199 protein-coding genes and 11 tRNA genes (2 of these 210 cut by a window edge) are annotated in these 230,686 nt (G+C 33.7%); 122 read left to right on the top strand and 88 right to left on the bottom strand.

The window, feature by feature from the left end:
- Positions 1-837 carry the start of a signal peptide peptidase SppA gene (sppA, locus tag ACNQF6_RS04435; RefSeq protein ID WP_417963617.1) on the bottom strand. Its footprint begins 924 nt before the window's first position, so 837 of the gene's 1,761 nt are visible here — the first part of the coding sequence; the start codon lies at positions 835-837; the stop codon falls past the left edge of the window.
- A 138-nt stretch (positions 838-975) separates the two neighbouring features.
- On the opposite strand from sppA, the gene folK reads away from it, so the two are divergent.
- A complete protein-coding gene (gene folK, locus ACNQF6_RS04430; protein WP_417963616.1) occupies positions 976-2,112 on the top strand; it encodes a 2-amino-4-hydroxy-6-hydroxymethyldihydropteridine diphosphokinase in 1,137 nt (378 codons plus the stop codon).
- Between the two features lie 36 nt (positions 2,113-2,148).
- On the opposite strand, the gene ACNQF6_RS04425 is transcribed toward folK, so the two are convergent.
- The 4 genes from ACNQF6_RS04425 to ACNQF6_RS04410 all read right to left on the bottom strand — a co-directional run bounded on the left by ACNQF6_RS04425 (position 2,149) and on the right by ACNQF6_RS04410 (position 7,824).
- Positions 2,149-4,464 (bottom strand): T9SS type B sorting domain-containing protein, encoded by a 2,316-nt coding sequence (locus ACNQF6_RS04425; protein ID WP_417963614.1) that lies wholly within the window; start codon positions 4,462-4,464, stop codon positions 2,149-2,151.
- Between the two features lie 67 nt (positions 4,465-4,531).
- Positions 4,532-6,727, bottom strand: coding sequence for a T9SS type B sorting domain-containing protein (locus ACNQF6_RS04420; protein WP_417963612.1), 2,196 nt, complete (start codon positions 6,725-6,727; stop codon positions 4,532-4,534).
- A gap of 40 nt (positions 6,728-6,767) precedes the next feature.
- On the bottom strand, positions 6,768-7,304 hold the full coding sequence (locus tag ACNQF6_RS04415) for an RNA methyltransferase (protein WP_417963610.1): 537 nt from the start codon (positions 7,302-7,304) through the stop codon (positions 6,768-6,770).
- A gap of 70 nt (positions 7,305-7,374) precedes the next feature.
- A complete protein-coding gene (locus tag ACNQF6_RS04410) occupies positions 7,375-7,824 on the bottom strand; it encodes a DUF1573 domain-containing protein (protein ID WP_417963608.1) in 450 nt (149 codons plus the stop codon).
- A 158-nt stretch (positions 7,825-7,982) separates the two neighbouring features.
- On the opposite strand from ACNQF6_RS04410, the gene mutS reads away from it, so the two are divergent.
- The 4 genes from mutS (at position 7,983) to ACNQF6_RS04390 (ending at position 11,385) form a co-directional block, all read left to right on the top strand.
- Positions 7,983-10,589 (top strand): DNA mismatch repair protein MutS, encoded by a 2,607-nt coding sequence (gene mutS / locus ACNQF6_RS04405; RefSeq protein ID WP_417963606.1) that lies wholly within the window; start codon positions 7,983-7,985, stop codon positions 10,587-10,589.
- A gap of 148 nt (positions 10,590-10,737) precedes the next feature.
- Positions 10,738-10,813: transfer RNA gene (locus tag ACNQF6_RS04400), tRNA-Gly, on the top strand.
- An 11-nt stretch (positions 10,814-10,824) separates the two neighbouring features.
- Positions 10,825-10,910 (top strand) — tRNA-Leu (locus ACNQF6_RS04395).
- A 127-nt stretch (positions 10,911-11,037) separates the two neighbouring features.
- Entirely contained in the window at positions 11,038-11,385 is a 348-nt protein-coding gene (locus tag ACNQF6_RS04390) for a DUF1508 domain-containing protein (RefSeq protein WP_099714385.1), read from the top strand.
- Positions 11,386-11,551: 166 nt separating this feature from the next.
- On the opposite strand, the gene ACNQF6_RS04385 is transcribed toward ACNQF6_RS04390, so the two are convergent.
- The 4 genes from ACNQF6_RS04385 to ACNQF6_RS04370 all read right to left on the bottom strand — a co-directional run bounded on the left by ACNQF6_RS04385 (position 11,552) and on the right by ACNQF6_RS04370 (position 15,831).
- On the bottom strand, positions 11,552-11,776 hold the full coding sequence (locus tag ACNQF6_RS04385; protein WP_099714386.1) for a hypothetical protein: 225 nt from the start codon (positions 11,774-11,776) through the stop codon (positions 11,552-11,554).
- Positions 11,777-11,964: 188 nt separating this feature from the next.
- Positions 11,965-14,133 carry a S46 family peptidase gene (locus ACNQF6_RS04380; RefSeq protein WP_417963603.1) on the bottom strand — a complete coding sequence of 723 codons (2,169 nt, stop codon included), beginning with the start codon at positions 14,131-14,133 and terminating at the stop codon, positions 11,965-11,967.
- A 23-nt stretch (positions 14,134-14,156) separates the two neighbouring features.
- On the bottom strand, positions 14,157-14,603 hold the full coding sequence (locus ACNQF6_RS04375) for a GNAT family N-acetyltransferase (protein WP_417963601.1): 447 nt from the start codon (positions 14,601-14,603) through the stop codon (positions 14,157-14,159).
- Positions 14,590-15,831: a 3-deoxy-D-manno-octulosonic acid transferase gene (locus ACNQF6_RS04370; protein WP_417963599.1), complete on the bottom strand. Its 1,242-nt coding sequence runs from the start codon at positions 15,829-15,831 to the stop codon at positions 14,590-14,592. Before ACNQF6_RS04370 ends, ACNQF6_RS04375 begins: the two co-directional genes overlap by 14 nt.
- Positions 15,832-16,059: 228 nt before the next feature.
- Here ACNQF6_RS04370 and ACNQF6_RS04365 point away from each other — a divergent pair, with 228 nt between their 5' ends.
- From ACNQF6_RS04365 to ACNQF6_RS04350, 4 genes are all read left to right on the top strand, one after another.
- Positions 16,060-17,190: a DegT/DnrJ/EryC1/StrS family aminotransferase gene (locus ACNQF6_RS04365; protein WP_417963597.1), complete on the top strand. Its 1,131-nt coding sequence runs from the start codon at positions 16,060-16,062 to the stop codon at positions 17,188-17,190.
- An 84-nt stretch (positions 17,191-17,274) separates the two neighbouring features.
- Positions 17,275-18,288 carry a UDP-glucose 4-epimerase GalE gene (gene galE / locus ACNQF6_RS04360; protein WP_417963595.1) on the top strand — a complete coding sequence of 338 codons (1,014 nt, stop codon included), beginning with the start codon at positions 17,275-17,277 and terminating at the stop codon, positions 18,286-18,288.
- Between the two features lie 165 nt (positions 18,289-18,453).
- Positions 18,454-19,656 (top strand): glycerophosphodiester phosphodiesterase, encoded by a 1,203-nt coding sequence (locus ACNQF6_RS04355; protein ID WP_417963593.1) that lies wholly within the window; start codon positions 18,454-18,456, stop codon positions 19,654-19,656.
- Positions 19,657-19,709: 53 nt separating this feature from the next.
- On the top strand, positions 19,710-19,844 hold the full coding sequence (locus tag ACNQF6_RS04350; protein ID WP_417963591.1) for a hypothetical protein: 135 nt from the start codon (positions 19,710-19,712) through the stop codon (positions 19,842-19,844).
- 237 nt (positions 19,845-20,081) lie between these two features.
- Here ACNQF6_RS04350 and ACNQF6_RS04345 read toward each other — a convergent pair whose 3' ends face one another.
- Together ACNQF6_RS04345 and fabD are read right to left on the bottom strand one after the other, a co-directional pair.
- A complete protein-coding gene (locus tag ACNQF6_RS04345; RefSeq protein ID WP_417963589.1) occupies positions 20,082-20,333 on the bottom strand; it encodes a hypothetical protein in 252 nt (83 codons plus the stop codon).
- Positions 20,334-20,441: 108 nt separating this feature from the next.
- Positions 20,442-21,317 carry an ACP S-malonyltransferase gene (fabD, locus tag ACNQF6_RS04340; RefSeq protein WP_417963587.1) on the bottom strand — a complete coding sequence of 292 codons (876 nt, stop codon included), beginning with the start codon at positions 21,315-21,317 and terminating at the stop codon, positions 20,442-20,444.
- 235 nt (positions 21,318-21,552) lie between these two features.
- Between fabD and ACNQF6_RS04335 the strand changes: the two genes are divergently transcribed.
- Positions 21,553-23,196: a hypothetical protein gene (locus ACNQF6_RS04335; protein ID WP_417963585.1), complete on the top strand. Its 1,644-nt coding sequence runs from the start codon at positions 21,553-21,555 to the stop codon at positions 23,194-23,196.
- Positions 23,197-23,234: 38 nt separating this feature from the next.
- Here ACNQF6_RS04335 and ACNQF6_RS04330 read toward each other — a convergent pair whose 3' ends face one another.
- Together ACNQF6_RS04330 and ACNQF6_RS04325 are read right to left on the bottom strand one after the other, a co-directional pair.
- Positions 23,235-23,552 carry a DUF6370 family protein gene (locus ACNQF6_RS04330; RefSeq protein WP_417963583.1) on the bottom strand — a complete coding sequence of 106 codons (318 nt, stop codon included), beginning with the start codon at positions 23,550-23,552 and terminating at the stop codon, positions 23,235-23,237.
- A 39-nt stretch (positions 23,553-23,591) separates the two neighbouring features.
- Positions 23,592-23,954, bottom strand: coding sequence for a DUF983 domain-containing protein (locus tag ACNQF6_RS04325; RefSeq protein ID WP_417963581.1), 363 nt, complete (start codon positions 23,952-23,954; stop codon positions 23,592-23,594).
- A 92-nt stretch (positions 23,955-24,046) separates the two neighbouring features.
- On the opposite strand from ACNQF6_RS04325, the gene ACNQF6_RS04320 reads away from it, so the two are divergent.
- A complete protein-coding gene (locus ACNQF6_RS04320) occupies positions 24,047-24,910 on the top strand; it encodes an AraC family transcriptional regulator (RefSeq protein ID WP_417963579.1) in 864 nt (287 codons plus the stop codon).
- Between the two features lie 105 nt (positions 24,911-25,015).
- Here the strand turns inward: ACNQF6_RS04320 and purT are convergent, their stop codons facing one another.
- The gene (purT, locus tag ACNQF6_RS04315) at positions 25,016-26,176 is read right to left on the bottom strand and encodes a formate-dependent phosphoribosylglycinamide formyltransferase (protein ID WP_417963577.1); all 1,161 of its coding nucleotides are present in this window, start codon (positions 26,174-26,176) and stop codon (positions 25,016-25,018) included.
- Between the two features lie 61 nt (positions 26,177-26,237).
- Positions 26,238-26,594, bottom strand: coding sequence for a bleomycin resistance protein (locus ACNQF6_RS04310; protein ID WP_417963575.1), 357 nt, complete (start codon positions 26,592-26,594; stop codon positions 26,238-26,240).
- A 324-nt stretch (positions 26,595-26,918) separates the two neighbouring features.
- Between ACNQF6_RS04310 and ACNQF6_RS04305 the strand changes: the two genes are divergently transcribed.
- Both ACNQF6_RS04305 and ACNQF6_RS04300 read left to right on the top strand, forming a co-directional pair.
- The gene (locus ACNQF6_RS04305; protein ID WP_417963573.1) at positions 26,919-28,115 is read left to right on the top strand and encodes an ImmA/IrrE family metallo-endopeptidase; all 1,197 of its coding nucleotides are present in this window, start codon (positions 26,919-26,921) and stop codon (positions 28,113-28,115) included.
- 5 nt (positions 28,116-28,120) lie between these two features.
- On the top strand, positions 28,121-28,678 hold the full coding sequence (locus ACNQF6_RS04300) for a hypothetical protein (protein WP_417963571.1): 558 nt from the start codon (positions 28,121-28,123) through the stop codon (positions 28,676-28,678).
- A 292-nt stretch (positions 28,679-28,970) separates the two neighbouring features.
- On the opposite strand, the gene ACNQF6_RS04295 is transcribed toward ACNQF6_RS04300, so the two are convergent.
- Positions 28,971-30,158: a pyridoxal phosphate-dependent aminotransferase gene (locus ACNQF6_RS04295; RefSeq protein WP_417963569.1), complete on the bottom strand. Its 1,188-nt coding sequence runs from the start codon at positions 30,156-30,158 to the stop codon at positions 28,971-28,973.
- A gap of 94 nt (positions 30,159-30,252) precedes the next feature.
- Complete coding sequence (locus ACNQF6_RS04290) at positions 30,253-31,347, bottom strand: fatty acid desaturase family protein (protein WP_417963567.1); 1,095 nt, start codon at positions 31,345-31,347, stop codon at positions 30,253-30,255.
- Positions 31,348-31,452: 105 nt separating this feature from the next.
- On the opposite strand from ACNQF6_RS04290, the gene rsmG reads away from it, so the two are divergent.
- Together rsmG and ACNQF6_RS04280 are read left to right on the top strand one after the other, a co-directional pair.
- A complete protein-coding gene (gene rsmG / locus ACNQF6_RS04285; protein WP_417963565.1) occupies positions 31,453-32,082 on the top strand; it encodes a 16S rRNA (guanine(527)-N(7))-methyltransferase RsmG in 630 nt (209 codons plus the stop codon).
- A gap of 44 nt (positions 32,083-32,126) precedes the next feature.
- The gene (locus ACNQF6_RS04280; protein WP_417963563.1) at positions 32,127-33,044 is read left to right on the top strand and encodes an alpha/beta hydrolase; all 918 of its coding nucleotides are present in this window, start codon (positions 32,127-32,129) and stop codon (positions 33,042-33,044) included.
- Between the two features lie 127 nt (positions 33,045-33,171).
- Here the strand turns inward: ACNQF6_RS04280 and pruA are convergent, their stop codons facing one another.
- The 3 genes from pruA to ACNQF6_RS04265 form a co-directional block, all read right to left on the bottom strand.
- A complete protein-coding gene (gene pruA, locus ACNQF6_RS04275) occupies positions 33,172-34,797 on the bottom strand; it encodes an L-glutamate gamma-semialdehyde dehydrogenase (protein WP_417963561.1) in 1,626 nt (541 codons plus the stop codon).
- 106 nt (positions 34,798-34,903) lie between these two features.
- On the bottom strand, positions 34,904-35,290 hold the full coding sequence (gene apaG / locus ACNQF6_RS04270; RefSeq protein ID WP_315206627.1) for a Co2+/Mg2+ efflux protein ApaG: 387 nt from the start codon (positions 35,288-35,290) through the stop codon (positions 34,904-34,906).
- Between the two features lie 76 nt (positions 35,291-35,366).
- The gene (locus ACNQF6_RS04265; RefSeq protein WP_417963559.1) at positions 35,367-36,632 is read right to left on the bottom strand and encodes a type IX secretion system plug protein; all 1,266 of its coding nucleotides are present in this window, start codon (positions 36,630-36,632) and stop codon (positions 35,367-35,369) included.
- A 170-nt stretch (positions 36,633-36,802) separates the two neighbouring features.
- On the opposite strand from ACNQF6_RS04265, the gene ACNQF6_RS04260 reads away from it, so the two are divergent.
- Entirely contained in the window at positions 36,803-39,613 is a 2,811-nt protein-coding gene (locus tag ACNQF6_RS04260; protein WP_417963557.1) for a M16 family metallopeptidase, read from the top strand.
- Between the two features lie 65 nt (positions 39,614-39,678).
- Here ACNQF6_RS04260 and ACNQF6_RS04255 read toward each other — a convergent pair whose 3' ends face one another.
- The 9 genes from ACNQF6_RS04255 to ACNQF6_RS04215 all read right to left on the bottom strand — a co-directional run bounded on the left by ACNQF6_RS04255 (position 39,679) and on the right by ACNQF6_RS04215 (position 53,129).
- Positions 39,679-40,449 carry a class I SAM-dependent methyltransferase gene (locus ACNQF6_RS04255; protein WP_417963555.1) on the bottom strand — a complete coding sequence of 257 codons (771 nt, stop codon included), beginning with the start codon at positions 40,447-40,449 and terminating at the stop codon, positions 39,679-39,681.
- Positions 40,449-41,267, bottom strand: a complete 819-nt coding sequence (gene map / locus ACNQF6_RS04250) for a type I methionyl aminopeptidase (RefSeq protein ID WP_121342801.1) — start codon at positions 41,265-41,267, stop codon at positions 40,449-40,451. The genes ACNQF6_RS04255 and map overlap by 1 nt, the downstream gene beginning before the upstream one ends.
- Positions 41,268-41,311: 44 nt before the next feature.
- The gene (locus ACNQF6_RS04245; protein WP_417963553.1) at positions 41,312-42,700 is read right to left on the bottom strand and encodes a TolC family protein; all 1,389 of its coding nucleotides are present in this window, start codon (positions 42,698-42,700) and stop codon (positions 41,312-41,314) included.
- On the bottom strand, positions 42,700-44,046 hold the full coding sequence (locus tag ACNQF6_RS04240) for an HlyD family secretion protein (protein WP_417963551.1): 1,347 nt from the start codon (positions 44,044-44,046) through the stop codon (positions 42,700-42,702). The genes ACNQF6_RS04245 and ACNQF6_RS04240 overlap by 1 nt, the downstream gene beginning before the upstream one ends.
- A gap of 2 nt (positions 44,047-44,048) precedes the next feature.
- A complete protein-coding gene (locus ACNQF6_RS04235; RefSeq protein WP_417963549.1) occupies positions 44,049-45,710 on the bottom strand; it encodes a peptidase domain-containing ABC transporter in 1,662 nt (553 codons plus the stop codon).
- 15 nt (positions 45,711-45,725) lie between these two features.
- Complete coding sequence (locus ACNQF6_RS04230; RefSeq protein ID WP_417963547.1) at positions 45,726-46,397, bottom strand: TetR/AcrR family transcriptional regulator; 672 nt, start codon at positions 46,395-46,397, stop codon at positions 45,726-45,728.
- Between the two features lie 124 nt (positions 46,398-46,521).
- Positions 46,522-48,039, bottom strand: coding sequence for a 2,3-bisphosphoglycerate-independent phosphoglycerate mutase (gpmI, locus tag ACNQF6_RS04225; RefSeq protein ID WP_417963545.1), 1,518 nt, complete (start codon positions 48,037-48,039; stop codon positions 46,522-46,524).
- Between the two features lie 140 nt (positions 48,040-48,179).
- Positions 48,180-50,597 (bottom strand): DUF5916 domain-containing protein, encoded by a 2,418-nt coding sequence (locus tag ACNQF6_RS04220; protein ID WP_417963543.1) that lies wholly within the window; start codon positions 50,595-50,597, stop codon positions 48,180-48,182.
- 138 nt (positions 50,598-50,735) lie between these two features.
- On the bottom strand, positions 50,736-53,129 hold the full coding sequence (locus tag ACNQF6_RS04215) for a DUF5916 domain-containing protein (protein WP_417963541.1): 2,394 nt from the start codon (positions 53,127-53,129) through the stop codon (positions 50,736-50,738).
- 187 nt (positions 53,130-53,316) lie between these two features.
- Between ACNQF6_RS04215 and ACNQF6_RS04210 the strand changes: the two genes are divergently transcribed.
- Positions 53,317-54,039, top strand: coding sequence for a murein L,D-transpeptidase catalytic domain family protein (locus ACNQF6_RS04210; RefSeq protein ID WP_417963539.1), 723 nt, complete (start codon positions 53,317-53,319; stop codon positions 54,037-54,039).
- A 459-nt stretch (positions 54,040-54,498) separates the two neighbouring features.
- Here ACNQF6_RS04210 and ACNQF6_RS04205 read toward each other — a convergent pair whose 3' ends face one another.
- Both ACNQF6_RS04205 and ACNQF6_RS04200 read right to left on the bottom strand, forming a co-directional pair.
- Complete coding sequence (locus tag ACNQF6_RS04205; RefSeq protein WP_417963537.1) at positions 54,499-54,933, bottom strand: L,D-transpeptidase family protein; 435 nt, start codon at positions 54,931-54,933, stop codon at positions 54,499-54,501.
- 60 nt (positions 54,934-54,993) lie between these two features.
- On the bottom strand, positions 54,994-55,446 hold the full coding sequence (locus tag ACNQF6_RS04200) for a L,D-transpeptidase scaffold domain-containing protein (RefSeq protein WP_417963809.1): 453 nt from the start codon (positions 55,444-55,446) through the stop codon (positions 54,994-54,996).
- A gap of 722 nt (positions 55,447-56,168) precedes the next feature.
- Here ACNQF6_RS04200 and ACNQF6_RS04195 point away from each other — a divergent pair.
- Together ACNQF6_RS04195 and ACNQF6_RS04190 are read left to right on the top strand one after the other, a co-directional pair.
- A tRNA-Gly gene (locus ACNQF6_RS04195) sits at positions 56,169-56,241 on the top strand.
- A gap of 44 nt (positions 56,242-56,285) precedes the next feature.
- Positions 56,286-56,361: transfer RNA gene (locus ACNQF6_RS04190), tRNA-Gly, on the top strand.
- A 149-nt stretch (positions 56,362-56,510) separates the two neighbouring features.
- Here ACNQF6_RS04190 and pepE read toward each other — a convergent pair.
- Positions 56,511-57,218: a dipeptidase PepE gene (gene pepE, locus ACNQF6_RS04185; protein WP_417963535.1), complete on the bottom strand. Its 708-nt coding sequence runs from the start codon at positions 57,216-57,218 to the stop codon at positions 56,511-56,513.
- A gap of 148 nt (positions 57,219-57,366) precedes the next feature.
- Between pepE and ACNQF6_RS04180 the strand changes: the two genes are divergently transcribed.
- From ACNQF6_RS04180 to ACNQF6_RS04150, 7 genes are all read left to right on the top strand, one after another.
- Positions 57,367-58,122 (top strand): hypothetical protein, encoded by a 756-nt coding sequence (locus ACNQF6_RS04180; RefSeq protein WP_417963533.1) that lies wholly within the window; start codon positions 57,367-57,369, stop codon positions 58,120-58,122.
- Entirely contained in the window at positions 58,112-58,840 is a 729-nt protein-coding gene (locus ACNQF6_RS04175) for a hypothetical protein (protein WP_417963531.1), read from the top strand. The genes ACNQF6_RS04180 and ACNQF6_RS04175 overlap by 11 nt, the downstream gene beginning before the upstream one ends.
- A gap of 216 nt (positions 58,841-59,056) precedes the next feature.
- Positions 59,057-59,812, top strand: a complete 756-nt coding sequence (locus ACNQF6_RS04170) for a hypothetical protein (protein WP_417963529.1) — start codon at positions 59,057-59,059, stop codon at positions 59,810-59,812.
- Between the two features lie 79 nt (positions 59,813-59,891).
- On the top strand, positions 59,892-60,398 hold the full coding sequence (locus tag ACNQF6_RS04165) for a DUF6702 family protein (protein ID WP_417963527.1): 507 nt from the start codon (positions 59,892-59,894) through the stop codon (positions 60,396-60,398).
- A 59-nt stretch (positions 60,399-60,457) separates the two neighbouring features.
- Positions 60,458-62,701 (top strand): M1 family metallopeptidase, encoded by a 2,244-nt coding sequence (locus ACNQF6_RS04160; RefSeq protein WP_417963525.1) that lies wholly within the window; start codon positions 60,458-60,460, stop codon positions 62,699-62,701.
- A 110-nt stretch (positions 62,702-62,811) separates the two neighbouring features.
- Complete coding sequence (locus tag ACNQF6_RS04155; protein ID WP_417963523.1) at positions 62,812-63,213, top strand: Sec-independent protein translocase subunit TatA/TatB; 402 nt, start codon at positions 62,812-62,814, stop codon at positions 63,211-63,213.
- The gene (locus ACNQF6_RS04150; protein ID WP_417963521.1) at positions 63,213-63,779 is read left to right on the top strand and encodes a phosphatase PAP2 family protein; all 567 of its coding nucleotides are present in this window, start codon (positions 63,213-63,215) and stop codon (positions 63,777-63,779) included. Before ACNQF6_RS04155 ends, ACNQF6_RS04150 begins: the two co-directional genes overlap by 1 nt.
- Positions 63,780-63,910: 131 nt before the next feature.
- Here the strand turns inward: ACNQF6_RS04150 and ACNQF6_RS04145 are convergent, their stop codons facing one another.
- Genes ACNQF6_RS04145 through ACNQF6_RS04135 form a run of 3 tightly spaced genes read right to left on the bottom strand, consistent with a single transcriptional unit; the run spans position 63,911 to position 65,095 of the window.
- Complete coding sequence (locus tag ACNQF6_RS04145) at positions 63,911-64,552, bottom strand: O-methyltransferase (protein WP_417963519.1); 642 nt, start codon at positions 64,550-64,552, stop codon at positions 63,911-63,913.
- Complete coding sequence (locus ACNQF6_RS04140; protein WP_417963517.1) at positions 64,552-64,851, bottom strand: type II toxin-antitoxin system RelE/ParE family toxin; 300 nt, start codon at positions 64,849-64,851, stop codon at positions 64,552-64,554. Before ACNQF6_RS04140 ends, ACNQF6_RS04145 begins: the two co-directional genes overlap by 1 nt.
- Positions 64,844-65,095 (bottom strand): hypothetical protein, encoded by a 252-nt coding sequence (locus ACNQF6_RS04135; RefSeq protein WP_417963515.1) that lies wholly within the window; start codon positions 65,093-65,095, stop codon positions 64,844-64,846. The genes ACNQF6_RS04140 and ACNQF6_RS04135 overlap by 8 nt, the downstream gene beginning before the upstream one ends.
- A 199-nt stretch (positions 65,096-65,294) precedes the next feature.
- Between ACNQF6_RS04135 and rlmN the strand changes: the two genes are divergently transcribed.
- A complete protein-coding gene (rlmN, locus tag ACNQF6_RS04130; RefSeq protein ID WP_417963513.1) occupies positions 65,295-66,338 on the top strand; it encodes a dual-specificity RNA methyltransferase RlmN in 1,044 nt (347 codons plus the stop codon).
- Between the two features lie 51 nt (positions 66,339-66,389).
- On the opposite strand, the gene ACNQF6_RS04125 is transcribed toward rlmN, so the two are convergent.
- From ACNQF6_RS04125 to ACNQF6_RS04115, 3 genes are read right to left on the bottom strand one after another with little or no spacing between them, the layout of a single operon-like run.
- Positions 66,390-67,472, bottom strand: coding sequence for an alkaline phosphatase family protein (locus ACNQF6_RS04125; RefSeq protein ID WP_417963511.1), 1,083 nt, complete (start codon positions 67,470-67,472; stop codon positions 66,390-66,392).
- Between the two features lie 11 nt (positions 67,473-67,483).
- Positions 67,484-68,893, bottom strand: coding sequence for a SusD/RagB family nutrient-binding outer membrane lipoprotein (locus ACNQF6_RS04120; protein ID WP_417963509.1), 1,410 nt, complete (start codon positions 68,891-68,893; stop codon positions 67,484-67,486).
- Between the two features lie 10 nt (positions 68,894-68,903).
- Positions 68,904-71,993 carry a SusC/RagA family TonB-linked outer membrane protein gene (locus ACNQF6_RS04115; RefSeq protein ID WP_417963507.1) on the bottom strand — a complete coding sequence of 1,030 codons (3,090 nt, stop codon included), beginning with the start codon at positions 71,991-71,993 and terminating at the stop codon, positions 68,904-68,906.
- Positions 71,994-72,188: 195 nt separating this feature from the next.
- On the opposite strand from ACNQF6_RS04115, the gene ACNQF6_RS04110 reads away from it, so the two are divergent.
- From ACNQF6_RS04110 to ACNQF6_RS04095, 4 genes are all read left to right on the top strand, one after another.
- Complete coding sequence (locus ACNQF6_RS04110) at positions 72,189-73,166, top strand: polyprenyl synthetase family protein (protein ID WP_417963505.1); 978 nt, start codon at positions 72,189-72,191, stop codon at positions 73,164-73,166.
- Between the two features lie 149 nt (positions 73,167-73,315).
- A complete protein-coding gene (locus tag ACNQF6_RS04105; protein ID WP_417963503.1) occupies positions 73,316-73,876 on the top strand; it encodes an RNA polymerase sigma factor in 561 nt (186 codons plus the stop codon).
- Positions 73,863-74,609 (top strand): hypothetical protein, encoded by a 747-nt coding sequence (locus ACNQF6_RS04100; protein WP_417963501.1) that lies wholly within the window; start codon positions 73,863-73,865, stop codon positions 74,607-74,609. Before ACNQF6_RS04105 ends, ACNQF6_RS04100 begins: the two co-directional genes overlap by 14 nt.
- Positions 74,610-74,642: 33 nt before the next feature.
- Complete coding sequence (locus ACNQF6_RS04095) at positions 74,643-76,235, top strand: hypothetical protein (protein ID WP_417963499.1); 1,593 nt, start codon at positions 74,643-74,645, stop codon at positions 76,233-76,235.
- 193 nt (positions 76,236-76,428) lie between these two features.
- On the opposite strand, the gene ACNQF6_RS04090 is transcribed toward ACNQF6_RS04095, so the two are convergent.
- The 3 genes from ACNQF6_RS04090 to ACNQF6_RS04080 all read right to left on the bottom strand — a co-directional run bounded on the left by ACNQF6_RS04090 (position 76,429) and on the right by ACNQF6_RS04080 (position 80,015).
- Positions 76,429-76,662, bottom strand: a complete 234-nt coding sequence (locus tag ACNQF6_RS04090) for a hypothetical protein (protein WP_417963497.1) — start codon at positions 76,660-76,662, stop codon at positions 76,429-76,431.
- A gap of 268 nt (positions 76,663-76,930) precedes the next feature.
- Positions 76,931-78,019: an ATP-binding response regulator gene (locus ACNQF6_RS04085; protein ID WP_417963495.1), complete on the bottom strand. Its 1,089-nt coding sequence runs from the start codon at positions 78,017-78,019 to the stop codon at positions 76,931-76,933.
- Complete coding sequence (locus ACNQF6_RS04080) at positions 78,006-80,015, bottom strand: sensor histidine kinase (RefSeq protein ID WP_417963493.1); 2,010 nt, start codon at positions 80,013-80,015, stop codon at positions 78,006-78,008. Before ACNQF6_RS04080 ends, ACNQF6_RS04085 begins: the two co-directional genes overlap by 14 nt.
- Before the next feature lie 163 nt (positions 80,016-80,178).
- Between ACNQF6_RS04080 and ACNQF6_RS04075 the strand changes: the two genes are divergently transcribed.
- The 3 genes from ACNQF6_RS04075 to ACNQF6_RS04065 all read left to right on the top strand — a co-directional run bounded on the left by ACNQF6_RS04075 (position 80,179) and on the right by ACNQF6_RS04065 (position 82,036).
- Positions 80,179-80,958, top strand: a complete 780-nt coding sequence (locus ACNQF6_RS04075) for a response regulator transcription factor (RefSeq protein WP_417963490.1) — start codon at positions 80,179-80,181, stop codon at positions 80,956-80,958.
- Positions 80,959-81,142: 184 nt separating this feature from the next.
- A complete protein-coding gene (locus tag ACNQF6_RS04070; protein ID WP_417963487.1) occupies positions 81,143-81,307 on the top strand; it encodes a hypothetical protein in 165 nt (54 codons plus the stop codon).
- A 273-nt stretch (positions 81,308-81,580) separates the two neighbouring features.
- Positions 81,581-82,036 carry a hypothetical protein gene (locus ACNQF6_RS04065; protein WP_417963485.1) on the top strand — a complete coding sequence of 152 codons (456 nt, stop codon included), beginning with the start codon at positions 81,581-81,583 and terminating at the stop codon, positions 82,034-82,036.
- A 19-nt stretch (positions 82,037-82,055) separates the two neighbouring features.
- Here the strand turns inward: ACNQF6_RS04065 and ACNQF6_RS04060 are convergent, their stop codons facing one another.
- The 3 genes from ACNQF6_RS04060 to ACNQF6_RS04050 are packed head-to-tail and all read right to left on the bottom strand — an operon-like array spanning position 82,056 to position 86,009.
- Positions 82,056-82,319 carry a response regulator gene (locus ACNQF6_RS04060; protein ID WP_417963807.1) on the bottom strand — a complete coding sequence of 88 codons (264 nt, stop codon included), beginning with the start codon at positions 82,317-82,319 and terminating at the stop codon, positions 82,056-82,058.
- Between the two features lie 15 nt (positions 82,320-82,334).
- Positions 82,335-82,463, bottom strand: a complete 129-nt coding sequence (locus ACNQF6_RS04055) for a response regulator transcription factor (RefSeq protein WP_417963483.1) — start codon at positions 82,461-82,463, stop codon at positions 82,335-82,337.
- Positions 82,464-82,472: 9 nt separating this feature from the next.
- Positions 82,473-86,009: a PAS domain S-box protein gene (locus ACNQF6_RS04050; RefSeq protein ID WP_417963480.1), complete on the bottom strand. Its 3,537-nt coding sequence runs from the start codon at positions 86,007-86,009 to the stop codon at positions 82,473-82,475.
- Positions 86,010-86,819: 810 nt separating this feature from the next.
- Between ACNQF6_RS04050 and ACNQF6_RS04045 the strand changes: the two genes are divergently transcribed.
- Together ACNQF6_RS04045 and dnaG are read left to right on the top strand one after the other, a co-directional pair.
- Positions 86,820-87,230 (top strand): hypothetical protein, encoded by a 411-nt coding sequence (locus ACNQF6_RS04045; RefSeq protein ID WP_417963478.1) that lies wholly within the window; start codon positions 86,820-86,822, stop codon positions 87,228-87,230.
- Between the two features lie 99 nt (positions 87,231-87,329).
- Positions 87,330-89,312 carry a DNA primase gene (dnaG, locus tag ACNQF6_RS04040; protein WP_417963805.1) on the top strand — a complete coding sequence of 661 codons (1,983 nt, stop codon included), beginning with the start codon at positions 87,330-87,332 and terminating at the stop codon, positions 89,310-89,312.
- A gap of 118 nt (positions 89,313-89,430) precedes the next feature.
- Here dnaG and ACNQF6_RS04035 read toward each other — a convergent pair whose 3' ends face one another.
- Together ACNQF6_RS04035 and nadE are read right to left on the bottom strand one after the other, a co-directional pair.
- On the bottom strand, positions 89,431-90,060 hold the full coding sequence (locus ACNQF6_RS04035) for a response regulator transcription factor (protein WP_282710717.1): 630 nt from the start codon (positions 90,058-90,060) through the stop codon (positions 89,431-89,433).
- A 95-nt stretch (positions 90,061-90,155) separates the two neighbouring features.
- Complete coding sequence (gene nadE / locus ACNQF6_RS04030; protein WP_417963474.1) at positions 90,156-90,956, bottom strand: NAD(+) synthase; 801 nt, start codon at positions 90,954-90,956, stop codon at positions 90,156-90,158.
- A 100-nt stretch (positions 90,957-91,056) separates the two neighbouring features.
- Between nadE and gldB the strand changes: the two genes are divergently transcribed.
- Positions 91,057-92,013, top strand: a complete 957-nt coding sequence (gene gldB / locus ACNQF6_RS04025) for a gliding motility lipoprotein GldB (RefSeq protein WP_417963472.1) — start codon at positions 91,057-91,059, stop codon at positions 92,011-92,013.
- Positions 92,013-92,348 (top strand): gliding motility protein GldC, encoded by a 336-nt coding sequence (gldC, locus tag ACNQF6_RS04020; RefSeq protein WP_091165314.1) that lies wholly within the window; start codon positions 92,013-92,015, stop codon positions 92,346-92,348. The genes gldB and gldC overlap by 1 nt, the downstream gene beginning before the upstream one ends.
- Before the next feature lie 78 nt (positions 92,349-92,426).
- Here the strand turns inward: gldC and yihA are convergent, their stop codons facing one another.
- Positions 92,427-93,047 (bottom strand): ribosome biogenesis GTP-binding protein YihA/YsxC, encoded by a 621-nt coding sequence (gene yihA, locus ACNQF6_RS04015; protein WP_417963469.1) that lies wholly within the window; start codon positions 93,045-93,047, stop codon positions 92,427-92,429.
- A gap of 33 nt (positions 93,048-93,080) precedes the next feature.
- The gene (locus ACNQF6_RS04010; protein WP_417963466.1) at positions 93,081-93,854 is read right to left on the bottom strand and encodes an alpha/beta fold hydrolase; all 774 of its coding nucleotides are present in this window, start codon (positions 93,852-93,854) and stop codon (positions 93,081-93,083) included.
- 380 nt (positions 93,855-94,234) lie between these two features.
- Here ACNQF6_RS04010 and mraZ point away from each other — a divergent pair, with 380 nt between their 5' ends.
- The 16 genes from mraZ (at position 94,235) to ACNQF6_RS03930 (ending at position 111,747) form a co-directional block, all read left to right on the top strand.
- A complete protein-coding gene (gene mraZ / locus ACNQF6_RS04005; RefSeq protein WP_417950509.1) occupies positions 94,235-94,708 on the top strand; it encodes a division/cell wall cluster transcriptional repressor MraZ in 474 nt (157 codons plus the stop codon).
- Complete coding sequence (rsmH, locus tag ACNQF6_RS04000) at positions 94,683-95,591, top strand: 16S rRNA (cytosine(1402)-N(4))-methyltransferase RsmH (RefSeq protein WP_417963463.1); 909 nt, start codon at positions 94,683-94,685, stop codon at positions 95,589-95,591. The genes mraZ and rsmH overlap by 26 nt, the downstream gene beginning before the upstream one ends.
- 12 nt (positions 95,592-95,603) lie before the next feature.
- Entirely contained in the window at positions 95,604-95,951 is a 348-nt protein-coding gene (locus tag ACNQF6_RS03995; protein ID WP_099714439.1) for an FtsL-like putative cell division protein, read from the top strand.
- On the top strand, positions 95,942-97,948 hold the full coding sequence (locus ACNQF6_RS03990; protein ID WP_417963460.1) for a penicillin-binding protein: 2,007 nt from the start codon (positions 95,942-95,944) through the stop codon (positions 97,946-97,948). The genes ACNQF6_RS03995 and ACNQF6_RS03990 overlap by 10 nt, the downstream gene beginning before the upstream one ends.
- Positions 97,945-99,408 (top strand): UDP-N-acetylmuramoyl-L-alanyl-D-glutamate--2,6-diaminopimelate ligase, encoded by a 1,464-nt coding sequence (locus tag ACNQF6_RS03985; RefSeq protein ID WP_417963456.1) that lies wholly within the window; start codon positions 97,945-97,947, stop codon positions 99,406-99,408. The genes ACNQF6_RS03990 and ACNQF6_RS03985 overlap by 4 nt, the downstream gene beginning before the upstream one ends.
- A gap of 6 nt (positions 99,409-99,414) precedes the next feature.
- Entirely contained in the window at positions 99,415-100,644 is a 1,230-nt protein-coding gene (gene mraY / locus ACNQF6_RS03980; protein WP_417963453.1) for a phospho-N-acetylmuramoyl-pentapeptide-transferase, read from the top strand.
- Position 100,645: 1 nt separating this feature from the next.
- Positions 100,646-101,977, top strand: coding sequence for a UDP-N-acetylmuramoyl-L-alanine--D-glutamate ligase (gene murD, locus ACNQF6_RS03975; protein WP_417963451.1), 1,332 nt, complete (start codon positions 100,646-100,648; stop codon positions 101,975-101,977).
- 72 nt (positions 101,978-102,049) lie between these two features.
- Positions 102,050-103,336, top strand: coding sequence for an FtsW/RodA/SpoVE family cell cycle protein (locus tag ACNQF6_RS03970; protein ID WP_417963448.1), 1,287 nt, complete (start codon positions 102,050-102,052; stop codon positions 103,334-103,336).
- A 30-nt stretch (positions 103,337-103,366) separates the two neighbouring features.
- Positions 103,367-104,455, top strand: coding sequence for an undecaprenyldiphospho-muramoylpentapeptide beta-N-acetylglucosaminyltransferase (gene murG / locus ACNQF6_RS03965; RefSeq protein ID WP_417963446.1), 1,089 nt, complete (start codon positions 103,367-103,369; stop codon positions 104,453-104,455).
- Between the two features lie 37 nt (positions 104,456-104,492).
- The gene (gene murC, locus ACNQF6_RS03960; RefSeq protein ID WP_417963443.1) at positions 104,493-105,842 is read left to right on the top strand and encodes a UDP-N-acetylmuramate--L-alanine ligase; all 1,350 of its coding nucleotides are present in this window, start codon (positions 104,493-104,495) and stop codon (positions 105,840-105,842) included.
- Positions 105,829-106,551, top strand: coding sequence for a cell division protein FtsQ/DivIB (locus ACNQF6_RS03955; RefSeq protein WP_417963440.1), 723 nt, complete (start codon positions 105,829-105,831; stop codon positions 106,549-106,551). The genes murC and ACNQF6_RS03955 overlap by 14 nt, the downstream gene beginning before the upstream one ends.
- 6 nt (positions 106,552-106,557) lie before the next feature.
- Positions 106,558-107,943, top strand: coding sequence for a cell division protein FtsA (ftsA, locus tag ACNQF6_RS03950; RefSeq protein ID WP_282742405.1), 1,386 nt, complete (start codon positions 106,558-106,560; stop codon positions 107,941-107,943).
- Between the two features lie 54 nt (positions 107,944-107,997).
- A complete protein-coding gene (ftsZ, locus tag ACNQF6_RS03945) occupies positions 107,998-109,932 on the top strand; it encodes a cell division protein FtsZ (protein WP_417963438.1) in 1,935 nt (644 codons plus the stop codon).
- A gap of 335 nt (positions 109,933-110,267) precedes the next feature.
- Positions 110,268-110,717 carry a GatB/YqeY domain-containing protein gene (locus ACNQF6_RS03940; RefSeq protein WP_417963435.1) on the top strand — a complete coding sequence of 150 codons (450 nt, stop codon included), beginning with the start codon at positions 110,268-110,270 and terminating at the stop codon, positions 110,715-110,717.
- Between the two features lie 71 nt (positions 110,718-110,788).
- Positions 110,789-110,862: transfer RNA gene (locus tag ACNQF6_RS03935), tRNA-Arg, on the top strand.
- 84 nt (positions 110,863-110,946) lie between these two features.
- The gene (locus ACNQF6_RS03930; protein WP_417963432.1) at positions 110,947-111,747 is read left to right on the top strand and encodes a zinc-dependent peptidase; all 801 of its coding nucleotides are present in this window, start codon (positions 110,947-110,949) and stop codon (positions 111,745-111,747) included.
- Between the two features lie 35 nt (positions 111,748-111,782).
- Here the strand turns inward: ACNQF6_RS03930 and rpe are convergent, their stop codons facing one another.
- The 5 genes from rpe to ACNQF6_RS03905 all read right to left on the bottom strand — a co-directional run bounded on the left by rpe (position 111,783) and on the right by ACNQF6_RS03905 (position 117,133).
- Positions 111,783-112,445 (bottom strand): ribulose-phosphate 3-epimerase, encoded by a 663-nt coding sequence (gene rpe, locus ACNQF6_RS03925; RefSeq protein WP_417963429.1) that lies wholly within the window; start codon positions 112,443-112,445, stop codon positions 111,783-111,785.
- A gap of 508 nt (positions 112,446-112,953) precedes the next feature.
- On the bottom strand, positions 112,954-113,817 hold the full coding sequence (locus ACNQF6_RS03920; RefSeq protein WP_007137700.1) for a sigma-70 family RNA polymerase sigma factor: 864 nt from the start codon (positions 113,815-113,817) through the stop codon (positions 112,954-112,956).
- 164 nt (positions 113,818-113,981) lie between these two features.
- Positions 113,982-116,117 (bottom strand): polyribonucleotide nucleotidyltransferase, encoded by a 2,136-nt coding sequence (locus ACNQF6_RS03915; protein ID WP_417963426.1) that lies wholly within the window; start codon positions 116,115-116,117, stop codon positions 113,982-113,984.
- 150 nt (positions 116,118-116,267) lie between these two features.
- Complete coding sequence (gene rpsO, locus ACNQF6_RS03910; RefSeq protein WP_066079886.1) at positions 116,268-116,534, bottom strand: 30S ribosomal protein S15; 267 nt, start codon at positions 116,532-116,534, stop codon at positions 116,268-116,270.
- A 131-nt stretch (positions 116,535-116,665) separates the two neighbouring features.
- Entirely contained in the window at positions 116,666-117,133 is a 468-nt protein-coding gene (locus tag ACNQF6_RS03905; RefSeq protein WP_417963424.1) for a GAF domain-containing protein, read from the bottom strand.
- 75 nt (positions 117,134-117,208) lie between these two features.
- On the opposite strand from ACNQF6_RS03905, the gene xrtF reads away from it, so the two are divergent.
- The 6 genes from xrtF to ACNQF6_RS03875 all read left to right on the top strand — a co-directional run bounded on the left by xrtF (position 117,209) and on the right by ACNQF6_RS03875 (position 122,423).
- Positions 117,209-117,757, top strand: coding sequence for an exosortase family protein XrtF (gene xrtF / locus ACNQF6_RS03900; protein ID WP_417963422.1), 549 nt, complete (start codon positions 117,209-117,211; stop codon positions 117,755-117,757).
- Positions 117,735-118,181, top strand: a complete 447-nt coding sequence (locus tag ACNQF6_RS03895; protein ID WP_417963420.1) for an exosortase F system-associated membrane protein — start codon at positions 117,735-117,737, stop codon at positions 118,179-118,181. Before xrtF ends, ACNQF6_RS03895 begins: the two co-directional genes overlap by 23 nt.
- A 442-nt stretch (positions 118,182-118,623) precedes the next feature.
- A complete protein-coding gene (locus ACNQF6_RS03890; RefSeq protein WP_417963418.1) occupies positions 118,624-119,025 on the top strand; it encodes an HYC_CC_PP family protein in 402 nt (133 codons plus the stop codon).
- Positions 119,026-119,096: 71 nt separating this feature from the next.
- Positions 119,097-121,109, top strand: coding sequence for a TonB-dependent receptor plug domain-containing protein (locus ACNQF6_RS03885; RefSeq protein WP_417963416.1), 2,013 nt, complete (start codon positions 119,097-119,099; stop codon positions 121,107-121,109).
- An 18-nt stretch (positions 121,110-121,127) separates the two neighbouring features.
- A complete protein-coding gene (locus ACNQF6_RS03880) occupies positions 121,128-121,469 on the top strand; it encodes a heavy-metal-associated domain-containing protein (protein ID WP_417963413.1) in 342 nt (113 codons plus the stop codon).
- A gap of 273 nt (positions 121,470-121,742) precedes the next feature.
- Entirely contained in the window at positions 121,743-122,423 is a 681-nt protein-coding gene (locus ACNQF6_RS03875) for a DedA family protein (protein WP_099714462.1), read from the top strand.
- A gap of 75 nt (positions 122,424-122,498) precedes the next feature.
- Here ACNQF6_RS03875 and groL read toward each other — a convergent pair whose 3' ends face one another.
- The 8 genes from groL to miaB form a co-directional block, all read right to left on the bottom strand.
- Entirely contained in the window at positions 122,499-124,127 is a 1,629-nt protein-coding gene (groL, locus tag ACNQF6_RS03870; RefSeq protein WP_417963410.1) for a chaperonin GroEL, read from the bottom strand.
- Positions 124,128-124,166: 39 nt separating this feature from the next.
- A complete protein-coding gene (locus tag ACNQF6_RS03865; protein WP_007137725.1) occupies positions 124,167-124,442 on the bottom strand; it encodes a co-chaperone GroES in 276 nt (91 codons plus the stop codon).
- Between the two features lie 139 nt (positions 124,443-124,581).
- Positions 124,582-124,926 carry a preprotein translocase subunit SecG gene (secG, locus tag ACNQF6_RS03860; RefSeq protein ID WP_099714465.1) on the bottom strand — a complete coding sequence of 115 codons (345 nt, stop codon included), beginning with the start codon at positions 124,924-124,926 and terminating at the stop codon, positions 124,582-124,584.
- A 3-nt stretch (positions 124,927-124,929) separates the two neighbouring features.
- Positions 124,930-125,781 (bottom strand): tetratricopeptide repeat protein, encoded by an 852-nt coding sequence (locus ACNQF6_RS03855; protein WP_417963407.1) that lies wholly within the window; start codon positions 125,779-125,781, stop codon positions 124,930-124,932.
- An 80-nt stretch (positions 125,782-125,861) separates the two neighbouring features.
- Complete coding sequence (locus tag ACNQF6_RS03850; RefSeq protein WP_417963405.1) at positions 125,862-126,365, bottom strand: LptE family protein; 504 nt, start codon at positions 126,363-126,365, stop codon at positions 125,862-125,864.
- A 100-nt stretch (positions 126,366-126,465) separates the two neighbouring features.
- Positions 126,466-127,722, bottom strand: coding sequence for a sigma-54 interaction domain-containing protein (locus tag ACNQF6_RS03845; protein ID WP_417963403.1), 1,257 nt, complete (start codon positions 127,720-127,722; stop codon positions 126,466-126,468).
- 49 nt (positions 127,723-127,771) lie between these two features.
- Positions 127,772-128,161 carry a GxxExxY protein gene (locus ACNQF6_RS03840; RefSeq protein ID WP_282710666.1) on the bottom strand — a complete coding sequence of 130 codons (390 nt, stop codon included), beginning with the start codon at positions 128,159-128,161 and terminating at the stop codon, positions 127,772-127,774.
- A gap of 57 nt (positions 128,162-128,218) precedes the next feature.
- A complete protein-coding gene (miaB, locus tag ACNQF6_RS03835; RefSeq protein ID WP_417963803.1) occupies positions 128,219-129,664 on the bottom strand; it encodes a tRNA (N6-isopentenyl adenosine(37)-C2)-methylthiotransferase MiaB in 1,446 nt (481 codons plus the stop codon).
- Between the two features lie 356 nt (positions 129,665-130,020).
- Between miaB and topA the strand changes: the two genes are divergently transcribed.
- The 7 genes from topA to ACNQF6_RS03800 all read left to right on the top strand — a co-directional run bounded on the left by topA (position 130,021) and on the right by ACNQF6_RS03800 (position 139,771).
- On the top strand, positions 130,021-132,549 hold the full coding sequence (topA, locus tag ACNQF6_RS03830; protein WP_417963401.1) for a type I DNA topoisomerase: 2,529 nt from the start codon (positions 130,021-130,023) through the stop codon (positions 132,547-132,549).
- Positions 132,550-132,551: 2 nt separating this feature from the next.
- Positions 132,552-133,703, top strand: coding sequence for a formimidoylglutamase (locus tag ACNQF6_RS03825; RefSeq protein ID WP_417963399.1), 1,152 nt, complete (start codon positions 132,552-132,554; stop codon positions 133,701-133,703).
- A gap of 269 nt (positions 133,704-133,972) precedes the next feature.
- Positions 133,973-135,382, top strand: a complete 1,410-nt coding sequence (porK, locus tag ACNQF6_RS03820) for a T9SS ring complex lipoprotein PorK/GldK (RefSeq protein WP_417963397.1) — start codon at positions 133,973-133,975, stop codon at positions 135,380-135,382.
- Between the two features lie 49 nt (positions 135,383-135,431).
- Complete coding sequence (gene porL, locus ACNQF6_RS03815) at positions 135,432-136,082, top strand: type IX secretion system motor protein PorL/GldL (RefSeq protein WP_417963395.1); 651 nt, start codon at positions 135,432-135,434, stop codon at positions 136,080-136,082.
- Between the two features lie 45 nt (positions 136,083-136,127).
- A complete protein-coding gene (gene porM, locus ACNQF6_RS03810) occupies positions 136,128-137,675 on the top strand; it encodes a type IX secretion system motor protein PorM/GldM (RefSeq protein ID WP_417963392.1) in 1,548 nt (515 codons plus the stop codon).
- A gap of 52 nt (positions 137,676-137,727) precedes the next feature.
- Positions 137,728-138,618, top strand: a complete 891-nt coding sequence (gene porN / locus ACNQF6_RS03805; protein ID WP_417963801.1) for a type IX secretion system ring subunit PorN/GldN — start codon at positions 137,728-137,730, stop codon at positions 138,616-138,618.
- A gap of 100 nt (positions 138,619-138,718) precedes the next feature.
- A complete protein-coding gene (locus tag ACNQF6_RS03800; protein WP_417963389.1) occupies positions 138,719-139,771 on the top strand; it encodes an NAD(P)/FAD-dependent oxidoreductase in 1,053 nt (350 codons plus the stop codon).
- A gap of 2 nt (positions 139,772-139,773) precedes the next feature.
- Here ACNQF6_RS03800 and ACNQF6_RS03795 read toward each other — a convergent pair whose 3' ends face one another.
- Entirely contained in the window at positions 139,774-140,157 is a 384-nt protein-coding gene (locus tag ACNQF6_RS03795) for a DUF983 domain-containing protein (protein ID WP_417963387.1), read from the bottom strand.
- 86 nt (positions 140,158-140,243) lie between these two features.
- Here ACNQF6_RS03795 and ACNQF6_RS03790 point away from each other — a divergent pair, with 86 nt between their 5' ends.
- Positions 140,244-142,151 (top strand): ABC transporter ATP-binding protein, encoded by a 1,908-nt coding sequence (locus ACNQF6_RS03790; protein ID WP_099714474.1) that lies wholly within the window; start codon positions 140,244-140,246, stop codon positions 142,149-142,151.
- 31 nt (positions 142,152-142,182) lie between these two features.
- Here ACNQF6_RS03790 and ACNQF6_RS03785 read toward each other — a convergent pair whose 3' ends face one another.
- Positions 142,183-143,151, bottom strand: coding sequence for an App1 family protein (locus ACNQF6_RS03785; RefSeq protein ID WP_417963385.1), 969 nt, complete (start codon positions 143,149-143,151; stop codon positions 142,183-142,185).
- A 64-nt stretch (positions 143,152-143,215) separates the two neighbouring features.
- Between ACNQF6_RS03785 and ACNQF6_RS03780 the strand changes: the two genes are divergently transcribed.
- Positions 143,216-144,106, top strand: a complete 891-nt coding sequence (locus tag ACNQF6_RS03780) for a diacylglycerol/lipid kinase family protein (protein WP_417963383.1) — start codon at positions 143,216-143,218, stop codon at positions 144,104-144,106.
- On the opposite strand, the gene ACNQF6_RS03775 is transcribed toward ACNQF6_RS03780, so the two are convergent.
- Complete coding sequence (locus ACNQF6_RS03775; RefSeq protein ID WP_417963799.1) at positions 144,099-145,247, bottom strand: 8-amino-7-oxononanoate synthase; 1,149 nt, start codon at positions 145,245-145,247, stop codon at positions 144,099-144,101. The two genes, ACNQF6_RS03780 and ACNQF6_RS03775, sit on opposite strands and share 8 nt — an antisense overlap.
- A gap of 98 nt (positions 145,248-145,345) precedes the next feature.
- Between ACNQF6_RS03775 and ACNQF6_RS03770 the strand changes: the two genes are divergently transcribed.
- Complete coding sequence (locus ACNQF6_RS03770) at positions 145,346-145,624, top strand: 4a-hydroxytetrahydrobiopterin dehydratase (RefSeq protein ID WP_417963381.1); 279 nt, start codon at positions 145,346-145,348, stop codon at positions 145,622-145,624.
- A gap of 185 nt (positions 145,625-145,809) precedes the next feature.
- On the opposite strand, the gene ACNQF6_RS03765 is transcribed toward ACNQF6_RS03770, so the two are convergent.
- A complete protein-coding gene (locus ACNQF6_RS03765) occupies positions 145,810-146,292 on the bottom strand; it encodes a DUF1761 domain-containing protein (RefSeq protein WP_417963379.1) in 483 nt (160 codons plus the stop codon).
- Positions 146,293-146,474: 182 nt separating this feature from the next.
- Here ACNQF6_RS03765 and ACNQF6_RS03760 point away from each other — a divergent pair, with 182 nt between their 5' ends.
- Positions 146,475-147,329, top strand: coding sequence for a leucine-rich repeat domain-containing protein (locus tag ACNQF6_RS03760; RefSeq protein ID WP_417963377.1), 855 nt, complete (start codon positions 146,475-146,477; stop codon positions 147,327-147,329).
- A 193-nt stretch (positions 147,330-147,522) separates the two neighbouring features.
- On the opposite strand, the gene ACNQF6_RS03755 is transcribed toward ACNQF6_RS03760, so the two are convergent.
- The 3 genes from ACNQF6_RS03755 to ACNQF6_RS03745 form a co-directional block, all read right to left on the bottom strand.
- Positions 147,523-147,759, bottom strand: a complete 237-nt coding sequence (locus ACNQF6_RS03755) for a GIY-YIG nuclease family protein (protein WP_417963375.1) — start codon at positions 147,757-147,759, stop codon at positions 147,523-147,525.
- Positions 147,760-147,824: 65 nt separating this feature from the next.
- A tRNA-Met gene (locus ACNQF6_RS03750) sits at positions 147,825-147,897 on the bottom strand.
- Positions 147,898-147,929: 32 nt separating this feature from the next.
- Positions 147,930-148,002: transfer RNA gene (locus ACNQF6_RS03745), tRNA-Met, on the bottom strand.
- A 117-nt stretch (positions 148,003-148,119) separates the two neighbouring features.
- Here ACNQF6_RS03745 and era point away from each other — a divergent pair.
- The 4 genes from era (at position 148,120) to ACNQF6_RS03725 (ending at position 151,882) form a co-directional block, all read left to right on the top strand.
- The gene (gene era / locus ACNQF6_RS03740; protein WP_417963373.1) at positions 148,120-149,001 is read left to right on the top strand and encodes a GTPase Era; all 882 of its coding nucleotides are present in this window, start codon (positions 148,120-148,122) and stop codon (positions 148,999-149,001) included.
- A 160-nt stretch (positions 149,002-149,161) separates the two neighbouring features.
- On the top strand, positions 149,162-150,472 hold the full coding sequence (gene der, locus ACNQF6_RS03735) for a ribosome biogenesis GTPase Der (RefSeq protein ID WP_417963371.1): 1,311 nt from the start codon (positions 149,162-149,164) through the stop codon (positions 150,470-150,472).
- A gap of 99 nt (positions 150,473-150,571) precedes the next feature.
- Positions 150,572-151,054, top strand: a complete 483-nt coding sequence (locus ACNQF6_RS03730) for a hypothetical protein (protein ID WP_417963369.1) — start codon at positions 150,572-150,574, stop codon at positions 151,052-151,054.
- Positions 151,055-151,111: 57 nt separating this feature from the next.
- On the top strand, positions 151,112-151,882 hold the full coding sequence (locus tag ACNQF6_RS03725) for a hypothetical protein (protein WP_417963366.1): 771 nt from the start codon (positions 151,112-151,114) through the stop codon (positions 151,880-151,882).
- A gap of 30 nt (positions 151,883-151,912) precedes the next feature.
- Here the strand turns inward: ACNQF6_RS03725 and ACNQF6_RS03720 are convergent, their stop codons facing one another.
- The 9 genes from ACNQF6_RS03720 to ACNQF6_RS03680 all read right to left on the bottom strand — a co-directional run bounded on the left by ACNQF6_RS03720 (position 151,913) and on the right by ACNQF6_RS03680 (position 160,871).
- Entirely contained in the window at positions 151,913-152,653 is a 741-nt protein-coding gene (locus ACNQF6_RS03720; RefSeq protein WP_417963364.1) for a DUF2490 domain-containing protein, read from the bottom strand.
- Positions 152,654-152,836: 183 nt separating this feature from the next.
- Positions 152,837-155,380, bottom strand: coding sequence for a TonB-dependent receptor (locus tag ACNQF6_RS03715; protein ID WP_417963362.1), 2,544 nt, complete (start codon positions 155,378-155,380; stop codon positions 152,837-152,839).
- Between the two features lie 242 nt (positions 155,381-155,622).
- Complete coding sequence (locus ACNQF6_RS03710; RefSeq protein WP_417963360.1) at positions 155,623-156,036, bottom strand: RrF2 family transcriptional regulator; 414 nt, start codon at positions 156,034-156,036, stop codon at positions 155,623-155,625.
- Between the two features lie 204 nt (positions 156,037-156,240).
- The gene (locus ACNQF6_RS03705; RefSeq protein ID WP_417963358.1) at positions 156,241-157,242 is read right to left on the bottom strand and encodes a hypothetical protein; all 1,002 of its coding nucleotides are present in this window, start codon (positions 157,240-157,242) and stop codon (positions 156,241-156,243) included.
- A gap of 172 nt (positions 157,243-157,414) precedes the next feature.
- Positions 157,415-158,227 (bottom strand): TPM domain-containing protein, encoded by an 813-nt coding sequence (locus ACNQF6_RS03700; RefSeq protein WP_417963356.1) that lies wholly within the window; start codon positions 158,225-158,227, stop codon positions 157,415-157,417.
- Complete coding sequence (locus ACNQF6_RS03695; RefSeq protein ID WP_417963354.1) at positions 158,227-158,664, bottom strand: TPM domain-containing protein; 438 nt, start codon at positions 158,662-158,664, stop codon at positions 158,227-158,229. The genes ACNQF6_RS03700 and ACNQF6_RS03695 overlap by 1 nt, the downstream gene beginning before the upstream one ends.
- 143 nt (positions 158,665-158,807) lie before the next feature.
- Positions 158,808-159,395: a LemA family protein gene (locus ACNQF6_RS03690; protein WP_417963352.1), complete on the bottom strand. Its 588-nt coding sequence runs from the start codon at positions 159,393-159,395 to the stop codon at positions 158,808-158,810.
- Between the two features lie 67 nt (positions 159,396-159,462).
- Complete coding sequence (locus ACNQF6_RS03685) at positions 159,463-159,795, bottom strand: MerR family transcriptional regulator (protein WP_417963350.1); 333 nt, start codon at positions 159,793-159,795, stop codon at positions 159,463-159,465.
- 98 nt (positions 159,796-159,893) lie between these two features.
- Positions 159,894-160,871, bottom strand: coding sequence for a M23 family metallopeptidase (locus ACNQF6_RS03680; protein WP_417963348.1), 978 nt, complete (start codon positions 160,869-160,871; stop codon positions 159,894-159,896).
- Positions 160,872-161,216: 345 nt separating this feature from the next.
- Here ACNQF6_RS03680 and alaS point away from each other — a divergent pair, with 345 nt between their 5' ends.
- From alaS to ACNQF6_RS03660, 4 genes are all read left to right on the top strand, one after another.
- A complete protein-coding gene (gene alaS / locus ACNQF6_RS03675) occupies positions 161,217-163,850 on the top strand; it encodes an alanine--tRNA ligase (RefSeq protein ID WP_417963346.1) in 2,634 nt (877 codons plus the stop codon).
- Positions 163,851-164,092: 242 nt separating this feature from the next.
- The gene (locus ACNQF6_RS03670; RefSeq protein ID WP_417963344.1) at positions 164,093-164,869 is read left to right on the top strand and encodes a hypothetical protein; all 777 of its coding nucleotides are present in this window, start codon (positions 164,093-164,095) and stop codon (positions 164,867-164,869) included.
- 131 nt (positions 164,870-165,000) lie between these two features.
- The gene (locus ACNQF6_RS03665; protein ID WP_417963342.1) at positions 165,001-165,966 is read left to right on the top strand and encodes a GSCFA domain-containing protein; all 966 of its coding nucleotides are present in this window, start codon (positions 165,001-165,003) and stop codon (positions 165,964-165,966) included.
- Positions 165,967-165,968: 2 nt separating this feature from the next.
- Complete coding sequence (locus tag ACNQF6_RS03660) at positions 165,969-166,589, top strand: DUF4230 domain-containing protein (protein ID WP_417963340.1); 621 nt, start codon at positions 165,969-165,971, stop codon at positions 166,587-166,589.
- A gap of 126 nt (positions 166,590-166,715) precedes the next feature.
- Here ACNQF6_RS03660 and ACNQF6_RS03655 read toward each other — a convergent pair whose 3' ends face one another.
- The 6 genes from ACNQF6_RS03655 to ACNQF6_RS03630 form a co-directional block, all read right to left on the bottom strand.
- On the bottom strand, positions 166,716-168,473 hold the full coding sequence (locus tag ACNQF6_RS03655; RefSeq protein ID WP_417963338.1) for an aromatic amino acid hydroxylase: 1,758 nt from the start codon (positions 168,471-168,473) through the stop codon (positions 166,716-166,718).
- A 269-nt stretch (positions 168,474-168,742) separates the two neighbouring features.
- Positions 168,743-169,876 (bottom strand): esterase-like activity of phytase family protein, encoded by a 1,134-nt coding sequence (locus ACNQF6_RS03650; protein WP_417963336.1) that lies wholly within the window; start codon positions 169,874-169,876, stop codon positions 168,743-168,745.
- Between the two features lie 62 nt (positions 169,877-169,938).
- On the bottom strand, positions 169,939-170,340 hold the full coding sequence (locus ACNQF6_RS03645; protein ID WP_417963334.1) for a group III truncated hemoglobin: 402 nt from the start codon (positions 170,338-170,340) through the stop codon (positions 169,939-169,941).
- A 60-nt stretch (positions 170,341-170,400) separates the two neighbouring features.
- A complete protein-coding gene (locus ACNQF6_RS03640; RefSeq protein WP_417963332.1) occupies positions 170,401-170,937 on the bottom strand; it encodes a DUF4136 domain-containing protein in 537 nt (178 codons plus the stop codon).
- 45 nt (positions 170,938-170,982) lie between these two features.
- Positions 170,983-172,965, bottom strand: a complete 1,983-nt coding sequence (locus tag ACNQF6_RS03635; RefSeq protein WP_417963330.1) for a urocanate hydratase — start codon at positions 172,963-172,965, stop codon at positions 170,983-170,985.
- Positions 172,966-173,179: 214 nt separating this feature from the next.
- On the bottom strand, positions 173,180-173,356 hold the full coding sequence (locus ACNQF6_RS03630) for a DUF5522 domain-containing protein (protein ID WP_158634650.1): 177 nt from the start codon (positions 173,354-173,356) through the stop codon (positions 173,180-173,182).
- 124 nt (positions 173,357-173,480) lie between these two features.
- Here ACNQF6_RS03630 and ACNQF6_RS03625 point away from each other — a divergent pair, with 124 nt between their 5' ends.
- From ACNQF6_RS03625 to hemL, 5 genes are all read left to right on the top strand, one after another.
- Positions 173,481-173,819 (top strand): hypothetical protein, encoded by a 339-nt coding sequence (locus tag ACNQF6_RS03625; RefSeq protein WP_417963327.1) that lies wholly within the window; start codon positions 173,481-173,483, stop codon positions 173,817-173,819.
- 439 nt (positions 173,820-174,258) lie between these two features.
- Positions 174,259-176,094: a T9SS type A sorting domain-containing protein gene (locus ACNQF6_RS03620; protein WP_417963324.1), complete on the top strand. Its 1,836-nt coding sequence runs from the start codon at positions 174,259-174,261 to the stop codon at positions 176,092-176,094.
- An 87-nt stretch (positions 176,095-176,181) separates the two neighbouring features.
- A complete protein-coding gene (locus tag ACNQF6_RS03615) occupies positions 176,182-177,078 on the top strand; it encodes a 1-aminocyclopropane-1-carboxylate deaminase/D-cysteine desulfhydrase (protein ID WP_417963322.1) in 897 nt (298 codons plus the stop codon).
- Positions 177,071-177,979 carry a glucosaminidase domain-containing protein gene (locus ACNQF6_RS03610; protein ID WP_417963320.1) on the top strand — a complete coding sequence of 303 codons (909 nt, stop codon included), beginning with the start codon at positions 177,071-177,073 and terminating at the stop codon, positions 177,977-177,979. The genes ACNQF6_RS03615 and ACNQF6_RS03610 overlap by 8 nt, the downstream gene beginning before the upstream one ends.
- A gap of 32 nt (positions 177,980-178,011) precedes the next feature.
- The gene (hemL, locus tag ACNQF6_RS03605; RefSeq protein ID WP_417963318.1) at positions 178,012-179,298 is read left to right on the top strand and encodes a glutamate-1-semialdehyde 2,1-aminomutase; all 1,287 of its coding nucleotides are present in this window, start codon (positions 178,012-178,014) and stop codon (positions 179,296-179,298) included.
- Between the two features lie 64 nt (positions 179,299-179,362).
- Here the strand turns inward: hemL and ACNQF6_RS03600 are convergent, their stop codons facing one another.
- Positions 179,363-179,827 (bottom strand): hypothetical protein, encoded by a 465-nt coding sequence (locus ACNQF6_RS03600; RefSeq protein ID WP_417963316.1) that lies wholly within the window; start codon positions 179,825-179,827, stop codon positions 179,363-179,365.
- Between the two features lie 233 nt (positions 179,828-180,060).
- Here ACNQF6_RS03600 and ACNQF6_RS03595 point away from each other — a divergent pair, with 233 nt between their 5' ends.
- From ACNQF6_RS03595 to ACNQF6_RS03570, 6 genes are all read left to right on the top strand, one after another.
- The gene (locus ACNQF6_RS03595) at positions 180,061-181,875 is read left to right on the top strand and encodes a hypothetical protein (RefSeq protein ID WP_417963314.1); all 1,815 of its coding nucleotides are present in this window, start codon (positions 180,061-180,063) and stop codon (positions 181,873-181,875) included.
- Between the two features lie 97 nt (positions 181,876-181,972).
- A complete protein-coding gene (locus ACNQF6_RS03590) occupies positions 181,973-182,347 on the top strand; it encodes a hypothetical protein (RefSeq protein ID WP_417963312.1) in 375 nt (124 codons plus the stop codon).
- A gap of 134 nt (positions 182,348-182,481) precedes the next feature.
- The gene (locus ACNQF6_RS03585; protein WP_417963310.1) at positions 182,482-183,264 is read left to right on the top strand and encodes an MbnP family protein; all 783 of its coding nucleotides are present in this window, start codon (positions 182,482-182,484) and stop codon (positions 183,262-183,264) included.
- A gap of 61 nt (positions 183,265-183,325) precedes the next feature.
- Positions 183,326-184,366, top strand: coding sequence for a cytochrome-c peroxidase (locus tag ACNQF6_RS03580; RefSeq protein ID WP_417963308.1), 1,041 nt, complete (start codon positions 183,326-183,328; stop codon positions 184,364-184,366).
- 160 nt (positions 184,367-184,526) lie between these two features.
- Positions 184,527-185,486 (top strand): transporter family protein, encoded by a 960-nt coding sequence (locus tag ACNQF6_RS03575; protein ID WP_417963306.1) that lies wholly within the window; start codon positions 184,527-184,529, stop codon positions 185,484-185,486.
- 201 nt (positions 185,487-185,687) lie between these two features.
- Positions 185,688-187,211, top strand: a complete 1,524-nt coding sequence (locus ACNQF6_RS03570) for a DUF4394 domain-containing protein (RefSeq protein WP_417963304.1) — start codon at positions 185,688-185,690, stop codon at positions 187,209-187,211.
- Positions 187,212-187,324: 113 nt separating this feature from the next.
- Here the strand turns inward: ACNQF6_RS03570 and ACNQF6_RS03565 are convergent, their stop codons facing one another.
- Positions 187,325-187,840 carry a hypothetical protein gene (locus ACNQF6_RS03565; RefSeq protein ID WP_417963302.1) on the bottom strand — a complete coding sequence of 172 codons (516 nt, stop codon included), beginning with the start codon at positions 187,838-187,840 and terminating at the stop codon, positions 187,325-187,327.
- A gap of 188 nt (positions 187,841-188,028) precedes the next feature.
- Positions 188,029-189,738: a lysine--tRNA ligase gene (gene lysS, locus ACNQF6_RS03560; protein WP_417963300.1), complete on the bottom strand. Its 1,710-nt coding sequence runs from the start codon at positions 189,736-189,738 to the stop codon at positions 188,029-188,031.
- Between the two features lie 289 nt (positions 189,739-190,027).
- Here lysS and ACNQF6_RS03555 point away from each other — a divergent pair, with 289 nt between their 5' ends.
- From ACNQF6_RS03555 to lipB, 3 genes are all read left to right on the top strand, one after another.
- Entirely contained in the window at positions 190,028-190,768 is a 741-nt protein-coding gene (locus ACNQF6_RS03555; protein WP_417963298.1) for a hypothetical protein, read from the top strand.
- A gap of 266 nt (positions 190,769-191,034) precedes the next feature.
- The gene (locus ACNQF6_RS03550; RefSeq protein WP_417963296.1) at positions 191,035-192,141 is read left to right on the top strand and encodes a glutathione-independent formaldehyde dehydrogenase; all 1,107 of its coding nucleotides are present in this window, start codon (positions 191,035-191,037) and stop codon (positions 192,139-192,141) included.
- Positions 192,142-192,386: 245 nt separating this feature from the next.
- Positions 192,387-193,106 (top strand): lipoyl(octanoyl) transferase LipB, encoded by a 720-nt coding sequence (lipB, locus tag ACNQF6_RS03545; protein WP_417963294.1) that lies wholly within the window; start codon positions 192,387-192,389, stop codon positions 193,104-193,106.
- Between the two features lie 7 nt (positions 193,107-193,113).
- On the opposite strand, the gene ACNQF6_RS03540 is transcribed toward lipB, so the two are convergent.
- On the bottom strand, positions 193,114-193,773 hold the full coding sequence (locus ACNQF6_RS03540; RefSeq protein WP_417963292.1) for a ribonuclease HII: 660 nt from the start codon (positions 193,771-193,773) through the stop codon (positions 193,114-193,116).
- 188 nt (positions 193,774-193,961) lie between these two features.
- Between ACNQF6_RS03540 and ACNQF6_RS03535 the strand changes: the two genes are divergently transcribed.
- From ACNQF6_RS03535 to ACNQF6_RS03500, 8 genes are all read left to right on the top strand, one after another.
- A complete protein-coding gene (locus tag ACNQF6_RS03535; RefSeq protein ID WP_417963290.1) occupies positions 193,962-196,922 on the top strand; it encodes a SusC/RagA family TonB-linked outer membrane protein in 2,961 nt (986 codons plus the stop codon).
- 12 nt (positions 196,923-196,934) lie between these two features.
- Positions 196,935-198,326: a RagB/SusD family nutrient uptake outer membrane protein gene (locus tag ACNQF6_RS03530; RefSeq protein WP_417963288.1), complete on the top strand. Its 1,392-nt coding sequence runs from the start codon at positions 196,935-196,937 to the stop codon at positions 198,324-198,326.
- A gap of 241 nt (positions 198,327-198,567) precedes the next feature.
- Positions 198,568-200,223 (top strand): S8 family serine peptidase, encoded by a 1,656-nt coding sequence (locus ACNQF6_RS03525; protein ID WP_417963286.1) that lies wholly within the window; start codon positions 198,568-198,570, stop codon positions 200,221-200,223.
- A 126-nt stretch (positions 200,224-200,349) separates the two neighbouring features.
- On the top strand, positions 200,350-202,308 hold the full coding sequence (locus ACNQF6_RS03520) for a putative porin (protein WP_417963284.1): 1,959 nt from the start codon (positions 200,350-200,352) through the stop codon (positions 202,306-202,308).
- A 209-nt stretch (positions 202,309-202,517) separates the two neighbouring features.
- On the top strand, positions 202,518-203,879 hold the full coding sequence (locus tag ACNQF6_RS03515; protein WP_417963282.1) for a pyridoxal-phosphate dependent enzyme: 1,362 nt from the start codon (positions 202,518-202,520) through the stop codon (positions 203,877-203,879).
- A 100-nt stretch (positions 203,880-203,979) separates the two neighbouring features.
- Positions 203,980-204,462, top strand: a complete 483-nt coding sequence (locus tag ACNQF6_RS03510; RefSeq protein ID WP_417963280.1) for a 3'-5' exonuclease — start codon at positions 203,980-203,982, stop codon at positions 204,460-204,462.
- 79 nt (positions 204,463-204,541) lie between these two features.
- On the top strand, positions 204,542-205,813 hold the full coding sequence (locus ACNQF6_RS03505; protein WP_417963279.1) for a DUF2851 family protein: 1,272 nt from the start codon (positions 204,542-204,544) through the stop codon (positions 205,811-205,813).
- Positions 205,814-205,880: 67 nt separating this feature from the next.
- Positions 205,881-206,108, top strand: coding sequence for a PspC family transcriptional regulator (locus ACNQF6_RS03500; protein ID WP_099714538.1), 228 nt, complete (start codon positions 205,881-205,883; stop codon positions 206,106-206,108).
- A 73-nt stretch (positions 206,109-206,181) separates the two neighbouring features.
- On the opposite strand, the gene ACNQF6_RS03495 is transcribed toward ACNQF6_RS03500, so the two are convergent.
- Entirely contained in the window at positions 206,182-207,633 is a 1,452-nt protein-coding gene (locus tag ACNQF6_RS03495) for an amino acid permease (protein WP_282710516.1), read from the bottom strand.
- A gap of 281 nt (positions 207,634-207,914) precedes the next feature.
- On the opposite strand from ACNQF6_RS03495, the gene ACNQF6_RS03490 reads away from it, so the two are divergent.
- From ACNQF6_RS03490 to ACNQF6_RS03390, 21 genes are all read left to right on the top strand, one after another.
- Complete coding sequence (locus tag ACNQF6_RS03490; RefSeq protein WP_417963276.1) at positions 207,915-208,802, top strand: ComEA family DNA-binding protein; 888 nt, start codon at positions 207,915-207,917, stop codon at positions 208,800-208,802.
- A 164-nt stretch (positions 208,803-208,966) separates the two neighbouring features.
- The gene (locus ACNQF6_RS03485) at positions 208,967-210,136 is read left to right on the top strand and encodes an acyl-CoA dehydrogenase family protein (protein ID WP_417963274.1); all 1,170 of its coding nucleotides are present in this window, start codon (positions 208,967-208,969) and stop codon (positions 210,134-210,136) included.
- 271 nt (positions 210,137-210,407) lie between these two features.
- Positions 210,408-210,602, top strand: a complete 195-nt coding sequence (gene rpsU / locus ACNQF6_RS03480) for a 30S ribosomal protein S21 (RefSeq protein WP_035670421.1) — start codon at positions 210,408-210,410, stop codon at positions 210,600-210,602.
- 70 nt (positions 210,603-210,672) lie between these two features.
- The gene (locus ACNQF6_RS03475; RefSeq protein ID WP_282744192.1) at positions 210,673-211,569 is read left to right on the top strand and encodes a tyrosine-type recombinase/integrase; all 897 of its coding nucleotides are present in this window, start codon (positions 210,673-210,675) and stop codon (positions 211,567-211,569) included.
- A gap of 35 nt (positions 211,570-211,604) precedes the next feature.
- Positions 211,605-211,907 carry a ribosome hibernation-promoting factor, HPF/YfiA family gene (gene hpf, locus ACNQF6_RS03470; protein WP_282710507.1) on the top strand — a complete coding sequence of 101 codons (303 nt, stop codon included), beginning with the start codon at positions 211,605-211,607 and terminating at the stop codon, positions 211,905-211,907.
- A 90-nt stretch (positions 211,908-211,997) separates the two neighbouring features.
- Positions 211,998-212,071 (top strand) — tRNA-Thr (locus tag ACNQF6_RS03465).
- A 33-nt stretch (positions 212,072-212,104) separates the two neighbouring features.
- Positions 212,105-212,185, top strand: a tRNA-Tyr gene (locus ACNQF6_RS03460).
- A 79-nt stretch (positions 212,186-212,264) separates the two neighbouring features.
- A tRNA-Thr gene (locus tag ACNQF6_RS03455) sits at positions 212,265-212,336 on the top strand.
- Between the two features lie 54 nt (positions 212,337-212,390).
- Positions 212,391-213,578, top strand: coding sequence for an elongation factor Tu (gene tuf, locus ACNQF6_RS03450; protein WP_099714543.1), 1,188 nt, complete (start codon positions 212,391-212,393; stop codon positions 213,576-213,578).
- A 59-nt stretch (positions 213,579-213,637) separates the two neighbouring features.
- A tRNA-Trp gene (locus ACNQF6_RS03445) sits at positions 213,638-213,708 on the top strand.
- A gap of 17 nt (positions 213,709-213,725) precedes the next feature.
- Positions 213,726-213,923 carry a preprotein translocase subunit SecE gene (secE, locus tag ACNQF6_RS03440; RefSeq protein ID WP_039109059.1) on the top strand — a complete coding sequence of 66 codons (198 nt, stop codon included), beginning with the start codon at positions 213,726-213,728 and terminating at the stop codon, positions 213,921-213,923.
- Positions 213,924-213,934: 11 nt separating this feature from the next.
- Positions 213,935-214,486, top strand: a complete 552-nt coding sequence (gene nusG / locus ACNQF6_RS03435; RefSeq protein ID WP_126455879.1) for a transcription termination/antitermination protein NusG — start codon at positions 213,935-213,937, stop codon at positions 214,484-214,486.
- A gap of 68 nt (positions 214,487-214,554) precedes the next feature.
- The gene (rplK, locus tag ACNQF6_RS03430) at positions 214,555-214,992 is read left to right on the top strand and encodes a 50S ribosomal protein L11 (RefSeq protein WP_035639405.1); all 438 of its coding nucleotides are present in this window, start codon (positions 214,555-214,557) and stop codon (positions 214,990-214,992) included.
- 13 nt (positions 214,993-215,005) lie between these two features.
- Positions 215,006-215,695 carry a 50S ribosomal protein L1 gene (rplA, locus tag ACNQF6_RS03425; RefSeq protein WP_072944426.1) on the top strand — a complete coding sequence of 230 codons (690 nt, stop codon included), beginning with the start codon at positions 215,006-215,008 and terminating at the stop codon, positions 215,693-215,695.
- A 22-nt stretch (positions 215,696-215,717) separates the two neighbouring features.
- Positions 215,718-216,230, top strand: a complete 513-nt coding sequence (gene rplJ / locus ACNQF6_RS03420) for a 50S ribosomal protein L10 (protein WP_417963271.1) — start codon at positions 215,718-215,720, stop codon at positions 216,228-216,230.
- An 89-nt stretch (positions 216,231-216,319) separates the two neighbouring features.
- Entirely contained in the window at positions 216,320-216,688 is a 369-nt protein-coding gene (gene rplL / locus ACNQF6_RS03415; RefSeq protein ID WP_417963269.1) for a 50S ribosomal protein L7/L12, read from the top strand.
- Positions 216,689-216,963: 275 nt separating this feature from the next.
- A complete protein-coding gene (gene rpoB, locus ACNQF6_RS03410) occupies positions 216,964-220,776 on the top strand; it encodes a DNA-directed RNA polymerase subunit beta (protein ID WP_417963267.1) in 3,813 nt (1,270 codons plus the stop codon).
- 249 nt (positions 220,777-221,025) lie between these two features.
- Positions 221,026-225,339 carry a DNA-directed RNA polymerase subunit beta' gene (rpoC, locus tag ACNQF6_RS03405; RefSeq protein WP_417963265.1) on the top strand — a complete coding sequence of 1,438 codons (4,314 nt, stop codon included), beginning with the start codon at positions 221,026-221,028 and terminating at the stop codon, positions 225,337-225,339.
- Positions 225,340-225,342: 3 nt separating this feature from the next.
- Positions 225,343-225,654, top strand: coding sequence for a DUF3467 domain-containing protein (locus ACNQF6_RS03400; protein WP_073354716.1), 312 nt, complete (start codon positions 225,343-225,345; stop codon positions 225,652-225,654).
- Positions 225,655-226,006: 352 nt separating this feature from the next.
- Complete coding sequence (locus ACNQF6_RS03395; RefSeq protein WP_417963263.1) at positions 226,007-226,366, top strand: hypothetical protein; 360 nt, start codon at positions 226,007-226,009, stop codon at positions 226,364-226,366.
- A gap of 246 nt (positions 226,367-226,612) precedes the next feature.
- Positions 226,613-230,686, top strand: the 5' portion of a protein-coding gene (locus ACNQF6_RS03390) for a two-component regulator propeller domain-containing protein (RefSeq protein ID WP_417963261.1). It continues 87 nt past the right edge of the window; the window shows 4,074 of its 4,161 coding nt (coding positions 1-4,074); it begins with the start codon at positions 226,613-226,615; its stop codon lies beyond the right edge, outside the window.

The raw sequence follows: 230,686 nt of genomic DNA, 5'->3' as shown, positions 1-230,686 counted from the left end.
GTCTTCGTCATTGGCTACTTTAAGTGCTTTTCGGATGGCATTGTGATACACATCTTCATAGGCAATAATGTCAATTAATTTTTGTGATTTTGCCATTTCTGGAGTTCGAGCAAGAAGTCCATTGGCAATTTCATTCAATTTAGCTACAGATATATTTCGGCTTTTAGAAATGTCAGCAGTAATGGAATTCCAAACTGAATTTAATAATGCAGTAGTTTGTTCTCTATTAGCATCGCTCATTTTATTTTCTAAAAATGGCTCAACAGCACTTTTGTATTTTCCGTGACGGATTACTTCCATTTTTAACCCTGATTTTTCCTGAAAATCTTTAAAGAACATAAGTTCAGCAGAAAGACCTTTGAAATCCATGTCTCCAACAGGATTTAAGTAAATTGGGCTTGCAACAGAATTTAGGTAATATTCTTTTTGTGAATACGAATTAGCATAAGCCATGACAAATTTTCCTGATTTTTTAAAGCTTTCTAAAGCATCTCTAATTGCCTTGCTTTGTGCCATTCCCAGTGAGGAATTATTATTTAGTATAGAAATACCTTCAATGTCGGCATCTGTTTTTGCTACTTCAATGGCGCTGATAATGTCTGACAAACCTATTTTTTTGTTTTCTGAAAAAATCGTTACCCAAGGATCTTTATATTTTCCTGCATAATCGTTACTGATGTCTTCCAAATTCAATTCAATAACAGAATTATTTTTCACCGTAACGCCTTCAGATTCACCACCAAAAATAGCTCCGATGAGGATGATTCCAAAAAAGAACAACATGAAAAAAACAAAAATACCTATAATGGTTGCCAATACATTTCCTAAAAATCTCATAATTATATTTTTTTAATATGTCGTAAAAAAGATAGAAATGTTACAAACAATTGTTTCGTATTTCCAAGTTTAATTATCAACACAGGATGCAAATATATTGCTAATTCTAAAATTCTTTTAGTTAATTTGCACCTTATTATGAAATCACAACATCAGGTCATTTTATCTATAGGCAGTAATCAAGGCAATCGTTTGGAAAATATCGAGCGTTGCTTGGAGTTGATACATCAAGAAATAGGTACTGTAATCAAAGTTTCCAGCTTATATGAAACACCAGCCTGGGGTTTTGAAAGTGATGCTTTTTATAATTGCGCTTTGGTTTTGCATACTTTTTCCTCTGCTCATAAAATTCTGACTCAGGTTTTAAAAATCGAAAAACGACTGGGTCGTTTGCGAAGCAAAACTCAAGAATACCAATCACGTTCGATTGATATTGATTTGATTGCTTTTGATTCAGAAATTATTACTACCGAAAAACTGCAGATTCCACATTCTTTGATGCAAAACAGAAATTTTGTTTTGTTGCCTATTCAAGATTTGAATTTAGATTGGGAACATCCCATTCTTCAAAAAAATATTTCAGAATTATTGGCAATATCGCCAGATGACAGTGTTTGTAAAGTCGTTCGGGATTTAGTTAACCCTTTGCAGAATATTTCTTTGGAGCAATTTAATTATGTTGCTTTTGAAGGGAATATCGGAGCGGGAAAAACCACTTTGGCCATGAAGATTTCTGAGGATTTTAATGCAAAAACAGTATTGGAGCGTTTTGCGGATAATCCTTTTTTACCCAAATTTTATAAAGATCAAAACCGATATGCATTTCCTCTTGAAATGTCTTTTCTTGCGGATAGATACCAACAATTATCAGATGATTTAGCACAATTTGATTTGTTTAAAGATTTTCTGGTTGCTGATTATCATATTTTTAAATCTTTGATTTTTGCAAAAATCACACTGGCTGAAGATGAATATCGATTGTACCGCAATCTCTTTGATATCATTTACAGGGAAATGCCCAAACCGGATTTGTACATTTATTTGTATCAAAATTCAGAAAGGCTTTTGCAAAATATTAAAAAACGCGGCAGAAGCTACGAACAAAAAATCCCAGCGGAATATTTAGATAAAATCAATAGCGGTTATCTCGATTATATTAAGTCACAAACTGATTTGAATGTTCTCATCATTGATGTTTCTGATAAGGATTTCGTAAAAAATCAAGAAGATTATATCTATATTTTAGATGAAATACAGAAGAAGATTAATCCATAAATAGGCTACTGTTTTGAGCTTTTAAATTAATGCTCTTTATCTTTTTAGAGAAAAATGTCCTTTCATTACAGGTCTAGTGTTGTCAATTTTTAAGACATACCAATAATCGGAAGCAGGTAATAGATCTTTATTAAAAGTTCCGTCCCAAAATTGATTGGTAGTACTTAATGTAGTTATCAATTTTCCATATCGATCAAAAATAGTTACTTCTGCCTCAGGATAATTAATCAATCCTTTTACTTCCCATACGTCATTATAAGAGTCGTTGTTTGGCGTGAAAAACTGTGGGACTATTAGTACAATGAAATTTTGTGTATCATAACTGCACAGATCGATTTCTCTAACGTAAGCAGTTTGTAATCCTGCAAGTGAATTTAGAAAAACATTTGACAATTGATAGTTTATTCCATCTGTTGAATATTCATAATAGATGTCAGGATTTTTTAAAATTATGGTTACTGTAGTTTCATCAACAGATATTGATTCTATTACAGGAGCCGGATTTTCTATTACGGTTATTGTTTTTCTGACGGTACAACTTTCGGGTGCTGTACGTGTTATATCTACAGTATATGTTCCGGCTTTAGAAATTTCGATTGTTTGATTTTTTTCTCCGGTTGACCATAAATAGGTCATTCCTGTTTCTGAAATTTTGGCGTCGATGGTTAGTTTTTTTGAATGACAAATAACTAATTTTTCGTCTGGAATGGTTGGGAGTTTATATACAACCACTTCCACAGGAACTCTAGTTCCTGTGGTGCAATTTTTATTTATGGCTTCTACATAGAATGTTGTGTTTGTAGTAATATCTCTTGTTATACTTGTTCCTACCGCTATTAGATTATTTCCAGTTAATTCGCTATACCAATATATTGTTCCTTCTGTTGTTTTTGCGTCAAGAATTATGCTTCCTGGTCCGCATAAAGTGAATCTCGAATTAGTTGTTGTTACTATAGGGGTATTGTAGATAGTAGCAGTAACGGGAGTTCTTGTAGAATATTTTTCACAAAGCCCATATTCTGTGTCAATATAATAAGTTGTACTTTTTGAAATAATGGGTGTTGTAAAATTAGGACCTGTAGCTAAAGGGACTAACTCTGTCTCATTTTCAAACCAATTAATTGTGCCTAAATTTGAGGTTGCCTGTAAAGTTAAACTTCCTGGTCCACAGGTAGCTGATTCTGTTGTGCTTGTGATTTGCGGGATTGTAATTGAGGTACTAGTTGCTATATGTATTTCGGGATCATTTGGCATTCCTCCGTATTCTACTATAAATCCGTTGGCTTGTTGGGAACCTCCAAATGATTCGCCATTGTAATTTATATCATTCCAAGATCCTTGAGTTCCTTTGCTATTATTGTCTATTATAATTGCATAATCTTCATCTACTCTGAATAAATTATAGATGTTATCAGGTTCATAATAAGGAATTCCATTATACCAGTTGGTACTGCTCCTGTTCCAATTTGCATAGTTGGTTGTTGAACCAATGCCATTTGGATTTGATGCATAAACGCCAGGTGCAGGAGTGGATTCTAAATTGTAAAAAAAAGTAGTTCCTTTTTCTGGGCCCGTCATCCATTTCCAAACACCTTCTTCCGCTGTATCAGATCCTCCAATCCATCCTGTTCCCGTTTGTTGAGTAGCTGCAATTTGGTTTTCATCTGCTGATAAAATGGTTACTAAATAACCTTTTAATCCGTGATAAGTTTTTGCATTAGCCAAGTCATTTGCTAGTCCCCAATCAATTCCTGAATTTGGAGCAATTCCAATACTTGGTACAAACTCATAAAAATGTTGGTTCGATGCTAAGTAACTGAGTTTATCTGTACTAATCGAAAAGGTTCTGTTTCCTGTTGGTAGGTTTGATGAATTTGTATAAACAATGTCTTTTATTGCTTTTACAAAATCAACATAAGTTACAGGAATACCTGGTGTTGAACTTGTGAGTGTCAGTCTACCAGTAGCTAAATCCCAGTTAGGGTTTATTGTGGGATGAGAGCCATTGAGTGTCAACAAGTCTTGAGAATAGTTATATCCACTAGAAATTTGAATATAGATTGCATCTGTGCTTATGTCGTCTGGATCAGTAATTGTAATATCAGTAACAATATTCATGGAAGCATGTGGGCAATATACTTGATCTCCTGTAGCTGTAATTATTGGAAGAATAGTATTAGTTGACGAGGTTTTAATTTCTTTTAATAAAGGAAATGATCTGTGATTAATTTTGTTATTTGTACATGAAATAGTAACTTTTCCTGAAGAGCGAATACTATTAGTTGAGTGTACAATTTTACAACTCAAAAGTAGCACTACGAGTATTAATCTAAAAAAGTATAGTGTTTTCATTTTGTAAAAGTGATGATTTTAATAACAATGTTATCTGAATACTTAATTTAAATAAACATTTTAAAATTTATCTTTTTAAAGAAAAATGTCCTTTTATTACAGGTCTTGTATTGTCAATTTTCAAGACATACCAATAATCAGAAGCAGGCATCAGATTTTTATTGAATATTCCATTCCATGATTGGTTGGTTGCACTTAGTTTAGTTATCAATTTTCCATACCGATCAAAAATGGTTACTTCTGCTTCAGGATAATTAATTAATCCTTTTATTTCCCATACGTCATTATAAGAGTCGTTGTTTGGGGTAAAGAATTTCGGAGCAATTAATACTACAAATGTTTTGCTATCTGCACCACAGGAATTAACTTCTCTTGCATACGCCGTTTGCAAGCCGCTGGGTACATTGAAAAACACGTTCGAACTTTGATAGTTGATTCCGTCAACAGAATATTCAAAATAGTCCTCGGATTTTAATAAATAAATCACGACTGTAGTTCCGTTTACGTCAACGCGGTCTATTTCAGGAATATTGTGCTCTATAACAGTAATTTTTTTTCTGCTGGTACAATTTTCAGGTGTAGGACTTGTTATATCAACGGTATAAATACCAGAAGTAGAAACGGTAATTGTTTCGGTCGTTTCTCCTGTTGACCATAGATACCTCATATTAGGAATTTGTGCATCAAGAGTAAGAGTGCTGGATTTGCATAATGTTAATTCTTGATCCGTAACAACTGGTGGGGTATAAATAGTAACCTCAACCGAAACTCTGTTCCCATTACTGCATCCGTTGTTTGTAGCTTCAGCGTAATAGATTGAATTTTTTGTAACATTGAGTACAGTGAGGCTTGTTCCAGTTCCTATGATTGTGCTACTAGTTGGACTAGAATACCAGTTTATGTTTCCAGCCGAAGCTGTTGCTTCTAGTGTTACAGTTCCAGCTCCACATCTGGAAACAGGAGAATTGGTAGTTGTTATAGTAGGAATTGTGTATATGGTAGCAGTAACTGCTGTTCTCGACGTTGTGCATCCTGCATCAACATAATAGGTTGTTGTGACTGTTAAAAATGGCGTTGTATAAGTGTTTCCAGTTGCTAATAAAGTTCCAGCATTTGCGGCATCATACCAGTTTACGGTTCCGTTAGAAGCGGTTGCTTGAAGTGTTACGGTGCCTGAATCACATCTTGATGCTGGAGTTGTTCCTGTTATTTGTAATATTGTTATGGTCGTGCTAGTTGCAATTTCAAGTGTTGGGTCTCCAGGCATTCCCCCATATTCTACAATATATCCTTTGGGTTGGTAGTTTCCAGTTGGATCGCCATTCACTTGTAAATCATTCCATGATCCTGGTGTTCCAATTCCTGGGGCGGTTATGTGTGCATAGTGTTCTATGCCGTTGCTGTTGTTGGGTTCATTAGTGTTCCAAAAAGCAAAATTAGGGCTTGAGCCATTTACAGCTCCATTCCAAAAAACAGTACCGTTTTCTGGACCTGTTACCCATTTCCATACACCTTCTGTTTCGGCATCACTGCCTCCAATCCATCCGGCACCAGTAGCTTGTTCTCCAGATATTTTTGCTTCATCGGCTGCGGTGATTGTGGCTAAGTAGCCTTGTAGTCCGTAATAAGTACTTGCTTCTGCTGCTGTTTTGGCTGCTGTCCAGTTAATCCCAAGGTTTGGAAAATATTGATAATAATGTCCGTTTCTAGGCAAATAATTTGCTTGTCCTACGGTGATTGAGAAATTTCGAATCCCTGACGGAGAAGTGGATGAATTGCTAAATTCAATGTCTTTTATTGCTTTTACAAAGTCGCTGTATAAAACATCTGCTCCGGTTGGGCTGGATAATTTTAATTTTCCTGAGGGAGCATCCCAACTAGAAATAATTGTTGGGTGTAACGTAGGGTTGGCTAATTGGATTAAATCCTGCCCGTTTACATAACCCGAAGAAATCTGAATGTAAATAGCCTCTGTGCCTGTATCTGTAATGTCAGAGTTAGTGATGCTTACATCGGTTACTATTTTCAATGAAGTTCCGGGGCAGTAGCTTTGATTTCCTGTTGCTGTAATTCGTGGAGCATTGTCTGCAATATATAATGGAGTTGGACTTGTAATAAAATTAAGAGATGATGGATTTATCGGACCTTTTGAGATTATGGCAGTATTTTTCTTTATCGAATAAAATGAAGTGGCGGAACATTCAGCCATTGGAACGAGCGATAAAAAAGCTAAAGATAATTTCAAAAAGTTATATATTCTCATATGATAAAAGTATTACTTAATTCTTAATTTTATTAAAAAATCATTTTGGCCAGTTCAGTTTTTGAAATAAATCCCAAACTACAATTCCTGCGCTCACGGATATATTCAAAGAATGTTTGGTGCCTAATTGTGGGATTTCAATACAACCATCGCATAACGCAACTGCTTCTTGTGAAACACCATATACTTCGTTTCCAAAAACTAAAGCATATTTTTCTCCCTTTTGAACTTCAAAATTTTGAAGAAAAACGGCGCTTTCTACCTGTTCTATGGCAAGCGTCATTACACTTTCGGCTTTTAATTTTTCAATAACGGCAAGAACATTTTCGTGATGTTCCCAAGTTACCGTTTCGGTTGCGCCAAGTGCAGTTTTGTGAATTTCTTTGTTTGGTGGAGTGGCGGTAATACCACATAAATATATTTTTTCAATTAGAAACGCATCTGCTGTTCTAAATACGGAGCCAATATTATGCAAACTACGGATGTCATCCAATACTAAAATAAGCGGTGTTTTTTCAGATTGTTTAAATGCTTCAATAGATTTTCGATCCAGTTCGCTGTTTTCTAGCTTTCTCATATTTTATAAATTATTCAAAAAAAAAGCTTCCGAAGTTAATGGAAGCTTTTTTTGTGTATTGAGTTAAAATTTAGCTTTTTGAAGATTCAGCGGCTAAAACATTTCCTTTTATTGTAAGTGTTTTGTTGGGAACAACAGCATTAGTTGTTAATGTTACTGTTTTAGTAAATGCTTGGCCACCTCTTGAAGTGTCATATTTTACTCCAATAACTCCTTTTGCTCCTGGAGCAATTGGCTCTTTAGGATAAGTAGGAACTGTACAACCACATGATCCTTGTGCATTAGTAATGATTAAAGGTTTGTTGCCGTTATTTGTGAAAACAAATTCGCGTTTACCATCAGAGTTGTAGGCAACAGTACCATAGTCGATAGTTTCAGTTACAAAAACCATTCCTGCGCCATTTACTTTTGTAGCAGCAACTTTAGCAGTAGTTGCTTTCAGTTTTTTTGATGTTTCTTGTGCAGTAGAAGTTGCAACTCCTAAAACAACTAGCATAGCTAAGGTAATTATTTTTTTCATATCTGTTTCAATTTAAAAGTATTTACAAATCTAAATAAAAAATAGAAATTATGCTTTAAATCTTTCTTAAAATAGTTTAATTTTTTGAACTCCTTATTTATTTGTTTTAAAATATATAAATTCGCTGATATTTTTTCATTTTTTAAACATAAACACAATTGGCATCTAAAGATAAAGTAGTTAAGGAAACTCCGTTAATGAAGCAATACAATGAGATAAAAAGAAAGTATCCTGATGCATGTCTTTTATTTCGTGTCGGGGATTTTTATGAGACATTTGGGGAAGACGCAGTTCGTGCTTCAAAAATATTAGGAATTGTCCTAACGAAGCGTGGAGCAGGTTCTGAAACTGAAACTGCTCTGGCAGGTTTTCCGCATCATTCCTTGAATACCTATTTACCTAAATTAGTCAAAGCAGGACTTCGTGTAGCAATTTGTGACCAGCTCGAAGATCCAAAAATGACTAAGACTATTGTAAAACGCGGTGTTACAGAACTTGTAACTCCTGGTGTTTCCATGAACGATGAGGTTTTACAATCAAAAACGAATAATTTTTTAGCGTCCATTTTTTTTGCTAATAAATCCATAGGAATTTCATTTTTGGATGTTTCTACAGGAGAGTTTTTAACGGCGCAAGGCAATGCAGAATATATTGATAAACTGTTGCAAAATTTTAATCCAAGTGAGGTTCTAATTCCAAAAAATAATAAAAATGATTTCCGTGAAATTTTCGGAGATGATTACCATAGTTTTTACTTAGAAGATTGGATTTACAAAGAAGACTACGCATTCGAAACCTTAACCAAGCATTTTCAAACGGTTTCCTTAAAAGGATTTGGAATCGAAGAATTGAAAGAAGGAATTATTGCTTCCGGAGCCATTTTGTATTATTTATCCGAAACGCAGCATAATAAAGTGCAACATATAACAGCGATTCAGCGTATTGCTGAGGACGCTTATGTCTGGATGGACCGTTTTACCATTCGTAATCTGGAATTGTACCACAGTTATAATCCAAACGCGGTGACGCTTCTCGATGTTATTGATAAAACGCTTTCGCCAATGGGTGGTCGTTTGTTAAAAAGGTGGTTGGCGCTTCCTTTGAAAGACAGTGCTAAAATAAAAAGTCGTCACCAAGTGGTTTCTTATTTAAAAGATAATCAAGATGTTTTAAAGAATATTCAGAATCAAATCAAGCAAATTTCTGATTTGGAGCGTTTGATTTCAAAAATTGCTGCCGGAAAAGTATCGCCTAGGGAGGTAGTTTATTTGAAAGAATCATTGGATGCCATTATTCCAATAAAAACTTTGGCGTTAGAAAGTCCGCAAGAAGCCGTAAAAGTAATTGGTGACAGTTTGCACAGTTGCGAATTGTTGCGCGAAAAAATCAAAACCGTTTTAAATCAAGATGCGCCTGTGGCTATTGCCAAAGGAAATGCCATTGCCAAAGGAATCAATGCAGAATTAGATGAGTTGCGTGCAATATCAACTTCTGGAAAAGAATTTTTGGAAGGAATTGAAAAGCGAGAATCACAATTAACGGGAATTTCTTCGTTGAAAATTTCCTTTAATAATGTTTTTGGCTATTACATCGAAGTTAGGAATATGCATAAGGATAAAGTTCCTGCGGAATGGATTCGAAAACAAACTTTGGTTAATGCGGAGCGTTATATTACGGAGGAATTAAAAGAATATGAAACAAAAATTCTTGGTGCCGAAGAGAAAATTCATAAAATCGAAGTAGAGTTATTCGAACAATTGGTGAGCTGGATTGCCACGTATATCAAGCCGGTCCAAATGAATGCCAGTCTGGTGGCGCAACTCGATTGTTTGTGTTCTTTTACGCAATTGGCTATCGAAAACAAGTATGTTTGTCCTGATCTTGACGAAACATTCGAACTGGAAATCAAAAACGGAAGGCATCCTGTTATCGAAAAACAATTGCCGGTTGGAATGCCTTATATTGCCAATGATGTTTTCTTGGATAGAGAAACACAGCAATTGATTATGATTACAGGTCCAAATATGTCTGGAAAGTCAGCTATTTTGCGTCAAACAGCGCTGATTGTACTGTTGTCTCAAATGGGGAGTTTTGTACCTGCAGACAGCGTAAGAATGGGAATTGTAGATAAAATATTCACCAGAGTAGGAGCGAGCGATAATATTTCGATGGGAGAATCTACTTTTATGGTCGAAATGAATGAAACGGCTTCTATCTTGAATAATATTTCCGACAGAAGTTTAGTGCTTTTGGATGAAATTGGAAGAGGGACGAGCACCTATGACGGAATTTCCATAGCTTGGGCAATTGCGGAATTTTTGCATGAGCATCCTTCACAACCCAAAACCTTGTTTGCAACGCATTACCATGAGCTGAATGAAATGAGTGAATCATTGTCTAGAATTCAGAATTATAATGTGGCTGTCAAAGAATTGAAAGATACCGTACTTTTTATTCGAAAATTAGTAAAAGGAGGAAGTGCGCATAGTTTTGGAATACATGTGGCAAAAATGGCCGGAATGCCTCAAATTGTAATTTTGAAAGCGCAGAAGCTTTTAAAGAAATTAGAAAAGAATCATTCCAGCGATGCACTGAACGGAATTAAAGCTGCTAAGGACGAAATGCAAATGAGTTTCTTTAATCTGGATGATCCTCTATTGGAAGAAATCAAAGAAGAGATTATTAGTCTGGATATAAATACCATAACACCTATGGAAGCGCTCATGAAATTGAATGAAATTAAAAGAATGTTGACTAGAAAATAATTTATTTTATTTTAAAGTTTAGGTTATCAGAACATTAACTTTTATCTGTAATTTTTTTATAAAAAAGGCTTGTGTAATTCAATAAATGTCCTAAATTTGCATCCGCAATACAGAACAAGTATCGCGGTTCTTTCTAAGAATTGAAAATGCGAAAATAGCTCAGTTGGTAGAGCGCGACCTTGCCAAGGTCGAGGTCGCGGGTTCGAGCCCCGTTTTTCGCTCCACACCACATAATGCTCGGATGGTGAAATTGGTAGACACGCTGGACTTAAAATCCAGTGAACAGCAATGTTCGTGCGGGTTCAAGTCCCGCTCTGAGTACTAAACCGCTTCAATTGAAGCGGTTTTTTTGTTTTATGGTTTTTCATAAAACTAAATCTGTTGGAACTAATATCAACCCCTTCTTTTTTGTGATTTATAATTTGAATTTTTGTTATTTTAATAAACTATGGGGGCTTTTGTAATTAGTAAAAGATATAACGACGAATATAAATTTGTTTTTACTTCCAGAAAAGGGAAAGTTGTTTTTACGAGTTTAAGTTATGAGCTCAAGTTTGAGTGCGAAGAAGATATTGAAAAGTTTAAAGCGACAATTGAAACCGCTGACTTTTTAAAATTTAAATCTTCCGGCGGGAAGTTTTATTTTAAATTAATGCTGGAAGGAAATCATTTTGCAACAAGTAGAAAATATACCACTTCGTTACGTCTCCAAAAAGGAATCGATGAAATTGTTCGATATGGATCAAATTCAGAGGTGTTGGATTTTTCTGGAAATGATTTTATTTTTTCGGATTAAAGGTTTTTGAATTAATGGGTAAATAAAAAAGAGAGTCGTGAAATTTAAATTTCACGACTCTCTTTTTTATTTGTACTTCTCTTGTTGAAGGATTGGAAATGTTACAAATTAAAAAAGCCATCTCGCATAGCGGATGGCTTTAAAATTTTTAGAATTTGAATTCTAATTATTTTTTTGCAGCTTCAGTAGCAGTTGCAGCAGCTTCAGTAGCAACAGCAGCAGCAGAGTCAACAACAACAGCAGCAGAATCAACTACAGCAGCAGCAGAATCAACAACAGCAGCAGCAGAATCAACTACAGCAGCAGCGTCCTCAGCAGGAGCGTCAGCTTTTTTACATGATACAACAGTCAAAACAGCAACAGCAGCTAAACTTAAAAATACTTTTTTCATCTTAATTTAATATAAAAGGTTAATTATTAATTCGTGGCAAAGATATAAATTTTTTAATATGTAAAATATTTTTTTATTTTTTTTTTAAAAAATAATATTTTTTGTCAACGCTGAAACAAATAACAATTATTGTGCCAATTAAGCTAAATAATTAATAAATGCTTTCTATTGTTGTTGAGTCCTTGGTTTTACTTTAAGTTTTTCTTTTTCAGAGGTTTGCTTTTCTTGGGATGAACCAGTTTTAGCTCACTTATCAAGTTTTTTGCGCCAGCATATCTATCCATAATAAACAGGACGTAGCGTATGTCTACCATAATGTTTCTACAAATACTTGGATCATAATAGATATCACTCATGGTTCCTTCCCAAACTCGGTCAAAATTAAGTCCTATTAAGTTTCCATTAGCGTCTATCGCTGGACTTCCTGAGTTACCACCAGTAGTATGATTTGTACCGATAAAGTTAACAGGCATTTTTCCGCTTTCACCATAAGGACCGTAATCTTTGCTTTTGTATAGATCTATTAATTTGGCTGGAACATCAAACTCATAATCTCCGGGAATGTATTTTTCCATTACGCCATCTAAATAAGTTATTGGTGTGTAAAGCGTAGCATCTTTAGGTTGATATCCTTTTACTTTTCCATAAGTAACTCGTAATGTGCTATTGGCATCTGGAAAGATTCTGCTATCTTTATTCAATTCCAATTGCGCTTTCATGTATGTGCGTTGTAGCGCAGTAATCTTTAAATTGATTTCGTCGTATTTTGGCGTAACTTCTTTCAAATATTTATCAGCTAATTCCTTTACTAGTAAAAAACCTGGGTCATTATTTAAACTTGTCAAAACAGTTCTCGTGTCGCCGGTTAATAATTCTTTAAGACCTGCATAATTTTTAAGTTTGGATTTAGTGTATATTTCCAAAGCTAAATTTTTAGCGTTTACATTCATCAAACTTTGTGGTAAAAATTGTTTTGGAGATTTGGCAGCAAATAATTCAATCAATTGTTCAAAAACTTTTTCATCAACAGTTGCATTAAAATCTTTGTAAAAAGCTTCCTGGCTTGTTAGTAAATTGTTTTTTCGGTCAGTAAAAGACTGCTCTCCTTTGGTTTTGTAAACTTGCTCCAGCTGATACAATTTATAACCAACGCTTAATAATTCGGTATTAAGTTGCACAACTTCTGTGAAATAATCTCTGGCAGAGGCATATGGCGCTATTTCTGCATAGTTTTTTTCAAAATCTGCTAATAGTGCTCCGTATTCTTTTTCTTTGCCTGATTTTGTTATTTTCTGCTGAAAGGTTTTTTCAGATTCTTTTTTAATAGCAACGGCATTTGATTTTTTTAATCCTTGAGTTTCGCCAATCCATTTTTTCCAAGAATTAGCAATCCTGGCATATTTAGAGGCATACTGAATTTTGATGGCATTGTCTTTTCGCATAAAACCATCAGCAACTTTCAAGGCTTTGTCTCTGATTTCGATTTTCGCCGGATTTAATTCGTTTACAATTTGCTCAATCGCTACAGAGGGTAAGTATTCATTCGTTTTTCCGGGATAACCAAAAACCAGTGTAAAATCATCTTCGGCTACACCATCAAGTGAAATCGGCAGAAAGTGTTTAGGTGTGTAAGGAACATTGTCTTTAGAATACGCAGCCGGGTGATTGTTTTTGTCTGCATAAATTCTAAACAATGAAAAATCTCCGGTATGACGCGGCCAAACCCAGTTATCAGTATCAGAACCATATTTCCCTATTAAGGAAGGTGGAGCGCCAACCAAGCGGACATCTGTAAAAGTTTCTGTTATAAAAAGCATATACTGATTGCCTTCGTAAAACGTACGGATTTTATTTTCCTGCCAATTTTCCTTTGGGGAAGAATTAGTAAGTGCCGTAATATTTTCTTGAATTTTGTTTTGTTTTTCTGATTCGCTGTTTAGAGCAGTAGTTCCTTCTAAAACTAATGTGGTTACATCTTCGATTTTTACAATAAAAGTAACGGTCAAGTTTTTATTAGGCAATTCGTCTTCCATTTTGTAAGCCCAAAATCCATCAGTAAGATAATCATGATCTACTGTAGAGTGTGATTGAATTTGTGAAAATCCGCAATGGTGATTCGTTAAAATTAAACCTTTTGGAGAGATAACTTCAGAGGTACAACCGCCATTAAAGTGCGGTACGGCATCTTTTAAACTCGATTGATTGACATCGTAAATCTCTTTCACAGACATTTTCATGCCTAAATTTTTCATTTCTGTTTCATTCATTCCTTTCAAAAGTGAAGGAATCCACATGCCGCCTTGCTGTGCCTGCACCTGAATGACAAATAGTAATAAGAATAATTTTAAAAATTTCATGGTATTAAATTTAGGGTGTAATTTTATCTGACTCTGTATTTCATCAATTTTCTGTTGTGTAATTCAAAACCGTGTGTAAGGTACAATTTTTGTGCTTTTTCATTGTGCTTTTCCACTTCCAGATAAATCAGTTTTAACGATAGTTTGTGACTTTCTCTTTGAATAAATTCGAGTGCTTTACCGCCAATTCCTTTGCCTCTCACTTTTTCGGTAAGATATAATTCGTCTAAAAAAGCAATTTTTCCTTGGTATTCAAAACTAAAAACGAAGGTTAGAATAATGTATCCTATAAGTTCATTATCGGATACAATGAGCCATGATTTTCCTAAATTTTCATGTTTAATAAATTCCTCAAATAAAGCTTTGGAAACGTCAATGTCAATGGGGTAATTATCAATTGCATAAAACTCTTGCATCATGGTCACAATCGTTTCAATATCAGCAATCGTTAATGGTTTAAATTGAATCATTCAAGATGTGTTTTAAAATACTGGCAGTAGCTCCTTTATTCATTTGTACAAAAGTGCTGCACATATGCCCTTTTTCTTGTCGAATGTCATCATTCTGGATTACGTTTTTAAATGCTTCGTCTAGTTCTTTACTATTATTAATAGAAATACACGCTTCCATATTTACCAGTGCAGTAGCCTCTGCAAAATGCGAATAGTTGGGGCCAATGAGAATTGGAACTCCAAAAGTCGCCGGTTCCAGTAAATTATGAACTCCGGAATTCCCGAAACCACCGCCTACATACGCAATATCGGCATAACTGTATATTTTGGTCAAAATACCAATTGTGTCAATTATAAAAACGTCAAAATCAGCGAGATTTTTCCCTTCTTTTTCAGAGAACAAAACTGTTTTTTTTGTAATTGAATTTTTTAATGCCTGAATTTGTTCTTCTTTAATATTGTGCGGCGCAATTATAAACTTGACATTTAATGTATTCGAATTAATAAAATCGACTAATAAATTTTCGTCTTTTGGCCAAGAACTTCCCACGACAATAGTTAATGTGTTGTCTTTAAACTGAGAAATAAAATCCAAGGAATTGTCTTTTTCTAAAATTGCGGCAACTCGGTCAAATCGAGTGTCTCCAGAAACCGAAACATTCGTTTTACCTACTTGTTGCAGTAGTTTTTTTGAAATTTCGTTTTGCACAAAAAAGTAGGTGAAGGCATCTAGCGCGTCTCTATAAAAACCACCGTACCATTTGAAAAACAGTTGATTTTTTCTAAGAATTCCAGAAATTAAATAGGTTTTGGTTTTTCTTTTTTTGAGTTCATATAAATAATTGGGCCAATACTCATATTTGATAAAAAATACTAAATCCGGATGAACGAGTTGTAGAAATTGTTGTGCATTTTTCTGGGTGTCTAAAGGCAAATAAACCGTGACATCAGCAACACTATTATTTTTACGAACTTCATAACCTGAAGGAGAAAAAAAAGTAACCACGATTTTGTGCAATGGGAATTGCTCTTTTATTTTTTCAATTACGGGCAAGCCTTGCTCATACTCGCCTAAGGATGCTGCATGAAACCAGATTGTTTTGTCAATAGGTTTTATGTTTTGTTCCAAAACAGGAAAAACTTCTTTCCGGCCGTCCACAAAAAGTTTCATTTTTGGGCTAAAAAGAGCTGCAGTTTTTAATAAAAAACCAGCAATTTGAACAATTGGATTATAGAGAAAAAGCATCTGTGAAATTTTGGGCTAAAATACGTTTTCTTTAGGTTTTTTGTTTCAGCAGCAATATATAAATTTTGGTTGTCAGGAACTCGCTTTTTATTTCATTGGAATATTATCTTTTTTTACTGTATGTTGCATTGGTTTCAACTCATAAATAACTATTTTTGTTCTTCGTTTTAAGGAAGTATTTGCTGTGTTTATAAACGGTAAACTTTCGAACATTAATAAAAAATTGCAATGAAAAAAATCCAAATGGTTGACTTAAAAAGTCAATATGAAAAAATAAAAGATACTGTTAATAGTTCTATTCAGGAAGTTTTAGACACTAATGCCTATATTAATGGACCTCAAGTTCATCAGTTTCAAAAATCTTTAGAAGAATATTTGGATGTAAAACACGTAATTCCATGTGCTAATGGAACCGATGCTTTGCAAATTGCAATGATGGGATTGGATTTAAAACCAGGGGATGAGGTAATTACTGCCGATTTTACTTTTGCAGCAACAGTGGAAGTGATTGCTTTACTTCAATTGACACCAGTTTTAGTCGATGTGGATATGTATAACATGAATATTTCTATTGAAGGAATTAAAAAAGCGATTACGACAAAAACAAAAGCAATAGTTCCAGTACATTTGTTTGGTCGTGCCGCCAATATGGAAGCTATTATGGTTGTCGCCAAAGAATATAATTTATATGTTATCGAAGATAATGCGCAAGCGATTGGCGCCAATTGTAAGTTTTCTGACGGAACAAAAAAGAAAGCAGGAACGATTGGACATGTAGGAGCTACATCCTTTTTTCCTTCCAAAAACCTTGGATGTTACGGAGACGGTGGAGCCATTTTTACAAATGACGATGCATTGGCTCACAAACTTCGCGGAATTGTAAACCACGGAATGTACGAACGTTATCACCATGATGTAGTAGGTGTAAATTCACGTTTAGACAGTATTCAAGCAGCAGTTTTGAATGCTAAATTACCTTTATTAGACCAGTACAGTAAAGCCAGGCAAGATGCAGCCAGAAAATATTCAACTGCTTTTGAAGGACATAAAAATATAATTGCACCAAGTATTTGTGATATTTGTGATTGCCATGTTTTTCATCAATATACATTGCGAATTGTTGATGCTGACAGAAACGGATTAATGCAACATTTGCTTGAGAAAGGCATTCCGTGTGCTATTTACTATCCAATTCCGTTGCATTCGCAAAAAGCATATTTGGATTCCAGATATAAAGAGGAAGATTTTCCTGTTACCAATCAGTTGGTTAAAGAAGTGATTTCGTTACCGATGCATACAGAATTAGATGACGAACAAATTGAATTCATTACGGATAGCGTTTTAGAGTTTTTAAAATAATAGAAAGACGCAATTTATTGCGTCTTTTTTATGTGGTATAAATACAACAGGTGCGGTAAATCGCGTTTGTATAAAAAAGTAATCATGAAAATAGTAGTTACAGGAGGTTTGGGTTTTATTGGTTCGCATACCGTTGTCGAATTACAAAATGAGGGTTTTGAAGTAGTAATTGTAGATAATTTATCGAATACATCATTGAGTGTGTTGGATGGAATTCAGAATATTACCGGAAAAATTCCCGCTTTTGAAAAGTTAGATTTACGAGAAAAGGATAAAGTCCAGGATTTTTTTAAAAGGCACCATGATATTTCAGGTGTGATTCATTTTGCAGCTTCAAAAGCGGTGGGTGAAAGTGTAGAAAATCCATTGTTGTATTATGAAAATAACATCAATGCATTAGTTTATGTTTTGCAGGAACTACAGCAAAAACCGGAAGCAAATTTTATTTTCAGTTCCTCTTGTACCGTTTATGGTCAAGCTGAAACAATGCCAATTAGGGAAAACGCTTCAATTCAAACAGCTATGTCTCCTTATGGAAACACAAAACAAATAGGAGAAGAGATCATTACAGATACGGCCAAAGTTACTAATATCAACGCAATTTTACTGCGTTATTTTAATCCAATTGGGGCGCATCCTTCCACTGAAATTGGAGAATTACCTAGTGGGGTTCCTCAGAACTTAGTGCCATTTATTACACAAACTGGTTATGGTTTACGCAAAGAATTAGCTGTTTATGGTGATGATTACCCAACTCCAGACGGAACAGCAGTGCGCGATTATATTCACGTAGTAGATTTGGCGAAAGCCCATGTGATCGCTTTGCAACGCTTATTGAACAAAAAAAATACGGATAAAGTAGAAATATTCAATTTAGGAACAGGAACCGGAAGCTCCGTTTTAGAAGTCATTAATAGTTTCGAAAAAGTAAGCGGTAAAAAATTGCCTTACAAAATTGTAGGTCGTAGAGAAGGCGATATTACTTTAGCTTACGCCAATACTGATAAAGCCAATACTGTTCTGGGATGGAAAGCACAATCGACGCTTGAAGAAGCAATGGCAAGCGCCTGGAAATGGGAACAGAAGATTCGTTCGTAAATATAGGGTAGAGACGCACTGCAGTGCGTCTTTGCATCTGAGAAATCCCAAATTATCGCGATGGTAGTTTGGGATTTTTATGCTATTAAAATTTATAACAGATACTTAACTCACGGCTAACGTTAATTGAGGGGGAATTGATTTTTTTTGCCAAAAATATATAGTATGATTCCAATTCAAGTTTTAAGAAGCGCAATTTTTTTAAGCAGTGCCTTATTGTTATTGTCATGCAATAAAAAGGATCAAAACAATCTATCACAAGAAAATGCAAAGTATCCTACTTTAACAGGAATAAATCCTATTGTAGTGGCACATCGAGGTGCATCAGGTTATTTGCCAGAACACACCATTGAATCATATACCAAAGCTATAGCGATGGGAGCTGATTTTATTGAACCTGATTTAGTAATGACAAAGGATAAACAACTGGTGGTGCGTCATGAACCTATGTTGTCCGGAACGACAAATGTGGCTGATATTCCGATTTTTGCATCCAAAAAGACAACCAAAAATGTTGATGGAGCAATGGTGACTGATTGGTTTGTTTCTGATTTTACTTTAGCAGAAATTAAACAATTAAGAGCAAAGCAGGCTTTGGAAGAACGTTCGCAGGACTATAATAATATATATGCGATTCCCACATTTGTGGAAGTAATTGCTTTGGCAAAACAACAATCGGCGAAAACAGGTCGTACTATTGGAATTTATCCAGAAACAAAACATCCTTCTTTTCACGAAACGCTAAACTTGAAAATTACAGCTAAACTGTTAGAGGTTTTAACTGCTGAAGGTTGGAATAATGCTTCGTCTCCAGTTTATGTTCAATCGTTTGAAGTTTCTAATCTGCAATATATCAGAAGCAAGTCGACTGTGAAAATTATTCAATTGTTAAGCTGTTCTGATGTGGCTCTAAATGGAGATTTAATTTTTACAGTTCCTAAAGGGGAAGCCATTTCAGACGTGAAACCGTATGATTGGTATTTGAAAGGAGATGCTAGAGATTATGGTTTTTTTAGAACAGAAGCAGGTTTAGATTTTGTTAAAACGTATGCTAATGGGATTGGTGTATGGAAGCCTTTTATTATTTCATATAGAGGGACTGACGCAAATAATGATGGTAAAGCGGATGATATAAATAAAGACGGAAAAATAGATGATGCCGATAAAGAGGCGTTACTACCGACAACTTTAATTTCGGATGCACATAAAAAAGGATTGCAAGTGAATGTTTATACTTTTAGAAATGAAGAGCAACGCTTATTACACAATTATAATAATAACCCAATTTTAGAATATCAGGCTTTCTATAGATTAGGAACGGATGGTTTGTTTTCTGATTTTCCGGATACGGCTGTTCAGGCTAGATAATTCATTTTGTTTTATGTAATTAATTGTAAATTTGTTGAGTAGATAAGTTTATCATGAATACTAAAATAAATACTAAAATAAATCCGAAAATAAATAAAGCGGAAGAACCTTTTGTAAGTTACGAAGTTTCGAAAACTAAATTAAAAGGAATTGATAGAGACACTTTTGATTTTGATGAAGAAATGTAAAAAGGCTTTACTCCAGAACCGTTTAAAGCGGAAATGCATAAAAGAATAAAAGCGTAACAAAAAATATTTTTATTATATTTTGTATAGGATACAGAAGAAATAAAAATATCCTCACAAACATCAGTTCATGAGGATTCTATTTTGCATCAATTTTCTGTAAATGAAAACCGAGACTGAAAACTTATTTTCTCAATTTATAATTCGTTCAGACTTTCTATACAGCCTCTTTTTTTTGAATTATTTTTTTGCGGCTTCTTTCAATTTTTCATCGGCTTGATTCATTTTGTCAGCTCCTTTTTTAAGGACTTCTCCTGCTTTAACCTTGGTAGAATCAGCTGCAGCATCCACTTTGACAGCTGCTGTGTCTATAGCTTCTTCCATTTCATTACCAACGGCTTCGGTAGCCTCTTTTACTTCGTCTTTTGTTTCTTTTTTGCAAGAAGTCATTAAAGTTGCAATACATGCTAATCCTAAAAGTGCTTTTTTCATTTTTTTCATTTTAAAAATTAAAATTAATTTTAACTCATTTTATAAAGATAAAAAAAATCCTCACAAACTCTTGTTTATGAGGATGCTATTTTGAACATTTAAGGCTAACTATGCATTCGCAGTAATCGCTTCTTTATCAATTTTTCCAATCAATCCGGCCAATACTTTTCCGGGACCTACTTCAGTAAATAAAATAGCACCGTCAGCAATCATTTGTTGTACAGATTGTGTCCATTTTACCGGAGCTGTCAATTGAATGATTAGGTTTTTCTTAATTTCGGCTGGATCTGAAACTGCGCTAGCCGTTACGTTTTGATATACCGGACAAATAGGAGTTGAGAACATAGTTGCTTCAATAGCTGCAGCTAGTTCTTCTCGAGCCGGTTCCATCATTGGAGAGTGAAAAGCACCACCAACAGGTAATAACAACGCACGTTTTGCACCCGCAGCCTTCATCGCTTCACATGCTTTTTCTACTGCTGATGTTTCTCCAGAAATTACTAATTGTCCCGGGCAGTTGTAATTTGCCGCTACTACAATTCCGTCAATCGAAGCACAAACTTCTTCTACGATATTATCAGCCAGTCCTAAAACGGCTGCCATTGTAGATGGTTTTATTTCGCAGGCTTTTTGCATTGCCAAAGCGCGTTGTGAAACCAATCGCAATCCGTCTTCAAATGACAAAGCGCCATTTGCTACTAAAGCAGAGAATTCACCTAGTGAATGTCCTGCTACCATTTCTGGTTTGAAATCCTCCCCTAACGTTTTTGCCAAAATCACTGAATGCAAGAAAACGGCCGGTTGTGTGACTTTGGTTTCTTTCAATTCGTCGGATGTTCCTTCAAACATGATGTCTGTGATGCGGAAACCTAAAATTTCGTTGGCTTTTTCGAATAATTCTTTTGCAAGAGTTGAATTTTCATATAAGTCTTTACCCATTCCTGTAAATTGTGCGCCTTGACCTGGAAATACGTATGCTTTCATCTGTAATTTTTTATTGTTATTGATTTGTCAGATGTAATGCCAAAAGGCATTTCATGTGTCTAATTTAAAGATTGAAAAAATGCATGGATTGAAAAATGAATTTCAATCGGGATGCAAAAATACTATTTTTTGCGGTATTGTAAATAGGGTTTCTGTTTTCTTTAAAATTGACACTTTTTTAGTGTAACATTTAGAAGGATTAAAGACTAATGTTAAAATATAAAGATTGAATATCATGAAAAAAATCTTCTCAATTGTTTTTCTAGTCCTTTTTGGATTTTTCCTTTTTTACATCACCCTGCCGGTTATTAATTATGGATTTACGGGCTTTGCTATTGTTTTGTTATTATTAGTTATTCTTGGAATTTTATTTTCTTTGGGACTTACAGTTTCACAACAAACAAAGCAAGTGAAGATTGTCGCTAGGCCGAGCAAGGTTTTGTATATTCTAGCAGGAATACTTTTAGTGTATTGTATCGCGCTTCCTTTTATGACAAGCTTAAAAATATTCCGAAGCGATTCGTACCAAAAATTAATAGGCGAAGTCAAAAACGGCCAAAAAATAACCAATCATATTGCTCCAATTTCTATTGATAAAATCCGTGTGGTTGATGAGGAATTAGCGCATCTTTTGGGTGAGAAAATTTTAGGTTCACAACCCGCTTTGGGTAGTCAAGTAGAATTAGGGGATTTTTGTATTCAAAAAGTGAATAACAGCTTGTACTGGGTTGCACCATTATTACATTCGGGGTTTTTAAAATGGTTTAATAATCAGGAGGGAACTGCGGGATATGTTATGGTTTCTGCAACCAATGAACGCGATGTGAAATTAGTTCAGAATGTGGGAGGAAAGAATATCAGGATTAAGTACCAGCAAGGTGCTTATTTTCAAAGTGACATTCACAGACACGTTTATTTTAATGGCAACGTTACTTTTGGTCTGGCTGATTTTAGCTTTGAGATTGATGATGCTGGGAATCCGTTTTGGGTTGTTACTAAATATATAAAAAAAATTGGTTTCTCAGGAAAAGAAGCTACGGGTGTAGCTGTGGTTGATGCGCAATCTGGTGTTATAAATGAATATTCAATTGCTGAAACGCCAAAATGGGTAGACCGAATCCAGCCTTTGGATTTTATAGAAGATCAATTGAACGATTGGGGTGAGTATGTTCATGGGTACTGGAATTTCTCTAATGCGGATAAACTCCAAATCACGGAAGGATTAACATTAGTTTACGGAAAAGATAATAAATCCTATTGGTACACAGGATTGACTTCGGTGGGGAAAGAAGAGTCTGCTGTAGGTTTTGTATTGGTAGATACCAGAACCAAGGAAACTACTTTTTATAAACAAGGTGGCGCGACAGAATTTGCTGCTCAAAGCTCTGCACAAGGGAAAGTTCAGGAGAAAGGATATAAGGCTTCGTTGCCTATTCCGTATAATATCAATAACATTCCCACGTATGTGATGACGCTTAAAGATGATGGTGGATTGGTTAAAATGTTTGCGATGGTCGCCATCTCAGATTATACGATTGTGGGCGTGGGTAATACGATGCGAGAAACCTTGACTTCGTTTAAAAACGTCTATAATATGGCGGATAATAAAATAAATCCAAATAGTGTTTCCAATAAAAAATCGCTGAAATCAGTGGTAACCCGAATCCAAAATGATGTAAAAAACGGGAATAGTTTTTATTATTTTAAAGTCAAAGATTATCCTAATATTTTTGTGGGTTCTTCACAAATATCCAATCAATTACCGGTGACAATGGTGGGTGACAGTATAAAAATTTCTTTTGATATAGACTTAGAAGAAGTAATTGATATTTCGAGTTTTGAGAATATCAATCTGAAATCGAGTCTGAAATCGAAATAATGACAAAGGGCCTAAAGAAAATTCTTTAAGCCCTTTTCTTATTTTTTTGGCAGTAATTTGAATAAGGTGACTTTGAATTTATTGTCAACCACTTCACCAACCACTTCTGCTTTTCTTATCGCTGAGCAAAAACCATCGCTGGCATGCGCATCACCATGGGAGTCGATAGAACTTCCGTCAACAAAATAGGATTTTCCGTCAATGCGAACGGCTAATTCGCAACCGTGTCCTTCCATCCCAAACTGGCATTGTCCGCATGAAGCTTCGACAATTTGAAGTTTTGGTTCTTCTTTTTTATCCTGAGCGCTTGCAAGTGTCGCAGAGAATAAAATAGCTAAGTATAGTATCTTTTTCATAAATGATTAAATTTTACTTTAGCTAAGATACAGGTTTTTTTATATCGAATAATTTTTAAACATGTAAATCCACAATAATCTGGAAAGACGAATATTAATAGAAGCCATGGCGATAATCACTACAGCAATAATTGGAATGATCCTTAAATCGAAAGTTTCTTTAAAGAAGAATTGGGCAATAACATAGGTAGCAATTCCTTGGGCCACTGTTAAACCATAATTTACATACATGGCTCCAAAAAAGTAACCAGGTTCTTTTTCGAATTTATAATTGCAATGAGAGCAATATTCGTTCATTTTAGGGAATCCAAAATTGAAAAATATACTTTTTTCATTGAATACTTTGCCTTTAAGACAATTAGGGCAATCATTATTCAGGATGTGTACAATAGAATTTGACATCGTAATTATTTTTATCAAAGGTATTTCTTATTCATGTCATGGATGTTTTCTATATTCGCTAATTATAGCACAATAAAGACATTTGAAGCGAAATGAAAAAATATCCTATTTATAACATTCAGCGGTTTAACTGTACTTCAGTAAATAGTGATTTGTATATTAATACCTTCAAAAATCACCTAATCGACCATAGTTTTGTTGAGGAACCGCACAGGCATAATTCGTATGTTTTTGTCTTTTTTACCAATGGTTCCGGAACGCATGAAATCGATTTTGATGTGTTTACGATTCAGCCAGGTAGTATGTTTTTTTTGCAACCCGGACAAATGCATCATTGGAATTTATCTGATGACGTGGAAGGATTCGTAATTTTCTATTCGCAGGAAATGTATAATCTTTATTTTGGACAAAAAACCATTGGCGATTATCCTTTTTATTCTTCGGTGGACAATAAGCCAGAAATGTTTTTTGATGTAGCCGAATCGAAAGCTATTCTCCCTTATTTTGAGAGTCTGATTGAAGAAACTCATACAAATCAGCTGTTGAAGCAAGATAAAATAATGAATTTGTTGGATATTATTCACATTGAAATTGCCAGAAAATATAGTGAAACACATTTGCATGAAGCACATTCGTATAATGTGAAAATTAAAAATTTTGAAGTGCTTTTAGAGCAAAATTTTAAAACAGAAAAGGCGCCTTTTTTCTACGCTTCACGACTCAATATTACTTTGAAACACTTGAACAGGATTTGCAATGAAATGTTGCAAAAAACCACAACTGAAGTGATTACAGCTAGGATTATCCTTGAAGCGAAACGCATGCTGATGGATAAAAAGTTTACCGTCAATGAAATTGCAACGGAATTAGGCTTTGATGATTATTCGTATTTCACACGATTGTTCAAGAAACATACAGGAATAACTCCGACAGATTTTCGTACTTCTAAAAAGTAATGGGGATCAATCTCGTTTCCTTTAGACGTTTGTCAATTCGATCGCAGTCGAGTCTTACCGTTTAGTTTCGACTGCGCTCGACTTGACAATATTATCTATAGCAAATTATGGGTGTGCGGTAACTAAACTGGCTGCTTTCTTCGCTTTTTCTACCACTTCTTCAATTGGAGTTTCTAAACGATCATTGACTAAAGCTACAGCCATTCTTCGATATGGTCTTGAAGTTGGTTTGCCAAAGATTCTGAAATCAGTTTTTGCTAAGGAAGCAATATTTTCTATTCCGGAATAGGTTGGATTGGTTGAATTTTCCGAAGCTAAAATTACAGCACTCGCTCCCGCTTTTTCTAATGTAATTTCGAAAATGGGTAAACTGAGAATAGCTCGTAAGTGCAATTCGAATTCGTTGAAATTTTGTGTTCCGGCTAATGTCACCATTCCGGTATCATGAGGTCGAGGCGATAATTCCGAGAAATAAACACCATCATCAGCCAAGAAAAATTCGACTCCAAAAAGTCCTGCACCACCCAAAGCTTCTGTTACTTTTTCGGCCATGTCTTGCGCTTCGTACAAATCCTTGTCGGATATTCTGGCGGGTTGCCAGCTTTCCTGATAATCGCCACGTTCTTGACGGTGACCAATTGGCGCACAAAAAAGTGTTGGGTTATTATTTTGAACAACGGTTAATAAAGTGATTTCCGAATTAAATTTGACGAAAGCTTCTACAATTACCTCAACCACATCGCCGCGGGAACCTTCCACAGCATAATTCCATGCTTTTTTGATATCCGCTTCGGTTTTGATGGTTGATTGTCCTTTTCCAGACGAAGACATTAAGGGTTTTACCACGCAGGGCATTCCAACAGCTTCAACACCTTTTTGCAATTCCTCGGCAGTGGTGGCGTAGCGATAATTTGCGGTTTTTAAACCTAATTCTTTGGATACTAAATCACGGATCGCTTTCCTATTCATCGTGAAGTTTGCCGCTTTCGCAGAAGGAACTACGGTGATACCTTGCTTCTCGTAATCATAAAAACGTTCGGTTCTAATAGCTTCTATTTCAGGAACGATGAAATCTGGTTGGTGTTTGGCGACGATTTTGTCTAACGCATCTCCGTCGAGCATGTTGATGACCTCAAAATCATGGGCAACTTGCATGGCAGGAGCATTTTCGTAACTGTCCACAGCGATTACGATTTGCCCGATACGTTGTGCCGCGATTGTAAATTCTTTTCCTAATTCGCCTGAGCCTAGCAATAGTATTTTCATTTTTTGAAGTCTTAATTAGAATGTAAAAATACTAAATTGCTTTTTTATGACTGCCCATTCGCTATAAACTTTGCCCGAAAGTCAATAGATTATGATCCGGATCCAATATCGAAAATTCTTTTTGTCCCCAAGGTTTGATTTCCAGAGGACCATTGGGATGAATGGTAACGCCGTTGTTCAAGAAGTTTTTATATACGGTTTCAATATCCTGCACCCGAATGTAAACTCCTGAGTAATTTTCGACAGCATTAATAGTTGCAATTTCAAAAAAATGAATTTCAATGCTGTCTTTTTGCACCATCAAATACCCATCAAAGTCTGCATTACCCCATTCCTGAAAACCCAATTGGTTGATGTAGAAATTCCGTGTAATTGCTTTGTTACGCATGGGTAACTTTGGGTTGATGGCGGTGAGCATGATGGTTTGGGTTTGATGTGGATGTTAGAGTTTGTTTTTTAGAATAATGTTAAATGATTGTAACGGGTTTGTCTAAATATTAAACATTTTTTTTTCTGTTTTTTTATAAATATTTGAAGGAAAGTCTAATATTTCCTTAACAAAAGTAATTTGAGACTAGATTAATTTCGTTTTTCAATTTACTCAAATCATATTATATACAAACTTAACTTTTATTATGTGCATTACTCAAATGAGTTATAATTATTTTTTTAAGGGTAATTTCCCTTAAAATGTTTTTTAATGTCATATTTTGATTATATTTGCGAGGTAAATACCCTTTATATGAAATCAGTAGGCATAAATAAATTATTACAATCAATTTTTTCAGAGGATAATTATATTGATATAAGAGAAATTTTTGAAACTAAATTGATTGAATATAATTTAAGTAAAACAAAAGCTCTAAAATTACTCAACATAGACAAAGATGTTTTTGAAGAAATAATTTCAGGCACTGCAAAACAACCAAATTTTATTAATATTGTTAAGATTTCAGAGTTTTTGAATATTGATATTAATGAATTTATTAATGTTGTTCTAAAGAATCAAAGCAAAGAAAATATTTCTTCAATTGAAAATGCAAGAAAAGCAACCTTTTTAGTTAAGAATTTTGACATAAAAGCTTTAACCAAACTTGGTTTTTTTAGCAATAATGATGATACTGAAGTGTTAGTTGACAAAGTTTTGTCTTTTTTCGGCTTAAACTCAATAAGTGACTTCGAAAAACAACTTGATGAACCTCTGTACAGCAGAGTTAAAAGAAATTTTTCAGATAAAATGAAAGACTTTTGGATAAAATCAGCTTATCAAAGTTTTAAGATTATCGATAATCCGAATGATTATAATCGTGAAAGATTAAAAGATTTAATAGTGAAAATCAAGCCATATTCACAAGATTTACAAAATGGACTTTTCACTGTTTGCAGAGCATTATATAATCTTGGAGTCACAGTTATTTTTCAAAATTATCTTTCTACTACTCAGGTTAAAGGAGCTACATTCATTATAAATGGTAAACCCTGTATCGTTTTAACGGACTTTAACAAAAAATATCCAACTCTTTGGTTTACATTAATGCATGAATTGCATCATGTATTATTTGATTTTGATTTAATTGAAACTAATAGTTTTCATTTAACAGGTGATAATGATTTATTTTTAATTGAAGAGAAAGCTGATTCTTTTGCGCGGGATATTTTTTTAAGCGAAGAGAAGTTTCACTACATTAAAAAATATATTAATAATTCATATTTAGTGTCAAAATTTGCAAAGGAAAATGAATTGCATGAGTCAATTGTTTATTCATTTTTCACTTGGTATCAAGATAAACTATATAAGAAAAGTTATCATGCTGCTTTTAGAGACTTTTATCCTGACTATTCGGAATCTTTGAAGAAATTAAGTCCAATTTCTTGGGATGATAAAAATTTGAAGCAAGCAAGTGAGAAAATAAAAACCATTTTAGAAATTAAATTTTAGTAGTTATGATTGAAGACGAAAATAAAAAAATTAGGAAAGAAGAAGATTTAGAAATTTCTAAAGCTGATTTAGAAAGATTAGAAATACTTCAAAAATCTAATGAGAAGATTGGTAAGCAGCTAAGCTTTAATTCTGAGATTGGTGGTTTAGAAGAAATTGATGAGTTACGCAAATTAGTTGGTAAAGAGTTTGAAAATCCTGAAGAAAAATATAATATTTACTATAAAGGAATTCGCAAACTATTGATGGAGTATTTACCAAAAGGAAAAGAATATAAAGAAATAAGAGATATTATTTATGACGAAAAAAACATTTTCTTAAACAACGGTAAGAAAAAATCTGACAATAATGGTATCAGATTGTCTGATGGTAGAATGACTTTTCAAACCAATATGAATGAGATTTTAGAAATAATTGTAAAATGGATTTCAGATTCTCAAAATCCTTTTGATATTTATAGATTGTTTTATGAGTTAAATGAGAATTTTGGATATGGACATGAGCAATATGACAAATCAACTTTAAATGTTGCAAATGCAATGTTGAAATTGAGCCAGAATTGAAAACATAAACTATCATAAATTTCATTATTTTTCTGTTTGCGTTGTTATTTGTAGGTATACCTCACGAACATTCCGTACTAGATTAGAATAATTAGGATTTTGGCAGGGTTTGCGTGAGGGAGTGCAGTGGAAATCCTTTATATTTTTTCTTTAAAAATATAAAGATTGAAGCGTAAAGCCCGACCCTTGCGGTCACGCCCAAAAACAACTAAACCCCAAGAATGTCTTGAGGTTTTGATGGTATTGTAAGTTGGATATTTGACTTTCTAACTTTCGATTTTATGAGATTTGACTATAGTGCCAAAGCATCTTTGATTCTTTTTAATGCTTCTTTCAAGATCTCGTCGCTGGTTGCGTAAGAGAAACGGATACAGTCAGGATTACCAAAAGCGTCACCTGTTACCGTTGCTACGTTAGCTTCGGCCAAAAGGTACATTGATAAATCCATTGCATTATTGATTTCGGTTCCTTTCAATGTTTTTCCGAAGAAAGAAGAAATGTCTGGGAATACGTAAAAAGCTCCTTCGGGAACGTTGATTTTTACTCCTGGAATTTCTTTTAATAATCCTACCACTAAATCTCTACGGCTGTGGAAAGCGTCAACCATGTGTTTTAATACACTTGGATCAGCATCTACCGCTGTAATGGTAGCGCGTTGTGCGATAGAATTTGCTCCTGAGGTTACTTGACCTTGAATTTTTGTACACGCTTTAGCAATGAATTCTGGTGCGCCAATATATCCAATTCTCCATCCTGTCATGGCAAAAGCTTTGGCAACTCCGTTAACGGTAATTGTTCTTTCTAACATTCCTGGGATAGATGCGATGCTGCAAAAAGTCCCTGAGAAATTGATGTGCTCGTAGATTTCGTCAGCAACAACATATACGTGTGGGTATTTTTCTAGCACTTTTGCAAGAGCCGTTAATTCTTCTCTGTTATAAACAGATCCGCTTGGATTACAAGGAGAACTGAACCACATCATTTTTGTTTTTGGTGTGATTGCCGCTTCTAATTGTTCTGGTGTGATTTTGAAATCAGTATCTACAGATGTAGGAACTTCTACAGGAACTCCACCGGACAATTTTACGATTTCGAAATACGAAACCCAGTAAGGCGCTGGTAAAATTACCTCGTCACCATCGTTTAGCATTACTTGTGCAATGTTGTATAAGGATTGTTTTGCTCCTGTTGAAACTACAATTTGAGATGGTTTGTACTCTAAATCATTGTCTCTTTTGAATTTTCTGCAAATGGCTTCTTTTAATTCTGCATATCCTTCTACTGGAGAGTAAGTGCTATAATTTTCGTCTATCGCTTTTTTAGCCGCTTCTTTGATAAAGTCTGGCGTATTAAAATCAGGTTCGCCTAAACTTAAACTGATAATGTCTTTTCCTTGTGCTTTTAATTCTCTGGCTAAGGCAGCCATAGCTAATGTTTGTGATGTTGCTAGATTGTTAATTCTATCGGATAATGGATTCATTGTAATAGGTTGTAGTTAGTTTATTTATTATTGTAAAGATGCATGGTAGAGATGCTCTGCGGTACATCTCTACAACATGTTATGTTTCGTTTAATTATGTAAGTTCCGGTTTCATTCCCAAATCTTTTAAATGCTTGAAATGAGCAATAACGGCGCTTCGCATTGTTTTGTATTCGTAATACGGCAAGTTGCATTCTTGAGCCGTTTCTTTTACGATACTGGCAATTTTACCATAATGCACGTGACTGATATTTGGGAAAATATGGTGCTCAATTTGGTGATTCAATCCGCCAGTGTACCAGTTAACAATTGCGTTTTTTGGAGCAAAATTAGTAGTCGTAAACAATTGGTGTATCGCCCAAGTATTATCCATTTCACCTAATTCATTTGGTGATGGATTAGTCGTTTCTTCAACAACGTGTGCCAATTGGAACACAACACTTAGAATTAATCCAGCAGTGTAATGCATCACGAAGAAACCAATTAATACTTTCCACCAAGTGATTCCAATAACGATTGGTAATACGATCCAGATAGAAACATAAATTACTTTGGTGATAATTAAAGTCGTCCAAAGTATTTTTGGGCTTTTCGCTTCTCCGTAAGATAATTTTCTTTTCAAGTAGCTTCTCATCTGTTTGAAATCAGTTGTGATAGCCCAGTTGAAAGTTAGTAATCCGTATAAGAATACAGAATAATATTGCTGAAAACGGTGGAAATTATACCATTTTGCTTCTTTAGTAAAACGGATAACACGTCCGGCATCTAAATCCTCATCGTGACCCGGAATGTTTGTGTAGGTGTGGTGTAAAACATTATGTTGCACTTGCCAGTTGTATACATTTCCTGCCAAAACATAAATAGTTCCACCCATGAATTTGTTGACCCAGGTTTTATTAGAATAGGAGCCGTGATTTCCATCGTGCATCACATTCATTCCCACTCCAGCCATTCCAATTCCCATCACTATTGTCAATAGAAGATGTGCCCAAAATGGCATTCCAAGTGTCAGAATTAAAAAATAAGGTGCAAGAAAAATTGAAAACAGAATTATAGTTTTCAAATATAGTTTCCAATTGCCGGTCTTTTGGATGTTGTTTTCTTTGAAGTAATTGTTAACCCGTGAGTTAAGTGTTCTAAAAAACTTTAGGCTATCTTGCTTAGCAAATGTTGGCGCATTATTATTCATATGTATTTAATAAAGTTCAAAGGTAATTATTATAAATTTTTCGATATACAAAATTGAGATAAATATTTTAACTCTAAAGTATTACTTTTGTTAAAAAAATAATAGATGAACGAGATTCTTAAGTATTTTCCTAATTTGACTGATATTCAGAAAGAACAGTTCGAAAAACTTGATTTTTTATACCATGATTGGAATGAAAAAATCAATGTTATTTCGAGAAAAGATATTGATGCTTTGTATACCAAACATATTTTACATTCGATGGGAATTGCTAAAGTCATTAAATTCGAACCAGGAACCTATGTTCTTGATGTTGGAACTGGTGGAGGATTTCCTGGAATTCCATTGGCGATTCTTTTTCCAGAAACGCGTTTTTATTTGATTGATATTATTGCAAAAAAAATAAAAGTGGTTCAGGCTGTTGCCGAAGGATTGGAATTGAAAAATGTAAAAGCGGAACAAATGCGTGCCGAAAATGTGAAAGGAGATTTCGATTTTATCGTGAGTCGTGCCGTTACAAATATGCCGGATTTTGTTTCTTGGGTAAAAACCAAAATCAAAAAGAACAACAAACACGAATTGAAAAATGGAATTCTTTATTTAAAAGGAGGAGATTTAACGGAAGAATTGAAGGATTTCCCAAAAGCTACGGAATACAATTTAGCTGATTTCTTCGAAGATGAATTCTTTGAAACTAAGAAAGTGGTACATGTACCGTTGAAGTTTACGGTTTAGATAAGTTTAAAGGATTTATAGTCAAGATCATTTTAATAAAAATAATGAGGCAAGTATTAATAATTTTATTTTTTATTACACTCAACTCTGTAAATGCTCAGAATATTTACACACAACATTATGGTGATTATAATGATTTGCCTATTATATTCATTCATGGAGGTCCCAGTGGAAACTCCAATTTATTTGAAGCCACGACTGCACAAAAATTAGCAGATAAAGGTTTTTATGTAATTGTTTACGATAGGCGAGGAGAAGGTCGTTCAAAAGATGTTAATGCGACAATGACATTTGATGAAGGTTTTGATGATTTATTATGGATTTATAAAATGTATAAGATTGATAAAGCAAATATTCTCGCCCATAGTTTTGGAGGGATATTAGCAGCATTGTTTACTAATAAATATCCTGAAAAGGTAAAAAGCTTAATTTTAGTTGATGCTTTATTTTCGCAACAAGCAACCTATAACCATATTTTGAGAAGAGCAAAAAAACAGTTCAAAAATGATTCTTCAAAGTTAAATCATATTGTTGATATTAAAAAATTAAGTAAAAATTCAGCTTTATATAGAAAACAATGTTTTGAAATTGCAGACGATATGTTTTTTTTTAATATGCCAAATCCAACTATTGAAAGTAAGAAATTACGACTAGATTATGAAGAGGGTAGTATTTATAAAACAAGCTATAGAAATCCTGAATCACCTACAAAGTTTTATAAGAATGAAGCTAAAAATAATTTAAATACAATCCCTATTTTAAAAAATATTGATAGTTTGGGAATTCCAATTTATGCACTTTACGGTAAAAATGATGGGGTGTTCTCAATAAAACAATTGTCTGATTTGAAAAGTATTGTTGGGAAGAATAATCTTGAAATTATAGATAATTGTTCTCATTATTCTTTTGTTGACCAGCAAAAGTTTTTTTTGACTTTTATGAATAAAAAGCTATTGTTGTAAATTCCTGATGTTTTTTTTAAATGATTTTTAACTAGAATAATAAAAGCCGAATCTAAATCTAGATTCGGCTTTTTACTATTTGTATGTTCTTTAAGACTTTTGACTTTTAAACTTTACGACTAATTTATTATCCTAAAAATGGATATCTATAGTTCTCTGGAGTAACAAAAGTTTCTTTGATGGTTCTTGGAGAAACCCAACGCAATAAGTTTAATACAGAACCAGCTTTGTCATTAGTTCCTGAACCTCTAGCTCCACCAAATGGTTGTTGTCCTACAACAGCACCTGTTGGTTTGTCGTTGATGTAGAAATTACCTGCGGCATTTTCTAAAACTTTCATTGCATATTCTATGGCATAACGGTCTTGGCTCAAGACAGCTCCTGTTAATGCGTACTCAGAAGTCGAATCTACTAATACAAGTGTTTCTTCCCATTTAGCATCTTCGTAAACGTAAATTGTCAATACTGGTCCGAATAATTCGGTTTCCATTGTACTGTATTTTGGATTTGTAGTTACGATAACGGTAGGCTCTATAAAATAACCAACAGACTTGTCGTAATTTCCTCCTGCAATAATTTCGGCATCAGCATCTTTTTTAGCTTGGTCAATAAAACCGGCTAATTTGTCAAATGAACCTTCTGAAATTACGGATGAAACGAAATTATTGGTGTCTCCTGGAGATCCCATTTTCATAGAAGCTAAATCGGCTACTAATAATTTTTTTACTTCCGGCCATATAGATTCTGGTACATAAGCTCTTGAAGCAGCAGAACATTTTTGTCCTTGGTATTCGAAAGCTCCTCTGGAAAGTGCTGTAGCAACTTGAGCTGGTATAGCTGATGAATGTGCTACAACAAAATCTTTACCACCAGTTTCTCCTACGATTCTAGGATATGTTTTGTATTTGCTGATGTTTTGTCCAATTTTTCCCCAAATGTCATTGAAAACACGAGTGGAACCTGTAAAGTGAATTCCTGCGAAATCTGGACTTCCTAATAAAGTTTCAGAAATCATTGCTGAGTCTCCATAAACTACATTGATTACACCATCCGGTAATCCTGCTTGTTTGAATACTTCTACGATTACATTTGCAGAATAAATTTGTGTAGCACTTGGCTTCCAAACTACAACATTCCCCATCAATGCTGGAGCAGCTGGTAAATTACCTGCAATTGCTGTAAAGTTAAATGGAGTGATGGCATAAACAAATCCTTCAAGTGGTCTATGCTCTAATCTGTTCCAAACACCTTCTGATGAAACGGGTTGTTCAGCATAAATTTGAGTCATGAACTGTACGTTATAACGTAAAAAGTCTATAAATTCACATGCTGCATCAATTTCAGCTTGATGTACTGTTTTTGCCTGAGCAATCATAGTAGCTGCATTTATTTTTGCACGGTAAGGTCCAGCAAGCAATTCAGCAGCTTTTAAAAATATCGAAGCTCTGTGTTCCCACGCTAAATTTGCCCATTTCTTTTTAGCTTCTAGAGCAGTTGAAATGGCTTTTTCTATATGTTCTTTATTTGCTTCGTGATACTGTCCCACAGTGTGTTTGTGGTCGAAAGGAGGATTTATTGATTGAGTTTTTCCTGTACGGATTTCTTCTCCTCCAATGTATAAAGGCACATCTACTGTTTCATTATACATTTTATTGAAAGTGGCTAGAACTTCTTCTCTTTCCGGACTTCCTGGAGCGTATGACTTAACGGTTTCGTTAAACGCTTTTGGGACGTTGTAAATTCCTTTTGGCATATTAATAGATTTTAATTAGAATCAAAAATTGAGCTGTAAAGGTAGCAATAATTCATCAATCAGAGAATCAGATTGGAAGTTAAAATTCTAATAAAAGAGTTGTGATTTAATTCAAAGCAAACGGCGCACATAACCTAAAAGTAGGTACGATAACTTTGAAGTTTCTTGTAGAGGTGAAGTTAATCATGTTGAAATATCCTTTCATGGCACCATAAGGCGAAGAAAGTAAACAACCAGAGCTGTAGGTGTGTTGCTCGCCGGGTTTTAATACTGGTTTTTTACCAATTACACCTTCGCCATCGACTATTTCTATTGCATTTAGAGAATCGAAAATTTCCCAATGACGAGAAATCAACTGAACAGAATCTTTACTGTGATTTTCAATTGTGATTACATAACTAAAGGCAAAGTGAATCTTGTAGTTTTTGAAGTAGGTTCCTTCAAAACTAGTCAAAACTGAAATTTTTATACCTCTTGTTATTTGAGAAACCATGATTAAATGGATGAATATGTTTATTGACAAATTTACAAAAAATTGAACTCGTTTTGCTAAATTTTAAAAAGTTTTTTTAGTTGGTAATATTTAAGGAATTTGCCATTCCTTTCCCAACAACTCTATCGTATCGATCTGTGTTTTCTCTGTAATAAACGAGTACGGTGTAATCATTTTCGGTTTGATAAAAATTCCCGTCAATTGCATTTTCATAGTCAATAACTCCTTTATCATCAGCTACAATATATTGATAGTTTGTAAAACCCTGCTTAACCAAAATAGCTTTTTCATAAACGCTCTTTTGGGAATTATAATCCATTTTGTATTCTGGTGTCAAATTGTAATTATTAAACATTCCGCCAACATAAATATTTTTTTTCATTCTAAAAGTAGGGGCAGAAAGACTGAAATAAACCCAAACATAATCCGCTTCGATTTCAGGATTAGTGGTATTTATGTTATTAACAACAAAATCACCATTAACATCTTGGGTAAATGAATAAGGGAAATTTGTTCGTGCGCCATTAGTGTACAAATAGGAACCATAAATTGCGGTATTAGAGTCTATGCGCGCTATATTGTTACTTGCAGAGCGGATGTCTTTGTTCTCAAAATATAGAAATTCATTTCCTGCCCAAAACTGTGTTTCAAGGTCATATTTGTAAATCAAGTCATTTCCAATGGTATATTGTGGAACTATATTTTTTATGGTAGTATTAAATTGTCCGTTTTGAAGTAAGACTACTTTAACGTTCTTCATTGGATTTTGAAATGTAATTACGCTTGATTTTATAGAGAATTCTAAATTGTGTTTCAGTTCTATATTGCTTACTGTTCGTGCTCGCTTAACCTGCATTGGAACCGTAACAAGATCTTCGCTTAAAATGAATTTTCTGGAAAATACCACTTCTTTATTTTCGTCTAAAACTTTTATGATATAATTTCCACTGATTCGCAACTGCTGTGTAAATTGATTGGGAATTGATAATTTGTAGTGGGAAAAGATTTGTAATGTATTGAAGGAATTAGTATAGTCTTGAATTCTTTGATTGTCAAAACCTTGTAAATATTCGTTTTTTGGAATTGCGGTAGGATTCCAGTTGTAATCGCAATGAATTATTTCGTAATAATAGTTAGCTTCATTACCAAAAAGATCATCAAACTGCAATTGAAATCCTTCTCCTAATTTAAAAATTGGAAGCACATTTCGATCGCTCTGTAAAAAAGAAATCGTCTTAATATTGTAAGGTGCAGCTACTTCTTTTTCGACTTGTCCAAAGGAAGAATTAGCTGTGAATGCAAAAAGTAAAAAGATGGCTATTTTAAAAAAAGGTTTTATCATTTTGCAACGCTTAAAGATTTTGTAAATATAAGGAATACTCCCCGTATTTATCCAAGTATGTAATTTTAGACAGTAAGTATTTTTTGTATGTAATTTCTGTTAATTAAAATATAATATTTTTAAAAGTTAAGAGTTATCTTATTATTTTTACTTCAAATATATCTAACCCTATGAAAAAAATCAACAATTTAGTATTCGGGATTATGCTGTTTCCATTGGCTGCTTTTGCACAGCAAATGGATTATTCAAAGGCCATTCCGTTTGATCCTAGTGTAAAAACAGGCAAGCTTGAAAATGGCTTAACCTATTACATCAAGAAAAATGCCAAACCAGAAAAAAAAGTAGATCTTAGACTAGTAGTGAATGCTGGTTCTATCCTTGAGGAGAATGATCAACAAGGATTGGCTCACTTTATGGAGCACATGTGTTTTAATGGTACTAAGCGTTTTCCAAAAAATCAATTAGTTGATTATTTGCAAAGTATTGGTGTAAAGTTTGGGCAACACTTAAATGCGTATACCAGTTTTGATGAAACGGTTTATTTTTTACCAATTCCATCTGACAGTCCTGAAAAATTAGAAAAAGGATTTCAAATTATTGAAGACTGGGCTTTTAATACCGTTTTGACACCAGAAGAAATTGATAAAGAAAGAGGCGTAGTTTTAGAAGAATACAGATTGGGTTTAGGTGCTCAAAAAAGAATGTTGGGTCGCTACATTTCAAAAATGATGCATGAGTCACACTATGCGGAGCGTTTGCCAATTGGTCAAAAAGAAATTTTAGAAAAATTTAAACACCAATCGCTAATTAATTTCTACAAAGATTGGTATCGTCCAAATTTGATGAGCGTAATTGTTGTTGGTGATATTGACGTAGCAGAAATGGAGAAGAAAATCATTTCTCATTTTTCAGGTTATAAAAATCCAGCCAAAGAAAAACCTAGAAAATTTTATGACGTTCCTAATCACAAGGAAACTTTTGTAGCTGTTGAAAGTGATAAAGAAGCTTCAAGCGCTCAAGTACAATTGATTTACAAAGATTATGGAGCTCCAAAACCTATCGTAAATATTGGAGATTTCAAAAATTACATTGTCGAAGGATTGTTCTCTACGCTTTTAAATACGCGATTGGATGAACTTACAAATTCAGCGACACCTCCATTTACCTACGGATATTCGTATTATGGCGGAACTTTTGCCAGAAATAAAAAAGCGTATCAGTCTGTGGCAATGTCTCAGGAAGATAAGCAATTAAGTGCTTTGAAAGTATTGATAACTGAAAATGAAAGAGCTAAGAAATTTGGATTTACACAAGGTGAATTAGATCGTTCGAAATTAGAATTTCTTGCTTCTATTGAAAAAGCATATAACGACAGAGACAAAACGAATTCAGTAAATTTTGTTGGAGAATACCAGGCTAATTTCTTGGAAAAAGAGCCGGTTCCTGGGATTGAATGGACGTATCAAACCATGAAACAATTGATGTCTTTGATTGATTTAAAGGATGTAAATAGCTTAATTAAAGATTATGTAAAAGAAGACAACCGTGTCATTATTCTTACTGGCCCTGAAAAAGAAGGTTTAAAAAAAGTTACAGAACAACAAGTTCTTGATGCTTTGAAAATTAATACTGAAGATATTAAGCCTTATGAAGATGCTGCCGTTGCGACAAGTTTGATAAGAAACGAAGTTAAACCGGGTACAATTGTTAGTCGTGAAAGTAATGTTAAAATTGGAACTAAAACGGTAGTGTTATCTAATGGTGTGAAAGTAACGTATAAGAATACAGATTTCAAAAATGATGAGGTTCTTTTTGAGGCAGTTAGTCTTGGAGGAACTAATTTATACTCTAATGAGGATATGAAAAAAGTTCAATTTGCTAACGGGGCCTTGGCGGAAGCCGGATTCTCAGGATTGAAATTGAATGATATCAATAAATTTATGACGGGTAAAATAGCGAGAGTAAATCCATATATAGCTGGAACTACTGAAGGTTTAAGAGGAAATTCTACTCCGAAGGATTTAGAATATTTGTTCCAAATGACGCATGCGTATTTCACCGATTTAAATATGGATGTGACCGCTTTTGAAGGCTACAAACAAAAGCAATCGGCTTTCTTTAACAATATGGCTTCACAACCTAGTTTTTATTTTCAGCAAGAGTTTTATACGTATTTGAATAAAGAAAATCCTAGATTTAACGGGTTGATTCCTTCTGAAAAAACTTGGGGAGAAACGGATTATGCATTAGCGTACAATAAATACAAGGAGCGTTTTGCTAATGCTGCTGATTTTGAGTTTTATTTCGTTGGAAATATTGATGATAAAACTATGGAAGCATATTCCATTAAATATTTAGCATCTTTACCTGCGACTGATAAAAAAGAGAAAGCCGTAGATTTAGGCTATAGAATGCTAAAAGGAGATTTGAAAAAAGTCGTTAATAAAGGAACAGATCCTAAAAGTAACGTAACGATCATGTATTATGGAGATGCAAAATATTCTACAAAAGATGCGATGAGTATGCAAGCATTAGGAGAAGTTTTGACTATAAAACTAATCGAGCAATTGCGTGAAAATGAAAGTGGTGTTTATGGTGTTTCTGCAAGAGGAAGCATGAATAAAGTTCCAAATGGATCGTACAGTTTTACAATTGGTTTCCCATGTGGACCAGATAATGCAGAGAAATTAACAGCTTCTGCTTTAAAAGAACTTCAAAATATTATCGATAAAGGACCAGATGAAAAAGATGTGGCTAAATTTAAAGAAGGGGAATTAGCTGATTTCAGAAAAGACAGTAAGGAAAACAGATATTGGTTGTCTAATTTCACAAGATCGTACACCAATGGAAGTAACGCTGAAGAAGTCTTGAAATTTGAAGAAACTGTAAACGCAGTAACGGCTAAAGATATTCAAGATATTGCAAAAAAATATCTTACAAAAGATAAAGTAATTGGAATGTTGATGCCTGAAAAAAAATAAACCAACTCAATTTATAAACTAAAAACCTGCTAAAATAAACTTTAGCAGGTTTTTTATAGTGTAAATTATTTAAAACAAACTGGAATAATTTCCCCTTTGGCTAAACAATATTTCTCTACTAATTCAGGGGCAATTTTATTTGTGTAATCTTCTTCAATTACTTTAAACCCAATGCTTCGTAATTTATCAAAATAATCACGGCCATAAATACGAACGTGATCGTATTGACCAAAGATTTTAGCGCGTTCTTTTTGATCCGTAATGGAATCATCGGCAAAAGTTGTTGCTCTTGATAAATCCTGCGGAATTTGTAAAATAGCCATTCCGCCTGGTTTCAAAACCCGATACAATTCCTGCATGGCTTTAGTTTCATCCGGAATGTGTTCTAAAACATGATTGCAAAGAATAACATCATAATGATTGTCTTCAAAAGGTAAATTACAAATATCAGCTTTTACATCCGCTAACGGTGAAAACAAATCGGTTGTAGTATAGTCCAGATTTTTCTGGTTTCTAAACAATTTATAAAAAGCTTGTTCTGGCGCAAAATGCAATACTTTCTTTTTTGCTGCCGAAGTAAAAAAGTCAGTTTCGTTATTTAAATACAACCACAATAAACGATGCCTTTCCAGGGAAAGTGTACTTGGCGAAAGCACATTATTTCTTTGTGTTTCGTACCCATAAGGCAACATCGATTTAAAGCTTTTTCCATCGATTGGGTCGGTGAAATTAGTTCCTCTTAATGAAAAAGCGATAATAGGACGCGCTACATAACTTAAACGAATAAGTATAGGACGCGGGATAGTATTGAGTACAAGTTTAAATAGTTTTTTCATTACAGCACTAAAGGTGTTTGTCTAAACTCATCTTCTTCATTACTTACAATTCCTAACGCTTTGTAGATGTATCCAAAAGTTGATAAAATCTCCGGTTTCCCATCAATAATCGCAACGTCATGCTCAAAATGGGCACTTGGTTTTCCATCGGCAGTAAGGATCGTCCAGCCGTCTTTTAATTGTTTGATGTTTCGGGTACCCATATTAATCATCGGTTCAATAGCGACAACCATTCCTTCTACAAAAAGTTTTCCTCTCCCTTTTTTACCATAATTAGGCATTTCAGGATCTTCATGCATTTTTTGTCCTACGCCATGACCTACTAATTCACGAACAACGCCATAACCATGCGCTTCTGTATATTTTTGAATTGCATTTCCTACGTCTTCTACACGATTTCCTAATTTGAATTCGCGGATTCCAACGTATAAAGATTCTTTGGTTACCTGCAATAATTTTTTTGTTTCAGGAGCGACTTCACCTATTTCAAAAGAATAAGCATGATCGCCATGGTATCCATTTTTATATGCGCCACAATCTACTGAGATTACATCACCACTTTTTAAAGGTGTATTGTTTGGGATTCCATGAACAACTTGTGCGTTTGGACTCATGCAAAGTGAATTTGGGAAGCCATATAATCCAAGAAAACTTGGTTCAGCTCCATGGTCACGAATGAATGTTTCGGCTAATTTATCCAGGTATAAAGTCGTAACTCCTTCTTTTATTTCAGAAGCAATCATTCCTAATGTTTTTGATACGATTAAGGCACTTTCGCGCATTAATTCTATTTCTTCACGTGATTTTACTATAATCATAATTTCGAATTTTCAGTTTGCAAAAGTACAATTTTATAAATTATTTAATCCGGATTAGCCATTATTTTAAAAAGCTCTGAATTTGAAATGTAAAAACGGTTCTCCAAAGCTATCTTTGAAAGCTGTGCACTGACTAAATTATTCTCTCGTGTATTGATTAAAAACAAGGAACTTTCACCAAAAGAAAACAATCTTTCCTCTGAATTTAACATCGTTAGATTATCTTCTACTAATCCTTTGATTAGTTCCTTTTGTCTTAGCAAGGATTCAATTTCCATCCTTTGTGCATTTATTTTATTGGTCAGTTGTACTTTTTCTAAATCCAATGTAAATTCGGATTCTTGAACTTTGTATTTCGCCAGTTTCAAACTACCACGTTCTTTTCGAAGAAACAAAGGGAAATAAAAATCCAATCCAATTTTATAATCCTCAAACTGATAATTATCAATGTAACTGGGTTCTGATATGTAAGAATAACCTACATCAATTTTTGGCAAAAGCATATTGGCCTTTAATTTTTTTTCCACATTTAGCATGTCAATCTTACTTTGTAGCGCGTTGATTTTTGGGTGATTGGTAATGGAGAAATTTGTATTCAATAAATCATTGGTTTTTAAACTTTCCTGAATCGTAAATTCCAATTGCGTTTCGGGAATCAATTCATCGGATATTTCCAGTGGAATATTGTTTTCCAACCAAAGAAAATTAGAAAGTTCTAATTTGGCTTTAGCCAATTTAAGCTTGGAGTCTTCCAGATTCAGGATTCTGTTTTTTACAATAATTCCCGCTTCAACGCTGTCAATTGCAGGTTTGTCACCTTGCTGGATTAACGACTGAATTCCCTTGAACCTAATTTGTGCATTCTTGTTGTATTCTTCATACAATTGCACTTCATTGAAGTTTTTCTTCCAATTAAAATAAGCCAAAGAAGCATCATATAAAACTGTAATAGCTTGCAGTTTTCTTTCTGCTTGGCTCAATTGCATTTGCATTTTTGCTTTTCGAACATCAGCCATTCTTTGATTAATAAACAAACCTTGTCCAAGCGGAACCGTTACGCCCAACGAGGTTAATCCTTGATTTGGAAGTGTGTTTTGTGGATTCAAGTAAACACCTTCGCTATTGTCAAATCCAGCTTTAATCTCGATTCCATACCAAGTTGGGATTTTGAAACTGCTGTTCAAAATGGAATAATATTCCTTGTCTTTGAATTGTTTTTTGCTAAAATCGACTTCAATTTTTGGATCAAATCCACCACGAGCCATCATCAAATTAGCTTGTGCTTTATTGATTTCCAAGTTGGCATTCTTCACCAGCGGATGGTATTTTTTCACATACCCCAGAAACTCGGTGTAGGTAAGTTCTTTTGATGCGATTTCTTGAGCAGTTACAGAAAAACCAAAGAATAAAAGCGCTAAAAATACATGTTTCATTATTTCTTTTCTTTTGTGGTTTTGGTCGTTGGTTTGTAATAATTTGGCGGAAATCCGTTCAATGTTCTCCAAATTTCAAACCAAACTGGAACATTATGCAACAAGGCAATAGTCTGTGCTCCAGCTCCTATGCTTAATTGTTTCGGCCATTTGGCTTCTTTTTTATCGGGAGCGATTAATACGCGGTATTTGCCATTTTCACTGATGAAATTTTCAATAGCAACAATTTCTCCACCAAAAGTTCCATAAGACATATCAGGCCATCCTGAAAATACAATTGTTGGCCATCCATCAAACCAAACCCGAACTTTTTCTCCTTTAGCCAATAAAGGCAGATCAATTGGGTTTACAAAAGTTTCTACCGCTATATCATATTCGGATGGCATTATGGTTGCTATTGGAGTTCCTTCTTTTATTGTTTCCCCAATACCGGACTGCAACGCTCTGTTGATATAACCACTTTGAGATGCTTTGATGTAGTACATGCCATTACGAATACTGTAATTTGCATATTGATTTTCGAGTTTGTTCACCTGAGCATCGGTGTCGTACTGACTGCTGAGCGCTGTAAATTTATCACTATTGGCTTTTGAAACTTTCTCTGCATATTCAGCGCTAATTCTGTTTATTTCAACTTTGGCGTTGATAAATTCGTTTTTGCTTGTTAAGTATTTGTTTTCTTGCGTGATAATTTTAGCTTCTACTTCTTGTAATTTTAGTCTTTTTTCTTCAATATCGGTAAGTGGTTTTAGTCCTTCTTTATTCAGCTGAACGGAACGATCATATTGTGTATTTGCTATTCTCAGCTGGGTTTTTACAGCAACAAGATCCATACTGTCACTCTTTATTTTCAAAAGAGATTGTTTGATTTTATTTTGTGCTTGTTCCAGTTTTAAGACCTTTTCCCTTTCAATGTTCTGAATTTGGCCGGAAAGTGTACTTACTTTAGAACCATACGATTGTAAAGATTGTTTCTTAGCATTCATTTGGTTTCTAGTGTTTTCCACTAAATTAGGATCCATATAATCCTCTTTTATTTCAGAGATAAACAGGATTGTATCGCCCTTATTGACAAAATCACCTTCTTGAACATACCATTTTTCTAGTCGACCAGAAATCACACTTTGAATAGATTGTGGTCTCTGGTCCGGTTTTAATGTAGTCACACTTCCAGTTCCTGAAATGTTTTGTGTCCAAGGAAGAAATAGCGCCACAAAGCCTACTATTGAAACGCCCGCTATGATTTTATTTAAAATCCTGTAATGCGGTCTGTTAGTTAAGTTCCTGACGGTTTCGTAACGGTCTAACGGTTCCAGTTTTGTTTTGTTATCTGATATGTTTAGCATGACTAATTATTTTTTAAATCAAGTTGAATCGCCCCATTTTGCATGATGATTCGTCTATTACATTTGGTTTTCCAATATGGGTTTTTAGAAGAAACGATAATCGTCCATTTATTTTTTTCGGAAGTGATGAAGTCAATAACTTCATTAGCTATTTCTTCATCCATCATGTCCGTTGGATCTTCATAAAAAAGCACTTTTGGCTTATGAATGATACTTCTGGCCAGCAATACTTTTTGTGCATTAGAAGACGATAATTGTTTTCCTTCCGGAAAAATGCGAGTCTCCAGACCTTTTGGCAATGATTTGATGAATGACGAAAGTTGGACACCTTCAATGGCCCATCTTAAATCTTCAGTACTTACTGAGTTGTCATTGAAGGTGATGTTAGATAACAGCGTTCCTTCAAATGGTGTTTCACCTTGAATAATGCTGCCTATTTGGGAGCGGTATTGTTTCAGGTTGATTTTTCTGAACGTATCATCATTGATGAAAAAAGAACCAGATGTAGGCTGCAATAAACCAGATAATATTCGGATCAGTGTTGTTTTTCCCGAACCATTGTCTCCTGCTATTGCAATTTTGTCCCCTTGCTCAATTTTCAAGGAAATGTTGCTCAGTATTTCTTTGTCTGAATCCGGAAATTTAAAACTAAGATTTTCTGTTTCTAATGAAATATTGGCATAACAAGTATCACTTTTGAACGTGGTTTCTTCCTCTAATTCCAAGTCGGTTACTTGACCAATTTTTTCAACTGAAGTCAGTACATCGTAGAATGTTTCGAGTCCGAGTATTATTTTTTCAACTGAATTGATGACTAATAAAATGATTATTTCTGCAGCTACAAATTGCCCAATATTCATTTGTTGGGACAATACTAAAAATCCTCCAATCGACAATAAACTTGCAGTGATTAAGATTTTAAAAATAATCAGTTGTGTGAACTGTCTTTGCATGATTTTAAAATGTTTTTCGCGATAATTCAAATAATCACTAACCAAATTATTATTTTTTTGCAAACCATAATTATAGTTCAGGTCATTTTTGAAACTGAAATTATTTCGGGCCATTTCTTGTAACCAGCCTGCCACTTTATATTTGAATTTAGATTCTTTTAAACTGGTTTCTAATCCTGATCTGTATGAAAATTTGAATATAAAATACAAAAGAAAAAACAGTAAAACTCCAAATACAATAAAATAAGGATGGTATAAAGACAATAAAATCAGGCCGAAAGCAATTTGTAAGAGAGCCGCCGAAAAATCGATTAATAGCTTTGAAGTTCCTTTTTGGATGGTCATCGTATCAAAAAAACGATTGGCTAATTCTGGTGGATATGAATTGTATAATTGATCTGTTTTTATTTTTGGCAAGCGAGCAGCAAATTCAAAGGAGGAACGAACAAATATTTTTTGCTGTAAATTCTCGGTAATGCGGAGTTGCATTAATGATAAAATTCCAACTAATGCAACACCAAAAACCACTAGAATAATTAAAACTATCCAAGAAGCGCTGACTCTTCCGGATTGTATAAAGTTAGTGATTGCTTGAATTCCAAGCGGTAACGACAAGCTGATTAATCCTGCAAAGATGGCATAGAAAAATATTTGATAGACATCTTTTTTATCTAATTGAAGTAAGTTGTAGAAACGTTTTAATGGAGTCATAGTAGTTTTTTTAGTTTATCGAAGGACATTTTTGACAAGATTTAAATAAAATTCAGTGGCACTCACGGATTCATTACAATCAGTAATTGTTTTTAAATGTTCCGTTAAAAAATGTTGATGTAAACTCCCTTCAACAATAGTTGATACTAAAGATTTTGCAAAAGGATATTCTGGATTGACCTCTTTGACAATGCCTACAATTCGATTAATCACTCGTTTGTAAATTAAAAAAAAACCTTCTTTGTTTTCTTGATCTACTTCTTTTGTTTGTACTGTTTTTGTGAATTCAGCGATGATGATTTTGTTTAAAATTGCTTCATTGATGTGGTCTGTGTTTGTATCATCAGCAACTTTTTCAGTTACGATAGTGATTGCTTTACTGAGTTTTTCGGCTGGATCCACAATGTTTGTCGTGGCAAAAACCAGTTTGTATTCCATCCAACTCCAGTACCAAGAAGATAAATAAACTAGTAATTTATGTTTGTTTTCAAAGTAGCGATAAATGGAACTTTCGTTAGAACCAATTTTTTCTCCCAACTTTTTGAATGTAAAATTATCGAATCCTATTTCGTGTATCAAGAGGATACTTTGTTCTACAATTTTTTTACCTAAAGGAGATGTTTCAGGGTCCTTAACATAGATTTTTTCGTTGACTTGTATTTTTAAATTGGATAGTATTGTATTCATAATCGATAATATTTTATGCAAATATAATAGTATTACTATTGATAATGAGATTTTAACTTTTATTTATAAAAAAAGCTACTCGTTTGGAGTAGCTTTTAATTCAAATATTGGATGTTAGTTTTGTTTAAAGTAAAGAATGACACGTCATTACCTCAGGTTTTTCTACTCCCATTAATTCCAAGATGGTTGGAGCGATATCGCCAAGAACTCCATCATGAATCACTCTTAAGTCTTTGTCTACTAAAATAATTGGAACTGGATTTGTTGTGTGTGCTGTATTTGGGCTTCCGTCAGGATTAATCATCGTTTCACAATTCCCGTGATCTGCAATTACAATAGTCGTATAATTGTGTGTTAATGCTGTTGTAATTACTCTTTCAACACATTTATCAACCGCTTCACAGGCTTGTATCGCTGCACTCATAATTCCGGTATGACCTACCATGTCACCATTGGCAAAATTAAGACAAACAAAATCTACTTCTTCTTTCTCCAATTCCGGAACTAATGCATCTGTTAGTTCAAATGCACTCATTTCTGGCTGTAAGTCATAAGTGGCAACCTTTGGAGAATTTTTCAAAATGCGGCTTTCGCCAATAAACGGTTGTTCTCTTCCACCGGAAAAGAAGAAAGTAACGTGAGGATATTTCTCTGTTTCGGCTATACGAATTTGCTTTTTATGCGCTTTTTCTAAAACCTCACCAAGAGTTTCTGTAATATTATCTTTATTATAAACGACTTTAACATTTTGGTAAGTTTCGTCATAATTAGTAAGGGTTACATAATACAAGTTTAACTTGTGCATGTTCTCCTCATGAAAATCTTGTTGTGAGAGTGCTTCGGTTAATTCTCTTCCTCTGTCTGTTCTGAAATTGAAAAAGATAACCACATCGTCTTCTTCAATTGTAGCCAATGGTTTGTCATTTTCATCAACTATAACCGTTGGATGAATAAATTCATCGGTTACATTAACCTCATAACTTTCTTCGATGGAAGCAACAGCATTTGTTGAATGAGTTCCAATTCCGTTTACCAATAAATCGTAAGCAAGTTTTACTCTTTCCCAACGTTTGTCACGATCCATTGCATAATAACGTCCCACAACCGAAGCCAGTTTCACGGTAGTATTAGCAATATAATCCTGTAAATCCTGAATGTAATGTTTACCAGATTTTGGATCTACATCACGACCGTCAGTAAAAGCGTGAACGAAAACTTTCTGTAATCCGTGTTGTTGTGTCGCGTCAATCAAGCCACGTAAATGAGAAGTATGAGAGTGTACACCTCCATCTGAAACCAGACCTAAAAAGTGTACTTTTTTATTGTTTATTCTGGCATAAGTAAAGGCGTCAACTAAAACTTGCTCCTTTGCTAAAGTGTCGTGAGCAACGGCAAGGTTAATTTTGGCTAAATCCTGATAGACAATTCTACCAGCACCAAGGTTCATGTGTCCTACCTCGCTGTTTCCCATTTGCCCTTCAGGAAGTCCAACATTTAAACCGTCTGTTCGAAGCTGGGCACTTGGAAAATTTCTATATAAACTGTTAATAAATGGCACATTGGCATTATCAATTGCTGATACTTTAGGGTCAGGAGATTTTCCCCAACCGTCCAAAATCATAAGAATTACTTTCTTGTTCATTATACTATATTTTAAACAAAGATAAAGTATTTCTAAAAATGTTCGAATGAATGGAAATCACTATTATACATTCGGAGGCTAACAATAACAAATAATGATTATTTTGTTGTGGAAAGTTGTCTTTTTTAAAATTAATGCATTTAGAATTTATTCTTAACTTGATTGTAATCTATAAAATAACGCACACTTATTGAGAAAACATGGCTCAATGCATCGTTATTTAATAGATTAGTGACATTGTCTTTAAACTCTTTATTGATGTCTCTTTCAAATGCACCAGCATTATTACGATATAAAACAGAAACTTGACTTCCGGGAGCAAACCACCAAGAATAAGACAAATCAGCATTCCAAGAATAAAAACTCGAGTTTTTATTAGTTGTATATCCTGCAAAATCAGCAAGTCTTCCGTTTTGTTCTAATGATAAAGTATTTTTATTTTCGGCATATGACCAATATTGGCGCAACGAAATATTAAATGTCATTTGGCTGTTCAATGAATACTTTCCAGAAAGCGTATTTGAATAGGTAATTACATTTCTATTGGCAAAAACTATTGTGTTTGGCGTTGCCGAATTCATGTCGTCATTAATGCTGTCAATGTATCCTTTATTATTGTTTTGTCTGAAAAAATTGAAGTTGTAATTCAGCGATAATTTGTCATTAAAACGATATCTAGGACCAACAGAAAAGCCATAGGAATTTCTTCCTGCTTCATCAAAAAAAGCATAAGAAGGGTTTACATCAATGGCAAAACTATTATTATAATTGGTCGAAACATATAGATAACCTCCAATTTTCGTTGGTTTTATTACGTATCTGTCGGCTGTTCTTGGTTCATAATAATCATATGTTTCTACTGCATTGGCATCAATCCCAAGTCCAAAAAAGTGATTTTTTTTGTTTTTAGAATTTATCTCAAGATTGATATTACTGGATTGAATTTTACCCGTTTCTTTTTGAAATTGTGAGTAAAGATTAAGGTAGGCATTAAAGCTGTTAAACACCTTAGTTGGATTAAGGATTCTATAGCTCGTATTACCATATAAACTGTAATAATTAGTTTCAAAATTGATTCCCAAATCATTGTTGTCGAAATCTTTGGTGACAATGTTACCACCAAAACCATAGCGGTATTTTCCGCTGGTTTCAGAGAAATTTAATTGCGAATTAATTCCTTTTTTGTCTTGAACGTCGCTGATATAACTGTATTTAAAATCTCCCGAAAGGTTATACGTGTTTTTCTTAGTATTCAAATCCCAAACTAAAGCTGTAACGTTTCCATCCCTAAAACTTCCGTTCCGAGTTACATTAGTGTTTACAAACGCAACTGAGGAATTTTTGCGAAAGCGTTGATCCAATACCAAAACATTGTAGTTCGCAAGAGGTTCAACTACTTCTTTTCTTACTTCTTGTGTGTCATTATTTCGAATAGATGCTGAAGTTTTTTCGGTAACGGCATTCAAAATTCCTATTCCCAATCCATTTTTAGTTCTTCCGGAAACCTTTAATGCATTGATAAGATTAACACTTGCCGGGTTGTCAATAATTTCTTCATTGGTTTCAGCGGTCGGATAATTGATTGGGTTTCCTCCAATTCGTCTAGAATAAACCAAATTACCTTTACTAAACAAATCGGTTCCCTCTGTAAAGAAAGGTCTGTTCTCGTTAAATTGTTGTTCAAATGGTCCTAAATTCAGAATTTGATCATCGTATTTTGTTTGTCCAAAATCAGGAATAAGAATCATATCCAGCGTAAAAGCATCGTTTATTCCGTATTTCAAATCTAATCCGCCTTTGAGAGTTCCGTATGTTTTTTGTTGCGCATTTGCATTAACATAAAAAGAAGAATACGGCAAAAGGAAGAGTCGGGTGGGAGGTTTTATATTTTCAATTCCTTCTAAAACTCCTGTTTGTTGGGTGAAAGTTCCCAATTTTGAATCAATGAAATTCCAAGTGTATTTATGACGATCCCTTCTAATTTCCCTGAAAAAATTAAGGCCCCAGGTTTGTTTATTCTCGCCAGAAAAACGCAATGCAGCGTATGGAATTCTCATTTCTACAACCCAGCCTTTGTCCGTAATTACTGCTTTGCTTTTCCAAACGGCGTCCCAGGAATAATCCTCACCATTGGTATCGGTGGTAATGCAATCGGCTTGTCCATCTGCGGCATTTACAAAAAATTGAAAATCTTGTTGTCCATCATTAAACCCATTTACAAAAACACCAAAAAGGTCAGAAGTACCAAAATTATCTCTTTGGGTGATTTCTTTTAAAATTTTATCAGGATTTTCATCATACATAATGGCTCCAATATATATGGCGTCATTGTCGTATAAAATTTTTACTTCAGTTCTCTTGTTTTCTGGAATCGCTTTGCCATTGTCTGGGTCAAACATGATGAAATCATTGGCTATTGCAGCTGTTTGCCATGTATTCTCGTCTAATTTTCCATCGATTTCAATTTTTTCCGAAATGAATTTAGTTTGTAAGACTTTTTTTTGGCTGTAGCCAAAAACAGATAGGAATAGAAAACAAAGTAATAACTGATTTTTCATGAAACGCTTGATTGATTGGTGATTGATGCAAAATTTAGAAAAACCAAAAAAGCTTCAAAGGCAACAATCACCAATCCACTGAATAGTTTGTGTTAATAGACTCCCTTTTCAATCGAATGTTACAGTTTAATCGAAAAATTAAAATTTATTTTTCACGATGTTGTAATCAATGAAATAGCGAATGCTTACGGAAAGCACATTAGTCAAGTCGCTATTAAAAATGGTTTTTAGATTTTTAGATAAATCTTTCTCGACTACACTGGCTCTTTCTAATCCATAGTTACGGTACAAAATGGATATTTCACTTCCCGGAGCAAACCACCAAGAATACGATAAATCGAAGTTCCAAGAATTAAAATTCCTGTCTTTGTTTTTTGCGTACGTACTGTTTGGAGTTAAATACCCGCTGTTTTGTAAGGTGAAAAATTCATGATTTTTTGAGTATGACCAATAATAACGTGCCGTTAAGTTAATAGTCATTTTATTGTTCAATGAATATTTACCGGTAAGGTCGTTTTGAAGTATTTCTCGATTGCGTTCAGCAAAAATGATTCCGGTTTCATTAGAATCAACCCAGCCTCGATAATTAGTTTGTTTGATGTAATCCATTGCGAAAGCAAGTGAAAGTCTGTCATTAAATCGGTATTTTGGACCTAAATAAAGACCATAATTGCCTCGACCTTCCTCGTTGTATTTTGTGAATGAAGGTTGAATAATTATCGAAAAAGCATTATTTTCATTTGAGGCAAAATTCAAAACAGTAAAAATTTTCTCCGGAATGAAGACATATCTCCCATATTCCCTAGGTTCATAAAAATCGAAAGTTTTAAAAGGTGTGGCTTCTAAGACAAATTCAAAATAATCATTCTTTAATGTTGTTGCTTTAATTTCAGTTCCAAAAGCACCGGTTTGCAGTTTGCCAGTGGTGTTTTCGATTTCCAAATTAACAAATTGGTTCACTTTGAATGTATTGAAAGTTTTTGTTGGGTTAACAATTCTGTAACTAGCACTGGCATAAGCGTTATGGTAATTAGTGTAGAAAATTATTCCCAGATCATTTACATCATAGTTTTCTGATATATATTTTCCAGAAAATAAATATCGGTATTTTCCACTGGTTTTTCTAAAATTCAACTCTGCTTTATATCCATCGTAATCTTCTATGCTATTGATAGTACTGTATTTAAAATCTCCGAATAAGTTATACGTGTTTTTTTTTGTGTTTAAATCGAATAGTAATCCAGAAACATTCGCATCTCTAAAACTTCCATTTCTAGTGGTATTTGCATTAACAAATGTAACTGATGAGTTTTGGTTGAAACGTTGATCCAAAACTAGTATGTTGTAATTTGTTAATGGTTCAATGACCTCTTTTCTAACTTCGTCAGTGTCATTGTTTAAAATAATAGCTTTTGTCTTTTCAGTAACCGCATTCAGAAATCCAATACCCAACCCTTTTTCAGTGCGTCCAGATATTTTTATGGCATTCAGCAAGTTTACCGTACTTGGATAATTGGTTATTTCTTCATTTTCGGCAGTTGCGGGTTCAGTACTTGGAGCGCCGCCTATTCTTCGGGAATAGAATAGATTTCCTTTGCTGAACAAATCAGTTCCTTCGGTAAAAAAAGGTCTATTTTCTTCTAATTGTTGTTCGAAAGGCTCTAAATTTAAAATGGCATTGTCAAATTTTGTCTGTCCAAAATCAGGTACTAAAATAGCATCCAGTGTAAAGGAATCATTTATACCGTATTTTATGTCCAACCCCGCTTTTAAAGTCGTGTCAGAACCAATATCACTTTGTTGATAATAAGCGGATGAATAAGGAATAAGGAAAAGTCGGGTAGGTGTTTCTATGCTTTCAATTCCTTCAAGTGTTCCCGCTTGCGGAATAACAGCGCCAATTTTAGTATCAACCCTGTTCCAAGTATATTTTTGCACATCGCGCTTGATTTCACGCATGAAGTTTATTCCCCAAGTTTGTTTATCGGCTTTCGAAAATCGTAAAGCGGCATAAGGAATTTTCATCTCCACAACCCAACCCAATTCAGTGAGTGTCACTTCGCTGTCCCAGATGGCGTCCCAAGTGAAATCTTCGGAATCCTCAATTGCTAAACAATCCATTTGGACTCCCGCGGCACTTACAAAAAACCTGAAATCTTGTTGACCATCATTAAATCCATTAATAGAAACGGAAAAATGATCCGAAACTCCAAAAACATCTCTATTGGTGATTTCACGTTGAATTTTTCCAGGTTCGTTGTCATAAAGCATTGCCGATATGTAAATGGCATTGTTATCGTAGAGTATTTTTACTTCTGTTCTTTTATCGTTACTTATTGGTTTTCCGTTGTCTGGTTCGAACATTATAAAATCGGTAGCAACTGAGGCATTTTTCCAAATTTCTTCATTTATCTTTCCATCAATTGCTATATTTTCAGTGATAGATTTTGCATGAAGCGTTTTTTTTTGGCTGTAAGCAGTAAAACTAATGAATATTAAAAAAGAGATTACTATCGCATGTAACTTTGACATAAAAATAAGATTTTGGGTACACAAAAATAACAAAATTAGCATAGGAATTATGTTTTTATGCTTATAACTCAATATTTGATCGACTAACACGTTATAAATGGACTAAAATTTTGTTAAAAATGTTTCGTTTTTGATTTTTTAACGTACGTTTGCAACCCTGAATTAATTTATAACTTAAAGGCAATCAATGATTTATAATATATTTCCTACCATCTTGTTCATGTTGCTGTCTTTTTCCTCTGGCAGAACAAGCCATCAAGAGTTAAATAATTTTAAATCAGTAGCTTATGTCAAAACAGTAGATTCTAGTGTTGAGGCTAAAATTGAATTGGCATACAATAATTTGCACTCTGATAAATTTGCTTTGCCTAAGTTAGAAAGCTTTGCTGAAGCTTTAAAAGGATATTATTCTTTGAAAGAGCAAGGATTAATTAAGAAAGATATTCTAACCTTAATTGATTTTAGTTTGTCCTCGAATACCAAAAGACTTTGGGTAATTGATCTACTAACTGGAGATATTTTATTTCATTCTCTCGTGGCACATGGTAGAAATACAGGAAATGAATTTGCTTCTAATTTTTCAAATTCTGCTGAATCGTATAAAAGCAGTTTAGGTTTTTATGCGACGGGTGAAATTTATAATGGTAAACATGGGATGTCACTTAAACTTGATGGTTTAGAAAAAGGAGTTAATGACAATGCGAGAGTAAGAGGCGTAGTGATGCATGCAGCTGACTATGTTTCTAATTCATTTATCAAAAATAATCACAGGTTAGGCAGAAGCCAGGGTTGTCCTGCTGTGCCGGTAGAATTGTCTAAAGATATCATCAGTGCCATAAAAAACAAATCATGTTTTTTTATTTACCATCCGTCAAGGGCTTCTAAATTTGGAACAGAATCAATTTCTTAATTTAGTGTATAAATCATTATCTAGATTGTAAATATCGTCTCTAAAAATCAGTTCGTTGTTTTTGCTCCAAGCAGTCCAATATAATAATTGAAAGGAAACTTTTTTTTTAATTTTTACAAATTTTGCTTTTTGCTTTGTAGAATTTTTGTAATTTTCTATAGATTCCAATTGATGTCATCGTCCAATAAATATTCTGTTTATTCTAATGGATTGTCTACGCTGACACAACCCGGAACTCAACGAAAGATCTATTTTGTCGAAATAATTCATGTGATTAGTATCGTGTAAATAAACAGAGAAGCGGTTTGGAAAAATAATCTTAACTATTCCGAGCGAATTAAAAGTCCCTGGGTTTTGCAAATAACGATAACTGTTGGCTAGCAATAATTGCCATTCGTAAGGACTAACAATTCTTCCATTGTAATCCTTGATCTTAATATTTGATTCCGATAAATAACTTCAGTTTTTTAAAATGGCAGGAATAACATCTTCCCGCAAAATGGTGGGAGGAAGAGTCCAAGTTGGGTTAAAGACAACCTGAGTTAATTTAGACGATAAGATTAGTGTTTTTCTTTTTGCTCTTCCCACTTTTACTCTGTGCGTTCTCAAAGTATCTTTATCTTTTATTAGCGTCAATCTGTAGTCGGGAATATTAACGATTATATATTCTTTTCCCATTTTTTTAGAATACCATTTCCAGCGCTCAAGATTTACTACAATTTGTTGTATTCGTTGTTTTTTGGAAAAATTGAGTGAGAAAGTTATTGCAGATCCAATTATTCCATCGATAGCTAAGCCATGACGACTTTGAAATTTCTTTATTCCAAGTATGGTTTCTGGTTCATGGATAGTCGTTAAGCTGTCTTGCGGATTCAATTCTTTCCAGTAAGTCAATTTTTTTAATATCAATTATGAAGGATTGGTGTCGTTTGGAGCAATTATTTCTGTGATTTTTTACGCTTTGAAATCATCTTTAGGAAAGGTATTATTAATCAGTTTTAATGCTTTTTTTAATCTTTTATAAACAATATGATTGGGTTTTAATTGTTCTATTTTATCTGCTAAGGAATCGTTGTTCAGTAAATCCGTCAAGGTTTCGTTTAGGTCAATATAGTTTTCTTTTAAATTCCAGTTTTTATATAGTTTTCTGGGGTTTAATGTTCCGTTTGTTAAATGTGAAATGTATTTTTGAAAACTTTCGGTCAGTAAAATGTCGTATTTGGCTAAATCAAAATCGTTTAGTGTTGCTGATTTTTTTTCAAAATCACTTAATGTTTTTACTTTGTAGTCCTCTGGATTTAATCCCTCCTCTTCAGATTTAAGGAGTTTTGCTAAAATTATTTTTCTACTATCCACAGATTGCCAAACTGTTCTGTAGTTAGTCGCTTTATAAAAATTGAAAAGTATTTTGTTGTTAAAAGAAGTTAGTAGGATGGAGTCAATTCTAACGGATGTATCTTCACCTAAAACAGGAGGATTTGAAATGTTATTTTTCTAGATTACCTCACTTTTTAGTTTTTCCTTTTTGCAACTAATAGTTGCACAGATTAATAGTATTAGAATCAACGTTTTCATCATTCAATTTTTTAAATATGATAATGTGTTCTCCAACTCCTTTATATTTCAAAAGGCAATCCTTTATGACTTGATAATTTTTTTAATAGAATCTAATGGCTTCTTTCGTACTATTGAACCTAACTAAATTTGAATTTTGGTCCCTACAATATTTCTCCAAATCCCTTTTTTTGATACTGTTTTTCTGCAGTAAATAAATCGTTTTTTACTTCGAATAAAGAAATGACTCTTGCAGATTTTTGTGTCATACAAATCAAAATGAAGAGTAATCTCTAAAGGACCTCCATCAAAACGACAATTTTCTATCGTTTTTATCAACCCGAAGTATAGGATTTCGTGCGGAAAATGTATCCAAAGCAACTATTTGTTCAATGTTTTGCATTATTTTTTCAAAGTTTTTTTTATGTCTTATAAAGGTATAATATTTTCATATTAAATTCTTTATGATTTGAATCCTCTTTATTAAAAAAGGTTCAAGCGGTAAGATTCAGACTTTTTAAGAAAAAAACTTGCATTCAAGCAAACTTATTAATTATATTTGCACCGTTGTTAATGCGAAAGTAGCTCAGTTGGTAGAGCTCCAGCCTTCCAAGCTGGTTGTCGCGAGTTCGAGCCTCGTCTTTCGCTCTAAGTTTCAAATTTTTTTTGAAATTTTATTTTACTGTTATAATGCGAAAGTAGCTCAGTTGGTAGAGCTCCAGCCTTCCAAGCTGGTTGTCGCGAGTTCGAGCCTCGTCTTTCGCTCCAAAAACCTCAAACTTTTGTTTGAGGTTTTTTATTTTAAGGTTGTGCGAGAAGTTTATCCCGTGAACGAAGAGATACGGGAAGCCTAGTCTTTTGCTCTTTAAAGCCGAAACTTAATTGTTTCGGCTTTTTTTTTATCATTTATTTTGGGACTACTTTAAAAAATTTAAATCAGTTCCGCTTTCCAGTTCTTCGGGTACTTGATTTTGTCTAAACAGGCGTGCTGTCAAATCGCCTTTTAAAGTGATGTTGTCTCCTTTTACGTCTAGCCAGCTGCCTTCTCTTAATCCTAAAACAGGTACAGAATTATAAGCATGAAACTCTATTATTCTGGTTTCACGAGTTTCTCCCATGTGCTCGGAGTTGTTGTCAGGATCTAAATAATGTGGATTTAGATTGAAAGGAATTAATCCCAGAGTTTTAAAACTTGGCGGATAAACAATCGGCATATCATTTGTCGTTTGCATCGTTAATCCGCAAATGTTACTTCCTGCGCTTGTTCCTAAATAGGGAGTTCCATTTTTTACTACATCAGCCAGAACTTCCATACAATTGTTTTTGTATAATTGTGACACTAAAACAAATGTGCTTCCACCTCCAGTAAAAATTCCTTCTGCATTTTTTATTGCTTGTGGAGCATCTTCAAACTCATGAATTCCGATTACTTTTTTATTTATTTTGGCGAAAGCCAAGCTTACCATATCGGTATATTCCTCATGAGAAATGCCACTGGGTCTTGCGTAAGGAATAAAAAGAACAGTATTGCAGTTTTGAAAATGCAATTGCAATTCAGGTAATAAATAGTCCAGATAATTCTGGTTGGCAAGAGTAGAAGTACTTGCGATAAGTATATTTTTCATTTTTTAGTGAATAATTTGTGCTAAAGGTATTAAATCAGTCTTTTTGATTTCACATTTTTAATTAACATTTTTTTACCAACCCATTAGTAATTAATTTGGAACGCATTAAGATACTTTTACGAGGTGTGAATAACGGATTTAAAAAGGGATGATCAGAATTGTGTACTTATATTTGGCTTTTGTAGCAACTAATGTTGTAGCACAAGAAACATCGCGAATAAAATTGAAAGGAAAAGTGACTTCTGATGTTGCTGTTTTAGAAGGAATTTATGTGATAAACTTAAAAAGTGAGCAAGCATTAGTTACAGATAAAGAGGGGAATTTTTCTATTCTAGCTAAAGTTGGAGATACATTATTATTCACGGAAGGACAGTTTAAAGAAGTTAGAATTGGCTTAACCCAAAAGGATTTTGAACAAGAAATACTTACTGTAAAAATGATGCCCATTGTAAATCAATTACGCGAAGTTATTGTAAGAAGCGGTATCAATGCAGTATCAATGGGGATAATTCCAAAGGGACAAAAAATATACACTCCCGCAGAACGAAAATTATATACTGCCAGTAATCTTAATGCCACTGCTAATGCGGGTTCTATGATGGGCGGTTCAATCTCAGCTGATCCTTTATTAAATTGGTTTTCAGGGAGGACTAAAATGCTTAAAAAAGAAGTTGAAGTTGAAAAGAAAGAATCCTATATGAGGCAGTTAGAGAATATGTTTACGATTGATTATTTTGTAAAGACATTAAAAATCCCTTCTGAATATGTTAAAGGATTTGAATATTATATTGTTGAGAACGAAAGATTCGTGACTATTTTAAAATCAAAAAATGTGACAATGACTACTTTCTTAATTGGAGAATTAGCAACTAAATATAAAGAAATAATAGCCAGTGAAAATTAAAAATACGCTACAGTTTATTGTTTTTTTGTTCGTGCAAGTTGTTTTTGCTCAAACGGGCAACGTAAAAGAGCTTCGAGGAAAAATTATCGCCGATTCTGTTGCTGTTGATCGCATTACGATTGAAAATATAACAACGGATAAAACTGCTTTTTCGGATGCGAACGGTTTCTTTACTATAGCAGTAAAAGAAAACGATGTTTTGGTGTTTACAGCCGTTAATTTAGAAGGTCTCCGGATGAAAATTGACAAACAGGATATGCTGCAGGAAGTTATTACGGTAAAGATGATTCCTAAAAGTATTATCTTGAAAGAAGTAATAGTGAATGAATCTACCATCACTGCAGAAAGTTTAGGGATTATCCCTTACGGGCAAAAAAAATATACACCAGCCGAAAGGAAATTATACACGGCAACTTCTGGTAACGGTATCGATGGATTGCTGAATGCAATTTCAGGACGAAAAGCTATGCTGAAAAAGGAAATTGTAATTGAGAAAAAAGAACAATTATTAGCTAGAATCGAAGTTCTTTTTGAAGATAAATATTATATCGAAAACTTAAAAATCCCCACAGATTATATTAGAGGTTTTCAGTATTATTGTATTGATGATACTGCTTTTGCAAATGCATTGCGATCTAAAAACAAGACAATGGTCATGTTTTTAATTGTAAGGCTCGCCGAAAATTACAATGAAATTATTGCAGGTGAAAATAAATAAAATTCTACTGGTAGTTTTATTTTTAATGTGCCAAATTTCTTTTGGGAAACTGCTGCTGAAAAGCTCCTTCATGGCAAAATTAGAGTCGATTCGGCTTATATAAGTGGAATAAATGTCTTAAATTTAATAGGTAAAAAACAGGAGTCGCAATCAGGGACTAAACGTTTTTTTTATTTTGGCAAAAGCCAAATATTAAGTTTTATAAAATAATCCAAGATGAAAACTAAAACAGGAATCTTTTGTTTGCTTTTCTTTTGCCAACTTTCTTTTGGTCAAAATGAAAACAGAAAGTCATTGCACGGTCAATTTGTAAATGAATCCACTTTGGTAGACAACGGGTATGTTTTTAATTTAAATTCAAAAACGAGAACCTTTATAAGCGACCAAGGCTTTTTTGATATTTTGGCGAAAGCCAAAGACACTTTGTTAGTTTCAAGTGCATCTTTCAAATCTAAAAAAATTGTGATTCAGTACAACGATTTTTCAAAACCGCTGTTTGTAGTCAATTTAGAAACGCAAACTACGCTTTTGAAGGAAGTTATTGTGAAGCGTAAAGCGGAAATAAAACCAATAACGGGAAATTCTCAGGGAATTGTAGATCTGCAATTTTTTGATGATGCAAAATCTTCACCTGTGAATAGAACGATGCCTTCGGATGGAAGTATAGAAAACGGAATGAATTTTGTTAGAATATTTAAAATGATTTCTAAAGTATTCAAGAATGATTCGGCACGGAAAGTCGATTTAAATTCTAATTTAGATTTCTCGGATGTGGTTTCAAAAGGAATTGACAAGTATTTCTTCATCAATACATTGAAGTTGAAAAAAGAGGAAGTTCAACTTTTTCTGGATTATTGCGAGAATGATCCAAAATCAAAAAGCCTTTTGAAACAAGAAGACGAATTTTTACTAATTGATTTTTTAATCACCAAGAACGAAGAGTTTAAAAGAATTACTACTTTTGAAAAATGAAATCGCCATGATTCCAAAATAGAAATAAGATTCAAGAATTGCGATACCATATTCCGATAAAAACAAATAGAATCTTCGTATGAAAAAAACAATCTTAATTACTTTTTTTGGCCTATTATTTTTAACGTTGACTTCTTTTAGTGTACATAAATTTTATGTAGCATTATACCAAGTAAATTACGCTCCCCAAAAGAAAATGCTTCAAATCACCGCTCGTATTTTTGTTGATGATTTGAATAGCGCCGTTGGGAAAAAGTATACTAAAAAAATCAATTTGGGCTCCGAAAAAGAAACAGATGAAGATTTGATTTTGTTGAAAAAGTATTTAGGCGAAAAATTCTACATAAAAATAAATGGGCAATCGAAACCCATGAATCTTTTAAGAAAAGAAATGGAAGGAGATGTACTTATTTGTTATTTAAGTATTAAAGAAGTCGCTAAAATTAATTCACTCGAAATTTATAACACAGTTATCATAGTAGGGAATTCAGAGCAACAGAATATTATGCATTTTAATGTGGCTGGAGTAAAAAATACATTGTTATTTACAGAGTCCACATCCAAGGGAATGTTAAAATATGAATAAATTTAGAGAAATTTGTTTTAAATTATTATTTTCACGAACTGATAATCAGATTTCCACCTATGAAAAAATTCACTTTATTATTCCTTCTTCCTGCAATTTTATTTGCTCAAGAAAAAACGGCACCTGTTGCACCAAAACAACCAGGAAAATACGATACCAATAAGTTTAGCCAAATGTATGATTTGTTAGCAACGCCTAATATGTTTCGTACGGCTTCAGGAGCTCCGGGTCCGGCTTATTATCAGCAACAGGCTGACTACAAGATAAATGTAGAGCTGGATGACAAAAAATCTAAATTAACTGGTTCTGAAACGGTTACTTATTATAACAATTCTCCGGATACTTTAGAGTATTTATGGGTTCAGTTAGACCAAAACCAAGCTGCGAAAACTTCGCAGACTCCATTGGCGGAAAGCCAAAGAATGGAACAGGTTTTTCCAGCTGGAAACTTCGCAAATAAGTTTTTAAAACAAGAGCAAGAGCGTGGTTTTAACATTGAGTTCGTGAAAGATGTAAAAGGAAATGCTTTATCGTATTCGATCAATCAAACCATGATGCGTATTAATTTAGCAACGCCAATGAAACCTGGTGAAAAATTTACTTTTTCTATCAATTGGTGGTATAATATTAATAATTACAGACAAGACGGTGGTCGTTCTGGATATGAATTATTCGAAAAAGAAGGAAACAAATTATATGTAATTGCTCAATTCTATCCTAGAATGGCAGTCTATAATGATGTTGAAGGATGGCAGAATATGCAATTTTGGGGAACGGGAGAATTTACGTTGCCTTTTGGAAATTTTGATGTAAACATCACCGTGCCTGCAGATCACGTTATGGAAGCTACAGGGGAATTGATGAACAGAAGCGAAGTCTTTACTGCAGCGCAAGTGCAACGATACGAACTGGCTCAAAAATCATTTGATAAACCAGTTGTAATTGTTACTCAGGCGGAAGCAGAAGCAAGTGAAAAAGGTTTTTCTGAAAAGAAAAAAACATGGAAATTTAGTGCTAAAAACGTAAGGGATTTTGGTATTGCTACTTCTAGAAAATTTATTCTGGATGCGATGGCAGTTCAATTGACAAACAAAACAGTTATGGCAATTTCAGTTTATCCTAAAGAAAGTAATCCGCTTTGGGGAGAAACGTCTACTAGAACTGTTGCTCATACTTTAAAAAGTTATTCAGCACACACATTTGACTATCCTTATCCAAAAGCAGTATCAGTTTCAGCAGAAGATCAAGGTATGGAATACCCAATGATTTGTTGGAATTATGGTCGTCCTGATGAAAAAGGAGTGACAAGTGAACGTATTAAAAACGGAATGATTGGTGTAGTAATACATGAAGTAGGACACAATTTCTTTCCTATGATTGTAAATTCTGACGAGCGTCAGTGGTCTTGGATGGATGAAGGTCTTAATACCTTTATGCAATACATGGCTGAACAAGAAATGGGAACAAATTTCCCTTCAAGTCGTGGACCGGCAAGTAAAATTGTTCCTTACATGAGTGGAGATCAAAAATTCTTGGAGCCTATTATGTCAAACTCTGAAACGATAGTTCAATTTGGTGCTAATGCTTATGGTAAGCCGGCAACAGGTTTAAATATTCTTCGAGAAACGATTATGGGAAGAGAATTGTTTGACCATGCTTTCAAAGTATATGCAAACAGATGGAAATTTAAGCATCCTACACCGGAAGACTTTTTTAGAACTATGGAAGATGCATCAGCAGTAGATTTAGATTGGTTTTTCAGAGGATGGTTTTATTCTACTGATTTTGTAGATATTGGTGTGAAAGAAGTAAAGCAATATTATGTATCTGAGACTGCAACAAAAGAATTGAAAGATGCAGTAGTAAGAAGAGGACGTTTTGGTCAAGAAAAAGGACCTTTCGTTTATTTAGTTCCTGGAACAAGTGAAGAATTATCTGCTAAAGATAAGAAAGCATTAGCAATTGCAGATGTAAATTTACTATCTGAGTATGTAAACCAAAACTTCTCTGCGGATGAGAAATCAAAATTAAAATCTCCTAAGTTTTTCTACGAAGTAGAGTTTAACAAGCCAGGAGGAATGTTAATGCCAATTATTGTTGAATTGACTTACGAAGATGATACAAAAGAGACATTCAAATATCCAGCTCAAATTTGGAGAAAAAACAACGATACCGCTAAGAAAGTGTATGCAACTGAAAAAGCAATTAAAAAGATTCAGATAGATCCAAAATTAGAAACAGCTGATATTGATGTAACCAATAACGCTTGGCCTAAAGAAGAAGTGAAGTCTAAATTTGATTAAATAAAGACCTAAAATTAAAAAAGACTCTGAAAAGAGTCTTTTTTTTATGAAAAAATTAAAAGTCAAAGATTCAAAATTAGGTATATTTGTAGCAATAAAAAATAAAAAATATGTTTGGCATAGGAGGAGGCGAATTAATTTTTATCATGTTTATAGTACTCATGCTTTTTGGGTCAGATAAAGTACCAGAAATAGCCCGCACCATGGGTAAAGCAATGGCGCAATTAAAACATGCTACAAACGACATAAAAAGTGAAATTCAAAAAGGAGCAGAGGCTAATGGATTTGATACACAAACATTAACCGATTTAAGAGGAAACATTACATCGCATATCAATAAAGCTAAGGATGATTTATTGGGAGATACCTCTCAAATTACTGATATTACTGGGAATATCACCTCAGAGATCAACAAAGCTAAAGACAATTTACTGGGCGATACAGCCACTCAAATCGAAACCACTAAAGAAATTATAGAAGATGTTGCTGGACCTATAAAACGTCAAATGTAATGTTAGAAAAAGTACTTTCTCTAGATACAAAATTATTTGTTTTTTTGAATGGATTAGGGTCGGAAACATATGACGGACTTTGGTTATTTATTACCAAACAAAGCAACTGGATTCCTCTCTTTTTACTCCTTTTGTATGTTCTTTATAAAAAACTTGGCGCTAAGCAAACCTTATATTTATTGCTTTTTGTAGCGGCTTTAGTCACATTTACTGACCAAACAACCAACTTATTTAAGAACGGATTTCAACGATTGCGACCATGTAATAATCCTGAAATTAATTCCTTTATACGCATCGTTCAAGTCAGAAACTCATTTAGTTTTTTCTCCGGTCACGCTGCAAATTCAATGGCAGTTGCGACATTTTTGTTTTTTAATTTTAAAGACAAAATCAAATTTTTCGGTTTCTTGTTCTTGTGGCCACTCATCTTTGCATACAGTAGAATCTATCTGGGATTACACTACCCGTTAGATATTTTATCAGGCTATTTGTTCGGATTTACTTTCGGATTTTTGATCTTCAAAGGATATAAAATGGCACAACAAAAATATTTTCCACAAAAATAATTTTAGAATTACTCAGGAGCTTTTTCCTGCTTTACGCTGTATCTTTCTAGTCTCGTTCTAAAAACGAGACTAGAAAGGATGCCGCTTCTATCAGGGCTAGGGCATTTGTTTTCAATAGAAATATCCTAGAACTAAAGAACTCTGCTTACTGTCAAACCATCACGAATAGGCAACAAAACCGTCTCTACTCTTGAATCAGTTGCTAATAATCGATTGTATTCCAGCAGTACTTTTGTACTCAAATCATTCGGTTGTAACGGCTCCAAAACTTTACCGCTCCACAGCACATTATCTGATAAAATAATCCCGCCTTTATTCATTTTTGGAACAATCAATTCAAAATAGTTGAGGTAATTTTCTTTATCAGCATCTATAAAAACCAAATCAAATTTTATGTCCAATGTTGGAATGATGTCAACTGCTTCACCTAAATGCTGGGAAATTTGCTTTCCCCAAGGTGATTTGTCAAAATGTTTTCTTTGAAAATCAACTAATTCTTCCTTGATATCAATCGTGTGCAATTGTCCGGTTTCTTGCATGCCCTCGCACAAACACAATGCTGAATAGCCGGTATAGGTACCAATTTCAAGAATATTCACAGGCCGAATCAATTTTGACAACATACTCAAAACCCGACCTTGAAAATGCCCGCTTAACATTCGTGGCAGCAGAATTTTTTGGTAGGTTTCCTTATTCAGAGCCGCCAGTAAAGCAGGCTCTTTTTGAGAATGTTGCTCGATATAATCTTCTAAATCTTGGGAAATGAAATGCATTATCTTAAACTTTTTATTGGGTCTTGAAAAGTGTTGAATATTCTAACAACGTAAATTGTGTTGTGATGGAATTGGTAAAGTATTTTGTAGTTTCGTGTAATTATTCTTCTGCAATCAATTCGGTATTCGTCAATTTGGAATTGATCAGGAAAAGTTATTGAATTTACACTTTCGAAAATTTCGTCGGTAACTTTGGAGGCAACTGCGAGAGAAAAATTTTGTTCTAATGAAAGATAAATGTCTTTTAAATCAAGTTCTGCATTTGTAGTCCAGAAAATTGGATAATCAGGATTACTCATTTTTCCATGTTTTCATTTCTTCAATGAGATTTTCTTGAGAAATTACTCTATTGTATTTGATATCTTCTAATCCTTCTTCAACCTTATTATGATATTCTGAGAGTGTTAAGGCATTTCCTGTTGCATCATAAGAAACAATTTCATTCAAATAATTATCAAATACAGAGGATACAATACGAAGTACTCGTTCATCTGCTAAATCTAATTGAAGTTGGATTTTATGTTTTAATTCTGGAAGTCCCATTTTTATTAATTTATATACAAATTTACAAAAATTTATAATAGGTTTCTTTATTGTATTTGGTCTGCTGTTTCGTTTTTTTTCTAAATTTAATCTTCTAACCTTGGGAAATGAAATGCATTTTTTGAATTTTTTTCAATTGGAAGCAAAGTTATCAAATTATCAAATCAACAAATCAACAAATTGTCATTAAATTTGCACCATGGAAATCGAGAAAAAAGACATACGATCCTTATCAAAAGAACAATTGCGAGATTTTTTCGTAGCTAATAACGACAAAGCCTTTCGTGGCAATCAAGTTTACGAATGGTTGTGGAACAAAGGTGCGCATAGTTTTGAGGATATGACTAATGTTTCTAAAGGAACACGTACGATGCTGGAAACGCATTTCGTAATCAATCACATCAAAGTGGATACGATGCAGCGCAGTGAAGATGGAACCGTGAAAAATGCTGTTCGTTTGCACGATGGTTTGGTGGTGGAATCGGTTTTGATACCTACAAATACAAGAACCACAGCTTGTGTTTCCAGTCAAGTGGGTTGTAGTTTGGATTGTAATTTTTGCGCCACAGCGCGCTTAAAAAGAATGCGAAATCTGGAACCGGCAGAAATCTATGATCAAGTAATTGCCATTGATAAAGAAAGTCTTTTGTATTACAATCACCCGTTGTCGAATATTGTTTTCATGGGAATGGGAGAGCCGCTTATGAATTACAACAATGTGTTGAAAGCAATCGAAATGATTACGTCTCCGGAAGGTTTAGGAATGTCGCCTAAACGTATTATGGTTTCGACTTCGGGAGTTCCTAAAATGATTAAGAAATTAGCTGATGATGATGTGAAATTCAAACTTGCCGTTTCGCTACACTCAGCAATCGATGAAATTCGTTCTAGAATTATGCCGTTTAGTGCTAATTTTCCTTTGGCTGATTTACGAGAATCATTAGAATATTGGTACCGAAAAACCAAAAGTAAAATCTCCTACGAATATGTTGTTTGGAAAGATATTAATGATAATAAAGCTTCTATAGATGCTTTGGTGAAGTTTTGTAAATATGTTCCTTGTAAAGTGAATCTTATCGAATACAACCCAATCGATGATGGGGAATTTCAGCAAGCTTCTGAAGAATCGATAAATGCATACATAAAAGCACTAGAAGCTAGCGGAATTGTCGTAAAAGTGCGAAGAAGTAGAGGTAAAGATATTGATGCTGCGTGCGGACAATTGGCCAATAAAGAAGCATAAAAAAAGCTGTCCGAAAGTACTTTTGGACAGCTTTTTTTTTGAGCAATTAATTTATTTTATTACTGAAGAGATTTCTTTCGCAATAGGATGATTGGCTTCAAATGTATATCCCATAATCTTAGCCATGGTTTGTGCAAATTGATCTTGATACAATTGATTTTTCTCTTTCATTTCCCCTTTTGCTTCAATTTTTGGTCCCATAGTGGCAAACCATATTTCTGATGCGTCTTTTATTTGTGGTCCATGACTCGTCCATTCAGCTTTTATAAGATCGCCTCTACCGTGATCTGTTGTAAATACTAAAGCCGTTTTGTCTTTGTATTGAGGATCGTTTTGTACAAAGTCCCAAATCTCTTTGATCCAAGCATCCACTTGGTGTGCTGCATCTAAATAGGAACGATAAAAGCCTGCATGAGCCCATTCATCCGTTTCGCCATAAGAAATGTATAATACTTTTGGTTTGTTCGTTTTCAATTCTTCAAGAGCGCCATAATGTGTAAATACATCTAGACATTCCTCCTCGTGAAAAGGTTTAAATGAATCTGCTAGCATAGCATTAATTAATTTTTGTCTCTCTGTTGGTGATTTTCCTCCTACCTTATCAAAAGCAGATACCACTGGAAAACCAGCTCTTTTTTCGTTCAAGATAGTATCAAAAGCATCCCAAGCTCCAAAAGCAGCAACTTTGCCTTTTATTTTAGCTTGTTTGTTTAAGAATTCTAAAACAGTAATATTTGGATTTGCCGGATACTTATTTGAATTGATTAAAGTATCAGCGTAGCCTGTCATGATTTCGTTATACCCAGGATAACTAAACCAGTATGGATTGGCATTATTTACTTTGTTACCAAGGCTTCTGTTACCATAAATTTGTCCTTTTTTAGCCAGAACAGACCACATAAAAGGCATTAATTTTTCTCTTCGCTCGTTTGCATTTTCAGTCCAATATTTTTTATAAATATAAGCACTGTCGTTCTGATTGAATTTTTTATCTCTCGCTAAAGCTTCATCCATTCCCTTGAAAGCCTCTTGCCATCTAAATCCATCAGTGGTGATGATAATGATGTTCTCTGTTTTTTGGGCTTGGGAACTAACGGCAACAAAAAGTATCAGAATTAAAAATATTTTTTTCATGTTCACTTTTATTAAAAATTATCCCACCATACTTTTGCGTTAATATTGTCGCTTCCTCCTATTTTTTGTATCGCCTCGCTGTTATTTTCTCTGTTTACAGATTGCTCTAAACTTGGATACAGAATTCTTCTAGGTACTTTACCGTTGTTCTTAGCTCCCGGACCTGCTTGTATAAAACTTGGTTTTCCAGTTCTTTTCCAGTCCAACCAAGATTCTATTCCAGTGTGGTATAAAGCTAGCCATTTTTGGGTATATAGTACTTCATTTGTACCGTTATATGGTGCAGTGACTGTCAAGTAATTATTTGGCATAGTTACATTCCATTGTGCGAAAGAAGCTGTTACTGCGGTATCGTAATACATTTTGGCTGATCCAGTTGTAATAAGATTGCGTTGGCTTGCTTCGGCCAGCAAGAAATTCAATTCACTATAGGTCATAAATATGGAAGATATTTTCGTTTTGGTATAAAAATAGTCTTCAGCTCTTCTAGAATATTTTGTTGGTTCTCCAATCTGATCTAACGGTAATCCGGGTCTTAATCCTAAATGATTCGTTGTTCCTGCAATAGGATCGATCCATTCATCAAGTCTGGGGTCATTATTTGCAATTAATGTATTCACTAAATTTGTGGAAGGAATTACAATATTGTAACCGTACAATCTGTTCACTCCATCACTCATAGGTGAAATATTAGGATAGCTTCCTGAGTACACATAGGTTGCATTGTCAGCATTCGATTGGAATAATGGATATACTGTTGGTTTTGTAACAATCTCATTTAATTTAGCGCTAACATTGACCTTATTTGAAATACGCATCAAGAGACGAACATGTAGTGTATTACAGAATTTTTTCCATTTCAACATGTCACCTTTATACAATAAGTCACCTTCTACTTTTGAATTTACATTTATCAAAGCGTTTGCATTGTCTAAATTTAATAGCAGTTGTGTATATATAGCTTCTTGAGAATCATACTTAGGTTTTAGTATTCCTGTTTCTCCTTTTGAAGCTTCAGAATAGGGAGCATAACCATAGGTATCCGTAATTAAACTCATGGTGTAGGTTTCAAGAACAAGACTAATCGCCTCGTAATTTTTGTCATTTAATGCTATCGCTTGTTTTTTAATATCGTAGATATCGTTAAGCCATTTATATAGTCCCCAAAAACGGTTGTCAGCACCCCAGTCATAAATGTCTAATTGATTGTACTCGTAGAAACCACCATATTGAGCTGTGATGTCTCCAAAATCATAGGAGTTGGTCACGTTACTATTGGCCAAGTTGAAAATAACGTTGGGAAGCATCTGCTTGGGTTGTGAAGCAGTTGGTTGATTTTTATTGGTGTTGATTTCTTCAAACCCATCGGTGCAAGAAATACTAAGAGTTAATAGTACTATAAAGGCTATGATTTTTTTCATGATAATTTTTTTAGAATGAAGCATTTAATTTGATTCCATAGTTTCTGGATGATGGCAGTTGCAATACTTCGAATCCAGGTAATAATGTACCGCCACTTATTGCTTGAGTTTCTGGGTCAATGTTTGGAACTTTTGTCCAAAGTGCTAGATTATTTCCAACTAATCCAATACTTAAGTTTTGCATTTTTACGGCTTTGGTCCATTTGTCAGATAGTTTGTAATTCAAACTTACCTCTCTCAGTTTTACGTAAGAAGCGTCAAATGAATTGGCCTCAATATTATCTCTACGATAAGCATTGTAGTAATACCAGTTTTCTGCACTCACAGAAGTTGTGTTTGGTCTGTATGATCCATCTGTATTTTGAACAACACCGCTGCCTACAATTCCTGTTTCTCTACCAGGTAATGAGACGGCAAGTATGCCACTTTCCATACCAATTGAATTAGTCATTGAGTATATCTTACCTCCGTGACGAACATCAAATAATGCATTTAGATTGAAGTTTTTATATTTAAGATTAGTGCTTAGACCTAACATCCAATCTGGATTATAGTTTCCTATTTTTTTGATTTTCGTATCTAAAATTGGTGAACCATTAGTGTCGAATACAATTTGATTGTCAGGACTTCTTAAATAACCGCGTCCGTACATATCTCCCATTCGTTCGCCAACTCGTGCTTCAATTGTACCACCATTAGGACCTTGAGCAATAATGTAATTGTCAATTCCCGGAGTCAATTCTTTTACAGTGCCACGGTTTTGAGTGAAATTAGCGTTAAGTGACCATTCAAAATTATCGGTTCTAACAGGCGTAATTCCTAATCCTATTTCGATTCCTTTATTTTGTATTTTACCTGCGTTGATTACGTTCGAATTAAATCCAGAGGCTTGTGACACATCTAAACCTACGATTTGATTTTTAGAATCGGTGATGTAATAACTAGCATCTAGCGTAATTCTTTTTTTGAAAAACTGCGCTTCGACACCTACTTCATAAGATGTTGCAATTTCAGGTTTCAAATTACTGTTTAAAATAGTGTTGGGATTAGTTAATGTTCCCGCTATAGTACCATTGTTGTATGTTTTTACTAATTTATAAGGATCAGTGTCGTTTCCTACAGAAGCTGCGTTTACTCTCAGCTTTAAGAAATCAATATTTTCATTCATTTCAAACAATGAAGTTGGAATAAAGCTAAATGAAGCAGAAGGATAGAAGTAAGAATTGTTGTCTGCCGGAAGAGTAGAAGACCAGTCATTTCTTGCCGTTATATCTAAGTATAGAAAATCTTTGTATCCAATATTTGCAAAACTATACATGCTGTTAATACGTTTTTTGTAAATATTCCTAGATGAAATCGGCGTAACATTAATATTTTGTAAATTGTATATTCCCGGGATACTGATTCCTTGTCCTTCAATTTTGCTTTCAGATGTGTATTGATTCATGCTGTTAGCTCCGTAGGATATTTTAACCGAAAAATCTCCAAAATTATGATCGTAACTCAATAACATATCAGCATTGTATTCTGTAAAACCAATCGTTTGTTCTCGGTACATTCCTGCAGCATATCTAGAAGATCCAATAGGTCGTCTTGACCATCTAAAATCATTAGAATTGTCCATTCCTATTCTAGCCATGAACGAAAAGTTTTCATCGATTTCATAAGTAGAAGAAATGTTCCCAAAAAGACGCCCTTTTTTGAATGCATTAATGTTTTCATTAGCAATTTTAAATGGATTGTCTCCCCAACCAAACATGCTGTTTTGTCTCACATCTTTAACAATCCAGTAATCTTTAAGCCAATCTAAGTCCACATTGGTATGATTCCAAAGTAAATTGTACATAATTCCTTGACTTCCGTAACCTGTTACTGGAGTATTATCACTAGCACTTTTTGTATAAGTAGCTACTGTGGCAATTTTCCATTTGTCTGAAATAGTGTAATTAAGGTTGAGACTTATGCTTTCTCTTTTTAAATTAGAATTAGGTACTATATCTTCGTTAGTAGTTTTTCCATAGCTTAATCTGAAATTTGTTTTTTCATCTGAACCAGAGATCGATACTGAGTTTGAAATCGAATTTCCTTTTCTAAAAAAGTCATTTAAGTTGTATCTGAATTCAAATGGTAAAACTTGTCCTTGTCCTATTGCATATCCCGGACTTCCATTTTGTAATAAAGAGACACCTGAGTCAAAACGGGGACCTAAGTTTGTATCTGCACCAGGATCGTATACTTGTTTTGATCCCGCACCATAAATACCTTGTATTTCAGGCAATCGCAATGCTTCGCTAGTCATGAAAGAAGAAGCGAATGAAACGCCAAGTCCTTTGCCTTTTTTACCTGATTTAGTTGTAATAACAATAACACCATTTGCCGCTCTAGAACCATAAAGTGCTGATGCTGCTGCTCCTTTTAATACGTTTACAGTTTCAATGTTTTCTTGATTAATTTCTGAAGCTCCATTGCCATAATCAGTTGGTAAGTCAGTCTGAGTAGTGGGACCGCCTCCTACACCATATACATTATTATTGATTGGAATACCGTCAACTATAAACAAAGGACCGTTATTGTTGATGTTCAAAGATTTATCACCACGGATAGTAATTCTTGAAGAGCTAGTGATTCCGTTTCCTGAGCCTGTAATTTGAACTCCTGATATTTTACCTGTTAAGTTTGATACAAAATTTGCCGAGTTTACTTTATTGATATCCTCTGATTTTAACTCTTGAGATGCATACCCTAGTGCTCGTTTGTCTCTTTTAATTCCTAAAGCAGTTACAACGACTTCGCCTAGTGATATAGAATCATCTTGCAATGAAACATTTAAATTTTCTTGGTTGGTCACTAAAAGTTCTTTGGTAATGAAGCCCATAAAGGTGAAAATCAATATTTTTCCCTTTTCGGTTTTAATAGTGTAGTTTCCATTTTCATCTGCAGCGGCTGCAGTTTTAGTTCCTTTAACTGAGACAGTTGCTCCAGTTAGCGGGAATCCGGATGAATCGGTTACTTTTCCTGAAATTGTAGTGGTTTGCGCAGTAGTAATATGTGCGCAAAATAGAAGTAAAAGAAAGAGTAGATTTTTTCTTAAAATTTTCATTTGTTTGTTGTTTTATTTTTGTTGTGCAAACTTATATCTCAGCTACTCGCGTCAGATTAAGATAACTTTAACAAAAAGTGAAATGAAATTAAGAATAGGTTAGCAATGTTAAGGAGAATATTTTTTTAGCATGAACCACTTAAATTGTATTTAAGGCTGAATATATTTGTCAAAAGACGTAACTTTGAATCCTAAATGAATGTCACTTCACAAATAAAACAGCCCATTTTCAATGAAATGGAACTTTTTGAAAAAAAGTTCTATGAATCGATGACTTCACAAGTGGCTCTACTCAATAGAATTACCTACTACATAGTAAACCGCAAAGGAAAACAAATGCGTCCTATGTTTGTTTTTCTGACAGCCAAAATGGTTTCAGCCGGAATAGTAAATGAACGAACGTATCGCGGAGCCTGTGTCATCGAACTGATTCATACTGCTACACTTGTTCACGATGATGTAGTGGATGACAGCAATCGCAGAAGAGGTTTTTTCTCGTTGAATGCACTTTGGAAAAATAAAATTGCGGTACTTGTGGGTGATTATTTATTGTCCAAAGGATTGTTACTTTCTATCGATAATGGAGATTTTGACTTACTCCGGATTATTTCTGTCGCTGTACGTGAAATGAGTGAAGGCGAGTTACTTCAAATTGAAAAAGCCCGAAGACTCGACATTACAGAAGACGTTTATTACGAAATCATTCGGAAAAAGACAGCAACACTTATTGCTGCCTGTTGTGCTCTTGGTGCAAGATCCGTTATTGAAGATGAAGTTCAAGTTGAGAATATGCGCAAGTTTGGAGAACTCATCGGAATGGCTTTTCAGATAAAAGATGATTTGTTCGATTATACCGATGATGCTATTGGTAAACCTACAGGAATTGACATCAAAGAACAAAAAATGACGCTGCCTCTTATTCACGTCTTGAATACGTGTACTTCAAAAGAGAAAACATGGCTTATTAATTCAATTAAAAACCATAATAAAGATAAAAAACGCGTCAAAGAAGTTATTGCTTTTGTAAAAGACAATAACGGATTACTTTATGCCGAACAAAAAATGGTTGAATTCCAACAAGAGGCCCTTTTGCTTTTAGATAATTATTCGGATTCTGAGTTTAAAGATGCGCTGATTTTGATGGTAAATTACGTGATTGAAAGAAAAAAATAATTTTTTTTTAAAATAATTCCCTCTCGTTAACTATTGATTTTATTGACTTTTTTGGTTTTTTAATTTTAAAATCAAATTTTTTTCTATTTAAGATGCAACCTTTTTGCATTGTCAATCGTCTATACTTATAGAAACACTTTATAAAAATTTTGAAAGTAATCAACTTACATCAGGAGGAAAATGAATTAATCCAGTCAGCTGTCGAAAACAATCGGCATGCACAACAGCAGATTTATACTCAATTTTCTTCAAAAATGTTAAGCGTTTGCCGCCAATACATAAAAGACATTCATCAGGCCGAAGATATCATGATTACTGCTTTTATGAAAGTGTTTACGAATCTGAAGAATTTTCAGCACAAAGGAAGTTTTGAAGGTTGGATTAGAAGAATTATGGTTAATGAATGTATTTCTTTTATTCGAGTTGAAAAAAAGCTAAAATATAGTGAAGATGAAACCTATTTTGAAGAAAGTTTCAATAATATCGAAAGCCAATTTTCAATAGACGATATCCAATTTTTGATTGATAGTTTGCCGGATGGATATAAAATGGTTTTCAATTTATATGCTATCGAAGGATTTAAACATCATGAAATTGCCAGTATGTTAGGGATTAATGAAGGAACATCAAAATCGCAATTATCACATGCCAGGAAAATGCTGCAAGCACAGATTAATACGTTAAAAAATTACAGTTATGGAACCGAATAAATTAGAAACACAGTTTAAAGAGCAATTAAATTCTAGGGAAATCAAACCGTCAGAAATGGCTTGGAGCAAATTGGATGCAATGCTTACGGCTGCTGACCCGAGCAATAGCGAAAAGGCGAAGCAAAAACCAAAAGCTAAATTCCCTTGGATGTTTATGGCTGCAAGTTTTATTGGATTTCTATTGATTGGTACCGTTTTTTTTAATGGTTTTGAAACTATAAAAATAGAGAAAGGAAATCCAGTAGTTATAGAAGAAAAAACAGATAGAAATAATTTAGAAGAGCCAGAAATAATCAATGAAGTTACCTTGCCTAGCCAAGTTCAAAGAGCAACAGTAGAGAAACATAAAGTTGTCGCTGATAATAATAATCTGAAAAAGCAGCCAAAGCAACTTAATAATACAGAAGAAGAGATTTTAATCATCAATCATTCAAAAGAAAATGAGGCTGTAGTTAATTCTTATGAAAACAAGAATTACCAATCAACAAGTGTAAATAAATATATTTCAGCAGAAAAATTATTAGCAGAAGTTACGAATACTGAATTTGAATCTAAAACTACTGATAAAACAATTAAAAAAACTAGAAAAGCTATTGTGGTAAATCCAAACAGTTTATTGGCAAATGCTGAAACAGAATTAAATCAATCATTTAGAGAGTCTGCATTGAATAAATTCAACAAGAATTTTAATGCTATAAAAACAGTTTTAGTTAATAGAAATTACGAAGAATAAATCAAAATCAATCATCAATCAAAAAACGAAATCATGCAAAAAATTATTTTAATCACAACAATTGTGTTGCTTTCCTTACTAAGTAAGGTAAATGCTCAAGGAGTAGACGCTATAAAGAACAGTTCAGACTGGCATTATAGGGGTTCAAAAGCAGAAAATTATGAAATGGGATCAGATGCGGGCGCTGAAAAAAATAACCAGACGGTTTACAAAATTAAATCGATTCCCAGTAAAACGAATGGTTTTGGGACTATAATGAAAACCATACAACCGGATGCATTTTTAGGAAAAACAATCAAAATGACTGCGTATGTTAAAAGTGAAAATGTAAAGTCATGGGCAGGGTTGTGGATGCGAGTAGATTATTATACTGCAGCAGTTTTAGCTTTTGATAATATGCAAAGAAGGCCCATCAAAGGAACTAAGGATTGGACTATATATGAGGTGGTTTTATATGTTCCAACTGAGGCAACAGCTATTTCGTATGGTGTTTTATTAAATGAAACAGGACAAATTTGGTTTAAGGATGTTGCAATAGAAATAGTTGAGGACTCCCTTGACGAAACTGGAGAAAATAAAGGAAGAGACCATAAAGCAATTTCCTTTGAAACCAAAGCCAAAGCTATTAGTAACGAAATTAAAGCAATTACAGACAATGAAAAAAATGCCCTAAAAGAGGCTGTGGAATTAATAGACAATGACTTAGAAAAAGGTATTGTGACTAAGGAGCAAGCGAGTGACCTTAAAATGCAAAAAGCAAAAATTCATGCTGCAGCTATCGAGACTAAAGTGAGTGTTGAACAAGCAAGGTTAAATCAATTGGTGCAAGATAAAGTTGATGGAAAAGTAGCAGATGAAAAGGATTATAGAAGCGAAGGGCGAGCAATTGTTCTAGGAAATAATTCAAATTCAATAGGTTCTCAAACCGAAATTAATATTACTTCCATGAAGGTGTATAATGGCCAGGAAGATAAGGAAGAACGCCAATCTAAGAGGACTACTTCACAATTAGTATTGGCTAGTGGGTTGAACAATGTAGTGACTGATGGCTCAGTACAAAAATCAGACTTTAGATATTTGGGCTCTCATTTTTATGAATGGGGATTGACTTATAACACCAGGATTTTAAAAAACAATAATTTATTGCATGCAAAATATGGTTTTTCACTAATGTACAATAATTTGCGAGCTACAGATAATAGGTATTTTATAGCAGATGGAAACCAAATAAATCTGGAGATAAATCCAATTCGTCAGGATGATTCTCGTTTCAAGAATGTAAATTTAGTATTTCCATTGCACTTAGAATTTGACTTCACAAAATCCAAAGAAAGAGATGGGAAGACCTATTTTAAAACACACGATAGTTTCCGAGTTGGTTTAGGAGGATACCTTGGTACAAATCTAAAATCGAAACAACATATAAATTATGATATTGATGGGTATAAGTCAAGAGAAATAACTAAAGGTGATTTTAATGTTGATAATTTTATATATGGATTAAGTACTTACGTAGGATATAAAGCTACCAGTTTGTACTTGAAATATGACTTAAACCCTTTGTTTAAAGATAATGTAGTGAAGCAAAACAATATTTCTTTAGGATTACGTTTTGACTTCAATTAAGATTTGATTTAGTTAGTTTTTTATTTTGAAAAGCGCTTTGAAAGAAGCGCTTTTTTATTGTTAAATAAAAACCATACCTTAAATTATAATTAGTCGATTTATGTGTTACATAAAGGAAGAATCACAGAAACTACAGTGCCTTGATTTTGTTCGTTTTAATTTCAAATTTTCCGTTAAAGGTTTTACTATTTTCTTACATAAAAATATAGCTTGTCCCTGATCTTTTTTTAGAATGAAGTTTCTTTTGATGAGTTGGATTTACTTCTTCGATATTAAGTCCATTTTCAAAATCTCGAATAACAATGATATATACAGCATCACCTTTTTTTCCTAAAATAAGTACTTTCGCATAACTCTCGGAGAATTCCAAAGCATTGTCGATTAATGCATATAAAATATAAAAATAATTGTCTTTATAAATTTTCAAATTAACTGCATCGACATCCTATATAATTCTTTTTTTAGCAGTGCTATGAGATTTGGAAATTTTTTACAACTTCAAGGAAAAAATTCAAAGATTCTGTGCGATCCTCTCTTGAGGATATAGCGGGAGTAGTTTTAAGTTTTGATATAATCTTAAATTTCGCATTTTTCTTCTTGCATTTTTTATCTTTGATAAGGTTGAATACAATAAATAAATTTTATCTTTTTAAATGTTTTGAGATCGAATTGTTTTTTTTTACTATTTTCTAGAATTACGAGAGGTTTTTTATATGCAAAGGCAGGAATAATTTAATAGTAGTGCCTTTGTTTTCTTTTGAGACAATAGTGAAAACCCCATTTGATTTTTTTATAATAATTTTGCTTAAAAAGAGCCCTAATCCTAATCCTTGTTGCTCTCTTTCTTCCCTATTAAATTGTTGAGCGGCGCCTATTTTATTTAATTCTTGTTCACTGAAGCCAATCCCGAAATCCCTGATCACTAATTCATAATATTTATTATTGAATCGTTCTCCAGAAACAATAATGATTTTGTTATTTGAAGAGAATTTTAAGGCATTGTCTATTAATTCAAAAAATAGATACTGCAAATGCTCTTCACTGATTTTAATCGTTGCTTTGTCAATTTCAAAACTGATTCTTTTTTCTTGATCTTCATGAATTTTAAAAATTTTTTCTTTTGTTTTTAAAAATGAATTTAATATTTCAGAACTAAAACTGTCATTAAATTCTACAAAATTATTTTTAAGATTTTGATAAAGAATTATATTTTGCATGGTTCTATTTAATCGTTCACCTGATAATTTAATCGATTCATAAAATGCGGATATTTCTTTTTTGTTTAGTTTTTCTTGATTTTCAATTAGAAGCTCAATTGGCCCTAAAATTCCATTTAGTGGTGTATTGATTTCATGTAAAAAAATCTGTTTTTCACCCAGATATAAATTACTATTAGAATTCTTTATTTTTTCAAATCGTTCTAGCTTTGATTCTATAATAGATATTAATTCTTTTATTTTGAATGGTTTAGCGATATAGTCATCAGCGCCTCCCAACAAACACTTTCTCATGAGATTGCTTTCTTTTTTTGCAGTCAAAAAAATAAAGGGTATAGAGTTCAAAGAATTAATATCTTTTATTATTTCAAGTAATGTACTACCATCCATAACAGGCATCATTATGTCACAGATAATTAAGTCTGGTGTCCAGTATTCTAATAAGTCTAATGCTTCTTGTCCATTACAGGCAGATTTGACATTGTAATTCTGATAGATAAGTAGTTCGCTAATAGTTTCTCTTAAATTTAATTCGTCATCAACTAAGAGAATTTTAGTTCTGTTCATATGGGAAATTTAATTTTATTGTTGTTCCAAAGTTTTCTTTGCTTTTCAATTCTATTTTACCGTTTAAAAAAACTGTAAATTGTTTTACAATTGTTAAGCCCAGACCGGAACCAATTATGGTAGTTGTATTTGAAGCTCTAAAAAAAGAGGTAAAAAGATATTGGATTTCATCTTCGGGAATTCCAATTCCAAAATCAGTTACTTCTATTTCAATTTCGTTCTCTAAATAGCCGATAATGATAAGTGGATCAGGTTTACCTGCAGAGTATTTAAACGCATTGCAAATTAAGTTTGTTAAAATATGAGTCAATAAAGTTTCATCAGTTTGAAAAATTTGTTTTTTGCCTTTTATTTTAATTTGAATCTTTCGTTTTTCAAGAGCTCCGTTAAAATAGGTGTCAACTAATGTTTTAGTATAGAGATCGAGATTAATTTTTTTAATTTCTTTTTTAATTTTTTTAGATTCATACTTCCCGAAAATTAAAATATTATTCATTAATTCAGTCATTCGATCTACTTCTTTTTTTATTCTTGAAGTAATATTTTCAACTGAATTGACTGTTTTTTTATCAAAATGATTTGTTTTAAGATCAATAAGTTCGGCGTTAGAATAGATAACAGTCAACGGGGTTCTAAATTGATGTGATGCCATTGTGATAAATCTTGATTTCATTTCACTTAGCTCTTTCTCTTTTTTGAGTGCAGTTTTAATTTCTTCTTCGGCTTTAATTCGTTGACTCACATCTCTGCTGGAAGTTTGAACTCCTACTATAACATTATTGGTATTTAATATTTTTCTTGCTGAGGTTTCTATCCAAGTAAACGTATTGTCTTTCTTTCTAAATCTATACGTAAATATTATAGGTTTCAAATCTATAAGGAAGTCTTTCTGAACATTTCTTATTCGTTCACCATCATCTGGATGGATAAAATCAAAGACTATTTTATTCAGCACTTCAATGGGTTCATATCCTAAAATTTCCTTTATAGAATTTGAAACGTAGGTATAACTTCCATCAATTTTATGTTGTGAAATTATATCAGTAGTATTGTCAGCAATAAATCTAAATTTCTCTTCAGATAACTCCAGTTGTTTTTCTTTTTCTATATTTTCGGTGATATCGATAAAGGTTGCAATAATTTTTGTGGGTATGCCTTGCTTGTTTTTTTTCAATAAACCAAAATATTTTACCCAGACAGTATTTCCATCTTTGTGAACCATTCTTGCTATTCCGGAATATTTACTGGATTTTTCAGATATGAAGTATTCTAAATCTATTGTTATTTTCAGCAAATCTTCAGGATGAGTACTGTTTTTCCAAAATTCAGCATCTATTGTTATCTCATCGTTTGTGTAGCCTAATATTTTTGCCCAATTATAGGAAAAAACACTTTTATTGGTGTTAATGTTTAATTCCCATAGGGCTTGATTAGAACCTTTCATGTAGAAGTCAAATTTTTCTAAAGAAGCTTCTAATTTTGAAATGGTTTTGTCTTGATTGAGGCGAAGCCCAATGTTTTTAGAAACAGTTTGTAAGGCATACACTTCTTCTTCTACCCATATTCTTTCCGTTTTGCAATCATCATAACCAATCCATCCCCAAAAGAGATTGTTGGAAAAGATTGGAGTGAATAAATAGGATTTTATGCCTTGCATTTCCATAAGTTCCCGGAAATAATCATTTTCACTCTCTTTTACCAGTCCATAAAAAGGCTCGTTTTTTACTAATTTTTCATAAAGTCCCGGGAAAGCAGCATAAGTAAGGCCGCTCAGGTCTGGACTATCAATGTAAGGTTCAATATCGTTATTGCACCATTCATGGGTATAGTAAAGTCTTAGCCCATAATTATCGATTCGATTTTTAAAAATATAACATCTGTCAAATTTTTGTGTTTTGCCAATATCAGTAATGCAAAAATTTAGTGCATCGTCGATTGAACCCTCTTGTAAAAGATGATGATTAGCTTTAGAAATACTCAATAAAATATTTTTCATTGTTCTGATAGTGAAGGTTGTAAAAAAAGCCGTTTGTTTATTTTTTATCAGTATTTTTTTTTCTTGATAAAAGTATTTTAATTAAATTTTTTAATGGTTTTAATTACTGATAGTTTAAAATAAAATAAGGTTTGATTAAAATAGAAATGGTTAATTTAGTAAAATGGTAAAACCCAAATTAAAAATAGTTTTAATTGAAGATGATTTAGCCTTAGGAAGCTCAATTTTAGAATTATTGATTCTGAGTGATTTTGACGTAAAATGGCTAAAAGATGGAAGGAAAGCTTTACTATATTTTCAAAAAAATATTCCGGATGTCATTATAAGCGATTTGATGATGCCTATTATGGGTGGCGAAGAACTGTTTTTAAAAATCAAGGAAAATATTAAATTTAAAACAGTTCCTTTTATTATAATTACTGCTAATATGGATGATAGTATAAAATTCAGGCAGTTAGAGAATGGAGTAAATGATTTTATAATGAAACCCTTTAAAGTAAAGGAATTGGTCTACAAAATAAAAAATGTGATTGAACTAAAAAAGAATATAGAAAAGAAATATAGTCCTGATCCGTTTTCAAAAGTTACTATTAAATTATCCGAAAAAGATTTTTTAACCTCGTTAAATGAAGTTCTTGTTAAACATTTAAAAACAAAAATAGATATTAATGAATTGTCAAGTCAGCTTTTTATTAGTAAATCAACATTAGATAAAAGGGTGAGGAAACTTACTACTAAAAACGTGAGTCAATACGTACGAGAGTTTAAATTAGAATATGCTATTAAGCTCATTGATTTAGGAGAAAGAAATGTACAATATTTAGTTTATGAAACGGGATTCAACTCATTCTCTTATTTTTCTACCAGCTTTAGGTCATATCTTAAAGTAACACCTCGGGATTATATAAAATCAATTCAAAATGAAAATAAATTGTTGATTTAAAAGTTTGTAAATACAAGCGGAATAAATAATTTAAAATCATAAAAAAACATTCTTTAGAAAAGTGTTTTTTTATGATTTTAAATTATTGGCTCTTTTCTTTAAATCAGAAGTAATAAATTAAGTGTTATGAAATAGATTACTATTTCAAAAAAATGTAATGTTTGGAATTTCAAATGATGTTTTAATGAAACTTAGAATAAGACCGTCTCAATCGGAATGGGATGATTTAAACGAATTGTTTCCTGACAATAAAGAAACAGTAACAGAAAATAACATAGTTACGTTTAGTCTCTTTGTTATTGGAATCGGATTAATTGTAGTTGCCTTTATTGTGGTAATTTCTCTTTAGCTAAGAGTATGTTAATAAATACTATTATAAAAGAGGGTTTAGTTTTTAAAAAGAATAACTGACTTTTTTTTGGGATATAAATTATTAGTACTTTTTTTTAAGCTATAACTAAAAAAAGAGTTTAATGTAATTTCATAATCTATTTTCACAAAAGATTTGGGGTTCTTCTTTTCAAGCCAGCTTACTTAAAGTTTTATTGGCGGCAATAAATTACAATTTAGTAAGGGTAAGCTTTTTGGTAAGATTCGTTAAATTTAATTTAATAATAGAGATATGAGTACAAATACAGCAAAAACCGAAAAAACTTTAGAGGAAAATTCTCTTTTTATAATTTCAGAGTCTAAAGTAACTTTTAAAAATTGTGATACTGTAATTAACTTAAATCAAATTTTAAATAGTAGAATAATAAAAAAAAGAGATTTTACAGCTAATATTATGGTATTAGTATTTTCGGTTTTATTTTATGTAATGATTGTACAACCTTTATATTTAAGTACAATATTCGAATCTTTAATTGTAGCACTAATTTTAATTTATGTATTGAGTTGCGTAGAGAATTATTCTTATAGATTACTGATAAACAAAACTAATTATGATTTTAACGAAATAATTGTCAGTAAAAAAAATCTCTATTTTGCAGGAAGATTTATTTCTAAATTTCCAGACTCTACACTATTAAAAACCAAAGTTGAACAGGAATTTGATTATCAAAGCTTGATAGAAGCATAGTTTGGTAGTTTTTTGTTTATTAAATAAATATGGTAAGTTTATTAGTTATCAATTTAGAAGTTTTGGCTAGTACTAATTGCGATTCAATGCTGTTTTTTAATTCTTTAAAAATAAATGGCTTTTTTAAGTAACCTTTAATTCCTAAAGCGTTACCTTTTTCTGGATCTTTAAGTTCAATTCTGGCAGTAAGAAACATTACTGGGATATTAGAGTAATCAGAAATATTGTGCTTCTCCTTGAAACCACATCCGTCAAGAACAGGCATCATGATGTCACAAAGGATTAGATCAGGTATAAATTACTTGACTTTTTCTAATCCTTCCATTCCGTATGGTGCATTACTTACATCATAACCTGCATAGGAAAGTAGTTCGCAGATAGTTTCTCTTAGTCTTGTTTCATCCTCAATAATTAATATTCTGGCCATCGTTTTCAATTATTTTATTAAAGGGAATTTCAGGGTTACTTTTGTGCCTTTTCCTAATTCGCTTTCTAATGCAATTGTACCTAAATTTTTTTCAGTGAATGTTTTAGCGATATACAATCCTAAACCAGTTCCTTGAAAACCATCGGTATTACTTGCTCTGAAAAAAGTGTTGAATAATTTAAGTTGGTCCTGTTTAGGAATGCCTATGCCAAAATCAATAATTTCAAGGATGATTGTATCATTATTAGAAGAAAGATTAAGAATTACCTCTTCAAATTTTTCAGAATATTTAAAAGCATTATTTAAAATATTAATAATAGCATATTCCATAAGCTTTTTATCAGCATTAACTGTAAAAGTTGAGCCATTAAAATGTGTTGTAACCTTTGCGTGATTTATTTTATCGAGGTAGTAACTGTCAATTATTTCTTGACAAAAATCCTTCAAATCAAATAATGTAGGGTTGAAATTAGTCTTTCCGGAATCTTCTTTAGAAATGGTTAATACGGCATTCATCAGCTCAACTATTCGATCAATTTCCTCTGTAATAATAGTAACCCGTTTTTGTAAACGATTTCCATTTTGTAGATTTTGATTTTCTAAATACATAGAGATTAATTCTGCGCTAGTTCTGATTGTAGTCATAGGCGTTCGAAACTCATGCGATATTGTGGCAACTAAATTTGTGCGTAAATCATTTAATTCTCGTTCTTTAGATAGCGCTTTTTCAATTGCTTTTTCGGCTATTTTTTGAGAAGTTACATCTCTTGAACTAGTTTGAATTTCTACTAAAACTTTGTTCTCTAAAATTAAACTTGTTTTTATTTCAATCCAGATATATTCATTATTACGTTTTTTAAACCTTGCAATTACTGGTTCATCCGTTTTCAAGGTGAGGAACTTTTCCATTTTTTTTTGAAGATAATTTTTATCTTCTGGATGAGCATAATCCAAAGGGAATTTTCCTAGTAATTCGTCTGAAGAATACCCCAGAAGATTTTGTATGGATGGTGAAATATACTTAAAACTTGTATCTGCATTATGTAAACAAACTAAATCTACAGTATTGTCGGCTAAAAGACGATACATGTTTTTTGCTTCATTTAATTGAACGGTTTTATTCCTGTTGTTTTCATCAGTCAATACTTTGTTTTCTTCTTCGATTTTTTTTCTTTCGGTAATGTCAATTACCTGTACGATATAATATTTAATTTTATTTTTATCGTTTTTTGCTACCGAAACAGACATATGCGCCCATATGATAGATTTATTTTTATGAATAAACCTTTTTTCGGAACTGAAGTTAGATATTTTTCCGTTGTCTAATTTTTCTTTAAAATCTAAATCGAGAGTCAAATCTTCGTAATGAGTGATTTCTTGGAATTTCAAGTATTTCATTTCTTGATTTGAGTAGCCAAGCATTTTACAAAGTCTGTCATTTACTTCAATATAGGTTCCTTCAGTATTTACCAAAGCCATTCCTACTGCTGAATTCTCAAAAGCTCCTTTAAATTGTTCTTCGCTTTGCAGCAATTTATCTTTTAATTTCTTTTCTTTAGTTATATCTTGCATGGCTCCAATCATTCGAATTGCCTTGCCTTCATCGTTACGGATTATAACAGCCTTGTCTTTTATAAAGGCATAAGTACCATCTGATTTTAGATAACGGTATACTTCTGTCCATCTATAAACGTCTGTATTTATGGCTTTTTCTGCAGATGCAAAATAGTATTCTCTATCTTCTGGATGAACAAAATTCTGGTATTCTTGCCCTGTTATAATGTTATTCTCAAATTGATGTCCAAAAAGAATAGAATAGCTTTCTCCAACAATTATTTCATCCGTAATCATATTCCAATCCCAAAGCGCATCTGAAGTAGCTTTACTGGAATATGTAAAGCGCTCATTGCTGATTTTTAAAGAATCTTCTGCTTTTTTTTGTGCGGTTATATCATTAAAAGAACATATTACATAGAGTAATTCATTAAGGTCTCCAAACACTGGTATGGCATCAACTAATAACCAAACTAAATCATTATGCATTGGCCGATGAACACCCATGACAATATTATTTATTGGCTTCAACTTTTCTATAGCCTGAGGTACAGGATGTTCATTGGGTTGGAAAGGAGAACCATCTATATGAATTACTTTCCACTGAGAATCAAAAGAGGTTAAACCACGAAGTTGATCTTCGGTAAGGCCTAACATTTCGCAAGCTGCTATATTATTTTCAAAAATTTCTGATTCTGGTCCCTGAACTACTATCCCAACAGCAACATTTTGGAGAATACTGGCCGTAAGTTGTCGGTTTTTGAAAATTTCTTCTTGAATTTTTTTGCTTTCTGTTATGTTAACACTAAAACCGATCATCATTTTAAAACTTCCATCATCATTAAAAACTGGAGTAAATTTTCTGTCATGGTACGTGATACCATTAACTTCAGAATTTAAAGTTTCTTCCCAAAATGAGGTTTTCTCTATTTGAAGTGCTGCAAGAAATTTTTCCCTTCTACTTCTAGCGATGGAGACATCTCGTTGCATATGTTGTGCATATTCAAAATCGTCTTTTCCAATTATAAATTTGCGCAACTCTTCATTTTTAATTGCTATTGGATTTACATAGATATATTTATGATTAGAGTCAAATACTACAACATCAGTTGGTAAATTATTTAATATGGTTTCATAGAAATCTTTTTGTTGCAGTAGCTTCTGTTGGACCTCAATATGTTCAGTAATGTCTCTACAGCTTCCTATAAAAAATGGAGAGCCATTTCTTTGAGATAATTTTAAACGTGTTTCATGCCAAACATAGTGTCCTTCTTTATGCAGAATTCTATAGATTAATTCCCCTTCATTTTCTCCAGTTTTAACAACTCTATTTAAAAAAGTAATACAATTTTCTAAATCTTCAGGGTGTAAAAAAGAAGCGTTGCTTTTGCCTAATACCTCTTTAATGTCATAACCCAGATATTTAGTCCAGTTGTTTGAGGCATATATAATTATTCCTTCTAAATTAATCTCGTAGATAATTTCATTTGAATTATCTATAGTGAGTTGAAATTGATTTTCTTGCTGTTTGATTGTTTCCTGTAATTCTTTATTTTCTATATGTAATTTCAATAAAGATTGAATTTGTTCTACAGCATGATGTAAATATTTTAACTGTACTGAGGAAAGCTCTTTCGGCCTAGTGGCCGTAATACAAATAGTTCCGATAACTAGATTTTCATCAAGACAGATTGGAAGCCCAGCGAAAAAATTCTCTAAGTTTTCGGATTGATTGGAAACCTCATTATTAATATCTGAAACGATTTTAATTTTATTTTGCTGAATAACATTCTCATTAAATGCTAATATATTAGGTGTGATAGGAATAAGATCTAAGCCTATTTTTGCTTTTACAGCTAGTCCAGTTAAATCAATTAATGATATAAAGACACAAGGGACTTCACATATTTCTGATATAAATAATAGAACACTATTGAATTCTTGCTGAAAATCTATAGTTTCTGAAAAATTTATTATTTTTAATAAAGGCATTTTTTTAAATTTATTTTATAGCAACAAATTATTTGACTGATTAATGCTTTCATTCATTAAATAAGAAATTTTTTATAAGAAATAAAGAAAAATAATCGAGGTTAATGTATAGTAATTCAAATCTATTTTGGAGCTATTGTATAGTAGAATGAACCCAGAAAGTTTTAGTAAATTTATAATTAATTATTGATAAAATTGAACTTCATATAGTATAGGTCTCATTCTTTTTAAATTTTGTTTTATACTTTCATTATTGTAATATTTTATGCCATTATCTAAACTGTGTTTTTTTTTAGCGTACTGGATTTAGTTTTGTTTGTTGCTGGTCTTGATCTGAATGCAATATTAGCTCAATGTTAGAAAACCTTTAAAAATATTGGTTTTTCGATTAAAATTGAGATTTTACATTAATTAGTAATTTATTTTTTTACAAAGTAAATTAATTATGAATGTAATTTATTAGCAAGTACATTATATGCCGTAAAATAGGTTGCAATTTTTGATTTGGCATTTTGCCACTAAAATTTAGTTGTAATATATTTTTAGTATTTCGCTTTAATCTTGTTTATAGAATTTGTATTTCTTGCTTCTATCAAATTTTGAGCCCCGAAATTTTCATTACTCGTAATACTGTTTTATGTTTCTTTTTTTTACGAGCAAGTTAGCACAATAACATTATCGGCTTTTAGAAGTGTTTTCAATAATATTTTAAATCTTTAGTACAATTTTTAGAGCAGTCAATTAAAGCACTATGTTTTTATATCTAAATAGCGAATTTTGGCTTACATAAATTGAAAAAATTAATATAAAATGAAAAATTTTGAAAAAAATTTTGACGACGATAGAAGTATTTCTATTAAAGAATCAAATGTAGTTTTAAAAATAAATAATAAAGAAAAAATATTTAATTTTAGAGAAATTAAACAGATTAAAATTGAAAGGGTTGAAGTTTTTTCTTTTAAAATGATAATTTTTAACAGTATTTTATTTTTACTATATTTTTTGTTTATTAAGAATAATTGCACCAATCTTCCTTCTAATTTTGAACTCTTGTTTTTTCTTGTGTTTTTGTTGTTGTCTCCTTTTTTTATTAGAGTAATCAAATATCAAATACTAATTATGGATACAAATTTGAAACATTTTAAATATAAAATTCATAAGAAAGAGATGAATGATGCTAGATTTTTTACTTCATCGGTGAGAAGTAAAATTAGTAAATAAATACTTTTATTTATCTTGAATTAAGTACATTTTATTTGTACTAACAATAATTTTTTCAGGTTAAACGTTGTAACTTTGAATTTCAAAAAAAATAACAATTTGATTTCAAAAGCTACTATTGATACTGTTTTCGAAACCGCCCGAGTAGAGGAGGTTATTGGTGATTTTGTCCAATTAAAACGGGCAGGAAGTAACTTTAAAGGGCTAAGTCCATTTTCTGAAGAGCGTTCGCCATCGTTCATGGTTTCTCCTGCTAAAGGGATTTGGAAAGATTTTAGTTCTGGAAAAGGTGGGAACTCTGTGGCTTTCTTAATGGAACACGAAAAATTTACGTATCCGGAAGCTATTCGGTATTTAGCCAAAAAATACAATATTGAAATTGAAGAAACCGAGCAAACGGATGAAGAGAAAGCCAATACTGATGTTAGAGAAAGTATGTATTTGGTTTCGGAATTTGCAAAAACCTATTTCCACAACACACTTTTAAATTCTGAAGAAGGGAAAGCAATTGGTTATTCTTATTTCAAAGAACGCGGTTTTACCAATGAAACCATTAAGAAATTTGGATTAGGTTATTCCCCGGAAGCTTGGGATGCTTTTACCAAGGAAGCATTAGGCAAAGGATACAAATTAGAGTTTCTGGAAAGTACAGGACTAACAATTCCCAGAGAGGATAGGCCTTTCGATAGGTTCAAAGGACGTGTGATGTTCCCAATACAAAGTATGTCAGGAAGAGTACTCGGTTTTGGAGGAAGGATTCTTACCAATGATAAAAAGGCTGCAAAATACCTGAATTCACCCGAAAGTGAAATTTACCATAAAAGTAAAGTGTTGTATGGTATTTTTCAAGCCAAACAATCCATTGCAAAATTGAACAACTGTTATTTAGTTGAAGGATATACGGATGTAATTCAGTTTAATCAATCCGGAATTGAAAATGTTGTTGCCTCTTCTGGAACAGCTTTGACGCCAGATCAAATCCGATTAGTCAACAGATTGACAAAGAATATTACCGTTCTTTTTGATGGAGATGCGGCCGGTTTGCGCGCTTCTATTAGAGGAATCGATTTGATTCTTGAAGAAGGAATGAATGTAAAAGTATGTACATTTCCTGACGGAGAAGACCCGGATAGTTTTGCTAAGAAAACGTCTTACGATGATTTAGTATTATATCTCGAAAATAATGCTAAAGATTTCATTCAGTTCAAAGCCTCACTGTTGATGAATGAAGCCAAGAATGATCCCATAAAAAAAGCAGACTTGATTCGGGATATGGTAGTCAGTATTTCTAAAATTCCAGATAGAATTCAACGCGAAATTTATATTCAGGAATGTTCTCGAATCATGGATATTTCAGAGCAAGTCCTTGTAAGTACCCTAGCACAATTAGTTCAAAAAGATGTGGTTGAAGTTGGAAAAAAACAACAACAAAAACAGGAGCAAAAAGCTTTTGAAGTTGTAAAAAATGAAAATCCTATTAGTACAGAGAAAGTAGATACTTTGGGTATTGTAGAATGTGAAATTATAAACATACTTTTATCGTATGGAAATATTTCTGAAAAATTTGAAGGTGTATTGATTGGAACTAACCCTGAAGGCGAAGTTGGAGAAGTGGTAGTAAAGAAAGAAAGAAAGGTTTATGAAGAAATATATTTAAGCCTACAGGAGGATGAAATAGAATTTGCTACTGGATTGTTTAAAGAAATATATAATGATGTAATAAGTGTTTATTTGCAAAATGATAATTTTAATTTAGAGAGATATTTAATGCATTTGAAACCGGAATTCGCTCAAATAATTACTGATATTGTGATGAATAATGAGAAATATGTATTGCATAATTGGGAAGGACAAAATATTTTTCCAAAAACTAAATTAGAGCAATTGAATCAAAATGTAACAGATAATTTATTTACGTTAAGATGGTATTTGATTAGTCAATTTATAGAAAATGCTAAAAACTCAGTTTCAAAAGAATCTGAAATAGACAATAGTGAGGTAATAGCTGAAATAATGGATTATATTAAACTTAAAACAAAGTTCTCTTATAAAACAGGTAGGGTAGTAGTGAGATATCATTAAAAAGCTCTCTATCATCCGAAACTAATTCAGATAATACAGAGCCTTTGTCAATGGTTATGGATTGTAATATACTAATCCATTTCTTTTCAAAAAAAACAGGGAGAGTTATGTCGTGGTACTAAACTATCTCTAAAGTTTTTGCTTTGTTTACCAAGTCTACTAAATTAGTAACATTTAGTTTTGTAAGTAATCGTAATTTGTACGTACTAATTGTTTTTTCATTTAGTTTCAGAATATCAGCTATCTCATGGTTTTTCTTCCCATCACTTAGATAGCGTAAAACTTCTACTTCACGATTAGAAAGCTTACGATATAAGCGTTCGCTCTTACTTTGTTTTGCAATTAGTGCTAGATTTTTCTTTACGGTTTCATTTATAATTATCTTTCCTTGGTGGACTTTGATAATTGAAATTCCTAAAGTTTCTAGTTTTTCTTTTTTGTGAATGAATCCTGAAACACCTGCTTTAATAGCATTTGGAGCATAAATTTGTTCTGAAAGACCACTGAAGATGATAATTTTAGTTTTTGGAAAATTTTTTAAGATTGCTTTGACCTCAAAAATACTGGAAAGACCTTCCAGCTCCAAATCTAAAACTAAGACATCAATCTCTTTAGTTAAAAGTATATCCCGTACCATCAAGAAATTACCAACATTGGCAACTATTGATATGTCTGCATTATCTTTAAAGTAAGATTTTACTCCAAAATGCACAACGGGATAATTATCGGCTATACATACTTTGATCATGATTTTTAAATTTTTAGAATTATTTGTTATTGGAAATGTAAAATTAATAAATAAATTCTGTAATTAATTGTAAATCAATATAAAATGTGACTTCTTTATACTTTTGGGATAAAACAAACAGGAATTGCTGTCATTTTATGTTGATTGATAGTGTTTAATCGCTTATAAATTTCGAAAACTACCTTTTCTCTTCCTGAAAAAGCATCTAAAGATTGTTTAGCATCGTCTTGGGTCATTGCCCATTCCAATTCGTCATAACTGGCTCCCAATTGATCTTCATCAGTTCTTTCATCGCCAAATAATCCATCAGTAGGTGATGCGTTTAAAATAGAGTCCGGAACTTTCAAATAACTTCCTAAAAGAAAGACTTCTGACTTCATTAAATCAGCAATAGGACTCAAATCAACTCCGCCATCACCATATTTTGTATAGAAACCCACTCCAAAATCTTCTACTTTATTTCCAGTTCCTGCTACTAATAAACTATGAACGCCGGCAAAGTAATATAGCGTAGTCATTCTTAATCGTGCTCTGGTATTAGCAAGTGATAAATGAAGTTTATCTGTATCAGATGCATCTGGTACTACTGTCTTGAAAGTTTCAAAAACAGAGGTCAAATCTGCTTCAATACTAGATACATTAGGAAACCTTTTTTTTAATTGTTCAATATGCTCTCGTCCACGAGTTACATGACTTTGTGCTTGATGGATAGGCATTTCAACACATAAAACTTTTAATCCTGTTTGCGCACATAATGTTGAGGTAACTGCCGAATCTACTCCTCCGGAAATTCCAATTACAAAACCATTTACTTTTGCATTTTCAGCATATGTTTTTAACCAATTTACGATGTGGGCATTCACTTTTTCAACTTGTAATGTGCTTTTTTTAGTCATAATAGTTTACGTTTTAAAAATCAGGAATGTATATTTGCAAAATAAGTTTCTTGCGCATTCGTTTCCTTAGATTCTTTGGAGACAAATTTAATTAATATATATGAAAAAATATCTGTTTCTTGTAGTCTTTTGTCTCTTTATTTTATCCTGTGATAAGAAAAACAAAGTTGAAAGTGCTGTTGCTGCAATTCCTGTGAAAGTAAAAGTGGAACGCTTTGATAAAATATTTTTTGAAACTCCTCCGCAAGATTTAGAAAAAGTAAAAAAACAATTTCCGTTTTTTTTTCCTCCGGGAAATGACGATAGTGTTTGGTTGAACAAAATACAAGATCCGTTATGGAGAGAATTGTACACAGAAGTACAAAAAAAATATGGTGATTTTGAGCCGGTAAAATTAGAGTTAGAAACACTTTTTAAGCACATCAAATATTATTTTTCTAAGACAAAAACACCTAAAGTAATCACCGTAATCTCTGAAATGGATTATAAAAACAAGGCTATTTATGCAGATAGTTTAGTTGTAATTTCGCTCGAATTGTATTTAGGTAAGAATCATAAGTTTTATCAGTTTCCAAATTATTTAAAACAAAATTTTGAGGGAAGACAAATCGCACCTGATGTAGTATCAAGTTTTTCAGCACGTAATATTCCACCTGTTTTAGACAAAGATTTGCTAAGTCAAATGATTTACTCAGGAAAGCAATTGTATTTAAAAGACTTACTTTTACCGGACTATACTGATGCTGAAAAAATGGGATATTCTCCTGCGCAAATTATATGGTGCCAAGAAAATGAAAGTTATATGTGGCGTTATTTTATTGAAAAAGAAATGCTTTATAGTAATGATCAAAAGTTAATTTCCCGGTTTATAAATCCGGCGCCATTTTCTAAATTTTATTTAGAAATTGATAATGATTCCCCAGGGCAGGTTGGTGCCTGGATAGGATGGCAAATGGTACGCTCTTATATGAAAAATAATGATGTGCCTTTGGTAGATTTATTAAAAACCAATGCAAAAGAAATATTTGTTAAATCAAAATACAAACCCAAAAAGTAATGTCGAATAAGAATACATCAGAAATTAAGTTTCTAATTGAATTAGATGAAAACCGTGTTCCGGAAAAATTAATGTGGTCTGCAAAAGACGGTGGAGTTGAACAAGAAGAGGCTAAAGCGATTATGTTGTCTATCTGGGACAGCAAGGCAAAAGAAAGTATGCGAATTGATTTATGGACTAAAGATATGCCAGTTGATGAAATGAAAATTTTCTTCCACCAGACTTTAGTAGCCATGTCTGAAACATTTAAACGTGCTACTGATGACGAAAAAATGGCTGATACCATGAAAGATTTCTGTGATTATTTTGCGGAAAAATTGGAGTTAACAAAATAGGTAGATTCTAAATCAAAACAAAAAATCCCAAAACTAAATTATAAGTTTTGGGATTTTTTATATAATAAAATGTAGTTTCTAAAATTGATTATTATTTTTAAAAACCTCTTGGTTTACTTCGTCAATATAGGTTAATAAATCTTCTTTTCCGGTCGATTCTGTTGCGGAAGTAACAAAATAATGAGGCATTTCGGCCCAATTGTTAGCGAACATTTTCTTTTTGTAAGCCGCAATATGAGAATCAATTTTTACTTTACTGATTTTGTCTGCTTTGGTGAAAACGATACAAAAAGGAATTTCACTTTCGCCCATATAGGACATAAATTCAATATCTATGGTTTGCGCTTCATGACGAATATCAATCAGAACAAATGCACAAACTAATTGTTCTCTTGTTTCGAAGTAGTCAGTAATAAATTCCTGAAAAATTGATTTCGTTTTTTTAGAAACTTTAGCATAACCATAACCTGGTAAATCTACAAGAAACCAATTGTTGTTAATCAAAAAATGATTGATTAATTGCGTTTTTCCGGGCCTTCCTGAAGTTTTAGCTAACTTTTTATGATTTGTTAGCATGTTTATCAAAGAGGATTTCCCAACATTTGATCGGCCAATAAAAGCATATTCGGGCAAAAAGTCTTTAGGACATTTGGCCACATCGGAGTTGCTGATAACAAATTCGGCAGTATTAATTTTCATTTTTTCTAAGTGTAAAATTCTACTCTTTTAGGATTAATGTATGGATAAATGCGTGTGTGTTAACCAGTCTTCTAACAAACGATTAAATTCATCAGGATGCTCCATCATCGCAGCATGTCCGCATTTATCTATCCAGTATAAGGTAGAATTAGGTAATAATTTATTGAACTCTTCTGCAACATCAGGAGGCGTAACTTTATCGTTTTTTCCCCAAATTATACAGGTTTGAACATGCATTTTTGGTAAATCTTTGGCCATATTATGACGAATGGCACTTTTAGCAATTGTAAGCGTTTTTATCAATTTTATTCTGTCGTTTACAGATTCGTAAACTTCATCAATAAGTTCTTTGGTAGCTACTTTTGGATCGTAAAATACATCTTCGGCTTTTTTCTTGATGTATTCATAGTCGCCTCTTTTGGGATAACTATCACCCATAGCGCTTTCGTAAAGTCCTGAACTTCCTGTTATTACAAGTCCGGATACTTTTTCAGGATACATTTTAGTATGATATAGAGCGATGTGACCGCCTAATGAATTTCCTAAAAGTATTACTCTTTCTAGTCCTTTAAATGTGATAAAATCTTTAACATATTTTGCAAAACTTTTTACATTCGTTTTTAAAATATTCTGAGTGTATATAGGTAAATCGGGAATGATTATTTTATATCCTTTTGTAGAAAAGTAACTTGCAACAGCATCAAAGTTGCTAAGTCCACCCATTAGCCCATGCAAGATGACAATTGGAGTTCCTTCGCCAGCTTCGTAATAGCTATATCTACCTTCTTTTTTATAGTGTTTTTCCATTTTTTTTGAATCCGGATTTTCAATTTTGACAAATATAGGATTTAATAAATAAAAATGAATTTTTACAACAATTTTTAATTGTAAAATTATACTTGGTATTATAAAAACAGACACCTTTTTTTGCGTATTTGAGTGGTGAAATTTAATTATTCAAATCTTGTTCTTACCATTTTAAATTGAAATTCCATTGTATTTTAGTTCCTTTTTTTTATAATATTACCTTTCTTACAAATAAAATAAAAGTGAGCTAACGTTCTGACTGTCTAAAAATTAGGGACTTTTGGTTGGAAGTGGTTAAACTTATTAACAAAGTGGGATATAGTGGTAAATTGTGGTAATATTTTTTATATTTTTGCTCTACATCATTTAAAATTTTGTGATTGGATACAATTATTGGAACATATGAATGTAAAGTTGATGCTAAAGGAAGGCTGCTGTTACCGGCGCCTTTAAAAAAGCAATTGGCTGCTTCACTTCAAAACGGGTTTGTTTTGAAGCGTTCCGTCTTTCAACCATGTCTAGAGTTGTATCCTATGAATGAGTGGGATTTGATGATGCAGAAAATCAATAAACTCAATCGGTTCGTGAAGAAAAACAATGACTTTATCCGCAGGTTTACAGCTGGGGTTAAAGTGGTTGAGATTGATGCTTTAGGTAGGTTATTAGTGCCAAAGGATTTGGTAGTATTTGCAAGTATTGCTAAGGAAGTTGTGTTTTCATCGGCAGTGAATATTGTTGAGATTTGGGATAAAGATTTATACGAAAAATCAATAAATGGTGAGGATGTTGATTTTGCAGATTTAGCAGAAGAAGTAATGGGAAATATAAATGACGACGACAATGGAATATCATAATCCGGTTTTGCTTCAAGCATCAGTAGATGGTTTAAATATTAAGCCAGACGGCATTTATGTAGATGTCACTTTTGGTGGTGGAGGACATTCGAAAGAAATATTAAAAAGACTAGGGCCAAACGGAAAGCTATTTGCTTTCGATCAGGATGAAGACGCTTTGGCGAATGCCTTGCCTGATGAAAGATTTGCGCTCATTAATGAGAATTTTCGTTTTATAAAACGGTTTTTGCGTTTTTATGGTGTGAAAAGTATTGATGGAATCTTGGCAGATTTAGGAGTTTCGTCTCATCAGTTTGATGTTCCAGAAAGAGGTTTTTCTACTCGCTTTGATGCGGAGTTGGATATGAGAATGAGTCAGAAAAATGATTTGAATGCCTATCGGGTTGTCAATGAATATGATGATGTGAATTTAAAAAGAGTGTTCTTGGATTATGGTGAATTAAAAAATGCACCTGCTTTGGCAAGAACAATTATAGAAGCCAGAGAAGAACAGCCAATCAAGACGACTGATGAATTGAAAGAGGTCTTGGCGAGATATTTACCAGAAAGAGTTCGAAATAAAATATTAGCTCAAATTTATCAGGCGATTCGAATTGAAGTGAATCAAGAAATGGATGTTTTGAAAGAGTTTTTGGAACAATCTTTAGAAGTATTGAATCCCGGTGGAAGATTGAGCGTGATTTCATATCATTCATTAGAAGATCGATTGGTGAAAAGATTTATGAAAAACGGAATGTTTGAAGGAGAACCTGAACGTGACTTTTTTGGTAATTTTTCAGTGCCATTTAAAACGGTTGGAAAATTAATTGTTCCGGATAATGCTGAAATAAAAGAGAACAATAGAGCAAGAAGTGCCAAATTAAGAATTGCTGAGAAGATATAATTAGTCATAAAAATGAAAAACGGAGTTTACAGCCTATTGAAAGCGCGGTTTCTTATAAATGATGATGCGGTAAAAAACTGGCGGTTTATTGTTTTTGTAATTCTATTGGCGATTGTTATGATTGCTAATACACAGCGATTTGAGCAGAAAGTATTTAGGATTGCAGAGTTGACAAATCAGGTTAAAGAGTTGCGTTCAGAATTTGTGGACAGACGCTCAGAATTAATGAAATTAAAAATGGAATCGACTGTGTCTGAAAAAATGATAGCAAAAGAAATTTTTCCGTCAACAGTTCCTCCAATAAAAATAAAAGTTAAAAAAGAAGAAGAAAAAAGCTTTTTCAAAAAAATATGGCAGTAGAAGATAAATACATATCGTACAGAATTTATCTGGTTGCATTCGCTATCTTTTTGATGGCAATTGCTATTGCTGTAAAGTTGACAAATATTCAATGGGTCGAAGGTGATTATTATAGAAAATTAGCCAAGGAAAGAACCGTTAAGAATTTTGTGATTCCAGCAAATAAAGGAAATATTTATTCTGCCGACGGAAGTCTTTTGGCTACTTCTATTCCTAATTATGAAATACGTTTTGATGCTGTTGCTCCAAAAGCTGAAGCATTCGAAAAAAATGTTAAGTCATTGTCAGATTCATTGGCTTCAGTTTTAGGAAAACCATCTAATTTTTTTGAAAACGAATTAAGAAAAGCCAGGGCAAATAAGAACAGATATTATTTAGTTGCCCGTAAATTAAGTTATACCCAGTATTCTAAAATCAAAGGGTTTCCGTTGTTCAATTTGGGAGCTTACAAGGGTGGAATTATAATTGAACAAGAAACGGTAAGAGAGCACCCTATTGGTAAAATTGCTGAAAGAACCATTGGTTACGATAGAATTGACGAAAGTGGTCAATTAAAAAGAGTAGGAATAGAAGGTGCTTTTGGAAAATATCTAAACGGAAAAGACGGTAAAATTTTAAAACAAAAAATTGCAAAAGGACAATGGAAACCCATTCGTGATGTAAACGAAGTTGATCCGCGAGATGGATATGATGTAATTTCTACGATTGATGTTTACATTCAAGATATTGCGCATCATGCCTTGTTGAAACAATTGGAAGAATATGGTGCTGAACATGGTTGTGTGGTGGTTATGGAAACCAAAACAGGTCAGGTTAAAGCGATTTCTAATTTGGGAAGAGACGAAAAATCAGGTAATTATTATGAAACTATAAATTATGCTGTTGCTGAATCTCATGAACCAGGTTCTACCTTCAAATTGGTTGATATGATTGCGCTTTTGGATGATAATAAAGTCGATACATCTAAGGTTTACGATAGTCGTGGAGGTGTTATAACTTACAGAGGTGATAAAGTTCGTGATTCTCATGAAGGCGGATATGGAAAAATATCGCTTGGAAAAGGCTTTGAAGTTTCTTCCAATACTATTTTAGTTCAAGCTGTTGTAGAAAATTATAAAAATAATCCACAACAATTTATCGATAGAATAAATAAAATGGGTTTGAACAAACCTCTTGGATTACCATTTCAAGGAGAAGGAAAACCTATTGTTCATCAAACATCAGATAAAAATTGGAATCCTAATATTTTACCATGGATGGCTTTTGGGTATAGTGTTGCAATGACACCTTTGCAAACTTTGACTTTGTATAATGCTGTTGCAAATAACGGAGAAATGGTAAAACCACAATTCGTTTCAGAAATTAAAGAATGGAATAAAACCATCAAGAAATATGATAAACAAATTATCAATCCGAAGATTTGTTCTGATGGAACTATCAAAAAATTAAAAGCGCTTTTATCAAATGTGGTAAAAAGAGGAACAGGCGCAAAGCTATATTCTAAAGATTTTTCTATGGCAGGAAAAACAGGAACAGCGCAAGCTAATTATGGAAAAAATGGCGGAAATGACAAACATTATATTTCATCTTTCGTAGGGTTTTTTCCTGCTGAACATCCTAAATATTCTTGCATTGTTGTTGTTCATGCACCAAATACATCTATGAATAATTATTATGGAGCTGATGTTGCCGGACCAGTTTTCAAGAGAATTGCGCAAAAGATTTTCACAGATGCGCCTTCAACAAATGAGATTAAAAACCTAAATAGAAAGATTGCAAAACAAGAGAATAATTATGATTCTTACTTTGTAAAATCAGAGAAGAAATTGCAATTAATTCCTAATGTGAAAGGAATGTCTGGAATGGATGCGGTTGCTTTATTAGAGAATTTAGGTATAAAAGTAAAGGCTGTTGGAGTTGGTAAAGTGAAAAAACAATCACTTGCTGCGGGTCAGAATATTGTTAAAAATACAACTATACTATTGGAATTATCATGAGTATATTAAAAGATATATTGTATAAAGTAGCTATCGAAGCCGTAAAAGGTTCGACGGATATTACTATTAATAAAATGGATTTCGATTCTAGGAAAATCGGATCTAATGATGTTTTCGTGGCTATTCGTGGCTCCATTTCTGATGGTCACGATTTTATAGAAAAAGCAATTGAGCAGGGTGCTGTAGCGGTTATATGCGATACATTTCCGGTGAATATTGCTAAAGGAATTACTTATGTTCAGGTAAAAGACACGAATTCGGCCTTGGCATTTATGGCTGCAAATTATTTTGGAGATCCTTCACAAAACTTGAAATTAGTTGGGATTACAGGTACAAACGGTAAAACGACCATTGCCTCTTTGTTGTACCAATTATTCAAAAAAGCGGGTTATAAAGTTGGTTTACTTTCTACAGTAAAAATTTTAGTTGACGATGTTGAATATAAAGCGACTCACACGACTCCAGATTCACTTACTATAAATCATTATCTAGCTGAAATGGTTGAAAACGGGATTGAGTACTGTTTTATGGAAGTGAGTTCTCATGGGATTCATCAGAAAAGAACCGAAGCATTACATTTTGTTGGTGGTATTTTTACCAATTTGTCTCACGATCATTTGGATTACCATCCAACGTTTGCAGAATACAGAGATGTAAAAAAATCATTTTTTGATAATTTGCCTAAAACAGCTTTTGCATTGTCCAATATTGATGATAAAAATGGGCAAGTGATGTTGCAGAATACTGCAGCAAAAAAACTGACCTATGCCTTAAAATCATATGCCGATTATAAAGCACAAATTCTGGAAAATCAATTGTCAGGTTTGTTGTTGAAAATAAACGGAAATGAAGTTTGGGTGAAGCTGATAGGAACATTCAATGCCTATAATTTATTGGCTATTTATGGGACTGCGATAGAGCTAGGAATGGAAAGTTTAGAAGTACTTCGATTATTATCTGATTTAGAAAGTGTTTCGGGGCGTTTTCAATTTATTGTTTCTGCTTCAAATATTACAGCGATTGTAGATTATGCGCATACACCGGATGCATTAGAAAATGTACTAAAAACGATTTATGACATTCGTACCAAAAACGAACAACTAATTACGGTTGTAGGTTGTGGAGGAAATAGAGATAAAACCAAACGACCAATTATGGCTGGCATTGCATCTGATTTGAGTGATAAAGCAATTTTCACTTCAGATAATCCAAGAAATGAAGACCCGGAAGCAATTATTTCTGAAATGGAATTAGGCGTTGCTCCGCAGAATTATAAAAAAATGTTGACTATAACCGATAGGAAACAAGCCATAAAAACCGCATGTCAATTGGCTCAGCCTAATGATATTATTTTAATTGCCGGAAAAGGGCATGAGACATATCAGGAAATAAATGGTATCCGTCATGATTTTGACGATATGAAAATAGTTAAAGAAATATTAGACCAACTCCATAAATAGAAAAATATGCTGTATTACTTATTTGAATATTTAGATAAAATATTAGATGTTCCAGGAACAGGTGTTTTTCAATACATCACTTTTAGATCTGCTTTAGCATTGATGCTTTCTTTGTTATTGTCTACAATTTATGGAAAAAGAATCATACGCTTTTTGCAAAGACAACAAGTGGGGGAAACCGTTCGTGAACTTGGTTTAGCAGGTCAGAATGAAAAAGCAGGTACGCCAACAATGGGAGGCTTAATTATCATATTTGCCACTCTGGTTCCAGTTGTACTTTTTGCAAAACTGCATAATATTTACATTGTTTTATTGATTGTAACCACACTTTGGATGGGGACAATTGGTTTTATAGATGATTATATTAAAATTTTTAAGAAAGATAAAGAAGGTTTAAAAGGAATATTCAAAGTTGTAGGACAGGTAGGTCTTGGTTTAATAGTAGGAACTGTTCTTTATTTTAGTCCTAGTGTAACGGTTCGTACGGATACTTCTACATCAGATATTTTTAGAGTGCCAACAGAAGCCGTGATTTTACCTGCACCAGTTGAAGAAAAATCTACTGCTACGACAATTCCGTTCTTTAAAAATAATGAATTTGACTATGCTGAATTATTGGCTTGGACAGGTGAGGGATATGAAAAATGGGCTTGGTTGATTTTTATTCCGGTTGTAATTTTCATTATTACGGCAGTTTCTAACGGTGCTAATTTAACGGATGGTATTGATGGACTTGCCGCAGGGACTTCTGCTGTTTCAGTTCTGGCATTAGGAATATTTACGTTCGTTTCTGGGAATATAATTTTTTCCAATTATTTGAATATTATGTACATCCCTAATTCAGGGGAAATGACGGTTTTTATTGCTGCATTTGTGGGATCATTGATTGGATTTCTTTGGTACAATTCGTATCCGGCATCCGTTTTTATGGGTGATACAGGAAGTTTGACTATTGGTGGAATTATAGCTGTTTTGGCAATTGCCGTTCGAAAAGAAATGTTGATTCCTTTATTGTGCGGAATTTTCCTTGTCGAAAATCTATCGGTGGTTTTACAAGTAAGTTATTTTAAGTATACCAAGAAGCGCTTTGGCGAAGGCCGAAGAATTTTTCTAATGTCTCCTTTGCATCATCATTATCAGAAGAAAGGCTATCATGAAAGTAAAATAGTAACGCGTTTTTGGATTGTTGCCATAATGCTCGCCATACTGTCAATTGTTACTTTAAAATTAAGATAACATGAGGTTAGTAATCTTAGGTGGAGGAGAAAGTGGTGTAGGTACTGCTATTCTGGGCAAGAAAAAAGGATATGAAGTTTTTGTATCTGATTTTGGAAAGATAAAAGGGAATTACAAAGAGGTTCTTATCATTAATGGAATAGCTTGGGAAGAGGAAAATCATACCGAAGATTTGATTTTGAATGCTGATGTGGTCATGAAAAGCCCCGGAATTCCGGATAAATCTCCAATAGTAAAGAAGCTTATTGAAAAAGGAATTTCAGTATTGTCTGAAATTGAGTTCGCTGCACCTTTTACAGATGCAACCATAATAGGGATTACCGGTAGTAATGGAAAGACAACTACCACAATGCTTACCCATCATTTGCTCAAATCTGCAGGGTTAAATGTAGGATTGGGAGGGAATATTGGAAAGAGTTTTGCCTGGCAAGTAGCGGATAATAAATATGATTCTTATGTGTTGGAGTTGAGCAGTTTTCAATTGGACGGAATCTTGAATTTTAAGCCACATATTGCTATTATTACGAATATTAGTCCAGATCATTTAGATCGATACGATTACAAATATGAGAATTACATTGATGCAAAGTTTAGAATTACGATGAATCAAACCGAGGATGATTACCTCATTTACGATGCCGATGATGAAGCCATTACAGAATGGTTTAAGACACATACAACAAAAGCCAAATTAATTCCTTTTTCATTGACAAAAACTTTCAGCGAAGGAGCTTATATAAAAAACAACAAAATGGAAATTTCAATCAATCACGAAGAGTTTACAATGGACACAGAACATATTGCCTTAGAAGGAAAACATAACATGAAAAACGCAATGGCAGCAACCTCTGTGGCAAAATTGATGCAGATTAGAAAATCTACAATACGTGAAAGTTTATCTAATTTTCAGGGAGTGGAACACCGTCTTGAAAAAGTATTGAAAATTCAGAATGTACAATATATCAATGATTCAAAAGCAACTAATGTAAACGCCACTTTTTTTGCCTTAGACAGCATGAATTCACCTACAGTTTGGATTGTGGGAGGTGTTGATAAAGGAAATGATTACAATGAATTGATGTCATTAGTTCGTGAAAAAGTAAAAGCGATTATCTGTCTTGGTGTGGATAATAAAAAAATCATTGATGTTTTTGGTAACGTAGTCGATATAATGATTGAAGTCTCTACTATGAATGATGCTGTGAAAATGGCTCAAAGATTATCAGAAAAAGGCGATACGGTTTTATTGTCCCCTGCATGTGCCAGTTTCGATTTATTTGAAAACTACGAAGACAGAGGAAAACAATTCAAACAAGCAGTTAAGAATTTATAGGAATGTTTAATGTTTAACGTTTAAGGTTGAGAAACTTTAAACATTAAACACAAAACTTTAAACTAATAAGAAATGAAACAACTAGTCAACAATTTAAAAGGAGATAAAGGGATTTGGTCATTTGTGGCCTTATTGGCCTTGTTTTCATTTATGCCTGTTTTTAGTGCTAGTAGTAATTTGGCTTATATCGGACAAGGAAACGGAAATACATTAGGTTATTTGGTTAAACATATTGTGCATATCTGTATTGGTTTTACCATTATTTTTATGGTGCATAAAGTACCTTACCATTATTTCAAGGCTGTTTCCAAAGGAGCGTTGTATATTGTTTGGGTATTATTGGCCTACACATTAATTAAGGGAACAGTAATTGCTGGTGCCAATGCCAGTCGATGGATTCAGGTGCCGTTTATAGGGGTTACGTTTCAAACTTCAACATTGGCAGCAATGGTGTTGTTTATTTTTGTGGCCCGTTATTTGTCTAAAACCAGAGAAGTTCCTATTTCTTTTAAATCCTCAATTTGGGAGCTTTGGTTGCCGGTATTCATTACGTTGGCATTCATTCTTCCGGCCAATTTTTCTACTACGGCATTAATTTTCTCCATGGTGTTAATGTTGGTTTTTATTGGAAAATATCCGTTGCGTTATATTGGAATAGTTGTAGGGTCAGGAATAGTATTTCTTGCATTTTTTATTCTTGTGGCTAAAGCTTTTCCGGATGCTTTTCCTAATCGTGTCGATACTTGGATTAGTCGTATTGATAATTTTACCAGTGATAAACCCGATGAAGATGATTATCAAATAGAGAAGGCTAAAATTGCTATAGCTTCGGGAAAAATATATGGATTAGGTCCTGGAAAAAGTGTTCAAAAGAACTTTTTACCTCAATCTTCCTCCGATTTTATTTTTGCCATAATCGTTGAAGAATATGGACTTATAGGTGGTTTAGGAGTGTTGACATTATATTTATTATTGTTGTTTCGATTTGTAATAGCATCGCATAAAGCCAATTCACTGTTTGGTAAATTAGTAGTTGTGGGATTGGGATTTCCCATGATATTTCAAGCAATGGTTAATATGGCTGTCGCAGTTGAATTATTACCTGTTACAGGACAAACATTGCCTTTAATCAGTAGTGGAGGAAGTTCCATCTGGATGACTTGTTTTGCACTTGGGATCATCATTAGCGTTACGAAAAAAGAAGAAGAAATTGCCCAAGAAATGAAAGATACTGCCAAAAGAGAAGAAGCACTTCAAAAATTAATTGACAGGGAATTAGAGGAGGAAGAAGTTAAGGATGAGAATTATTCGATTGAAGATAAAGCTAAGAATCCAATGCATGCGGTTTTAAATAAATAAGTCGTTTTTGAAAATTAGAAATTAATAACAATGAAACAGTATAAATTCATATTAAGTGGTGGCGGAACGGGAGGGCATATCTATCCTGCAATTGCTATTGCAAATGAATTAAAAGCTCGTTTTCCTGATGCAGATTTTCTTTTTGTAGGTGCCAAAGACAAAATGGAAATGCAAAAAGTACCTCAGGCAGGGTATAATATAAAAGGACTTTGGATTTCAGGATTACAACGTAGACTGACATTTGACAATGCTCTTTTTCCAATTAAGTTGCTTTCAAGCTTATTAAAATCCAGAACAATAATCAAACAGTTCAAGCCAGATGTAGTTATTGGAACAGGTGGTTTTGCAAGTGGCCCGCTATTACAAGCAGCCACGATTGCAGGAATTCCAACAGTGATTCAAGAACAAAATTCCTTTCCGGGAATTACCAATAAACTGTTGAGTAAAAAGGCAAACAAAATTTGTGTTGCTTACGAAAATTTGGAACGCTTTTTCCCAAAAGAGAAAATGATTTTGACTGGAAATCCAGTGCGTCAGGATTTAATTGATATCGAAAGTAAAAGAGAAGAAGCGATTCAATATTTTAATTTAGATTCAAATAAAAAAACATTGTTGGTTCTTGGAGGAAGCCTTGGAGCCAGAAGGGTAAATCAATTAATCGAAAAAGAGTTAGCCAATATGCTTTCTCAAAATGTTCAGGTCATCTGGCAATGCGGAAAGTTGTATTTAGAAGATTATAAAAAATACAATTCAGCTAATGTTCAGGTAGTCGCTTTTATTGAAAGAATGGATTTTGTGTATGCTGCGGCAGATGTTGTCATTTCTCGTGCAGGTGCATCATCCGTTTCGGAGTTGTGTATTGTGGGGAAACCAGTAATTTTTATTCCGTCCCCAAATGTTGCCGAAGATCATCAAACTAAAAATGCACAAGCCATAGTCGATAAAAAAGGTGCTTTGATGTTGAAAGAATTCGAACTTGATTCACAATTCGGCCTTGTTTTTGAAGTCTTACTGAAAGATCAAGGAAAGCAAAATCAGCTGAGTGAAAATATAAAATTATTGGCTATGCCAGAAGCAACAAAACAAATTGTTGATGAAATTGTAAAGCTAATTAGATAGAAATAAAAAAGATAATATACCAAAGACTCAAAATAAAATGAACTTAAATCAAATACATAACGTCTATTTTATCGGAATCGGAGGCATTGGGATGAGTAATTTGGCTCGTTATTTCAAGAATCTGGACAAGAATGTCTCAGGTTATGACAAAACACCATCGGCTCTTACTAATGAATTAATAGAAAGTGGAATTTCAATTCATTTTGAAGACAGCATTGATGCGATTCCTAAAGATTTTTACATAGAAAATACTTTGGTGATTATTACGCCGGCTGTTCCTAAGACGCATTCAGAGTGGAATTATTTCTTGGAAAGAGATTTTCAAGTTAAGAAAAGAGCAGAGGTTTTAGGAATAATTACAAAAGACACTTTTTGTTTTGCAGTTGCCGGAACACATGGAAAAACAACGACATCAGGAATTTTAGGGCATATTTTGAACGAAAGTGGTGCCGATGTTACTGCTTTTATTGGAGGAATTGTTGAGAATTATAATTCGAATTTAATAGGAAGTGGAAAAACAGTAACTGTTGTTGAAGCCGATGAATTTGATCGTTCATTCCTGCATTTACATCCCAATATTGCCTGCATAACTTCTATGGATGCGGATCATTTGGATATTTACGGAACCAGTGAAGCGATTGAAGAATCTTTCCTTGAATTTGCTTCCAAAATAGAAGATAAGAGCAATCTTTTTATAACAAAAGAATTACCAATAGAAGGTGTAACCTGTGCTGTAAACGAAGATGCGGTTTTCAAAGCTTGTAACGTTAGAATAGGAAATGGCAGCTATGTTTTTGATGTACAAACGCCTACAGAAGTAATTAAAGATTTACATTTTGGTTTACCGGGAAGACATAATTTAATGAATGCATTAATGGCTATCGCAATGGCAAAATTATTCGGCACCCCAACCGATGCCATTGCAAAAGCGATTACTTCATTTAAGGGAATAAAAAGAAGATTTTCGTATCAGATTAAAACAGAAGCCAAGGTTTATATTGATGATTATGCACATCATCCAACGGAGATAAATGCAGTGTATCAGGCGGTTCGAGAATTGTATCCAAACCAAAAAGTTTTGGCAGTTTTTCAACCCCATTTGTTTAGTAGAACGAGAGATTTTGCTGATGATTTTGCCAAAAGTTTATCGGCTTTTGATGATATAATTTTACTGGATATTTATCCGGCCCGTGAATTGCCTATGGAAGGAATAAACTCACAATGGCTGATGGATAAAATGACCAATAGTAATAAAAAAATAGTAGCTAAAGACAATTTGATTGCCACAATTTTAGCAAGTGATGCAGCTATTATTGTAACAATTGGAGCAGGAGATATTGGAGAATTAGTACCATCAATTAAAAAAGCGATAAATGAAACTCTTTAATTGGACAAATATTCGATTAGTACTGATGTTTGTGTTGGTAATTTTTCTGTTTTCGTTTACGTCAAATCGTAATGAAAATAGAAAATTGACTAAATCGGTTGTTGTTTTTGTAGGAGATAACGCTCCTTTTGTAAAGCAAGAAACGGTTAATAAATTGTTAATAGAAAATAAAAAAGATGCATCAAGCATTCAAAAAGTTAATTTAGATTTGAATAAACTGGAAACAACTCTCGATGCACAAGAAATGATTGAAAAATCAGATGTATTTGTGAGTATTGATGGTGTGTTAAAAGCAGTGGTGAAACAAAAAACTCCTATTGCTAGAGTTTTTGACAATAACGGTTCTTTTTATATTGATTACGAAGGAAATAGAATGCCATTGTCAACTAATTTTACAGCGAGAGTTCCACTTGTTTCAGGGGGAATAAATAAAAAAAATAACGAAGATTTATCCGATTTATTTCGCTTAATCTATGACGATGCGTTTTTGAAAAAAAACATCATCGGAATTCAAATTATGCCTAATGGAAGCTTAAAAATGCTCAATAGAAATTTTGAATATCAAATTGATTTTGGTAGAATGATAAATGTCGAGCGTAAATTCAGGAATTATAAAGCTTTTTTTCAAAAAGCGGTTTTAGATAGTTCGTTGTATAAATATAAAAAGATTGACCTCCGATTTACGGAACAAGTAGTTTGCACTAAATAATAGATAATGGAAAAAGAGAATATTGCAGTAGGTCTAGATATTGGGACAACTAAAATAGTTGCCATGATAGGCAAGAAGAATGAGTATGGGAAACTAGAAATTTTAGGTGTAGGTAAATCTAAAAGTTTAGGTGTGGCTAGAGGAGTTGTAAATAACATCACTCAGACCATACAATCAATACAGCAAGCGATTCAAGAAGCCGAAAATAATTCAGGCTATAAAATAAAAGACGTAGTAGTAGGAATTGCGGGACAACACATCCGTAGTATTCAACATACAGATTACATCAGCAGAAGCAATCCCGAAGAAGTAATTGGCGGGAATGATATTCAGCTTTTGATTGACCAAGTAAATAAATTGGCAATGTTACCTGGCGAAGAAATTATACATGTTTTGCCACAGGAATTTAAAATTGACGGACAATCAGAAATCAAAGAGCCTATAGGAATGTATGGTGGAAGATTAGAGTCTAGTTTTCATGTTGTAGTAGGGCAAGCTTCATCGATTCGTAATGTAGGTAGATGTATTCAAAGTTCAGGAATAGAATTGTCAGGCTTGACATTAGAACCATTGGCTTCGGCTGATGCCGTTTTGAGTCAGGAAGAAAAAGAAGCCGGAGTTGCATTGATTGATATTGGTGGTGGAACAACAGACTTGGCTATTTTCAAAGATGGTATTATTCGTCACACAGCGGTAATTCCTTTTGGAGGAAATGTAATTACTGATGATATCAAAGAAGGATGTTCTATTATTGAAAAACAGGCTGAATTATTGAAAGTGAAATTTGGATCAGCTTGGCCAGGAGAAAATAAAGACAACGAGATTGTTTCTATTCCAGGATTAAGAGGTAGAGAGCCAAAAGAGATTTCTTTGAAAAATTTATCTAAAATAATTCATGCTCGTGTTGTGGAAATTGTGGATCAAGTATTCACGGAAGTGAAAGCTTACGGACACGAAGATCCTCGTAAAAAATTAATTGCAGGAATAGTACTTACTGGTGGTGGTGCACAATTGAAACACATCAAACAGTTAGTGGAATATATTACTGGGATGGATACTAGAATTGGATATCCAAACGAACATTTAGCTGGAAATTCAGATGAGGAAATTTCAAGTCCTTTGTATGCAACTGCAGTTGGATTAGTAATGAAAAGCATTGAGAATAAAACACAAAGCGCTGTAAGACTGGATGTTATAGAACAACCTAAAGCTACGGTTTACAGACAGCCAGTTGTTCAAAATCCGGTAGTGAATGAAGTTCTTGAGAAAGAGGAAGAAGAAGAGGATCAAAACTCAAATGAGAAAGATAATTCTACCGTAAACAGGATACAAAGAAATTTCTTTGACCGTTATGTGGATAAGATTAAGGATTTCTTAGATAATGCAGAATAGGGCAGTGCCCAGAAAAACACAATAATTAATAATAAATATCAAAAACCAAATAAAATGATGAGCAACTCAGAATTTGGAAGTATTTCATTTGATTTACCAAAGAACCAATCAAATGTAATAAAAGTTATTGGTGTAGGTGGAGGCGGAAGTAACGCTATAAATCACATGTTTAAACAAGGAATTAAAGGCGTAGACTTTATCGTATGTAATACGGATTCTCAAGCCTTACAGAGCAGTTCTGTGCCTAATAAAATTCAGTTAGGAGTGCATTTGACTGAAGGACTAGGTGCTGGAGCTAACCCAGATGTAGGACAGCAATCCGCTATTGAAAGTATTTCCGAGATTGAAAAAATGTTGGATAGAAATACTAAAATGGTATTCATCACTGCCGGAATGGGTGGTGGAACTGGAACTGGAGCTGCACCTGTAATTGCACAATTGGCTAAAGAAAGAGACATTCTTACTGTAGGAATTGTGACATTGCCTTTCTTATTTGAAGGGAAAGTACGTCAGGAACAAGCCTTAATTGGTATTGAAAAATTACGTAAGCAAGTCGACTCGTTAATTGTAATCAATAATAATAAATTAAGAGAAGTATATGGGAATCTTGGTTTCAAAGCTGGATTTTCAAAAGCGGATGAAGTTTTGGCAACAGCCTCAAGAGGTATAGCCGAAGTAATTACGCATCACTATACTCAAAATATCGATTTAAGAGATGCTAAAACAGTATTGTATAACAGCGGAACGGCTATTATGGGATCATCTGTTTCTTCTGGTGAAAATAGAGCTAAGGAAGCAATTGTTGCTGCATTAGATTCTCCGTTGTTAAATGATAATAAAATTACTGGTGCCAAAAACGTATTGTTGCTTATCGTTTCTGGAACTAATGAAATTACAATTGACGAAATTGGAGAAATCAATGATCATATTCAAGTTGAAGCTGGTCATAATGCAAATATTATCATGGGGGTTGGTGAAGACGAATCGCTAGGAGATGCTATTGCAGTTACCATTATCGCTACAGGTTTTGACATTGAACAACAAAACGAAATTGTAAATACTGAGCCAAAAAAAATTATACACACATTAGAGGATGAACAAAGAAGTGTTCATAATCTAAGTAATAAAACGGTAGCAGCTTTTGATTTAAATACAGAATCTCCAGCTTCTAACTCAAACGAAAGAATAGTTTTTGATTTATTAGAAGATACTGTTGTTGCTCCTGAGCCAGTTGTAGCGGCGCCAGCTATCAATAAAGAAGAATTGATGGTAATGTCTGAATTTATTAAAAATTTAGACGTGACTTTCGAAATTGTTTCTCCTATTACTGACATTGATTTTACAATTTCATCTCCAGTAGCAGAAGTAAAAGCAGTACAGCCAAAAGTTATCGAAAGACAAGAACAAACTACTTTCTCATTTGATTTACCACTTTTCAAAGCAGAACCGGTAGCGCAAGTTGAAGAAAGCAAAGTAATGTTTGAATTGACGAATGAAACTCGTGATATCAAAGTAAACGAAGCGGTTCAATTTGTTCCCGTAACAGAATTGACTGATAATGGAATTATCAAATATTCTCTTGAAGAGTATATGGAGCCAGAGCACGATTTCATGGCGAAACCAGTTGCTAAAACTCCGGAAGTTGTTGTTCCTGCTGAATTAAACATCACCATGAAACAAGTAGATACATCAGTAAATACACCTGTTGACTTTGATGCTGTTTCTCCAATGGAAATGACCATCGAGGAATCATTGCGAATGAGAGCTGATGAAAGAAGAAAAAAATTAAAAGAATTCAATTATAAGTTTCATAATAATGTTTCTAAAATTGATGAATACGAAAAAGAACCGGCTTATAAAAGATTGGGGATAGATATTTCAAACAATCAAGCCAATAATACAAATTCGAGAATTTCTGTGGGAACAGACAGCAACAACGATCTACAGTTGCGTTCTAACAACTCGTATTTACATGACAACGTAGATTAACTGACTCAAACCAAAATGAGGTAGCCCGAAAATTCATTTAATTTTCGGGTTATTTTTTTTCGTTTCGAGCAACAAAGCAATCTATTGCTAATTACAGTAAATTTCTTTAATTTTGTCGGGCCTTAATCCAGCTGTCGTTTCAAGCTTTTTGTCAAAAATGTTTTTTTCTACGCACTTAAAAGAGCTTCTAAAGTCGCTTTTTAAGTACATGAAAAAATACATTTTCTCCTAAAAGGCTTTCTACTCCATCTGGGGCAAAAAAAAATTGTTCCCATAATTAGCATTTTACAATCGATTAAACAAATAATCGATTAACTAAATTAACAATAAAGGATATGAGTTTATCAGTACAAATCATGGACGAAATGAAAACCGCCATGAGAGCCAAAGATATAGTTGCATTAGAAGCTTTAAGAGCAATTAAATCTGAAATCCTATTAGCGCAAACAGCATCAGGATCTAAGGAAGAAATAACAGAAGATGACGAAGTTAAATTACTTCAGCGATTGGTAAAAACCCGAAAGGAAAGTGCTAGAATTTTTACAGAGCAAAACCGTTTGGATTTAGCTGAACCAGAATTGGCTCAAATTGCAGTAATAGAAAAATTCTTACCGGCACAATTAAGTGAAGCTGAAGTAGAAGCAGTGATTGCAAAAATTATTGCAGAAACTGGTGCAGCAGGAATTGCTTCAATGGGAAAAGTGATGGGATTAGCAGCAGCTCAATTAGGTGGTACAGCCGAAGGAAAAACTATTTCTACAATAGTAAAAAAATTATTGACATAAATTTTATGATTCAAGATTAACGATTTTAGTTCATAAATCTAAAATCGTTAATCAGTAATCTAAAATCAAATGGCTGCGTAGTTCAACTGGATAGAATATCAGATTTCGACTCTGAGGGTTGCAGGTTCGAACCCTGTCGCGGCCACAAATACAAATTGAAATGCTTCAAAAAGTCAAGTTTTCTTGAAATTCTTTTGAAGCATTTTTCATTTTAAAATAGTTGTAGAATATGTCATTACAAATTTTCATTTTGGTGCTTTTTGGAACATTATTTCTCCTTATTTTAATTTTTAGAGTAGTGGAGCCAGCTTATATTTTACTGTTTAATAAACCAATTTATATTCACTGGTATCCTTTTTCTAAAAAATTAGAACCAAGTCAACGTCAGATTTTAGTAAATGATTTTCCGTTTTATAATAGGCTTTCTTCAAAGAGGAAAGTGTATTTTGAGCATCGAATAAATGAGTTTGTTGCTAAATATGAATTTATAGGAAAGGAAACTGTTGTTACAGAACAGATGAGAATGCTCATTGCGGGAACATATGTGATGTTAAGTTTTGGGATGAGAAATTATCTTGTTAGTTTGTTCAATAAAATAATAATTTATCCTTCCAGTTACTTTTCTACCGTGAACGAAACGTATCATAAAGGAGAATTTAATCCTAGAATGAAAGCGGTCGTTTTTTCGTGGGAAGATTTTTTATTGGGTCATTTAACCTCAAATGATAATATTAATCTGGGTTTACATGAGTTTTCTCATGTGTTGCATTTTCATTGCCTAAGAAGTAATGATTCAAGTGCGATTATCTTTTTTGATGAATTCAATGAAGTCGTAAAATATTACAGCGATCCAGTTTTAAATAACGAGTTGACTCGAACAGATTATTTTAGATTGTATGCTTATGAAAATCAATTCGAATTTTTATCGGTTATCTTGGAGCATTTTTATGAGACTCCCCATGTTTTCAAAAAGGAACATCCGGAATTATATGCTCATATTTCAAGAATGATTAATTTTAAAGAAGAATAGTTGGAATAAAAAATGGCGCTTAAAGCGCCATTTTTTTAGAAGTTTGTTAGCTTCTTTAAATCTTGTATCGTTTGCGTTGGGTTTTCTGCTTTGAAAACAAAGCTTCCGGCTACGAGAACATCTGCACCGGCTTCCACTAATCGTTTTGCGTTTTTATTGGTTACACCACCATCAACTTCAATGATAGTAGTTGCGCCTTTTTTAGTGATTAGAGCTTTTAGCTTTTCAATTTTAGCATACGTATTTTCTATAAACGATTGTCCTCCAAAACCTGGATTCACACTCATAATACAAACTAAATCAATGTCATTGATTACATCTTCCAGTAAGTCAATATTAGTGTGTGGATTGATAGCAACTCCAGCTTTCATTCCTTCCGCTTTGATAGCTTGTAGCGTTCTGTGAAGGTGCGTGCAAGCTTCATAGTGTACACTTAGAACATTTGCTCCTAACTCAGCAAAAGTTTTAATGTAACGGTCAGGATCAATAATCATCAAGTGAACGTCAATTGTTTTTTTTGCATGTCGGTTAATGGCTTCCAGAACTGGCATTCCATAAGAAATGTTTGGAACAAAAACGCCATCCATAATATCAATATGAAACCAATCAGCTTCACTGTTATTAATCATTTCGATGTCGCGTTGCAGGTTTCCAAAATCGGCAGCAAGCACTGATGGTGCAATAAGTGTATTCTTCATTGTGTAGTTGTTATGTAGAGATGAACTGCAGTACATCTTTACAGTTTGTGTTGTTTGTGCAAAAGTAGTTTTTTTAGACCAATTGCAGAAATTTTTTTAGAAGGGACAACTCGCGAGTTGTCCATACATTGCGCGTAAGGGATAGAGGCGGTATCCTCGTAGCCTAGCGGAGAGATAAAGCCGAAAGCCCGACCCGAAGTTTTTACGGAGGGTTACGCCATATTAGTGAAAAGTGAAAAGTGAAAGCAATTCCGATTTAAAAAATAAAACTCTGGACTCGAGACTGAAAGCCGAACAGAGCGAAGCTAAACCCGAGCATTTATGCGAACAGACTGGAGTTTTGTTTGACAAAAAAAAATAAAACTCCGGTAATCAGCCGGAGTTTCAATCATCAATCAAAAAACGAACAGTTAATCAGACCGTCGTTACTTATTAGTCGAAAGCTGAAAGTCAAAAATCATACTGTTGTTGGACGATATGATTTTTGACTTTGTAGCATTTGACTGTATTACCCTAAATACGTTTTTAGTATTTTACTTCTTGAAGTGTGTTTTAATCTACGGATTGCTTTTTCCTTGATTTGACGCACACGCTCACGAGTTAAGTCGAAAGTTTCTCCAATTTCCTCTAATGTCATTGGGTGTTGGTCACCAAGACCAAAGTATAAACGAACTACATCGGCCTCTCTTGGAGTTAATGTTTCTAATGAACGCTCTATTTCGGTACGCAATGATTCGTGGATTAATTCTCTGTCTGGATTAGGAGATTCACCTGAACGTAAAACGTCATAAAGGTTAGAATCTTCTCCTTCTACAAGAGGCGCATCCATTGATAAGTGACGACCAGAGTTTTTCATAGACTCTTTTACGTCATTTACGGTCATGTCAAGTTCTTTTGCAATTTCCTCAGCAGATGGTGGGCGCTCGTTAGATTGCTCTAATAAAGCGTACATTTTGTTGATTTTGTTGATAGAACCAATTTTGTTCAAAGGCAAACGAACGATACGAGATTGTTCCGCTAATGCTTGTAAGATAGATTGACGAATCCACCAAACGGCATACGAGATGAATTTGAAACCACGTGTTTCATCAAAACGTTGTGCTGCTTTTATCAATCCTAAATTTCCTTCGTTAATCAAATCGGGAAGTGTTAATCCTTGATTTTGATATTGTTTTGCTACCGAAACCACGAAACGTAAATTGGCTTTTGTTAATTTCTCTAATGCTTTCTGGTCACCGGCTTTAATCTTTTGTGCTAATTCTACCTCTTCGTCAGCGGTAATAAGGTCAACTTTTCCAATTTCTTGTAAATACTTGTCTAATGAAGCAGTTTCACGATTGGTTACCTGCTTGGTGATTTTTAGTTGTCTCATGTTTTTTTGTCTCCTCAATTTTTAAGTGTACAAATGATTATACGTATGGAGTTACTAAAAAGTTACAATAGTTTCTAAAATAATTTAATTTAAAGCAAAAATTCCGTTTCAAATACATGAAACGGAATTTTTTATAAATAAACCTTTAGTAAACTAAGAATTGATTACTCTTTTTTCTCCTCACGTGGAGGTCTTGGCATTAAGGCTTTTCTAGATACTTTCTCTTTACGAGTTTTAGGATCTAAACCTAAATATTTAATCATGAACACATCACCCATGTTTACTACATCGGCAACATTTTCTGTTCTTTCCCAAGCCAATTCAGAAACGTGAAGTAATACTTCATTTCCTGGAGCGTCAAGGTACTCCACAACTGCACCAAAATCTAGCATTTTGATTACTTTTACTTCGTAAGCTTCTCCCATTTGTGGTTTGAAAGTGATTGACTTAATTTTAGCCAATACTGCCTCAATTCCAGCAGGATCCGTCCCTAAGATTTCGATAACTCCTTGCTCATCTACTTCGTTGATTACGATAGTTGTTCCAGTAGCTTTTTGTAATTCTTGAATTACTTTTCCACCAGGTCCAATCAAAGCACCAATAAAGTTACCAGGAATTGTTCTTGTAATTATTTTTGGAGCATATGCTTTAACATCCGCTTTTGGCTCAGCTAAAGTTTCGATTAATTTTCCAAGAATATGTAAACGACCGTCACGAGCTTGTGCCAATGCTGCTTCCATAATCTCATATTTCAAACCGTCTATTTTGATGTCCATTTGGCAAGCTGTAATTCCTACTGAAGTTCCAGTTACTTTAAAGTCCATATCTCCTAAGTGATCTTCATCACCAAGAATATCAGACAATACAGCAAAACGTTCTCCATCAGTAATTAATCCCATTGCTATTCCAGATACTGGACGAATCATTTGAATACCAGCATCCATTAATGATAATGTTCCAGCACAAACTGTAGCCATAGAAGACGAACCGTTAGATTCTAATACTTCAGAAACGACACGAATTGTATAAGGACAATCAGCAGGAATCATGTTCTTTAATGCTCTTTGTGCTAAGTTTCCGTGACCTACTTCTCTTCTTGAAGTTCCTCTTAATGGACGAGCTTCACCAGTTGAGAAAGGAGGGAAGTTATAATGCAAGTAGAATTTCTCTTCACCTTGTTCTGATGGAGAGTCAATTTGGTTTGCTTCTCTAGATGTTCCTAAAGTTGCCGTTGCCAAAGCTTGAGTTTCCCCACGTGTAAACAATGCTGATCCGTGTACCGATGGTAAATAATCTACTTCACACCAGATTGGTCTGATTTCTGTAGTTTTTCTTCCGTCTAAACGCGTTCCTAAATCTAGGGTTACGTTACGAACTGCTTCTTTGTTTGTTTTGTAAAAATATTTAGAAACTAAATCGCCATTTTCTGCCAATTCTTCTTCTGTAAATAATGCTTTTACTTCTTCTTTTACTTCTGCAAATGAAGCAGTACGTTCTTGTTTTGAAGAGCCTTTACTTGCAATAGCATAAATTTTATCGTAAGATGCTGCTTTTACTTTAGCATAAATAGCCTCATCTTCTTTTTCTCCTTCGTAAGTACGAACTTCTTTTTTTCCAAAAGCAGCTTGCAAACGTAGTTGAGCAGCAATTTGATTTTTAATGTGTTCGTGTGCAAATTTAATTGCTTCTAACATTTCTGCTTCTGAAATTTCTTTCATTTCACCCTCTACCATCGCGATAGAATCCATAGAAGCTCCAATCATCATATCTATATCAGATAATGCTAATTGTGCGCGACTTGGATTGATGACGAATTTACCATCAATTCTTCCAACTCTAGCTTCAGAAATTAAAGTTTCGAAAGGGATGTCAGATAAAGCTAATGCTGCTGAAGCGGCTAAACCTGCTAAAGCATCTGGCATCACATCTTCATCATAAGACATTAATTGAATCATCACTTGAACTTCAGCGTGATAATCATCTGGGAAAAGTGGACGCAAGACACGGTCTACTAAACGCATTGTTAACACTTCGTTGTCGCTTGGACGCGCTTCTCTTTTGAAGAAACCACCAGGAAAACGTCCTGCTGCAGCAAATTTTTCACGATAATCTACCGTAAGTGGTAAAAAGTCGATACCTGGACTTGCTTTTCTTGAAGATACAACTGTTCCTAAAATAACAGTTTTACCTATTCTTACTACTACAGATCCATCCGCTTGTTTGGCTAAACGACCTGTCTCGATTGTGATGTTTCTTCCATCACCTAAATCGATACTTTCTACAAATAATTGTGGAATCATAAATTTAATTTATTAGTTAAACATGGGTTCTAGTTGTGTTGTAGTTGTTGTTGTGCGTAGTTAATGCCTAAAACCCAATGAAAAACCAAACTTTTTTTATTATTGTATATAAAAACAAAAAGAGGCACTTTCGCACCTCTTTTATATTGATTATTTTCTGATATTCAATACTTTGATAATTTCACGGTATCTGTTGATTTCTGTTTTCTTCAAGTAATCCAACAAAGATCTTCTTTTACCTACAAGTAGTACTAATGAACGCTCTGTGTTATAATCGTGACGATTTTTTTTCAAGTGCTCAGTTAAGTGGCTAATTCTGAAAGTGAACAAAGCAATTTGTGCTTCTGATTTTCCAGTGTTTGTTTTTTCTCCGTGTTTAGCGAAGATTTCTTCTTTAATCTCTTTAGTTAAATACATTCCAATATTTGTTTAATGATTTTTATGTATGCCCTACATCTATTGTAAGACGGGTGCAAAAGTAAAAAATAATTATGACACGAACAAAATAAAGCTTTCTTTATTTTGTGAACTGGCGAAGGAATTATGAATTATTTTAAATCAATATATAACTTCGCAATTTCTTGATTAACAAATTCCAAGAATTTTTCATCATCTTCAGTAAAAGGATCTAAGACATGACTGTCAATATCAATTTGTCCTATATTTTCTCCATTTACAAAAAGTGGTACTACTATTTCTGATTTAACGGTAAAACTACATGCAATATAATTGTCTTGTGCTGCAACGTCTGGAACGACAAAGTTTTCATTAGAAACTGCCACTTGTCCGCAAATTCCTTTTCCAAAAGGGATTACAGTATGATCTGTTTCTGCTCCAACATACGGTCCTAAATGCAATGTTTTAGATTCATGATTAGCAAAATAAAATCCAACCCAATTATAATAATCAACGGAGTTACTCAGAAACTCACAAACAGCTAAAAGTTTTTCGTCTCTTGACAGCGTTGTATTTAAAGTGATTTCGGTTACTTTTGGTTGTAATTCTTGAAATGTCATATTTTTAAATTTTATTTATGCAAAAGTATTTAAAGCCAGTTTCAAAAATTACATAAATTTGTTAAAAAATAGATTTTGAAAAAATATTTTATTCTCTACAAGCCTTTTTTGCTTTTTTTGGCAACCTTTTTTTTGACTTACATTGTGTTGACTTTTTTGTACCAGCGCTATCTTATTGGTTTTGAAAAAAATAAAATAGATGCTATTACGCGAATTGTGAGTAAAAATACGGAGCAAGTGTTGCAAGTGTTCAATAGCGGATCTTCAATTGAGGAAAGTGATGGGCACCCTTATATGAAGTTATTTTATAATCAGAAATACGTTGCCCGAATTGTTGAAGGCTGTAATGCGATTAGTGTAATTATTTTGTTCATTTCATTTGTGGTTGCTTTTTCAGGAAAACTAAAAACGACACTGTTTTTTATTTTTGGCGGAAGCCTGCTTATTTATGTGTTGAATGTTTTGAGAATAGCGACTTTAAGTGCACTTATTTTTTATTTCCCAAAACAAGAACCGTTTTTACACGGAGTCCTTTTTCCTTTGTATATTTATGGTGTAGTTTTTATGTTGTGGTTAATTTGGGTTCGTAAATTTTCAAGATATGCTTCAAAAGATATTAAATAACAAATTGAGGTTCGTACAATTTCTTTTTTTAGTTGTATTATTAGTCCTTGTTCGCGCTTTTGAAAATCAGTTGTTCTATGATCCTTTTCTTGATTTCTTCAAAAAAGATTTTACCAAGTTAAGATTGCCAAGTTTCGATTTAACCCAATTATTTTTAGGACTATTGTTTCGTTATACATTGAATACAATTGTTTCATTGGGGATTATTTGTATCCTTTTCAAAGATCTCGCGATGGTTAAATTTGCTCTCGTGTTGTATTGCTTTTTTTTTGTGATTCTAATTGTTGCTTTTTTCTACATAATCTACTTCTCGAATGAAAATAGTAATTGGGTTTTATTTTACGTTCGCAGGTTTTTGATTCAGCCTATTTTCGTCCTATTATTTGTTCCGGGATTTTATTATCAAAAACAAAATCAGTTATAATCTCTACCCGTTAGGTGTATTTCAATTTGTTTATTTTTTAAACCACATAGAAACATAGATATTTAAATTTTGAAGGGGCTTACTTTTTTAGAGAAAACCAGAGCTATGTGAAACTAAGAATTTGGCCATCCGACTTTTTTTCTTTGTTTCTATGTGATTCTTTTTTTTATTTAAGACTAATTGAAATTTTTATTAATTACACCCAACGAGTTAATCTTACATTATTTTTATTTTAGTTATTTTTATATAATTAATAGTTTTTAATGTAGCAATACCTCCGAAAAGGCTGTGTGAGCTTAATTTGGAAAGTAGCGGATAGACTAATAGGTCTGAATTTAATTAATTAGTGTATTCGCATATTTTTTTGACGAAACAAGAGTGTGATTTATAAATTTTCAATAATTTGATTTTTTTGATGTGATAAAATCACTAATTTTGTAAGGTGAATTTCAACAAACATATAAGTACACTTGTGGCTTTTTTCGTATTGGTTTCCAATGTGGGATTAGCATTTAATGTTCGTTATTGTGGAAGTGAGATTACTTCGGTAACTCTTAAAACGCCAGTTCAGGACCAAAAATTAGAAAAATATTGTTGTGGGATTGTTGAAAAAGAATCACATTGTTGCAAAGACAAAGAGGTTAAATTTCAAAAGAAGACAGATGATTTAATTCAAAAAACAGTCTCTTTTCATCCCGATTTTATATTTCAAATGAATGAATGGAATCCTTCTGTGTTTTCATTTGTTTCAAATTTTAAAAATAGTCCATTTCTTTCGTATTACTGCGATGCAAATGCGCCTCCTTTTTTTAAATTATACCACCAATATATTTTCTACGCGTAATTTTAATGTTTCTATAAAAACTTGAATCACAGCTTTGTGATTTTACATTTTTCAAACATTAAAAATCAATCATGCAAAAACAAATTTCAATACTTTTATTGTTCTTCTTTTGCGCTTTTAATTCTTTTGCTCAAGATACTTTGCAGGAGATAAAAGTAAAAGGCAACAGTAAAAGTTTAAAAAAATCATATAGCTTAACGGCTAATACTACAGTACTAACAAGCAAAGAACTACTCAAAGCTGCTTGTTGTAATCTGGCAGAAAGTTTTGAAACCAATCCTTCAATCGACGTCAATTTTTCGGATGCTTTGACGGGAACGAAACAAATAAAAATGTTGGGATTAACGAGTCCTTATTTGATGATTACAGAGGAAAATATTCCTTCGGTGCGTGGTGCTTCTCAAGCCTATGGATTGTCATTCACTCCGGGAACTTGGGTCGAAAGTATTCAAATCACCAAAGGAGCCGGAAGTGTAGTTAATGGTTTCGAAAGTATTTCAGGACAAATTAATACCGAATTGATAAAGCCCATCAGCGATATTCCATTTTTTCTTAATGCGTATGGTTCAACAGATTCCCGATTCGAATTAAACACGCATTTCAACAAGAAATTTTCTGGGAAATGGAATAGCAGCTTGTTTGTTCACGGAAACACGAGGGTTTCAAAAAACGATATGAATGATGATGGTTTTCTGGACAATCCATTGGCAAAACAAATCAATTTTTTGAACCGTTGGCAATATACCAATGCCGAAAAAGGATGGGTAAGTTTCATCAACTTCCGATATATGAATGATCAAAAACAAACAGGAGAATTAAATTTTGACCCTGATAGAGATAAGGGGACAACTAATTATTGGGGCTCCGAAATCAATACGGAACGGCTTGATGTTTCCACTAAATTAGGGTATGTTTTTCCGGATATGCCGTATCAGAGTATTGGTTTTCAAAATGCTTTTAACAGTCATGATCAAAATTCTTATTTTGGGTTAAATCAATATAATATCAAACAAAAAAGTTATTATTCGAACCTGATTTTTAATTCGATTATCAATAATACGAGACATAAATTCTCAACGGGTCTGAACTTCACCTATGACAAATACGGTGAATTTGTCAATACAAATGATTACAGCAGGATTGATAATTCGGTTGGCGCTTTTTTCGAATATACCTATGATAACACGGATAATTTTAGCGCAGTTCTTGGCGGTAGAATAGACAATCATAATCGTTTGGGGACTTTTGCTACGCCAAGATTGCATGTGCGATACAATCCTTGGGAGAAAGGTGTTTTGCGATTTTCAGCAGGAAGAGGGAAACGAAACGCTAATGTTTTTGCCGAAAATCAACAGCTTTTGGCAAGTTCAAGAACCTTTGATTTTTTGGATACCAATGGAAAAATATACGGTTTGAATCCTGAAATTGCATGGAATTACGGGCTGAGTTTTATGCAGGGCTTTTTACTTTTTGGTAAGAATGCTGATGTTGGGTTTGATTTCTACAGAACCGATTTTCAAAACCAGGCAGTTGTTGATGTGATCCAAAGTCCGCAACAGGTATTGTTTTATAACTTAATTGGGAAATCGTATGCCAATAGTTTGCAAGTAGAGTTTAATTATGAATTAGCCAAACATTTTAATTTGAGAACATCCTACAAGTACTATGATATTCAAGCGGATTATTTGTCAGGAACGTATCAAAGGCCATTGCAGGCAAAACATCGTTTCTTTGGGAATTTAGGATATGAAACCCATATTTTGGATAAAGGAAAACAATGGAAGTTTGATTATACTTTCAATTGGCTTGGAAAACAACAATTGCCCAATACATCAACAAATCCCGTAGAAGATAGGCTATCAGAATTTTCACCCTCATTTTCTGTGATGAATATACAAGTTACCAGAACTTTTTCTTCTACTTTTGAAATCTATATTGGCGGAGAAAATATTGGAAATTACAAACAAGATAACGTTATCTTGGGTAATGAAAATCCATTTGGTCCTACTTTTGATGCGTCAATAGTTTATGGTCCAGTTTTTGGACAAATGTATTATGCGGGTTTACGTTTTAAAATTAAATAGTCTTAAAAAATTTAAATTATGAAAAATATAATTATAGTGCTGTTACTGACATTTGTTGGATTTACAGTTCAGGCTCAAGAAGTGAAAAATAAAAATGCTAAAGTTGAATTTCATGTGAGCGGGAATTGTGAAATGTGTAAAAAGAGAATTGAAAAAGCGGCATTAAGTGTCTCGGGAGTGAAATCTGCCGATTGGCATATGGATTGTGGCACTTTATACTTGATTGCAAACGAACAGAAAACGGATGTTTTAACGATTCAAAAAGCGATTGCAAAAGCAGGTCACGATACAGATGAAGTCAAGGCATTAAAGGAAGATTATGAAAAGCTTCATACTTGTTGCCAATATGAGCGAAAATAATTTTAAAGAAAACCAAAGTGAAAGCTTTGGTTTTTTTAATGCCATATTTTTAATGTTTTTTTGAATGAAATTATGATAGTTGACTATAAAAAGCCATGTTTTTAAAGCGCTTGAATCCCGAATAAAAAAAACAATATTTGATTGTTGACAATGGAAAGTTAATTCGGCTAATTTAAATAGTTAATAAAACTTTAAAATAGTAGCATAAATTGTGGTTAAGATATATTATCCGTACTTTCACGCACGAATAATTTTAGCATAAAACACCGTAGAATGAACGACTTTGATTGGAAGAATTTGATTGACCCGCTTTTTTATATTCATTTTGATGTTAATGGAATTAAATTGGGTATTTATATAGTTTTATTTATTGTTTTTGCAGAAACAGGTCTTTTTGCGGGGTTCTTTTTACCAGGAGATAGTTTGTTGTTTTTAGCAGGGATTTACAGCCGTGATTTAATAGAAAACATTTTATTCATTGAAAATGATTTTGCGAATGTTGTTCTTTTATCAACACTTGTGGCTTTAGCAGGTATCTTGGGTAATGTTGTTGGATATTGGTTTGGTTCAAAAAGCGGTTATTACTTGTACAATAAGGAAGATAGTTTTTGGTTTAAGAAAAAATATTTGGTTCAATCAAAAGATTTCTTTGAAAAATACGGAGGTAAAGCAATTATTTTTGCTCGATTCCTTCCAATATTTAGGACTTTTGCACCAATAGTAGCTGGGATTGTTTCTATGGACAAAAAGAAATTTATGTTTTATAACATTTTAAGTTCTTTCATTTGGTCATTCACATTGATTTTCGCAGGACATTATTTATATGGTTTTCTACTTGAAAATTATCAAATTGATTTGAAAGAGCACATCGAAATAATTGTTATAGCTTTAGTTGGGATTACTGTTTTACCGGTAATTTATAAGTTCAGCAGAAAGTCAAAAACTCAAGAATAATTAATAATTTTTTATCATAAAAAAAACCGTCTCAATTTATCGAGACGGTTTTTTATTTATGAGGGATTGATGGTATTACATCATTCCTGGCATACCTCCACCCATTGGGTTTCCACCGCCATTATCTTCTCTAATATCAATCAAAGCACATTCAGTAGTCAATATCATTCCGGCAACCGAAGCTGCGTTTTCTAATGCTACACGAGTTACTTTTTTAGGATCAATAATACCTGCTTTAAGCATGTCAACATATTCATCCGTTTTTGCGTTGTATCCAAAATCACCTTTTCCTTCAGCAACTTTTGCAACAACAACTGAACCTTCAAGACCTGCATTTTCAACAATAGTTCTCAATGGAGATTCAACTGCACGAGATACAATTTGAATTCCTGTTGCTTCATCAGCGTTATCAGCTTTAATAGTGCTAAGTGCATTTTTAGCTCTCAATAAAGCAACACCACCACCAGCAACAATTCCTTCTTCAACAGCAGCACGAGTTGCGTGAAGTGCATCGTCAACTCTGTCTTTTTTCTCTTTCATTTCTACTTCAGAAGCAGCACCAACATAAAGTACAGCAACTCCACCAGCTAATTTAGCCAAACGTTCTTGCAACTTTTCTTTGTCATAATCAGAAGTTGTCGCTTCCATTTGACCTTTGATTTGGTTGACACGATTTTTAATCATATCAGCTTCGCCAGCACCACTTACAATTGTAGTGTTGTCTTTATCGATAGTCACTTTTTTAGCAGTTCCTAACATTTCGATAGTCGTGTTTTCTAAAGTGTATCCTCTTTCTTCTGAGATTACAGTTCCACCTGTTAAGATAGCGATGTCTTCCAGCATAGCTTTTCTTCTGTCACCAAAACCAGGTGCTTTTACAGCAGCGATTTTCAAGGCTCCACGTAATTTATTTACTACCAATGTAGATAATGCTTCACCATCAACATCTTCAGCAATAATCAATAATGGTTTTCCAGATTGAGCAACTGGTTCCAAAACTGGTAATAATTCTTTTAAAGAAGAAACTTTTTTGTCATACAAAAGGATGTAAGGATTTTCCAATTCTACTTCCATTTTTTCTGAATTAGTCACAAAATAAGGAGAAAGATATCCTCTGTCAAATTGCATTCCTTCAACAACATCAACATAAGTATCAGTTCCTTTAGCCTCTTCAACAGTGATAACACCTTCTTTTCCAACTTTTGCGAAAGCAGTAGCGATTAACTCACCAATTACTTCGTCATTGTTGGCAGAAATTGAAGCAATTTGTTTGATTTTTTCAGAATCACTTCCTACTACTTTTGCTTGTTTCGCTAAGTCAGCTACAATAGCCTCAACGGCTTTGTCAATACCACGTTTCAAATCCATTGGATTTGCACCTGCAGCAACATTTTTCAAACCTTCTTTTACAATAGCTTGTGCCAAAACAGTTGCAGTTGTAGTTCCGTCTCCGGCTAAATCATTAGTTTTTGACGCTACTTCTTTTACCATTTGAGCACCCATGTTTTCCAATGGATCTTTTAATTCAATTTCTTTTGCAACGGTAACACCATCTTTAGTAACGTTTGGTCCGCCAAAAGCTTTTCCAATAATTACATTACGACCTTTTGGTCCTAGCGTTACTTTTACTGCATTTGCCAATGCATCAACACCACGTTTTAAACCGTCACGTGCTTCAATATCAAATTTTATATCTTTTGCCATTTTAATTTTATTTGTTAATTCGTTTATTTGTTAATTCGATTATATTATTGCTAAAATATCGTCTTCACGCATGATCAAATAATCTTTTCCTTCTAGTTTTAATTCAGTTCCAGCGTATTTTCCATAAAGCACAGAATCACCAATTTTCACAGTCATTGTGTGTTCTTTTGTTCCGTTTCCAACAGCAACAACAGTTCCTTTCTGTGGTTTTTCTTTTGCTGTATCTGGAATAAAAATTCCTGAAGCAGTTTTTGTTTCAGCTGCAACGGGTTCGATAAGAACTCTGTCTGAAAGTGGTTTAATGTTTAAAGCCATGATTGTATATTTTTTTAGTATTTATTTTTATTACGTTTATAGAGATTTCAGAAATTGTGCCATCGTAATGAAACTGACATAATTTCTTATAAAAAATGCCAGCTTTGACAGGCTGGCATTTAGAATATGTTGTAATAATTTATTCTGCTGGATTTGTTGCAGCAGGAGTATTTTGAGCAGGAGCTGCTGGCGTGTTTGTAGCTGGTGCTGCACTTCCTGTGTTTTCGATGATTTTAGAATCAGTATCACTTAATGTTCCTGTAAAGCTTAAGCTAGAAAGTAATATAAGTGCAATTAGTATAGTTGCTAATGTCCATGTGCTTTTGTCTAAAAAATCAGTTGTTTTTTGTACTCCACCTAACATTTGAGAACCACCTATTGTAGATGATAATCCTCCACCTTTAGGATTTTGAACCATGATAACTACGATTAATAGAAAACAAACTATAGTTATTAAAACTAAAAAAATTGAAAATGTGCTCATTGTTTAATTATTATTATGTTGTAAAATCTTAATATCCGATATGCGGTCTGCAAAGAAACTACTTTTTTCTGGATATTTCAAAATTAATATTTCATAAGCTTGAATCGCTTTTTGATATTTTTTTTGTTCTAAATATACTCTGGCCAAAGTCTCTGTCATCAAGAAAGAATTATCTGCTGCATTTAAGTCAAAAGTAACGGTCGAAGCAACTCCATGTTTTACCGGAGAAATCTTTGGACTGGCTTCAATAAACTTATCGATTAATTCTAATTTCTTTCTTTTATCTTCATCTATTACAGGAAGTGGTAAATTAATAGCACTTTCTTTCTCTCTTTGGATAGGTTCAGTGCGGGAAAGTTGAAGCCATTCTTGAAAGGAATGTTGCTCACTTTTAGAGAAATCTAAAGGTTTTCCAATTGCCAGTTTCTCTTCGGTAGTTTTTGAAGCATCATCAACATCGACAGCAGAAGCTTCTTTTATTGATGTGAGTATGGATCTTTCTAAAGAATTTATTTTAGATTCCGTTTTTTCTTCAGTAACAATAGTTTCACTGTCGACTACATTTATATCAAGAATTTCTAGTGCTTTTTTATCGTAAAGACCTTTTTGAATCGAAGTGAACGTATCCGAAGTAATGAAGTCAAATAAAATAGTGCGGTCAGTTGAATGTGCTGCAGTAATTTTTAAAGCAGTATTGTATTTAAAACTGTTTTGATTGTAAAGTCCTTTTAATTGTATTGCTCTGGCACTTTGAAAATAAGGAAACTCAATGAGTACTTTTTCCAAAGCTTCCGTTTGCTTCTCATGGATAGCATCAGGTTTATTAATCAAATAAGTATAATCGGTTACGTTCATAAAGGGTATTCGTTTATTTGGTTATTCGTTTGTTTGTTCCTCGGTTAACCGAATCAACAAATTATCGAATTTAAACCCATTTACCATTTTGCAAGTGACTCATTAAAGATGTCTTGTGTAATTCTTTCAAAAATTTCCCTTAAAGCACTGTTCAAAGTTGCTCCTGTCAATTGTTGTTCCGCAGGATAATCGTAGAAAAAAGTGAATGGTTTTTCAAAATCATCTGTTTCTTTTTTCTTATTAGTAAAACGAACATTCACTCGAATCGTTAATCGGTTCTGAGCTGCTCGCTGATCTGCAGTAGCAGTCATTGGACTTATTCTGTAATCTACAATTTCTCCTTCGTAAGTCAAATCAGCACTACTTTTGACCAAGTTTAAATTGGTTTGATTCTGGATTAAATCTTGAAGTTCTAATGTAAATGTTCTGTCAATACCAGGTTCAATTAATTCAGCGTTATTCTGAAAAAAGCCAACTTGAAATGTTTCGGCATCAATTTTACCAGTTCCGGTAAAGTTATAAACCGAGCAACTGTTGATGCTTACTATAATTATTGAAAGCAGAATAAGTTTTATATATTTCATTTTCTATTTTAAAATTTGCTTCGCCGGTTTGCTAACGCTCGGGTCAAAGATATTCTTTTTGAATTAAATCATTTGTGTCTTAGCGCTTTTGTGGTAAAAACTACAAGTCAAATTGTTTAATTTTTCTATATAAAGTCCTTTCAGAAATGCCTAATTCGTCTGCGGCAGCTTTTCGTTTTCCTTTGTTTTTTTCTAATGATTTTTTAATCATTTCGATTTCTTTTTGCTCTAAACGCAACGTTTCTTCTTCTTCGATTGTTTCTGCAAAAAGATAATTATCATCATGTTCCTGATACAGCTCTTCATTGTTTTGAGTAGTGATTAAGGCTGATCTTGGTTCTTCTTCAAAATCTATTTCACTGTCATTTTCTTTCGAACCATATATTTTTTTTATTAAATTCTGATTGGTTTCCTGAACTTTAGACACGCCGTTTTGAATCAATTCCAAAGTTAATTTTTTCAAATCGTTCAAATCACTTTTCATATCAAAAAGTACTTTGTACAAAATTTCTCTTTCGGTACTAAAATCACTTTCGCTTTTCTTATCCTTTATCACAGATGGTAAATTGTTTCCCAGAACTGGCAGATATGATTGTAAAGTCACGACTGAGATATCACGATTCGTTTCCAAAACAGAGATTTGTTCGGCTACATTTCGCAATTGACGAATATTACCGCTCCAACGAAACTTCTGCAATAATTGGATCGCGTTTTCGTCCAGTTTTAAAGGCGGCATTTTATATTTATGGGCAAAGTCAGCGACGAATTTCCTGAATAACAAATGAATGTCGTCTTTTCGATCGCGTAAAGGGGGCAAAGTAATATCCACCGTACTTAGACGATAATATAAATCCTCTCTGAATTTCCCTTTTTCGATAGCATCAAATAAATTGACATTGGTAGCGGCTACAATTCGTACATCAGTTTTTTGAACCTGGGAAGAACCTACTTTTATAAATTCGCCATTTTCAAGAACACGTAACAAACGCACTTGAGTAGTTAAAGGCAGTTCACCAACTTCGTCCAAGAAAATAGTTCCGCCGTCAGCTACTTCAAAATAACCTTCACGTGTATTGGTTGCGCCGGTAAAAGCGCCTTTTTCATGTCCGAAAAGCTCACTGTCAATCGTTCCTTCAGGAATGGCTCCACAGTTTACGGCAATGTATTTTCCGTGTTTTCTGTGCGAAAGCGAATGAATAATTCTAGGAATATTCTCTTTTCCAACACCACTTTCTCCAGCTACTAAAACAGTAATATCAGTTGGAGCTACCTGAATGGCTTTTTCTATCGCACGGTTGAGCTTCGGGTCATTCCCGATAATCTCAAATCGTTGTTTTATGTTTTGAACTGATTCCATATTTTTTTTCTCAACCACAAATTACACAAATTATCGCAAATTTATTATTTTAGGTATTTATTAATCTTTTGTGAACTAACGATTTGTTTTGGAAATTTGCTATTATTCCAATGGGAGTGTCGGCTAATTTCATATAATTTAATGTCTGTGCAAGATGATCATTACTGATTTCTTTTATTGATTTTACTTCTAGAATAATATCGCTATAAACCACAAAGTCGGCATAAAATTTATGAGGCAAAATAATTCCTTTGTATTCCACATTATACTCTTTTTCTCTTTCATATGGAATATTATGGTTTCTGAATTCTATTTCTAAAGCATCTTTATAAACAATTTCAAGTAAACCAGGTCCGAGTATTCTGTGTACTTCCATACAAAGACCAACTATTTCGTAGTTTTCGTTTTTTTTATAATAATACTCATTAGACTCAGTCATGTTAGATATTTTAATTGAATGAATTTGTGAAAATTTGCGAAATTTGTGGTAAAAAAATCAATTCATCTCACTCAAACCAACTGCTGCTCCTTTCAAAGTTCCGCTGGTACAAGAAGTGATTCTCACATTCACAAAATCCCCAATCTTGTAATTTTCTTTCGGAAAAACAACGGTAATACTTTGTGAATTTCTTCCAGAAAATTCTTCTGTCGATTTTTTTGAAACTTTCTCAACCAAAACTTCTACTGTTAGTCCAATGAATTCTTCACTGCGGAACCAAGCGTGTTTTTGTTGTAAATCGACAATTTCCTGCAATCTTCTTGCTTTCGTTTCTTCAGTAACGTCATCTTCCATTTTTCTTCCTGCCAAAGTTCCCGGACGTTCAGAATACGAATACATATAACCAAAATTATACTTCACATATTCCATCAAACTCAAAGTGTCTTGATGATCTTCTTCGGTTTCTGTAGGGAAACCAGCAATCATATCCTGTGAAATCGAACTGTTTGGGATAATAGTTCTGATTTTGTCAATCAAAGTCATGTATTCTTCACGCGTGTGCAAACGGTTCATTTCTTTCAAAATTCTATTGCTTCCGGACTGCACCGGCAAGTGAATGTGTTTGCAAATATTAGGATGTTTTGCAATAACATGCAAAACACTTTCGTGCATATCTTGTGGATTAGAGGTCGAAAATCGGATTCTCATTTTAGGAAAACCAATGGCTACCATTTCCAGTAATTGGTCAAAATCAACTGCCGTAGCTTTTTGCATTTCGGTAGCATTTTCAAAATCTTTCTTCAATCCGCCACCGTACCAAAGGAAACTATCCACGTTTTGCCCCAAAAGCGTAATTTCTTTAAACCCTTTGTCCCACAAATCTAGGATTTCTTTCATGATACTTTGTGGTTCACGGCTGCGTTCGCGTCCACGGGTGAATGGCACCACGCAAAACGTACACATATTGTCGCAACCACGGGTAATTGAAACCAAAGCGGTAATTCCGTTACTCATCAATCGAACCGGAGAAATATCACCGTAGGTTTCGTCTTTCGACAAAATCACGTTAATCGCATCACGACCTTCTTCTACTTCCAGTAAAAGGTTTGGTAAATCTTTATAGGCATCAGGGCCCACAACAAGATCAACGATTTTTTCTTCTTCAAGGAATTGACTTTTCAATCGTTCCGCCATACAGCCTAAAACGCCCACTTTCATTTTTGGATTAATACGTTTTACAGCATTGTATTTTTCCAAACGTTTACGAATTGTTTGCTCAGCTTTGTCTCGAATAGAACAAGTATTGACCAAAACCAAATCGGCTTCTTCTAGAACTTGCGTCGTATTGTATCCGTTTCCGGATAGAATAGAAGCTACAATTTCACTGTCAGAAAAATTCATCGCACAACCGTAACTTTCTATAAATAGTTTTTTTGTATTCTCAGGTTTATTCTCCAGAACAAGACTTTCGCCTTGCTTACTTTCTTCAATAATCTTTTCCATCATGTATTTTCAAAGCACAAAGATAACTCAATTCAAATAAATATGACAAGATGTCAGATTAAGAATTAACAGTATTTTAAGGCATTTTTTCTGGGGAGCTATCTCCCGCTTTCCGTTACAAGTCCTCACAAAAAAAAGTAAAGTTTCCAAAGTCCTAAAAAGAGCTTCCGTTGGTCGCTTTTTTAGAACAGGAAACTTTTACTTTTTTGCTCCGGGCTTTTCACTATAATCGGGGCTAAAAAACAATCGAGTATGGCAATAACTTACCTATTAATGATTGTGAAATAATTCAAAAATAAAATCAAAAGCCCAATATTTAAAAAAAATAGATACTTTTGTCCCAGAAAAATAGAGCAATGGCAAAGAATTTAGTTATAGTTGAGTCCCCTGCAAAGGCAAAAACAATCGAGAAATTTCTAGGAAGTGATTTTCAAGTAGAGTCCAGTTATGGGCATATTGCAGACTTGCCTTCCAAAGAAATTGGTGTAGATGTAGAAAATGGTTTTAAACCAAAATATGAAGTTTCTGCCGATAAAAAAGCATTGGTCACCAAATTAAAAGGATTAGCAAAAAAAGCCGAAATGGTTTGGTTAGCAAGTGATGAGGATCGCGAAGGTGAAGCTATTTCTTGGCATTTAGCCGAAGAATTGAAATTAGACAAAACTAAAACCAAGCGAATTGTTTTTCACGAAATTACTAAAACTGCGATTCTAAAAGCAATTGATAATCCACGAGAAATCGATTATAATTTAGTCAATGCACAACAAGCGCGTCGTGTTTTGGATAGATTGGTTGGTTATGAATTGTCGCCTGTACTTTGGAGAAAAATTAAAGGCGGACTTTCTGCTGGTCGTGTACAGTCAGTGTCTGTTCGCTTGATTGTAGAGCGAGAAAGAGAAATTCAAAACTTCAAAGCTATTGCAACGTATTCTGTTGTGGCTGAATTTACCAATGAAGCCGGAAAGTCTTTCAAAGCTAAGCTGCCTAAAAATTTTAATACTAAAAAAGAAGCCGAAGATTTTTTAAATAAAAATATTGGTTCTACATATAAGGTAGCCGATTTAGAAACGAAGCCTACCAAAAAATCACCAACTGGTCCATTTACAACTTCTACTTTGCAACAAGAAGCAGCGAGAAAATTGTATTTGCCTGTTGGAATTACCATGCAACTCGCACAACGTTTGTACGAAGCGGGATTGATTACTTATATGAGAACTGATAGTGTGAACTTATCTAAAGATGCAATGGAAGCTGCTGAAGCGGAAATCATCAAATCCTACGGAAAAGAATTTTCTAAACCTCGAACTTTTGTCAATAAAAGTAAAGGCGCACAAGAAGCGCACGAGGCTATTCGCCCTACAGATATGTCCCGTCATACGGTAGATATAGACAGAGATCAAGCGCGTTTGTATGATTTGATTTGGAAAAGAACGTTAGCTTCGCAAATGAGTGATGCGCAATTAGAACGTACTAACGTGAAAATTGAAGCAAACAATCACGGTGAAATATTCACGGCATCTGGAGAAGTGTTGCTTTTTGAAGGTTTCTTGAAAGTGTACTTGGAAGGTCATGATGACGATGAAGAAGAACAAGAAGGAATGTTGCCTGCAATGAAAGTCAACGAAAAATTACAAAACAATTACATTACTGCAACAGAGCGATATTCTCGTGCTGCTGCAAGATATACTGAAGCTTCCTTGGTGAAAAAATTAGAGGAACTGGGTATTGGTCGTCCTTCTACTTATGCGCCAACGATTTCTACGATTATCAATAGAAATTATGTAGAGAAAGGAAATCTTGACGGACAAGAACGTAATTATACGCAATTGACTTTGCAATCCGGGAAAGTAGGAGAGAAGTTATTGAAAGAAAATACCGGTTCTGATAAAGGGAAATTAGTTCCTACCGATATAGGAACGATTGTTACGGATTTCTTGGTTAAGAATTTCGGAAATATTTTAGATTATAATTTCACTGCAAAAGTGGAACAGGATTTTGATGAAATTGCCGAAGGAAATATCGTTTGGACGAAAATGATGCAAGAGTTCTATGATAATTTTCACCCAACAGTGAAAGATGTAGAAGCGAATGCGGATAGAGAAAGTGGGGAGAGAATTTTAGGAATAGATCCAAAAACAGGGAAACCGGTTTCAGTTCGTTTAGGGAAATTTGGACCCATGGCTCAAATAGGTGCTGCTGATGATGAAGAGAAAAAGTTTGCGAGTTTGATGAACGATCAAAACATTGGAAACATCACTCTCGAAGAAACATTGAATTTATTTTTATTACCAAAAAATTTAGGTGTATATAAAGGCGAAGAAGTTGAAGTGAGTAATGGCCGTTATGGTCCTTATATTCGTCACGGTGCTGCTTTTGTTTCCTTGCCAAAAGGAGAAAACCCATTAGATGTAGATTTTGAAAGAGCTCAGGAATTAATCGATGAAAAAGCACTAGCCGATGCACCGATTGCAGTTTATAAAGGTGAAGGTGTTCAAAAAGGTGTGGGTCGTTTTGGTCCCTTTATCAAATGGGACGGCTTGTTTATAAATGTGAGTAAGAAATATAATTTTGATAATTTGTCTCAAGCAGACATTGAAGCGTTGATAGAAGATAAATTGCAAAAGAATATTGATAAGGTTTTGCATAATTGGGAAGAAGAAGGAATTTTAGTTGAAAAAGCACGTTGGGGACGTTCCGTTATTACCAAAGGTAAAATCAAAATCGAATTAAGTAAAGATGTTGATGCCACAAAATTGACATTAGAAGAAGTTCAGGAAATGATTGCCAAGAAAACACCGGCTAAAAAAGTAGCTGCTAAAAAAGCACCCGCTAAGAAAGCAGTTGCAAAGAAAACAGTAGTTAAGAAACCCGTAGCAAAAAAGTAAAAATGGAATTTGATTTTCTGAAACCCGTAAATGATGAAATCCGGGGCTTTATTAATGGATTGACTTCTCAGCAACTTGGAAGTAAAATGGTTTTGCACACAAAGGAACAATTTCCGGATTTAAATAAGATTAAAATTGCTATAATAGGTGTTTTAGAAAATCAAGGAGATAAAAAAGCGGTTTCTGATGTTGATTTAATACCACTTAGAAAAGAGCTTTATGGGTTGTTTCCAGGAAATTGGGATGCTTCTATTGCTGATTTAGGAGACATTTTAGCAGGAAACTCTACTGAAGACACTTATTATGCATTAAAAAAAGTAGTTGCAAGTCTAATTAAGAAAAAAATTACACCTATCGTTATTGGCGGTTCCCAAGATTTGACGTATGCACTTTACAGGGCTTACGATGATTTGGAACAAATGGTCAATTTAGTATCCATTGATAACAAATTTGATTTTGGTAAGGACGAAGAAGAAGTTTCAGCATCTTCTTATTTAACAAAAATAATTGTAGACGAACCAAATAATCTTTTCAATTACTGTAATATTGGGTATCAAACTTATTTTAATTCGCAGGAAGAAATAGATTTAATAGAAAAACTATTTTTCGACGCCTATAGATTAGGAGAAGTTTCTAATAATATCTCTATTTCGGAGCCTGTTTTTAGAGATGCCGATTTAGTAAGTATTGATTTGAATTCGGTTAAATCATCTGATTCGGGAAATTTTATTTCGTTTGCACCAAATGGTTTTAATGGAAAAGAGATTTGTTCTTTGTCACGATATGCAGGGATAAGTGATAAAGTTTCGTCATTTGGAATATTCAACCATAATAATTCGGCTCAAGAATCTGTCATCATAGCACAGATAATTTGGTATTTCATAGAAGGGTTTCATTATCGTTCTAATGAATATCCTTTTGGGAGTAAAGAAAATTATTTAAAATACATAGTCCCATTAGAAGAAGAGGAACTTGTTTTTTATAAAAGTGATAAAACAGATAGATGGTGGATAGAAATTCCATTTGTTTCAAATGGTAATAATAAACTAAAAAGAAATACGTTATTACCATGTTCCTATGAAGAATACTTATTAGCATGTAACCAAGAATTGCCTGAAAGATGGTGGAAAGCTCAACGTAAGAATGTTTTCTAATTAAATATTCGAGATTTACAATTCAATCCTTGAAAACTGTTTAAGAATTAATATATTTTATAAGCTTAACTGTAGAAAAAACACAAAAAAAATAATTTTAATGTATTGTATCGATTATTATTGCATTTTGTCGATAAAATATTTTTTTTGTATTTTATTTAACATTATTTTTGAGCTCGAATTAATTTCATAGCAAAAATATTGTTTTATTAATAAATAATAAATAGGTTTACACACTTAAAAAATAATGAATAGATAACCAATTTTATATGAAGAAGTTCATTGCATATACGTCAATTTTGGCCCTTTTAATAGGCTGTGGTAAATCAAGCGATAAAGGAGAATTAGTTGGTATTAATGGAGGAAAATGGCATCCTGAAAAGCCTTATGGAATGGCTTTAATTCCTGGGGGTGCTTTTATTATGGGTAAATCAGATGGTGATTTAGCTAACGTGGAAGATGCTCCTACAAAAACTGTTACTGTTCGTTCATTTTATATGGATGAAACTGAAATTACCAATAGTGAATACCGTCAATTTGTAGAATGGGTAAAGGATTCTACTATGAGAGTTAGATTAGCTATTCTTGCTGATGAAAGTGGTCAGACTGCAGGTGCAGGAGATCCTAAAGGTAAAGGTAAAAATGCCGGGAGCATTGGTGATTTTGCTTTTAATGATTCAGATCCTGAAAAGATGACAGCTTATGATAAATACATGTATGATAATTATTACAGTGTAGGAACTGCAGATGATCCTTATGCAGGAAGAAAATTGAACAAAAAAGTGAAACTAATTAAGGATACTAAACTATATCCGGATGCTTATTATGCTGAGGTAATGGATTCAATGTATTTGCCAATAGAAGCTTCTTACAATGGATTAAGAACTATTGATGTTAATAAATTGAAATTTCGTTACTCTTGGATGGATATTCAAGCAGCTGCAAAAGCTAAAGTAGGAAATAGAAAAAATTTCATCAGAACAGAAGAAGTAAAAGTATATCCTGATACTACAGTTTGGATTAAAGATTACGCTTATTCTTATAATGAGCCTATGCACAATGATTATTTTTGGCATAAAGCTTATGGAGACTATCCGGTCGTTGGGGTTAAATGGACTCAGGCGAAAGCTTTTTGTGCTTGGAGAACTTTGAATAAAAATACCTACATAAAATCTAAAAAGAAAAGCCACGACTTGATAAACTCTTTCAGGCTACCAACAGAAGCAGAATGGGAATATTCAGCTAGAGGTGGTTTAGAATCAGCTACTTATCCTTGGGGTGGTCCTTATACTAAAAATGATAGGGGATGTTTTCTTGCTAATTTTAAACCTAATAGAGGGGATTATGCAGCAGACGAGTCTTTATACACTGTAGAAGCAAAATCGTATGAGCCAAATGGTTATAATCTTTATAACATGGCTGGAAACGTTTCTGAGTGGACTGATTCATCTTATGACCCAAATGCTTACGAATATGTTTCTTCAATGAACCCAAATGTTCAGGATTATAAAAATCAAAGAAAAGTAGTTCGAGGCGGATCATGGAAAGACGTTGCTTATTTCCTTCAAGTAAGTACTCGTGATCATGAATATGCAGATTCTGCAAGAAGTTATATTGGTTTTAGAACTGTTCAAGATTATATGGGACTTCAAACCACTGGGAACGCGAAAAAGAAATAAATACACAAAAAGAAACCAAATCTATATCATTAAATAAAAAAAAACTATTATGGCATTACTAAGTAAAAAACAAATGAATTTCGCATACGGTATGGGAGCTGCGGTTGTAATTATTGGAGCATTATTTAAAATTACACATATTGAATTTGGAATCATAACTGGAAATCTAATGCTTACTATAGGTCTTGTTGTTGAAGCCGCAATCTTTGCTCTTTCTGCTTTTGAACCAGTTGAGGATGAATTAGATTGGACATTAGTTTATCCAGAGCTTGCTAATGGTAAACCTGCTGGAGAAAGAAAACCAAAAGCTGAAGTTCCTGCTGATACTCAAGGGTTATTGTCTCAAAAATTGGACGCAATGTTAAAAGACGCTAAAATTGATGGAGAATTGATGGCAAGTTTAGGAAATAGTATCAAAAATTTTGAATCAGCAGCTAAAGGAATTGCTCCGACTGTAGATTCTATTTCTGCTACAAAAAAGTATAGTGAAGAACTTTCTATGGCTGCGGCACAGATGGAATCATTGAATAGCTTATACAAAGTACAATTAGAAAGTGCTTCAAGAAATGCTGAAGCAAACAAAGAAATTGCTGAAAATGCAGGAAAATTGAAAGAACAAATGCAATCTATGACTGCAAATATTGCTTCGTTGAACAATGTTTATGGTGGTATGCTTTCTGCAATGGGCAATAAAGGATAATTAGTTTCAAACGATATAAAAACAACAAACTAATTAGTAGAAAATATGGCAGGAGGAAAACTAACCCCTAGACAGAAGATGATTAACCTAATGTACTTGGTTTTCATCGCGATGTTAGCTTTAAATATGTCCAAAGAGGTGTTGTCAGCTTTTGGGATTTTAAATAATAAAATAGTAGAGTCTAACTCTATAACTGATACCAGAAATGAAAGTTCATTTCAACAATTAGCTCAAAAAGCAGTAGATCAACCAGGGCAATTTGGAGATAAAAAAGCTAAAGTTGAAAAAATTAGAGCTTTGTCTAAAGAGTTTAACGACTACATAGAAAATATCAAAACTAAGGTTACTACCAAATTTGAAAGAGATGCCGAAGGAAATTTGCCATATGAGCAAATGGATAAAGGGGATTTAATTGACAGAATGTTTTTTACTGGAGATAGAGTTTCTAAACAAGGTAAAGAGTTTTTAGATAAAATCAATAATTTCTCTACTCAGATAAAAGCCATTGGTGGAAGTTCAATTGCTGAATCTGAAATGAAAAAGATTGAAGCAAGATTTGCTACAAAGCCAGTTTATTCTGAAAAAGCAGGTGCTAAATTAGATTGGATTGATTACAACTATAAAGGATATCCACTTATTGCTACAATTACTAAATTGTCACAATTACAAGCTGATATCAAAACAACGGAAAGCGATGTAATGACAGGAATGTTTCAATCGGATTTAGTTGCTGCAGCGTCACTTACAGCTTACCAACCTATTGTCGTTCTTGATAAATCTGTTTTCTTTCAAGGGGAAGCGGTAACGGGAAAAATTATTTTAGGTAAATTTGATCCTTCATTAAAAGCAAAATCTGTTATTGTAAATGGATCTAGTGTACAAGCGCAAGCAGGTCAAGCTAAATTCTCTTTTGGAGCAGGTAATATTGGAGAACATGCTATTGGCGGTTCGTTTAATTTTGACGAAAATGGGAAAGTGGTTAGCTTACCTATTAAAGATAAATACGTTGTTGTTGCAAGACCAAAGTCGGCTACTATTTCTGCTGATAAAATGAATGTAGTGTATAGAGGTGTTGTAAACCCAATGACTATTTCTTTTGCAGGTGTTTCAGCTGATAAAGTTTCAGCTAGTGCTCCTGGATTAAGTTCTGCAGGTGGTGGTAAATACAATATGAGTCCAGGTTCAGGTTCTGAAGTAGTTATTAATGTAACTGGTGCTCTTCCTGATGGTTCTAAAGTTTCGGATAAGAAAACCTTTAGAATAAAAGGAATTCCTGGTCCAACTGGAACTATTAGAGGAGAAATGGGTGTGGTTAAAGGACCTAAATCAAATTTGCAAATTGCTACAATTGGAGCTAAATTAGTTGATTTCGATTTTGAAGTTGGTTTGAATGTAGTTGGATTTAATCTAAAAGTAACAGGTCAACCTACTGTAGTTGTTACAGGAAATAAATTGAATGCACAGTGTAATGCAGTACTCTCAAAAGCAGTTAGAGGAGATCAAGTTACTATTTCTGAAATAAAAACAAAACTTGTAGGTGCAGGTAGTTATTTATTACCAAGAACAGCTCCAGTAATTTTTGAAATACAATAAATAATAAGTAAGTTTATACATAACCTACTTCAATTCTTATTATGATACCATGATGAATGTAAGAAATTTTTTAATCGCTATAGTCTCTATTACGGGAAGTTTTGCTTGTTTTGGGCAGTCTAATTTGCTTAATGCAAAAACTCCTGACCAAATTGGACTTAAAACTGCGGCACAGCTCATTTCAGATAATGATAAGCCATTAGTATATGGTTATGTACATGATAGAGATGTTTTAATGGGTAAGACTACATGGGAAATTATTGACTTAAGCGAAAAAATTAATTTTGCTTTGTACTTTCCTATTGATACTGCAAATATTGGATCTGATAGAAGATCCCTGTATGATGTGCTTACTAAAGCTTTGAAAAACGGTAAAATTACTGAGGTCTACACTGACAGTTATTTCAATACTAAAAAATCGATGCAAGATATTCAAACTTCATTGACTCGTATTGACACAACTGATGCGGGTAGAGAGCAAATAAATGCAGGAAATAAAATATCTGATGAGTATATTTTAAAACAAGACTTAGCGGCACAAGATGTAACCCAATATAAAATCAAAGGATACTGGTATTTTGATAAGCGTCAGAGTGAGTTGAAGTATCGTTTATTGGGAATTTGTCCCGTAACCCCTGATGTTTATACGATGAACAGTGATGAAAAAGATTATATCGAATTGTTTTGGGTATTCTTCCCAGCGGCAAGGGATGTATTGCATGAAGCAAAAGCATTCAATGATAAAAATTCAGCAATGCCAGTTTCATTTGATCAGATATTAAACTCTAGGCGTTTTAATAGTGTCATTTACAAAGAAGAAAATGTATACGGCGATAGAACTATTGAAGAATACATGAAAGATAACTCTCAAAATCAATTATTAGAATCGGAAAGAGTAAAAGAAAAAATTCGCAATTTCGAACAAGATATGTGGAATTATTAATACTGATTTTAAAATATAATAAAAAACTCTTACTGTAATGGTAAGAGTTTTTTTGTTTTAATGTGTTTACTTTGCACTTATTTAAAAGGTATAATTTCAAATGATTGATTATTTAATTATAGGTTCTGGTTTAGCGGGTATTTCATTTGCAGAGGTTGCTTTGCGGAATGATAAATCTATTTTTGTATTGGATAATAATTCTCAAAATTCATCTAAAATTGCAGGAGGTTTGTATAATCCTGTTATTTTAAAACGTTTTAGCGAGGTTTGGCAAGCCCAAGAGCAATTAGCGATTATGAATGAATTTTATACTTTTTTAGAAGAAAAACTGAATTGTAAAGTTGATTTTAAAAATCCAATTTTGAGAAAATTTTTTTCTGTCGAAGAACAGAATAATTGGTTTGCCGCTTCAGATAAGGTTGCGCTTGCTTCTTTTTTATCTACACAGTTAATTTCTAAAAAATATGTTGGTATTGATTCCCCTTACGGTTATGGTGAAGTTTTACAAACGGGTTATGTAGACACTGCTTTATTATTAAATAAATACAGAGAGTATCTAAAGCATAACAATTTGTTTCAAGAAGAATCTTTTGATTATGATGCTTTACAAATTGAAAGTGATTGTATTCGTTATAAAGATATTCAAGCCAAGCATATCATTTTTGCGGAAGGTTTTGGAATGCATGCAAATCCCTATTTTTATCAGTTGCCTTTAGACGGTACAAAAGGAGAGCTTTTTATTATTAAAGCACCTGAGTTAGATTTAGATGTAATTGTGAATACGAGTGTGTTTATTTTGCCACTTGGGAATAATTTATTTAAAGTTGGTGCAACGTATAATTGGAAAGATAAAACGGATTTGCCCACTGAGGAAGGAAAAACAGAATTAGTAGATAGAATAAAGGAAATTATTACGTGTGATTTTGAAATCGTCAAGCATTTTGCTGGGGTTCGACCTACAGTAAAAGACAGAAGACCATTAGTGGGAACACATCAAAATTATGAGTCAATACATATTCTAAATGGTTTGGGAACCAGAGGAGTTATGCTTGGACCGGCAATGGCAAAAGCATTATTTGAAAACATAGAACATCAAGTTCCACTAAATAAAGAAATTGACATTAAAAGATTTCTGCCTAAAGGACAACCGTAATATTATTTTTGGTTCGTTTTTGGATCATACGAAACAAACATATTAATGTATATGTTTCTGGACCATCGCAAGACAAATGGGAATAAGACAATAAGTGACGCAATTATAGCAATAAAAGCCACTTTTAGGCTGGAGCCAAAGATTACAAATGATACTATAAAGACAGCAATTCCAACTGCAACATTCAATCCGTAACTGACATACATTGCACCATAAAAAAAGGAAGGTTCAATCTGATATCTTAAACCACAATGGCTGCAATTTTCATGCATTTTCAAGATTTTGTTGAAATGTAACGGATTTTTGTCCAAATACATACTCTCATTCTGACATTTAGGACAAGTTCCTGTTAAAATGCTATATAATTTGGATCCTTTTTTTAACATTTGCAAAAAATTTAATTTTTCCTTTTTTAGTCCCGATAATTCGGGATACAAATTTACACATTCAAAAAGGAATAAAATAACAATACATGCTTAATATACACAATTTATCCGTTTCGTTTGGTGGTACTTATTTGTTTGAAGAAGTTACCTTTCGATTGGGTGCCGGAGACCGTGTGGGTCTTGTTGGGAAAAACGGGGCTGGGAAATCGACCATGCTTAAAATGTTGGCTAAAGATTTTGCTCCTGATTCAGGTGTTATTTCTCAAGAGAAAGATCTTCGTATGGGATTTTTGCGTCAGGATATTGATTTTGAACAAGGAAGGACAGTTTTGGAAGAAGCATACGAAGCTTTTACAGAGATTAAAATTGTTGAGAAAAAGCTCGAAGAGATTAATCACTTGTTAGTTACAAGAACGGATTATGAAAGTGATGAATACAGTCAAATTATAGAAGACTTATCTGATTATACCCATCGTTTTGATTTATTGGGTGGTTATAATTATGTGGGTGATACAGAGAAAATTTTACTTGGTTTAGGATTTAAAAGAGACGTGTTCGATAATCAAACCGAAACCTTTTCTGGTGGATGGAGAATGCGTATTGAATTAGCCAAATTATTATTGCAGGCCAATGATGTTTTGTTGCTGGATGAGCCTACGAATCACTTGGATATAGAAAGTATCATCTGGTTAGAAAGCTTCCTTCGAAATTATCCTGGAGTCGTGGTGATTGTTTCGCACGATAAAATGTTTTTGGATAATGTTACGAACAGAACGATTGAAATTTCCCTAGGAAAAGCATATGATTTCAATAAACCATATTCTCAATATTTAGAATTGCGTCATGAAATTCGTGAGAAGCAGTTGGCTACACAGAAAAACCAAGCCAAAAAAATTGAAGAAACAGAAAAATTAATCGAAAAATTCCGTGCTAAAGCTTCTAAAGCATCAATGGCACAATCATTAATAAAAAAATTAGATAAAGTAGAACGTATCGAAGTTGATGAAGATGACAATTCGGTGATGAATATTACTTTTCCAGTTTCAAAAGAACCGGGAAGAGTTGTAATTGAAGCCGAAAACGTGACTAAAAGTTACGGTGACAAAACGATTTTGAAAGATATCAGTTTGTTAGTGGAGCGTGGAAGTAAAATTGCTTTCGTTGGACAAAACGGACAAGGAAAATCGACTTTTATTAAAGCTATTGTTGACGAATTCGAGTATAAAGGAAATATCAAGTTAGGACATAATGTACAGCTGGGTTATTTTGCGCAAAATCAAGCGGAATATTTAGATGGTGAAATCACCTTGTTACAAACCATGGAAGATGCCGCCGCTGATACAAACCGAATGAAAGTACGCGATATGCTGGGTTCTTTCTTGTTTCGTGGTGATGATGTAGAAAAAAAGGTAAAAGTCCTTTCTGGAGGGGAAAGAAACCGTTTAGCGCTATGTAAATTGCTTTTGCAACCCATTAATGTTTTGCTGATGGATGAGCCTACGAATCACTTGGATATTAAATCTAAGAATGTTTTGAAAGCGGCCCTTCAAAAATTTGGCGGTACTTTATTGCTTGTTTCTCACGATAGGGATTTTTTGCAGGGAATGTCAAATTTGGTTTATGAATTCAAAGACCAAAAAATAAAAGAATATTTAGGCGATATCAACTATTTCTTAGAGCAACGCAATATGGAAAATATGCGTGAAGTGGAGAAAAAAGATGCCCAAAAAGCAGCTGCGCCTAAAGAAAGCAACAAAGCTTCTTACGAAGATCAGAAAAAAGGGAAAGCGTTACAGAATAAGTTGAGCAAGGTGGAGAGTCAAATCAAACAATTAGAAAAGGACATTCAGCAAGATGATAAAATGCTCGCTTCTAATTATGATAAACACATTGAAGACGCTAAATTTTTCACAGCATACAATAAGAAAAAAGCAGAGTTGGACAAACTTCTCTCTGATTGGGAAATAGTTCAGGAAGAAATAGATAATTTATAAAAACGAGAGTTCCAATTTTGGAACTCTTTTTTTATGCAATAATCCCAATCGTTTTAGAGTGCGCAATGGCTTCGCTACTGTTTTGAAAATAACAAACAGAAACTTTCAGGGTTTCTAAATTTTTCAAGACCGCGTTTACTGTGTCTTTTTTGTTTGTTCCGGTTTGTCTGATATAAACGGCCTTCACGGTTACTGGGAAAATTTTACAAATGGCCTCGTACAAAAATGGATCGTGTTGAGAATCATCTCCAAGAAGCACGTATTCTAAATTAGGATAAAATTCTAAAATGTGTTTTATTTTGTCAAACTTATGATTATGATTGCCTCTGCCGGTTAAGAAAAAATCAGTGAGGCTTGTTTTAATATCCTTCAGTAATAAAACGGCTTTAGGGAGCTTGTGAATTTCGGTGAATTTTGTGATAAAACGATACAAATTCCATTCGCTGCTGGAAACATAGAAAAAAGCATTGAATTCTTCTTTATTTTCCCTTCCTGCTGTACTTAAAGCTTGATAATGCGTCACTACATCTTCATAGATTTTTCTCTTGTTTACGTTTTTAAATAATAAAACATATAATTTTTTCAAAGGATTAAGCGTGTGCGAAACTAAAAAAGTGTCGTCAATATCTGATATGATTCCTAGATTTCCTTTATGAGGTCGAATGTAACTGTCTCGGGTTGTTATGAATTCATTTTTGTAAACTATACTCACTTCATAATCAATCCATCCATAATTAGTGTTTTGGTCTAATGGAACACAGAATTTAAAATAACCGTCGATTAATGTTTTGGTATGAATTTTGGCATTGTTGTGTTCTAAGTATACATCGGCGTTTGCTTGTGTTTTTATTTGAAACATTTTAATTACCGAAGTAGCGTTTTTCAGATTCTTTTTTTGAAAATTATACTCTTGAATTGTTGTTGGCTTAAAAACATGCCCCATCACAATCAATTCTTGTTCATTAGCATAGCCTCGATATAATTTTAAAATTGGTTTCATTTAATGTAGTACTTTTGAGTGTTGTTGAAATTAATTGTTTTTAATCAATAAAAGAAGAAAAAGTTTGAAAAATAATATTATGCTGGTTGTAAATCCAATCTCTGGGGATGTTGACAAATCAGAGTTGATTGATGCGACAACAATTTTTGCCGGTAACGAGAATTTAAATCTTGTAATTTATAATACTTCAGGTGCCTCTGATATTGAGAATATAAAAGTGCTCTATGAAACCTATAATCCGGAACGAATTATTGTAGCAGGTGGAGATGGAACAATAAAAATGGTTGCTGAGGCCATGGAAAACCATGACGTTATTATTGGAATTTTACCCGCTGGTTCTGCCAATGGTTTGGCTGTCGATTTAAATTTACCATCCACAATTGAAGAAAACCTCGAAATTGCATTTCATAATGGCTACATGGAAATAGACATGATTTCCATCAATGGAAAAAAAAGTATCCATTTAAGTGATTTGGGAGTAAATGCAGAAATGATCAAGAATTATGAGAATAGTAGTATTCGAGGAAAATGGGGATATGCGATACAAACGTTTACCACTTTGATTGATTTAGACGATCCTTTTACTGCAACAATAACAGGCGATTTTGAAACAATTGAATGTACAGCAAGAATGATTGTAATTGCAAATTCTCAAAAATACGGCACGGGAGTTTCTATTAATCCTAACGGAGTTATGGATGATGGAAAGTTTGAATTAGTTATTTTGAAAAATTTAGATTTAGTAGTACTTGGAAAAATCATTTCAGGGAATATGCCTATAGATTCAGACGATGTTGAGATAATTTCTACTGATAAAGCAATCGTTATGACAAATACCCCAGTTAGTTTTCAAATTGACGGAGAATATTGTGGTACTGAAACAAAACTTGATATTAAAATTTTACCCAAACAAATGAAAGTGGCTATTCCTAATTTAAATAGTGGAGTTATTTAAATGGGTTTCGTTCTTGCCAGTTAGTTTCTGGTTCCAGATATCTAAATATTTTAGGCATATACGAATTGACTATTTGATTGCTATGCGCAATAAATCCATACATTTTTATTGGTTTTGCTCCCACAGAACTTTTAATTTCCAATGCCGTTCTTGCAAATACAATTTCCTTAAAGCCTTTATTGATGGAATATGCGATCATATCATACAGCATGTTCAAATACAGCATTTTTTCGCGTTGAATGCTTTCGTCATACCCTAAGAAATACGTGTCCATTACAGGACCGTTTTTTATTAAAGTATTAAACCCAATTAATTTTTCATCAATAAAATAGCCATAAAAAAGGAATTTTTCTTTAAAGATTTCTTTAAAAACTCTAAAATGATTTTTAGGTAGAAAAAAAGTATTGAAAGGAGCATTTTTGGCCACATGAAGATACAAATCATAAATAGTATCTTCCAGAGCTATGATCTCTTCCAGATGCATTTTTCTTTTCTCAATAATGGTTGCTTTTTTTCGGGCTCGTTTGTATTGATCTCTGTATTTTTTTGAAAGCGAGTCAATGTAGTCTTGTTCTGATTTCCAGTTTTCATTGATGTGAAAAACCATATTTGGTTGTGTCGAAAACTGATAATCATTTTCGAATTCCGGAATGCCAAAGTTCGCAATGTCTTCTTTGTGAAAATCTTTATAGGTGGTAATATGAATCTTTTTACCTTTGGACTGAAACATTTTTTTCAATTCTGTTGTTGCGGATCTCAGGGTTTGCAACGCTTTCTTTTTATCAATAGACTTTGATAACGCAAAAGAATTTTGCCCGGTCAGCATGTTGTTTCCAATCACTAGAACATGAGAACCGAAATTTCTGAAAACTAAATTTCGAACAGTAGTTTTAATACATTTATCCCGATCTCCAAAAGATTCCAGTTGGTTTAAATCTAAAAATTGAGAAAGAGCAATGCCAACTAAAGTTTCATTTTCGAATAATCCAATATAATGACACACCATATTTTCTGGAGATGATTTTTCTAAAATCTCCAGGTATTTTTTGGATAAAAAAATGGTTGAAACAGCTAAGTCGTCCCAGTTTGAAGGAAGTTGCGCTGTCTCACTATAAATTTTAAAAGAATAAGGTGTAGTCAAAATTGAAGAGTAATTTTTTTTCAAAATTAGTTAATAAAGTTAAAGTATTTCTCAATGTCTCGAAATTAACTAACTTTATATAAATTAAAAAGTACATTATGGAAACCTATTCGGCAGAGACAATTCAACCAGAGTTAAAAGCACTAAAAGATTGGCAATTTGCTAATAATGGAATTGAGAAAAAGTTTGTCTTTTCAAATTTTACGCAAGCATTAGGTTTTATAGTGCAAGTAGGAGTTATGGCCGAGAAAAGAAATCACCATCCGGAATTATTCAATGTGTATAATAAAGTCACAATCAGGCTGACAACACATGATGCAGGCGGTGTTACGGATAAGGATTTAGATTTAGCCAAAGCTATTGAGGGAATTCAATAAAAAAAATAAATTTCGTCTTGAAGAATGCCAAGACGAAATTTATTTTATTTTCATACCATTGATTAGTTCATTATAGTCCAATTTTTTTTATCACATCGAGCGCAGTCGAGATGTCATAACGGTTCTCGACTGCGCTCGAACTGACAATTTGACTATTTTATAATAACGAATGGTATTATTAGAAATTATTTCCAGGCACAAATAATTCCACCCATTATCATAAAGCATACAATCCAAAAACCGCCAGTGACAAGAGTGTATTTGAAACTTCTTCTTTCGTATAATGCATTAGTTCCTATAACCGGTAATACTAAAAATAGTCCAGTCATAAAACCATGTAAAGCTCCATGCTTGAAAGTTCTGAATGCCATTCCGTAATCTGACATAAAAGCCTCGTATGAAGGTTTTGCGATACTTGGATCTCCTCCCACCATTCCTAATGCGCCAAATTGGTGTATTGTCAGCATTTGTATTATAAAGCTTATGAAAAAAGCGTACAGTAATGATAGTCCAAATGTCAAGAGCATATTCCCTCCTTTCATTTTTTCTTCGGTCATACCGGATTCTTTCATCCAAATGGTTCCAAAAACTTTTGGATTGTACCAAACAAATCCTACTACAAGTGTAGATAGCGCAGCAACAAAAAGTGCCAGAAAATTGATTTCCATAAAATTGGTTTTAATGATTAGTAAGTCAAATTTAATAAATTAATGTTTAATTAAGAAAATCAAACATTATTGTAAGATATAGCTTTGTAAAAACTATAAAATAGTGTATTTCATCGATTTTATTTGCTGATTAGCTTTTCAGTGTGTAGTTTTATGCTTATTAAAGAAATAAATATAACGTTTTGAGAAAGATAACCACTCTATTTTTAACCCTTTTATTTTCATTCCCAATGTTTGCTGATGTGTCTCAATCAGAGAAAGATGCGTTAGTAAAACTGTATCAATCTACAAACGGAGATCATTGGACTGTAAAATGGGATTTAGCATCACCTATTTGTACATGGTATGGTGTTACGTTGCAAGATGACAAAGTGGTTTCTATTAATTTAGAAGATAATAATCTAGTTGGCGAAATTCCCAATGAAATTTTGGATTTAGTGAGTTTGCAAGAATTGGATTTACACAAAAATCAAATATCAGGCTCAATTCCTTCTTCAATAGGGAAATTAAAAGAAATGAAAGTATTGAATCTTTCTTTCAATAAACTTTCAGGAACAATTCCATCTTCTATTTGTGAAATGAATAATTTGAAAGATTTAGAATTGTACATGAATGCCATTTCAGGAGAGTTACCAGTGCAAATTGGAGCTTTGAATCAATTAGAAACACTTTCGTTATTCAATAATGAAATAGTAGGACAAATCCCAACTTCATTGTATGAAATAAAAACGCTAAAAACATTGCTTTTAAACAGTAATAAACTTTCAGGAGGATTAAGTAGTGAAGTAGTAAACATGGCGTCGCTTGAAAACCTTAGTTTGTTTGATAATAAAATGATTGGGCAGGTACCTTTCGAGCTTGAGAAATTAGATAAATTGAAAGAAATGAATATTTCTTACAATATGTTTAATGGATTAATATCTAGAAATTTAGCGGTTTTGGATACGTTAAATATGACAATGATAAATGATAAGGGAGTAGCGGTTTTATTAGAAGTGAGTACTGGTAAAAATACAGCTATCGCTTCTGAAGATTAATTTAGAAATAATAAAGAGTTTGAATACTCTTTGATATTGTATATTTAGTTGTTTTAATAAACTTAGTTTGTCTAAACCTGTGAAGCTTGGTTCACAGGTTTTTTTGTTTAGGTTGTTTAGGTGTGGCTATAAGCTCGAGTTTACTCTTTGGCTTTCAAGTCGTTCAGTTTGATAAGCTGAATTTTTCAAATTATTAGTTTAGATTAAGATTTTGAATAAATTCTCTCCCAATTCCGTATTTTAAATATTTTTCTCTTTTCATTACTGCTGATTTTGAATTGAAAAACTCAACATGAATAGCCTTCCAATGTCTAAGTTTTAAAGTATATCCTTTTGTCCCTAAAAGATTATAAGATTTGAATCGTTCAATTAAATTAGAAGTAAAACCAGTATAATTCTTTTCGAATTTTTCAGAATATAAAATGTACACAACAAATCCATGAGTAATTACCGGGCATAAAAAAACCCATCAAAATATTGATGGGTTTCTCTCTGTAGCGGGAACAGGACTCGAACCTGTGACCTTCGGGTTATGAGCCCGACGAGCTGCCTACTGCTCTATCCCGCGATGTGCGTTTGTAATTTCAATAAAATTCTTAGTAGCGGGAACAGGACTCGAACCTGTGACCTTCGGGTTATGAGCCCGACGAGCTGCCTACTGCTCTATCCCGCGTTGTTTCGGGTGCAAATATACGACGAATTTCTGTATTTCCAACGAAAATTTTAAAAAATGTTTTATTTCGTCTATTGACTTGATATGACTACCTTTGCAGAATAAATTATAATAGAAATGTCACATAAAGCAGGTTTTGTAAACATCATCGGGAATCCAAATGTTGGTAAATCAACACTTATGAATGCCTTTGTTGGAGAAAGATTGTCAATAATCACATCAAAAGCACAAACAACACGTCATAGAATTCTAGGAATTGTAAATGGAGAAGATTTTCAAATGATCTTATCAGATACACCTGGAATCATCAAACCCGCATACGAAATGCAGGAATCAATGATGAATTTTGTGAAGTCAGCTTTCGAAGATGCTGATGTGCTGATTTATATGGTGGAAATTGGAGAACAAGAGTTGAAAGACGAAGCGTTTTTTAATAAAATTATCCATGCCAAAATCCCTGTTTTATTATTATTGAATAAAATTGACAATTCAAATCAGGTGCAACTGGAAGAACAAGTGGCTTTCTGGACTGCCAAAGTTCCTAATGCGGAAATTTTTCCAATATCGGCTTTACAGAATTTTAATGTACCGGAAGTTTTTGGAAGAATCATTGAATTGTTGCCGGAATCACCTGCTTATTACCCAAAAGATCAATTGACAGATAAACCGGAGCGTTTTTTTGTAAATGAAACCATCCGTGAGAAAATCTTGTTGAATTACAGCAAAGAAATCCCATACGCAGTAGAAATTGTTACCGAAGAGTTTTTTGAGGATGAAAACATCATTAGAATCCGTTCTTTGATTATGGTGGAGCGCGAAACTCAAAAAGGAATCGTTATTGGTCATAAAGGTGCCGCTTTAAAAAAAGTAGGAGTAGATGCTCGTGTTGATTTAGAGAAATTTTTTGGTAAACAAATCCATATTGAATTGGTGGTGAAAGTGAATAAAAACTGGAGAAGCAATACAAATATGTTAAGACGATTTGGATACAATCAATAATATAATTTGGGCGTGACCACAAGTGTCAGGCTATACGTTACAATCTTTATTGCAAAAAGAATTGCAACAAAGGATTTTCACTGCTATCCTTCACGCAAAAAACAGATAGCTTAGATTACAAAATAATAGAGTACCTTTGCAAAATATTTGAATTTATATTATGAATAACATTGTTGCGATAGTAGGAAGACCTAATGTAGGGAAATCAACCCTTTTTAATAGGCTGATACAAAGAAGAGAAGCTATTGTAGATTCAGTATCTGGGGTGACCCGAGATAGAAACTATGGTAAAAGCGAGTGGAACGGAAAAGAGTTTTCTGTAATTGATACAGGTGGTTACGTACGTGGGTCGGATGACGTTTTTGAAGGCGAAATTCGCAAACAAGTGGAGCTTGCCATTGATGAAGCGGATGTTATCATTTTTGTTGTTGATGTCGAAGAAGGAATCACTCCAATGGATGATGCTGTAGCGAGATTACTGCGTAAAGTGACAAAACCAGTTTTACTTGCAGTAAATAAGGTGGATAATGCGATGCGTGAGAAAGATGCGATTGAATTTTACAATCTTGGTTTAGGGGAATATTATACGTTTGCCAGTATTTCAGGAAGTGGGACAGGGGACTTATTAGATGCATTGATTGATGCTTTTCCTATAAAACCAGAGCCAACTCAAGAAGAAGTTGCATTGCCTCGTTTTGCAGTTGTAGGCCGTCCTAATGCAGGGAAATCAAGCTTTATCAATGCCTTAATTGGTAAAGATCGATATATTGTTACGGACATTGCGGGAACAACTCGTGATTCTATTGATACAAAATTTGACCGTTTTGGTTTCGAATTCAACTTAGTGGATACTGCGGGAATCCGTCGTAAAGCAAAAGTAAAGGAAGATTTAGAGTTTTACTCGGTAATGCGTTCGGTTAGAGCGATTGAGCATGCGGATATTTGTATGTTGATTATTGATGCCACTCGTGGATTTGAAGGTCAGGATCAAAGTATTTTTTGGTTAGCTGAGAAAAACCGTAAAGGTGTTGTCATCTTAGTGAACAAATGGGATTTAGTCGAGAAAGAAACGATGTCAACTCGTGATTATGAAGCTAAAATCAGAGAAGAATTAATGCCATTTACGGATGTGCCTATTCTTTTTGTTTCGGCTTTAACAAAACAACGTTTATTGAAAGCATTGGAAGCAACCGTGAAAGTTTTTGAAAACAGACAGCAACGTATTGCTACTTCAAAATTCAACGAATTTATGTTGAAAGTGATTGAAGCATACCCACCACCAGCTACAAAAGGGAAATATGTAAAAATTAAATATTGCATGCAGTTGCCAACACCAACACCACAATTTGTGTTTTTTGCCAATATGCCACAATATGTAAAAGAACCTTACAAACGTTATCTGGAAAATAAAATTAGAGAAAACTGGGACTTTTCAGGAGTGCCAATCGATATTTATATCAGAGAGAAATAAATTAGAAAACCACTTTATAACGAAGTGGTTTTTTTTATGTGTTTTAATTAAAATAAATATTTACCTACGAAATTGTTATATTTGAAAAAAAGTAAGAATATGAGAAATTTATTAATTTGGTTTTGCTTAGTCGGTAGTTCATTCAGTTTTGGTCAAAATAAGAACTTTACAATTGAAGACAAGCTTATATTTTGGAAACTTGTTTATGAAGATTCAACAAGTATATCTAATTTAAAGTATAATCCGCGAATTGAGTTTTTAACAGATTCAACTGGAAGGATTAAAAAAACTAATTTTAATGATAAAAAACTTAATCAGTTAACTGCAGAGTTTAAGATCGAATCTAAGAGAGGTAAGTATCGTGTATCAGTATTTAATTTTAAATTCTTTGTAGAGCCTGTTGGATTATATTCTGGAGGAATTTCAATGCAAACAATTTCAGAATTTACAATAGAGAAGTCTTTGATGAAAAAAAATGGTCAAATTAGAGAATCGTCATTAGGCTATAATTTGACCGAAACATTGAACCCGCATTTAGTAGAATTGTTTAAGATTAAAAAATTAATTAAATCAGAATGGTAAAAGTAAAAGTGAATTATAACTGAATTTAAACCCTTAAATTTAAACCTGATATTTTTTATGAGAATTATAAAATGGCTATTTGGTAATAAGAATGAGGACGCAGAACAAATTGAAAGTCAAGAAAATAATTTTGAGATTGTAAAACACGAAATTGAACCTGAAGCAATATGCCCTTATTGTAAAATAGTATTAAAGAAATTCCCAGTAAGAAAGACGAAATGTTTTAATTGCGGAAAAAATATTTATATTTTAAAATTCAACAACTATAAAGAGAAAAAACTTATTACTGAAAATGAGAAACTAAATTACGATGCTGAGCAAAAAAGAATAAATTTCAGCAGTAGATGGTTGACCGATTTACAAAGATTTGGAATAAAAGAGCGTGATTTTAATGAAAGAAAAGAACAGTTTTTTAAAAAATCTGGAATACTAAATAATGACAATGATGTTATTTGGTCTTTCTTTAATGAGTTAGTGTACAAAAATCATAGTAATTTCAATCAATTACAGATGCTATATTATTCGATGGCTTTGTTAGTGCATGAAGAAGGGAAAGATAATTTTTACTTATTAAAAGAATGTGTGAAAGCTTCGTTAAATAGAATAGAGTTCGAAAGTGACTTAGTTTTTATGGTAGAAGTTGTTGCATGTTCAAACTCTTGTGACATTTGTAAAAAATCAAATGGTTTAAAAATGACTATCGCGGATGCTTTTAAAACAATGCCTATTCCGTGTAAAGAATGTAATCATTCAATTGGTTTTTGTAGATGCTTTTATGGTGCAATAACAATGAGAGATAGTGAAGGAATGTTAGTACTTAAGAAATAATTCCCGAAGAAATTCGGGATTTTTTTTGGGCTAGACTTTTTTGTTTAGCTTAATCTTATGAAAAATACTGAATCGGATAATATCTCTATTGAAATAATCAATTCCATTGGTTCGGCGTTGAAAACTGTTTAGATAACCCAACTCTAATGCAATGTTTTTGTTTATGCCATATTGTAGCGCTGCATAAATCCTATTTTGATCAAAAGTGTTTTTAATAATAGTTTTTCCCGCATTGAACATTATTTCATCTGAAAGAATAGTTTTTAAAAATTGATTTTCTTTTTTCCAAAAAATGTAATCGGCTTGAAGTCTGTATCTGAATCTCCATGTGAATGTAGAGCCGTATAACAATGATTCTTTATTGGCATTATGAATAAATCGTTCTTCTACTTGAAGGCGTTGATTAATTCCAAATTTCCCAATAGTTTTTTTCCAAGTAAGATCTTGCTGTCCCCTGTATTCCGGTATTTTAAAACCATTTGAAACTTCAGGTTTTTGTGTTGTAACAGAGAAATGGGCAAAGCCGATTCCTGCTTCTAAATAGTTATTGATCTTGTAGCGTCCTTGAATCCGTATTACATATAAATTCTCTTTTACTGGTTTCAAAAAGACTCTATTATCAAACTCGCTATGCAAAGACCACTTTTCACTAAATGCCAATTGATTGTTGTATCGTGTCCAAAGAATGCTTTGATGATCTATATTCTTCTCCGTTTGTGCTTGACAGAGAACTGATACAAATAAAAAGAAAATGATTCTTATAGTTTTCACGGAGTTTTATTTCAATTTTGGCAAATTTACAAAAACGCTATTAATTCTATGGGTTGTATTTGTTTTAAAATGTTTTGCCGTAATTTATTACTGAATAAAGCTGTGTTGAATAAAAAAAACAGCACATTAAAACCTAAGTTTTATAATGCTGTTTTAGTTTTATGTTTTTTTAAGCGTAAACTATTATAATGAAAATTTCAATGTAATTCCATACGTTCTTTGATCTCCTAATACACCTGCATATTGTCCTGTATTACCACCAGCAGGCAATAGTTGTTCGTAATAATCTTTATTTAAAAGGTTTCGTCCCCAGAATTGTACAGACAAACCATCTGTTGCACGGAAACCTAAACGAGCATTAAATAGCGCATAACCCTGAACTACTAAATATTTTGAAGCAGATGGACTTGAAGAGAATTTAGAACGCGCATAAGAATCGATTCCAAGGAATATTTTTCCTGCATTTCCAAAGAATTTTGCTTTATCTGAAAGCTCTCCTCCTAAGGATCCTGCCCATTTCGAAGCACCCGGTAAAGCAGTTCCGGAAACATCTTTAAAGGATACTGCAGCTCCAGTTTCTTCTAGCGGAAGAGGTGCATTTGTAAATTTGACATATTTACTGTCTGTATAGGTTGCTGCTCCATTGATGGTTAAATGTTTACTGATTACAAAACTCGCATCCAGTTCTACCCCTTTTACCTGTACTTTATCTGCATTGGCAAGATAGCCACGGTTTACACCTAATTCAGCTGCCTGTACATTAGTTTGAAAATCTTTGATATCGGTATTAAAGAAGGTTAAATTGAATATTGAGTTTTTAAACGGTGATGTTTTTACTCCAATTTCATAATGATTTACTTCTTCCGGTTTAATTACAGCAAGTTCAAGAATTGGTTGTCCGGCAAGAGTAGGTAATCCAGCTACGTTTACTCCAACTGGTTTATAGCTTTTTGCAAAAGTCGCATACGCATTAATCTTGTCAGTAGCTTTAAAAGAAACGGTTATGTTTCCAGAAAAATTAGTATCATCTGTGTTAGATGAAAAAGACTGATCCGTATAAACTAGTTTTTTCAAGGCAATTAAGGCTGGATCATTCGTTTGAAGCCCTCCGTATGTAGTACGTTTGTAATCAGCATCTTTTTTGTCAAAATTATGGCGTAAACCTGGTAACACGTGTAAACGTTCTGTCATAGCCCAGTCTAACTGACCAAATACTGCCGCACTGGAAGATCTAATGCGGGCATCGGTTTTGATACCATAACCTTCAAATAGATTTGGTGTTTTCCATAAATTACTGGTCGTGCTTTGTGCAAATCTCCATTGTGCATTACCGGATTCTTCTGTGCCATCAGTTTGTGATGTTTGGTCAATAAAAAAGACACCTACAACACCACTTAATTTAGAGGTAAGATGACCTGCGTATCGTACTTCTTGTGTTGTTTGTGTTTGTCTGCTTGGGTTTTGCGATTTTGCTAATACTTGTAATCCCGTAAAATCTCTATCGTTTGATGGATCCCAATTCCAAAAACGCCAAGCGGTTGTTGCAGTAAGTGTTCCGTTTCCAATTTTTGTATCTACATTAAGAGATATACCTCCCATATCTTGTCCGGAACGCCATGGAGTATCGTGGTCAATTTTACGATCAAACGCATTCAAACTCGGAAGTTGGTAATTCAAATCAGCAATAATAGCATCAAACTGACGGTAAGCTGCTCTTTGTGTATTTGTAACACCAGCAACTACTTGAGCATATCCATCTGGACGTTGCGTGGTAATATCTGCAGCTAATATAATATTGGTTCTTTCAGAGGGTGTATAAAGTAATTGTCCTCTGATTCCTTGATTGTTGAGGGTATTCGTAGGTTTTCCCGTTGTGACATTATTAATTAGCCCATTACGTTGTGTACCGGAAAAAGAGATACGACCTGCAATTTTTTTGCCTAATGCTCCTGTAACAGATGCTTTGGCTTGTAGGAATGCATAATTTCCGTAACTCACTTCAAAGTTAGCACCTGAAGTAAAACTCGGTTTACGAGTAGTGATGTTAAAGGCTCCTGAAGTTGTGTTTTTACCAAATAATGATCCTTGCGGTCCACGCAATATCTCAATTTGTTCGATATCGATAAAATCTAAAGTTGTTGCCGCTGGACGTGCATAATAAACACCATCAACATAGAAACCAACACCTGGATCGATACCATCATTAGTAAGTCCAAAAGGAGAACCTAGACTTCGAATATTAATACCAGTATTTCTTGGGTTTGAAGAATATAATTGAACTGATGGAACAAGTTCTTTTATGCGATTAACGTTAAAAGCTCCAGTTTGTTCTGCCTGTTTTCCTGTTATTACTGATATTGCGATTGGCACATCTTGTACTTTTTCTATTCGGCGTCTTGAGGAAACTACAACCTCGACCAAAGCATTTTCTTCAGTAAGCGTTATTTGCAATGGAGGTATTGTTAAAGAAGTAATTTCTATTTCTGCAGTTTTGTATCCTACATATTGAACTAAAAGAGTTAAAGGGAGTTTTCCTTTTGTGTCTATTATAAATTTCCCGCTAGAATCAGAAATTGTGTTAGAAGTTGTTCCTTTTATAACAATATTTGCGGCTTCTAACGGAATTTTTTGGTTTGTTGTAACGACACCTTCAATGTTTTGAGCAAATGATATTGAGAAAGTTAAAACGAATACTATTGCAAGTATATTTTTTAAAGAATTTTGCATTTATATTAAGTATATGTAATTAGTAGAATTAAAATTAAATTTTTTACTAGCACATATACATCATTTGAGAGCTCTTTTTTTCAATTATAATTAGTGGGTTTTTTCGGGATTGCCTATTCAGAAAAGCAAACTTACTTCGGTACGTTTTCATACGTTTAAAATTAGATTGTTAAGTATCTATTAAATTCGAGGTAAATATATAATTAATTCTATAAAATTAGTAGAGTTTAAAATATATTTTTTTATTTTTTTACTAATGAAGCAATAGTAATGCCTTGCATAGCCTTTAAAGTTTCCTCTCTAATAGTAATCAATCCGTGTCGTAGTAGGCATTCCGATTCATCGACGCAATCAGAACAGCGTTCGTAAAAATTCAATGATGCACAAGGAAGTAATGCAATTGCACCATCAAAAAGTCGGTGAATGTCGGCTAAAGTAATGTCGTTTTTAGATTTTAAAAGATAATAACCACCAAATTTACCTTGTTTACTTCCTACGAAATGTCCTCGTTTCAAATCCAACAGAATCTGTTCCAAAAACTTTTTTGGAATAGAGGCCGCGTCCGCAATTTCTATTGTTTTAGAGATATGGTTTGCGTCTTGTTCTGCTAAATATAGAAGTGCTTTAAGAGCATATTTGGTTTTTTGTGAAAGCATTTGGTATTCGTATTACGCTTTTTTAGTGTTTAAAAACTACGCTAAAGATACTTGTTTTTTCAAACGAAGCAACTTAAACCATGAAGTTTTCAGACCTTCAGGATGTGTGTTTCATTATTGTGATATTTTACCACTAATTTGAAAAAGGATTGAGAAGCGTAGAGCAATCTTCATCCTTTTACAGTAAAGGTATAAATGACAAGATTATTTACAAGTGTTTTTTAATTTAATAGTGTTATCTGGATTTAAGGGTTCATTTGTTTGTGCTAGTCGTTGCGAACCCACATTTGCCGGACATGCTATGTCATTAGTAGCGTCATAAACAATTCGTTTTCCGGAAACTAATAGTGTTTTGGGAACATAAAGTTGTACTTTGGTTATTGCATAACCGGACGGATAATACCGAATGTAGTATCCATCTGGGTGTAAAGTCCATATCCCACTTGGAATATCAGTGCGTACAGGCGCCATACCGGCAATTATCGCGTATTTTTCCATTTCGGCGTAGGTATAATTTCCATTAGCAACCATTTGTCGAATGTTATTTTCGGCTTCAAAAACATTTTGTACCGCTTCAGGAAGTTTTGATTTTGCTTGATTCATAATGCTCGCAGGCAATACACCTAGCATGCCACCTTCAAGATGTGTTAATTCGGCTGTGCTCAATAGTGCAACGGCAGTAAGTTTCAATTGCCCACTGAAATCGGCAAAACGGGCTCTAGCTATAATAGCCCACAATAATTGTTGTATGTCGTGCTGCTTTATTTCAGGATGTTTTTCGGCATTTTTTAAAATAGTAATTACAATTTCTTGCTTAGGACCTTGAGTAGGTGCGTACATGTATCCATCGCCTTGAGATGGTGCGAAGGTACCTGCTTTTAAACAATAACTTTTTGCACTCATTTCATAAAAACCATCGCACAATACAAAACCGCCCTCAGAAGCTTTTGGTAACAAATATAATGGTTGCACGTTTTTGAGCACTAATAAATCAGGTAATTTTGATCCTGTTTGGTCTACATCTTCAAATGAGGTGGTAATCGATTCAGGTTTTTTCAGTACTTGATCAAGTCCCATTTTTTTTGCGCCCAAAGCAGCTCCTGCTTGTAATGCTTTTTCTTTCCAACCACTAAATTGTGAGTAACCTTGCAATCCGGTGCATAAAATTAGGATCACGATACCATGCAATAATTTTAATTTATTCATTATTTAAAATATTTAGTTTTTATTCAAAGATAAAATTTTTACTACTAATTAAAATAAAAAGACATTTAATTTTTGTGCCCAGAAGTTGCTTTTTAAGCAGTATAAGCTACTGTAGAATGTTGTTTAGAAACAAAAAAAGCTGCAACTGCAGCTTTTTATTATTTCATATACTTTACCAATCTCCGCCAGATCCACCACCAGAGAAACCACCGCCACCAAATCCACCGCCGAAACCGCCTCCGCCAAATCCACCACCAGATGAACCTCCGCCGAAACCACCTCCGCCACTGTTTCTTCCAAGGCTGCTTAGAATTATAACATCCAGTAGACCAGGGCCTATGCCACCACCTCTGTTACCAGAATTTCCGCCACCGCCTTTGTTTCGGGATATTAATACTAGTATAATGATGACAATAACGATTAAGGGTAAAATAGGGAATCCTTTATCTTTGGTTGTTTTAACTCGTTCGCCTTTATATTTTCCTTTGAAAACATCAAATAAAGCATCCGTTCCTTTATCAAGTCCTTTGTAATAACTTCCTGCTTTAAATTCAGGAATAATGATGTTTCGTGTAATTTCTCCACCTATACCGGCAGTCAATCTATCTTCAAGTCCATATCCTGGTGAAATCCATATTTTTCTTTCGGCTTTTGCCAATAAAATAAGTACTCCATTATCGTTTTTTGCAGTTCCACCAATTCCCCAAGCATGTCCCCATTTTGGAGTAAGGATGCCAATATCTTCTCCTTTAAGGGTTTCTATGGTAATAATCACAATTTGAGTAGTGGTAGAATCAGAATATTTAATCAGCTTTTCTTCTAATTGTGATTTTTCTGTTGCGCTTAAAACATTCGCATAATCATAAACAGAAGTCTGTAATGTTGGTTTTTCAGGAATGGTAAATTGGGCATAGCCAATTTGTGTGAATAGCAAACATACAAACAACTTTAGGAAAATTAGGGTACTCTTTTTTTGTAATAGCATTATCCTCTAGATATTTCGTTTGATAATTCATTTGTGTCGCCTTCCAGCCAAGGAAAATATTTCTGCAATTGCTCTCCAGCTCTGGTAATTCCATCGATAAGACCTTGCTTGAAATCTCCTTTTTTGAATTCTGCTACCATAACGTCTCGGGTACAATTCCAAAAATCATCTTGTACGACATCATTAATGCCTTTGTCACCACAAATAACAAAATTTCTGTCTTCTACCGCTAAGTAAATCAAAACGCCATTTTGAAGTTCAGTTTCATCCATTTTTAGTTCATGAAAAACTTCCATGGCGCGATCATACGCATCCAAGGAAGTTGTTTTTTCTATATGGACTCTAATCTCGCCAGAAGTGTTTTTTTCAGCCATACGAATAGCTTCAACAATTTCTTGTTCTTCTTCTTTGGTTAAAAAATCTTCTACTTTTGACATTGAAATATTTTTGATTTAAGATTAACGATTTTTGATTTCAGAATTATTAAATCTGCAATAAAAACCGTTAATTTTTATAGGTTGTTTCTTCAATTTTAATTTATTTGGACTTCTAAAAATCTAAGAAGTCTAATAATCTAACTTTAGAATTTTACTTCAACTGGTTTCTCTGCACCTTCAACGGCATTAAAGTATGCTTTATCTTTGAATCCGAATAATCCAGCAAATAAGCTGTTTGGAAACGTCTTGATGTGAGAGTTATATGGTTTTACTGCTTCGTTGAAACGCGTTCTCGCCGTTAGAATTTGATTTTCTGTACTTGCCAATTCGTCCTGTAATTTCAAGAAGTTCTGGTTGGCTTTTAATTCTGGATACGCTTCAACCGATACTAATAAACGAGACAATGAACTGCTTACGCCACTTTGTGCTTTGTTGAATTCAGCTAATTGTTCCGGAGTAATATTTGCTGGATCAATTTTTACAGAAGTAGCTTTAGAACGCGCTTCAATAACTGCTGTCAACGTACTTTTTTCAAAATCAGCGGCACCTTTTACCGTGTTTACTAAATTCCCAATAAGGTCATTTCTTCTTTGATACGCTGTTTGAACATCACCCCAAGATTGTTCTACATTTTGGTTTAACGTTACTGCGGTATTATTAATTCCTTTAACCCAGCTGTAAATTACAAAAATTACAACTGCTCCGATAATCCAAGGCAAAAATCTTCTCATGTTTACTTAATTTAATGTTTATTATTTAATTGTTTTAAAAATTTTAATTAGTACTTAGTCATATTGACTACAATTCGTTTTTAATATTTGTTAATTGTGTGCGTATCATTTCTAATTTTCGAATGATATCAAACTTATCCAAAGTCTTCTTTTGTCCTTCTTTCAAATGGGTTTTGGCACCTTCCAGCGTAAAACCTCTTTCTTTGACCAAATGATAGATCAGTTGTAAATTAGTGATGTCCTCTGGAGTAAACATTCGATTGCCTTTCGCATTCTTTTTTGGTTTCAAAATATCAAACTCACTATCCCAAAAACGAATCAACGATGCATTCACATCAAATGCCTTGGCTACTTCGCCAATGCTGTAATATCTTTTGTCTTTAGATAATTCAATATGCATATCTATTTTTTATTTTTTGTCCAGCTGAATCTCACTGAATACTATTTTTTATCTTCTATCTGAACACTGTGAATCGAACACTGCACACTATTTTTGTATTAGTCTAATGATTGATTCTCTTGATTTGCTAATTGTGCAATGACAACATATTCTACTGCCGAAATATTTCCGTAATAAAAATTAAGCGGATTCACCACTTTTTTATCCTTGTGAACCTCATAATGTAAATGCGGCCCTTCGGATCTTCCTGTGCTTCCTACATATCCTATAACATCGCCTCGTTTTACGCGTTGTCCAGCTCGGGCTTTATATTTGCTCAAATGTGCGTATAAAGTTTCGTATCCAAATCCATGCCGAATAACAATATGATTTCCATATCCAGAAGCTGTATTGTCTGCTTTTGCTACCACTCCGTCACCCGTAGCATAAATGGGCGTTCCTGTTTTTGCCGTAAAATCCATGCCTTCATGCATTTTCCTTGCTTTTGTAAAAGGATCCGTACGGTATCCATAACCAGACGCCATTTGTTTTAAATTTTCATTTTGTACTGGCTGAATGGCAGGAATGGCAGACAAAAAATCACTTTTGGCTTCTGCCAATTTCAAAATCACATCCAATGATTTGGACTGAACCGCTAATTCCTTGCTAAGGACATCAATCCTTTTTGTGGTATTGATTACCAACTGGGAATTGTTATAACCTTCTAATGTTTTATACCTATTGATTCCCGGTAATCCTGCTTTCCGAATGGAATCAGGAATAGCCGATTTGTTAAAATACACGCGATACAAATTATTATCTCGATCTTCAATAGCTTCAATAACGCCATTTACCTGATCCATTTTTTTGTTCAGCAGCGCATAATTCAATTTCAAATTTTCAATTTCACGCGCTTGCAAACGATCTTTTGGTGTTTCAAAATAAGGAGTGTTCAATAAAACAATGAAACTCAAAAAACCAAACAATGCCGATGCCAATAAAAACAGAATAATAACACCAAGTTTTCTTCTTTTTCGTGTTTTTATTTTTCTATAGGCTAGATTTTCGGAATCGTAATAATATTTTACTTTCGACATATTTTAAAATACCCTATTTTTGCACACTGTAAAAGGTTAGACGAACAAATTTAATAAATGTTTCATTTGTTACACCCTTTTTTCAATAATAAATAAAATAATGTGCCTATTCCAGCTATTCGTTACAAGTTCTCGTTTATAAATCTTTTTTTCTAATGAGCTAGCAGGAGCTTATCCCGAGACTTCGGGAGTAGCTCAGCCACCTCAAGAAAAAATAAATCTATAAATCTCGAAGCTTTTCACTGCTATCTGGGGCAAAAAAAATGTTAATTTGTTAATTTGGTTATTCGTTTATACGATACAGCCGATTAACCAAATTAACAAATAACTGAACAAAAAATAAAAATGAAATCACAAGACGTACGCAAGCAATTTCTGGAATTTTTCGCATCAAAAGGACATTTAATAGTTCCTTCAGCTCCTATTGTTCTAAAAGATGATCCAACCTTAATGTTCAACAATTCAGGAATGGCGCAGTTTAAAGAATATTTTTTGGGGAATGGAACGCCAAAAAGCAACAGAATCGCCGATACGCAAAAATGTCTCCGTGTATCAGGAAAACATAATGATTTAGAAGATGTAGGTTTTGATACCTACCACCACACCATGTTTGAAATGCTTGGTAACTGGTCTTTTGGTGATTATTTCAAAAAGGAAGCTATCAACTGGGCTTGGGAACTTTTGACAGAAGTGTATAAAATTCCAAAAGAAAATTTATATGTTTCCGTTTTCGAAGGAAATCCAGATGAAAACGTACCATTCGATCAGGAAGCTTGGGACATCTGGAAGGAATTGATTGACGAAGACCGAATCATTCTTGGAAACAAGAAAGACAACTTCTGGGAAATGGGAGATCAAGGACCTTGCGGACCGTGTTCAGAAATTCACGTTGACATTCGTTCTGTAGAAGAGAAAGCTTTAGTTTCAGGAAAAAGTTTGGTAAACAATGACCATCCGCAAGTAGTGGAAATTTGGAACAATGTATTCATGGAATTCAACCGTAAAGCCGATGGTTCTCTTGAAAAATTGCCTGCGAAACACGTTGATACCGGAATGGGATTTGAGCGTTTGTGTATGGCATTGCAAGGAAAAACTTCTAATTATGACACCGATGTTTTTACGCCACTTATTGAAAAAGTAGAGCAAATTACAGGATACAAATATCTTGATAATTCTGTCACTCCGAGCGCAGTCGAGGAGAAAACTAATATCGCTATTCGTGTAATAGTCGATCACGTTCGTGCCGTAGCTTTTGCTATTGCTGACGGACAATTGCCATCAAACACTGGTGCTGGTTATGTAATTCGTAGAATTTTACGTCGTGCAATTCGTTATGGATTTACGTTCTTGAATACCAAAGAACCTTTCATCAATCAATTGGTTGGTGTTTTAGCAAATCAAATGGGAGAATTTTTCCCAGAAATTAAATCACAACAACAATTAGTTACCAATGTGATTCGTGAAGAAGAAGCTTCTTTCTTGAGAACTTTAGATCAAGGATTACAATTATTAGAAAATGTAGTTGCCGAAACTAAAGGTTTAACCGTTTCTGGAACAAAAGCATTTGAATTATACGATACTTTCGGTTTTCCAATTGACTTGACTGCATTAATTCTTCGAGAAAAAGGGTTGGAATTGGACGAAGCTGGTTTTACCATTTCAATGCAAGAACAAAAAAATCGTTCCCGTGCTGCATCGGAAGTTTCTACCGAAGACTGGTCAGTGTTGATTCCCGGAAATGTAGAAACATTTGTAGGCTACGATCAATCAGAAAGTGACGTGAAAATCACTCGTATCCGTAAAGTGGATAGTAAAAAAGATGGAGTTTTGTACCAAATCGTTTTAGATAACACCCCATTTTATCCAGAAGGTGGAGGACAAGTGGGAGATAAAGGAATCTTAGTTTCTGCAAATGAAACGATTGAAATCATCGACACTAAAAAAGAAAATAACTTGATTTTGCATTTTGCAAAACAATTACCAGAAAATGTAAATGCTGGTTTTGTTGCTAAAGTAAATCAGGATTTGAGAAGCTTATCTTCCAGAAATCACTCGGCTACGCACTTGATGCATCAAGCCTTGAGAAGTATTTTGGGAACTCACGTAGAACAAAAAGGTTCTTTAGTAAATCCAAACTATTTGCGTTTTGACTTTTCACATTTTGCTAAAATGACGGAAGCTGAATTGCAACAAGTGGAAGATTTTGTAAACGCAAGAATCCAGGAGCAATTACCACTTATAGAAAGAAGAAACATTCCTTTTGCGCAAGCAGTTCAAGAAGGAGCGATGGCACTTTTTGGAGAGAAATATGGCGATGAGGTTCGTGCGATTAAATTTGGCGAAAGCATGGAATTATGCGGTGGAATCCACGTGAAAAACACAGCTGAAATCTGGCATTTCAAAATCGTTTCTGAAGGAGCGGTTGCTGCGGGAATTCGTCGTATTGAAGCGATTACAAGTGATGCGGTTAAAGCACACTTTGCTTCGTATGAAAACACATTAAATGAAGTAAAAACAGCATTGAAAAATCCTCAGGATATTTTAAAAGCCGTTCATTCGATGCAAGAAGAAAATGCCAAATTAGCGAAACAAATCGAGGCTTTGGTAAAAGATAAAGTCAAAAATTTAAAAACGAGTTTAATTGCTGAGATTCAAGAAATAAACGGTGTTCAATTTTTGGCAAAACAAGTGGATTTGAATCCGGAAGGAGCAAAAGATTTAGCGTATGAATTAGGGAACTTAGGTAATAACCTGTTTCTTGTTTTGGCTACAGCCGACGAAGAAAAACCAATGCTAACGTGTTATGTTTCTAAAGAATTAGTTGCGGAGAAAAACCTAAATGCTGGACAAGTGGTTCGTGAATTGGGTGAATTTATCCAAGGTGGTGGTGGCGGACAACCGTTTTTTGCTACAGCTGGAGGAAAAAATGTTGCAGGAATTCAACAAGCTTTGGAAAAAGCGATTGACTTTGTAAAGTAGAACAAATTTATTTTTTATAATAAAAACCCTTTTAGGACAGATGTTCTAAAAGGGTTTGTTTTTTTGTTCAACACAGTGTTTATAGGCGCTTCACATAGTGTTATCGGGAGGTTTAAAAATAGTAGTTTAACCGAAATATAGGGATTGTAACGATGAATATTGTAGCTTTTATTTTATTTTTCTAGGTTTGATTGATGTACCACCCCAAGGTTTGAGGAAGGTGAATCGATTTATTTATTATAATGAAAAAAACAAAAAATATTTTTTGGGTATTATCAATTTTTTTATTGACACTTTATTCGTGTTCAAATGATAATGACGATAATTTAAAATTGCTAAAGAAAGTTGTTGAAACTTTAGAAAATGGGACTTCAGAAACAACTGTATATACTTATAATGGAACTGAAATAGTTAGTATTGACGGTGCTGAGAAACATACTAATTTCACGTATACGGATGGTTTAATTACAAAAAGTGTAACACTAAATAAAGAAAATCAAGTTCAAGAGACCATTGAATACAGTTACCTTGTGGGTAAATTAGTTGAAGTTGAATCTTTGGGTAATTACAGCATAAATTACATTCATAATACAGATAAAACGGTTTCTTATGAAAGATTCAGGATTTCAGGCAATCAGCAAGTAAAAGAATTTCATGGAACATTGTATTTTGAGAATGAAAATTTGATCAAAAATGAAAGGATTTTAGATACTATGCCAGTAGGAATCACCTCAATTGAGAGTATAACTTTTGACTATGATGCTAAAAATAATCCGTTTTATACTATTTTAGGTTATAAAAAATTATTAAACCATATGGAGACCATTTCATCAAATAACAGTTTGATAAATACAGTAATTGTTACTACTAAAAATGGAGATCAAGTGTTATCTATAGCTAGTTTTCATAAAAGCTCTTTTAAATATGATTCGGATAATTATCCAACAGAACAGGTTTCGGAAACGTCACTTTTTGTTAACGGAAATAGAGGGTATCTGAAAACAGAATACTTCTATTAATAAAAATATTTATTTTAAAGTAACCCTTTCAGCGTATAAAACTCTGAAAGGGTTTTTTATACCAATGAAAATAGAACTAAACCTTATTTAATTCGCTAAAATTATTCAAATTTGTAGTAAATAAAATAGCAATGCAATTCAGAACCCCAATCCCTATTTCTAAAAGTAATTATCCTTTAGATTACAATTCTAAAATTGTGTCTTTGGGTTCTTGTTTTGTGGAAAACATGGGTGAAAAATTTAATTATTTTAAATTCGAAAACATCATAAATCCTTTTGGGATAATTTTCAATCCGGTTTCTATTGAAAAAATTATGGATAAAGTCATACATGAAACTTTATTCACAGAAGATGATGTCTTTTTCCATAACGAACGCTGGCATTGTTTTGATGTACATTCTGATTTAAGTAATTCAAATAAAGAGGAATTATTAAATAATTTGAATACACTAATTAAATCAACAAATAAACACCTAATTGAGTCAACGCACATCATTATCACGTATGGAACCTCATGGGTTTATCGAAATATAGAAAGTGATTCTATTGTGGCGAATTGCCATAAAGTACCTCAAAAACAGTTCAAGAAAGAACTACTTTCTGTTGCAGAAATAGAAGAAAGTATAGCGGATTTTATTAAATTGATACATTCCGTTAATCTAAATTGCAACATAATTTTTACAATTTCTCCAGTACGTCACATCAAAGATGGTTTTATTGAGAATCAATGGAGCAAAGCCAATTTAATCGCTGCAGTAAATAATGTTTTACAAGAATTGTTTTCAGTTCCCCCTTTGGGGGTTAGGGGGCTTTTCCCTTCTTACGAGATCATGATGGATGAACTTCGAGATTACCGTTTTTATGCCGAAGATATGTTGCATCCTAATCAATTAGCAATCAATTATATCTGGAAGCGTTTCAAGGAAACTTCCATTTCAGAAAACGCTTTTGCCGTGATGGATGAGGTCGAGAATATCCAAAAAAGTCTTTCCCATAAGCCTTTTAATCCAGATTCTGAAAGTCATTTTAAGTTCGAGACCAAAGTCCGAGAAAAAATCACTAAATTGGAGAATCAATATTCATTCATGAAATTTTAATTATGCTTAGAAGAATACTTATTGGAATAGCAGTTATCGGTGGAATATTTTTATTGTTCAAATTCTGTGATTTTAAGAAAAAAGATGATGAAGATATCACGTACAACACAAATCTCATTCAGCAACAAATTCTGAACGTTGGAAAATTGGTCGTTACTGAAGGTCATTTTTCTGAAGTGATCACCTATAAAAATCAACAAAAGTATTTGTTGGACATGCTTTCTTTCGAGAAAAAAGCTTTGGTGGTTGTCAATGCCGATGTGACAGTAGCATATGATTTGCACAAAATGAAATACGATATCGATGAAAAGAATAAAACCATCACAATTGTAAGTATTCCAAAAGAGGAAATAAAAATAAGTCCTGATATTCAGTTTTATGATGTGGAACAAAGCAAATTAAACCCATTTACGGGAGATGATTACAATAAAATAAACAAATCGGTAAAAGCGAATCTGGCGAAGAAAATAGAAAAATCATCGTTGAAAACAAATGCTCAAAATCGCTTGATAAGCGAATTATCTAAAATATTGATTCTGACCAATACCATGGGTTGGAAATTGCAATACGAAGGAAAAGTAATCGAAAGCGAAAAAGATTTTGGGCAAAAAATAAAATTATAAATACTTCTTTGTCAGGTTGAGTCCGTGCGACTTCGCTTGGGATAAACTAAAGTCGAAACCATCTTTAGGGGGCTTTATTTATAGACGTAATAATCTCGACTGCTCTCGATTTGACAAAAATAAGATTTAAGCTTTGTCTTTGTCAAAAATCAAGTCTAAACCACCAGCAATCAAATGGGCTACTTCGGGTCTTTTTTGTTTCAATTGATCAAGATAAACCATTATTTCCTGTAGCAATTGAGGTTCGTTTCGGTCCTTCAAAAGCTCTGCGATTTCAACAGCCAACAACCAGTCGTTTGGATGATTAGTTCGTAATTTATCAAAAATTGGAGTTAAAGAAGCTTCGTTATCCTTTGTTTCTCTTATGTTTCTAACTGTTTGATATAAAACCTCTAAATCATCACGTTCCGCCGTATGTTTCGCTTTGATGGTTTTGCTTGTTGGTACATGCGAAATCAAATCAAAACTATTCACATCAGCGGGTCCTGAAAATGCTGAAACCACTTTTTTACCTACAGCCATATCGTAAATTCCCCATTCTGGTTGAAACAAAATAGTTTCTCCGTGAGTCACGGTACAATTCTTTAAACTGATTAAAATAATCTCTCCGTGCAGGTTTCTAGAACCTGTAATGATTTCCCCTTTTACGGTGATATCTCCTTCGAATTCAAGTGTTACACTTTTACTTTCGGTAATGGAATAAGCGCTTAAATCTCTTGGACTCATGTCTTCAATCGCTAGATTTATACCTTTTAATTTTCCAATCGGACTTCCAAAACCTTCGGCATGTTTGATTGTTCCATGACCTACTAATTCTTTTTCACGGTATGATAATGCTGTTTTTCCGGTTGTTTGGATATAAACGGGTTTTCCTTCTTCTTCAATGACATTGGTGAAAACTCCCGAAATCTGAATTCCGGTACTCAATTCAATTGTTCCTAAAGCATTGGAATGAATCAGTTTATTAATTCCTGATAATCCTCCGGTACGCAACGCCATTTTATTAGCAAACTCTTCCAAAACCAAGCTTAAATATGCAAAATCTGCAGTAACGTAAAGTTGCGGTTGCAGTTTTGTAATGTCAAAACTTTGGTTCGCCGCTGATATATCGTAAGGTATTTTCTTTACATTATCCGTCATGCACCACGCACTTTCTCCAATAGACGAAAGCAGTCCGGCACCGTAAATTTTTGGATTGTCAATAGTTCCAATCAAACCATATTCCACGGTCCACCAATGCAGGTTTCTAATTTGTGCCATTTCTGATAATTCACCCATGTTATTCTGCAAATCCTCCACTGCTTTTTCAGCAGCATCAATATCGGCTTGCGATGTATCTTCAGCTTCTTTCAAGATTGAAAGCAGTCTGATAGCTTCATACATTTGGTAATCTTTATGCGAAGAAATCGCTTTACAGCCTATTTCTCCAAAACGACGCAGGTATTCCGCATATTCCGGATTGGCAATAATGGGCGCATGACCGGCACCTTCGTGAATAATATCCGGCGCAGGCGTGTATTCTATATGTTCGAGTTGACGAATGTCAGAGGCAATTACAAGCACATTATACGCCTGAAATTCCATAAAAGCATTAGGCGGAATAAATCCATCCACGGCAACTGCAGCCCAACCTATTTCGGTCAAAATACGGTTCATGCCATACATGCTCGGTATATTGTCAATTTCGATTCCCGTTTTTTTCAAGCCTTCCAAGTAGGAACTATGCGCCACTTTTGATAAGTAATCTACATTTTTGCGCATCACATAACGCCAAACCGCTTGATTTATGGGCGTATAATCGCTATAATCCTGAGGCTTAATGAATTGTTTTAAGTGCTTTGGCAATCGGTCTAATAACGGATTGCTTTCTATAGTTGAGTTCATATCGAAAACGTTGTAGTTCTACTGCAAAAGTACGAATTTCAGGAGCTACTTCCCGCTTTTCATTGCAAGTTTTTGTAAACCCGTTAGTTTTTCTACAGTTCCCGCAGGAGCTTCCTTTGGTCGCTTTGCAGCAACAAGAAAAACCAAAACGGCTTTCGCAAAAAGCTTTTCATTGCAAACGAAGTTCACTGAACTCCAGTAAAAATAAAAGTATAGTGAAGTAATCGGGGCTAGGGGAGTTGGGGATTAAAAGATATTTTTCGGATTTACTACTTCACCAACTCAAACACCAAAACCTGTGTTTTTTGTTTATCAGAAAAATTATTATCCGAAACAAAAATGATAGATGGATTACCATTTGTCAGTTTTGGACCAAAAGTAAGTCCTTCGATATTATCAATAAAAATTCCCAAGTCATCCATATTTAGAATCAGTTTTTTAGAAGCTAATTCCAATTTTTGGTTTTGTAAGGAAGGATAATTGTTAACGTTCGTTGCCTTTTTCAAGTCACATAAAAATACTTTTATTGTGCAAGCTTGTGTACCGGTAGAATAGGATCGTTCCACTACCAACAACTGGTTTTTACCATAATACTGAATTGCCGAAACACCATTTACTGCAAAAGCTCCTTTCGGATTGGGTTCACGAGCAATGGGTTCCAGTTGGTAACCGTATTGAGCGGTGTTTACTTTTGTTTTGGCATCAAATTGATAGAACCGAATCAAACCTCCTTTGCTGGTATTGGCTTGGTCGCCATCTTCAAATAAAGGTTCTTCAATATTGGTGTAAATATTTTTGTATTTAAAATCGAATGTAATTCCTTCTAAAGTGCCATTATTTCTCGGACCTTTTTCCAGTTTCTGCATTTTTAAATTTTCCGGTAAGGTAACATTGCCAAGAAAATCACCTTTCAAATCCATAAAATTTAGTGAAGGATTTTGTAAAACTTCCTTGTCGGCAGTAATCACTCGCGCACCTTCGCTGCTCCAAATCAAAGCATTCGTTTTTGGATTGAATCGGATATCTTCGGGATCTGTTGAGGTAGTTGGCGTGGTGTTCCAATCGCCGTACGCTGTTCCGGTTTCATTTTTTAAAGTGCTGACACTTTGGAAATCGATGCCTTCTACTTTATTTTCGAGCAAACGAATTTTTGCAGTATAAAATCTAGAATCGTTAAACATCGATCTGTCATCACATATCAAATAATACAAATCATTTTTTGCATCATAATCGATTCCGGACAATCCGCCCACTTTTGTATTCTGAAACGTTTTATCAAAAGGAATTTCAATGGAACTGACCAATTTTAAACTTGGAGTTATTTTGTTTTCAACGGTTTGTTTTAAATTGGAACAAGAAAGAAGAAAAGCGGGTAAAACGACAAGAAATAATAATTTGCGCATAAAAAAATGTGTTGCTATTTGCAAAAGGATCTGATTTTTGGATTAAAAACCCACTTTAAAAACTATGAATTGTTCGTTTGATTTTTTTCAAGATTGCGGAAATAGTCAATTTTGTAATTAAACATTTCAGCCATATTTTTAGCGCGTAGTTTCGCTTCTTCTGCTAATGGACCTATAAATAAACTATCGGTAGTTTCAGTGAAAATTTCCATCCAGCGGTCAAAATGTTCTTTGGCAACCGGTAATTGTTTGTGTGGTGGAAATGGACTTCCGGAATAGGAATGCACTTCAAGTAAAATAGTTTGCCAAAAGCGGTACATTTTTTCCAGATGTTCCGGCCAGCGGTTGCCTATTTTCTCGTTGAATATGGGTCCAATAAATTCGTCTTTTTGAACTTTAGAATAAAAAGTATCAACCAGTAATTTGATATCTTCGAATGTGGTAATGTCGTTAAATTGTGCCATGATCGGGTATAAAAAAAGCCTACGCAAAGGTAGGCTTTTATGTTGAAATGTAATGGTAAACTATTTTGCTTTAGGAGGATATTGCTCTAAAATTTTTGCGACAAATTCATTGATTTGTTTTTCTTTTTCAGTGCGGTTTTTAGTTAGGTAACCAACACCTTCGCCTTGCCAAACCAACTCTTTTTTCTTGGCATCAATTAAATCAATATACAATGTTCCTTCAGTTGAAGAGGAAACATAAGTGCTGCGGCCTCCCCATAAATAAGGATTCCATCCCCATCCCCAACCATAACCCCATCCGGCATTATACTGGTTTACGTCAATTTTTTCCCTTTCTTTAGTAAGTATATTAATCAGCAAATCTGGATTTTCACTTTTAGTCATGCCTTTAACGCTCAATTCTCGGTCTATGGCATTAAGGATTCTTTTTTTATCCAATTCTGAAATTTCAACTCTATCGATGCCTTTCTTATGGAAAGCATACGTTTTATATTGACTAAAATTTATGTTATTATCATAATCGGAATACACTCTTACGGAACTGCAAGATGCAGCTACAAGAAGTAGGAGTACTGGAAGGAGTTTAATTGCTTTCATGGGTTAGTTGTTTGATTACTAATTTACTAAAGTTACGTTCAAATTTTAAAAATCCAACAAATTGTCGGCTACTATATTAGGGATGGTCACTTTCAATAAAGGTTGCGTCTCCATCGCTCTTTTTATTGCAAATAATGCTCCGTCATTTCTAGCCCAGCTTCTTCTGGAAATTCCATTGTTGACATCCCAGAAAAGCATTGATTCTAAACGTCTTGAAGCTTCTTTAGAACCATCAAGAACCATACCAAACCCACCGTTAATTACCTCGCCCCATCCTACGCCTCCGCCATTGTGAATGGATACCCAAGTAGCACCTCGAAAGCTGTCTCCAATGACATTTTGTATCGCCATATCAGCTGTAAATCTTGAGCCGTCATAAATATTTGAAGTTTCTCTGTATGGAGAATCTGTACCGGAAACATCATGGTGATCCCTGCCTAAAACGACAGTTCCTATTTCGCCTTTTGCAATCGCCTGATTAAAAGCTTCGGCAATTTTAACACGACCTTCAGCATCAGCATAAAGGATTCTGGCTTGAGAACCAACGACTAATTTATTTTCCTGAGCGCCTTTTATCCAATGGATATTATCCTGCATTTGTTGCTGAATTTCTTCGGGAGCTGTTTTTGCCATTTCTTCAAGAACTTGGCAAGCAATTAAATCTGTTTGGGCTAAATCTTCTGGTTTTCCCGAAGCACAAACCCAACGGAAAGGGCCAAAACCGTAATCAAAACACATGGGTCCCATAATATCCTGTACATAACTCGGATACCTGAAATCGATATGATTTTCAGCCATTACATCAGCACCGGCACGGGAAGCTTCCAATAAAAATGCATTTCCATAATCAAAGAAATACGTTCCTTTGGCAGTATGTTTATTGATGGCAGTCGTATGACGTCGTAATGTTTCTTGAACTTTTATTTTAAATAAATCAGGATTATTAGCCATCATTTCATTGGCTTCTTCAAAGGAAAGATTAGCGGGATAATAGCCGCCCGCCCAAGGATTGTGTAACGAAGTCTGATCAGAACCTAAATGGATATGAATGTTTTCTTCATCAAATTTTTCCCAAATATCAACCACATTTCCAAGATACCCGATAGAAACAACTTCTTTATTGGCCTGCGCCAAAGCGACTCTTTTTACGAGTTCATCTACGTTTTCTATCACTTCATTGATCCATCCTTGACTGTGGCGAATATGCGTTATTTTTGGGTTTACTTCGGCACAGACAGTGATACAACCGGCAATATTTCCGGCTTTTGGTTGCGCGCCAGACATTCCGCCTAATCCAGAGGTGACAAATAATCCGCCTTTTGGACTGCGTTTTATTTTACGAAAACCATTCAAAACGGTAATAGTTGTTCCGTGTACAATTCCTTGAGGTCCTATGTACATGTAGCTTCCTGCGGTCATTTGTCCGTATTGAGAAACACCCAGTGCATTCATTTTTTCCCAATCGTCCGGTTTAGAATAATTAGGGATGACCATTCCGTTTGTCACAACAACTCGTGGTGCTTCTTTATGAGAAGGGAATAATCCCATCGGGTGACCGGAATACATAGTTAAGGTTTGCTCGTCGGTCATTTCTGATAAGTATTGCATGGTCAATAAATACTGTGCCCAGTTTTGGAAAACGGCTCCATTCCCACCATAGGTAATTAACTCATGGGGATGTTGTGCAACGGCATAATCCAAGTTATTTTGAATCATCAGCATAATTGCTTTTGCCTGTTCGCATTTTCCTGGGTATTCAGCAATTGGTCGCGCATACATTTTATAATCCGGACGCAAACGGTACATGTAAATACGTCCGTAGGTTTCAAGTTCTTCTGAGAATTCTTTGATCAATTCAGCGTGATGTTGCGGTTCAAAATAACGTAAGGCATTGCGTAATGCCAGTTTTTTTTCTTCTGACGAAAGGATTTCTTTGCGTTTTGGTGCGTGATTGATGTCAATTTCGTATGGTTTTTGTTTTGGTAAAACCGAAGGAATTCCTTGTTGTATTTGTTCTTGAAAAGTCATTTTTAAATTTTGTTTCGTTATTTTTTTTGTTGATTCGTTTAAGAAACTCAAACTTTGTGTAAAAAAAATGAAACAACTAAGGATAACGAATATCCGACCTATGGTAGGATTTGTGAATTTTGATTCTATATTTCTGTGAACAAATATCCATTTTATTTGGTGTTTTTTATAACTGACGTTTTCTTATTTTGTTGATTTTGATTCTAAAATGCTGTTACTTTTTATTAGTTCCTGTTTTTTTATCAAAACCATAGGGACAATGGCGACAGCCACTTTTACAGCAATAACCACGTTTTAAATGGTGTTTTTCAGTAAAGCATTTATAGCCCTCGGGTGTGTAATAGAAATCTTCCCCTTCTATTAATTTATTTTCATTACTTTGGTCAATCATATTTTGGGATTATTCTATTGTATGAGTCATTTGGATTACTAATTCATTAAAATCAACTCAAACGAGTGAGATTTTCATTAAATAGAACGATTTTATTATTACAAATTTATAAATTTTATAGCGAATGTTTCTGATTGTTGTTAAATATTTAATTCCAAAAGGATTCCGTGGATTGACATTTTTTCCTTTTGTATTTGTAAAATATGAAATGGATAAAGGAAATAGAGTTTTTGTCAATCACGAGAAAATCCATCTTCGACAACAGCTTGAATTATTAATACTTCCTTTTTTTATTTGGTATCTCTTAGAGTATTGTGTTCGATTGGTTCAGTATAAAAATGCAAATTTGGCTTATAGAAACATAAGTTTCGAAAGAGAAGCTTATGCAAATGAATCAAATTTAGTGTACTTAGAAAATAGAGTCTTTTTTCAATTCTTAAGATATTTAGATTTAAAAAAGTAATAGTATTTAGAGAGTCAATTTGTTAAATTTACTTGTATTTCGTTACCATCTGTTTGTGGAGCTAAAACAATTCTACAGTATTAACTTATAGCACTTTGAATATTTTTCAATTTGAAATTATTAAATGGTTAATTACTATTGTTTTATTTTTTAATTGTAAGAAATAATTTATTTAAAATTAAAAAATATGTATTTAGTCGATTATTTATACTTTTTATCGGTATTTATATTGATTCCTATTCTGTTTTTTTTGTAACTTTATATAAAAATAAACTAAAACAGTTTTTATTAGCTGAAATTCTTGATTTAGAATTTTTTTTAAACTTTTAAGGCTAACGAGAATCTCATTTTTTAAAATTTAATGGTATTATTTCAGGCATAATGTATTTATAAAAAAAATATAATTTATTTCATACAAATTAATTTAAAATGCTAGCTTATGGACTCAAAATTACTTAAACGAACACTATTGATTGTTGCAGGATTATTTTTGCAGAACAGTGTAAATGCTCAGATGTATGTAAGTCCTAACAGTTATGTTTTTGCTAATGACCAAGTAGTTTTTGTGAAACAGCAACTGGAATTAAATGCTGCCAGCAGTAATTTCTATTTAAGGACAGATGCTCAATTGGTTCAAGGTTCTACGTCAGGGAGTGCTAATGTAGGACTTGGAAGCTTGTCTGTTTTTCAAGAAGGAACAACAAACAATTATCAATTTGATTATTGGTGTTCTCCTGTCGGGGGCAGTAATGCAATTGCAGGAAATTCTGCTTTTGGAATCACGCAGCTTAAAGATGTAGTAGATGTAACTAATAGTGTTAATTCAACACCTTTGGCAATGAATAATTATGATGGTACTGCCAGCCCATTTGCAATTGCACCTTACTGGATTTTTAAGTTAAGTGCTTCATCTAATTATTCAGATTGGATTCAGGTGGGAACGACTTCGAATATTAATGCAGGAGAAGGATTTACGATGAAAGGGAGTTCAGGCACTAATTTAACAACAGTAAATGGAGTTCAGAACAATCCTGGAGGTGTACAGCGCTATGATTTTAGAGGCAAACCTAATGATGGTACTATTTCTATTCCAGTTGCATTTGAACAATTTACACTTACAGGAAATCCATATCCATCGGCAATAGATTTGTCTGCTTTTTTATTTGAAGAAAAAAATTGTACCGGAGTTGCTTATTTCTGGGAACAGGACAAAACCGTCAATTCTCATTATATAGCTGAATATAAGGGCGGATATGGAGTTTTTTCTCCTATCTCTAGAGGAGGATTAGGTATATATGTACCAGCTACTTTTTATTCCTATGATGGCGCTGGAAATGAAGGATCGGCTTCTGGTACAGGAGGGAATTATGAAAGACGATTCTCTCCTATTGGGCAAGGTTTTATGATTGATGGATTAGTTAACGGAACTGTGGAGATGAAAAATAGCTATAGGGTTTTTGTTAAAGAAGGCGCATTAAATTATTCTCAATTTGGGAAAATGGCTGTTGCAACTAAACCAAAAACTACAACTGAGTATTTGTCGAGAATTCCATCTGTTTCAGGTTACGATTATGCAAAAGTTAGCCTCGCGCCAACATCTCAAATTCAATTTAATACTTTGTTGAATAATCAAGGAATTCGTCAAATAGTTCTGGCATTTGTTCCTGAAGCGACTGATGGGGTTGATCGTGCGATGGATGCAATATCTTCCAGTGATGATAGTCCAGCAGATGTTTACTTTGTTATAGATGACGAAGAATATCTTATTAACGCAGTGAGTTTTGATATGGACAAAAAAATTCCAATTGGCTTTAAAAATAGAAATCAAGCTAATTTTAAGATTACAGTGAAAGGGATGCTGAATTTTACAAGTGCAAACGCGGTTTATTTACACGATAAAACAACTGATTTGTACCATGATATTAAAAATGATTTCTATGATTTAACATTACCAGCAGGTGTTAACAACACACAGTTTGAAATTACTTTTAAAAGCAATGCTACTTTAGGCATTGATGAAACAGCGCGTCAAAGTTTTGTGGTTTATCAAAATAATTCTACTAAAAACTTAACCATTAGTAATCCATTATTACTAGATCTTGCAACTTGCAATTTGTATGATGTAGCCGGAAAATTAATTTTTAACAAAAAAGATTTGGGTGCGAATTCGTCTTATACCTTTTCTACCTCGGGACTTAGTGATGGAATTTATATAGTTAAAATAGCAACTAAAGATAAAATAGAAGTTGGTCAGAAAATAATAATCAGAAGATAAGAGTCAATATTATTCAAACAAAATGCAATCTCTAGAGGTTGCATTTTTGTTATATATAATTTTACCTTTGTGCCAAAATCACTTCCCTTGAATCAACAGGTAACATCTCCGTTTCTAAACTCAATTTCAGTAGCCATCAAACGGGAAGATTTGATTCATCCTTTTGTTTCCGGAAATAAATTCAGAAAGTTGAAATACAATTTGCTGCAAGCTAAAGCGGAGCATTATGAAACGCTGCTTACTTTTGGAGGCGCTTTTTCAAATCATATCGCAGCAGTGGCTTTTGCAGGAAAAGACAAAGGATTTAAAACCATAGGAATTATTCGTGGAGATGAGTTAGGGAGTAAAATCGCTGAGAATCCCACATTGGCATTCGCTCAAAATTGCGGAATGCAATTGGAATTTATATCAAGGGAGGAATATAGGTTAAAAAGTGAGGCTTCTTTTTTAGAAAATTTAAAACAACAATTTGGGGATTTTTATTTAATACCAGAAGGTGGGACAAATACGTTAGCAATCAAAGGTTGTCAGGAAATTCTAACTCCAGAAGATGCTGAATTTGATTATATTTGTTGTTCAATAGGAACAGGTGGTACCATTTCTGGAATTATTAACAGTGCTTTGCCGCACCAAAAAGTTTTAGGATTTCCTGCTTTAAAAGGTGATTTTTTGAAAGAGGAAATTTGTAATTTTGTCCAAAATGAAAATTGGGACTTAATCACGGAGTATCATTTTGGGGGTTACGGGAAAGTTAATGAAGCCTTAATTGGATTCATTAATCAGTTTTACACGGAAAATAAGATTCCCTTGGATCCCATTTATACGGGAAAGATGGTTTTTGGCGTTGTAGATTTAATTCAAAAAAACTATTTTCCTTCGGAATCAAAAATTTTATTAATTCATACAGGAGGAATTCAAGGAATTCAGGGAATGAATATGAAATTAAGAAACAAACAATTACCAACAATAGATATCAATGCTTAAAAAAATACTGCTGCTTTTTACCATAATAACTTTGATAGGTTGTAATGCCGCAAAACCTGTTATTTTAACAAAGAAAGCTCCTTTGAAACCAAAATCAGAGGTAGTACGCACGATTAAAAAACCAGCTGCATCAAACACTAATACTCCAAGACCAACAGTTGCAAAACCGGTAAAAAAAGAACAAGGTAATCGAGAAACAGAAGTAATTGTTTCAACTTCAAAAACTGTGGTTACTAATGATGTTATCGTATCTTACATTTCTAAATTTAAAGAAATTGCGATGGGAAACATGAAGAATTATGGGATTCCCGCAAGTATTATTTTAGCTCAGGGGATTCTAGAATCGGGTGCAGGAAGAGGTGATTTAGCGATAAGTGCCAATAATCATTTTGGAATAAAATGTCACGTAGGATGGACAGGAGAAAGCGTTAAGCATGACGATGATTCTGATCAGGAATGCTTTAGAAAATATGATAACCCTTCAGAATCATTCAAAGATCACGCGTTATTTTTGACAGGAAGAAGCAGGTATTCCAAGCTGTTTGAATTTTCAAAAGGCGATTATAAAGCTTGGGCAAAAGGACTAAGAGCTGCGGGTTATGCCACAGATCCTAAATATCCAGATAAGTTGATTTCTTATATTGAGCGCTACAATTTGCATCAATATGACAATCAGGTTTTAGATGTAAATTATGTGTCTAATGAAAAACAAATGGTTGAAGAATTAACAATTGAATCAAGAAATACAATCAATCAAGACTTATTTTCATACGTTGTTCAAAAAGGGGATACGCTGTATTCCATTTCAAAAAAATTCGATTTAAAGGTTGATGATTTAAAACAAAAAAATAATCTTTCTGACAATACGCTTTCTATTGGACAGAGGTTAATGGTAAAATAATTGAAAAAATAACTATAATTCATAATTCATAAATGTTGTATAAAAGAAGCAGTCAGCTTTTTGCTGAAGCAGAAAAAGTAATTCCAGGAGGTGTAAACTCACCAGTAAGAGCTTTTAAAGCAGTGGGTGGAACTCCAATTTTTGTCAAAAGTGCCAAAGGTGCATATTTGTACGACGAAGATGGAAACCGTTTGATTGACTATATCAATTCTTGGGGACCAATGATTTTAGGACACGCTTACGAACCGGTCGTACACGCCGTGATTGAAAAAGCGAAGTTAGGAACGTCGTTTGGAATGCCAACGGAATTGGAAACACAAATTGCAGCTTTAGCCGTTGCGATGGTTCCAAATATCGATAAAATTAGATTTGTAAACTCAGGTACCGAAGCGTGTATGAGCGCCGTAAGACTGGCTCGTGGATTTACCAAAAGAGATAAAATAATAAAATTTGCAGGTTGTTATCACGGTCATTCGGATTCGTTTTTGATTCAAGCGGGAAGTGGAGCCATTACTTTTGGTTCACCAAACAGCCCAGGAGTTACGGCAGGAACAGCCAAAGATACTTTGTTGGCAAAATATAATGACTTAGAAAATGTAGCTACTTTAATAGAAGCTAATAAAAATGAAATTGCTGCCATAATTGTGGAGCCTGTTGCGGGGAATATGGGTTGTATTCCGCCCAATAAAGGCTTTCTAGAAGGCTTACGCCAATTGTGTACCGATAATGGAATTCTATTGATTTTTGATGAGGTAATGACAGGATTCAGGCTCGCTGCAGGCGGTGTTCAGGAATTGCTTAACATAACGGCTGATATAGTTTGCTTCGGTAAAGTAATCGGTGGAGGATTGCCTGTTGGTGCTTTTGCCGCTCGCGAAGAAATCATGAATTATCTAGCTCCGTTAGGTCCAGTTTATCAGGCAGGAACATTGTCTGGAAATCCATTGGCAATGGCCGCAGGATTAGCGATGTTGCAAGCTTTAGATAGTGATCGTGCTATTTTTCAAAGATTAGCAGAGAAAACAGCATATTTGGCAGCAGGAATTGATAAAGTATTGAAAGCAAATAATGTTACATTTACAATAAACACTATTGGCTCGATGATTTCGGTTCATTTTGATGCAACTCCGGTTGTTGATTTTAAAACAGCTGCAAATGGCGATAACGAGACTTTCAAAAAATTCTTCCACGGATTATTGCAGGAAGGAATATATATTGCGCCTTCCGCTTATGAAACGTGGTTTATTACCGATGCGTTAACGTATGAGGATTTGGATTTTACCATCCGAGCGATAGACAAAGTATCGAAAACATTTTAAATAAAAAAAGCCCCAAATTTGGGGCTTTTTTATGAACTAAGATGAAATAGTTTAAGTAAATGGATTATTTTTTATCACCCATTTGTGCTGCTTTTCTATTCTGATGGTATGCCATTCTTTTTTTCATTCCGTTGTGCCTTTTCCCTTTTATGTCATCCCATTTTTTATATTGGTCTGCTGAAAGAATTTTTTTCATTTTCTCTTTCATCACAATTTGCTCGTCTAACATTTGGCTTTTTTTAGCAAAAAGTTCGTCAGTGGTAAGTTGTTTTTTAGCCGAATCTTTGTTTGCTTTTCTCTCTGCCATTCTAGCTTCTCTTTTGGCACTTTGTTCCGTAATGACTTTACTCATCTCTTTTTGTTGTGAAGCGTTTAGATCTAATTCTAGAGTCATCTTTTTCAAGTGCAATTGGTTTCTTTGCTCAGGAGTCATTTGCTCCATTTGAGCTCTCTCTGGTCTTGCTTTTCTTTCTTGTGCAAAGCTTGTCATTCCGACAACTAATAATGCAGCGATAAATAGTTTTTTCATTTGTATTGTTTTAAGTTTTATAGCTATAAGATAGGAATAGGTCTAAAAAGTTTAATCGTTAACAAAAGTTTATCGTTTTGGTTTTAGGATTAAATGTAAAGTTGAAGTTGTTTTTTGTCTATGAAAAGGCACAAAATAAATACTGTTTATAGCTTTGAAAGCATGATATTTATCAGTTTTTATACGGTTTTGTTTCTCGATTTTTGTGGTTTATTTATTTAAATCATTTTAACATGACAACACGTAAACCACTTCATACTTTTCATATCCCGGTTATGGGACTTGCTTATACGATTGATAGTCCGATACGAGTAGCGAAGTATGGAATTTCGTCTGTGATTTCAATTATGGATGATGAACTTATCGAAAAAATGAATGCTTTTTACAGCAAGAAATTCGATTTTCCGTATCAGGAAATTACCCAAAAAATACATGATTACCGCGCAGAACGCATTACTTCTTATCTGAATTTGGTAGACAAAATCGTGAAGGAAAAATTCGAAAATTTCAAAACGGAATTATCCGAAAGCAAATCAGCTTTGGAAAATTACATCGCAATGTTGCCCAACAAATCAGGCATTAAAGCAGGCCTGCAAAACTTGATGGAAGACGGTTTCGCTTTCAAAGAAAACATCAAAAATTATCTGGAGAAAAATCTTTATCCGGGCGATATTGATGTTAATATTATGACCAAATTGGATAAGGATAATTTCATCAAAGAGGAACAATTACCTATCATTTTTAATGATGCACATGCGGCCCTGCGAGGGTTTGTGAACAGTACATTAGAATCTTCGGTAGTTTTATCGGCAGGGATGAATCCAAGGTTATACAGCTATTTAGAAAGTTTTTCGGCTTTCTTTCCAGATGCGAATAATGCACTGAAAAAGAAAATTACGCTGAAAGTAAGCGACTTTCGTTCGGCGATGATTCAAGGGAATTTTTTAGCTAAAAAAGGACTTTGGGTTTCTGAATATCGAATCGAATCCGGACTGAATTGTGGCGGACATGCTTTTGCAACCGAAGGCTATCTGTTGGGGCCGATTTTAGAAGAATTCAAACAGAAAAAAGAGCAATTAATTCAATCCGCACATGGGTTGATGGTGAAAGCATTGGGACAAAAAGAAATGCATGTTCCTGAACAACCTTTGGATTTAAAAATCACGGTTCAAGGCGGTGTAGGAACTGCTGAAGAACACGATTTTCTGTTGGACCATTATGAGGTAGATTCTGTAGGTTGGGGTTCACCATTTTTATTGGTTCCTGAAGCCACATCGGTTGATAAGCACACCAGAGATTTATTGGCTGGAGCCAAAGAAGATGATTTATATTTAAGTCATATTTCGCCGTTGGGAATTCCTTTCAATACGTTGCGAGGAACGACGAATGAAAAGTTGAAATTGAAACGAATTGAGGAAAGCAAAGCGGGAAGTTCATGTCCCAAACGATTTTTGGCGCTAAGCAAAGAATACGATGCCAAAGGAATTTGTACGTCTTCCAAGAAATACCAAGACTTAAAACTGGCAGAATTGCTTCTCGAAAAAGATATTTTAACTGCGGAAGTTTTCGAAAAAAAGAAAAACAGTATTACGGAGAAAGCCTGTCTTTGTGTGGGTTTAGCCAATGCTTCGTATCTTGAAAATGACATTAAAATTAAAGGTCAAGCTCAGGGTGTAATTATTTGTCCAGGACCTAATATGGCTTATTTTGATAAAGAAGTTTCGCTGTCTAAAATGGTACAGCATATTTACGGAAACGCTTCTGTGTTGACGGTTACTGATCGACCAAATCTATTTGTGAAAGAGTTAAAAATGTATTTAGACTATCTGAAAAATGAAATTTCAGCGGTTACTGAAGAAATAGCTTTGGGACAAATTAAAAAATGGAATTCATTTAAAAATAATTTATTAGTAGGGATTGGATATTATGAAGATTTATTTTCAAAAAATCCATTTTTCGAAAACACTAAAAATGAGATTCTGAGTCAGTTTGATTGCTATAAAACGGAACTAAAAGAGATTGAAATTCCCGAATTAAAATTGGCGTAAAGCATTCAAGTATTTGGTTTTGAATAGAGTGATTTTATTTATGATTATTCTATTCAAAACTATTTTTTATCAAACAATCATTTAGTAAATTTGCACCGTGAAAAAAATCATATTTATAATTGTATTGATTATGCTTATAAAGCCCGTTCTTCCGGTTTTAGAGTATGTCGTGAATTATGAATACATTTCAAAAGTGCTTTGTATAAATAAGGATAAACCTAAAATGCAATGTAACGGAAAATGTCATTTGATGAAAGAATTAGCCAAAGCTTCTGAGGCTGAAAAGCCACTTTCATCCGATAAAAAAGGAAATGCTCCTATACTGGATGTGATCATTTTTGAGGAAATCAAATCTTTCGAAATGGCAACAGTTTTTTTTAGCACCAAAGAAAAAATAAACGCATACTATTCTAATTTATATACTCACTTGAATAGTGTTTCTGTTTTTCACCCACCCACTTTCATTTCTTAAATTTTTAGGCACGTAGTGTGCTTTTTTTCTTCCGTTTGATACAACGGATGGCATTCTGTTTGCTTTTTTTGGAAATAATACTCCAAAAATGGCATGCGAAACAGTACTTATATTCAAAATAAAAATCTTAAGAAATGAAATTTCAATTAAAAAATATACTAGCTGTAATGGCTATCTCAGTTACCTTGTTTTCTTGTTCTAATGTCGATGATAATGAAGTGATTACCGGAAACGGAAACCTTAAATTAGAATTTGATAACGTTTACAAATCGGCTAATTTTGCTTTCAATACGAACTACACTAATTCGAATGCTGAGGTTGTAGCGGTTTCAAAAGTGAAGTACATTGTGAGTAATATTGTCTTGACAAAAGAAGATGGAACTACCTTTACTTACCCAAAAAGTCAAAGCTATTTTATTGTAGATGAAGCTACGCCTGCAACATTAGTATTGAATCTTTCAAATATTCCTGCCGGAAATTACACTAAAATAAAATACGGAATTGGAGTTGATAAAACCCAGTGGGAAGCAGGAGCAACGGGTCAAGGAGATTTCTTGGCAACTGCCCAAACCGCAGGAATGATGTGGTCATGGAGTGCAGGTTATAAATTTGTGGCTTTCGAAGGTACTTTTACAGCTCCTACGGTGACAACGGCAAAAGAATTTAAAGTGCATACCGGTCAAACCGGAACCGATTATAATTATGCTGAAGTTACTTTGAGTTTCCCTGAAAATGCTTTGGTACGAACTACAATTACACCTCAAGTACACATCATTACTGACTTGTCTCAAGTTATAGATGGAGCTAATAAAATTAATCTTACGGAAGCGGCTACCGTTATGGGAGGCGCTAAACTGGCTTTGGTTACTACTAATGTTTCTTCAATGTTCAAAATAGATCACGTTCACAACGATTAATTTTTTAATTCAAAAGCGGTTAGAAATTAAATCTCCGGCCGCTTTTTAAAAAAAATATAAAATGAAAGCAAAATATATCATATTGCTCATTTTTCCGTTGCTGTGGTCTTGCTCTGCTGATGAAAGCGAAGACTATCAGGACGTTCCCCTGAACTTTCAGGTTCCAGCAAATTTCCCGCCTTTGGCATACAATCTGGCGAATAATCCACCCACCGAAAAGGGTTTTGAACTTGGAAAAAAACTTTTTTACGACGGCCGATTGGCTTCAGATGGGATTGTTTCCTGCGGATTTTGTCACATTCAGGAAGATGCATTTACGCATCACGGACATACCTTGAGTCACGGAGTAGATGACGCCATTGGAACCCGAAACACGCCGCCAATTCAGAATTTGGCATATCAAACCACTTTTATGTATGATGGAGCAACATCACATTTGGATTTACAGCCTATAATTCCGTTCACAAGTCCTATAGAAATGAATGGCGATTTTGCGAAAGCGATTACTATGATGAAAGTTGATTCCGAGTACCAAAAGCTATTCAAAGTTGCTTTTACTGATGGACAAATCAATTCCGAAAATATGCTCAAAGCCTTGGGCCAATTCATGGTTATGGTTACGTCCTCGAATTCCCGTTTTGACAAGTACCGCCGCAATGAATCTGGCGGAACGCTCACGCAAGATGAGAAGGACGGTTATACCATTTTCAACCAAAAATGTTCCAGTTGTCACGCAACTGATTTGTTTACGGACAATTCCTTTAGAAACAATGGCTTGCCAATTGATCCCGCGTACAATGATATCGGTCGTTTTCGCGTGACGGAGTTGCCTCAGGATAAGTACAAATTTAAAGTGCCAAGTCTGAGGAACATAGAAAAAACAGCGCCTTACATGCATGATGGACGGTTATTTACATTAGAAGCCGTCATGGATCATTACAATTCCGGTGTATTCAATTCAGCTACTTTAGACCCAATTTTGAATAAAAACGGGTCACTCGGAATCCCTTTGACAGCGACAGAAAAATCAAAAATTATTGCTTTTCTAAAAACATTGACAGACACACAATACCTAACGGACAAACGCTTTTCTGAATATTAATTTTAGAAGCTATTTCCTGCTGTACACTGCAAGTCCTCGCTACAAAAGCCGTTTTTCTATGTCCTGAAAAGAGCTTCCTCCGGTCGCTTTTTCAGGACAAGAAAAACAAGCTTTTTCCGCTCCGGGCTTTCCGTTTCCATCAGGGCTAAAAACAACAAACATGAAAAAATACACACTACTATTACTACTTCTTTTTCAATTGGCAAACGCCACCGAGAAAGACAGTTTAAACACCATAAACCCATTTACAAAATACCATTCTTTGCTTGAAGAAGAGGATTTTTGCGATGCCTGTGGTTGCTCCGCCAGTGGCGGAAGCATGGGATTCGCCTCGATGTTGAACTCTAATTTCGTTGGGATTCGGTATTTCAAGCAACAGTACAAATCCATGGATGGCTTGTACAGCAATTCGCCTTGGTACAAAGAAAACTTCAACACTGTTCAGGTTTGGGGCCGAATTCCGGTAAGCCAAAAAGTTCAGATTTCGGCATTATTACCGTATCATTTTCATGAAAGAGAAACGGCATCAGGCGATAAAAGCATCAAGGGAATTGGCGACATTACCGTTTTGGCAATGTATCGCTTGTATCAAACACATAAAGATAGCACTTTTTTGGTACATACGTTACAGTTGGGAGGAGGAATAAAAGCGCCAACCGGAAAATTTAATGAAGCAAATTCCGGGAGTATAAACCCAAGTTTTCAGGTAGGAACAGGAAGTTGGGATTATCTTTTGGCTACCGAATATGTCCTAAAAAGAAAACAATTTGGTTTAAACTCCATGCTGAATTATGTGATTAAAACAGAAAATCAAAAGAGTTATCGTTTTGGAAATCAGTTTAATTATGCTGGAACTTTTTTCTATTTATACGACAAAAACAATTTTTCTATTGTTCCGCAACTTGGGTTTGCTGGGGAAGTTTATGAAAGCAATTACCAGTACAATCAAAAATTAAGAAATACAAACGGTGATATTTTTTTTGGTAAAGTTGGTTTTGAGGTTGGGAAGGAAAGACTTTCTTTTGGAGCTAATGCCATGTTACCAATCAATCAAAACCTTAGTGGCGGCAATGTTGAAGCAAATTATCGATGGAGTGTCAACTTTAACTATAGTTTGTAAAGTAAAAAAGAATTTAAAGAATTTTTTATTATCACTATTATGTTTTAAAAATGATCGTAATCTTTTTATAACGTGTGAGTTGAAGAGTTTTGTATTCTTGTATTCCGTTTCGATTAAGTTAGTTATTGTTGTTTTTTTTTAAATTTTAAAACCATAACAAGCTACTCTACGTAAATGAGTACATAACTAAATAAACAAACGATGAAAAACAAACAACAAAAATTAAGTTTTGCTTCCATTATTGGACTAGCACTGTTATCTTTTACCGCAATTTCATGTAATGATGATGATAGTAATGAAATGATGATGCCTGTATTGGCACCAGATGTAAATTTTACTGCATTAGCAAGTAATAATACCATTCTTACATTCAATGCACGAAATTTAGTAACTCCAACTTCAACCACTCCAATTGTTGGTTTGGCTGCATCAGAGACTATAGTCAGTATTGATTATAGACCAGCAACTGGGCAATTGTATGCATTAGGCTCCTCTAGCCGTCTTTACTTTATCAATGAAAAAAGCGGAGTGGCAACGGCACTAGGTGCAGGATCTTTTTCGCCTGTACTTGCGGGAGGAAATGCTTCATTAGATTTTAATCCTACAGTAGATAGAATTCGTTTGGTAACAGATTCAGGTCAAAATTTAAGATTACATCCAGAATTAGGAACCGTTGTAATAACTGATGGTCTTATTAATGGTGGTGCAAATGCTAAAATTGGTGCTGTAGCATATACCAATAGTATGGCAGGAGCTACGGCAACTATGTTGTATGACATTGATTTTGAACAAGATAAATTATATTTGCAAACTCCGCCTAACGACGGAACACTTCAACTTGTTGGTGACTTAGGAGTTAACTTTCAAGGTGTAGGAGATATGGATATTTTAGCGGATAATTCTACTGCTCTTGCTGTAACAAACAATGCTAATGTATCCACATTATATACAATTGATTTAACTACAGGAAAAGCCGTTGATGTTGGTAAATTCACTGCTCCAGTAATAAGTTTAGCATTTAAGACTAATCCAATCGCTTATGCAACAACTACTGGAAATATGTTAGTTCGATTTAATCCTACAAGTGGTAATAATAGTTCTGTAGCATTAACGGGTTTAGCTGCTGGCGAAAATATTGTAGGTTTAGATTTTAGACCTGCAAACGGAGGTTTATATGCTGTTTCAAATCAAAGTAGGTTGTTCTCTGTGAATACTGCAAGCGGAGCATTAACAGCAATTGGGTCTCCCTTTTTAACGGCATTGTCAGGTACTTCTTTTGGTTTTGATTTTAATCCTACAGTGGATAGAATAAGATTAGTAAGTAATACAGGTCAAAACCTACGTTTACACCCAGATTTGGGAACAGTAGTCGCAGTTGACGGTAATCTAAATCCTGGAACACCATTCATAACGGGTGCTGCTTATACAAATAATATTGCTGGAGCAACTACAACAGCTTTATTTGTAATTGACTCACAAACGGATATGTTATTCCGTCAAGACCCACCTAATAATGGTACATTAGTAGCTATTGGAAATTTAGGGGTAAATGTTGATGCTGATAGCGGATTTGATATTGGTGCAAATAGTACTACTGCTTTTGCTTTATTGAAAGTAAACAATGTTACTTCTGTATACAGTATTAATATGACAACTGGTGCTGCAACTAAAGTTTCCGATGTAAATATTCAAGCTACAGCAATGGCTGTTGGTTTAGGGTTTTAAAATAGAATATAATTAAAATAAAAAGTCGGCTCTTTGATTAGAGCCGACTTTTTTGTTCAGGATAAAAAATAATCATTGAGGATTATTTTTGTTTTTATTTTAAACTAACTGTTTTAAAAATGCAAAGCAAAACCAATATTTAACTGCAAGCTATTATCATAATACTGTTTATGAGTAGCTAGGTTATAACGAATTCCGGGTTCGATACTTACATTTTTTCCTAAAAATATCGCATAACCAATTTGCGCACCTAGGTAGGTTGGATTAGCATCTGCGTCACCAAAACCTACTCCGTTATAAGAAAGCTCGATAGGAATCATCGTTTTCAAATAATATTTTGCTCCTATTTTGTAAGCAATCGGCTCTCCTTGACCGTCAATTTCACCGTAGCCTAATCCTAATTTAAGCGCCAAATTATCTTTGATAAAATAACCTCCTTCAGCTCCAATGTTGTAGGAAGTGATCCCGTCCGAAGAACTAAAATACATTGCGGTAGTTCCTACATTTCTACCAAAGCCAGTATTGGCTTCAATAAGCCATTTTCCTTTTGTTACTTGACCTTCTTTGGCTTGACCATTAGCAAAGGCAAAAGCAAATAAGGCTAAGATCGATAGAGTAATTTTTTTCATATTGGTTTGTTTTTTGTTCTTCCAAAAATAGTTTTAAAATTGATTGGCGTATGAATTTTATGACTTATTTAACCTTGTGTGATTATCGGTATAATTTTTATCAAAATGAAAGTACTTGAAATGGAAAATAGACATAAAAAAAGGAACTCCTTTACGAAGTTCCTTTTAGTATTCTGATATAAAATAAATTATTCTTTCAATCGACACGCTTTACTATCACCATCAACTACTACTTCAGTCAATCCCAAAGAAGATAAGTTTTTCATGGCTTTGTCCCATTTTTTACCGCTCAATCCAGAATTAATTTTTAGTAGGCCAAATTCCATTTGGTTGTTATTAGTTTGCAATAACACAACAATCAATTTCTCATCTTCTTCCAATTCAACTTTAACCTGTTTTTTCTCAGGACGCATTTGAGGGAACAATAATACTTCTTGAATAGAAGCATTATTAGTCAAATACATAATCAATCGATCCATTCCAATTCCCATTCCAGATGTTGGAGGCATTCCGTATTCTAAAGCTCTCAAGAAATCTTCATCGATAATTCCAGTCGCTTCATCATCTCCTTTTTCAGATAACCTCATTTGGTCTTCAAAACGTTCTCTTTGGTCAATTGGGTCATTCAATTCAGAATAGGCATTCGCTACTTCTTTACCGCAAACCATTAGTTCAAAACGTTCTGTCAATTCTGGATTGTCGCGGTGTTGTTTACAAAGCGGAGACATTTCCTTTGGATAATCCGTGATGTAAGTAGGCTGAATGTAATTCCCTTCACATTTAGCGCCAAAGATTTCGTCAATCAGTTTTCCTTTACCCATGGTTTTATCCACATCAATCCCCATTCCTCTAGCGGCGTCAAAAAGCTCTGTTTCACTTTTTCCTGAAATATCAAATCCAGTAAAATGTTTGATAGAATCAGTCATCGTAACTCTAGCATAAGGCGCTTTGAAATTGATGGTGTGTTCTCCAAAAGTCACTTCTGAAGTTCCATTTACGGCAATTGCACAATGCTCCAAAAGGTCTTCGGCAAATTTCATCATCCAGTTGTAGTCTTTGTAGGCTACATATATTTCCATAGCAGTAAATTCTGGGTTGTGTGTACGGTCCATTCCTTCATTACGAAAGTTTTTCGAAAACTCATACACTCCTTCAAAACCACCAACTATTAATCTTTTTAAGTACAACTCATTTGCTATACGCATATACAATGGCATGTCAAGCGAGTTGTGGTGCGTGATAAAAGGACGCGCAGCAGCGCCACCAGGAATCGGTTGTAAAACTGGAGTTTCAACTTCAAGATATCCTTTGTCATTAAAGAATGAACGCATCGCATTGAACAATTTTGTTCTTTTGATAAACGTTTCTTTCACATGGTCGTTCACGGTCAAATCTACGTAACGACGACGGTATCTTTGTTCCGGATCAGCGAATGCATCGTGCATTTTCCCATCAGCATCCGTTTTTACTACAGGAAGTGGTTTTAAGGCTTTTGCCAAAACCGTCAATCCATAAACATGAACCGAGATTTCTCCCACTTGCGTTTTGAAAACCGTTCCACGAACCCCAATAAAATCACCAATGTCCAATAGTTTTTTGAAAACTACATTGTACATTGTTTTTTCTTCATCAGTCGAAATATCATCTCTCGAAACATACACTTGAATACGTCCTTCAGCATCTTTCAATTCTGCAAATGACGCCTTTCCCATGATACGCTTACCCATCAAACGACCTGCTAAAACAACCTCTTTTCCTTCGTACTTCTCGAAATCAGCTAGGATTTCGCTAGAATATGCGGTTGTGGTAAATTCGGCTGCAGGATAAGGTTCGATACCTAAATTGCGTAATTCTGTAAGTGCTTCTCTACGTAGAGTTTCTTGTTCGGATAATGCCATTATATTCTGATTTTAAGAGCGCAAAGATACTATATATGTTCTAAAGTTGCAAAGACAGTAATACATAAAGGAATTTAGTTTTTTGGAGCAGATAATTTTGTTTTCTCAAGACAATTTGTCCGGCTATTCGTTCTATCTTTTTTCTTGTTTAAGAAAAATAAGAAAAAAAGGATGTCTCCCGAAGCTTCGGGACTATCGGGGCTATTCAACTACTTTTTATTTTAAAATAGCGTGAAAAATAGTACAAATCATGTATATTTGAAAACCAATAAATACTCTAAATTACCAAATGAAAAAATGTGCCCTGCTATTTTTAGTACTATTTTTAACAAGTTGTCAAATTACTGAAACTATTTTTTTAAACCAAGACGGATCCGGAAGAATCGAAATAAATGAGTTGCGCGATGAACATAGTTATATGCAATTAGCTGGTGAAAATTACTCCAAAGAAGAAGTTTTCAGAGATACAACTTATGTTTTTCAGGATTTGATTACGAAATATTCCGAAACATTTTCCAGATTGCCAGCATCCGAAAAAGCAATTTTTCAAAAATTTGCTACGGTAAAAGTACATATCAAGAAAAGTTCATCCGAGAAAGAATTTCGCACAACAATCAATCAAAACTTTACAAAAATAACGGAAGTTGCGGATTTATACAAAACCGAGGAATATGCAGATGATATCGAAAATAATTATGCATTGGTTGCCGAAGAACATTATTACAGTGTGAACTATGCTTTTTACGAAAGTGTTTTCAAGAGAATTGTGAAAATTACAGATGCAATTGAGCTAAAAAAGCAGCAGGATAAGATTGAAGGATATAAAACGCAGGTTTCTAAATTCAAAATCACACAGTCTTATGTTCTAAAATATCATTTTCCAAGGAAAATAAAATCCGTTTCAAATCCGTATGCAAAAATTAGTGAAGACAAGAAATCACTGGAATTGCAATTTCTGATCAAGGATTGTTTGGTGAATCCTGAAAGTACCAATCTGGAAGTTATCTTGGAAACAGATGAAGTCAATTAAAACTACATTACACAGCTATGAGATATATCTTTCAATTAAATCTAATTATAGTGAGGTGCGAAGATGAGTAAAAATGTTGTAGTAATAATTATGTAAAGATCATTAATAATTCTATAAAAATGATGGCGAATATATAATCTACATTTGATAAAGAGTAAATTTTCAAACGTTAATATTTCAAAATCAGATTAATAGAAAATAATTTAAATAATGATCTTATGAAAGCACTTGTTTATTTCGGTCCTCGCGATGTGAGGGTCGTAGAAATGCCGGATGCCAAAATTGAGCAGCCGACGGATGTACTGGTAAAAATAACGACTACAAATATTTGCGGATCCGACCTTCACATGTATGAAGGACGAACCGATATGGAAGCCGGAAAGATTTTAGGACATGAAAATATGGGTAGGGTAGTCGAAGTAGGCAAAGCTGTAACGCAAATTAAAGTGGGGGACATGGTCTGTCTTCCATTCAATATTGGTTGCGGCCATTGTCAAAATTGCGAAAGCGGCTTAACGGGTTTTTGTCTTACAATGAATCCTGGAACTGCAGGTGCTGCCTATGGATTTGCTGGAATGGGTCCTTACAGTGGTGGCCAGGCTGAATACCTTCGGGTGCCTCATGGTGATTTTAACTGCCTAAAATTACCAGAGGATGCTATAGAGAAGGAAAATGATTATGTGATGTTATCGGATATTTTTCCAACGGGATATCATGCAACGGAATTGGCTGGTGTAAAACCTGGTGACTCCGTGGTGATTTATGGTGCAGGTCCAGTAGGACTCATGGCAGCACATTCAGCAAGTATTAAAGGTGCCAGTAATATTATGGTGGTAGACAATCATCCTGATCGGTTGAAGCTTGCAGAAGAATTGGGTGCTATTGCAATTGATTTTTCAAAAGGGTCAGCAGTGGAGCAAGTTTTGGAACTCACCAACGGTGTGGGTGCTGATAGAGGTTGCGAATGTGTAGGGTACCAGTGTTGTGATAAACATGGTAACGAGCATTCCAATGTAACCATGAACGAACTAGTACATGCCGTAAAAGCAACTGGTTCTATAGGTGTTGTAGGGGTTTTTGTTCCTAAAGATCCAAAATCAAATGAGGAGTTGCAAAAAATAGGGCACATGGCTTTTGATTTTGGTCAATTCTGGATGAAAGGACAGCGAATAGCAACAGGGCAGGCAAATGTCAAATCCTATAACCGTCAGCTTTCTACATTGATTTCGGCGGGAAAAGCAAGGCCATCATTAATTGTCTCGCATGAACTTTCATTAGACGAGGCTCCCAATGCATATAAACATTTTGATGCCCGAGATAAAGGATGGACTAAAGTGCTGCTGAAACCAGAGATGTTAAAAGTTAAAAAATAAATATAAAATGAGTTGAAGATTTTGTACATCACAACTACTAAAATTTATGTTTTTATTTTGTGCCTCGTTGGTCAGCAATTAAATGGGTAATAATAATTCAAAAGCATGAATTATTATTATCCATTTTTTCTTCTCGCTAAATATGATTTTGGGTATAATTTCAAAATTCCTAATTCATTATTCAACATTCGTATTTCAAACCTTTTTGTACATTTGTGCCTCATAACCTTCGCATCTTTCAAGAAATGAACAAAAGCATCCAACTTCAAGATTTAGGAACTAGAGATTACAAAGAAACTTGGGAATATCAAGAGGAATTGTTCAAAGGGATCGTCGACTTGAAAATTAGAAATCGCAGAGAAGAACTCGAACTCGAGACTCCTAATTATTTTCTTTTCGTAGAACATCCACATGTATATACATTAGGTAAAAGTGGGGATTTAAGTAATTTACTTTTATCTGAAAAACAATTGGAAGCTAAAGGAGCGACTTTTTATAAAATCAATCGTGGTGGAGATATTACGTATCATGGGCCAGGGCAAATTGTGGGTTATCCAATTATAGACTTAGAAAATTTCTTTACTGATATTCATAAATATTTACGTTTTCTGGAAGAAGCCATTATTCTAACCCTTCAAGAATATGGAATCGTTTGTGGCAGGAGCGAAGGTGAAACCGGAGTTTGGTTAAGTGCAGGAACACCCTTTGCCAGAAAAATTTGTGCTATGGGCGTTCGCGCTTCCCGTTGGGTCACTATGCATGGATTTGCATTAAACGTAAATGCTGATTTAGGTTACTTCGATAATATAATTCCTTGCGGTATTCGCGGGAAAGCGGTAACTTCATTAAATGTAGAACTTGGCTTAGAAAAAGTTAATGAAGAAGAAGTAAAAGAAAAAATCCTGAAACATTTCTCCATTCTTTTCGAAGCTAAGTTTGAGAAATCTACAATCAAAAATTATTAATCTACAATCAAAAATCAAAAGTATACTGTTCCGGCAATAACCTAAATGTCATTCGGTGGTATTTTGTAACTCCGTAAATTCGGATTGCTTCGCGATGTTCTTTGGTAGGATAACCTTTGTTTTGTTTCCAATTGTACATTGGGAATTCCTCATGAATCCTGTTCATATATTCATCTCGATATGTTTTTGCTAGTACGGAAGCGGCTGCAATACTCATATATTTTGTATCTCCCTTTATGATACTGGCATTCGGAATTGAATTTAGTATTTCAATTTCAGTATTGGTAAAAATCTTTCCTCCACGATTTTTAATTCCACCTTTCGGGATGAACGGACTATTTCCGTCTAAAATAATTGATTTAGGTCTTGGATTCAGTTTTAGAATACTTTCCTGCATTGCTTTTATAGAGGCATTCAGAATATTTATTTCGTCAATTATCAAAGGTTCGAGATGCGTTACTGCAAATGAAATAGATTGTTGTTCTATAATAGGTCTTAATTTTTCCCTAGCTTTCTCAGATAGTTGCTTACTATCATTCAGTAACTCATTTTGAAAATTTTCAGGTAATAACACAGCGGCGGCAGTTACAGGTCCCGCCAGGCAACCACGACCGGCTTCATCTGTTCCTGTTTCTAAAAATTGTGTTAAAAAGAATGGGCTTAACATTAAATTAATTTTGACAAAAATATAACTTTATGAAACATAATGTAGGAATTTACAAAATTTAATGAGTTTATCTATTGATTTAAGTATAAACTTTAACAAATGTTAACTTCTTTAGTGGTGAAATAAATTTGTTTATTTAAGAAATTATTATGATTTTTGTAAAATAACTAATTCAAAATAAATTTAATATGAGATCAAAATTCAAATGGATTTTTTCGTTGCTATTGGCATTGTCAATGCAATTTGCGTTTGCACAAGAAAAGACGGTATCTGGTGTTGTTACAGATGCTATGGGGCCTATTCCAGGAGCAAATGTTATTGTTAAGGGTACAAATAATGGTGTTCAAACAGACTTTGAAGGTAAATATGCTATCAAAGCTAAAACGGGAGATGTTTTGGTTTTCTCTTTTATAGGGATGTCTAATTCATCAGTTACTGTTGGGGCAACAAGTGTTGTTAGTGTTAAATTAACATCATCTTCCCAAACACTTGAAGAGGTTGTAGTTGTTGGTTACGGAACTCAAAAGAGAGGTAAAGTCGTACAATCTAGTAAAGTTGTTGGTAATGGAGCATTAGATAATTTAACGGTTTTGTCTCCACAACAAATGCTTCAAGGTCAGGCTGCGGGAGTTCAGGTTGTTCAGTCATCAGGAGTTCTTGGTGCAGCAACTGTGGTTAAAATTAGAGGAAATGCATCTATTACTGCAGGTGGTAGACCATTGTACGTTATAGACGGTGTTCCGTTGAATGATAACTCATTTACTAGTACTCAAGGAGGTCAGGCTCTTAATCCTTTATTAGAGATTAATCCTAATGATATAGAAACTCAAACGGTTTTGAAAGACGCTGCAGCAACTGCTATTTATGGTTCTAGGGGGTCTAATGGTGTGATTTTGATTACTACAAAAACAGGTAAGAAAAACCAGCCAGCAAAGGTGACTTTTGAGCAAACACTTTCTGTAAGTAGAGCTACTGACTTATTGTCTATGATGGATGGTGAAGAATACCGTAGGTTTAAAACACTAAGAGGTGACAATCCAGCTAATTTCTTGAATGATGATTATGATTGGCAAGCAGGTGTTACAAGGGATGGTGTTTCTAGAGGGACTAATTTATCGGTTTCAGGCGGAAATGATAAAACAACATATTATGTAGGTTTTGGTAGATCTGATCAAGAAGGTTTTATAATTGGAAACAAATTGAGCTCTACTAATGGTAAGATCTCTTTGAATACTGATGTAAATGACAAAATTAAAATTGGTGGTAACTTTTCATTTAGTGAAGTGTATAATGATAGAGTAGGATCAGAGAATAGTACTTTTGCTCCTCTGACTGCTGCATATCTTCAAAGTCCTTGGATATCTCCATACGATTCTCAAGGTCAATTAACTCAACTAGCGGGTTTTATTCCTAATGTTGTTGCTATTGAAACATTTGATACGAATGATGCAAAAACAACAAGAGCGTTCGGTAATTTATTTGCTGAAGTGCAATTATATAAAGGATTAAAGTACAAAGCAGATTTTGGTATTGATAGATTATTACTAGAGCAAAAAGAACGCTCATTTGAAATAAATTCACCAGGAGGATACGGTTATTATTCTACAGATATTCAAAATAAATATGTTGTAACAAATACGTTGAGCTACGAAAAAACTATTGCTAAGCATTCTTTGTCAGGTATTTTAGGTACTACTTATGAGCAAAATGATATAACAAGGGCAGCAGTTGAGGCTATTAATTTTGCATCTGACTTGCAATTAAATATTGATTCAGGTTCTGAGAAAACAACGACAAGTTCTCGTACTCAAAATTCTAGATTAAATGGATATTTTGCAAGAGTTGCTTATGATTTTGATTCCAAGTATCTTTTTGAGGCTTCTGGAAGAAGAGATGGATCTTCAAGATTTGCTGAGAATAAAAAATTTGGTAATTTCTGGGCACTTTCAGGTGGATGGAATTTGATAAATGAAGATTTTATGAGTAATGTAAACTTTTTTTCTGATTTGAAATTAAGAGCTTCAATTGGAACAAATGGTAACGACCGTGTAGGTGATTTTGCATTCTTTCCTCTTTATGCTGGTGGCACAGGTGGAGCTTATAACGGTGCGCCAGGTTTTACTAATACGCAGCCAGAAAATAAAGATTATAGATGGGAACAATCTAAAACTACAAATATCGGTTTAGATCTAGGGTTTCTTAATAATAGAATAACACTTTCTGTTGATGCTTATTACAAGAAAACTACAGATTTGATTTTGAATGTACCTATTGCTGGATCAAACGGTTTTACTGTAATTGCTGCTAATGCAGGTTCTATGGAAAATAAAGGTTTAGAGTTTGATTTAACTACTAGAAATATTGAAACTAAAGACTTTAAATGGAGAACAACTTTAAATGTTTCTACTAACAAGAATAAAGTTCTTACATTGCCAGGTGCTTCAGTAGGTCCTGATGGAAACAGATTTATTGGTGGAGGATCTAGTCAAAGAGCTATAGAAGGATATTCTGTTAATACTTTCTTCTTAGTAAGATACGTAGGGGTTAATGCGCAAACAGGAAATGCTGAGTGGCTTGATGTTAACGGTAAAGTAACTACAACGCCTACTGATAATGACAGAGTTGTTGTGGGTGATGCTAATCCAGAATTTTTTGGAGGTATTAACAATGCTTTTAACTACAAAAATTTTGATTTAAATATTTTTGCTAACTTTAGCTACGGAAATGAAATATATGTTGATGGTCAAAGATTTACTGATAACTTAACAAATGATTTCAACAAAACATCTAAAGTGTTGGATTATTGGACTACTCCTGGTCAAAATGCTTATACTCCATCTTTGACAAGCCCAACAAGAGCTATTTTTGCACGTAGGTCCACTAATCAGTTAAAGGATGCATCTTTTTTAAGGATTAATAACGTAACTTTTGGATATAACTTAAGTTCAAGTGTTTTTAAAGATTCGAACTTCTTTACGTCAGCAAGAATGTATGTTACAGCTACTAACTTATACACCTTCAAAAATAAAGAAATGGCTGGAGTTGATCCTGAAACAACAAGTACTGTTGCTAACCTAACACAAGGTGAAACTTTCTTTACGCCTCCTCAATCGAAATCGTACTTATTGGGTGTTAAATTAACTTTCTAAAATAAATAAATTATGAAAAATATAAAAACTCTCCTTGTTGTTTTATCAGTACTCGCGCTATCTGGATGTGAGAACTCATTAGATCTAGCTCCTGAGGATTCATTAACTCCTGCTATTATTTTCTCAAATGAGGCTTTAGCAGGAAATGCTGTAAATGGTATGTATAGTAGTTTGCAAAGTTCAAATGTACTGTCTGGTATTCCTGACACTATGTCTGAATGGCAAGCTGATAATGTAGAATTTGTTGGTTCATTTCCTACATTTGATGAAATACATACCTATAATACATTGTCGGACAATACTTCAATTTTAAACGTTTGGAACGCGGCTTATCTTTCTGTTAATCAAGCTAATATGATCATTAAAAATGTTCCTTTGGTTAATTCTGCCTCATTTTCTACTGAAAGTAGAAATGATATGGTGGGACAAGCTAGGTTTGTTAGAGGATTATTATTCTTCAAGCTTTCACAAATGTTCGGAAAACAATTAAAGCAAGATCCTTCAGGTGGAAGTTTGTCTATTCCATTAATTTCGGAACCATTTCAAGGTGTTGTTAACCAACCTTCAAGAGCTACTTTGAAAGAAGTTTATGGTTTTGTTGAGCAAGATTTATTGTTTGCTAAGTCTGCAATTACTAATACAGCAAAAAGTAGAGCTACATCTGCTGCTGCATCTGCTTTGTTGGCTAGATTATATTTATATCAAGAGCGTTGGCCAGAAGCTGCAGCTAATGCAAACACAGTTATAAATACTGCGGGTATTTCTTTAGCTGCTAACTATGCTTTTTATAACAATCAAAGTACAGAACATATTTTTCAGTTACAAAATGTAGCTGGAGATGCTGGTTTTGCAGAATCATTTTCAAAATTGTACAGCCCTACCGCTTTTGGAGGTAGAGGAGATACTCCATTTTCAGCTAACCTAAGAACTGCTTTTGAAGCACAATCAGGTGATTTACGTTATCGTTTGTCAAGAGTTGGTGTTGATGCTAAAAATAGGTCTTCTTTGTTTACTACAAAGTATCCTAATGGTACTGCAAATACGGATGATCCAAATGTATTACGTGTTTCAGAAATGTACATGATTAGAGCTGAAGCTAATTTAAGAGGTAACCTTACTGTTGGAGGTGTTACTCCTGTAGCAGATGTTAATAGAATTAGAACTAGAGCAGGTTTGACTCCGCTTGTTACTGTAAATCTTACTGAGATTATTGAAGAAAGAAGAAAAGAATTTTGTTTTGAAGGTTTAAGAAGAATGGATCTATTAAGAAATAATCTACCTCTAAGAGCTTCTGACATGGCAAATTTTGCAAAATCTCAGCCAACTGCTGATAAAGTTGTATTTCCAATTCCTCAGAGAGAGAGAGATAATAACCCTAATTTAATTCAGAATACAGGATACTAACAAAGAAACCCTCTTCGGAGGGTTTTTTAATTTTAATGTTATGAAATATCTTTACCTTTTACTTTTTCCAGTTATTTCTTTTTCTCAAAACTTGATGGAAAGAGAATTAATTGTTCAATCATATGATAAATATAAAGTCAATAATCTCATAAGTAGAAATCATATTAAGAATATAAATCAATCAAAGCTAATTTATGATTTTAAAAGGAAAAGCAAAATTATTGATTCTGAGTTAAGTTCATTGCAAAAAATAATTAATGGGATTCCATATTATTACAAGACCTTTAATGAGAATTCAGCGGTTACCATAGGAGCAAATGAATTGTATGCTACAGGTAGTTTAGGATTAAATTTAAGTGGTTCTTCAATGTTTGCCGGTGTTTGGGATGGTGGAAAAGTTAGAGATTCTCATGTTGAATTATCTAAGAGAGTGTCAATTGTTGATGGAGGTGGTGAATTTAGTGATCACGCTACACATGTTACTGGAACGATAATTGCCTCAGGTGTTTCACCCCTTAGACGAGGGATAGCTTATCAAGCAAATGCACTTACACATGATTGGAATTCTGATATTGATGAAATGACAAATTATGCTAATCAAGGATATCTTGTTTCAAATCATTCTTATGGTTATGCTTTGACTCCCTCTTCACCGAAATCAGTTTTTGGTAGTTATGATGATTCTTCTCAAGAAATAGATGATCTCTCAAATACCTTTCCTTATTATCAAGTAGTTTATGCTGCGGGTAACGATAGAAGTGATTTTACATTACCTCAAATACAGGATAAATTTGGATTTGATATGATAACAGGAGCATCTTGTTCTAAGAATAGTATAGTAGTTGCTGCTGTTGATAAGGTTGTCAATTATTTTGATAATACAAGTGTAACAATGAGTCCATTTAGTAATTATGGTCCCACTGATGATGGGCGTGTAAAACCGGATATCGCTGCACAAGGTGTTGGTATAAGTTCTACTACTTCTTCAACTAATACAAGTTATGGTGTAAATAATGGAACTTCTATGGCGGCACCTGCGATAACAGGCCTAATACTCCTTTTACAAGAGCATTACAATAATCTGAATTTTTCTAAATACATGAAAGCTTCAATGGTTAGAGGACTTATTTTGCATACTTCAAATGAAGCTGGTAGTGGTCTAGGTCCGGATTATGAATTTGGTTGGGGGTTAGCAAACGGTAAAAAAGCATCTCAGGTAATTTCCAATGCTAATAGATCTAATATTTTTGAAATGAATGTTTTAAGTCAGAACAGTGTTTTTACTAAAACAATGACTAATAATACTCTTCAACCATTAAATATTACCATTTGTTGGACGGATCCAACTGCAAATCAAAATACAGCAGATATTATTGATGAAAGAACTCCAAGACTTGTTAATAATCTTGATTTAAAAGTTTTTAAGGATGGTGTTGTATATTATCCTTGGAAATTAGATCCTAATAATCCACAGAGTCCTGCCACTAATTCTTCTGATAATGATGTGGATAATATAGAGAAAATATTTATCGAAAATGCTGAACCAGGTACTTATACTATTCAAGTCAGCCACAAAGGGTCACTTTTGAATGGTAATCAGGAATTCACTTTGATTGCAGATGGTCAAAATGGATTAACTTTAGCTACTGTAGATTTTGAAAAAGATAATTCTATTAAATTGTATCCTAATCCAGTGCAAGAAAATTTATTTTTCGATTTACCAGAGTCATTTTCTCCATCTGATGTTGAAATTTACGATATTACCGGAAAATTAATTCGAATCTTTAAATATGAAGAAAAGAACAGTGTAAAGGTAGGTAACTTGAAATCAGGAGTATATATTGTTACGTTTATTAGTCAAGATAAAAGACTTAGTGTTAAGTTTCTTAAGGAATAGGCACTTTAGTTTCATTCAAGGCTTTAAAAAACATCCACGTACGCTGGATGTTTTTTTATTTATAGCTATTTATAATATACCTTTGCCAATATAAATGATATCATTACCTAATTATATTCCTTTAAAATGAGAATAGTATTTTATCTGTATTTTTTTGTCTTTTCTGCTGTAGTTTTTTCTCAACAAAAAAGAGAACAGACTATAATTTATGAAAGTAAATACAATAGCTCAGATTCTGTTAAAAAGCAGATTCAAAAAACAGCCACCATCGATCTATACAAAGTAATCACAATTGAAAATGATACAACATATATTGACACATCATTAACAATTCAAAAAGAATACAGCCATAACTATTTGCGAAAAGACATTTTTGGCCTCTTACCTTTCGCAAATGATGGCCAAACATACAATACACTTCAGTATAGTTTAACGGATTTCTCACCTTTTCCGGAATTTGGTTTTAAAGCAAAACATTTCAATTTTTTAGAGGCAAACCAAATACGCTATTATTCCGTTGCGACTCCAGTTACCGAATTATATTTTAAAACTACTGTCAGAAAAGGGCAGTCTGTTGATGCTTTTATTACATTAAATACTTCTGAAAATCTTAATTTTTCTATTGCATATAAAGGTTTACGTTCAGAGGGGGAATTTATCAATCAGTTATCTAGTACAGGTAATTTTAGATTCACCACTAGTTATAACACTAAGAATAAGCGCTATTTTGCTAAAGTGCATTATACTTTTCAAGACATTTTTAATGAGGAAAATGGAGGGATAACAACAATAGATGATTTCGAAAGTGAAGATCCAAACTATAATAATCGACAACGATTTGAAGTTTACTTTTCAGATGCTAAGTCTTTTCTTAAAGGAAAAAGAATATTTCTAGATCATAATTTCAGGATAAATTCAGAAAAAGGGAATAATAACTTGTATTTATCCCATCAGTTCAATTATGAGAATAAATTTTTTGAATACAACCAAGCTACCGTTCCATCAACAGTAGGAGGGACAATTGTATATAGATTTGGGGAGTCTTTTAAAACCAGCGGGATAAATGATCAAACCCGTTACAATAAAATGTACAATAGAGTAGGGCTGGTTTATGAGAATACTACTTTAGGTAAATTCCAGTTTTTTGCTGATGATTTTAGATCGAATTATTATTACGATCAGATTCTGATTTTTGATAATCAAAATGTGATACCAAGTTCATTTAGTCAAGAAATTAATAGTGTTGGAGGTCAATATGAGTACCAAAAAAACAAATGGAATGGTAAGTTTTTATATTCAAGATCTGTAACGGCGCAGTCTTTGTCAAATCTTGATGCTAAATTAGAATATGATTTTAATGATGAAACACAATTCTCATTTCAGTATCAGAATATAAATAAATTACCAAACAGTAATTACAATCTATATCAAAGTAGTTACGTTCAGTACAATTGGTCAAATGATTTTAAGAACGAAAAAATAAATTCAATTAGCGCAAATGTAATTACTCCTTGGATAGATGCAGAAGTGCAGTTTTCAGTTTTAAAAGATCATTTGTATTTTAATGATGTGTCTAGCTCTGAACAAGCGCTAGCAAGAACGCAAATAGTTGCCCCATCTCAATATGATGGGACAATAAATTACTTGTCTGTAAAAGTAAGTAGAGAATTAAGATTTGGAAATTTTGCTCTAGACAATACTATTTTATATCAAAAAGTTGATCAGCAAGATGCGATTTTAAATGTTCCAGAAATAGTAACAAGAAACACATTTTATTATTCGAATCATTTATTTAAAAAAGCTTTGTTTTTGCAAACAGGTATCTCGCTCAATTACTTTTCGAGCTATTTTACCAATGATTATAATCCTGTGATAGGAGAGTTTTTTGTTCAAAACGATAAAAAAATTGGAAATCATCCAAACTTTGACTTTTTTATAAACGCAAAGATTCAAAGAACACGTATTTATCTCAAAGCGGAGCATTTTAATTCGTCTCTAATGGGTAATAATTTTTATTCCTCACCAAATAATCCATCGCGTGATTTCACGATTCGATTCGGATTAATTTGGAACTTCTTTAATTAATAATTTCTGATAGTTGTATAGCTTTTAAATGCTATTTTCTTGGGCGTTTCCCGTGCTGTCCGCTGTATCTTTACTTGCTTAAAGAAAGCAAGTAAAGGATGTCGCTACTATCACTAACGCAAAATTCCGTTAACGAGGATATTTTTGTAACAAAATACTATCTTTGTATTAGTATTTACAACAAATTACAATCTTAAATTCACAAAAAAATGCGCTACGCAGAAAACATATTAGGAACAATAGGAAATACACCATTAGTAAAACTGAATAAGGTGACTGCAGAAGTAGATGCTTTGGTACTTGCTAAGGTGGAAACGTTCAACCCTGGAAATTCCGTAAAGGATAGAATGGCAGTAAAAATGATTGAAGATGCCGAAGCTGACGGAAGATTAAAACCAGGCGGAACTATTATTGAAGGAACTTCTGGGAATACAGGAATGGGATTGGCATTAGTAGCCATCATAAAACGATACAAACTGATTTGTGTGATTTCAGATAAACAGTCGAAGGAAAAGATGGATATTCTTCGTGCAGTAGGAGCTAAAGTTGTGGTTTGTCCTACAGATGTTGAGCCTACGGATCCGCGTTCTTACTATTCGGTTTCCAAAAGATTAGCCAAAGAAACGCCTAATTCTTGGTATGTGAATCAATACGATAACCCTTCAAATGCTATCGCACATTACGAACAAACGGGTCCGGAAATTTGGGAGCAAACAGGTGGTAAAATCACTCATTTTGTTGTTGGAGTAGGGACTGGAGGAACAATTTCAGGTGTAGCTAAATATTTAAAAGAGAAAAATTCAAACATTAAAATTTGGGGAATAGATACCTATGGTTCTGTATTTAAAAAGTATCATGAAACCGGAATTTTTGATGAAAATGAAATTTATTCGTATATCACAGAAGGGATTGGAGAAGATATTCTTCCAAAAAATGTTGATTTTTCTTTGATTGACGGATTTACAAAAGTAACGGATAAAGATGCAGCGGTTTATACCCGTAAAATTGCACTTGAAGAAGGAATATTTGTAGGAAATTCGGCTGGAGCTGCGATAAAAGGATTATTACAACTCAAAGAACATTTCAAACCTGAAGATGTCGTGGTTGTTTTATTCCATGATTCAGGAAGCCGTTACGTAGGTAAAATGTTCAATGATGATTGGATGCGTGAACGTGGTTTTTTAGACGAAGAAATTACAAAAGCTGAGGATGTTATTAAAGATCATATCGATAAACCATTAATTGTAGTTCGCACAGAAGAATTAGTTTCGCATGCTATAGAAAGAATGCGTAAATACAAGATATCTCAAATTCCGGTTATTGACGTTACAGGATTTGTAGGTTCTGTTGATGAAAGTGATTTGTTTCAAAGCTATGTTGCCGATAAAAATGTTGCTGACAAACCTATAAAAGAAGTTATGGGAAAACCATTTCCGATAGTAAAATTTGGTACTCCAATAGAAGAAGTTTCTCGATTATTTACAAAAGAGAATGAAGCCGTTTTGATCGAATTAGAAAATGGAAATCACCATATTATTACCAAATATGATATTATTGGATCGATAAAATAAAATTTTATAATACAAAAATAGTAAAGTTTTTAAAGCCATGAATTTGACGAGTTTATTTCGTTAAATTTGTGGTTTTTTAGATTTATAAGAAACATATAATATGACCTTTACTGCCATAGATTTTGAAACCGCAACAGCATTCCATCCATGTTCCGTTGGTATTGTTACCGTAGAAAACGGAATAATTGTTGATGAGTTTGTTAGTTTAATTAAGCCACCAAACAATCTATATTCGCCTTTTACGATTCAAGTTCATGGGATATATCCGCGAGATACGGTTAATGCAAAATCATTTGCACAGGTATATCCTGAAATACAAAAACGCCTTAAAAATAGAGTAGTTGTAGCCCACAATGAGAGTTTCGACAGAAATGTTCTTGCGAAATCAATGGCGCTTTATGGTTTGGATTATGCTGATTTGAATATTGCATCCCGTTGGGAATGTACCGTTAAAATTTACAAAGCCAAAGGGTTAAAGCCAACTAAATTAAGTGATTGTTGTCGAGAAATGAATATAGCATTAAATCATCACGAAGCATTATCTGATGCTCGGGCTTGTGCCAAATTATATATGTTGAAATAAAATTCTTTCATTTTAGTTTTTTTTCCTTATTTTAGAAGTCTCTTATCTCCAAGTATATACTCTATTATCTAAAAAAAAAATGAAAGAAGATTTTCTACATTACCTCTGGAAGTTTAAGAAGTTTGATGTTCTGAATTTAAAGACTGTCAACAACGAGGAAATCACAATTGTCAATGTAGGTCAGTATCTTGAATTAGCAGGGCCAGACTTTTTTAATGCTCAGATAGTTATTGGTACTCAAAAATGGGCGGGTAACGTTGAAATTCATCTTAAATCTTCGGATTGGTATGTGCATCATCACGAAAAAGATGTGGGTTATGAAAATGTAATTTTGCATGTGGTTTGGGAACATGATGTGGCCGTTTTTAGAAGCGATAATTCTGAAATTCCAGTTTTAGAATTAAAAAAATACGTAGAAAAAGCGACTGTTGAAAACTATCAGTCTTTAATGACCCCGAAATCATGGATTTTTTGTGAAAAACAACTAAAAAATGTTAACGCGTTTGCATTGCAAAACTGGCAAGAACGGTTGTTTTTTGAACGTTTGGAAAGAAAATCTCAACCTATATTTGATTTATTAGAGCAAACCAATCAAGATTGGGAAGGAGTTTTATTCTGTTTATTAGCTAAGAATTTTGGATTAAACACAAACGGCGAAATTTTCTATAAAATGGCGCAGTCTCTTCCTTTTTCAACAATTAGAAAGGAAAGTTTTGAAGTCGAAAACTTAGAAGCTTTAATTTTTGGTGCTGCTGGATTATTGAATTCTGAAAAAGAAGATAACTATTTCAAGGACTTTAAATTTAGATATTTCTACTTGTTGCATAAGTATCAAATGGAAAAGGTTTGTTTGGAACCAGTACAGTTTTTTAAACACCGACCGGATAATTTCCCAACGATACGACTCTCTCAATTAGCTAATTTATACCATAGTAAGCAGAATTTATTTTCTAAAATAAGTAGCCTAAATTCATTGAAAAGTACTTACGAATTGTTTCAAATTACTGCTTCGGAATATTGGCAAAGCCATTATCAGTTTGATAAAGAAAGCCCGATAAAAAAGAAAACACTGTCTAAATCTTTTATTGATTTAATTGTGATAAATACTATAATTCCGATTCAATTTGCTTTTGCAAAAAGTCAAGGAAAAGAAATTTCGGAGGACTTAATTAGCTTTTTAAATGAAGTTGCGGCAGAGAAAAATGCCATTATAGAAAAATTTACTTCTTTTGGAATACTATCAAAAACTGCTTTTGAAACACAATCTTTGTTGCAACTAAAGAATGAATATTGTAATAAAAGCAAGTGTTTAGAATGTGCTATAGGTATGGAATTAATGAAAAAAAGTTGATATGTTGATTCGTTTATTCATTTATACGAAAAATTCGTAATTTTGCTAATAATTCATAACTCATAAAATGTCAGTAGTAATAAAACTAAAGTTCTTTTTTGAAAAACATGGTTTTCATGTTTCTTCTCGTTTAGCTGATACTTTGGGAATGCGTGCTAGTAGTGTGCGATTGTTTTTTATCTATTTGTCTTTTGTCACTGTAGGTTTATGGTTTGCGGTTTATCTCACATTGGCCTTTTGGATTCGATTGAAAGATTTAATTCGCGCCAAACGAACTTCGGTTTTTGATTTGTAAATAGCTATAAATGAAAAAGGGATTATAAAGTATTTAAATACTTTATAATCCCTTTTTCATTTATTACAAAATTTTATTTGTCTGGATTGTTTAATTTACTGTTTTTCTTTCCGTAAACAAAGTAAATAACAACACCTAATGCCATCCAAATAACAAGTCTCGCCCAGCTTTCATTTGGTAACGAATACATCAAGGCTAGACAGATTAGGATTCCTGCAATTGGTACAAAAGGTACTAAAGGCGTGCGGAAAGATCTTGGAGCATCTGGCATTTTTTTACGCATTACTAAAACTCCGATACATACTAAAACGAAGGCTAATAAAGTTCCAATACTTACCATATGACCTAAATCACTTACTGGCACAAAACCTGCAAAAAGGCTTACGAATACCATAAAGAAAAGATTTGTTTTCCATGGTGTTCTGAATTTTGCGTGAATATCACTAAAGAAAGAAGGTAATAAACCATCTTTACTCATCGTATAGAAAACACGACTTTGTCCCATTAACATCACAAGCATTACAGAAGTATAACCCGCTAAAATAGCTACAATTAAACCAGTTTGTAAAAACGTATATCCAGTTCTTGCAAATGCAGTTGCTGCTGGTTTAGCATCTCCTGCAAATTCATTATACGGAACAAGTCCAGTCATTACATGTGCAAATAATACATATAAAATAGTACAAATGATAAGAGATCCTAATATACCAATTGGCATCCCTTTTTGTGGGTTTTTTGCTTCTTGAGCTGCTGTAGAAACTGCGTCAAAACCAATGAAAGCAAAAAATACAGTTCCAGCTCCTGCGGCAATTCCTGACCATCCAAATTCTCCAAAAACACCTGTGTTTTCAGGAATGTATGGCGTGTAATTTGCGGTGTCAATAAAGCTCCATCCTAAAACAATAAACATAATAACTACTATTACTTTTACTATAACTAGGAAGTTATTTATAGATGCAGATTCTTTAGTTCCTCTGATCAATAACAAGGATAACATTGAAACGATAAAAATAGCAGGAAGATTAATGATTCCTCCTTCTATAATTGTTCCGTCACTTAATTTTAATGTTTCCCAGGGAGAACATATTAAATTATGTGGAAGATGTATTCCGTATTTGTTTAATAATTCGAGTAAATATCGCGACCAACTTACCCCTACTGTAGCGGCTCCTAATGCGTATTCAAGAACTAAATCCCAACCGATAATCCAAGCCATAAATTCTCCCATAGTTGCATAAGAGTATGTATAAGCACTACCTGCAACGGGTATCATTGATGCGAACTCAGCATAGCAAAGTCCTGCAAAAGCACATCCTACGGCGGCTAGAATAAATGAAAGTGTAACTGCTGGACCGGCATGCTCAGCGGCAGCAATACCTGTTAATGAGAATAATCCTGCTCCAATAATTGCTCCAACTCCAAGTGCTACTAATGAACGTGAAGACAAAGTCCTTTTTAATCCTTTTTCGGATTCTGATGCTTCATTTAGCAGTACCGAAAGTGGTTTTGTTTTCCAAATTGACATGGGTTATATGGTTTTGTTTGTTATTAAGCTCCAAATGTATAGTTTTTTATAAAAAATAAAAACAATAATTTAATTTTAAGTTATAAAAAAGTAATTTAATTGTCTTTATTTGGGGTTTAGTATGAGAAAAAACTTTTTTTGAATGTTGCTGTACTGATTGTCACTCTGTTTTTGAAATAAGTTTTACTTCTTTTAAATATTTTTTCTTAGAAAGTGATAGATCTTGATTTAATTTATAAATTTAGGAATCTTAATTTACTCTATTAATCCTCATATTATAAATGAATATTAAAACTGTGCGAACTTTCTTCAATTATACTCGAGAGCAACGCACGGGTATTTTCGCATTGTTCGTAATCATAATTCTTTTGCAAATGATTTATTTTTTTGCAGACGTTAGTTTTGAAACAAAAGAATATCCTGATAAGCAAAAATGGCTTTCTATTCAGTCTAAAGTTGATTCTATGAAAGTAGATAAGAACAGGAAGTTGCCTAAAATGTATCTTTTTAATCCTAATTTCATAACTGATTATAAAGGATACAAGTTAGGAATGTCAGTGAAAGAAATTGACCGCTTGTTGGCTTTTAGAAAACAAAATAAATATGTTAATTCGCCTAAGGAATTTCAAAACGTAACTAAAATTTCGGACTCATTGTTAAATGTGATGGCTCCTTATTTTAAATTTCCTGATTGGGTAAATAATAAGAAAGAATTTAAAGAATTTAAAAAATATCCAAATCAGGCTTTCGCCAAAAAAGAAAAAATCGTTTTAATCGATATTAATCAGGCATCTAAGGAGGATTTGATAAAAATTTACGGAATAGGTGAGGCGATTTCTTTACGAATTTTAAAACAAAAAGAAAGTTTAGGAGGATTTGTTTCCATGGAACAAATGAAAGATGTTTGGGGATTATCGCCTGAAGTGATTGAGAATCTAAACACTCATTTTAAAGTTTCAGTACTTCCAAATTTTAAGAAAATAGATATTAATAATGCTTCTTTAAAAGAGCTTTCCCAGTTTTATTATTTCAGATACGCTTTAGCAAAAGAAATTGTTACTTATAGAAGCATGAGAGGGAATATTAATAATATTGAGGATTTAACAAAAATTAAGGGATTTCCTGTTGATAAAGCAAAAATAATTGGCTTATATTTGGACTTTAATTAGAAGAATCAAATTTTAAGCTCTTGAAAATTGTGTTTTAAGACATTTTAAAATTGATGTAGCACTTTTATTTACTAATTATTTTAACCGTTAAAAAAAAGAAATCTGAGACATTACTGCATCATTATGTTTCAATTAATACTATTTGTTAAAAAAATATATAATATATGAATTCAATTTATTTCACTGAAGAACACCAAGCGTTTAGAGAAAGTTTAAAAGATTTTTTGCAAAAAGAAGTTGTTCCTCACATAGAGAAATGGGAAAAAACAGGTACAATAGAACGTTTTATTTGGGAAAAATTCGGAAAAATGGGATATTTTGGTATTGCCTATCCAGAATCTTATGGCGGACTTGATTTAGATTTGTTTTACACGGTTATTTTTCTTGAGGAATTACAAAAAATAAAATCATCTGGTTTTGCCGCAGCCATGTGGGCTCATGGGTATTTAGCTATGACGCACTTAAATGCCGAAGGTGACGAAAGAATAAAACAAGACTACTTAGTGCCAAGTATTGCTGGAAAGAAAATAGGTGCTTTATGTATCTCGGAGCCTTTTGGCGGAAGTGACGTAGCAGGAATGCGCACAAATGCCGTAAAAAAAGGAGACAAGTATATTATAAATGGTTCTAAAACGTTTATAACTAATGGTGTTTATGCTGATTATTACATTGTAGCTGCAAAAACAAACCCAGAACTGGGTAACAAGGGAATTAGCATTTTTTTAATGGATACGGGTTTGAAAGGGATATCAGCTTCAAAACTTGATAAACTAGGTTGGAGAGCATCGGATACAGCAGAGATTGCCTTTGATAATGTAGAAATCCCTGCTGAAAATTTAATGGGTGAAGAAGGAAAAGGATTTCCTTATATCATGCAGCATTTTGCTTTAGAGCGTTTAATTATGGCTATTAATGCTCATGCTAGAGCTGAATATGCTATTGATTACACTATTGATTATATGTCACAACGTGAGGCTTTTGGTAAAAAAATCAGTAAGTTTCAAGCATTAAGACATACACTTGTGGAGCATGCAACGGAGGTTGAGCATTGTAAAATTTTCAATTATGCTGCGGTAGCCCGTCTTGATAAAGGGGAATATGTAGTTAAAGAAGCAACAATGGCAAAATTGAAATCTACAAAAGTAGCCGATGAGACCATTTACAGTTGTTTACAAATGCTAGGAGGCTACGGTTACATGGAAGAGTATCCGTTAGCACGCTTGTTTAGAGATAGTCGTTTAGGGCCTATCGGTGGAGGAACATCAGAAATCTTAAAAGAAATTTTAGGGAAAATGATTATTGATAATCAAAATTATGAGCCTGCTGTAAAATAGTTTGGTTTTCTTGGGTTAAGGCACGAGTTGTAAATAATAGTAAGAGTCTTGTTTTTCAAGGCTCTTTTTTTGTGTGAAGGATAGAAGTGGAAATCCTTTATGATGCGTAGCAGCAAATAAAGATTGTAGCGCATAGCCTGACGGCAAGCAGTTACGTTCAAGGAACCAAAACACGTCATAGCCGGCACACCCAAAATAAATAACAATAAATAGCGATAAAGTAAAAATAATGTTTACTTTTGCACACTTAAAGAAAGGGGGTGTCTATATTATGTTAATTATACCAATTAAAGACGGAGAAAATATCGATAGAGCGTTAAAACGTTACAAAAGAAAATTTGATAAAACAGGAACTGTTCGTCAACTAAGAGCACGTACTGCTTTTATTAAGCCTTCAGTTACAAATAGAATCAAAATTCAAAAAGCGGCTTATATCCAAAATATGAGAGATAACTTAGAGAGTTAGTCAATATCTATTAAAATAAAATACCGTTAGTCATTAAAAGTTTTATAACTTTGATGCTAACGGTTTTTTTATGGCTACTAATAAAGACGCATTTCGGGATTATCTACAGTTGGAGAAAAAATATTCTTCACATACCGTTACAGGGTATTGTAATGACATTACTTCTTTCGAATCATTCAATACGATACATTTTGACCAAGAGAACGTAGAGCAAGTTAATTACAGTCAAATTAGAAGTTGGATTGTGTCTCTTGTTGATAATGATATATCAAATACTTCAGTTAATAGAAAAATTGCATCCTTAAAAGCATTTTATAAATTTCTATTAAAAACTAAGCAGATAGAAGTGAGTCCGTTGTTGAAGCACAAGGCATTAAAGGCTACGAAGTTGTTGCAGATTCCTTTTTCTGAAAAGGAGGTTGTTGATGCTTTGGGTGTGATGCAAAATACTGTTGGTTTTGAAGGGATTAGAAATAAACTTATTGTTGATTTGTTTTACACTACAGGAATGCGTAGAGCGGAGTTGATAGGTTTGAAAATTTCAAACATTGATTTGTCTGGTAGCACAATAAAAGTGTTGGGTAAGCGAAATAAGGAGCGAATTCTTCCTGTTTTGCCAATAATAAAAGATCAGTTTGCTTCGTACTTGGAAGAGCGAGGAGGTTTGTTATCTATTGTGGATTGTGATTATTTATTTCTCACAAAAAAAGGGTTAAAATTAAATGATTCCTTTGTGTATCGATTAATAAATTCTTACTTTAGTACTGTCTCTGAAAAAGTAAAAAAGAGCCCCCATATATTGAGACATACTTTTGCAACGCATTTGTTAAATAATGGAGCGGATTTAAATTCAGTCAAGGAATTATTAGGTCATTCTAGTCTGGCATCGACGCAGATATATACGCACAGTAGTTTATCGGAACTGAAAAGTGTATATAAAGAAGCGCATCCACGAGGACGGAAGTAATTTTGAGAAATGTTTAACTATTAAAAAAAATGATTATGAAGGTAAGTGTTCATGCAGTTAACTTTGCTGTTGACAAAAAGCTAGTAGATTTTGTTCAAGAAAGAATGGACAAGTTGGAAAAGTATTATGACAAAGTAGTATCAGCAGATGTTTTTTTAAAGGTTGAAAAAACAAGTGATAAAGAAAATAAAATTGCCGAGGTAAAAATCAATGTTCCTGGAGATGATTTTTTGGTAAAAAAGCAATGTAAAACTTTTGAAGAGGCAGTTGAGCTTTCGGCGGAATCCTTAGAGAGAATGTTGGTAAAAAGGAAAGAAAGAATAAGTTCGCACATTTAATATGAATTTTTTTTAAAAAATGTTTTGATTGAGAGATAAAATCTCTACATTTGCAGTCCGTTAGAAATAGCGGACTTTTTTTATTGATTCGCCAGCGTAGCTCAGTTGGCTAGAGCAGCTGATTTGTAATCAGCAGGTCGTGGGTTCGAGTCCCTCCGCCGGCTCAAGACTGTAAAGGTTTGACGATAAAAAAAGTAGGGGAGATACTCAAGCGGCCAACGAGGGCAGACTGTAAATCTGCTGTGTGAACTTCGCAGGTTCGAATCCTGCTCTCCCCACAAGAATTAATTGTTGGATTGCAAATTTTTAGATTGAAAGTCTAAAGTTAGGAGTCTAAGCTCTTTAATCAAGGGTTCTGCCGACTTAGCTCAGAGGTAGAGTGCTTCCTTGGTAAGGAAGAGGTCACGGGTTCAATTCCCGTAGTTGGCTCAAGTAAGAAGGAAATTGAAATAAATATATAAACTAGATTAAAAATTAAGTAAAATGGCAAAAGAAACCTTTAACCGTTCGAAACCACACTTAAATATTGGTACGATCGGACACGTAGATCACGGTAAAACTACTTTAACAGCAGCAATCACAAAAGTGTTATCTGATGCTGGTTACTGTCAAGCAAAATCATTTGATCAAATTGATAATGCTCCTGAAGAAAAAGAAAGAGGTATTACAATTAACACATCACACGTTGAGTACGAAACTGCTAACCGTCACTACGCACACGTTGACTGTCCTGGTCACGCGGATTACGTAAAAAACATGGTTACTGGTGCTGCTCAAATGGACGGTGCTATCCTTGTTGTAGCTGCAACTGATGGACCAATGCCACAAACACGTGAGCACATCCTTTTAGGTCGCCAAGTTGGTATTCCTAGAATGGTAGTATTCATGAACAAAGTGGATATGGTTGATGATGCTGAGTTGTTGGAACTTGTTGAAATGGAAATTAGAGACTTATTGTCTTTCTACGAATATGATGGAGATAATTGTCCAGTTGTTCAAGGGTCTGCTCTTGGAGGATTGAATAATGATCCAGCTTGGGTACCAAAAATTATTGAATTGATGGAAGCTGTTGATAGCTGGATTGAAGAGCCAGTTCGTGATACAGAAAAACCATTCTTGATGCCAGTTGAGGATGTATTTACAATTACTGGTCGTGGAACTGTTGCTACAGGTCGTATCGAAACTGGTATTGCTAATACAGGAGATGCTGTTGAAATCATTGGTATGGGAGCTGAAAAATTAACTTCTACTATTACAGGAGTTGAGATGTTCCGTAAAATCCTTGATAGAGGTGAAGCAGGAGATAACGTAGGTTTATTGTTGCGTGGTGTTGATAAAGAATCTATCAAAAGAGGAATGGTTATCATTAAGCCAGGATCAGTTAAACCACACGCTACTTTTAAAGCAGAGGTATATATCTTGAAAAAAGAAGAAGGTGGTCGTCATACTCCATTTCATAATAACTACCGTCCACAGTTCTACGTACGTACAACTGATGTAACTGGAGTTATTACTTTGCCAGAAGGTGTAGAGATGGTAATGCCAGGAGATAACTTAACTATTAATGTTGCTTTGTTAAGCCCAATCGCAATGAGCGTTGGTTTACGTTTTGCTATCCGTGAAGGTGGTAGAACAGTAGGTGCTGGTCAAGTAACTGAAATTGTAGGATAATCTACTAAAAATAAATTCAAAAAGTAGTGTCGTTTAACGATGACACTACTTTTTATTCTACGGGCGTAGTTCAAGGGTAGAATAGCGGTCTCCAAAACCGTTGATGGGGGTTCGAATCCCTCCGCCCGTGCAAAAAAATAAATCATAATGACAAAAGTTGTTAATTACATATCAGAAGCATTTGAGGAATTAAAGTCAAATGTTACTTGGCCAGCTTGGGCTGAGGTGCAACGTCTAACGATTGTTGTTGCTGTTTTTTCAGTATTATTCGCTTTGGCAACTTGGGGAGTAGATGAAATTTTCGCAAAAGCTTTGGCTGGATTTTTTAACTGGATAAAAGCATAATTTTTTTTGTTATGGCAGATAATAATATTAAGAAGTGGTATGTTGTTAGAGCAGTAAGCGGGCAAGAAAATAAAGTGAAAGCTTATATTGAAACTGAAATCGCGCGACTAGGAATGGGAGATTATGTTTCGCAAGTTTTAGTGCCTACTGAAAAAGTAGTTACTGTAAAAGAGGGAAAAAAAATAATCAAAGACAAAGTTTATTTCCCTGGTTATGTTATGATTGAAGCAAATCTTATTGGAGAGATACCTCATATTATTAAGTCTATAACAAGTGTTATTGGTTTTCTAGGTGAAATCAAAGGTGGAGAGCCTGTGCCATTGAGAATTTCTGAAGTAAACAGAATGTTAGGTAAAGTGGATGAGTTAGCTGTGAATACAGATACACGTTCTATTCCGTTTAACATTGGTGAGACTATTAAGGTTGTTGATGGGCCTTTTAATGGGTTTAACGGAACTGTTGAAAAAATCAATGAAGAAAAGCGTAAACTGGAAGTAATGGTTAAAATTTTCGGAAGAAAAACACCATTAGAATTGAGTTTTATGCAAGTTGAAAAAGTATAATTTTTTGTTACATCTATAATATCCATTACAGTCGCTTCCAATGATTGTAGTGTTAAATTTTTTAAAAAATGGCTAAAGAAATTAGTAAGGTAGTTAAACTACAAGTTAAGGGAGGTGCTGCGAACCCGTCGCCACCGGTTGGACCTGCTTTAGGAGCTGCTGGGGTAAACATCATGGAATTCTGTAAGCAGTTTAATGCTAGAACTCAAGATAAACCCGGCAAAATATGCCCAGTACAAATTACTGTGTATAAAGACAAATCATTTGATTTTGTTGTAAAAACTCCTCCAGCGGCAGTCCAGTTATTGGAAGCTGCAAAGCTAAAGTCAGGATCTGGTGAACCAAATCGTAAAAAAGTAGCTAGCGTTACTTGGGATGTTATCAAAGCAATTGCTGAAGATAAAATGGTAGATTTAAATGCATTCACAATCGAATCTGCTATGAGCATGATTGCTGGAACAGCTAGATCTATGGGTATAACTGTATCAGGAGATTCTCCTTTTTAATTAAGAGAAAGACATGGCAAAATTGACAAAAAAGCAAAAAGAGGCTGCTTCAAAAATTGAAAAGAACAAATTATACTCTTTAAAAGATGCAGCTGCATTGATAAAAGTAATTGCTTCTGCAAAATTTGATGAGTCTGTTGATATCGCAGTTCGATTGGGTGTAGATCCAAGAAAAGCGAATCAAATGGTTAGAGGTGTGGTAACATTACCTCATGGAACTGGTAAGGATGTTAAAGTATTAGCATTAGTTACTCCAGATAAAGAAGCGGAAGCTTTAGCAGCTGGTGCAGACTATGTAGGTCTTGACGATTACCTTCAAAAAATTAAAGACGGTTGGACAGATGTTGATGTTATCATCACTATGCCTGCTGTTATGGGTAAATTAGGTCCATTAGGTCGTATTTTAGGACCTAGAGGTTTAATGCCAAACCCAAAAACAGGGACTGTGACTATGGATGTTGCAAAAGCTGTTGCTGAGGTAAAAGCTGGTAAAATTGACTTCAAAGTTGATAAAACTGGTATTGTACATGCAGGAATTGGTAAAGTTTCTTTTGGAGCTGAGCAAATTTATGACAATGCACACGAAATTATTCAAACATTAATCAAACTTAAACCAACTGCTGCTAAAGGTACCTATATTAAAGGTATTCACCTTACAAGCACGATGAGTCCTGCAATTGCATTGGATCCAAAAGCAGTATAATTGGTAGTTAATAATTTTTAGTATGACTAGAGAAGAAAAATCAATCGCGATTGAAGAATTAACTGCACAGTTAGCTGGTACAAATATCATTTATGTATCTGATATTTCTGGACTTAATGCAGAAACTACTTCAAGCTTGAGAAGAGCTTGTTTTAAAGCAGGTATAAAATTAGAGGTTGTGAAAAACACATTGCTTGCAAAAGCAATGGAAGCATCTGCAAATGATTATGGTGATCTACCATCTGTATTGACAGGTAATAGCGCTATATTTATCTCAGATGTTGCAAATGCACCTGGAAAAATAATTAAAGATTTCAGAAAAAAATCAGCTAAACCTGTATTAAAGGGAGCTTATATTAATTCTGAAATTTATATTGGAGACGATCAATTAGATGCATTAGCAACTATTAAATCTAAAGAAGAGCTTATCGGCGAACTTATTGGATTATTGCAGTCACCAGCACAAAGAGTTATTTCTGCTCTTCAAAATCAATTCGCAAAAAGCGAAGAGGCTTCAGAAGAAGTAGAAGCATAATAAAACAGACTTTAGAGTCTAATTTTATTTTAAAAAGCGCACAATAAATAAATTATATTTTTACAAATCATTTTAAAACGATAGAAAAAATGGCAGATTTGAAACAATTCGCAGAACAATTGGTTAACCTAACGGTAAAAGAAGTTAACGAATTAGCAACAATATTAAAAGATGAGTACGGAATCGAACCAGCTGCTGCAGCTGTAGTAATTTCAGGTGGTGGAGAAGCTGCTGCTGAAGAAGTACAAACAGAATTCACAGTTGTGCTGAAAGAAGCTGGTGCTTCTAAATTAGCTGTTGTGAAATTAGTAAAAGAACTTACAGGTTTAGGTTTGAAAGAAGCTAAAGACGTAGTAGATAGCGCACCAAGTAATGTTAAAGAAGGTGTAACTAAAGAAGAAGCTGAAGGTCTTAAAAAATCTTTAGAAGAAGCTGGAGCTGTTGTTGAGCTTAAATAGTTAAACTCAGTTTAAAGAATTAGGTTTAGGTCTTGGGTTTAGTCACCCAATGACCTAAACCATTTTTCGTATAACAAAAGTCTAGCTTGTATTTTTACAATTTATACTTTTAAGTACAATTATTTTACCCATTACGAGAAAATAAATCAATAGATAATAAGAAAGTAGTTATCTTAAATTGATTTTTTAAAGATGTAATGGTTGTGAAATTTAAATGTAAATGAATTTTTTATTTACACCAAAAATTACTTTTTTAATCAAAATTTTGTCCATTGATGCTAACAAATCAGACTGAAAGATTGAATTTTGCCTCTACAAAAAATATTCCTGACTATCCAGATTTTCTAGATGTTCAGGTTAAATCGTTTAAAGATTTTTTTCAATTAGAAACTAAATCTGACGAAAGAGGTGACGAAGGGCTTTACAACACCTTCATGGAAAATTTCCCAATTACTGATACAAGAAATAACTTTGTATTAGAATTCCTTGATTATTTTGTAGATCCACCACGTTATACTATTCAAGAATGTATAGAAAGAGGTCTTACCTATAGTGTGCCTTTAAAAGCAAGGTTAAAACTATATTGTACAGATCCAGAACATGAAGATTTTGAAACTATTGTTCAAGATGTTTATCTTGGTACAATTCCTTATATGACACCGAGTGGTACCTTTGTTATTAATGGTGCTGAGCGTGTAGTTGTTTCTCAATTACACAGATCTCCTGGTGTTTTCTTTGGTCAATCATTCCATGCAAATGGAACAAAATTGTATTCTGCCAGAGTAATTCCTTTTAAAGGTTCTTGGATAGAATTTTCTACAGATATTAATAGTGTAATGTACGCTTATATCGACAGAAAGAAAAAATTACCAGTTACCACTCTTTTTAGAGCAATTGGTTTTGAAAGAGATAAAGATATTCTAGAAATTTTTGATCTTGCCGAAGAAATTAAGGTTTCTAAAACAGGTCTGAAAAAATATATCGGTAGAAAATTAGCTGCTCGTGTATTGAATACATGGCATGAAGATTTCGTAGATGAAGACACTGGTGAAGTTGTTTCTATCGAACGTAACGAAATAATACTTGATAGAGATACAATTATCGACAAAGATAATGTTGAGGAAATCATTGATTCTAACGTTAAATCTATTTTGTTACACAAAGAAGATGCTAATCAAGGTGATTATGCTATCATTCATAATACATTGCAAAAAGATCCAACAAACTCTGAAAAAGAGGCGGTTGAACATATTTATAGACAATTACGTAACGCTGAACCGCCTGATGAAGAAACGGCTCGTGGTATTATAGATAAATTGTTCTTCTCTGACCAACGTTACAACTTAGGTGAGGTAGGTCGTTATAGAATAAATAAAAAATTAGGTTTAGATACTCCTATGGAAAAGCAAGTCTTGACCAAAGAAGATATCATAACTATTGTAAAATATTTGATCGAATTGATTAACTCTAAAGCAGAGATTGATGATATTGATCACTTATCAAACCGTCGTGTTAGAACAGTTGGAGAACAATTGTCTCAACAATTCGGTGTTGGTTTAGCGCGTATGGCTAGAACCATTCGTGAGAGAATGAACGTTAGAGATAACGAGGTGTTTACACCAATAGATTTGATTAATGCAAAAACATTATCTTCTGTTATCAACTCTTTCTTTGGAACAAACCAGTTGTCCCAGTTTATGGATCAAACGAATCCACTTGCCGAGATTACGCACAAGAGAAGACTATCTGCACTAGGACCAGGTGGACTTTCGAGAGAAAGAGCCGGATTTGAAGTACGTGACGTTCACTATACTCATTATGGACGTTTATGTCCAATTGAAACTCCTGAGGGACCAAACATTGGTTTGATTTCATCTCTTGGGGTTTATGCTAAAGTAAACGGAATGGGTTTCATTGAAACACCATATCGTAAAGTAACCAATGGAACGGTAGATTTAGTGTCTACTCCGGTGTACTTAAGCGCAGAAGAAGAAGAAGGAATGATGATTGCTCAGGCAAACATTCAGATGGATGCTACAGGAAAAATTACTGCCGAAGACGTAATTGCACGTCAAGAAGGTGATTTCCCAGTAATTGAACCAACAAAAGTTGATTATACTGATGTTGCTCCAAATCAAATTGCTTCTATCTCCGCTTCTTTGATTCCTTTCTTGGAACATGATGATGCGAATAGAGCTTTGATGGGATCTAACATGATGCGTCAGGCCGTACCATTAATTCGTCCTGAAGCCCCAATTGTTGGAACCGGTTTAGAGCGTCAAGTAGCTTCTGATTCTAGAGTATTGATTAATGCTGAAGGAGACGGAGTTATAGAATATGTAGATGCAAATATCATCACTATCAAATACGATCGTTCTGAGGAAGAAAGAATGGTGAGTTTTGAGCCAGATGAAAAAACATACAATCTAATTAAATTTAGAAAAACCAATCAAGGTACAAGTATCAACCTTAAACCTATCGTAAGAAAAGGGGACAGAGTGATTCCTGGACAAGTATTATCAGAAGGATATGCGACTCAAAATGGTGAATTAGCTTTAGGTCGTAACCTAAAAGTTGCATTTATGCCATGGAAAGGATACAACTTCGAGGATGCGATTGTAATTTCTGAAAAAGTAGTTCGTGACGATATTTTTACCTCTATTCACGTGGATGATTATTCATTAGAAGTTAGAGATACTAAATTAGGTAACGAAGAATTAACGAACGATATACCGAACGTTTCTGAAGAAGCTACAAAAGATTTAGATGAAAATGGTATGATCAGAATTGGTGCCGAGGTTAAACCTGGTGACATTCTTATCGGAAAAATTACTCCAAAAGGAGAATCAGACCCTACTCCGGAAGAGAAATTGCTTCGTGCAATCTTCGGGGACAAAGCAGGTGATGTAAAAGATGCTTCATTAAAAGCGTCTCCTTCTTTACATGGTGTTGTTTTAGATAAAAAATTGTTCGCAAGAGCAGTAAAAGATAAACGTAAACGTACTCAAGATAAAGATGCTTTAGGAGCACTTGAAATGGAGTTTGAAGTTAAATTTGTTGAATTAAAAGACAAATTAGTAGAGAAACTTTTCTTGATCGTAAACGGAAAAACGTCACAAGGTGTAATGAATGATTTGGGTGAAGAAGTTTTACCAAAAGGTAAAAAATACACTCAAAAAATGCTTTATGCTGTTGAAGATTTTGCTCACTTAAGTAAAGGTCAATGGGTTGCTGATGATGCAACTAATAAAATGGTGAATGATTTAATTCATAACTATAAAATTAAATTGAACGATTTACAAGGTGCATTACGTAGAGAGAAATTCACTATTACAGTTGGAGATGAATTGCCAGCAGGAATCTTGAAACTAGCTAAAGTATATATTGCCAAAAAACGTAAACTGAAAGTTGGGGATAAAATGGCAGGACGTCACGGTAACAAAGGTATTGTTGCTCGTATCGTTCGTCATGAAGATATGCCTTTCCTTGAAGACGGAACACCAGTTGATATCGTGTTGAACCCATTAGGTGTACCTTCACGTATGAACATTGGTCAAATTTATGAAACGGTACTTGGTTGGGCTGGAATGAACTTGGGTAGAAAATTTGCTACACCAATTTTTGACGGAGCAACTTTGGATCAAATTAATGAATTGACTGATGAAGCTGGAATACCACGTTTTGGACATACACATTTATATGATGGTGGTACAGGAGAGCGTTTCCATCAAGCTGCGACAGTAGGAGTTATCTACATGTTGAAACTTGGACACATGGTTGACGATAAAATGCACGCACGTTCTATAGGTCCATATTCGTTGATTACACAACAACCACTTGGAGGTAAAGCTCAATTTGGAGGTCAGCGTTTTGGAGAGATGGAGGTTTGGGCACTTGAAGCTTATGGAGCATCAAGTACACTTAGAGAAATCTTGACTGTGAAGTCTGATGATGTTATCGGTAGAGCAAAAACTTACGAAGCAATCGTAAAAGGTGAATCTATGCCAGAACCAGGATTACCTGAATCATTCAATGTATTGATGCATGAATTGAAAGGTCTTGGACTTGACATTCGTTTAGAAGAATAAAAAAAGTTTTCAGTATTCAGTTTTTAGGTAGCAATACTTGAAAACTGATTACTCATTTATAAGAGTTTTTAGGATTTAGACCCGTAAACCGTTCCGATTTTTTATAAAATCTCAAAAGATTTTATAATTAGCACTTCAAAAATTTGTTGAAGTTTAGAGAAGTAATCCGAGGTAATATGTTGAGAAGTAGTATGGCTAGGTCTCCATAAAATCAATTTTTTAATTGCAAATAAATCAATAGTAAAAACTATGATGAATAATAGAAATAATAACAATAAAGATAAAAACCCCGTAAAAAGGTTTAATAAAATCTCAATCGGACTTGCTTCTCCTGAATCTATCTTGAAAGAATCAAGAGGCGAAGTATTGAAGCCGGAAACAATCAACTACAGAACGCACAAACCAGAGCGTGATGGTCTTTTCTGTGAACGTATTTTCGGACCAGTAAAAGATTTTGAATGTGCTTGTGGTAAATATAAAAGAATACGTTACAAAGGGATCATCTGTGACCGTTGTGGTGTAGAAGTAACTGAGAAAAAAGTACGTAGAGACAGAGTAGGTCACATCAATCTTGTTGTGCCAATTGCTCATATCTGGTATTTCCGTTCTCTTCCTAACAAAATTGGTTATATCCTTGGTCTTCCATCTAAGAAATTAGATATGATTATCTATTACGAAAGATACGTAGTAATCCAAGCGGGTATCGCTAAAAATGCAGAAGGTGAATCATTGCAAAGACTAGACTTTTTGACAGAAGAAGAATATTTAAATATTTTAGATACACTTCCTGCTGACAATCAGTATCTTGATGATTTTGATCCTAATAAGTTTGTTGCCAAAATGGGAGCAGAGTGTATTATGGATTTATTAGCAAGAATAGATCTTGATGCCTTGTCTTACCAATTAAGACATAACGCTAACAATGAAACGTCTAAACAACGTAAAACTGAAGCGTTAAAAAGATTACAAGTTGTTGAATCTTTCCGTGAGTCTAACTTGAACCGTGAGAATCGTCCGGAATGGATGATTATGAAAGTGGTACCAGTTATTCCACCAGAATTACGTCCGCTTGTGCCACTTGATGGAGGTCGTTTTGCAACTTCAGATTTAAATGATTTATACCGTCGTGTAATTATACGTAACAACCGTTTGAAAAGATTAATGGAGATTAAAGCTCCAGAAGTTATCTTAAGAAACGAAAAACGTATGTTGCAGGAATCTGTAGATTCACTTTTCGATAATACTCGTAAAGCTTCTGCAGTAAAAACAGAATCAAACAGACCATTAAAATCATTATCTGATTCCCTTAAAGGTAAACAAGGACGTTTCCGTCAAAATTTACTTGGAAAACGTGTGGATTATTCTGCTCGTTCGGTAATTGTTGTTGGACCTGAATTGAAATTATCTGAATGTGGTATCCCAAAAGATATGGCAGCAGAATTATACAAACCTTTCGTTATCCGTAAATTGATAGAAAGAGGAATTGTAAAAACTGTAAAATCAGCTAAGAAAATAATAGATAAGAAAGAGCCTGTAGTTTGGGATATCCTTGAAAATGTAATTAAAGGTCACCCAATATTACTGAATCGTGCTCCTACTTTGCACAGACTAGGTATTCAAGCATTCCAGCCAAAATTAATTGAAGGAAAAGCAATCCAATTGCACCCTTTAGTTTGTACTGCATTTAATGCGGATTTTGATGGGGATCAAATGGCAGTTCACTTACCATTAGGACCAGAAGCTATTTTGGAAGCACAACTATTAATGTTGGGTTCTCACAATATTCTGAATCCTGCAAATGGAGCTCCTATCACGGTACCTTCTCAGGATATGGTTTTGGGTCTATATTATATGACCAAAGAACGTTTATCTACTCCAGAGCTTAAAATTTTAGGAGAAGGAATCACTTTTTATTCTGCTGAAGAAGTAAATATTGCTTTGAATGAAGGTAGATTAGAATTGAATGCTTCTGTGAAAATTAGAGCAAAAGATTTTAATGAAGCAGGTGAGTTGGTTTACCAAATCATTAAAACTACTGCGGGTCGTGTATTATTTAATGAAGTAGTACCAGAAGCAGCTGGATATATCAATGATGTATTGACTAAGAAAAACCTTAGAGATATTATCGGACACGTTTTAAGTTCAACTGATGTACCTACAACAGCGGCTTTCTTGGATAACATGAAAGACATGGGGTACAAATTTGCCTTCAAAGGTGGTTTGTCATTCTCTCTTGGGGATATTAGAATTCCAGATCAGAAACCTAAATTAATTGCAGATGCCAGAGAACAAGTTCAAGGTATTTCTGTAAATTATAATATGGGTCTAATTACTAATAACGAACGTTATAACCAAGTTATTGACGTATGGACTTCTGCAAATGCTCAGTTAACAGAATTAGCAATGAAAAATATTAGAGAAGACCAACAAGGTTTCAACTCTGTTTATATGATGCTTGATTCTGGGGCGAGGGGTTCTAAGGAACAGATTCGTCAGTTAACAGGTATGCGTGGTTTGATGGCTAAGCCTAAAAAATCGACTGCTGGTGGTGGTGAAATTATTGAAAACCCGATTCTTTCTAACTTTAAAGAAGGTCTTTCTATCCTTGAGTACTTTATCTCTACTCACGGTGCTCGTAAAGGACTTGCGGATACGGCTCTTAAAACTGCCGATGCTGGATACTTAACAAGAAGATTGCATGATGTATCTCAAGATGTTATTGTAAACATCGAAGATTGTGGTACATTAAGAGGTGTTGAAGTTTCAGCATTGAAGAAAAATGAGGAAATTGTTGAATCATTAGGAGAAAGAATTTTAGGACGTGTTGTTTTACAAGACGTAATTAATCCTTTGAATAATGAAGTTTTAATTCAATCTGGACAACAAATTACTGAAGTTATAATGAAAGCAATTGACGCTTCTCCAATCGAGAAAGTGGAAGTGCGTTCACCATTAACTTGTGAAGCGTTGAAAGGTATTTGTGCAAAATGTTACGGTAGAAATTTAGCTACTGGTAAAATGACACAAAGAGGAGAAGCAGTTGGTGTTATTGCAGCACAATCTATTGGAGAACCTGGTACACAGTTGACATTACGTACATTCCACGTTGGTGGGGTTGCGGGTGGTATTTCAGAGGAATCAAGTATTATTACCAAATTTGCTGGTAAGCTTGAAATCGAAGATTTGAAAACTGTTAAAGGTGAAGATAGCGAAGGTAATGCAGTTGATATTGTTGTATCTCGTTCTACGGAATTGAAATTAATTGATGAAAGAACAGGTATCTTATTAAGTACAAATAATATTCCTTACGGTTCTAGTATTTTCGTTAAAGATGGTCAATCTGTTACTAAAGGAGATGTGATTTGTAAATGGGATCCATATAATGGAGTTATCGTTTCTGAGTTTACTGGTAAAATTGCTTACGAAGATTTAGAGCAAGGTCAATCATTCATGGTTGAAATTGATGAGCAAACTGGTTTCCAAGAAAAAGTAATTTCTGAATCTAGAGCTAAAAAATTAATTCCAACTTTATTGGTTTACGGTAAAGAAGGGGAATTAATTCGTTCTTATAACTTACCAGTTGGAGCCCACTTGATGGTTGAAAATGGTGAGAAAATTAAAGCAGGTAAAGTATTGGTGAAAATTCCACGTCGTTCTTCTAAATCAGGAGATATTACTGGAGGTTTACCTAGAATTACAGAGTTGTTAGAAGCTCGTAATCCTTCAAACCCAGCTGTTGTTTCTGAAATTGATGGTGTTGTTTCTTTTGGAAAAATTAAAAGAGGTAACCGTGAGATTGTTATCGAATCTAAATTTGGTGACGTTAGAAAATACTTGGTTAAATTATCAAGCCAAATTCTAGTTCAAGAAAATGACTTTGTAAGAGCAGGGGTGCCTTTATCTGATGGTGCAATTACTCCGGATGATATTTTAAGAATCCAAGGACCAGCAGCTGTTCAACAGTATTTGGTAAATGAAATTCAAGAAGTATACCGTTTACAAGGGGTAAAAATCAACGACAAACACTTTGAAGTAGTAATACGTCAAATGATGCGTAAAGTAAGAGTTCAGGATCCAGGTGATACTTTATTCTTAGAAGATCAATTAATTCACACTAAAGATTTTATCGTTCAAAATGATAAATTATACGGTATGAAAGTAGTTGAAGATGCTGGAGATTCTAGTGCTTTAAAAGAAGGACAAATTATTACGCCTCGTGAGTTGCGTGATGAAAACTCTTTATTGAAACGTACAGATAAAAATCTTGTTGTAGCTCGTGATGTTGTTACTGCAACGGCAACACCAGTTTTACAAGGTATTACAAGAGCATCGCTTCAAACTAAATCGTTTATTTCTGCTGCATCTTTCCAAGAAACTACTAAAGTATTGAATGAAGCTGCTGTTGCAGGTAAAATCGATTACTTAGAAGGATTGAAAGAAAATGTAATTGTAGGACATAGAATCCCTGCCGGAACAGGTATGCGAGAATATGACAATACAATTGTAGGTTCGAAAGAAGATTATAACGACATGATGGCTAACAAAGAAGAATATATTTACTAAAATATGAGTAATTCTAATCAACAACAAGAGCAAATTAATATTGAGCTAGATGAAAAAATTGCTGAAGGAATTTATTCAAACTTAGCAATAATAAATCACTCTTCATCAGAGTTTGTTTTAGATTTTGTAAGCATCATGCCTGGTATTCCTAAAGCAAAGGTGAAATCAAGAATAGTCTTAACACCACAACATGCTAAAAGATTGTTGAAAGCAATAGGAGAAAATATTCACCGTTTTGAAGTCGCTCATGGCGAAATAAAAGACACTGAACAAGCACCAATACCGCTTAATTTTGGTCCGGCAGGACAAGCATAATATTTTAAAGGCTCCAGAAAATGGAGCCTTTTTTTGTTTAAACATTAATTCTTTCTTTTATAACGTAACGATTAGTTTTGTGTTTTTTGATTTAAGATGATAATAGTATCTCTTCAATATTTCACTATTATTCACTCCTGAATGTACAATTTCTATAGAAATTATATATTACTCTTTATTTGATAAATAGACATTAAGAAACCTTTAAATTCAGGTGTTTAATAACAAGTTTGTGTTTTAAACGATTATTAAGGTGCTTCATCGAAAATATTTTTTGCTGGTAAATAAATGATATACTTTCGTTCTCGAGATAGGGAATTAAACTATATCTATCCAAAAAAAACGAATTGTTATGAAATATTTTACTTTAAAAGCTAACACTAAAGGGATTTCAAATCTCTTGATACTGTTTGTTTTTATATTAATGTCAAACGTATCAGTATTTGGTCAATCTGCACAAAAGTTAGTAGATGATAGTACGATTGAAGTTAAAAGTAATGTAAAAAAAGAAAATGTTTTAGCAACTTCTTCTTCAAATACTATGAATTTTGTATTATGGTTTATGGGGACTAAACAAGGTCCAAACGGCACAATATCTTCAGAAAGTTCGAGTACAAAAATACAGGTTATAACATCTGGTTCTGCTCCAAACCGTTTGTTAATAAAAGCTTTTTTAAAGAAAGCAGTAGATACTGACAGTATGATGTCTTAAGTGGAGGTTTATTTTAAAAGGTATACAAAAAAACGCTAATTTTTTAATTAGCGTTTTTTTTTATGTGTCTGTCTCGTGTTGAAATAACCACACACAATTTAATTTGTCGTTCCTAAATTATTGTTGCAGTTAATAGACAAAATAATTATTAAATGTGATAATATTGATATGTTACTATAATTTTAATGATTTGTAAAATTTAAATGTTAATTTTATCTATATCTGGTTTTAAAATGGGTTAGTAATATGAAATTTTTTTTTCTTGTTTGTTGTTTAGTATTTTTTTCCTTAGCTATTCGGTCTCAAAAGCCAATTGAAAAGTATAGATTTGTTAATATAAAGGAAAGCATTTCCCAAATCGGTGTACAAACTATAGTTCAAGACCATTACGGTTTTATTTGGTTAGGTACCAGTGGAAATGGATTAAATAAATTTGACGGTAATGATTACAAAACATATAAATTCAAACCAAATGATCCTAGCTCATTAAGTAATAATACTGTCAATTGTTCTTATCTTGATAATAAAAACAGATTATGGTTTGGGACAGACGAAGGACTCAACTTATATGACTACAAGAATGATTGTTTTAAAAGAATTCTTTTATCCGAATTCAAAAAAAATAAAGTAAAAGTTTTGGTTAAGAGTTTGATAGGAGATAAAAAGGGGAATTTATTTATTGGTACTCTAGAACTCGGATTATTTAAGATGAATTTAAATAATTTTAAAGTTGAAAAAATAGTATGTCAAGGATCTAACTCAACTTCTACTAATACTATAAATGCACTTCAGGTTGATTCTAAGGGAAAGATATATGCTGGAACTGAAAGTGGTCTGAAAGAATTTGACACCAAAACAAATTCGTTAAGACGTTCTATTTTTAAAAATAAAGAAGGTGTTAAGTCTATTAATGACGCTATTCAATGTTTATTAATAGAAAAGAATAATATATGGATTGGAACAATGCCCTCAGGCTTATTTAAAATTAAGAACAATTCTAAAGATCCTCTATTTGAGATAAATCATTTTCCAATTTCACAAAATCGAATTTTATCAATTATTAATTTACCTGACAAAACCTTAATGTGCGGTACGGAGAATGATGGGTTATTTCATATTGATGGTAATGGAAAAATTTTAAATCATTATATATCAAGTAAATCCGAAAGAAAAAATATTTTATCTAATTCTATTTGGTCTTTGTTTTTAGATCGAAATGAACGTATATGGATGGGGTATTATAATGCAGGAATTGGTGTTTACGACAAGTTATATGATAAGTTTGAAAATCTAGAAAGCATATCTGGTATTCCTAATTCACTACAAATAAGTTCTGTTACTGCTATTGTAAAAGATCGATTTAATAAATTTTGGATAGCAATGGATGGAGGTGGTATTGATATTTTTGATCCTAAATCGAGTCAATATACTCATATTGGCCCTACGGAAAACAAGGTAATTTCGGGGCTAACTAATAATTATGTTGAAACATTACTCATTGACAGTAAACAAAACATATGGGCAGGTACTTGGAACGGAGGGTTATATTTTTTAAAGAATGGCGATAAAAAATTTATCAATTTCACTGTAAATAATACCGGTGGAGGTTTAACTTCCAATAATATTATAAGTATTACAGAAGATTTAGAAGGAACTATTTGGTTTGCTAGTTGGGATAAAGGGTTGCATTCGTTTAATCCCAATATAGGAAAATTTATAAATTACAGATCAGGGCCATTTTTTAAATCTGGTATTTTAGATAGTTATGTAACTAAAATATTGGCTGACAGTAATGATAATCTTTGGGTAGCAACAAGAAATATAGGTTTGTTCAAGATTAAAAAGTTAGCAAGTAATACGTTTTCTATTGTATCAATGGCTAAAAGAATGTCTAAAGAATTTAAAAATTATGCAAAAACAGAGGACATTTTGTCACTATATGAAGGAAAGGACGGGTCAATATGGATTGGAACAAAAGGCGCTGGTTTGTGTAAATACAATGTTAAAACAGATCGTTTTAAATGGTATAACAAACAAGATGGTTTAGAAGCCGATAATATAGTAGGTATTATTGGTGATTTAAAAGGGAATATTTGGCTGAGTTCAAATTCTGGGGTTACAAGACTGGATATTAAAACCAATATGTTTACTAATTATACAAAAAATGATGGACTGCTTTCTAATGATTTTAACCGTAATGCTACTTTTAGAGATGAACAAGGAATCATTTATTTTGGTAATTATTTTGGACTAGATTATTTCAATCCTTCAAGTATTAACGTTAATAATGTTTTACCATCGTTATATTTAACAGATTTTAAGTTGTTTAATAAAACAGTTAGTATTAATCAGATAGATTCGCCCCTTGAAAGTGCCATTGGTGAAACGAATAGTATTACTTTAAATAATACCCAATCTGTATTTACTATCGAATATACAGGCATTAACTATACAAGACCTGAAAAAAATCAGTATGCTTATTATCTTGAAGGTTTAGAAAAATCATGGAATTATGTTGGTAGATTAAGAAGTGCAACTTATACAAATTTAGAACCGGGTAATTATATATTTAAATTAAAATCAGCCAATAGTGATGGTAAATGGAATAAAGAAATATTAGAACTAAAAATAACTGTTTTACCGCCTTGGTGGAAGTCAAATATGGCTTTGTTTTCTTATGTTGTTATGTTGTTTTTTGGGGGCTATTATTTTAATAAGAAGATGCTTATCAGGTTGAATAAAAATAAAGAAATAATTTTAGAAGAAAATAAAAGATTGCAAGAGAAAGCTTTAAATGAAAAAAAATTTCAGTTTTTTACTAATATATCGCATGAATTAAGAACACCACTTACCTTAATTATGAACTCTATTGACGATATTGTTAGAGATGATACCTTAAATCTCGCAACGAGAACAAAAGAAAAACTTAATATTATTCACAAAAACACCAATAGACTTTATAGGTTGATAAACGAGCTATTAGATTTTAAAAAACTTGAATCAAATAAATTAAAGGTTAAAGCTGTAAAATTAAATTTAGTGGATTTTTTAAGAGATGTTGTAATCCATTTTAGAGAAGAATTATTGATCAAAGGAATAGAATTTGATTTAGATTCAGATGTAGATGCTCTATCAGTTTGGGTTGATGCAGATATGTTGGAAAAAATTATTTTCAATATCCTATCAAATGCTATTAAGGTAACCCCAAATGGAGGGACAATCAATATCAACCTCCAATCAACAGATAAGTTATTCCATTTACCTTTAATAAGTAAAACTGAGGGGGTAAAAGTAGTGGAGATTATTGTTTCTGATACAGGTCCGGGCATTGAAAAAGGAGAATTGGAAAAAATATTTGAGCGTTTTTATCAAGTTGAAAATTTAAATAAAAGTTATTACGGTGGTACAGGAATTGGTTTAGGATTGGTTCGAGATTTTGTTAGGTTACATAAAGGCGAAATTAAAGTTGACAGTAAAGTAGGAGAAGGAACTACTTTTACAATAATATTGCCTGCGGGTAGGTCTCATTTTGATGATAATGAAATACTTTTAAATAGTAAAGGGGCTCAAGTTAAAAAGGAACAAACACTTACAATTTTTGAAATAGAAAAGGGAAAGGTAATTGATATAGATGAAAATCTACATAAATATACATTGTTAATAGTAGAGGATAATTACGAACTTAGAGATTATTTAAAAAATGAGCTTGAAAATGAGTATAAGGTTTTAGTTGCTAATAATGGAAAAAGTGGAATTAATTTAGCTAATGAGTTTCTTCCGGATATTATATTAACAGATGTCATGATGCCAGAAATGGATGGGTTTGATTTTTGTAAAAATATAAAAAGTGATTTAAGAACAAGTCATATTCCTGTATTAATGCTTACTGCCAAAACGGAAATTGAAGATAGAATAGAAGGTATTGAAGTGGGGGCAGATGCTTATATGGTTAAACCTTTTGATATGCGTTTGTTAAGGCTGCGCTTGTCCCAGTTAATAACCAGCAGGCAGTTAATTTTTAATAAATATTTTAGTTTAATTAGTGAAGTACCTGAGGGAACTAAGACATTATCCTTAGATAAAGAATTTATTGAGAAAGTGTTAAACTACATTAAAGAGAATATTAGTAATCCGGATTTAAATGTAGAATCACTTGCTACTCAATTAAAATTGAGCAGAAGCCAGTTTTATAGAAAAATTAAAGTGCTCACCAACCAAACCGCTAATGAATTTTTAAGAAATGTTCGACTTCAAAAAGCAAAACAAATTTTGGAAAAGGACAATTTAAGTATTAGCGAAGTATGTTATAAAATAGGATTT

Source organism: Flavobacterium pasteuri (assembly GCF_048286615.1).
Lineage (GTDB): Bacteria > Bacteroidota > Bacteroidia > Flavobacteriales > Flavobacteriaceae > Flavobacterium.
This window is presented reverse-complemented; position numbering and strand designations above follow the sequence as displayed.

Coding starts and splice junctions, on each gene's coding strand:
- ACNQF6_RS04260 (WP_417963557.1), top strand. CDS start 36,803: ATGAAAAAAATCAACAATTTAGTATTCGGGATTATGCTGTTTCCATTG.
- ACNQF6_RS03970 (WP_417963448.1), top strand. CDS start 102,050: ATGAAACAACTAGTCAACAATTTAAAAGGAGATAAAGGGATTTGGTCA.
- ACNQF6_RS04100 (WP_417963501.1), top strand. CDS start 73,863: ATGGAACCGAATAAATTAGAAACACAGTTTAAAGAGCAATTAAATTCT.
- ACNQF6_RS04295 (WP_417963569.1), bottom strand. CDS start 30,158: ATGAATCCATTATCCGATAGAATTAACAATCTAGCAACATCACAAACA.
- ACNQF6_RS04070 (WP_417963487.1), top strand. CDS start 81,143: ATGAAACTTAGAATAAGACCGTCTCAATCGGAATGGGATGATTTAAAC.
- ACNQF6_RS03765 (WP_417963379.1), bottom strand. CDS start 146,292: ATGGAAATCAATTTTCTGGCACTTTTTGTTGCTGCGCTATCTACACTT.
- ACNQF6_RS04215 (WP_417963541.1), bottom strand. CDS start 53,129: ATGTCAAAGTTACATGCGATAGTAATCTCTTTTTTAATATTCATTAGT.
- ACNQF6_RS04245 (WP_417963553.1), bottom strand. CDS start 42,700: ATGAAACATGTATTTTTAGCGCTTTTATTCTTTGGTTTTTCTGTAACT.
- ACNQF6_RS03790 (WP_099714474.1), top strand. CDS start 140,244: ATGCTTAATATACACAATTTATCCGTTTCGTTTGGTGGTACTTATTTG.
- murC (WP_417963443.1), top strand. CDS start 104,493: ATGAACTTAAATCAAATACATAACGTCTATTTTATCGGAATCGGAGGC.
- ACNQF6_RS03770 (WP_417963381.1), top strand. CDS start 145,346: ATGGAAACCTATTCGGCAGAGACAATTCAACCAGAGTTAAAAGCACTA.
- ACNQF6_RS03995 (WP_099714439.1), top strand. CDS start 95,604: ATGAAAAACGGAGTTTACAGCCTATTGAAAGCGCGGTTTCTTATAAAT.
- ACNQF6_RS04145 (WP_417963519.1), bottom strand. CDS start 64,552: ATGCATTTCATTTCCCAAGATTTAGAAGATTATATCGAGCAACATTCT.
- ACNQF6_RS04180 (WP_417963533.1), top strand. CDS start 57,367: ATGATCAGAATTGTGTACTTATATTTGGCTTTTGTAGCAACTAATGTT.
- ACNQF6_RS04115 (WP_417963507.1), bottom strand. CDS start 71,993: ATGAAAATTTTAAGAAAAAATCTACTCTTTCTTTTACTTCTATTTTGC.
- ACNQF6_RS04290 (WP_417963567.1), bottom strand. CDS start 31,347: ATGAATAATAATGCGCCAACATTTGCTAAGCAAGATAGCCTAAAGTTT.
- hpf (WP_282710507.1), top strand. CDS start 211,605: ATGAAGGTAAGTGTTCATGCAGTTAACTTTGCTGTTGACAAAAAGCTA.
- ACNQF6_RS04160 (WP_417963525.1), top strand. CDS start 60,458: ATGAAAAAATTCACTTTATTATTCCTTCTTCCTGCAATTTTATTTGCT.
- ACNQF6_RS04300 (WP_417963571.1), top strand. CDS start 28,121: ATGATTGAAGACGAAAATAAAAAAATTAGGAAAGAAGAAGATTTAGAA.
- ACNQF6_RS03795 (WP_417963387.1), bottom strand. CDS start 140,157: ATGTTAAAAAAAGGATCCAAATTATATAGCATTTTAACAGGAACTTGT.
- ACNQF6_RS03565 (WP_417963302.1), bottom strand. CDS start 187,840: ATGAAAAAAATTACTCTATCGATCTTAGCCTTATTTGCTTTTGCCTTT.
- ACNQF6_RS03600 (WP_417963316.1), bottom strand. CDS start 179,827: ATGAAAAAACTATTTATCGCTGCATTATTAGTTGTCGGAATGACAAGC.
- ACNQF6_RS03645 (WP_417963334.1), bottom strand. CDS start 170,340: ATGGCACAATTTAACGACATTACCACATTCGAAGATATCAAATTACTG.
- ACNQF6_RS03550 (WP_417963296.1), top strand. CDS start 191,035: ATGCCGGATGCCAAAATTGAGCAGCCGACGGATGTACTGGTAAAAATA.
- rplL (WP_417963269.1), top strand. CDS start 216,320: ATGGCAGATTTGAAACAATTCGCAGAACAATTGGTTAACCTAACGGTA.
- porL (WP_417963395.1), top strand. CDS start 135,432: ATGGCATTACTAAGTAAAAAACAAATGAATTTCGCATACGGTATGGGA.
- ACNQF6_RS03585 (WP_417963310.1), top strand. CDS start 182,482: ATGAAATTTCAATTAAAAAATATACTAGCTGTAATGGCTATCTCAGTT.
- ACNQF6_RS03500 (WP_099714538.1), top strand. CDS start 205,881: ATGTCAGTAGTAATAAAACTAAAGTTCTTTTTTGAAAAACATGGTTTT.
- ACNQF6_RS04085 (WP_417963495.1), bottom strand. CDS start 78,019: ATGAACAGAACTAAAATTCTCTTAGTTGATGACGAATTAAATTTAAGA.
- ACNQF6_RS04255 (WP_417963555.1), bottom strand. CDS start 40,449: ATGAAAAAACTATTTAAACTTGTACTCAATACTATCCCGCGTCCTATA.
- mraY (WP_417963453.1), top strand. CDS start 99,415: ATGCTGTATTACTTATTTGAATATTTAGATAAAATATTAGATGTTCCA.
- der (WP_417963371.1), top strand. CDS start 149,162: ATGAATAACATTGTTGCGATAGTAGGAAGACCTAATGTAGGGAAATCA.
- miaB (WP_417963803.1), bottom strand. CDS start 129,664: ATGGAAAAGATTATTGAAGAAAGTAAGCAAGGCGAAAGTCTTGTTCTG.
- ACNQF6_RS04425 (WP_417963614.1), bottom strand. CDS start 4,464: ATGAAAACACTATACTTTTTTAGATTAATACTCGTAGTGCTACTTTTG.
- ACNQF6_RS03650 (WP_417963336.1), bottom strand. CDS start 169,876: ATGCGCAAATTATTATTTCTTGTCGTTTTACCCGCTTTTCTTCTTTCT.
- ACNQF6_RS03555 (WP_417963298.1), top strand. CDS start 190,028: ATGAAAAAATGTGCCCTGCTATTTTTAGTACTATTTTTAACAAGTTGT.
- ACNQF6_RS04375 (WP_417963601.1), bottom strand. CDS start 14,603: ATGATTCAATTTAAACCATTAACGATTGCTGATATTGAAACGATTGTG.
- ACNQF6_RS03705 (WP_417963358.1), bottom strand. CDS start 157,242: ATGAATAAATTAAAATTATTGCATGGTATCGTGATCCTAATTTTATGC.
- rplK (WP_035639405.1), top strand. CDS start 214,555: ATGGCTAAAGAAATTAGTAAGGTAGTTAAACTACAAGTTAAGGGAGGT.
- apaG (WP_315206627.1), bottom strand. CDS start 35,290: ATGGTTTCTCAAATAACAAGAGGTATAAAAATTTCAGTTTTGACTAGT.
- rpsO (WP_066079886.1), bottom strand. CDS start 116,534: ATGTATTTAACTAAAGAGATTAAAGAAGAAATCTTCGCTAAACACGGA.
- ACNQF6_RS03520 (WP_417963284.1), top strand. CDS start 200,350: ATGAGAATAGTATTTTATCTGTATTTTTTTGTCTTTTCTGCTGTAGTT.
- ACNQF6_RS04345 (WP_417963589.1), bottom strand. CDS start 20,333: ATGAAAAAAGCACTTTTAGGATTAGCATGTATTGCAACTTTAATGACT.
- ACNQF6_RS04120 (WP_417963509.1), bottom strand. CDS start 68,893: ATGAAAAAAATCATAGCCTTTATAGTACTATTAACTCTTAGTATTTCT.
- ACNQF6_RS03620 (WP_417963324.1), top strand. CDS start 174,259: ATGGACTCAAAATTACTTAAACGAACACTATTGATTGTTGCAGGATTA.
- ACNQF6_RS03610 (WP_417963320.1), top strand. CDS start 177,071: ATGCTTAAAAAAATACTGCTGCTTTTTACCATAATAACTTTGATAGGT.
- map (WP_121342801.1), bottom strand. CDS start 41,267: ATGATTATAGTAAAATCACGTGAAGAAATAGAATTAATGCGCGAAAGT.
- ACNQF6_RS03580 (WP_417963308.1), top strand. CDS start 183,326: ATGAAAGCAAAATATATCATATTGCTCATTTTTCCGTTGCTGTGGTCT.
- ACNQF6_RS04125 (WP_417963511.1), bottom strand. CDS start 67,472: ATGAAAAAAATATTTTTAATTCTGATACTTTTTGTTGCCGTTAGTTCC.
- ACNQF6_RS04265 (WP_417963559.1), bottom strand. CDS start 36,632: ATGATAAAACCTTTTTTTAAAATAGCCATCTTTTTACTTTTTGCATTC.
- gpmI (WP_417963545.1), bottom strand. CDS start 48,039: ATGAACAAGAAAGTAATTCTTATGATTTTGGACGGTTGGGGAAAATCT.
- rsmH (WP_417963463.1), top strand. CDS start 94,683: ATGACGACGACAATGGAATATCATAATCCGGTTTTGCTTCAAGCATCA.
- ACNQF6_RS03955 (WP_417963440.1), top strand. CDS start 105,829: ATGAAACTCTTTAATTGGACAAATATTCGATTAGTACTGATGTTTGTG.
- ACNQF6_RS03395 (WP_417963263.1), top strand. CDS start 226,007: ATGAAATATTTTACTTTAAAAGCTAACACTAAAGGGATTTCAAATCTC.
- ACNQF6_RS04170 (WP_417963529.1), top strand. CDS start 59,057: ATGAAAACTAAAACAGGAATCTTTTGTTTGCTTTTCTTTTGCCAACTT.
- rpoC (WP_417963265.1), top strand. CDS start 221,026: ATGATGAATAATAGAAATAATAACAATAAAGATAAAAACCCCGTAAAA.
- ACNQF6_RS04350 (WP_417963591.1), top strand. CDS start 19,710: ATGAATACTAAAATAAATACTAAAATAAATCCGAAAATAAATAAAGCG.
- ACNQF6_RS04335 (WP_417963585.1), top strand. CDS start 21,553: ATGAAAAAAATCTTCTCAATTGTTTTTCTAGTCCTTTTTGGATTTTTC.
- ACNQF6_RS04385 (WP_099714386.1), bottom strand. CDS start 11,776: ATGAAAAAAGTATTTTTAAGTTTAGCTGCTGTTGCTGTTTTGACTGTT.
- ACNQF6_RS04410 (WP_417963608.1), bottom strand. CDS start 7,824: ATGAAAAAAATAATTACCTTAGCTATGCTAGTTGTTTTAGGAGTTGCA.
- ACNQF6_RS04055 (WP_417963483.1), bottom strand. CDS start 82,463: ATGGCCAGAATATTAATTATTGAGGATGAAACAAGACTAAGAGAAACT.
- ACNQF6_RS03640 (WP_417963332.1), bottom strand. CDS start 170,937: ATGAAAGCAATTAAACTCCTTCCAGTACTCCTACTTCTTGTAGCTGCA.
- ACNQF6_RS03475 (WP_282744192.1), top strand. CDS start 210,673: ATGGCTACTAATAAAGACGCATTTCGGGATTATCTACAGTTGGAGAAA.
- ACNQF6_RS04230 (WP_417963547.1), bottom strand. CDS start 46,397: ATGAATACAATACTATCCAATTTAAAAATACAAGTCAACGAAAAAATC.
- ACNQF6_RS03710 (WP_417963360.1), bottom strand. CDS start 156,036: ATGCTTTCACAAAAAACCAAATATGCTCTTAAAGCACTTCTATATTTA.
- ACNQF6_RS04240 (WP_417963551.1), bottom strand. CDS start 44,046: ATGCTAAACATATCAGATAACAAAACAAAACTGGAACCGTTAGACCGT.
- ACNQF6_RS04235 (WP_417963549.1), bottom strand. CDS start 45,710: ATGACTCCATTAAAACGTTTCTACAACTTACTTCAATTAGATAAAAAA.
- ACNQF6_RS03855 (WP_417963407.1), bottom strand. CDS start 125,781: ATGAACGTAACCGATTATACTTATTTGATTAATAAACCTGATGCTATC.
- ACNQF6_RS03800 (WP_417963389.1), top strand. CDS start 138,719: ATGATTGATTATTTAATTATAGGTTCTGGTTTAGCGGGTATTTCATTT.
- ACNQF6_RS03895 (WP_417963420.1), top strand. CDS start 117,735: ATGCTTCAAAAGATATTAAATAACAAATTGAGGTTCGTACAATTTCTT.
- rlmN (WP_417963513.1), top strand. CDS start 65,295: ATGGAAATCGAGAAAAAAGACATACGATCCTTATCAAAAGAACAATTG.
- porN (WP_417963801.1), top strand. CDS start 137,728: ATGAATGTAAGAAATTTTTTAATCGCTATAGTCTCTATTACGGGAAGT.
- fabD (WP_417963587.1), bottom strand. CDS start 21,317: ATGAAAGCATACGTATTTCCAGGTCAAGGCGCACAATTTACAGGAATG.
- ACNQF6_RS03875 (WP_099714462.1), top strand. CDS start 121,743: ATGAACGACTTTGATTGGAAGAATTTGATTGACCCGCTTTTTTATATT.
- rpe (WP_417963429.1), bottom strand. CDS start 112,445: ATGAAGAATACACTTATTGCACCATCAGTGCTTGCTGCCGATTTTGGA.
- ACNQF6_RS03930 (WP_417963432.1), top strand. CDS start 110,947: ATGTCATTACAAATTTTCATTTTGGTGCTTTTTGGAACATTATTTCTC.
- secE (WP_039109059.1), top strand. CDS start 213,726: ATGACAAAAGTTGTTAATTACATATCAGAAGCATTTGAGGAATTAAAG.
- ACNQF6_RS04330 (WP_417963583.1), bottom strand. CDS start 23,552: ATGAAAAAGATACTATACTTAGCTATTTTATTCTCTGCGACACTTGCA.
- rplJ (WP_417963271.1), top strand. CDS start 215,718: ATGACTAGAGAAGAAAAATCAATCGCGATTGAAGAATTAACTGCACAG.
- ACNQF6_RS04305 (WP_417963573.1), top strand. CDS start 26,919: ATGAAATCAGTAGGCATAAATAAATTATTACAATCAATTTTTTCAGAG.
- ACNQF6_RS03595 (WP_417963314.1), top strand. CDS start 180,061: ATGACAACACGTAAACCACTTCATACTTTTCATATCCCGGTTATGGGA.
- ACNQF6_RS04050 (WP_417963480.1), bottom strand. CDS start 86,009: ATGCCTTTATTAAAAATAATAAATTTTTCAGAAACTATAGATTTTCAG.
- ACNQF6_RS03485 (WP_417963274.1), top strand. CDS start 208,967: ATGAATTCAATTTATTTCACTGAAGAACACCAAGCGTTTAGAGAAAGT.
- ACNQF6_RS03540 (WP_417963292.1), bottom strand. CDS start 193,773: ATGTTAAGCCCATTCTTTTTAACACAATTTTTAGAAACAGGAACAGAT.
- ACNQF6_RS03400 (WP_073354716.1), top strand. CDS start 225,343: ATGAGTAATTCTAATCAACAACAAGAGCAAATTAATATTGAGCTAGAT.
- pruA (WP_417963561.1), bottom strand. CDS start 34,797: ATGCCAAAAGGAATTTACAACGTCCCAAAAGCGTTTAACGAAACCGTT.
- ACNQF6_RS04355 (WP_417963593.1), top strand. CDS start 18,454: ATGATTCCAATTCAAGTTTTAAGAAGCGCAATTTTTTTAAGCAGTGCC.
- ACNQF6_RS04415 (WP_417963610.1), bottom strand. CDS start 7,304: ATGAGAAAGCTAGAAAACAGCGAACTGGATCGAAAATCTATTGAAGCA.
- ACNQF6_RS03530 (WP_417963288.1), top strand. CDS start 196,935: ATGAAAAATATAAAAACTCTCCTTGTTGTTTTATCAGTACTCGCGCTA.
- ACNQF6_RS03635 (WP_417963330.1), bottom strand. CDS start 172,965: ATGACTTTTCAAGAACAAATACAACAAGGAATTCCTTCGGTTTTACCA.
- ACNQF6_RS04165 (WP_417963527.1), top strand. CDS start 59,892: ATGAAAAAAACAATCTTAATTACTTTTTTTGGCCTATTATTTTTAACG.
- hemL (WP_417963318.1), top strand. CDS start 178,012: ATGTTGTATAAAAGAAGCAGTCAGCTTTTTGCTGAAGCAGAAAAAGTA.
- ACNQF6_RS03715 (WP_417963362.1), bottom strand. CDS start 155,380: ATGCAAAATTCTTTAAAAAATATACTTGCAATAGTATTCGTTTTAACT.
- ACNQF6_RS03505 (WP_417963279.1), top strand. CDS start 204,542: ATGAAAGAAGATTTTCTACATTACCTCTGGAAGTTTAAGAAGTTTGAT.
- ACNQF6_RS03845 (WP_417963403.1), bottom strand. CDS start 127,722: ATGGAATCAGTTCAAAACATAAAACAACGATTTGAGATTATCGGGAAT.
- ACNQF6_RS03915 (WP_417963426.1), bottom strand. CDS start 116,117: ATGATTCCACAATTATTTGTAGAAAGTATCGATTTAGGTGATGGAAGA.
- ACNQF6_RS03660 (WP_417963340.1), top strand. CDS start 165,969: ATGCTTAGAAGAATACTTATTGGAATAGCAGTTATCGGTGGAATATTT.
- secG (WP_099714465.1), bottom strand. CDS start 124,926: ATGAGCACATTTTCAATTTTTTTAGTTTTAATAACTATAGTTTGTTTT.
- ACNQF6_RS03850 (WP_417963405.1), bottom strand. CDS start 126,365: ATGAAATATATAAAACTTATTCTGCTTTCAATAATTATAGTAAGCATC.
- ACNQF6_RS04280 (WP_417963563.1), top strand. CDS start 32,127: ATGAGGCAAGTATTAATAATTTTATTTTTTATTACACTCAACTCTGTA.
- murD (WP_417963451.1), top strand. CDS start 100,646: ATGAGGTTAGTAATCTTAGGTGGAGGAGAAAGTGGTGTAGGTACTGCT.
- alaS (WP_417963346.1), top strand. CDS start 161,217: ATGAAATCACAAGACGTACGCAAGCAATTTCTGGAATTTTTCGCATCA.
- ACNQF6_RS03680 (WP_417963348.1), bottom strand. CDS start 160,871: ATGTCGAAAGTAAAATATTATTACGATTCCGAAAATCTAGCCTATAGA.
- ACNQF6_RS03495 (WP_282710516.1), bottom strand. CDS start 207,633: ATGTCAATTTGGAAAACAAAACCACTTTCGGTACTGCTAAATGAAGCA.
- ACNQF6_RS03685 (WP_417963350.1), bottom strand. CDS start 159,795: ATGCATATTGAATTATCTAAAGACAAAAGATATTACAGCATTGGCGAA.
- ACNQF6_RS04065 (WP_417963485.1), top strand. CDS start 81,581: ATGAGTACAAATACAGCAAAAACCGAAAAAACTTTAGAGGAAAATTCT.
- ACNQF6_RS03865 (WP_007137725.1), bottom strand. CDS start 124,442: ATGGCTTTAAACATTAAACCACTTTCAGACAGAGTTCTTATCGAACCC.
- ACNQF6_RS04380 (WP_417963603.1), bottom strand. CDS start 14,133: ATGAAATTTTTAAAATTATTCTTATTACTATTTGTCATTCAGGTGCAG.
- ACNQF6_RS03825 (WP_417963399.1), top strand. CDS start 132,552: ATGGAATTTGATTTTCTGAAACCCGTAAATGATGAAATCCGGGGCTTT.
- rpsU (WP_035670421.1), top strand. CDS start 210,408: ATGTTAATTATACCAATTAAAGACGGAGAAAATATCGATAGAGCGTTA.
- ACNQF6_RS03570 (WP_417963304.1), top strand. CDS start 185,688: ATGAAAAACAAACAACAAAAATTAAGTTTTGCTTCCATTATTGGACTA.
- yihA (WP_417963469.1), bottom strand. CDS start 93,047: ATGAAAATTAATACTGCCGAATTTGTTATCAGCAACTCCGATGTGGCC.
- ACNQF6_RS04370 (WP_417963599.1), bottom strand. CDS start 15,831: ATGCTTTTTCTCTATAATCCAATTGTTCAAATTGCTGGTTTTTTATTA.
- ACNQF6_RS03730 (WP_417963369.1), top strand. CDS start 150,572: ATGAGAAATTTATTAATTTGGTTTTGCTTAGTCGGTAGTTCATTCAGT.
- ftsZ (WP_417963438.1), top strand. CDS start 107,998: ATGATGAGCAACTCAGAATTTGGAAGTATTTCATTTGATTTACCAAAG.
- ACNQF6_RS04035 (WP_282710717.1), bottom strand. CDS start 90,060: ATGATCAAAGTATGTATAGCCGATAATTATCCCGTTGTGCATTTTGGA.
- era (WP_417963373.1), top strand. CDS start 148,120: ATGTCACATAAAGCAGGTTTTGTAAACATCATCGGGAATCCAAATGTT.
- porM (WP_417963392.1), top strand. CDS start 136,128: ATGGCAGGAGGAAAACTAACCCCTAGACAGAAGATGATTAACCTAATG.
- porK (WP_417963397.1), top strand. CDS start 133,973: ATGAAGAAGTTCATTGCATATACGTCAATTTTGGCCCTTTTAATAGGC.
- nusG (WP_126455879.1), top strand. CDS start 213,935: ATGGCAGATAATAATATTAAGAAGTGGTATGTTGTTAGAGCAGTAAGC.
- ACNQF6_RS03905 (WP_417963424.1), bottom strand. CDS start 117,133: ATGACATTTCAAGAATTACAACCAAAAGTAACCGAAATCACTTTAAAT.
- ACNQF6_RS03700 (WP_417963356.1), bottom strand. CDS start 158,227: ATGCTATTACAAAAAAAGAGTACCCTAATTTTCCTAAAGTTGTTTGTA.
- ACNQF6_RS03670 (WP_417963344.1), top strand. CDS start 164,093: ATGAAAAAAACAAAAAATATTTTTTGGGTATTATCAATTTTTTTATTG.
- groL (WP_417963410.1), bottom strand. CDS start 124,127: ATGGCAAAAGATATAAAATTTGATATTGAAGCACGTGACGGTTTAAAA.
- ACNQF6_RS03690 (WP_417963352.1), bottom strand. CDS start 159,395: ATGAGAAGATTTTTGCCTTGGATTATCGGAGCAGTTGTAATTTTTGTA.
- pepE (WP_417963535.1), bottom strand. CDS start 57,218: ATGAAAAATATACTTATCGCAAGTACTTCTACTCTTGCCAACCAGAAT.
- ACNQF6_RS03535 (WP_417963290.1), top strand. CDS start 193,962: ATGAGATCAAAATTCAAATGGATTTTTTCGTTGCTATTGGCATTGTCA.
- ACNQF6_RS03510 (WP_417963280.1), top strand. CDS start 203,980: ATGACCTTTACTGCCATAGATTTTGAAACCGCAACAGCATTCCATCCA.
- gldC (WP_091165314.1), top strand. CDS start 92,013: ATGTCGAATAAGAATACATCAGAAATTAAGTTTCTAATTGAATTAGAT.
- ACNQF6_RS03630 (WP_158634650.1), bottom strand. CDS start 173,356: ATGATTGACCAAAGTAATGAAAATAAATTAATAGAAGGGGAAGATTTC.
- ACNQF6_RS03785 (WP_417963385.1), bottom strand. CDS start 143,151: ATGAAACCAATTTTAAAATTATATCGAGGCTATGCTAATGAACAAGAA.
- ACNQF6_RS03655 (WP_417963338.1), bottom strand. CDS start 168,473: ATGAACTCAACTATAGAAAGCAATCCGTTATTAGACCGATTGCCAAAG.
- ACNQF6_RS03940 (WP_417963435.1), top strand. CDS start 110,268: ATGAGTTTATCAGTACAAATCATGGACGAAATGAAAACCGCCATGAGA.
- ACNQF6_RS04135 (WP_417963515.1), bottom strand. CDS start 65,095: ATGGGACTTCCAGAATTAAAACATAAAATCCAACTTCAATTAGATTTA.
- tuf (WP_099714543.1), top strand. CDS start 212,391: ATGGCAAAAGAAACCTTTAACCGTTCGAAACCACACTTAAATATTGGT.
- ACNQF6_RS04310 (WP_417963575.1), bottom strand. CDS start 26,594: ATGCTCACCGCCATCAACCCAAAGTTACCCATGCGTAACAAAGCAATT.
- ACNQF6_RS03880 (WP_417963413.1), top strand. CDS start 121,128: ATGAAAAATATAATTATAGTGCTGTTACTGACATTTGTTGGATTTACA.
- gldB (WP_417963472.1), top strand. CDS start 91,057: ATGAAAAAATATCTGTTTCTTGTAGTCTTTTGTCTCTTTATTTTATCC.
- ACNQF6_RS04095 (WP_417963499.1), top strand. CDS start 74,643: ATGCAAAAAATTATTTTAATCACAACAATTGTGTTGCTTTCCTTACTA.
- ACNQF6_RS03840 (WP_282710666.1), bottom strand. CDS start 128,161: ATGACTGAGTCTAATGAGTATTATTATAAAAAAAACGAAAACTACGAA.
- ACNQF6_RS04080 (WP_417963493.1), bottom strand. CDS start 80,015: ATGAAAAATATTTTATTGAGTATTTCTAAAGCTAATCATCATCTTTTA.
- ftsA (WP_282742405.1), top strand. CDS start 106,558: ATGGAAAAAGAGAATATTGCAGTAGGTCTAGATATTGGGACAACTAAA.
- rpoB (WP_417963267.1), top strand. CDS start 216,964: ATGCTAACAAATCAGACTGAAAGATTGAATTTTGCCTCTACAAAAAAT.
- ACNQF6_RS03515 (WP_417963282.1), top strand. CDS start 202,518: ATGCGCTACGCAGAAAACATATTAGGAACAATAGGAAATACACCATTA.
- folK (WP_417963616.1), top strand. CDS start 976: ATGAAATCACAACATCAGGTCATTTTATCTATAGGCAGTAATCAAGGC.
- ACNQF6_RS04320 (WP_417963579.1), top strand. CDS start 24,047: ATGAAAAAATATCCTATTTATAACATTCAGCGGTTTAACTGTACTTCA.
- murG (WP_417963446.1), top strand. CDS start 103,367: ATGAAACAGTATAAATTCATATTAAGTGGTGGCGGAACGGGAGGGCAT.
- ACNQF6_RS03985 (WP_417963456.1), top strand. CDS start 97,945: ATGAGTATATTAAAAGATATATTGTATAAAGTAGCTATCGAAGCCGTA.
- galE (WP_417963595.1), top strand. CDS start 17,275: ATGAAAATAGTAGTTACAGGAGGTTTGGGTTTTATTGGTTCGCATACC.
- ACNQF6_RS03920 (WP_007137700.1), bottom strand. CDS start 113,817: ATGAGACAACTAAAAATCACCAAGCAGGTAACCAATCGTGAAACTGCT.
- ACNQF6_RS03885 (WP_417963416.1), top strand. CDS start 119,097: ATGCAAAAACAAATTTCAATACTTTTATTGTTCTTCTTTTGCGCTTTT.
- ACNQF6_RS04420 (WP_417963612.1), bottom strand. CDS start 6,727: ATGAGAATATATAACTTTTTGAAATTATCTTTAGCTTTTTTATCGCTC.
- ACNQF6_RS03990 (WP_417963460.1), top strand. CDS start 95,942: ATGGCAGTAGAAGATAAATACATATCGTACAGAATTTATCTGGTTGCA.
- ACNQF6_RS04365 (WP_417963597.1), top strand. CDS start 16,060: ATGAAAAAAATCCAAATGGTTGACTTAAAAAGTCAATATGAAAAAATA.
- ACNQF6_RS04075 (WP_417963490.1), top strand. CDS start 80,179: ATGGTAAAACCCAAATTAAAAATAGTTTTAATTGAAGATGATTTAGCC.
- lysS (WP_417963300.1), bottom strand. CDS start 189,738: ATGGCATTATCCGAACAAGAAACTCTACGTAGAGAAGCACTTACAGAA.
- ACNQF6_RS04325 (WP_417963581.1), bottom strand. CDS start 23,954: ATGTCAAATTCTATTGTACACATCCTGAATAATGATTGCCCTAATTGT.
- ACNQF6_RS03490 (WP_417963276.1), top strand. CDS start 207,915: ATGAATATTAAAACTGTGCGAACTTTCTTCAATTATACTCGAGAGCAA.
- rplA (WP_072944426.1), top strand. CDS start 215,006: ATGGCAAAATTGACAAAAAAGCAAAAAGAGGCTGCTTCAAAAATTGAA.
- ACNQF6_RS03665 (WP_417963342.1), top strand. CDS start 165,001: ATGCAATTCAGAACCCCAATCCCTATTTCTAAAAGTAATTATCCTTTA.
- ACNQF6_RS04010 (WP_417963466.1), bottom strand. CDS start 93,854: ATGGAAAAACACTATAAAAAAGAAGGTAGATATAGCTATTACGAAGCT.
- ACNQF6_RS04220 (WP_417963543.1), bottom strand. CDS start 50,597: ATGAAAAATCAGTTATTACTTTGTTTTCTATTCCTATCTGTTTTTGGC.
- ACNQF6_RS04140 (WP_417963517.1), bottom strand. CDS start 64,851: ATGAGTAATCCTGATTATCCAATTTTCTGGACTACAAATGCAGAACTT.
- nadE (WP_417963474.1), bottom strand. CDS start 90,956: ATGACTAAAAAAAGCACATTACAAGTTGAAAAAGTGAATGCCCACATC.
- ACNQF6_RS04045 (WP_417963478.1), top strand. CDS start 86,820: ATGAAAAATTTTGAAAAAAATTTTGACGACGATAGAAGTATTTCTATT.
- ACNQF6_RS03695 (WP_417963354.1), bottom strand. CDS start 158,664: ATGTCAAAAGTAGAAGATTTTTTAACCAAAGAAGAAGAACAAGAAATT.
- ACNQF6_RS04155 (WP_417963523.1), top strand. CDS start 62,812: ATGTTTGGCATAGGAGGAGGCGAATTAATTTTTATCATGTTTATAGTA.
- ACNQF6_RS03575 (WP_417963306.1), top strand. CDS start 184,527: ATGAAAAAATACACACTACTATTACTACTTCTTTTTCAATTGGCAAAC.
- ACNQF6_RS04210 (WP_417963539.1), top strand. CDS start 53,317: ATGATTTATAATATATTTCCTACCATCTTGTTCATGTTGCTGTCTTTT.
- rsmG (WP_417963565.1), top strand. CDS start 31,453: ATGAACGAGATTCTTAAGTATTTTCCTAATTTGACTGATATTCAGAAA.
- ACNQF6_RS04390 (WP_099714385.1), top strand. CDS start 11,038: ATGGGGGCTTTTGTAATTAGTAAAAGATATAACGACGAATATAAATTT.
- ACNQF6_RS04150 (WP_417963521.1), top strand. CDS start 63,213: ATGTTAGAAAAAGTACTTTCTCTAGATACAAAATTATTTGTTTTTTTG.
- ACNQF6_RS03625 (WP_417963327.1), top strand. CDS start 173,481: ATGTTTCTGATTGTTGTTAAATATTTAATTCCAAAAGGATTCCGTGGA.
- ACNQF6_RS04110 (WP_417963505.1), top strand. CDS start 72,189: ATGAATGTCACTTCACAAATAAAACAGCCCATTTTCAATGAAATGGAA.
- topA (WP_417963401.1), top strand. CDS start 130,021: ATGGCAAAGAATTTAGTTATAGTTGAGTCCCCTGCAAAGGCAAAAACA.
- purT (WP_417963577.1), bottom strand. CDS start 26,176: ATGAAAATACTATTGCTAGGCTCAGGCGAATTAGGAAAAGAATTTACA.
- ACNQF6_RS03725 (WP_417963366.1), top strand. CDS start 151,112: ATGAGAATTATAAAATGGCTATTTGGTAATAAGAATGAGGACGCAGAA.
- lipB (WP_417963294.1), top strand. CDS start 192,387: ATGAACAAAAGCATCCAACTTCAAGATTTAGGAACTAGAGATTACAAA.